This is a genomic window from Streptomyces sp. NBC_00012, from assembly GCF_045040875.1.
Taxonomy (GTDB): domain Bacteria; phylum Actinomycetota; class Actinomycetes; order Streptomycetales; family Streptomycetaceae; genus Streptomyces.
Genome location: NZ_CP108309.1, coordinates 7,558,752 through 7,788,443, shown reverse-complemented (window position 1 = coordinate 7,788,443; position 229,692 = coordinate 7,558,752). Strand labels below are relative to the sequence as shown.

Sequence of the window (229,692 nt, the reverse complement as noted above, 5' to 3'; positions counted from 1 at the left end):
TCCTCGTAGTCCGGAAGCTTCGGGACAGAGCCGCTGCCCGGTGCTTGGAGATACGCGTCATCGACCGAATTGGAGCCGTTCAATACTTCGAAGAATGGCTGCAGTTCCTGATTCACGAGCTTTCCTCTCACAGGTCAGGCTTGAGTGTCAAATGAAGCGCGTTTCCGGGCCGCATGCTCGAAATATCGCAGCAGGACAATAGCAGCGGCGCCATAGCAGACCCCGACCACGAGCTCCTGTCCCACAAGGCTGAGGGAGAAATCGGATCGGGCGATCGATCGCGCTGCCTCGGTCGCGTGGGTCAATGGAATGAAGGATCCCACTGTCTGCAGGAACGACGGCAGGATGTCTCGGGGAACATTCGTACCCGTCAGCAGGATCAGCAGGGTGTAGGCCACATTCGCCACGAAGACGTTGTTGGTCACTCGTAGTCCGATCGAGCCGACCACCATCCCCAGCGCCGTCGCCGAAATCGCCGCCGTCAGCAAGGTGAGCAGCAGCGCCGCCAAGCCCGAGGCCGGGATGATTCGCCCCAGGAGCAAGCTCCCGATGGAAAAGGTGAAAATCGTGCTGAACAGTGCGGTGGCGATATACGGAAGCGCTCGCCCGCCCCAGATCTGCACGCGGCTGCGTGGACTGAGCAGTACCGCTCCCAGCGTCGAGTACTCTCGCTCGTTCGCGATCGCCATAGTGCCCCCGATGACGCCGGCCCCGGTGGTGGCCAGCAGTACATTGCCGATCACGAAGAATTTGTCGTCCGCGACTCCGGTGTGCCGTCCCAAGGCTACGAAGAACAGCATTTGAAATACAGGGGCCGACATCAGCGAGCCTACGAACATGGGGGGAGACGTTCGATTGAAGAGCGCCCGGAAGGACAACGTGCCGCCCACGAGTACGAACCTCAGACTGCGCATGACACTTCCTATCAACTCAGCGCCAGCATGGCCTTGGCTCGAGCCTTGCGCTCGACATACTTCAGTGCGAAGACAGACAGTCCGAGATAGATCAGGCCGAGCAGCATGGCCATCCCCATGCTCGACCAGGCCGGCTCGCCGTCGATAGACGTGTGCAGCGCGCGCGCCGCCCACGTTGTGGGAAGAACATCGGCCACAGGCTTCAGCCACACCGGGATCGCGATCGGCATGAGCATGCCGGACAGTAGCCAGATCGGATGATCCAGTGTGTTGTTGAGCGCGTGGGCATTGCGCAGATGCACAAAGGTCGACGTCAGGAGTAGGCCCATCATGCCCATGGACGCGATGCAGACCAGGACGGACAACGCGACGGCGAAGGGTGCGTCGAAGGTGAGTGGGACGTTGAACGCCACTCCCCCCAGCACCAGGGTCGCGGCCATCGAGTAGAGCCCGACGATCGCATAGACGAGAGTCACTGGAAGCAGTGTCAGGAGCAGGGGCGCGGGAGCGATCGCCACCGGCTCAAGCACTCCCATCCAACGCAGACGTTGCACCGTCGCACCGGAGCCGAACAACACCGATGTCCACACGCCCATGATGCCGGCGCCCGCTGTCGCATGGATCAGTTGGTCGGGGCGGTTGCCGGCGCGCAAGAGATAGAACGCGACCATGGCGTAGACGGCCGGTGTCAGCGTCGTGAAGACGACCCACATGCCCGACGAAGCCTGGTGCTTGAAATAGGTGCGAACGCCCGCGCACAGCAGCCGGACCACCCGGCGAAGATCCGTCTTCATGCTCCGACGGCTCCCTGCTGCAGTGCGGCGGACTCCGTGAGAATGCCGACGTACGCATCCTCCAGGGTCGGCTCTCGACTGGTGAAGCGAGCAATGTCCAGCCCGGCCAGGACACTGGCGACTGCCCCGTAGAGATCTGCGCCCTTCTCGGTATGGATAGTGATCGTCTTCCGGTCATCGGTGTCCACCATGCTGACGTCTCGAGCGCCCGGCAGCGCGGAGAGCGCTGTCAGGTGTTGCTCGGTCACGTCGGTGGAGTCGACCTCCAGCACGGGGCCGGAGTCGACGCGAGCCTTCAGTTCGCGCGGTGTACCCAGGGCCTGGATCAACCCGTGGTCGATGACAGCGATGCGATCGCACAGTTCATCGGCCTCGGCCATGTAGTGCGTCGTCAGCAGGATCGTCACGCCCTGGGTCTTCAGATCGGCGACGATGCGCCGCAGCTCCCGGGCGGCAACCGGGTCCAGTCCTATGGAGGGTTCGTCCAGGAAGAGCACTGCGGGACGGTGCAGAAGCCCACGAGCGATGTGCAGTCGTTGCCGCATCCCGCGGGAGTAGCCCTCCACCCGTTCCTTCTCGCGCCCCTTCAAGCCGACCAACTCCAGGAGTTCCCCGATGCGGGCCCGCTGTTCACGTGGCTCAACGCAGTACAGCTCGGCGAAATAGCGCAAGTTGTCCTGGGCCGAAAGCCGGTCGTAGAGACCTTTGTCGCCACCGAACACATACCCGATGCGGCGCCGTACCTCCATCGGCTGGGAGGTCACATCGTGGCCGAGGATGCGTGCCGACCCGCTCGTAGGCAGGAGCAGCGTGTTGAGCATCTTGATGGTGGTGGTCTTGCCGGCCCCGTTCGGTCCCAGCAAGCCGAACAGCTCGCCCGGTGCCACGGAGAACGAGATGCCCCGTACGGCGTCGATCTCTGTGTGGCGACGAGTGAGCCACCCTGTGTACGCCCGATAGGTCCGCCTGAGATCAATGGCCTCGATCGGTGCGTCACCGCGGCTCGCGTCTCCGTGGGAACTACTCATATCTCGGACTCCGTTCGGCACTCGGAACTCTTCGGCGACACACACGCACGATGCACGGTGCTCGGCGGCTGGGATCGAGCACCGTGTGGTCCGGGCCTGAGGGACATTCTGATGCTGAGCACGACCACCGGTTTCGACTCGACTGACTGGTGCGTAGCTTGCTTTGCCTGCCGATGCCCCTGCGTTCCCACAGGACAGGAGGACTGGTCGGATCCGATCGCCTCAGGGCTCGGGCCCGTGGCCCAGCTCTACGGGCAGATCGTCGGCAGTACTGCACAAGGCCTATGGGCTCACGGCGTTGTCTCGTACACCCCTCTTGCCACGCCCCAGTGTTCTGGGGTGGCACGCAGGGTGTCAGCGTCCGGCCCACCCCTTCCGGCAGGCGCATCGCAGACGCACTTCGGCACCGTGTTCATTTGGCTTGCGTGGGTTTCGACGTCGGTGATTGTTTCAGATGGTGCTCCCCGACGATAGACAGTCCCGTTTCTCGTCGACCCCGGTGTGAGTGCTCTTCGCCGGAGGCAGGCGAGCCTCTCCGGGATGTCATTTCAGTTGGCGTCCTCAAGCAGTCCACACCGGTCGAGGTGGCGGGCCGGGGCGGCAGTGTGGCGGGTGATGCCGTGCTCGACGCGGAGACGACGGGATGCGGCACCGTCAGGAACTCGGCTCACGTGGGGTTCATGTCCGCCCGATGCTGGCGGTACTGAACCGTCTCGGCGAAGTGCTGCCACGCACTGGCGTGGCTTCGCGCCAACTCAAGTACCCAGTCGAGGGAGTGCAATGGGAGGCCGTCCGCCAACCGGTCCCAGCTCGTGCTGTCCGGCGGATGGCTCAGCACCAGGCGAAGGAACAGCCGCCCGGAATCCGTCATTCGGAGGGAAGGATCCTGTTTGAGAGCTCCGACAGCATCCGGGCGCGCGAAGGAAGCCGGCGGGCTGGGGCGACGTTCTTCCTCCGCACCGATTGTGGTTGGCCGCGTGGATGTGTCGCCAGGCTGTTGGCGGTCGGGCAGTGGTGAAGCCCCCCGGCGCATCCTCCTCTTGACATCAAGTGCCGTACCGACTGAGATCCCCGACTCCTTGGCAATGTCCCGAAGCGATGCACCGGTACGTGCGGTCAGCAGAGCCGCAGCGCGTTCCCGTCCCTCGACCGCACTCAGCGGCCGCGTCCGACCATCGCATCCCGTGCGAGTGTTCAACTGCGGAAGTTCCAGGGTTGAACGCCTTATCTTGGCAACCGTCTTGTCCGATATACCGCTGACTTCGGCGATGAGCCGGTTTGACCACTCAGGGTGCGTTTTAGTGATCCTTTCGGCAGCGGCAAGTCGGTCGGTGCGGGACAGTGGCAGCCCGTGATCAGTGTTCAGCCTGACCGCGAGAACAAAGGCGTCTTCCTCCGAGCAATCGAAGAACTGGGCCTCTATGTAGTCGTGTCCTTGAGATATCGCCGCCCGAAGCCGATGGTGGCCGTCGATGACTTGCATGTTCCGTCGGCACACCACAATGGGAGGCAGTGGATTGGGGGTTTCCGCGAGATTGCGGATGTGCTCGGCATCCTCCCCCCGCAGCCGCGGAGTGCCCGAAGCGACCAGGGCGCGCACAGAGACGCGTTCGATCGGAGTTGTTACGTCCGCATGTGTCGGTTGGCTGGTTTCCATGGTGTCTGGATTTGATGCATCGCGTTCTAAGATCGCATCGATTCGGGAAGCCGCAGCCATAGCACTCGAGGTTTTCCCCATCAACCCGACGCCTCCGTCATGTCACTACTGCGCTGAAGGACCAGCCCACACTTCCGACTTTCAGGACGATTGTTTGTGGCTGAGCTGTCGCTGCCTGACAAGATCACAGAGTTTGACATCCGTGCCGGGTGCAATCAAGCGCTTTGGAGAGCCCGCCGCTTTCAACCTGCCTGCGGTGGAGGCGAGTTGGACGTCATCACCGCGAAGAACTCCTGGTGGGCGGGTCCTCAACCAAGATCACCACTGTCGCCAGGAGTTTCTGCTCCTTCCAGCCCGTCTCCATAGATCTGTCCAGACGCATCGCGTGGTACCGGTCGTCGCCGGCCCTTCCCGGCTCCGCCCACGACCTGACCGCCGGCTCGTACGCACGACACCGCGGACGCCCCGGACCGGGCCGGAACCAGGAACCGGGCCGACCCGCCACATGCGCGTCCCGTTCCACGACCGACGACGACTCAAACGATGGCAATGCCGACACAACATCACCCACACCGGGCTCCGCTGCGTCGGCAAACAGGCCATGGTCACACTCAAGAGTCGGCACCTGCCGCGGAAACTCCACTGCGGCACCAACCGCATCACCGACTTCGCGAAGGCCGTCCTCGCTCTTCACCACGCGTCAACGTGAGGCGCGGAGGGCTCAGTGCACCCCGCGCTCCCCGGGCAGCGCCGAAGGGGCACGAGGGCGGCCAACAGTTGGTCGGCCGGATCACAACAGCGCTGGCACATGACTCACTCATGCACCATTCTTTAGACGGCATTTGTTGTGGCCGGATCACTGCTCGTGCCTTAGTGGGTTCTCTGCGGGTTGGTGTGGTCACACCCGTCATGCGCTTGGTGAGGTTGTGGATCAAGGCGACGTGGATCACGGCTTCGGAGCTGATGGCGCGGGCATCGTAGTCGGGGGTAGAACGGTGCATCCTGATCCAGCCGATGCTCCGTTCTACCCCCCAACACCTCTCCGGGATGAGAAATCCTTGGGTTCCGGAGTTCTTGTCGACGACTTCGACGCATCGATTCCGAGCTTCCCGCCATGTTCGACGACGGCCTTCTTGAAGCCGGTGTCGCCCCATCTCTTGACGATGGTCGGATACGTCTCCTTGTCCTGGTCGAGGAGACGTGTTCCCAGAGCGATGTCGGAGAGGCGGTGCTGTGGTGCTCTGTCAAGTTGGTTTGCGTGCTGGCTACGTGACAGGCACAGGCCTTCCGGATCACGGTGCTCTCCACGCCCGGCGACCCCGACGGAAGACCGTGCCTGGCGGACACCGCCGTGATCAGCAACGCTCCGCACACAGTTCGGGGGCCGGTCCTGGACAGACGTCCCGCTCCAAGGCTTGGCCCGTCACGGTTTCGCGGAGATTCCTCGGCTGTCGAGCCGAAGATGGCCGGCCCGCACCCTCCCGGTCCACCCGATCACGGACGTCCGACAGCGCACCGCGGTGGAAGCCACGGTCTTCCAGCTCAAGCGAGGCAGACCCGTGCGCGTCGTCGTGGGTGCCCTCCTACTGCAGGGGATTGACAGCGTCCCGGGGATCGTCATCATGAGGGCTGGCTCGCGGTGCTGTGGCCAGAGCGGGCGGAGATAGGCAAGGAGTGGGGTGGCGGCGATTGCACTCCCGACAGCCCGCGAGAACCTTGAATATGGGAGAGACATGAGGATTGCCTTTTCTGAACGCCCTCCTGACTACGAGAACTACATCTTCTCCTATCACGTTTGGGGATTTCTCGAGAAGGGCGAGAGCGTACGTTCCGCCTACACGCAAGGCTTCCTTCCGAGCGCATACGACCTTTCACGGTTCTATCTCGCCAGGAGCGTCCGCGTGAACCTTGAGGATCTTTCGCGGACCAGCCGAATTCGCTATACCGAACGGAAGTGTGAACAGATTATCCAGACACTCGCGACGCGCTCCGAATTCCGAATGTCGTCAGAATGGCAGGATTTGGCGAACAGATATTTCGACGCACAGGCGACTCGCGCAGATTATCGCCGATCTCGATTCTTCGAGATGCTCGACTCTCCGCTTGCCACTCACGTTTCATATCTCGCCGATAACGACACAGGAGCAGCCGTCGGATTCGTCCCTGTATTCATTCGCGATGGAATATCCCAGTACGGTATACCTGTGTACGACTTGACCTACCGGAAGGTAGGAATAGGGAACCATATGATGGCGTCGACACTTTTCCAACTCCGCGAGGAAAATGTCGATCATTGCTATCTCGGCTTGTGCTACGACACCAGAAGTCTCTACAAGACCCGATTCCCCGGGATGCAGTTCTTTAATGGAACGAAATGGTCCGGGGATCGTGGTGAACTACATTTTCTGCTCGAACACCAAGATTCACTGAAGGAATACCACCTCCTCGGCTATCCCCAGTACGTGGACGAGTATGGCGAGCTTGATCCCACCTCACTGGAATCACGGATGAGGTCGTAGTGCACTCTATTCTTCGGGTTCGCGAGGCCATCGATCGGCGCTGTGCAATTCCACAAAGAATCCGGTCGGCACAGCAACAGGACCTCAAGTCCTTTTCTGCCGGCCGGCAAGCGGTCCGGGCCCGGTGACCAGTGTGCTCCGCGATGCACTCGAGGGGAAAATGGGGATACGCATAGCGCTCATCGGAGGTGGTGCGGCCGCTGTCAGCTTCATCGACAGTCTGCTCAGACATGCAGAGAGCTTCGAGCGTGACGTAGAAATCTGCATCTACGAGCCGGGGAATCTAGCGAAAGGCCAGGCATTCGGCCCGGACCTGGACTGCGCTCTCCTCAACCTCCCGAACGGTTCCATGTCGATCCGCACCCATGAAGAGGACCATTTCCTCCGCTGGCTCGAATCGCAGCCGATTCGACATCACTTGGCATACAGCGGCCCGGACCCAGCTGATTCCTTTTCTCCACGGAGATTCTTCGGTCAGTACCTCGAAGCGAATCTCCGTGTCTGTCGTGAGACTGCGGAACAACGAGGGTGGAAAGTCTCCGTCCACGAGGAGACCGTCATCGAAGTTGCGGAGGCAGGGCAGGGAACCCTACTGGTGCGGACTGGGTGTGAGGCGAGGTCCTACACTCACGTGATACTGGCTATAGGGGCTGGAAGCCCAGCCGACCCGTTCCAGCTGAAGGGTACTCCCGGATTTCACGCCAACCCTTACCCCTTGGCTGATGTATTGCCCGGTCTCCGCGACCCACATGCGCCCGTACTGATCATAGGGACTGGCTTGACCGCCGTGGACGCCACAATGGGCCTGCTTCACCTGGGGCATCAAGGATGCATCACCATGGCGTCGCGAAATGGAATTCTTCCTCAGGTTCGCGCAGCAAAAGAGAAGAAACCACTGAGCCATGTCACCGAGGAGCGTATACAGGACCAAGTCACCTTGGGCGGGGTGCTTCAGATCAATACGGTTCTCGACCTGCTCCAGGAAGAGCTCAAGGCAGAAGGAAGCGACATTGAGACCGAGTTCTCGTGGTTCCATCCAAGCATATCCGCGTCCGATCACCTTCGCTATCAATTAGAGCGCCCGAGAAGTAACCCTCTGCAGTCCATCTTGTCGAGGATCTCATTCGATTTGGGAGACAGGATTCGCTACTTTCTGTCCGGAAATGCGGCTCGAGCCCTCGCCTCGCATACCCAACGAATGAAGAGCCTCCAGTCCCCCATGCCAGAAAGGACAGCCCGAAAACTGCTCGCCGCCATGGATTCGGGACAGCTCTCCGTCCTTCCCGGGTTGACCGAGGTTCGCTTTCAGTCCAAAGCCTTTCTCGCGAGCATTGCCGACGAGGAGCATGGGGTTCACTTCGTGATCGATGCGACTCGTACCAGCCCAGGCGCGACACACGGACGCTCCCGCCCTCTGATCTCGTCTCTCCGATCAAACGGCTACACAACCTGGGATTTGTCTGGCGGGCTCCGCGTGGAGCCGAGAACGGGTCGAGTCAGACTTCCTTCCGGCGATACCCATCCTCGTCTGTTCGCGATAGGGGAAATTACTGCCGGAGCTACATACTATGCGGGTAGCTTGCCAGCTGTTAATCGCGGAGCTGACGCAGTGGCCAGTGCACTTGCCTGCATGCATTCACGATGAATCACCCGGGCTGGGCTGCATGATTCTGATTCCGGACATATGGATCCAGGCAATTTTCTGCGCAATGGATAGGGGATGTCAGTCGTGGACGCCGACCAGCGGAGAATGGCTTTGTGCCAGGTAGCAGGCTGTGCAGCGGGCCCTCGCGCCCGTGAGCTGGGGGTACCGGCGAGCCTAAACCACACCCTCAGCGAGAAATCGGCCATCGGCATTGACGAGTTCGCTGCGTACGATCCACAGACGTCCCACCGCTCGCAACCGCAGCCGGGGGTCGTCGCCTTCCGCGATCTGGTGCTCTCCGCCTTTCCAGGAACCGGGAGCATGGGAATCCTGCGCCCCGCGCAAGCCGCTGGCCGTAGCGAGCACAAGGAGGGCCGGGCCTGGGACTGGCGAGTGTGCCGCGAGTGCCAGAATCGGGAAGCTGCCGAATTACTAGGCTGGCTTCTGGCTCCGGACCACTTGGGCCGCCCCTGCGCCGCCGCCCGCCGTTTCGGGCTCATGTACATCATCTGGGACTCCCGGATCTGGGGAGCCTACCTGGCGTCAGACGGCTGGCGGACATACGAGGGCCCCGACCTCCATGTCGACCACGTGCACTTCTCCTTTAGTTGGAAGGGAGCCATGGGTGCGACCTCATGGTGGGGCGAGGCTCCCGTCGCGCAGACCTGCTGAACCGCTCGTAACCATGCTGGAGGGATCAGTGGTGGCAGACCGGGTAATGCATTCAGAGGTGATCGCGGCCTGGGCGTGACGCAGGGCGGCGTCGTTCAGTGAGTCCGTCCGGTTTGATCACGTGATGCTGAGGGTGGCCAGGTGCCGGTTGGCGTCGCGAGCGTGGTGGCGGATACCAGAGGCACTGCTGGTGTGTCCGCTCAGGCTGAGGGCTCCTACGACCAGGTTGCGCAGTCAACGCCCAGGCGGAACGCCGGCCCCGTGGGACGTGACGCTCGGCCCATGAGACAGTCACGGCACGGCTCACCGATCGTCACCGAGAAGAAGGACCCATGGGAACGTTGCCCGTTGTGACCGGCCACGATGAGTTCGATGCCTTGGTCGTCAGGACCGACTACCGCGACGACCAAGCGTGGCAGGACGTGGTGGCGGCACTGTTGGAGCCCTGGGGAGACAGGCAGTACGAAGCACACGTCCACTTCATCAACGATCCAGCCTGGGCGGAGGCGACCGTCGACGAAGTGCTGACTGCGGTCGTTGCTGATGAGAACCTTTCCGTCGTCTTCCTTGCCGACCGGATAAGCATGCAGGCCGAACACCACCCGCTGCTGGTGGTCACCACGCTGACGCGGGAGGACTGCGTGGACGATGAGGACTACGAGCAACTGACCGAGTTCGGCCGCGAGTTCCGCACCATCCCCGCAGGGGTCCACGAGGTCTACGCGAACCTGAGTATCGGCAACCTGGGCTTCGAGGAGTTCGCGGCATGGGCACACGATGATCCCGAAGGGATCTTCCGGACCTTCTGAACGGAGCGAAAGTCAGGACTACGTCCTCAGGCGGTGTATCTGGGTTGACGGGGCTTCAGGAGGTCCGCTGAAACGCGGGTGCGTGCGGCGGTGCCGTTCGTCGTGCGGCGGTGCCGTTCGTGAAAGATGCACGGTGTGACTCCTGCGTCTGACACAAACCTCCCTCCGTCGTCCGTTCTGAAGGCGTTCCGGCTCACCGGACAGCCTGTGCCGCTCGAAGGAGGTCAGGGGCAGAGTGTCCGCGTAGGCGATGTCGTGCTGAAGCCAGCCGGTGACAGCGCGGACGTGCAGTGGACCGCGAGGCTGATGGAGGGTCTGCAGGACCGGAAGGACTTCCGTGTCCCGCGATTTCTGCGCTCCGTGAGTGGCGGTTACGTCGCTGAGGGATGGGCGGCGACCCGATTCCTGATGGGCGAGCCGGGGCCGGCCGGCAGGTGGGATTCTCTGTTGGCTGCCGGTAGGGCCTTCCATGAGGCTCTGCGGGACGTCCCGCGTCCTGATCGACTGGACGTGCACCAGCATCCGTGGGCAGTGGCTGATCGGGTCGCCTGGGGTGCCATGGCTGCGGAAGTACCGGCGCACATCCGCCAGTTGGTCTACAGGCTGCAGGGGCTTCGCGAACCCGTGGACGCACATGTGCAGCTCATTCACGGCGACCTGACAGGAAACGTTCTCTTCGCTTCTGGCCAGGCCCCCGCGATCATCGACTTCTCGCCGTACTGGCGACCGGTTGCCTATGCCGATGCGATCGTGGTGGTCGATGGCCTGCTCTATCACCAGGCTGGACCCCGTCTGGTGGACTCGGCGCTCCCCGACGCAGAGGGCGCTCAGATGCTCTTGCGGGCGCTGATCTTCCGCTTGGCCGCATCGGGCGTACTGGTGGGGCGCAGCGGTGCGCTGGCTGAAGACGAGTTGATCAGGTTCGCTCGTGTGTCTCAGTTCGTTGAAGAGCGAATCGGCGGGTAGCACGGTCCAGCTCCTGTCGAGTCGGGGCGGGGGCGTGGGATGCCGAGGTCGGTGGTGGGGCTCTTGGTGAGACGGGCGGCTTCGGCCTGTTCGGCGCGGAGGAAGGTCAGGGTCGAGCCGATGCCTTCGACCTCGCCGAGCCAGTGCTCTTCCTGGGCCCGTTTGCGGCGTAGATGGAGGTCCTTCTCGATCTCCGCGAGGCGCCCCGCGCCACCCACTTCCTACGACCCCTACTCGTTCTCACGAACCTCGAAGTCCACCGCTGGCGGATGATCTCCTCCGCAGATCATCGCCTACGACCAGCGTGAGCACCCCGAGAGTCGTGATCACACCAGCCCTTTGACCTGTGGCTTCAAGTTGACGGAGGCTCATTGACCAGTGGCTCCGGCGCATCAGCGACCAGACGCCCTCTCAGCATGCTCCCAACGATCACATCAAAGGATCCTCACCCTCATTCCCTTTCCCGCGTACAGGCACCGTGCCAAGATGCAGCGATGATCGAGACGCCCCGTCTGCTCCTGCGCCGTTTCGCACCCACCGACGCCTCCGCGCTGCAGTCCTACCGGAACGATCCGGAGATCGCGCGCTACCAAGCCTGGCCCTCCCCTCTGAGCGACGATGCAGCCGCCGACACCGCCTTCATCTACTCGCTACAGGAAACAGGCCAGCCTGGCTGGGTGCAGACCGCCGTCGTCCGCAAACAGGACGGTGCCCTGATCGGAGACGTCGGGGTCGAGCTGCACCAGAACCTGCTCCAAGCCGAACTCAGCTTCGCCCTCGCACCCCAGTGGCACCGGCAGGGCTACGCCACCGAAATGGTCACGGCCGTGATCAATCACCACTTCCAGCGCGGCGTACACCGCTTCTCCGCCTCGTGCGACGCCCGCAATATCCGCTCGGCACATCTCCTTGAACGAGTCGGCTTCCGACGCGAAGGCCTCCGCCCCGAGCACACGCGCAACATCAATACCGGCGAATGGACCGACACAGTCGTCTTCGGTCTACTGGCCAGGCATTGGGTTTCTCGCGATGGGAAGGGCCCACTCACCGCCGGCAACGACGGCACCGCCGACGTCCCGCCCGCCGAGGCTTCCTGATCGGGGGAAGGACCTCCCAGAACTCCTTTGCGGGGCTGCGGCATCGGGAGCTTCCCCCACCCTCCGACGGTCGGCACTACCGCGTGCGCTTCCTGATCCGGGTGTGGATCACCTCGATGGATGAAAGACCTGTACGTGCATCGATCCACTCCGGTTCCAGGTCGACCTTCCGGGGCCGAGATTCCCGCCATGGCACGGTAGTTGGCTTACTTGCTGTAGACGAGGCTGCCGTCGGAGAGGGGGCAGGCGGTGGGTCCATGCTCGCCCCGCCTCTGGACCTGGATGAGGGCTCCCGAACCGAAGAACGTCCCGGCCCGCGAGGAGCACCAAGAGCTTTGCCCAGTCCTGGCGAACAGGGCAGGGCGCTCAGGTCTGCCGGAAGAACGCTGCCGCTCCCTGTCGCGCCCCAGGTCGTTACCCACCGGTGCCCGGCCCGGTCCCGGAACGTGCACTTCTCGGCCTCCGCGATGGGTAGTATCACGCCGCACGCTGAGCGGGCGGTTCGAGCCGTGCCGCGCGGCAGAGACCGGAACATCGGGGGTGCACGCCATGAGTACGAACAGCAATGGTTACTGGGGCCCGACGGGCGGGCCCGGCCCCGGCCCCGACCCCGGTGGACAGCCGGGCCCAGGTCCCGGCCATCAGCCCTACCCCGGGACCGGACACCCCCCGTACCCCGGCGGTCCCGGCGTGGGGCCCTACCCGCCGCAGCCCGCGCCCGTGCCCCCGCAGGGGTACCCCGGGCATCCGCAGGGCTGGGGCCCGTACCCGCCACAGCCGCACGGCGGTGGCCCTCAGCCGCCGTTCCCGCGCCCGCCCCGGCCGCCGCTGACGCGCACGCAGCGGATCCTCAAGTGCGTCTACAACCCGTTCTACGCCGCCCAGCGGGCCTTCCGCCCCTCGCGCCCGGACGCCGTCGAGGACCTGATGGTCCGCAAGATCCAGATGTGGCGGACCGGGCTCGGCATCGCCGCCTGGCTCGTGCTGGTCATGTCGTACAAGCCGGTCGACACCGCCCAGGGCGTCGAGACCATCGCGGGCGACAAGTTCGACCAGAGCTGGATCAGCACACTCGTCCTCGTGTGCGCCTTCCCGTTCGTGATCGCCCTGTTCGCGTTCGCCGCGCAGGGTGCGCTGCGCGGGCTCTACCTGCGTCGGTCCCTGAAGTCCTTCGTGGCGGTGGCGGCTCTGATGGGGTCCATGGCCACGTTCCCCCTCGCCGTCGCGCCCGACCCGGAGACCGCCGGCTTCCGTGACGCCATCGGGACCCCCGGCATGGTCGTACTCATTACCCTCTGCGCGTGGTCGCTGGGCTTCGCCCTGTACGGGATCGTGCTCTGCCTCATGCACGTGTTCCGCACCGCCGACATCCACGAGGTGCTGCCGCCGATCCTCGCCACCTTGCTGGTGTGGGTGATGGCCGCCCTCGACATGATCAACAACGAGAACGCCGAGGTTCCCGTTCTTGCCCGGATCATGTTCCTGCTCGGCGCTCCGGTATCGGTGACGGTGCTGTCGTGCTGGGAACTGTACCGGCTGGGGAAGTACCACAACCTGACCGTGCGACAGGCCCTCGGGCGCTAGGCCGTGTCTCCGCGCTGGTCAGAGCTCGCGGACAGGTGTGGGGTCGTGGTCGTCGGGTGGGGCGGTCGTCCCAGCGGTGGGTGGTCCAGGCGCGGCGGAGGGTGCTACGCACGGTGCCGACGGCGCCCGTGAGGTCAGGCTGTGTCCTGCTTCCAGCAGGGCATGAACGGCTGCGTGCCGGGCCCGAGTCCGGTCGGCGACCGGTGGCCCGCCGGCCATGGCGACGCAGACGGGTCCGGGGCGGGAACGTTCTCCAGTTCGAGTTGAGGCGCTGCGGGCATCAGGACGCGCAGGCAGCAACGATGCTGGGCGACGCTCCGCTCGGCGGCCTCGTTCAGGTTGTGCCGGAGACGCCACCGATCCGCGACCTGCACAGCCCGTGGTGCTCCGGCAGCGGCACCTTCAGGAAAGAAGGGGGCGCGATCCCGGCATACGACCTCGACCGGGCCCCGAACCCTGGGCAGGCAGCGACAGCCGTGGTGCATTGCGCGTCAATACGCACTATCTCGATATTCACGTCGACCGACAGCACCGCGACATCCGCGATCGACGGGAACAACCGCTCTTCCAACCGGAATGCAACCTCTTCCACGGCCCGGACTCTCAGCCCGACCGTCACGGCGACGGCTGATTTTCGGGCGACTTCCGAAGTTTTTCCGAGAGGATGTCACTCACAGTGGCCGCTGCACGGAAGCTGAGCCAGAACCACTGAAAGTGAACGAAACCACTCATCTACTCCGCAGTCCGGCGTCCGGCGTCCGGCGTCCGGCGTCCGGCGTCCGAGATGAGCCTCGACACCGACCTCATCCAGGTGGATCCGCGGAAGGTGGAACGGCACCACGTCTCCGGCGGCGCAGACGACCGAGTGCGCCGTCGAGGTGGCCGCACGGCGAGGAAAGCGGCTGACGTACGGTGCCGCCACGGTCAGCCCGGCTTCGGCGGGTTCTGCGCGTCGAAGGCGAAGAGAGTGTTCTTGTCCGCGGCCACGATCAGCGCACGCCCCGCGACGGTCACGCGCGGGCTTGCGCCCTGCTCGCCCGTCAATCCATCGGCCTGCGGGTCCGTTGCCCACAAGGCTTTGCCGTCGTACGGCGACAGCGCGACCACCCGGCCGGTGGCCGAGCTGAAATACAGCGCGTCGGCCCCCGCGACGGGACCCGACGCACCCTCCACACTCGTCTGCCGCGACCACTTCTTCCGGCCGGTCCCGGGGTCGAGCGCGGTGACGAGACCGGTCTGCCCGCTCACGTAGACGGTGCCGTCCGCCATGCCGGGCGTCCCCGCGTATGTCCCGGCCAGCCGGGAGTACGTGACCTTCCGCGAAGCCGGGTCGACCCGCGCCACCCCGTCGTAGCCGGCCGGCGCCGTTCCCTCCATGTGTACCTGAAGGAGTGCGAGCCTGCCGTTTGCGACGCCCATCGGCACGGCGGGTCCGTTGACCGCGATAGGCCTGCCCAGTGCCCCCGAGGCCCGGTCGACCGTGTACAGGCTGGGGTGTCGCACCTCTGAGTCATCCACCTCCGCATCCGCCGCGCACATCGCAAGGAGCTTTGGCCCCATCGGAACGGGAGCGCACTGCGTACCCGCGGGGAACGACGTCGTCCAGGCGACTTCACCGCTGTGCGCGTCCCTGGCCTCGAGGCGGGAGTTGGAAGCGTCGACCGTCACGACGGCGGAGCCGATCACAATGGCGTCCTGAGTCCGCCCCGTGACGGCCTGTGACTGGGCACCGGACGGCACGGACCACAGTTCCCGGCCGTTGTTCGCATCGACGGCCACCACCTCGCTGGGAGGGTCCTGCGGGGCGTCCTGAGCGGCGAAGCGGTAACCGAGCACCGTGTCGTCAGTGGCGCCCACCAGGTACATCCCCTGGACGGGGACGCCCGGGCTCTTTGCCGTCCACACCCGCGAACCGTCCGAGGCCCTGATACGGGTCGCGACAACGCTGCCGCCCCCGCAGAACACCGCGTCGCCGCGCGCGACGCAACGCAGCTCGTCCGGGATGTCCTCGCGACCGCCCGGCACGGTCTCGTGCCAAGGCTCGAAGCCGTCCGGAAGTGCGACACCCGGCGTCGCCACGCTGTTGCCCTCGCCGCCGCTGCTCCCCCCGAAGTCGCCCGCCTTCAGTGCGGCGACTCCCCCGCCGATCGCTGCCACCGCGACCGCCGCCGCGAGCACAGGCCGCCATCGGCGACGCAGACGGCCGCCGACGGGGGTCCCGGTGCCCCCTGCATCGGGACCGGACGGGGCGGTGGCCGGGGCATTCGGCGCCGGGGTGGCCCGCGTCGCGAAGTGATGCTGGGTGATCACGTCGCGAGTGCAGCCCGCGCCGACCCCCTTCGCGTCGGTCCCAGCGAGGTCGGCCGGCAGGTCCCGCAGCAGCACGAGGAGCTCGTCCGCCGATGGGCGCCCCCTGGGCTCCTTGTCCAGGCACGACTCGACGACTGTGCGCAGAGCAGCCGGCACGGCATCCAGCGACGGCTCCTCGTGCAGTACCTGGTACGCCGTCATGTAGGGGCTGTCCGCGTCGAAGGGCCCGCGGCCCGTCGCCGAGTACACCAACAGCGTCCCCAACGAGAAGACATCGGACTGCGGCCCCACATCACGCGGCGCTTGCAACTGTTCCGGCGACATGAAGGGCGGCGTACCGATGATCCGCCCGGTCATCGTCAGTGTCTGCTGGTCCAACGCGCGCGAAATGCCGAAGTCGATGACGCGCGGGCCCTCGGGCGAGAGCACCACGTTCGAGGGCTTCAGGTCACGGTGGACGACCCCCACCCGGTGGATGTCGCGCAGCGCCTCCGCCAGCCCGATGGCGAGCCTCCTCAGCTCCGCTCCGTTCAGCGGGCCCTTCGTGGCGATGCGCTGGGTGAGCGTGAGCCCCTCGATGTAGGCCGTCGCCATCCACGGCTGCCCGGCCTCAGGGGCAGCGTCGACCACGGCGGCGGTGAACGCGCCACTCACCCGTCTCGCCGCCGCCACCTCCTGCCGGAAGCGGATGCGGAACTCGTCGTCCCCCACGAACTGCTGGTGGATCAGTTTGATCGCGACAGGTCGCCCCGAACTCGTACGGGCCAGAAAGACCGTGCCCATGCCACCCGAGCCGAGCCGCGCCTCAAGCGGATAGCCGCCGATCTCGGCTGGATCACCTTCGCGCAGCGACACTCTCCCCGACCTCCCGTTCCCCGTGTGTCTCGCCACCACGGGCCCTGCGTACCTGTCCTGCACACAAACTAGCCGCAGGGCAGCAGGGCAGAGTACAGCGGGTGACGGACGGGGAGCCCAGGGCTGCTCCCGTGCCGCACCTGACGAAGCCCTGGAACGCGCAGGAACAAGCAGCTGTCGGATGACGCGCTCCACCCCGTGCACAAAGGTCTGAGCCGAGCGCGCACCGGGCCGTCGGGGGCAGTGACCCGTTTCCTCGGCGTGCCGGGATTCGCGGGCCGGTCGCCACCGGGCGGTGTCTTCAAAAGACTTCGAATCGGACCGTCGCCGACACCCAGAGCTTTCCGAGCCGGCCGATGTGGCCTCGGCCAGGACCGGGGTCGGCGTGAGCGCCCGAGGAGGCAGCCTTCAGAGATCCTCGACGCGCAGCCTCCTCGTCCCGTCCAGGCGATCCCGCAGGTGCGCGATCGCCTTCTCCGGTTCACCCTGACGCACCAGGCGTTCTGCCACCGCGATCGCACCGCCCGTCGTCCCGGACGAAAGCAGCTCTTCGACGGGTGCCTGCAAGGAAAGATCAGCATCGGCCTCCTCGGCTCGGCCGCACAGCTCGAGAATGTGGGCTCGGGCCCAGGCATGTTCGTCCCGGTGACCGTCGTGCCGGGCGAAGTAGTCGTCCACGTACGCCAGAGCTTCACCCTCTCGGCCTGCTTCCACGAAGACGCGGCAGAGCAGACGGATGATCCAGTCAGCGTCCCCGCCGGCTGTCTCGGCGACCCGGCGCAGTACCTCGATCGCCTCGTCATGGCGGCCGTGGCGTGCGAGAAGTCCGGCCAGCTCGAATGCCGCATGGGGACTTCCCTCGCTGCTGTACCGCCTCACGAGGGCAACTGCCTCCTCGGCTCGACCCCGTTCCTCCAGAAATCGGGCGAGCGCGGTCAGGGCGTACTCCGCCCCGTCCTCGACGAGACGGGCACGCAGCTCCGCTTCTCGTCCGTGCCGGGCCAGGAGAGTGGCGAGTTGCCCGGCATGCCCGGCGAACACGATGCCGTCGACGGTCACGAATCTCCCGAGCAGGGCGGCCGCCTCGTCGACGCGGCCCTGGCGTTCCAGCAGCCTGGCGTGCAGGGGGACCGTGTCCCAGGCGTCTGTCGCCGACGGCTCGAACGGGACCGTCGCACCGACGCCGACAGGTGGGAGCAGGGCGGCGATCTCGTCGTCACGGCCGTAGCCCTCGGTGAGTTCCACTAGAACCTCGGCAAGAGAACCATCGGCTGTCCGGGGACCGAGCAGTGCGACGAGGCAGTCGATGTGGCCCTGCAGGGCCAGCAGCTTCGCGAACTCTCGCACGGCCTCGCGGTCACCGGTACCGGCGTGCGGACGCAATAGTTCGGCGGCTTCGTCGAGCCGCCCCCAGTCGGCGAGCAGCCGACCGACGGCACGGACAGCCGGCCACCATCCGGTGGAGGCGAACGGCTCCAGAAGCGCCAACGCCTCGGTCCGCCTGCCAGGGCCGCCATCGGCAGCGGCGGTTTCGGCGAGCCTGTGGGCGCAGAACCAGTCACCGTGTGCCGCGGCCTCGCGGAGTATGCCGTCATGGCCGTGCTCGTGGAGGGCCCTGGCCACAGCGGGTGGTATCCAGCCGTCGTAGGTGCGGTGCCGGTGGTCGAGATCGACTGCGTCCATGATCACGAACTCTAGTGGCCGGGCAGCCACCCGGAGCCGTCTGCAGGCAGCAGGGCGCGATGGGTGAACTGGGGGTCAGGACCGCGCGTCCACTTGCCGAGACATCATTGACCGTTTCAGTGATGGATCGCTACGTTCAGCGGCATGCTCCGTTCAGCTCTGCTCACTTCGCGCGGTCACATCGACCTGCTGCGGGTGGCTTCCGCCGCGTGTCGTCGCGGCTGCTGACGCTCTTTCAGCTCATTCTCCGCCGGTGAGCGGGCGCTCCGTCCGCCCGTTCCAGCCGCCGTACGCGCCTGCCTGTACGCGCACCGGCGTGCCCCGCCTCGTCCACCGCTCGGCGTGACCTCTCTGCCGTCACGGCAGTAGCGGCTCGCGCAGCCGTGGCCGGGGTGCGCCTCCCCCTGACCGTGGACTGCTCGTGGAGCCCTCATGACCATCGGCCATGCCCTCGCACCACCGGATACATCTTCGGAATCGGGCAAATTCCCCGCTCCTTCCGATCGCCGGCCGCTCGACCTGGAGCATGTTGTTCCGGCCTTGGCACGGGGAGCCCGCCTGCGGGCCCTGCCCCGTTGGCTTCGGCGTGCCCTCGGGCCGCTGCTGCTGCTCGCGCTGTGGCAGGTGCTCAGTGCCACCGGTGTCCTGCACGCCGATGTACTCGCCTCGCCCGGTACCATCGCCCGTGCCGGATCTGATCTGATCGCCGACGGAACGCTGCCCTCGGCGATGGGGATCTCGCTTCAGCGGGTCGCCGTGGGACTGGTGCTCGGGAGTGTCGTCGGAACGGCGCTCGCGCTGGTTTCCGGGCTTTCGCGGCTCGGCGAGGACCTGGTGGACGCGAGTGTGCAGATGCTGCGCACCGTCCCCTGGGTCGGGCTGATCCCGCTCTTCATCATCTGGCTGGGCATCGGCGAGGCCCCGAAGGTGGCACCCATCGCGCTCGGCGTGGCCTTTCATCTGTACCTCAATGTGTACGCGGGCATTCGCGGGGTCGATGCCCAACTCATCGAGGCGGGAATGTCGTTGGGTCTCGGCCGGTGGGGTCTGGTCCGGCATGTGGTGCTGCCCGGCGCACTGCCGGGGGCCATGACCGGGCTCCGGTACTCGCTCGCCACCGCATGGCTGGCTCTGGTCTTCGGCGAGTCCGTCAACGCCGATGCCGGGATCGGCTTCCTCATGAACCAGGCCCGGGAGTTCTTCCGCACCGACGTCATCGTCGTCTGCCTGGTCGTCTACGCCTTCCTCGGTCGGTCTGGTGCGCGGTGGTGCCGGAACCGCCCCGGTGGGCAGTCACGCCGAGGTCGCCGACCGGATCGAGGAGTACCACGCGTTGGGTGTGGAGCACTTCGTGCTGTCCGGCTACCCGCATCTGGAGGAGGCGTACTGGTTCGGCGAGGGTGTGACGCCCGAGCTGGCGGCGCGCGGTCTGTTGTCGACCGTACCTGCGTCGCCGCTGCTCGGGGTGGTCGCCGCGAACGGCCGGCCGGCGTCGGCGCCGGGCGGGGCACCCCTGCTGGTCGTCGGGGGCCGCTGACCGGGCGGCGCGGAGACGTGCCGGGGACCGGGCGGCCGCGGAGGAAGCCCGGGCCGGGCGGCCCGGAGGGGTTCCGGGCCGCCCGGGGGAAGATCCTGGACACCGGCAGAGTTAGTAGAAGCGTGAACAACTTTGGGGTGGCCGCAGCACGCGAGGTCGATGTCGTCGTGATAGGCGCCGGGCAGGCAGGACTGTCCGGCGCCTACCATCTGCGCCGCGTCGGGCTGGAGCCCGATCGCGACTTCGTCGTGCTCGACCATGCCCCGCACCCCGGCGGCGCCTGGCAGTTCCGCTGGCCCTCGCTCACCTACGGCAAGGTCCACGGCATGCACGCGCTGCCCGGCATGGAACTCACGGGAGCGGACGACCGCCGGCCCTCCTCCGAGGTGATCGGTGAGTACTTCGCCGAGTACGAGCGCGCCTTCGACCTGCGGGTTCACCGGCCCGTCGAGGTGAGCGCGGTACGCGAGGGCACCGATGGACGGCTGCTCGTCGAGAGCTCCGAGGGTACGTACGCCACCCGCGCCCTGATCAACGCCACCGGCACCTGGGACCGGCCGTTCTGGCCGCGCTACCCCGGCCAGGAAACCTTCCGGGGCCGGCAGCTGCACACCGCGGGCTACCCGGGTCCGGCGGAGTTCGCGGGGCAGCGTGTGGTGGTGGTCGGCGGCGGGGCCTCGGGTACGCAGCATCTGATGGAGATCGCCGAGGTGGCGGCCGAGACGTACTGGGTGACGCGTCGGCCGCCGGTGTTCCGTGACGGCCCCTTCGATACGGACCGGGGGCGGGCTGCGGTGGCGATGGTGGAGGAGCGGGTGCGGCGCGGACTGCCGCCGCAGAGCGTGGTGTCCGTGACCGGGCTGCCGCTCACCGACGCGGTGCGGCGGGCCCGCGAGACGGGGGTGCTTGACCGGCTGCCGATGTTCGACCGGATCACTCCGAGCGGGGTCGCGTGGGACGACGGCCGGACGGTCGAGGCGGACGCCATCCTCTGGGCCACCGGGTTCCGGGCCGCCATCGACCATCTCGCGCCGCTGAAGCTGCGCGAGCCGGGCGGCGGGATCCGGGTCGAGGGCACCCGGGCGGTCCGGGACGCGCGCATCCATCTCGTCGGCTACGGTCCGTCCGCCAGCACGATCGGCGCCAACCGGGCGGGGCGGGCCGCGGTGCACGCGATCGGCAGGCTGCTGGACGAGAAGGACACGGCGGCGGACGTCGACGAGGTGTTCACGCCGGCCGTGGTGTGACGGCGCGCGTGCTCAGCCCCCGGACGCGCTGCGGCGGTTGCGGTTGAACTCCGCCACGTTTCTCTGCTGTTCCGTGTAGCTGCTGGTGAACCGGGTGTCCCCCGGCGCGACCGTGACGAAGTACAGCCATGCCCCCGGAGTGGGGTTGATCGCCGCCGTCATCGCCTGCTCCCCCGGGTTCCCGATGGGTGTGGGAGGCAGCCCCTCGCGCTCGTAGCTGTTGTACGGGCTGTCGATCTTCGTGTCGCCCGTGGTGGTGTGCAGGGTGCTGCGGTTCAGCGCGTAGTTGAGTGTGGAATCCATCTGGAGCGGCATGCCCCCGGCCAGCCGGTTGTAGATCACTCTGGCGACCTTGCCCATGTCGGCCACGGTGTCCGCCTCGGCCTGCACGATGCTCGCGATCGTCACCGTCTGGTACACCGATACGCCGTTGCGCTGTGCTCCTGCGGCGATGTGGTCGGCGCCGAATCGTTCGACCGCGGTGTCGACCATGTACCCGATCAGGCTCTGCGGGGTCGTGCCGGAGGTGACGGGGTACGTCGCCGGGAAGAGGTAGCCCTCCGGGTTGCCCTTCGCCTCGGCCGGGAGCGGCAGCTCCGCCGTGGTGGCCGCCTTCTCGGTGGTCCCGGGCCCGGCATCGAGCGACTTGTCGACCGCCGCGTACACCTGGGAGGCCCGCCAGCCTTCGGGGATCACGAGCGAGCGGGCCTGCTCGACCCGGGGCCCCCTCGTCAGCAGGGGCACGAGCACTGCCGCTGCCACGACCAGGACGACGCCGATGAACAGGACCAGACGGCCGCGCCGGGGCAGGCGGAGAGTGCGACGGGGCGGGGTGTCCGGGGGTTCGTTCACCATGCGGGCACGCTATCCCGCCGTCCGGAACAGGGCCCGGACGACACGGGCCCCGCAGTTCGTGATGGGAACACACGAACAGGGGATCGGGTGTTCGCTGGAACGCGTGATCATTGCGGGATTCGTTGCTCAACTCCACTGCGGCGCAGGATGATTACAGGGCGCAAGCGACGGGCTGCAGACCGCGATTGTGCTGTCCCAGATTTGCAACACGCACAAGGAGAAACACCTAATGAACGTCATCACCAACCTGCTCGCCGGCATCATCCACTTCGTGGGTTGGCTCGTCTGACCATCGCTCCGCCCGGCGCCGTCGCTCCCCGTCCCACGGGAGCGGCGGCGTCGCCGCGTGTCCGGCCTCGGCGGAGGCACACCCGACGCCGCCGATCAACTGGTCGCGGGTGCCAGTCGGGTGTCCCGTCGGACCAGCGCGGCATAACGTCCGCCCCGTTGGAGGAGTTCCTCGTGGCTGCCGCGCTCGGCGGTCCGGCCGTGGTCCAGGACGACGATCTGGTCGGCGTCGCGAACGGTGGAGAGCCGATGCGCGATGGTGATGGTGGTGCGCCCCTCGGAGAGCGCGTCGATCGCTTCCTGCACGGCGAATTCCGTACGGGTGTCGAGGGCGCTCGTCGCCTCGTCGAGCACCAGGACCGGCGGGTCGCGCAGGATCGTACGGGCGATGGCCAGGCGCTGCTTCTCGCCGCCCGAGAAGCGGTAGCCGCGTTCGCCGACGAGGGTGTCGTAGCCGTCGGGCAGTGAGGCGATGTGGTCGTGGATCTGTGCCGCACGGGCCGCCGCCTCGATTTCCTCGTCGGTCGCATCCGGCTTGGCGAAGCGCAGATTGTCGGCGACCGAGGCATGGAAGAGGTAGGTCTCCTGGGAGACCACACCCACGGCTCTTGCCAGGGTGTCGAAATCCAGATCGCGTACATCGACCCCGTCGAGCGTGACCCGGCCACCGGTGACGTCGTAGAGCCTGGGCACCAGATAGCTGAGCGTGGACTTGCCGGACCCGGTCGGGCCGACGACCGCCAGGCTGCCGCCGGCCGGAACGGTCACATCGATGCCGCTGAGGGTCGGGCCGCTCTTCTCGTCGTAGCTGAAATCGACATCCTCGAAGCGGATCTCGCCGCGGATCCGCTCCAGCCGTACCGGGCTCTCGGGCTCGGTGATGTCCACTTCGAGGTCGAGGTACTCGAAGATCCGCTGGAAGAGGGCGAGGGACGTCTGCATCTCCACGCCGGTGGAGAGCAGGCTCACGGCGGGCCGGAAGAGGCCTTGCTGGAGCGAGACGAAGGCGACCAGCGTACCGATGGAGACGGTGGGTCCGCCGGACTGCAGGGCAAGGCCGGCCGCCCAGTAGATGACCGCGGGCATGGCGGCCATGACGATGCCGATCGTGGACATCCGCCACCGCCCGGCCATGCTGGAGCGCACTTCGAGATCGACCAGCTTCTCGGACTCCTCGGCGAAGCCCTTGGTGAGGGAATCCGCACGGCCCATCGTCCGGCCGAGCAGGATGCCGCTGACCGAGAGCGACTCGGTGACCGTGGCCGCCATGGCGGCCATCTGCTTCTGGCGCCGGGTGGTGATCTTCTTGCGCTCCCGCCCGACCCGGCGGCTGATCCAGACGAAGACCGGCAGCAGCAGGAGCGAGACCAGGGTGAGCCGCCAGTCGAGGGCCAGCATGGCGACGACCGCGGCTATGACCGCGGTGAGGTTGGAGACCAGTGACGTCGCAGTGGAGGTGACGGTCGCCTGCATGCCGCCGATGTCGTTGGCGATACGGGACTGCACCTCACCGGTGCGGGTCCGGGTGAAGAAGGCGAGCGGCATCCGCTGCAACTGGGCGTAGACGGCGGTGCGCAGGTCGTGCATGACCCGCTGGCCGACCGTGGTGGAGATCAGGGTCTGCAGGACGCCGAAGACGCTGGTCGTCACGGCGGTGAGGATCATGCCGAGGGCGAGCAGGGACAGCAGTCCCGTACGCCCCTGGGGAATGGCCGTGTCCAGGATCTCGCGCAGCAGGAACGGGGAGGCGACCGACACCAGCGACGAGGCGCCGACGAGCAGTCCGACCAGCGCCAGCCGGCCTCGGTAGGGACGGAAGAGGCGCAGGATGCGGCGAACCTCGGCGGGCTGACGGCTCTCGTCCCGCGGTGGGGGTGTCCAGTTGATCGCGTCGGGTTTCATGGGCTCCTTCGTCGGGCGTGCGACGGCTGTGACCCGGGCGGGGCCCGATCGGGGGACCGGGCGCGGGCGCGGGCGAACCGATTTTTGAGAGCATAGCTCATTGTTACCTATGCTCACAATGAACGAGGTCCTGATATTGTTCCCTCCATGGACTCCTCCGACGCCGACGGCGTGCTCGCCGAGCAGTTGTTGCGGGTGACCCGCAGGCTCCAGCGGATCCAAAGCCGCCAGCTGGAGCCGATCGGCATCACGCCCGCGCAGTTCCGGCTGCTGCGTACCGTCGCGCATTACGACGGGCCGCCCCGGATGGCCGATCTCGCGCAGCGCCTGGACGTCGTCCCGCGCGCCGTGACCACCCTGGTCGACGGTCTGGAGGCGAGCGGACGGGTGCGTCGCGCCGCCGATCCGGACAGCCGCCGGGTGGTCCGCATCCAGATCACCGAGGAGGGCCTCGCCACCCTCCGGTCGCTGCGTGACGCGCGCCGGGCCGCCGCAGAGGAGATCCTGGCTCCACTGACCGCCGATCAGCGCGAGGTGCTCGGCGGACTGCTTTCCGCTCTGGTCAACGGAATGCCGGAGCGCCGCTGCTGAGGGACACCCCTTGGAAACCGGGCGGCGTGTCCGCCGCCGTGTTACCGAACCGAACCGCCGAGGAGACCTCGACATGCCACTGCTGGAGCCGAAGCCGGAAGCACTGCGACCCGACGCGGTGCGCACGTCGTCCGTGGACCGGGTCCCCGACCGGCAGGCTCCGGGCACGCCGGAGCCGCTGCGCGGCGAGCTGATCGCGCTGCTCGGGCCGGAGAAGGTGCTCTGGAAGGTCTCCGACCTGGTCAAGTACGCCTCGGACGCCAGTCCTTACCGTTTCCTCCCCCAGGTCGTGGTGGTCCCGGAGGACATCGACGACATCTCGGCGATCCTGTCGTACGCGCACGGCAGGGGCCGCGAGGTCGTCTTCCGGGCCGCCGGCACCAGTCTCAACGGCCAGGCCCAGGGCGAGGACATCCTGGTCGACGTACGCCACCACTGGGCGGGCATCGAGGTGCTGGACGACGGAGCGCGGGCCCGCATCCGCCCGGGCACGACGGTCGTGCGGGCCAACGCCTCCCTCGCCCGGCACGGCCGGCTGCTGGGCCCCGACCCGGCCAGCGCGATCGCCTGCACGATCGGCGGCGTGGTCGCCAACAACGCCTCGGGAATGACGGCGGGCACGACCCGTAATTCGTACCGCACGGTCTCCTCCCTCACCTTCGTGCTGCCGAGCGGCACCGTCGTCGACACGGGCGACCCGGCCGCGGACGAGGACCTCGCCCACGCCGAACCGGCGCTGTGCGAGGGACTGCTGGCCCTGAAGGCGGAGATCGAGGCGGACACGGAGCTCACGGCCCGGATCCGGGCCAAGTACGAGATCAAGAACACCAACGGCTACCGGCTCGACGCCTTCCTGGACGGCTCGACACCGGTCCAGATCCTGCGTGGTCTGATGGTCGGCTCCGAGGGCACCTTCGGCTTCATCTCCGAGGTCGTCTTCGACACGCTGCCGCTGGACCGCCGGATCTCCACCGCCCTGCTGTTCTTCCCCTCCCTGACCGCGGCGGCGGCCGCCGTGCCCCGCTTCAACGAGGCGGGGGCGATCGCAGTCGAGCTGATGGACGGCAACACGCTGCGCGCTTCGGTGAGCGTCAAGGGCGTCCCTGCGGACTGGGCCGAACTGCCCAAGGAGACCGCGGCGCTGCTGGTGGAGTTCCGCGCTCCGGACGAGCCCGGCCAGGAGGCGTACGAGCGGGCCGCGGCCGTCGTCGTCGAGGGGCTCGACCTGGTCGCGCCCGTCGCCTCGGTGACCAACGCGTTCACCCGCGACGCCAAGGTCATCTCCGGCTACTGGAAGGCGCGCAAGGCATTCGTCACCGCTGTCGGCGGCTCCCGGCCCTCGGGTACGACGCTGATCACGGAGGACTTCGCAGTGCCGCCCTCCCGGCTGGCCGAGGCCTGCGAGGCCCTGCTCTCGCTCCAGGCGGAACACGGCTTCGACGCCGCCGTGGCGGGCCACGCGGCACACGGCAACCTCCACTTCCTGCTCGCCTTCGACGCGGCGAAGCCGTCCGACGTCGACCGCTACGCCGCGTTCATGGACGACTTCTGCCGGCTGACGGTGGAGCGCTTCGACGGCTCCCTGAAGGCCGAGCACGCCACCGGTCGCAATATCGCCCCGTTCCTGGAGCTGGAGTGGGGCCCGAAGGCGACCGAGCTGATGTGGCGCACCAAGCAGATCATCGACCCCGACGGCGTCCTGGCGCCCCGGATCGTCCTCGACCGCGACCCGAAGGCCCATCTGCGCGGGCTGAAGACCATTCCCGAGGTCGAGGCGATCGCCGATCCCTGCATCGAGTGCGGCTTCTGCGAACCCACCTGCCCCAGCCACGATCTGACCACGTCCCCACGCCAGCGGATCGTGCTGCGGCGGGAGATGCTGCGCCAGCCGGACGGCTCCCCGGTGGAGACGCAGCTGCTCGACGCCTACGGCTACGACGCCGTCGACACCTGTGCGGGCGACTCGACGTGCAAGCTCGCCTGCCCGGTGGGCATCGACACCGGCGCGATGATGAAGGATTTCCGCCACCGGCGGCATTCGCCGCGCGAGGAGCGGATCGCGGCGCTCACGGCGAAGAACTTCAAGGCGGTGGAGGCGGCGGCGCGGCTCGCGGTGGCGGCGGCCGACCGGATCGGTGACCGGCTCGGTGACGGACCGCTGGAGACCATCACCGCTCTCGCCCGCAGGGCGGTGCGCCCCGATCTGGTGCCCGAGTGGCTGCCGGAGATCCCCGGCGCCGCCGCCCGGAAGCTGCCCCGGACCTCCCGGGTCGGGGCGAGCGCCGTCTACTACCCGGCGTGTGTGAACCGTATCTTCGGCGGCCCCGAGGGCCACCGCGGTCCTTCGCTCCCGCAGGCCGTCGTCGCGGTGTCCGCCCGCGCCGGAAAGCCGGTGTGGATCCCGGACGATGTCGCCGGTACCTGCTGCGCGACCATCTGGCACTCCAAGGGGTACGACGAGGGCAACGCGGTGATGGCCAACCGCATCGTGGAGGCGGCCTGGGGCTGGACGGCCGGCGGGAAGCTGCCGCTGGTCGTCGACGCCTCTTCGTGCACCCTGGGCATCGCCCATGAGGTGGTGCCGTATCTCACCGATGACAACCGGGAGCTGCACCGCGAGCTGACCGTTGTCGACTCCCTGGTCTGGGCGGCCGACGAGCTGCTTCCGGAGCTGACGGTCCTGCGGAAGACCGGGTCGGCGGTGCTGCACCCGACGTGCTCCATGGAGCATCTGGACGATGTGGAGCAGCTGCGTACGGTCGCGGAGGCCTGCTCCGAGGAGGTCGTGATCCCCGACGACGCCGGGTGCTGCGCCTTCGCGGGCGACCGGGGCATGCTGCACAAGGAGTTGACGGCCTCTGCGACGGCGAAGGAGGCCGCCGAGGTGAAGGCGCGCGAGTACGACGCGTACCTCTCGGCCAACCGCATGTGCGAGATCGGCATGGACCGGGCCACGGGGCAGCAGTACTACTCGGTGCTGATGGAGTTGGAGCGGGCCACCCGGCCGGGGGCCGTTGTGCGCTGATCACCGGGCGTTCGGCCCCCATCGACCGCCCCGGATCGCCGGGCGGGCTCGACGATTTCGAGCCCGCCCGGCTTTTTCGTGCGGGCACGAAAGTCCATGGTTTCGGCACGGGAGTCCAATCGCTCCCCTTGCGCAACAGCAGACTCAACTACCAAGGTCCTTACCGAGGTTCAATCACCAGCCGCGCACGTCAGACCCCCTTTCTGGAGGATCGATGAACGACGCAGCACAGCGACACGACGGCACGCAGGGTGGCGACGAGGGTTCCATGAGCCGCCGCTCGGTCCTTTGGACGACCGCCGGAGTGGCCGGCGCCGGGCTCGGACTCGGCGCCCTCGGCAGCTCCTCCGCGGCCGCCGCCCCCGGCCGGGGCACGGAGGCCGCCGCGGACCCGGAGGCCGCTCCGAAGCGCCAGGGCAGGACCATGGTGGGCGTCCCCTTCGACCGGCGCTCCACCGTACGGGTCGGCATAGTCGGCCTCGGCAATCGCGGTGGCAGCATGATCGACCTCTTCCTCGCCGTCACCGGCGTACAGGTCGTCGCCGTCTGCGACCCGGTCAAGGCCAAGGCGCAGCAGGCTGCGGCCAAGGTGACCGCCGCGGGACAGCCGGCACCCGCCGTCTACACCAATGGTGAGGACGACTACGAGAACCTCTGCAAGCGGGGGGACATCGACTTCGTCTATGTGGCGACGCCCTGGGACTTCCACTTCCAGATGGCAAAGACCGCCATGCTGAACGGCAAGCATGTCGGTGTGGAGTGTCCGATCGCGCTCCAGCTCGACCAGCTCTGGGAGCTCGTCGACCTGTCCGAGCGCACCAGGCGCCACTGCATGCAGCTGGAGAACTGCTGCTACGGACAGAACGAGATGCGGGTGCTGCGCATGGCGCATGCGGGTCTCTTCGGGGATCTGCTGCACGGCGCGGGCGCCTACAACCACGATCTGCGCGGCCTGATGTTCGACCCGGACTACTACGAAGGCCCTTGGCGCAGGCTGTGGCACACCAGGCTGCGTGGCGACCTCTACCCCAACCACGGGTTCGGCCCGGTCGCCAATTACATGGACATCAACCGCGGCGACCGTGCGGTGAGCATCACCAGTGTCGGTTCCCCGTCCCTCGGGCTCGCCGAGTACCGCGAGAAGAACATGCCGGCCGGCGACCCGAGCTGGAAGGAGACCTACATCGAGTCCGACCGGACCATCAGTCTCGTCCAGACCGCCAAGGGACGGGTCATCCGGCTGGAGCACGACGTGTCCACTCCGCATCCGTACTCGCGGATCAACAGCCTCGGCGGCACGAAGGGTGTCTTCGAGGACTACCCCGCCCGTATCTACATCGAGCCCGACCACACCAATGACAGCTGGGGCGACTTCTCCAAGTACCAGGAGTGGGACCACTGGCTGTGGAAGGAGCACGCCAACCCGCCCGGCGGCCACGGCGGCATGGACTACATGCTGGTGTTCCGGCTGATGCAGTGCATGCGGCTCGGTCTCGTCCCCGACTTCGATGTGTACGACGCGGCGACCTGGACGTCGCCCGTGCCGCTCAGCCACCTGTCCATCAAGGCGAAGGGCGCGCCGCAGCAGATTCCGGACTTCACCCGCGGTGAGTGGAAGAAGGCCCGCTCCGGCATGGACTCGGAGAACCCGGAGAAGGCCTGACCCGGCCGATACGACGCTGCGGGGCCCGGCCTTACCGGGCCCCGCAGCGTCGTGTCCGGCTCGCCCGTCCCGTCTCGCGGCCATGGCACGACCGGCGCCGTTTCCGGACAGAAAACCAATTGCCCCGACCGACGTCCCGGGGTGAACCTTGCACGGTTTGAGTCATTCACCGGACAAGCGGCGACATCGAACAACCGTCGCATCGAACAAAACGTCACACCGAACGAACTGTCACACCGAACCATGGGACGTCATGCAGATTCGCGATCTTCCCTACCCGGATCCCGGCGATCCCGATGTCCGCTCAGGCCCTCGCTTCCTGCTCTGGCTGGGGCGCAACCAGCTCAGGGGCCAGCTCGCATCCATGTCCTGGGGCCTGCTGCACCAGTGTTCCCTAGCCGGCCTGCCTCCCGCCGTCGGCCTGGCCGTCCAGGCAGTCGTGGACCGTTCCGGCAGCCGGCTCGCGTGGTCGGGCGGCCTGATCGCGGTCCTCGGCGTGCTGATGGCCGTGGGCGACACCATGCTGCACCGGACGGCCGTCACCAACTGGATCACCGCTGCCGCCCGGGTCCAGCAGCTGCTGGCCCGTAAGACCGCGGAGCTCGGTTCGGCGCTGACGCGCCGGGTCGCGGCGGGCGAGGTGGTCGCGGTGTCCACGGGGGACGTCGAGAAGATCGGCTGGTTCGTCGAGGCGCTCTCACGGTTCGCCGCGGCGGCCGCCGCACTGGTGCTGATCTGTGTGGGGCTCCTGTTGTATCTCCCGTCGCTGGGCATCCTGGTGGCGGTCTCCGTGCCGCTGCTGGCCCTGGCCGTTCTGCCGCTGCTCCCCCGGGCAACCCGGCGTGCGGACCTCCAGCGCGAGAAGGCGGGAAAGGCCACGGAACTGGCCTCGGACACCGTGGCGGGGCTGCGGGTGCTGCGCGGGATCGGTGGCGAGGAGCTATTCCTCGGCCGCTATCGGCGTGCCTCCCAGGAGGTCCGCGAGGCCGCGGTGCGCAGCGCGCGGATGTGGTCGCTGATCTCGGCGATCCAGGTTCTGCTGCCGGGCGTGCTGCTCATCTCGCTGGTCGTGTACGGAGCGATGCTGGCCCGGGACGGCCGGATCGGGGTCGGCCAGCTGGTCACGGTCTACAGCGCGGCGACACTGCTGCTGTTCCCGCTCCGCCACTTCGAGGAGATCGCGATGGCGTACTCCTTCTCGCGGCCCTCCGCCCAGCGGGCGGTCCGGGTGCTGTCGTTGCACCGCACGGACCGGCCGTCGAGCGTCGGTGCCGCACCGGCCGCCGACGCCGCGCCGACCGGTGATCTCTACGACCCGGTCACCGGTCTGATGGCCCCGGCGGGCCTGTTCACGGCGGTGGTCTGCGGGGATCCGGACGAGGCGGGCCGACTGGCCGAGCGGCTCGGCGGGCACGCCCGGGAAGACGCGGACCCGGACGAGGACGGGCGTACCGCGGGGGCGGAGGGCGGAGCGCCCGGTTCCGCGGGCGGGGACGCCGCGGCGCGGGCGACGCCGTCCGTCCTGCTCGGTGGCGTGGCGCTGGACGAACTCCCGCTGGAGTCCGCCCGGACCGCCGTGCTGGTCCAGGACAAGGACCCGGTGCTGCTCTCCGGCACGCTGCGCGAGCTGCTGGACGTCCCGTCGTCGGGCCGGGTGCGTACCGAGGAGGCGCTGACGGCCGCGCAGTGCGGCGATGTGCTGGACTCCTTGGCGCAGGCCTCCGTCGCCACGGACGGCGACCCGATGACCACCCGGATCACCGAACGCGGCCGGTCGCTCTCGGGAGGCCAGCGTCAGCGGCTCGCGCTGGCCCGCTCCCTGGTGGCCGACCCGGAGGCGCTGGTGCTCGACGAACCGACCTCCGCCGTCGACTCGCACACGGAGGCCCGGGTCGCCGCCGGTATCAAGGGGTTGCGCCAGGGCCGCACCACCGTGGCGTTCGCCTCCTCGCCACTGCTGCTCGACCTCGCGGACCGGGTGGTGCTGCTGCACCGCGGCACCGTCGTCGCGGTCGGCGGGCACCGTGAGCTCCTGCACACGGACCCCCGCTACCGGGCGGTCGTGACACGGGAGACGGACGACGAGATCGGTGCCCCGGCCTCCTGGGGCACGACCGGAACGATCGAGGAAATCGAGGAACGGGCATGATCGGCGTCGCAGTACCGGCGTACGACCCGGCCGCGCCGGAGTCGGCGACGACCCTGCCGGTCGGCACTCCCGCCACCGTGCGGAGCTATGTACGGGAGCTGTTGCGGCGCCATCGAGGGCGGTTCACCGTGCTCGTCGCGTTCAACGCCATCGCGGTGATCGCGTCGATCGTCGGCCCGTATCTGCTGGGCGGGCTGGTCGAGGACCTCTCCGAGGGGGTGCGGGACCTCCATCTGGAGCGTACCGCCGGGGTGTTCGCGCTCGCGCTGATCGTGCAGACCGTGTTCACCCGGCTGATGCGCCTGCGCAGCGCGATGCTCGGTGAGGAGATGCTGGCCGATCTTCGCGAGGACTTCCTCGTGCGGTCGGTGGGACTGCCGCCGGGGGTGCTGGAGCGGGCCGGGACCGGCGATCTGCTCTCCAGGATCACCACGGACATCGACCGGCTGGCCAACGCGATGCGCGAGGCCGTGCCGCAGCTGGCGATCGGTGTGGTGTGGGCGGGGCTGCTCCTTGCCGCCCTCACCGTGACGGCTCCGCCGCTGGCGCTCTCGGTGCTGCTCGCGCTGCCCGTGCTGATCCTCGGCTGCCGCTGGTACTTCAAGCGGGCGCCGTCCGCGTACCGTTCGGAGGCCGCGGGGTACGCCGCGGTCGCCGCGATGCTGGCGGAGACCGTGGACGCAGGACGGACCGTGGAGGCGCACCGGCTGGGTGCGCGCCGGGTGGCTCTGTCGGACACCCGTATCCGGCAGTGGACGGTGTGGGAGCGGTACACGCTCTTCCTGCGTTCCGTCCTCTTCCCCGTCATCAACGCCACCTACGTGACGATTCTGGGCGCGGTCCTCATGCTCGGCGGCTGGTTCGTCATCGAGGGCTGGATGACCGTGGGGCAGCTGACGACGGGTGCGCTGCTGGCACAGATGATGGTCGACCCGATCGGTCTGATCCTGCGCTGGTACGACGAGTTGCAGGTCGCCCAGGTGTCGCTGGCCCGGCTCGTCGGGGTGCGGGACATCGAACCGGACGCGGGCGACGCGGAGGTCGTGCCGGACGGCCGTGACGTCCGGGCCGACGAGGTGCGCTTCGGGTACCGCGCCGGGCTCGACGTCCTGCACCGGGTGTCGCTGGACGTGGCACCGGGTACGCGCCTGGCGCTGGTCGGTCCGTCCGGCGCCGGCAAGTCCACGCTGGGCCGCCTGCTGGCCGGGATCTACGCCCCTCGCGAGGGCGAAGTGACGCTCGGCGGCGCCGAGTTGTCGCGGATGCGGGCGGAGGACGTACGCACGCATGTGGCGCTGGTCAACCAGGAGCACCATGTGTTCGTCGGTTCGCTGCGCGACAACCTGCTGCTGGCCCGGACGGGCGCCGAGGACGCCGAGCTGTGGGCGTCGCTGGCGGCCGTCGACGCGGACGGCTGGGCGAAGGCGCTGGAGGAGGGGCTGGACACCGAGGTGGGTTCCGGCGGTCTGGCGCTGACTCCGGCGCAGGCCCAGCAGGTCGCGCTGGCCCGGCTGGTCCTGGCCGATCCGCACACGCTGGTGCTGGACGAGGCGACATCCCTGCTGGACCCGCGGGCCGCCCGTCACCTGGAGCGCTCACTGGCCCGGGTGCTGGACGGCCGTACGGTCGTGGCGATCGCACACCGGCTGCACACCGCGCACGACGCGGATGTGATCGCGGTGGTGGAGCGCGGCCGGATCAGTGAGCTGGGCGGTCATGACGAGCTGGTGGCGGCGGACGGCGCGTACGCGGCGCTGTGGCGGTCCTGGCACGGCTGAGCACACTGCCCCGGGGCGGTGCGGCCGGCCCGGGGCGGTGCGCGTCAGATGAAGTTCAGCGCGGCCGCCCCGCCCACTCCCCCGAGCACCATGAACACCGGCATCAGCACCTTCAGCTCCACCCAGCTCCCGGCCCGGAACCGCATGGCCTTCGGCGGGCCGATCGGGTACCAGCGCTTGCGGCCGATCGGGATGGGCCACAGGATCGGGCAGCCGGAGACGGTGAGCGCGTCGCCGATGTCGTGGACGAGGGCGCCGAGCACGATGGGCAGCCCGAGCCAGAGGTACTCCTGGCCGGGGTCGGTGAACAGCCAGTCCGAGCCGTTGCCCGGCTGGTCCAGGACACCGGCCAGTATCCAGGCGCTGGTCGCGCCGAGCAGCCAGACCAGGACGTCGCTGGACATCCGGGCGGCCCGCCACAGCAGCCCTTCGACCGCGAGCACCAGGTGGACGAAGAGGATCGCCAGCACCGCCCAGCGGCCGCCGGTGACCGCCGCTGCGGAGGCTCCGGCACCGATCAGGACCGCCCACACCCAGGTGTGGGTCAGCGTCCGGTGACCGCCGTTGCGGGTCGAGTCGCCGCGCATCCGGGTCGCCTTGTAGACGGCGTGCGAGAGCTTGTCGACGATCTCGCAGAGCCCCCGGGACACCGGCCCGAAGGCGCGCGAGATGGTCGCGGACTTGTGGTCGAGGTCCGGGGCCAGCGCGGCTCCGGCGGTGATCAGCGCCCCTACGACGAGAACCGGCCACGGCATCGCATGGCCGGCGGCCGCCGCCGCCGCGCCCACCCCCAGCCAGGCCGCCGCACCTGACAGAGAGTGTGCCGGTCCCATCATGGTTCTTCCCGCCCCCAGAGTCGTATCGCTGCCATTGCCGTTACGGCACGGCCGAGTTGAGTGGGAAGCGTATCGCTCCTGATCTTCATACCGTCGTCCGGTTCCCTCATCCGGGCGGAAGGCAGGCAAGATGGGGGCGTGACCCTTATCGATCAGCTGCCCCCGACCGACGACCCCGACGCCCTCTTCGAGGCTTTCTCGTCATGGACCGAGACACGGGGCATCACCCTCTATCCGGCCCAGGAGGAGGCGCTGATCGAGGTGGTCTCCGGCGCGAACGTGATCCTTTCCACCCCGACCGGCTCCGGAAAGAGCCTGGTCGCGGCGGGCGCGCACTTCACCGCGCTGGCCCAGGACAAGGTCACCTTCTACACCGCGCCGATCAAGGCGCTGGTCTCGGAGAAGTTCTTCGACCTGTGCAAGCTGTTCGGTACGGAGAACGTCGGCATGCTCACCGGCGACGCCTCGGTCAACGCCGACGCCCCGGTGATCTGCTGCACGGCCGAGGTACTGGCCTCCATCGCGCTGCGTGACGGCAAGTACGCCGACATCGGCCAGGTCGTGATGGACGAGTTCCATTTCTACGCCGAGCCGGACCGCGGCTGGGCCTGGCAGATCCCGCTGCTGGAGCTGCCGCAGGCACAGTTCGTCCTGATGTCGGCCACGCTCGGCGACGTCCGGATGTTCGAGGAGGACCTGACCCGCCGCACCGGCCGCCCCACATCCGTGGTGCGCTCGGCGACCCGGCCGGTCCCGCTCAGCTACGAGTACCGGCTGACCCCGATCACCGAGACCCTCACCGAGCTCCTGGACACCAGGCAGTCGCCGGTCTACATCGTGCACTTCACCCAGGCCGCGGCCGTCGAGCGGGCGCAGTCGCTGATGAGCATCAACATGTGCACGAAGGAGGAGAAGGAGAAGATCGCCGATCTGATCGGCAACTTCCGCTTCACCACCAAGTTCGGCCAGAACCTCTCCCGCTATGTGCGCCACGGCATCGGGGTGCACCACGCAGGCATGCTGCCGAAGTACCGGCGCCTGGTGGAGAAGCTCGCCCAGGCCGGTCTGCTGAAGGTGATCTGCGGTACGGACACGCTCGGCGTCGGCGTCAACGTCCCCATCCGCACTGTGCTGTTCACCGCGCTCACCAAGTACGACGGCACCCGCGTGCGTACGCTGCGCGCCCGTGAGTTCCACCAGATCGCCGGCCGCGCGGGCCGGGCCGGCTTCGACACCGCGGGCTTCGTTGTGGCGCAGGCGCCCGAGCACGTCATCGAGAACGAGAAGGCCGTCAAGAAGGCGGGCGACGACCCGAAGAAGAAGCGCAAGGTGGTCCGCAAGAAGGCCCCCGAGGGCTTCGTCGCCTGGTCGGAGACCACCTTCGACAAGCTGATCCAGTCCGATCCGGAGCCGCTGACCTCCCGCTTCCGGGTCACGCACACCATGCTGCTGTCCGTGATCGCCCGCCCCGGCAACGCCTTCGAGGCGATGCGGCACCTGCTGGAGGACAACCACGAGCCGCGCCGCGCTCAGCTGCGGCACATCCGCCGGGCCATCGCGATCTACCGCTCGCTGCTGGACGGTGGCGTCGTGGAGCAGCTCGACGAGCCGGACGCGGAGGGCCGGATCGTCCGGCTCACCGTCGATCTCCAGCAGGACTTCGCGCTCAACCAGCCGCTGTCCACCTTCGCGCTGGCCGCGTTCGACCTGCTGGACCCGGACTCCCCCTCGTACGCGCTGGACATGGTCTCCGTCGTCGAGTCGACGCTCGACGACCCGCGGCAGATCCTCGCCGCGCAGCAGAACAAGGCGCGCGGCGAAGCGGTCGGGCAGATGAAGGCGGACGGCGTCGAGTACGAGGAGCGGATGGAGCTGCTCCAGGAGGTCACGTACCCGAAGCCGCTGAGCGAGCTGCTGTGGCACGCGTACGACGTGTACCGCAGGAGCCACCCGTGGGTGGGCGACCACCCGGTCTCGCCGAAGTCCGTGATCCGCGACATGTACGAACGTGCCATGACGTTCACGGAGTTCACCTCCAACTACGAGCTGGCCCGCACCGAGGGCATCGTGCTGCGTTATCTGGCCAGTGCGTACAAGGCGCTGGAGCACACCATCCCGGACGACCTGAAGTCCGAGGACCTGGAGGATCTGATCGCCTGGCTGGGCGAGATGGTCCGGCAGGTGGACTCCAGTCTGCTCGACGAGTGGGAGCAGCTGGCCAACCCGGAGGTGGAGACCGCCGAGGAGGCGCAGGAGCGGGCCGACGAGGTGAAGCCGGTCACGGCCAACGCCCGCGCCTTCCGGGTGCTGGTGCGCAACGCGATGTTCCGCCGGGTGGAACTGGCCGCGCTGGACAAGGTGGGCGAGCTCGGCGCGCTGGACGGCGACGCGGGCTGGGACGAGGACAAGTGGGGCGACGCGATGGACGCCTACTGGGACGAGTACGACGACCTGGGCACCGGCCCGGACGCCCGAGGTCCGAAGCTGCTGAAGATCGACGAGGACGCTGCGCACGGGCTGTGGCGGGTCCGGCAGACCTTCGCCGATCCCAACGGCGACCACGACTGGGGCATCAGCGCGGAGATCGATCTGGCCGCCTCCGACGAGGAGGGCCGGGCCGTCGTCCGCGTGACCTCCGTCGGTCAGCTGTGAGGACGTACGCCGCGGGCGCGGCGCCGCTGCGAGAGTGGAGACGAACCGCATGACGAATCCCGCCGAGCGCCTGGTCGATCTGCTCGACCTGGAGCGGATCGAGGTCAACATATTCCGTGGGCGCAGCCCGCAGGAGTCCCTGCAACGGGTCTTCGGCGGGCAGGTCGCCGGGCAGGCACTGGTCGCGGCTGGCCGGACCACCGACGGCGACCGGCCGGTCCACTCGCTGCACGCGTACTTCCTGCGTCCGGGGCGTCCGGGTGTGCCGATCGTGTACGAGGTGGAGCGCGTCCGGGACGGCCGGTCGTTCACGACCCGACGGGTCACCGCCGTCCAGCAGGGCCGGACGATCTTCAATCTGACGGCGTCCTTCCACCGGCCGGAGGAGGCGGGCTTCGAGCACCAGCTGCCGCCCGCCCGCGAGGTCCCGGATCCCGAGGAGCTGCCGACCGTCGCCGAGGAGGTCCGTGAGCACCTGGGGGTGCTGCCGGAGGCGCTGGAGCGGATGGCTCGGCGGCAGCCCTTCGACATCCGGTACGCCGACCGGCTGCGCTGGACTAAGGAGGAGGTCGAGGGCGCGGACCCGCGCAGCGCGGTGTGGATGCGCGCGGTCGGCCCGCTGGGCGACGACCCGCTGGTGCACACGTGTGCGCTGACGTACGCCAGCGACATGACACTCCTGGACGCGGTCCGTATCCCGGTGGAGCCGCTGTGGGGGCCGCGCGGCTTCGACATGGCCTCGCTGGACCATGCCATGTGGTTCCACCGCCCCTTCCGCGCGGACGAGTGGTTCCTCTACGACCAGGAGTCTCCGGTCGCGACGGGCGGCCGGGGGCTGGCGCGGGGCCGGATCTACGACCGGGACGGCAACCTGCTGGTGTCCGTGGTGCAGGAGGGGCTGTTCCGCCGTCTCGGTGAGTAGGGCCACCGTCCGGATCAGATGCCGGGCAGCGGGTCCTGCTCGACCTCGTGGCGGCGGGTGCGGATGTCCGGGGGCGCCGGATGCAGCTTGGCGTCGCAGGCGGGTCCGAGGCCGGTGCGGCGTGAGGCCGCGCCGGTGAGCGGGCGGCCGCACACCCGGCAGCGCACCACCTTTCGGCGGGCGGTGCGGCCGGCCGGGTCGTCCCCGGGCGAGGGCTCGGTGCCGGTTCCGGGGAACAGCTCGGGGAGGGGCTCGGCGGATTCCACGGTTCGATCTTCTCAGGACGCCCGTCTACTGTGCGACGTCCGAGCAGCGCACAACGGAGGAGTTCACTGGTGAGCAGCGTGCTGACCCTGAAGCCGGCCGCGTCATCGCCCGTCGGCCATGTCGTCGAGTTCGCCGATGCGCCCGGCGGCGCTTCCCGGGTGGTCGCCCATGTGGAGCGCGAACTGCCGGAGGGTGGGATACCCGCGTACCTCGCGGCCCGCAAGTCGGGTGCGCGTTCCTTCGTCCTGTGGGCCGACGCCGAGCGCCGGGCCCGGCTGGCCACCCTGGTCACCGCGTCCGTGGCCGACGGCGTGGCCACCTACCGGGTGCTGGGCGCGCAGGGCGAGCCGATCGGCACGCTCGTCCGGGAGAAGGCCCTCCACGGCAGGGGGCTGCGGACCCGCTGGACGGTCGCCCAGACCGGCTGCCCGGAGGCGGTCGGCCTCAAGGGCCGGATCTTCTGGTGGTACGTGTGGTGGCTGCTGTTCCCGGTCCAGGTGGCGATCGGCGTGGGCAGCCTCCTGAGCGGCGGGGGCGATGTGGCTCGCGGGCCGCGGCGCATCATCTGGCGGGCAGGCCGGGAGGTTCCGCTGGAGTTCTTCTCGGACGACGACGAGATCCATGTCCACGCGCCGTGGGTCGACTGGCGGCTCGCGGCCGCGCTGAGCGCGCTGATCCGTACCTTCGACGGCTGGCTGGGCACGCCCTGGGACGACAAGCGGAAGTGATCCGCGCCGACGCGGTCCCGGTCGCACGGCCGGGCCCGTCAGGATCCGAGGATTCTGGCCTTCTGGGTCTCGAACTCGCTCTCGCTCAGCACTCCCTGGCTCTTGAGGTCGCCCAGGTCCTTCAGCTGGGCGATCTTGTTGCTCATCTCGTCCTCCGCCGTGAGGGACGGGGGCGCCGCGGGAGCGGACCGGGCCTGCGCCTGTTGGGCGTCCTGCTGTGCCCAGCGGCCCGCCTGCCGCCGGGAGACCCGGTTGGAGACCGAGGTGGCGGTTCCGGCGATCACCGCTGTACGGGCGACGCCACGAAGAAGGCCTGGCATGGTGCATCTCCTTATTGACTGGCTGGTGCAGGGCGCGGCCCACGCATCGAGGACCGGTCTGCGCTGCGGATGCTGAACGGCTCAGACGCCGGCCTCGGCCGCGTCGAGCGATGCCAGGATCTCCTGGACCGGGATGCGCCCGTTGGCGACGAGGCGTCCCCCCGAGCGGCGCAGCGCGGCCGCGAGCGGTCCGGCCCACACGTTCTCGTAGATGACGATCCCGGCGGAGCTGCCGGGTTCGAGCACCGCGCTCACCTCGTCGATGTCGTCCCGGTCGAGCAGGCCGGAGGACACCCCTTCGAAAACGGTGAGGTCCTGGTGGCCGTTGGCGGTCAGCTCGGAGAGCTCGACGCCCGCGACCGTTCCGTCCTCGCTCTTCCTGACGAAGACCAGATCCAGGATCCGGATGACTCCCCGGTCGACCAGGTCGACCAGCAGGGGCAGTCCCTCGCCCGTCATCCGGCTTCCCGGGAACTCGATCACCAGGTAGTCGATCGGCCCCGTCTCGTCGGTCTCGCTGCTCACACCGGCTCCTAAGAATCTCGACTGCCCCGGGTCGCCCAGGGCCTGTGCCTCCGTCATTGGAGCAGTGGGCGGGCCGGTGCGCATCTCGGTCGTGGCAGTGGGTGGACGCGGCCCCGGTTGCGCCGTCGGAGGGACAGCGGGTCACTCCGACGGCCGAGTGGTGCGAGCCGTGCCCCGCCCGTGCCCGGTTGCCACGGATGGTTGTCGCGCGCGGGCGGTCTGCGCAGGCCGGTCCGGATGCCTGCGTGGTCCGGATGCCGCCACGCGCGGGACGACGGGAGACGACGATGACTTCACCTTCACCTTCAACGGCGGACGCGGCCCGGCAGCGGATTCCGTTGCCCCTGCTGCGGGGCCAGAAGGCTCTGGTGACGGGTGCGAGCTCCGGCATCGGCAGGGCGACCGCGGTGGAGCTGGGGCGGGCAGGTGCCGATGTCGTCGTCAACTACGTCGCGGGCCGTGAGGCGGCCGAGGAGGTGGTGCGGGAGATCGAGGCCTTCGGCGTGCGGGCGTACGCCCATGAGGCGGACGTCTCCCGGGAGGAGCAGGTCGTCGCCATGTTCGCCCGCGTGGTCGAGGAGTTCGGCACGCTCGACGTCCTGGTCGCCAACGCCGGCCTCCAGCGGGACGCCGCCGTCACGGAGATGACCCTGGAACAGTGGGACAAGGTGCTGGACGTCAATCTCACCGGACAGTTCCTGTGCGCCCGGGAGGCGGTCAAGGAGTTCGACCGCCGGGGCGTGGTTCCCGAGGTGTCCCGCGCCGCCGGGAAAATCATCTGCATGAGCTCGGTCCACCAGATCATTCCGTGGTCGGGGCATGTGAACTACGCCGCGTCCAAGGGCGGCGTCCTCATGCTGATGCAGACCCTGGCCCAGGAATGCGCACCGCGAGGCATCCGGGTCAACGCCGTGGCCCCCGGTGCCATCCGCACCCCCATCAACACCAGCGCCTGGGACACCCCCGAGGCCGAGGCCGAACTCCTCCGGCTGATCCCCTACCGCCGGGTGGGCGATCCGGTGGACATCGCCACCGCGGTGACCCTGCTGGCGTCCGACCTGATGGATTACGTCGTGGGCACCACCCTCTACGTCGACGGCGGGATGACCCTCTTCCCCGGCTTCGCCACCGGAGGCTGACCCTGTTCACCAGGGCGGCGGATCACATGGCATCCGAGGAGGCACGGACATGACGGCTGATCAAGCAATGGTGGGCGTGGGGCTCATCGTGGTGCTCGCGGTCGGCTCCCAGCTCCTGGCGAACCGGCTGCGGATTCCCGCGCTGCTGGTCCTGCTGCCGGTCGGCTTCACCGCCGGAGCGCTGACGGACGACGTCGATCCCGAGAGGCTGCTCGGTGCGGCCTTCTCACCGCTGGTCTCGCTCGCGGTGGCGGTGATCCTCTACGAGGCCGGGCTCGGACTGGAGATCAGCCGGTTGCGGGGCCATACGCGCCGCATCGTGGTCAGGCTGCTCTGGCTGGGGGCGCTCATCACCTGGCTGTCCGCCGCGCTGTTCGCGGTGCCGGTGCTGAGCATGTCCAAGGGTGCGGCCGTGATGCTGGGCGCGATCCTCGTCGTGTCCGGCCCTACGGTCGTCGGGCCACTGCTCAACTTCGTACGGCCCTCCGAGCGGCTCCAGCGCATCCTCGTCTGGGAGGGCTCCCTGATCGATCCGGTCGGCGGCATCCTGGGGGCACTCGTCTTCCACGGCGTCGTCGCCGGTGAACGCAAGGGCTTCGGCAGTCAGTTGGAGCAGTTCTCGGCCAGCGTCGCGGTGGGCGCGGTGGGCGGCGTGGTCGGGGCCGGTGTGCTGTGGCTGCTGCTGCGCCGTGGCCGGCTGAACGAGGAACTGGCCACGTCGGCGCAGATCGCCGCGGTGATCGGGATCGCCGCCGCCTGTGACGCGCTCCGCGAGGACACCGGGCTCATCTCCGCGGTCGTGATGGGAATGGCGATGGCGAACCTTCGGGGGCTGGACATTCCGGCTCGCCGGCCGTTCCTCGACACCCTGGTCTCGCTGATCATCGGCCTGTTGTTCATCTCCATCTCGGCCACGGTCACCCCGGCCTCGCTGCGCCACGTGGTGCTGCCCTCGCTTGCGCTGGTCGCCCTCCTGGTGCTGGTGGTGCGCCCGCTCGTGGCCCTGGTGTCGACGGCCGGCACCGATGTCCGGGGCGGGGAACGGTGGTTCATCGGGTGGATGGCCCCGCGTGGCATCGTCGCCGCGGCGACCGCCTCCACGTTCTCGGCGACTCTGGTGGCTCGGGGCGTGGACGGCGCGGAGCGGATCCTTCCCGCGACCTTCGTGGTGATCGTCGCCACCGTCACGCTGTACGGCCTGACGGCGTTCCCGGTCGCCCGGTGGCTGGGAGTGCTGCGCCCGTCCCGGTCCCGGCCGCTGCTGGTCGGCGGCGCGCCCTGGGCGGTCGATCTGGCGCGCGCGCTGAACTCGGCGGGACTGGACGTGCTGATGTGGGCGGGTGCCGAGCACCAGCGGGCCCGGATCGAGGAGGCCGGGCTGCCGCTGGCGCCGGGCGAGCTGCTCGCGGCGGCCTCCGGTGCCGGGGCGGAGCTGGAAGGCATCACCGGTGTGCTGCTGCTCACCGAGGAGGACGACTTCAACGCACTGGCCGCGATGACCCTGCGGGAGAGCGTCGAGGGCCCGGTCCACCGGCTCGCTCCGGGCACCGACAGCCAGGGTGTGGTGGCGCCGTACACCGGGGGCGAGCCCCTCTTCCGTACCGGCCTGACCGGGCCGGAGCTGGCCCGCCGGTACGCGGCCGGGGCCCGGGTGCTGACGCGGCGGCCCGACGGCGCGGTCCCGGCCGGGCACGACATGCTGTTCGTCGTGCGCGCCGACGGACTGCTCGCCCCGGTCACCCGCACGCACACCCCGGACGCCCGGCCGGGCGACACCTCAGTCCTCCTCGGGCCTCCGTCTCGCTGAGTCCTGTCAGGCGCGTTCCCGGGCGCGTGCCGCGTCCAGCGCCTCGTCCAGGGTCCGGGCCGCCGTGATGAGCGAGAGGTGGGTGAACGCCTGCGGGAAGTTGCCGAGCTGCTCGCCGCTGGGGCCGATCTCCTCGGCGAACAGGCCGACATGGTTGGCGTACGTGAGCATCTTCTCGAAGGTGTAACGGGCCTTGCGCAGCCGGCCCGCGCGGGCCAGGGCGTCGACGTACAGGAACGTGCAGAGGCTGAACGTGCCCTCGGAGCCCCGCAGTCCGTCCGGGGAAGCCGCGGGGTCGTAACGGTAGACGAGGCTGTCGGAGACGAGTGTGCGGTCCATGGCATCGAGCGTGGCGAGCCAGCCCGGGTCCTTCGGGGCGAGGAACCCCACCCTGGGCATCAGCAGCAGCGAGGCGTCCAGCACTCCGCTGCCGTAGTACTGGACGAAGGCCTGCCCGGACTCGCTCCAGCCGCGTTCCATGACCTGTTCGAGAATGGTGTCCCTGGCCCCGGTCCACCGGGCGGTGTCGGCGGGCCGGCTGAGTTCGGACGCCAGGCGCAGACCGCGGTCGAATGCCGCCCAGCACATCACCCGGCTGTAGGTGAAGTCCTGCCGTCCGCCGCGGGTCTCCCAGATGCCCTCGTCGGGCCGGTCCCAGCGGTCCACGAGCCAGTCGAGGGTCCGGGCCACGGCCTGCCAGCCCCGGTAGCCCGCCTGAAGGTCCACCTTGCGGCCTTCGGACAGTGCGTAGAGGACCTCGCCGTAGATGTCGAGCTGCAACTGGTCGGCGGCCGCGTTGCCGAGCCGTACCGGGTACGAGCCCCGGTAGCCCTCGAAGTGGGCCAGCGTCTCCTCCGTCAGCAAGGGTTCGCCGTCGACGCGGTACATGATCCGCAGGGGTTCCTCCCCGCCGTCGTCCTGCCGGAGCCGGCCGCCGAGCCAGTGGGTGAACGCGATCGCCTCGTCCACGAAGCCGAGGTCGAGCAGGGCCCGGACCGACAGCGAGCCGTCCCTGACCCAGGTGTAGCGGTAGTCCCAGTTGCGTTCGCCGCCGACCTGCTCGGGCAGTCCCATGGTCGCCGCCGCGACGGGTGCGCCGGAAGGGGCGTAGGTGAGCAGTTTGAGCGTGATGGCGGAGCGGTTGACCATGTCGGACCAGCGCCCCCGGTAGCGGGAGCCGCGCACCCACCGCTGCCAGAAGTCGACGGTCTCCCAGAGCTGTTCCGTGACGGCGTCGACGGTCGGTTCGGGCGGCGCGGGCCCGTCCGCCGCGCAGACGGTGAAGACCGCGAAGGCCGATTCGCCGACGTTCAGCACCACTTCGCCCACGGCGTCCCGGCCGTCGCGTGCCACGGGGAATCCGGTCTGGAGGTGGGCCGCGATCCCCGGTGCCCGGAACACGGCTCCTCCGGGGCGCAGTTCGAGTCCGTGTGCGGCCCGGCCGTAGTCGAACCGGGGCCGGCACTCCATGGCGAAGCGCACGGTCCCGCGCACCGCGCGCACGGCCCGCACCAGGGTGTGCCGGTCGGTGGGCGTCCCGGTACGTCCGGGCGGCATCCAGTCGAGCACCTCACCGACGCCGTCCGGCGCCATGAATCGGGTGACCAGGACCGCGCTGTCCGGGTAGTAGAGCTGTCGGCAGGAGCTTCGGGGGTCATCGGGCGCCAGCCGGAAGAAGCCGCCGTGATCGTGGTCGAGCAGTGCGGCGAAGACGCTGGGGGAATCGAACCTCGGCGCGGCGAACCAGTCGACGACTCCCTGCGAGGAGACCAGTGCGGCGGTCTGCAGGTCGCCGACCAGCCCGTGTTCGGCAATGGGCGGGTATCGGTCCATGAGCATCCACTCCCGGGGTCCGTGACCATCCGTTCCGGACGGACCGCTCCGGCCTCCACTATCCGCCCGGCGCCCGGTGCTCGCCTGCCCGGACGCCGGGCCCGGGCGGTCCGGACGTAGCGGTCCGGGCGCGGGGCGTGACTGCGGCGTCCAGATGATGCCGGAACCGGGCCGAGCCGCGATGATCGGATTCGGGGCACGCACGCGCCGACCGGTGCGGCGCCCCGGGCCGGGGACGCCGTCGCGAATGGCGCACGCCCGTGGAGCGGTGGCGCACGCCCGTGGAGCAGTCAGGAGGCCCGGATGCCGCAGGACGCGACCTCGATGCTCAGGACGGCACCGGACGCGACGCCGGAGCAGCGGGCGGCTCGCGGCAGGGCGGCCCGGCGGGCGACCCCACGGTCGAGTCACGCCGAGTTCGAACCGGCGGCCGACCGGCCCGACCCGCTGGCCGTCCTCGAAGCCCAGTCCGCGGCCCGGGTGCCCGAGCTCGTACCGATCCGCTACGGCCGGATGGCCGAGTCGCCGTTCCGCTTCTACCGGGGCGCCGCCGCGATCATGGCCTCCGACCTGGCCACCTCCGGGGATTCCGGGATCAGGACCCAACTGTGCGGGGACGCCCATCTGCTGAACTTCGGGCTGTTCGCCTCGCCGGAACGGAGTCTGCTGTTCGACATCAACGACTTCGACGAGACGTCGCCGGGGCCCTGGGAGTGGGACGTCAAGCGCCTGACTGCCAGCTTCGTCGTCGCGGGCCGGGCGAACGGCTTCACCGATCAGGAGCGCGCGGACATCGTGCTGACCACGGTGAGGTCGTACCGGGAGTCGATGATCCGGTTCGCCGGCATGCGCAATCTCGATGTGTGGTACTCGCGGACCGACATCGGCCGTCTCGAAGCGCTGGCCTCCCGGCAGTTGGCGAAGCGCGGCCGCAAGAAGCTGGCCCGGGCCGCGGCGAAGGCCCGTACCCGCGGCAACCTGCAGGCCTTCGACAGGCTCACCGAGACGGTGGACGGACAGCCGCGCATCGCGGCGGACCCGCCGCTGCTCGTACCGGTCGCCGATCTGCTCCCGCGCGGCGAGCGCGACGCGACGCAGGAGCAGTTCCGCGAACTGATCGGCCGCTACGGCCGCAGCCTGCCGTCGGACCGGCGGACCCTGCTCGCCGACTTCCGGCTCGTGGACATGGCCCGCAAAGTGGTCGGCGTCGGCAGTGTCGGTACGCGTTGCTGGATCATCCTGATGCTCGGCAGGGACGGCGAGGATCCGCTCCTGCTCCAGGCCAAGGAGGCCGACCACTCGGTGCTCGCGCCGCATGCCGGCCCCGGCCCGTACCGGAACCAGGGCGAGCGCGTGGTCGCGGGGCAGCGGCTGATGCAGGCGGCGGGCGACATCTTCCTCGGCTGGGAACGGGTGGAGGGGATCGACGGCAGGCGCCGCGACTTCTACGTACGCCAGTTGCGCGACTGGAAGGGCAGCATGGAGCCGGAGGACATGGTGCCGTCCGGCATGCGGGTCTTCGGCGAGGCGTGCGGCACCGCGCTGGCCCGCGCGCACGCCCGGTCCGGCGACCGGATCGCCATCGCGGCCTACCTGGGGCGCGGCCACTCGTTCGACCGGGCACTGACGTACTTCGCCGAGCAGTACGCCGACTGCAACGAGCGGGACCACCGGGCGCTCGTCGACGCGGTGCGGGCGGGCCGGCTTCCCGCGGTCCGGGACATCTGAGCTTCCCGCCGGCGCCGCCCGCGCGCTGGTCCGGAGGAATGGCAGTACGGAGATCACCGCACCCGTACAGCGGGTACATCACGGCCGAATGCGCACATTGTGCTATCTCCTTGTGGACGCTTGCGGGACAGCGTGTTCCGGACGGTTGCGACGCCGAGGAGACAACGATCATGTCGACCGAGCCCGCCGCGACTCCCCCGGCGGCAGTGAACCCCGGCGCACTGATCCGCACCCGCGGATACGCCGTGCTCCTGGTGATGGCGGCGGCGCTCGGAGTGCCGGTCTCGGCAGTGGCGTTCGGCTTCCTCGCGCTCGTCCACGAACTCCAGTCGCTCACCTACCACGACCTGCCCCGGGCGCTCGGTTTCGCCGGTACGCCGTCCTGGTGGCCGCTGCCGCTGCTGGCCGTCGCGGGCCTGCTGGTCGGGCTGACCGTCCGCCACCTGCCGGGCAAGGGCGGTCACCGGCCCGCCGACGGGATGGTGAGCACGGGGGCGCCGTCAGCGGTGGAACTGCCCGGCATCGTGCTGGCGGCGCTCGCCTCGCTGGGCCTGGGGGCGGTGCTCGGTCCCGAGGCGCCGCTCATCGCGCTCGGCGGCGGCCTGGCCGTGTCCGCGGCGCGCCTGGTCAGGCCCGGCATCGAGCCCGGCGCAAGTGCCGTGATGGGAGCCGCGGGAAGCTTCGCCGCGATCAGCGCGCTGCTGGGGTCGCCGCTCCTGGGTGCCTTTCTCCTGATGGAGACCTCGGGGCTGGCCGGGATGATGCTCGGAATGGTCCTGGTGCCAGGTCTGCTGGCGTCCGGCGTCGGCGCGCTCGTCTTCACCGGGCTCGGCTCGTGGACCGGGCTCGGGACGTACTCCCTGGCGCTTCACCATGTGCCCGCCGCCACGGTGCCCGACGTCGCGCAATTCGGCTGGGCGCTCGTCGTGGGCCTGGCCGCGGCCTTCGCCGGCACGGGCATCCAGCGGCTCGCGCTGTGCCTCCAGGAACGGGTGGAGGGGCGGACCGTGACGGCCACCGTCGTCATGGGCCTGGTCGTCGGCGCGGCGGCTCTCGTGTACGCGGAGAGCACCGGCCGGGACGCGTCCGGGGTGCTGTACTCCGGGGAGAACGCCCTCGATCCGCTGCTGGCGCAGAGCGCCGGATACTCGGTGGGCGCGCTCGTGGCGCTTGTCGTCTGCAAGGCGGTGGCGTACTGCGCGTCCCTGAGCAGCTTCCGGGGAGGCCCGGTCTTCCCGGCGATGTTCGTGGGAGCGGCGGGCGGTGTCGCGCTGTCCCATCTGCCGGGCCTGAACCTCACGTCGGGCTTCGCGATGGGCATCGGTGCCATGTGCGTGGCGATGCTGAAGCTCCCGATGACCTCGGTGCTGCTGGCGACACTGCTGCTGGGGGCCGAGGGCCTCACCGTCATGCCGCTCGTGATCGTCTCGGTCGTGGTCTCCTACGTCGTCACGCTCAGGCTCGCGCCGCCTCCGCCCGGCGCCCGGCCGGATCGAGGATGACGGACCTCCGCCGTGATCTCAGACGCTCCCCTTCTCCTCGCCCTGATCGGCGCAGAGCGCCCAGATGATGAAGACGTCGATGGCGATGAGCACGATGGACCAGAGCGGGTAGTGGGGCAGCCACAGGAAGTTGGCGAGTGCGCTCAGGCCCGCGAGCACGATGCCCGTCACGCGTGCCCACATGGCTCCGGAGAACAGCGCGCATCCTGCGATGACGATGAGGATGCCGAGCGCGAGGTGGATCCAGCCCCAGCCGGTGAGGTTGAACCGGAAGACATAGTCGCGGGTGGCGATGAACACGTTGTTCTTGGCGATGGCGGCGATCCCTTCGAAGATCGCCATCGCTCCCCCGAAGATCATCAGCACCGCCGCGAAGGCGGTCCAGCCGATCCGGAAGGGATGGTTCGAAGTCGAAGGGGTGGGCGCCACCGACGGCCCACTGGTTGTACTGGCCATTGCGGCCTCCTCGGGTAGCAGAGCAACCCGGCGGGCCGAGCGGCCGCCGGGACCTCCCCCACAAAGGGTGTCACGTCGGCACCCGCCCGGCAGAACAAGCACTTCCGGGGTTGTCGCCATCGCACGAGACGTCTCTGTACAGGGATATCATCTCCATGATGAGAGAAATGGAAGAGGTGGAGTCCGGCTCCGTCGATGCCCGGCTCGCCGCGCGCCTGGGTGAACTGCGCACCGAGCACGGCTGGTCGCTGGACGAACTCTCGCGACGCAGCGGGGTGAGCCGCTCCACGCTGTCCCGGATGGAACGCGGCGAGTTGAGCCCCACCGCCACCCTGCTCGGCAGGTTGTGCACGGTCTACGGACGGACGATGTCCCGGTTGCTGCTGGAGGTGGAGGCGGAACCCCCGCAGCTCGTTCCCGCCGCACGGCAACCGGTCTGGCGGGACGAGGCATCCGGCTTCGTACGCCGCTCGGTGTCACCGCCGCACACCGGCCTGCGCGCGGAGGTCGTCGAGGGCACCCTCGACGCGGGGGCCGCCATCGCGTACGAGAACGCACCGGTGTCGGGCATGGAGCAGCACGTCTGGGTGCTGGAGGGAACGGTCGAGATCACCGTCGACGGCACGGTGCACACCGTGCGCCGCGGCGACTGCCTCCGGTTCCGGCTGCGCGGCCCCTCGCACTTCCACTGCCCGGGGCCGGAGCGGGTCCGCTACGCCCTGGTGATCGTTCTGCCCTGAGAGGACTTCACACATGACCGAGATCGTGACCGTATGCGGGCATGAACTTGTCACCTACGCGGACGAGTTGGCCGCGCTCCTGATGGAAACCGTGGACGGCGGATCGTCGGTGGGTTTCCTCGCGCCGCTGGACCGCGACGTGGCCGCCGCCTGGTGGCGGGAGCGGGCCGGGGCCGTCGAGGCCGGCCTCCTGCAGGTGTGGATCGCCCGCGACGCGGAACGGGTCGCGGGAACCGTCGCCCTGTCCCGGGCCGGGCTGCCCAACGCCCGCCACCGCGCGGAAGTGGCCAAACTGATGGTGCGTCCGTCGGCCCGCGGCCGGGGCCTGGGCCGGTCGCTGCTCGATGCCGCCGAGGGTGCGGCCGCCGCGGCGGGCGTCACGCTGCTGGTCCTGGACACCGAGAGCGGAAGTCCCGCCGAGCGGCTCTACCGTTCGGCGGGCTGGACGGAGTGCGGCTCGATCCCGGACTACGCCGAGGACCCGGCCGGGGCCCTGAAGCCGACGACCCTCTACTACAAGGCGATCGGCCCCGAGCAGGCACTGCCGGACCGGTGACAGTGCGTCGTTCTCCCTGTCGGGGCACGGGAGTTCGACCCTCGGCCCGTATCCGCACAAGGGTCGCTCATCGGGGTCATGCCGCGGTCGCCGCAACGGCCGGACTCCCGCAGGTCGGTGACGTGCGGGGCTCCGGACGGCCGACGGACCGGCTTCGTGCGGACCGGTTTTGGGCGTGACAATGGCGGTGGAAGCCACACCTCACGAGGAGACCTCATGACGCTGCACGACATCCCCCTGCGCACGCTGACCGGTGAGCCCACGTCCCTGGCCGACTACCGGGGCCGGGCCGTCCTGTTGGTGAATGTCGCGTCCAAGTGCGGGCTCACCCCGCAGTACGAGGGGCTGGAAAGGCTCCAGAGCGAGTACGCGGACCGCGGCTTCACCGTACTCGGCGTGCCGTGCAACCAGTTCGCCGGCCAGGAGCCGGGGAGCCCGGAGGAGATCCAGACCTTCTGCTCGACGACGTACGGGGTCAGCTTCCCGCTGCTGGAGAAGACCGACGTGAACGGCGAGGGGCGCCACCCGCTCTATGCCGAGCTGGCGCAGCTGGCGGACGCGGACGGCGAAGCCGGCGACGTCCAGTGGAACTTCGAGAAGTTCCTCATCTCGCCGGCGGGCGAACCGGTCGCACGCCTGCGCCCGGGCACCGAGCCCCAGGCACCCGAGCTCATCGCGGCCATCGAGGCCCAGCTGCCTGCCTGACGGATCGTGTCCCCGGTCGCCGGGAGGGCCGGCAAACGGCCCGCCCGGCGACCGGGAACGCGCCGCTAGCGGATCGGCATGCCCGAGAGGGTGCGGGCGATCACCAGGCGCTGGATCTCGCTGGTGCCCTCGAAGATCGTGTAGATCGCCGCGTCCCGGTGCATCCGCTCCACCGGGTACTCACGAGTGAAGCCGTTGCCGCCGAGGATCTGGACGGCCTGGGCGGTGACCTTCTTCGCGGTCTCGCTCGCGTACAGCTTGGACATCGATCCCTCGGCCGAGGTGAACGGCTTGCCGGTGGTCGCCATCCACGAGGCGCGCCACACCAGCAGCCGGGCCGCGTCGATCTGCGTACGCATGTCGGCGAGCTGGAAGGCGACGCCCTGGTTGTCGATGATGGGCCGGCCGAACTGGGTGCGGGTCTTCGCGTAGTCCAGCGCCACCTCGTACGCGGCCCGGGCGGTACCGACCGCCATGGCGCCGACCGCGGGGCGGGACGCCTCGAAGGTGGCCATCGCCGCGTTCTTCACCCGCTCACCGCCGGAGGCGGCACGCTCACGGGCCCGCGCCAGGCGCTGGTCGAGCTTCTCCTTGCCGCCGAGCAGGCAGTGGCCGGGGACCCGGACGTCCTCCAGGACGACCTCGGCAGTGTGCGAGGCGCGGATGCCGTGCTTCTTGAACTTCTGGCCCTGGGAGAGACCGGGGGTGTCCGGCGGCACGATGAACGAGGCGTGACCCTTGGACCCCAGCTCAGGGTCGACCACGGCGACGACGACATGGACGTTGGCGATGCCGCCGTTGGTCGCCCAGGTCTTGGTGCCGTTCAGCACCCACTCGTCCTTGGCCTGGTCGTACACCGCGCGGGTGCGCATCGAGGCGACGTCGGAACCGGCGTCCGGCTCGGAGGAGCAGAAGGCCGCGACCTTGACGTCGTCGGCGTCGCCGTACATCTGCGGGATCCAGGTGCCGATCTGCTCCTCGGTGCCGTTGGCGAGGACGCCCACGGCCGCCAGGCCCGTACCGACGATGGACAGGGCGATGCCCGCGTCCCCCCAGAAGAGCTCCTCCATCGCCATCGGGATGCCGAGGCCCGTGGGGTCGAAGAACTGCTGGGCGTAGAAGTCGAGGGAGTAGATGCCTACCTTGGCCGCCTCCTGAATGACGGGCCAGGGCGTTTCCTCACGCTCGTCCCACTCGGAAGCCGCCGGACGGATCACATCCGCGGCGAAGCCGTGAAGCCAGTCACGGACCTGCTTCTGGTCATCGTTGAGTTCGAGCGTGAACTCCGCCATGTTCCCTCCACGTACTACTGTGAAAAACCACTCGTTACTTGCGGTAACCACAGTCTGTTACCGACAAGTAGCCTCTGTCAACCGCCCCGGTTCGGATCCGCACCGCGTCGGGCAGGGTGTTACGTTGCGCAGGCAGGACGCATTTGCACGGCCAGGGGCGGGGAGAGGCGACATGGAGAGCACACGACAGGCAGAGCGACAGCGGACAGCGGCCGAGAGCCGCCGCCGCGAGCTGCTCGAAGCCGCCGACCGCGTGGTGCTCAGGGACGGGCCCGGGGCCTCGATGAACGCCATCGCGGCGGAGGCCGGGATCACCAAGCCCATCCTCTACCGGCACTTCGGTGACAAGGGCGGCCTCTACCGCGCCCTCGCCAAGCGCCACACCGACGCCCTGCTGATCGCCCTGCGCGCCGCGCTCGACGCCCCCGCCGAGCGCCGTCGGCGCGTCGAGTCGACGCTGGACACCTATCTCGCGGCGATCGAGGCCCGCCCGCAGGTCTACCGCTTCCTGATGCACCCGTCCGACGACGCGGCGCCCGCCACGGAACAGGGCTTCGATGTCGGACGGCACTCGGCGCCGCTGCTGCGCAGACTCGGCGAGGAACTCGCCCTGGTCATCGCCGAGCGGGTCGACCTCGGCCCGGACAGTGAGGCCATGGCGCGCATCTGGGGCCACGGCATCGTCGGCATGATGCACGCGGCGGGCGACTGGTGGCTGGGCGAACGCCCCTGCTCCCGCGAGCAGTTGGTGAGCAGCCTGGCCGATCTGCTGTGGGGCCGGCTGTCAGCCGCGGGCGACCGGCCGGGCGGCCCCGGATTCTGAGGCCCCGGACGCGGCCCGACCGGTGCGCGCCCAGGGCGCGCGGCGGGCCGCCCGCATCGCCCTCCTGCGGCGCAGCCCGGTCAGCCGGTCCGTGTAGACCTTGCCTTCGAGATGGTCGCACTCGTGCTGGAGGCAGCGCGCGAAGAACCCGGTGCCGGTGACCCGGACCGGCTCGCCGTCGGCGGTGAAGCCCTCGACGACGGCACGGTCGAACCGCGGGGTGCCCGCTTCGATGCCGGGCAGCGAGAGGCAGCCCTCCGGGCCGCGTACGGTGATGCCGTCGGCCTCGACGAGCCTGGGGTTGACGAGATGCCCGAGGTGACGGATGTCGTCGTCGTCCGGGCAGTCGTAGACGAACACCCGCAGGGGGACGCCGATCTGGTTGGCCGCGAGGCCGACGCCCTCGGCCGCGTACATGGTGGCGTACATGTCCTCGACGAGCCGGGCGAGCGAGGGACCGAAGTCCGTGACGGGTTCACAGGTCCCGTGCAGCACCGGATCACCGATCAGGCTCATGGCACGAATCAGTCCGGAACTGCCGGGGATCGGGCGGTTTCGCATGGCCGCAATCGTACGTTCCACGCGACCTCCACCTTCCCGGCGGTGCCAGGGTGCGGCCGCCGCGCCGGACATCGATAGGCTGGGCGTGGACCGATGCAAGGAGGATCTAGGACGATGGCAGGCAACACGGAGCCGCTGTCGCCGCGGGCCAAGCTGGCCGTGACGGCGGGAAAGGCCGCGGCGGCGGTGTCACGAGCCGCCGGGCGCGGCAGCGGATCGGTGATCGGCGGCCGGGTGGCGCTCAAGCTCGACCCCGACCTGCTGGGGCGGCTGGCGCAGCACCTGGACGTGATCCTCGTGTCGGCGACGAACGGCAAGACGACGACCACTCGGCTGATCGCCGAGGCACTGCGGGCCGCGGGCCCGGTGGTGTCGAACGCGCTCGGCGCCAACATGCCGGCGGGCATCACCTCGGCGCTGGCCGGCGGCTCGGACGCGCAGTACGGCGTGATCGAGGTGGACGAGAAGTACCTCGCCGGGGTCGCGCGTGACACGACACCCAAGGTGATCGCACTGCTCAACCTCTCCCGCGACCAGCTGGACCGCGCGGCGGAGACCCGGATGCTGGCGGAGAAGTGGCGTGAGGGGCTGTCCGGTTCGAAGGCCGTGATCGTCGCGAACGCCGACGACCCGCTGATCGTCTGGGCGGCGTCCTCCTCCCCCAATGTGGTGTGGGTCGCAGCGGGACAGGCGTGGAAGGACGACGCCTGGTCCTGCCCCTCCTGCGGTGGTGTGATGCAGCGCCCCGGAGACGACTGGTTCTGTGGCGAGTGCGGATTCCGCAGGCCCGCTCCCAGCTGGGTCCTGCACGGCGACTACGTCCTGGACCCGCACGGTTCGGCGTGGCCGATCCACCTCCAGCTGCCCGGCCGAGCCAACAAGGCCAACGCCACCAGCTCCGCCGCCGTGGCCGCCGTCTTCGGTGTGCCGCCGCAGGTCGCGCTGGAGCGCATGTACCAGGTGCAGGCCGTCGCGGGCCGCTACGACGTGGTTTCCTTCCTCGGCCGTGAGCTGCGGCTGCTGCTGGCGAAGAACCCGGCGGGCTGGCTCGAGACGTTCTCCCTGATCGACCCGCCGCCCACGCCGGTGATCCTCTCCGTCAACGCCCGCGGCGCGGACGGTACGGACACCTCCTGGCTGTGGGACGTGGACTACACCCAGCTCGCCGGTCACCCGATCTTCGTGCTCGGCGACCGCAAGCTGGACCTGGCGGTCCGTCTCGAAGTGGCCGGTCTCGACTTCCGGGTCTGCGAGAACCTCGACGAGGCCGTGCAGCAGGCCCCGCCGGGCCGTATCGAGGTCATCGCCAACTACACCGCCTTCCAGGATCTGCGCCGTCGTGTCGGCAACTGACCCCGGCCCCGGCCACCTCCGGAGAGGACGAAGCATGAGCAACAACGGTCTGCGTCTGGTCTGGGTCTACCCCGACCTCCTCAGCACCTACGGCGACCAGGGCAACGCGCTGGTGGTGGAGCGCCGGGCCCGGCAGCGCGGTCTCGACGTACAGCGCGTCGATGTGCGCAGCGACCAGCCGGTCCCGACGTCCGGCGACATCTATCTGATCGGTGGCGGTGAGGACCGGCCGCAGCGGCTCGCCGCGGAGCGGCTGCGCCGCGACGGCGGGCTCAGCCGGGCCGCGTCGAACGGCGCGATCATCTTCTCGGTCTGCGCGGGCTACCAGATCCTCGGCCACGAGTTCATCAACGATCTCGGCGAACGCGAGCCCGGTCTCGGGCTGCTCGACGTGGTCTCCACCCGCGGTGAGGGGGACCGGTGCGTCGGTGACGTGCTGGCCGACATCGACCCGCACCTCGGCCTGCCGCCGCTGACCGGGTTCGAGAACCACCAGGGCGTCACCCATCTCGGCCCGACGGCACGGCCGTTCGCCCGGGTGCAGCTCGGCCGGGGCAACGGCACCGGTGACGGCACCGAGGGCGCGTACAACGACACGGTCTTCGGTACGTACATGCACGGCCCCGTCATGGCGCGCAACCCGCAGATCGCGGACCTGCTGCTGAAGCTGGCCCTCGATGTGAACGCCCTGCCGCCGACGGACGACCGCTGGTACGAGGCGCTGCGCGCGGAGCGCATCGCGTCGGCGACACAGCCCGCCTGATGAGGCGCTGAGCGTCCCACCCCCCGGTTGCCGGATGCTCTTGCTTTCGCTCGTCTGAGCGGAGTCCAGCAGGCGGACGCCCGGTTCGGTCCCGCCACCCTGCGCCGGTAGGGTGGCGGGGATCCAACCGGACGACGTGGTCCGGTCGTCGGCCCACGTTGCAAAGGTTTCCCGGGCAATGCGAATTGGTGTGCTCACCTCCGGCGGCGACTGCCCCGGCCTCAACGCCGTCATCCGTTCCGTCGTTCATCGCGCGGTGGTCGACCACGGCGACGAGGTCATCGGCTTCCACGACGGGTGGAAGGGCCTCCTGGAGGCCGACTACCGCAAGCTCGACCTCGACGCGGTCGGCGGCATCCTCGCCCGGGGCGGCACGATCCTCGGCTCCTCCCGGGTCCAGCCCGCCCATCTGCGCGGTGGTGTGGAGCAGGCCAGGGGCCATGTCTCCGATCTCGGTCTCGACGCGATCATCCCGATCGGCGGCGAGGGCACGCTGAAGGCGGCCAACCTGCTCTCCGAGGCCGGGCTGCCGATCGTCGGCGTACCGAAGACCATCGACAACGACATCGCCTCGACCGACGTGACCTTCGGCTTCGACACCGCCGTCGGTGTCGCGACCGAGGCGCTCGACCGGCTCAAGACGACCGCCGAATCGCACCAGCGGGTGCTGATCGTCGAGGTCATGGGCCGCCACACCGGCTGGATCGCCCTGCACTCGGGCATGGCGGCCGGTGCGCACGCCATCGTCGTGCCGGAGCGCCCCTTCGACATCGACGAGCTGACCGAAGTGGTCGGCAGCCGTTTCTCGGCCGGCAAGAAGTTCGCGATCGTCGTCGTCGCCGAGGGCGCCAAGCCCCGCGAGGGCACGTCCATGGAGATCGAGCAGGGCACCAAGGACATCTACGGGCACGAGCGGTTCGCCGGCATGGCCACGCAGCTCTCCGGCGAGCTGGAGCGGCGCCTGGGCAAGGAGGCCCGCCCGGTGATCCTCGGCCATGTGCAGCGCGGCGGCACGCCGACCGCGTACGACCGGGTGCTCGCCACCCGCTTCGGCTGGCACGCGGTGGAGGCGGCGCACCGCGGCGAATTCGGCATGATGACGGCTCTGCGCGGCACGGACATCGTGATGGTGCCGCTGGGCGAGGCCGTGGAGACGCTGAAGACCGTCCCGGCCGAGCGGTACGCCGAGGCGGAGTGCGTGCTCTGAGCGACACCCTGTCCCATGAACTGCCCCCGGCCGCAGCTGCGGCCGGGGGCAGTTCTACTCTGGTCGGGACAACCGGCACGAAACGGGGACGCCCCCAGCAGGAGTGAACAGATGGATCACAGCGGGCACGGCATGAACATGGACCTGCCGCCGTTCACGCTGGGACGTGGGCTCCAATTCTCCGCGGACCCCTTCTTCCTCATCGGCTGTGTCCTGGGCATCGGCCTGTACCTGTACGCCGTGCTGCGGCTGCGCAGACGCGGGGACGACTGGCCGGTCGGCCGGATCGTGTTCTTCGTCGTCGGCGTGCTGAGCATCGCCCTGGTGATGTGCACCAAGCTCAACGACTACGGCATGGTCATGTTCAGCGTGCACATGGTGCAGCACATGGTGATCAGCATGCTGTCGCCGATCCTGCTGCTGCTGGGCGCCCCGGTGACGTTGGCGCTGCGTGCGCTGCCGGTCGCGGGCCGTGGCCGCATGGGCCCGCGCGAGCTGCTGCTCAAGCTGCTGCACAGCCGGTACATGCGGATCATCACGCATCCCGCCTTCACGATCCCGATCTTCATCGCCAGCCTGTACGGGCTGTACTTCACGCCGCTCTTCGACTTCCTGATGGGCTCGAAGACCGGTCACATCGCGATGATGGTGCACTTCCTCGCGGTCGGCCTGGTGTTCTTCTGGCCGATCATGGGCGTCGACCCGGGGCCGCACCGGCCCGGCTACGTGATGCGGATGCTTGAGCTGTTCGCCGGGATGCCGTTCCACGCGTTCTTCGGTATCGCACTGATGATGGCGACGACGCCGATGGTGGGGACGTACCAGCATCCGCCGGCCTCGCTGGGCATCGACGCGCTCAGCGACCAGGGCTGGGCGGGTGGTATCGCCTGGGCCTTCAGCGAGATCCCCTCGGTGCTGGTGCTGATCGCACTGGTCTTCCAGTGGTACCGCTCCGAGCAGCGGACGGCGAAGCGCTCGGACCGTCGTGCCGACCGGGACGGCGACCAGGAGCTGCAGGCGTACAACGCCTATCTCGCCTCATTGCAGGCGCGCGGGCAGTAGCGGTGGGCATGCCTCAGGGGTGACGATGGCATCCACGGCCGCACGGCCGATGAGGAGGGTGCGGGCATGTCCGGATCCACGAAGGCCATGGGAGTGCTCACGCTGACGGCCCTGGTCGTGGTCACCGCCTACACGGTGGCCCTGGGGAGCAGCGGCTGGCTCTGGTTCGGTTGGGTGGTGCTCGGTCTGATCACCCTGGCGATGGCGGCGACGCGCGAATCCTGACCCGCGCCCCTGTCCGCGCCCTGCCGGCCGGGAACCAGGACGCATCCCACGCCCCCTTCATCCATCGATGGAGGGGGCGTCGGCCATTCTGCGGGCGGTGTGACGCGCCGCGGACGGAACACTCTTCTCCCCTTCGGTACGGATTACCCCTCACCTACACGTGCCCGTCGCCCATCCGCCCCGATCGACCCCGCATCTCCTCCGCTCGGGAGCGGTTCTGATTCAACTGTTAACAGGTGCGTGTCACCGCATCACCTTGGGAGCGCTCCCACAGTCAAGAGTCGCACACAGCGACGCTCGTGGGTCCGACCGCGGGAGCGTTCCTGAACGCCGGGTTCCGCCATCTGCGGGGCCCGTTCCGCACCGTGCGCACCCCGCTCATCGCCCGGCACCTCTCTCCCCCCACCACGCCACACCGATGGTCACCCCCTGACCGGCGGGGCCCGGCGTGGGGCAGTGCGCCCCGAGCCGCTGCCCCGGTACGACACATCCCGAGGCCCGTGGGCCGACCACCCCCGGGCACCCGAGAAAACTTGGAGCCGCGATGAGAAGGACAGGCACCACTTCGCGCGGAACACGCCGAAGGCTCGCAGCGCTCTCCGCCCTCGCCCTAGGCGCGGCACTGACAGCCGCGACCACGGAGGAATCGACGGTCTCCGACGTGCACGGTTTCATCGTCAACACGGCCAACTACTCGGCCCTGAAGGAGCCCTACTTCAAGGTCACCGACACGGTGAACGGGACCACGGTGCGCCAGTCCAAGTGGGTGGACTGGAACTACTACGTCGATGAGCTGTCGTTCGCCCAGGCGCTGCGCACCGAGCTGGTGAGCCAGGGCTTCGCCCCGGACATCGGCATGCTGATCGACACGGCGCAACGGCTGGGGCGGCTCCGCCCGGCCCACCGCCGCGGGGCCGCAGACCGGCGTGGACGCCTATGTCGACGGCGGCCGGGTGGACCGGCGCATCCACGCCGGCAACTGGTGCAACCAGAGCGGCGCGGGCATCGGCGAACGGACGGCCGCCGCCCGCGAGCCGGGGATCGACGCCTATGTCTGGGCGAAGGCGCCGGGCGAGTCGGACGGCAACAGCCAGCCCGTCGACAACGACGAGGGCAAGGGATTCGACCGGATGTGCGACCCGACGTACACCAGGAACGGCCGCAACGGCTACAACCCGTCCGGGGCCCTGCCGGGCGCCCCGCTCGCGGGCCACTGGTTCTCGGCGCAGTTCCAGGAGCTGGTACGCAACGCCTACCCGCCGTTGAACGGCGGGAGCGCCTGACCCCGGTACCACCTCCTCGGGCGGCGGTGGCGCCCGCCCGGACACGGATCGCCCCCTGTCGCTCTCGTGGCAGGGGGCGGCCGCGTTGCCTCAGGCCTGCTGGAGCCCCGGGTGGCCGGCCTCGGTCACGTAGGAGGTTCGGGTCGAGACGGGCGCGCCGGGGGTGGTCACGTAGGGCAGGACCCGGAAATCGGCGCGGCAGCTGTCCCGGGTCAGCTCGCAGCGTACGTAGCCGCGCTGGAAGTTGGTGAACTTGATGTGCTCGTTGGCGGCGAGCAGCTTGGCACCGGAGGGGTCCAGGTCCATCCCGTCCTTGGTGGTGGAGATGGACGAGCCGACGAACTCGACACCGAGCGTAGGCGACCCCGGGTCGTCGAAGTTCTGCTTGAGATCGGCGGCGAGGTGGCGGTGCATGTCGCCGGTGAGGACCACCGGGTTGCTCACACTGCGGTCGGTGAGCTCCTTGAACAGCCGTTGGCGGGCGTCCACGTAGCCGTCCCAGAAGTCCATCACGAATGACTGGCCGGGGCCGGGGTCGGTGTCGACCTGGGTCACGGGGATCTGTTGGGAGATCATGTTCCATGTCGTGTCGGAACGTCCGAGGCCGCGGTACAGCCACTGTTCCTGCTCGGGGCCGAGGATGGTGCGGCCCGGCGTCAGGCGTTCGTCGCAGCCGCTCCTGGTGCCGTCGCCACAGGGCTGGTCGTCGCGGAAGAGCCGGGTGTCGAGGATGTGGAAGGTGGCCATGCGCCCGTAGCGCAGACTGCGGTACATCCGTGCCTCGAAGCCGTTCGGCTTGTTCGGCAGCCGCAGCGGGAGGTGTTCGTAGTAAGCCTGGAAGGCTGCCGCCGCGCGCTCCCGGAAGACCGCCGGGTCCTGGTCGGGTTCGGTGTCGGCCTTGGACTTGTCGCGCGCCCAGTTGTCCTCGACCTCGTGGTCGTCCCAGACCAGGGCGAACGGGTGGGCCTGGTGGGCGGCGATCAGGTCGGGGTCGAAGCGGTGGAGGGCGTGGCGGTTGCGGTACTGGACGAGATTCATCGGCTCGGGCCGCAGTTCGGCGGCGACGGGGACGTTGCGTACGCCGCCCATGGCATCGATGGCGTTCTCGTAGATGTAGTCGCCGAGGTGCAGGACCAGGTCGACGTCCTCCTCGGCGAGGTGCCGGTAGGCGGTGTAGAAGCCTTCGAACCACGCCTGGCAGGAGACGAAGGCGAAGTCGAGCTCCTTGGGCCGGCTGTACGGCGGGGGCGCGGTGCGGGTGCGGCCTACGGGGCTGAGCGTGCCGCCGGCGCGGAAGCGGTAGTAGTAGTGCCGGCCCGGCTGGAGTCCGGAGACCTCGACGTGGACGGAGTGGGCGAGTTCGGGCACCGCACGGGTCCGTCCCCGGCGCACGACGGACCGGAAGCGGTCGTCGCGGGCGACCTCCCACTGCACGTCGAAGGCGTACGGCGGCATGCCGCCGCTTCCGTCGGGCGCGAGGGGCTGGGGGGCGAGTCGGGTCCACAGCACGACCCCGTCCGGCCACGGGTCGCCGGATGCCACTCCCAGGGTGAACGGGTTCTCGCGGAAGTGTGCGTCACCCCAAGCCCTGCCCGCCGACAGGCCGGCCGCGGCCAGGGCCATCCCGACCGTTCCGCCGAGCATCAAGCGCCTTCCGAACACTCCAGTACCACCTGACCCACTGTTCATTTGCATGAAACTCGTCCCTTCGTCGAACGGAATTCCGTCCGGTACGAGGTGGGATCGGCGCGTGATTTCACGCCCGTCCATGTGGTAATCACAGCGTGAATATCACATGGGAATCATGGGCCACAAGACTTCCCACGTATGGTCATTTTGCCGTTCACAGGTGGTTAGTTGGGGATACACCGACCTTTTCCGCAGTGGCCGACGACAGCCCGGCGACACCCTTGACACCCCTCGGAGCGGCTCATAGTCTCCACGCCACAGAATTAACGTTATATTTCACATCGGGAAATTCGGTGCGACGGAAGGACGTGCTGTGTCCGGTTCCCCGACTGCGGGTGCACCCGCCCGCCATCGCGCCGAGGGCCGGACGACGGGCCGTTCTGGCGTCCGGAGGCTGCGGCCGTACGCGCTGCGCTGCGAGCACCGCGCCACCCCGCTGGGCATCGACGAACCCGCGCCCCGGCTCTCCTGGCGGCTGGCCTCCGACCTCCGGGGCGACGACCCGGTGGCATACCGGGTCCGCGTCGCCGGGTGCGCCGAGGATCTGGACGACGGCGGTCAACTCTTCTGGGACACCGGCCGGGTCACCGATCCCGGTGCGACGGCCGTCGACTACGCGGGGCCGGCGCTCCCCGGCCTCACCCGCTTCCACTGGCGGGTCTCGGTGTGGCCGGCCGGATCGGACACACCGGCCGAGGCCGACTCGTGGTTCGAGACCGGTTTCACCCGGGCGGACAAGTGGCGTGCCGCGTGGATCGCCCAGGGCCCGTGCCCGGTCGGCGTCATGGACGCCCCCACCGAGGGCGAGTTCGCGCTGGACGACCACGGGCTCTCCCCGTGTCCCCTGTTGCGCCGCTCCTTCACCGTGCCCGCCGGTGCCCGGGGCCGCGTCCATGTCAGCGCGCGCGGTCTGTACGAACTGCGACTCAACGGCGAGCGGGTCGGTGACGCCGAGCTGGCCCCCGGCTGGACCGACTACCACCACCGCGTCCAGTACCAGACGTACGACGTCAGCGCCTTGCTGCGGGAGGGCGAGAACGTCCTCGCGGCCACCGTCGCCGACGGCTGGTGGAGCGGCTTCGTGGGCTTCGAGCCGCGCCGGGCCGGGGCTCACTACGGTTCGTCCCCCCAGTTCCTGGCCGAACTCCACCTGACCGGCCCGGACGGCCGAAGCACCGTGATCGCCACCGACGAGACCTGGCACACCGGCACGGGTGCGATCCGCCACGCGGATCTACTGATGGGCGAATGCCACGATCTGCGGTGTGCCGCCGACGGCTGGGAGCTGCCCGGCTTCGACGACTCCGGCTGGTCCCCGGCGCTGGTCACGGCGACTGATCACCGCCTGCTGGTGGCGTCCGCCGACGAGCCCGTCCGGGCGATGGCCGAGCTGCGCCCGTGCTCGGTCGAACGCGTCTCCCCCGGCACCCACGTCGTCGACTTCGGCCAGAACCTCGCCGGACGCGTGCGACTGACGGTCCGTCGGCTCGCTGCCGGGGCGCGGGTGGTGATCCGTCACGCCGAGGTGCTGGACGGGTCACGGCGGCTGTACACCGCCAATCTGCGCACCGCTGCCGCGACCGATGTGCTCGTCGGGGACGGCCGCGAGTACATCGTCTTCGAGCCGCGCTTCACCTATCACGGGTTCCGGTACGCGGAGATCAGCGGCATCCCGGAGCTGACCGGGTCCGATGTCGTCGCCGTGGCACTGCACAGCGACACACCGTGGGCCGGGGAGTTCGACTGTTCGGACGCCGAGCTGAGGCGGCTCCACGACTGTGTGGCGTGGGGGCAGCGCTCGAACTTCGTCAGTGTTCCCACGGACTGTCCGCAGCGCGACGAGCGGCTCGGCTGGCTGGCCGACGCGCAGGTCTTCCTGCCGACGGCCGCGCTCAATGCGGATGTCGCCGCGTTCTTCACCAAATGGCTGCGCGACGTCGACGACGCCCGCACCCCGGACGGCGGTTTCACCAATGTCGCCCCTCGCCTCGTGGGGGTCGCCGACGAGGGCGCGCCCGGCTGGGCCGACGCGGGGGTGATCATCCCGTGGCACCTCTACCGCGTCTACGACGACCCGCGGTTCCTCTCCCGGGCACTGGAGGGCATGTGTGCCTGGGTCGATCTGATCCACCGTCATAACACCGGTCTGGTCTGGCGCAGCCGGGTGGGTCCGCACTTCTCCGACTGGCTCGCCCCCGGCACACCCACACCGCGTGACGTGGTCGCCACCGCGCACTTCGCGCACAGTGCCCGGCTCACCGCACGGGCCGCGGAGGCCCTGGGGCAGACGGATGTCGGGGAGCGCTACCACCGGCTTGCGGACGACATCCGCCGCACGTTCACCGAGCACTTCGTCACCGCCGAGGAGGCCGTGGAGGGCCTTCGCGTGCGCGTCGCGGGCGACACCCAGACCGGGTATCTTCTCGCGCTCGCCTTCGAGCTGCTGCCCGCCGGGCTCGCCGGGGCCGCCGCCCGCCGTCTCGCCGAACTCGTGGAGTCGGCGGGCCCGGCCCTGCTGACCGGTTTTCTCGGAGTGACGCTCGCCGCGCCCGTACTCGACGCCCACGGACGGGCCGATCTCGCCCACGCACTGCTGCTCCGCGACGAGGTGCCGTCGTGGCGGTTTCCGCTGCGGCACGGCGCAACCACCATCTGGGAGCGCTGGGACGGGTGGACCCCGGGCACCGGATTCAGGGCGCCGTCGATGAACTCCTTCAACCACTACGCGCTCGGCTCGGTCGGCGAGTGGCTCTACCGCGGTGTCGCCGGCCTGGACCAGGCACCGGATTCCACCGGGTACCGGACGCTGCGGATCCGGCCGCGCCCCGGCGGGCTCCGCCACGCGAGCGCCCGCTACGAGTCGGTCCGCGGCACCGTCTCGGTGACCTGGGAGCGGCAGGGCGGCCGGATCGCCCTGCGTGTCCTGGTGCCGCCCGGCGCCACCGCCGAGGTGTACGTGCCCACGACGGACCCGGGGTCGGTCCGCGAATCGGGCCTGGTCCCGGATGCCGGGGACCGCCACATCACGGCGGTCTCGACCGCCGCCGACCACGTGCTCTACCGGGTTTCCTCGGGTGCCTACCGCTTCACCGCGGCTCATCCCCCGGTCGGCGACCCGCCCGAGGCGGACCGGCCGCGGCCGTCCCTCACCCCGAGCCGACGCACATCAGCACCGGCGGCGAAACCATCGTTCGCCCGTTCGTACGAGGAGGACACACCATGACGACGGGTTCTCGCTTCCGGTCGGACCGCAGTACGGTCGGCCGCCGGGGGTTTCTCCGGATCGGCGGCGGGGTCGCGGCGCTCGCCGCCCTTCCGCCCGCTCTGACGGCCTGTTCGGATTCCGGCGGCGGTTCCGGCAAGCTGCGCGTCGTCGGCGTCGCCGACCAGCAGAAGCCGATAGAGGAGCTCGTCGCCCTCTACCGCAAGTCCCGGCCCGACGACGAGTTCGCCACCTCCTTCGCGCCCACGGACCAGGTGCAGACGGTGGTACGCACACAGCTCGCCGGGGGCAACGCCCCCGATGTCCACGTGCTCTATCCCGGCAGCGGCAGCGCCATGTCCATGGTCGAGCTGGCCAAGGCCGGACTGCTCGCCGACCTCAGCGCGCAGCCGTGGGCCAATGAGGTCCCGGCGAACTTCCACCCTGCTTACCGGCACGAAGGAAAAACGTATCTGTACTCGGCGGGAAGCAGCGTCATCGGCGCCATCCACAACAAGAAGGCCTTCGCCAAGGCCGGGGTCGAACCGCCCCGGACATGGGCCGAGCTCCTGGACGTCTGCGCGAAGCTGAAGGCCAAGGGCATCATCCCGATCGCGCTCGGCACGCAGACGCCCTGGGTCACCCAGCTGATCACGTACGCGCTGGTGCCCAACGCCGTCTATGCGAAGAACCCCGGCTTCGACGCCGAGATGGCCTCCGGCAAGGCGCACTTCCGCGGCTCCGGGTGGGCCGACGCCATGGGCAAGTACCAGGAACTCCAGCGCCGGGGCTTCTTCAACGAGAACCCCAACGGAACGACGTACGAGCAGCAGACCTCGATGGTCGCCGGCGGCAGGGCGGCGATGGCCGTCCAGGTCTCCGCCGTGCTCGCCAACTTCCGCCAGGCCGCCCGGAATCCGGAGGACCTCGGCATGTTCCCCTTCCCCGGTGGCGACGACGCCGCGAAGCTGTGGATCCCGGCGGGCATCGTCGTCGGGCTCGGGGTCTCGGCGCGGTCGCGGAAGTCGGCCGGGGCGAAGGCGTTCATCGAGTTCCTCGGGAAGCAGGAGAACGTCGACCGCTGGGCGCAGTCCGTGGCGGCGATCCCGTTCAAGCGCAACGCCTCGACGAAGACCGACCCGGTCCTCGACGGCTTCCTGCCCGTCATCGACGACAACCGGGCCGTCCCCTTCATGGACCAGAGCTGGCCCAACGCCGAAGTGCAGCCGGCCCACTTCGCCGCCGTGCAGGATCTGCTGGCCGGCAAGACGGATGTCGACGGGGCCCTGGGACAGATGGACGAGGCCTACGGGAAGAAGTCGTGACGAGCACCTCCCAGAAGACCGTCCCCGGCGTGGCCGCCGAGGCCGCGGACGGTCCGAGGGCCGGTCAGGGCCGCCCGGCCCGGCACCGCGACCACACCGTCCCGCCCTGGCTCTTCGTCGTCCCGGCCCTCGTCGTCTACGCCGTCGTCGTGCTCTACCCGAGCCTCGCCGGGGTGATGTACGCCTTCACCGACTGGTCCGGCATCGGCGGCTTCTCCTTCACCGGCGCGGACAATTTCCGCGCCCTGCTCGACGACGGCCGGGCCCTGGAGTCCGTCGGCAACACGCTGCTCCTGACCGTCGCCGTGGTCGTCGTCCAGAACGGCATCGGGCTGCTGCTCGCGCTCGGTGTCCACACCGGCATCAAGTCCCGTGCGGTACTGCGGCTGATCTTCTTCGCCCCGGCCGTGGTCAGCCCCGTCATGGTCGCGATCCTGTGGAAGTACGTCTACAACCCGGACAACGGGGCAGGTCTCAACGGTCTGCTCGGCGCGGTCGGGCTCGGCGGGCTGCGCCAGGACTGGCTCGGCGATCCCTCGCTCGCCCTGTGGTCCGTCGCGGCGATGGTCGTGTGGCAGTACGCGGGCTACTCGATGGTCGTCTTCCTGGCCGGGCTCCAGGGTGTGCCCGCCGAACTCCACGAGGCCGCGAGGATCGACGGGGCGGGGTCCTGGCAGCGCTTCCGCTATGTCACCTGGCCGCTTCTGGCACCGGCGCTGACGATCAATCTGATGCTGTCCACCATCGGCGGCCTCAAGCTCTTCGACCAGGTCTACGCCGCCACGAACGGCGGACCCGGCACCTCCAGCGAGACCCTGTCGACCGTCCTGTACAAGGAGGCGTTCGTCTACGGGAAGTTCGGCTACAGCACCGCCGTGGCCCTGGTCCTCGCGCTGTTCGTCGCGGCGGTTTCCCTGGTGCAGCTCCGTTATCTGCGTGCGAGGGAGGTCACCGCGTGAGCATCGCAACGGCCGGCGGGCCGGCGAACCGGAAGGCCGGCAGGGCGGTCCGCAGACCGCGGTACGGGCAGTACGCCCTCGAACTGGTCATGATCGCCGTCGCCGTCGCCTTCCTGTTCCCGGTGTACGCCCTGATCACCCTGGCGATGAAGGACCCCCGGCAGATCTCCGAGTCGCCGCTCTCGCTGCCCTCGCCGCCCGCCTTCGGCAACTTCGGCGAGGCCTGGTCCGCCGCGTCGCTGGGGCCCGCGCTGATCAACAGCACGGTCATCACCGTCGTCAGTCTGCTGCTGCTCGTCGTCCTCGGCTCCACCGGGGCCTACTACCTCGCGCGGCGCGCCCGCGGTCTCGGCTACGGGCTGTACATCCTGTTCCTGCTGGGCATCGTCCTGCCGTTCCAGCTCGGCATGATCCCGCTGTACAAGCTCGTCGACGACCTCGGCTGGCTCGGCACGTACCAGGGCATGGTGCTCTTCTACACCGGCATCCAACTGCCGTTCACCGTCTTCCTGTACACAGGGTTCGTCCGTGCCCTGCCGCAGGACTACGCCCAGGCGGCACTGATCGACGGCTGCAACCACCGGCAGGCGTTCACGCGGATCGTCTTCCCGCTGCTGCGCCCCATCACCGGCACCGTGATCATTCTGAACGCGGTGTTCATCTGGAACGACTTCTTCACTCCGCTGCTGTACCTGGGCGGCTCCGACAAGGAGACCGTGCCGGTGGGCATCTTCGCGTTCGTCGGCCAGTACGTCTCGGACTACGGGCTCGTCTTCGCCGGACTGGTGCTGGCCGCACTGCCGATCCTGGCCGTCTTCGTGGTCCTCCAGCGCTATGTGATCAAGGGCTTCGCGGGCGGACTCAAGGGCTGAGGACCTCTCATGACACATCCGGTGGATCCGCTCCTCCCGCCGAGCGTCTCGGCGGTCCTCGCCGGGCCCCCGCGCGCCTTCTCGCCCGTCGCGATCTGGTGGTGGAGCGGGGAGCGGCTCGACCGCACGCGGCTGCGGGCGCAGCTGGAGCGCTTCGCGCAGGGCGGGGTGCACAATCTGGTGCTCCTCAACCTGGCGCCCTCGGGCCCGCTGTTCGGCTCCGACGCCGACGACCCGCCGTTTCTGTCCGACGCGTGGTGGGCGCTGCTCGACGGCGTGTGCGAGGACGCCCGTGAGCTCGGGGTCGGTCTCTGGTTCTACGACCAGCTGGGCTTCTCCGGCGCCGATCTGCAGGCACGCCTCGTCGACGAGCGGCCCGCGTACGCCGGCCGCCGGCTCGGCCGCGTACGGGCCGTGGTCGAGTCCTCGGCGGAGCGGACCGGCGAGCTGTGGTGCCCGCCGGGGGGCCGGGCGCTCGCGGGCCGCGCCGAGCCGCTCGACGACGACGGGCGGAGCACCGGCCCGCCGGTCGCGGTACCGGTGACCGACGGGGTCGTACGGGCGCCCGGCACCGGCCGCTGGCGGTTGACGCTCCATCACCACGGGCCGCTCGGCTTCGACTACCTGGGGGCCGGAGCGTGCGCTGCGCTGCTGGACCGGGTGCACGGGGAGTTCGAGCGCCGGCTCGGTGACCTGCTCGGGTCCGTCGTCGTCGGCTCGTTCCAGGACGAACTGCCGTCCCTGCCCACCTGGTCCACCGGCTTCGCCGACGCCTTTCTGCGCCTTCGCGGGTACGACATCACCGAGCGGCTGGACGCCCTGTACGCGGACTGCGCGGACGGGGACGTCCGCCGGATCCGCCGCGACTACCACCTGACCCGTGCCGAACTGGCCGAGGAGGCGTTCTTCCGGCCGCTGGCCGCCTGGCACGAGCGGCACGGGCTGCTCATCGGCTGTGACCAGCAGGACCCGGCCCGCGCCGGACACCCGGTCGCGGGCGTGGAGTTGTACGCCGACTACGCGCGAACACATCGCTGGTTCTCGGCTCCCGGCTCCGACCATCACGGGGACGCCCGCGTCCACTCCTCGCTCGCGCACCTCTACGGCCGTCCCCGCACCTGGGTCGAGGCATTCCACTCCACGGGCTGGGGCGGCACCCTGGAGGAGACCTTCGACTGGCTGCTCCCCTGGCTCCGTGCCGGTGCCACGCTCTACAACCCGCATGCCGTCTACTACACGACCAAGGGCGGCTGGTGGGAGTGGGCGCCGCCCGGCACCGACTGGCGTCAGCCCTACTGGCGCCACCACCGCGTCTTCGCCGACGCCGTGGCCCGGCTGTGCGCGATCCTGAGCCTCGGTCACCATCTGTGCGACATCGCGGTCCTGCTGCCCACCACCACCGCCCAGGCGGGCACCGCCCTGGACGGTGTCGACGAGGCGGCGGCCCGCGCCCAGTCGGACTATCTCCAACTCGTCGGGGACATGGCCTGGTTCCACACCCGCCCGGGCCTCCTGGACCGGCTTGGTCTCGATGCCGACGTCATCGACGACGCCTCGGTGGCCCGCGCCCGGATCTCGCGGCTCGACGACGGCGTACGGCTGCGGGTCGCGGAGGAGGCGTACTCGACGATCGTGCTTCCCTCGTGCACCGTCCTCGAACGGGAAACGGCCGAGCGGCTCGTCGAATTCGCCTCCGCCGGTGGGCGGTTGATCGCCTGGGGCGAGCTCCCCGAGCAGGTCGTGGGATCCAAAGCGGCCTCGGCTGCGGAGAGGCTGCGGGCGTGTTTCGCGGACGGGCGGGCCGTGCACGTTCCCCTGACGGACGACCCGGCCGGTTCTCTCGGCGCTGCTCTGGGCGGGGTGCGGCCGGCCGTCCGCGCGCCGGTGCCCGCGCTCGCGCGGCGGGTGGACGGTGCCACGGTGGTGTTTCTGACCGCGGCCGCCCCAAGGGCGACCCGTACGGATGTCGCCGCCCCCGACGAGCGCGGCGCCGCCCTGGGCTGGCTGGACGTCCGTTACGACTTCGACCCCGGCCGCTGTGCCCGGCGGGCCCTGGTGCGGGTGCGGGACGTGGCGGGCCCGGCCGTTCTGGTGGATCCGTTCGGCGGCGCTCCGCGGAGGCTGCCGGTGCTGCCCGTCGCGAAGGACCCCGGGGCCGTCGAGGTCGACGTCCCCTTCGACACGGGCCCAGCGGCTGTCCTGGTCTTCCCGGACCGGGGCCCGGGGCCGGCCGGAGCCGTGACTTCCGGTGTCGGGCGCTCGCCCGGCACCACCGTCCGGATCCCCCCGGACGCGGAGTGGGACATGGAGCTCGTCCCCACGCTCGACAACACCTGGGGCGACTTCGCCCGCCCCGCGACCGGTCCTCCCACCGGAACGACCGTCACCGAGTGCCGGACCTTCCGGCACCGGGTGGAGGCGGCCGGCGAGGACGGTGTCCGGGACGGCTGGGCCGCGGCGCCCTCCGGCTGCGGCCGGCCGTCACCGGCCACGGTCCACGCGACGTTCGGGCCGCGCGCGCTCGTGCTCCGCGAGGGGCCCGGCCGGGGCGTCCCGTCGGTGCTCGAGTGGTCCGAGACCCTGGGCGTGCACAAGGACCCGGTGCACCGGGCGGTCCTGGGGCCGAAGGGGCATGTGCCGGAGGAGTTCGCGCACATCGGCCGTGCGGTGGCCGGAGAGGTGGTGCGGCTGAGTACGGCGATGCACCTGGGCGAGGACTTCGACGGGCACCTCGCGGTCGGGGCCGCGGCGGCGAAACGGGTCCGGGTCGACGGCGTTCCGGTGCCGCTCGACGACGGGGGGCACCTCGCGACGGGCCCGGTGCGGACGACGGCCGGACTCCACCTCGTCGAAGTGGAACTGACACCCGATCGGGACTGCGACCTGCGGGCTCACCTGGCGCTCGTGCGTGACCCCGGGCGCTACCGGCGTCCGGAGTGGATCCACGCGCCCGGGACCATGGGCACGACGCTGCGCCTGGCCGCGCTCCCCGCCCGCGCCATCGTCCAGGTCGCGGCCCAGGTGCCCTGCGCGCTGCGGGTGAACGGCCGGCTCATGGGCAGACAGGGCGGCTTCGACCCGTACGCCGAACATGCTGTGCCGCGTGTCCGGCGGCACGACGTGGCGGCCGCGCTGCGCGTCGGCGACAACCACATCACGGTCGAGACGTCCGGGGACGGCGAGCGCGCGGTCCTGGTGGACGCGCTCTTCGACGACGCGGACGGCGAGCCAGTCGCGACGCTGCACAGCGACGCCCGCTGGTGGGCCGAGGGGCCGGGGGGCCGCGATCCGGTCCGGGTGCGTCGCGAGCCGGTGGGCGACCCCGCCGCGCTGTGTCTGCGCCGCCGCCCGCATCCGCTGCCGGGTGCCGCTTGGCTGGATCCGGAGGCCGACGACGGCACGGTGGTGCCGGTCCGGTTCGCGGTTCCGGGGCGCCGGAGCCGCGTGGAGTGGCTGTGGTGCGAACTGCCGCCCGGGACCGCCGGGTTGACGGCGCAGGTGTACGGCGAGGTCATCGTGCATGTGGACGGCACCGAGTACCCCGCCACCATGAGCGTCACCGACGGCCGGGGGGTGCGCACCGTGACGGTCGGGCTGCCGCCCGCCGACCGTGGCGGGCCACGGTCGGCGGCGCTGCGGGTCCGGACCCGCCCCGGGTACGAGGGTGGCGCCGCGCTGGCCGGTCCGGTGCGCTGCACGGTCGGCCGGGGGCGGATCCGGCTCGGCGACTGGGAGAGCCAGGGCCTCGCCGAGTACAGCGGCGGGGTGCGGTACGGCCGCGTGGTGACCGTACCGCCCGATGCCGTCGCGGGACGGGTGACGCTCGACCTCGGCCGGGTCCGGGGGACGGCGGAGGTGCGGATCGGCGGCGTCGCCGCGGGGGTGCGGGTGTGTTCCCCGTACGTGTTCGACCTGACGGGTCTGGTCGTGCCGGGGGCCAACACCGTGGAGATCACCGTGTTCGGGACGCTGGCGCCCCACCTGGACGCGACGAGCCCGACCCATTTCGTCTTTCCCGGGCAACGCGTCAGCGGTCTGCTGGGTCCGGTACGGCTGCGCACCGGGCAGGGGTGAGAGAACGGTACGGCGTGCCGGGGCCTGTTGTGACCGCCGCACTTTCCGAGGACCGTGGCAGTACCTACTTGTCTCCCGTCAGCATGGGCAGCAGCAGCGCAGCGGACCAGCTGAAGTTGGGTGAGTTGAGCGGCGCCCCGGTGGTGGGGTCGTAGTTCTCCATGATCGGTCCGTTGCCCGTGAGACCCGAGGCGTGGGTGAGGAGTTGGTCCGTCAGGGCGTCCGCGTCCTTGCCGTAGCCGTAGCGGCGCAGGCCGCCGAGGGCGAAGTAGGCCTGGTCGAACCAGACGGGGCCGCGCCAGTACGCGGTCGGCGAGAAGTAGGGCGAGCTCTTCGCCACGGTCGGAAAGGGAACGGCCGTGGCGAACTCCGCCGGGTCCGTCAGCCTGTCGCGCACGGCGCGGGCCTGTGCGGCGGACGCCGTGCCGGTCCATAGCGGGACGGCGCCCTCGATACCGCGGCCGCGGGCCGTGAGCGGCGCGCCGGTGCCGAGCGCGGTGTCGTGGAACCAGCCGTCCGCGGTGTCGTACATCGTCGTGCGGACGGCGGCCGAGGTGGCGGTGGAACGCCGCTTCCAGCGCCCGGCGTCGGCGCCGTGGCCGATCGCTTGCGCGATGCGTGCCAAGTAGCTCTGGTCGGCGGCGAGATAGGAGTTCAGGTCGACGGATTCCTGGTCGATGGAGTAGCCGAGGAGCAATCCGTCGGCGGCCTCGTTGGCGACGACGCCGGTGCCGAGGGTGGCGTCGAAGCGGGGCGCGTTGTCCATGCCGCTCTCCCAGGCCGCGGCGAGGCGTCGTTCCTCGGGAGAGTCGTTGGCCGGGTCGACGGTGGCTCCGTACTCGGCGAGCCCGTCGCGGTCGTGGTCCCGGTTGCGGTACCACCAGTCCTGGTACGCGACGAGCTTCGGGTACATCTCACGCAGGAACGCCCGGTCCCCGGACTTCGTGTAAACCTCCCACACGGCCCAGGCGGCCAGCGGCGGCTTGGAGTTGCGCTCGTTCCAGTTGCCGCCTCCGCGTTCGGGGTCGTTGTAGAAGATGACGTCGGGGATCATCCCGGCGTCCTGGGGGCGGGTCGTGGAGTCCGGGCGGATCTGCCAGTCGAACATGGAGCGGATCTGCGACTCGGCCAGGTCGGGCGCGAAGCGCGCGGTGCCCACGGCCTGCTTCCAGGTGTCCCAGGCCCAGATGCCTCCGGTGAACCACTTGTAGGAGATCGACGGTGTGATGCCGTCGTGCTTGATCTGTCCCGCCGCGCTGCGCCAGTTGGTGACGAGGGTCTGAAGGGACTTCACGGCCGTGCGCCGCCGGTCGGCCGGTACGCCCCGGGTCACCCCGTCGACATAGCCGCGCCAGCGCGCGTCCGACGCGGACACGACGGCGGAGGGGCGGGCCAGTACGTCGCGGGCCTTCGCCCTCTCCTTCGTGCGCTCGGCGGCGGTGAAGGTGTAGGACTCGGTCCAGTCGAAGCTGTGCGAGCGGCCGGGGGCGAGGGTCACCGGCCGTGCGGCCTCGGTGCGGTACGTGTCGCCGTCCACGGTCGTGCGGACACGGTCCTTATGGGTGACCTCGAAGCGTTCCGTGCCGTCGGTGAGGTAGTCCCAGGTCTCGCGGACCTTCGCGAAGTCGACCCCGACGCCGGAGCCGGTCGCGGTCAGCGTCGGCGCGTCACGCATCGGCTTGTCGGCGGGCCGCAGCAGGCTGCCCGTCCAGTCGGCGCCCAGCGTGCGGGGGGCCGGGCCGGTGTTGCGGACCTCGGCCCTGACCAGGGCGGTGCGGTCGGTGGCGAAGCGGAGTTCGAGGGTGAGGCGCAGGCCGCGGCCGAGGTCGTACAACTGGAGGAGGCGGCCCGGCAGCGAGGTGGAGCGGGGTGCGCCGCCGGCGGCGAGGTCCAGAGGACGGCCGTGTTCGGTGAGGCGGATGCGGCTGAAGGACTTGCTGAGCCACCAGGGGTATTCCTGGGCGATGTAGAGGGGGCCGGAGAAGCCGCCGTAGGCGTCCTTGTCACCGGCCTCCGGCAGTGCGTAGGCGTGCCAGGCGCCCCGGTCGGCGAAGACGGTGACGGGGTTGTTGTCCTCGTCGTCGCCGGGCTGGGCGGCGGTGGGGGTGCCGTGCAGATCGAGGACGTCGGCGTAGGCGGGCGGGGGTTTCGGATGCCCGTGGGCGCCGGCCGTCTGCGGTACGGCGAGTGCGCCGCCGGCGAGCAGGAGTGCGGTCAGGGCGCCGAGGTGGCGGCGTGCGGTGATGTGTCGGTCTCTGCGGCGGGTCATTTCGCGGTCCCTTCGGGGGAGTCGGTGGCGATGCGCAGGACGGCGGCGCCGAGCGGGGCGAGGTCGATGTGGTCGCGGACGGCGGCCCCGGTGAGCAGATCGGTGCCGCCCGCCTCGTAGGGGCCGGTCAGTGGCGTGCGTGTGTCGTGGTCGCCGTGGTTGAGGACGAAGAGATACGTGCCCCGCGTGCCGGAGCGCACGGTCGCCTCGACGCCCTCGGGGACGTCGAGCACGGGGCGTACTCCCGCTTCCCGCAGCACCTTGTCGAGCACGGCCGCGATGCCGTCGCCGAGGTGGGCACTGGTGTACCAGGCGGTGCCGGTGCCGTGGCGATGGCGGGTGACGGCGGGGCGTCCGGCCAGCTCGCCGGACGCGTAGGAGTCGACGGTCTCCGTGTCCGGCCCTTCGGGCTCGATCCACTCGCTCCACAGGGTGGCGCGGGCGCCGGAGACGAGGGGGACCGCCGTGCCGTCGGAGATCGGCCAGAACTCGTCGACGGACACGCCGAGCACGTCCCTCAGCGGTCCCGGTGCGCCGCCGTCGTGGATGTGGTCGTGGCCGTCCACGACACCGCTGAAGGGGCCGCAGACGAGGTGTCCGCCGCCGTGCACGTAGGCGGCGATGCGGGCGGCGTTCTCGGGCCGCAGCAGATGGAGGTTGGGGGCGAGGACGGCCCGGTAGCCGTCGAGGGCGGCGTGCGGGGGCACGAAGTCGGCGGCGACGGCGCGGGTGTGGAGCGCCGCGTACCAGGGGCGCAGCAGCTCGCGCCAGCGCATCCGGGCGGATGGATGATCCTCGGCCTCCAGCGCCCACCAGGAGTCCCAGTCCAGGACGATCGCCACGTCCGCCGGGGTGGTGGTGCCGGTGATCTCGCCGAGCCGGGCGAGTTCGGCGCCGAAGCGGACGGTCTCGCGCCAGCCTCGGGAGGCGGTGCCGCGGTGCGGAAGCAGTGCGCTGTGGTATTTTTCCGCGCCGGCACGGGAGGCACGCCACTGGAAGTACATGATGCCATCGGCGCCGCGGGCCAGCGCCTGGAGCGACCAGAGGCGTTGCAGTCCGGGCTTCTTGGGGACGTTGACCGGCCGCCAGCTGACGGCGGACGGTGCCTGTTCGAGGAGCAGCCAGGGCCGGCCGCCCTTGAGGGAGCGCATCAGGTCGTAGTTGAGCGAGGCGTTGACGTGGGCGTGCGGGTCGGCGGGGTCCGGGTAGGCGTCGTCGGAGACGAGGTCCTCGTGCTCCGCCCACTTCCAGTAGTCGAGTGCCTTGAACATCGACATGAAGTTGGTGGTGGCCGGGGTGTCCGGGCTGATGTCCCGCAGTGCCTCGCGCTCGGCGCGGTGGCATTCGAGCAGGGCGTCGGAGCAGAAGCGGCGCCAGTCCAGGAGCTGTGTCGGGTTGACCGGTCCGGGTGCGGTGCGCGGTGGTTCGATCTCGTCGTACGTACTGTAGCGCTGCGACCAGAACGCGGTGCCCCAGGCGTGGTTGAGGGCGTCTACGGTGCCGTAGCGGTCGGTGAGCCAGGTGCGGAAGTGGTCGGCGGAGCGGGTGCAGAAGCACTCGGTGATGTGGTCGCCGTACTCGTTGTGGATGTGCCACAGGGCGAGCGCCGGGTGGTGTGCGTAGCGTGCGGCGACGGTGCGGGTGAGGCGGAGCGCGGCGGCGCGGTAGTCGGGCGAGGAGGGGCAGTAGTGCTGGCGGGAGCCGAATTCGAGGCGTACGCCGTCGGCCGTGACCGGCAGGATCTCCGGGTGGGCGCGGACCAGCCAGGCCGGCGGTGACGCGGTGGCGGTGGCCAGGTCGACGGCGATGCCGTGGGCGTGCAGCAGGTCGAGGAGCCGGTCGAACCAGCCGAAGTCCCAGGAGTCCGGGCCGGGTTGGAACCTGGCCCAGGAGAAGACGCCGACGGTCATCATCGTGACACCGGCCTCGCGCATCAGCGCGGCGTCCTCGGCCCAGACGTCCTCGGGCCACTGCTCGGGGTTGTAGTCACCGCCGTAGAGGATGCCCGGGACGCGGGTCAGGCGGCTCATCCCTTCACCGCCCCGCCGAGCAGCCCGGCCACGAACTGCCGCTGGAACAGCAGGAAGAGGAGCATCAGCGGGAGCGTGGCGAGGAGTGAGCCGAGCATCAGTCCGGAGTAGTCGATGTGGGAGAGCCCGGTGAGGGTGTTGAGCGCTACGGGCACGGTGTACTTGTCCTCCGAGTTGAGCATGAGCAGGGGCCAGATGAAGCTGTTCCACTGCGCCATGAACGTGAAGATGACCAGGGCGCCGAGTTGTGGGCGCACGCACGGCAGCACGACCTGGTAGAAGGTGCGCAGCTCGCCCGAGCCGTCGATCCGGGCCGATTCGAGGAGCTCGTCGGGGAAGTCGACGAAGCCCTGCCGCATCAGGAGGATGCCGAAGGAGTTGGCCAGGAACGGCAGGATCACCGCCTGGTAGGAGTCGATCCAGCCGACGCTCGCCATCATCTGGAACAGCGGCACGAGCAGTACCTGGAACGGGATCATCATGGTGGCCAGCACGGCGCCGAGCAGCAGACCCCGGCCGCGGAAGCGGTACTTGGCCAGTCCGTAGCCGCACATGGCGGAGATCAGCGAGCTGAGCGCGGTGTGGACGACGGCGATGCCGACGCTGTTGAGCAGGACCCGGCCGAAGCCGATGGTGTCCTGGAGCCGCACGAGGTTGTCGAGCAGCCGGCCGCCGGGCAGGAACGGCGGCGGCGAGCGGAACAGGTCGGACGTGGAGTGCGTCGCGGCGATCGCCATCCAGAGGAAGGGCACCAGGCTGACGACGGCGCCGGCCGCGAGCAGCAGCCGTACGGCGTAGCGGCCCAGGCGCCGGACCGGGTGGACGCGTACGGGGGCCTGCTGGAGGGCGGTCACCGGCGGCGCTCCCTTCCGAAGGCGATGTACTGGAGGGCGGAGATCGCGGCGATGAGGGCCACGACCGCCCAGGCGATGGCGGCGGCGTAGCCGAAGTCGAGCTGCTGGAAGCCGACCTTGTAGAGGTAGACGACCGGGGTGAGGGTCGCGTCGTCGGGGCCGCCGCGGGTGAGGACGTAGTTCTCGTCGAAGAGCTGGAGTGTTCCGATGGTGGAGGTGATCACGCAGAACAGGACGACGGGGCGCAGTTGCGGAAGGATCACCCGGGCGTACGTGGAGAAGGTGGAGGCGCCGTCGATGGCGGCGGCCTCGTACTGTTCCTTGCCGATGGACTGGAGTCCGGCGAGCAGGATGACGGCGTTGTAGCCGGTCCAGCGCCAGGTCAGGGACGCGATCAGGGAGACGCGGGCCCAGGTGGGGCTGTTGAGCCAGTCGACCTGGCCGATGCCTACGGCGCCGAGAATCTGGTTGACGAGGCCGCCGTCGGTCTTGAGGAGCACCTGGAAGACGACGGCGTACGCGACGAGTGTGGTGACGGCGGGCAGGAAGTAGACCGCCCGCCAGGTGCCGCGGAAGCGCAGCCAGGACTGGTTGAGCAGGACGGCGAGGACGAGTGCCAGGCCGATCATCACGGGGACCTGCACGACGAGGATGACCCCGGTGTTGAACAGGGACTCCAGGAAGGCGGGGTCTTCGATCATGCGCCGGTACTGGTCGAGTCCGACCCAGTGGGAGGCGCCGGCGTCCTCGGTGGTGAAGCTCTGCAGGAAGCTCGCGCCCAGTGGATAGGCGAAGAAGATCGCGAAGAGGACGGCCGCCGGTCCGGCGAAGATCCAGGCGGTGGGGCGCCTGCGCCTGCGCCGTGCCGTGGCCGGGGCGCGGGCTGGGGCGACCGGCCGGTCGTAGGTGGTGTGGACGGCCATCGGGCTACTTCACCCTTTCGCGGCCTGTGGCCGTGGCGAGTTGCCGCGCGGCCGAGTCGAGGACGGCACGCGGGTCCTTGCCCCGCAGCATCACGCCGTTGACGGCCGAGACCATGATGTCGGTGGCCTTCGCGTCGTCCTTGGTGTTCTCGACCGGCGGGATGTTGCGGGCGAGCCGGGCGAACACGTCGAGGACAGCCTGCCCTCCGAAGTACTCCTGCTTCGTGCTCAGGTACGGGTCGTCGAACGCGGGCAAGTAGGCGGGGAAGAGGCCCTCACGCTTGAGCATGGAGACCTGGTTGGCCTTGCCGGTGAGCAGGAACTCGATGAACGCCCAGGCGAGGCGGGGGTTCTTGCTCTGCGCGGGGACGCAGAGCGTGGAGCCGCCGACGTTGGAGGTGCGGATGCCGTCGGCGGTGAAGCCGGGCAGCGGCACCACCCCGAACCTGCCCTTCAGCTCCGGCATCTCGTCGGTGAGCGTGCCCGTCCACCAGGCGGCGGTGGGTGTGGTGGTGGCCTTGCCCTCCTTGGTGCCGGTGACGAGTCCGTCCCAGCCCTTCTCGTAGTCGACCAGACCCTTGTCGTGCAGGGTCTTCATCAGTGTGAGGGCCTGCACGGCCTCCGGGGTGTCGACCGCGACCCGGCCGCCCTCGAAGTAGTACTGCCCCTGCTGTTGGAGCAGCATCGGCAGGATCCCGGCGTCCGTGGTGTCCATGATGAGCAGCTTGCGGCCGGTGGCCTTCTTGATGCGGACGCCCGCCGCCACGTAGTCGTCCCACGTCAGCAGCGAGTCGGGGTCGACCCTCGCGGCACGGAAGTGGTCCTTGCGGTAGTAGAGCGCGCAGGGGCCGATGTCCCAGGGCAGGGCGAGCACCGCGCTGTCCTTGCCGGTGACGGTGCGCCAGGCGGCGCGGTCGAAGTCGCCGCCGTAGCGGCCGCCGAGGCTCGTCAGGTCGTAGAAGCCGCTGGGGAAGTTGCCGGCGAAGCGCGGCATGTGACTGCCCTCGACCGTGAGGACGTCGGCCAGACCCGATCCGCCGCGCAGGCCCACGGTGATCTTGTCGTAGGCATTGTCGTAGCCGATGTCGACGATGTCGACGGTGGTGCCGGGGTGGCGTTCCTCGAAGGTGCGGGCGAGGCGTTTCATCGCCTTGGCGGCCACGTCCCACGACCAGACGGTGATCCTGCCGCTGACCTTGCCCCCTTCGTCGTTCGTCCTGCCGTCGATGTCCTGGGCCTCTCCGCCGCCCGCACCGCCCATGGCACATCCGCTGACCAGGGACGATGCCGCGGTCGCGAAACCTGTGGCCAGAACAACCCGTCGGGTGGGTCTCGTTGACACTCTTGCCTCCTGGAGCCTGAATGCCTAATGCTGTATTCAGAACACTGAATGACGGAGCTTGCCGTCAAGAGGTGTACACCCAAAGACTTTTGCTGCTGTGGTCCATGACCGACCGACCCCCGAGTCGGCTCACGCGAAAGGCGCGGCATGACGTCACCCCAGGACTCCGTCCCCACCTACGCCCATCCCTACATCCCGAACGCGGTTCCGGCCGTGCGGCAGGCGATGCTGGAGGAGATCGGCGCCACGAGCGTCGAGGACTTCTACGCCGACATCCCGGACGGCATCCGGCTGCACCGCCCTCTCGACCTGCCCGCCCCGCTGCGTTCGGAGGCCGAACTCACCCGCCATATGGAGGAGTTGCTCGGCCACAACACCTCGACGCGGCAGGCGCTCAGCTTCCTCGGCTCCGGCTGCTACCAGCACCACGTGCCGGCGGTCGTGGACGAGGTGGTCAACCGCAGCGAGTTCCTCACGGCGTACGCGGGCGAGCCCTACGAGGACCACGGCCGCTTCCAGGCGCTGTGGGAGTACCAGTCGATGATGGCCGAGCTGCTCGACGTCGAGATCGTCAACGTCCCGGTGTACGACGGCTTCCAGGCCTCGGGGACGGCGCTGCGCATGGCCGGCCGGATCACCGGCCGCCGCCGGTTGCTCGTCGCCACCGCGATCGACGCCGACAAACTCTCCCGCATCCGCGACTACGTCCGCCCCGACCACGACGTGACGGTGGTCCCGGTCGACCCGGCGACCGGCTGCGCCGACCTCGACGCGGTGCGCGAGGCGCTCGCCGCGGGCGACACCGCGGCGGTGTACGCGGACACGCCGTCCGCGCTCGGAATCGTCGACGAGGCGCTCCCCCGCCTCGCCGAACTCGCCCACGAGGCCGGGGCGTTGTACGTCGTCGGCTGCAATCCGCTTACGCTCGGCGTGCTCGCGCCGCCCTCCGCGTACGGCGCCGACATCGCGTGCGGCGACATCCAGCCACTGGGCCTGCACCAGAGCTTCGGCGGCGCGAACGCCGGCTTCATCGCCACCCGCGACGAGGAGACGCTGGTCGCCGAGTACCCGTCACGGCTGTTCGGCCTGGTGCCGACGAGCGTCGAGGGCGAGTACGGCTTCGGTGACGTCGCCTACGAACGGACCTCGTTCGCGCTGCGCGAGGAGGGCAAGGAGTGGGTCGGCACGGCCGCGGCGCTGCACGGCATCGGTGCCGGGGTCTATCTCGCGCTGATGGGACCGCAGGGCATGCGGGAGATCGGCGAGACGATCCTCGCGCTCACCGCGTATGCCCGCAGGTGCCTGGCCGAGGTGCCCGGCGTCGAGGTCCCGTACGGCGACGCCCTGCACTTCGCCGACTTCACCGTCCGCTACACGGGCGGGCGGACCGCCGCCGAGATCCGCGCCGAACTCAAGGAGCGGGGCATCTTCGGCTCCATCCCGACCGACACGCGCGAGGCCGCGTTCTGCGTCACCGAAGTCCACACCAGGTCCGACATCGACCGGCTCGCCGCGACCCTGAAGGAGATCGTCAAGTGACCGCCTCGCACGCGCCCGTGTCCGTCTCCCCCGAGGAGGCTCGCATCGCCGGAAAGCCTCGCCTGCGCCGGTTCCACCAGGCGTCCTGGGACGAGGAGCTGATCTTCGAACTGGGTTCACCGGGTGAGCGGGGCGTCCTCGTCCCGGCTGCGGACCCGTCCCTGGCCGTGCCCGCGATTCCCGCCGCGCTGCGCCGCACCGAGCCGCCCGCCCTGCCGGAGATGTCCCAACAGCAGGTCCTGCGCCACTACTTGCGCCTTTCGCAGGAGAACCTCGGCGCCGATCTCAACATCGACGTCGGCCAGGGCACCTGCACCATGAAGTACAGCCCCAAGGTCAACGACCAGTTCGTCCGCGACCCCCGGATCGCGGCGCTGCACCCCCTCCAGGACGAGGACACTGTCCAGGGCGTCCTCGGGATCGTCCACAGCCTGGAGCAGCTCCTGAAGGAGATCTCCGGCATGGACCGGGTCTCGCTCCAGCCGGGCGCGGGCTCCGCCGCCATCTACACCAACGTCGCCATGATCCGCGCCTACTTCGCCGCGCGCGGCGAGCTGGAACAGCGCGACGAGGTCATCACCACGATCTTCTCCCACCCGTCCAACGCGGCCTGCGCGAAGACCGCCGGTTTCAAGGTCATCACCCTCCATCCGGACGCCGACGGCTACCCCGACATCGAGGCGCTCAGGGCGGCGGTCGGCCCGCGCACGGCTGCGCTCCTCATCACCAACCCCGAGGACACCGGGATCTACAACCCGCGCATCGAGGAGTTCGTACGGATCGTGCACGAGGCGGGCGGACTGTGCTCGTACGACCAGGCCAACGCGAACGGCATCCTCGGCATCACCCGTGCCCGGGACGCGGGCTTCGACCTGTGCCACTTCAACCTGCACAAGACGTTCTCGACCCCGCACGCGTGCGGCGGCCCGGCGGCGGGCGCCTGCGCGGTCACCGAGGAGCTCGCCCCGTATCTCCCGCGTCCGACCGTCGAGTTCGACCCGGAGACGGAAACGTACCGGCTGGACGACGACCGGCCCGATTCGGTCGGCAAGATGCGGCCGTTCTACGGCGTCGTGCCGAACCTGGTCCGCGCGTACGCCTGGATCATGTCGCTCGGCGCGGAGGGTCTGCGGGCCGCCGCCGAGACGGCCGTACTCAACAACAACTACCTGCTCCACAAGGTCCGGCAGATCCCGGGCGTCTCCGTCCCGTACGCGGCCGGGCGCCCGCGCGTCGAGCAGGTCCGTTACAGCTGGGAGAAGCTCCACGAGGACACCGGACTGCACTCCGAGGACATCGGCCTGCGGGCCGCGGACTTCGGCACGCACTACTGGACCAGCCACCACCCGTACGTGGTGCCGGAACCCATGACGCTGGAGCCGACCGAGTCCTACACACGCGCCGACCTCGACGAGTACGCGGCGATCCTCGCGGAGATCGCCCGCGAGGCGTACGAGGACCCGGAGACCGTGCGCACGGCGCCGCACCGTTCGACGATCCACCGGGTGCGGCCGGAGGCCCTGGACGACCCCGCGGTCTGGGCGGTCTCCTGGCGCGCCTACCGCCGCAAGGTGCTGGGTGAGGCCGGCCAGTGACGCGGATCGGCCTGGTGGTCAACCCGGTCGCCGGACTCGGCGGCCGGGTGGGCCTGGGCGGCACCGACGGCCCGGACCGGGCCCGCGTGGCGCTGTCGCTGGGCGCACGCCCGCGGGCGGGGGCGCGTGCCGCCGCTGCCCTGGGTGAACTGGCGGCGCGTGCGGGCGGGCCGGCACGGGACGGGCTGCTCGTCGTCACCGCCGCCGGTCCCCTGGGCGCCGGTTCCGTCGCCGCCGCGGGGCTCGCGGCACGGATCGTGTACACCGCCGGGGCCGGCCGCGACACCTCGGCCGCGGACACGGCCGCCGCGGTGCGGGCGGTCGTCGCCGAGGGCGTCGACCTGCTGCTCTTCGCCGGTGGCGACGGCACCGCGCGGGACGTGCTGGGCGCCGTCGGCGGCGTGCCCTGCCCGGTCCTCGGCGTGCCGACCGGCGTCAAGATGCACTCGGCCGTCTTCGCCGTCAGCCCGCGTGCCGCGGGCGAGGTCGCGGCGGCGTGGCTGGCCCGCGCGGGCGGCGTCCGGCTGCGGGACGCCGAGGTAATGGACCGCGACGAGGACGCCCTGCGCGAAGGGCGCGTCACCTCCCGGCTCTTCGGATGGCTGTCCGTCCCCGACGTACCCGTCCGCGTCCAGCAGCGCAAGACCGGCTCCACCGCCACCTCGCCCGGGGCGGTCGGCGGGATCGCGGCCGAGGTCGCCGAACGGATCGGGACAGGGCTGCTCGTGCTCGGCCCCGGCAGCACCACCCGGGCGGTGGCGGCAGCGCTCGGCGCGGACGTCTCGCTCACCGGGGTCGACGCGCTCGCCCTCCGGCCGGGCCATCCGCCCCGCATCGTGGCCCGCGACGCCTGCGAGGACACCCTCCTGGCACTCGGCCCGGCCTGGATCGCCCTCTCCCCCATCGGCGGCCAGGGGTTCCTCCTCGGCCGCGGCAACCAGCAGATCTCGCCTCGTGTGCTGCGCGCGGCGGGCGGCCGCGAGCACCTGCTGGTGCTGTGCACGGAAGCCAAACTGGCCGCGCTCGGCGGCCGACCGCTGCTCCTCGACACCGGCGACGACGCGCTCGACGCGGAGCTGTCCGGACACCTGCCCGTCATCACCGGCAGGCGGCGCACCTCGCTGTACCGCCTGGCGATGTGACCACCTAACCCCGACATCCCGACCCAGGACAGAAGGAGCCCAGGATGATCTCCCTCGACGGCAAGCGCGCGATCGTCACCGGCGGTGGAGCCGGCATCGGCCGCGCCACCGCCCAGGTCCTCGCCGAGCTCGGCGCCCGCGTGGTGATCGCCGACATCGACACGGAGGGCGGCGAGCACACCGCGAAGGACGCCGGAGGAACCTTCGTACGCTGCGACGTGTCGCGGCGCGAGGACTGCGAGGCCGTCGTGCACACGGCGCAGGAGCGGTTCGGCGGCGTGGACGTCCTCTTCAACAACGCCGGCATCATCCGCCGCTCCACGGTCTGCGAGATCACCGAGGACGACTGGGATCTCGTGATGGCCGTGAACATCCGCTCGGTGATGCTGATGAGCCGCCTGGTGATCCCGGGGATGGCGGCCCGGGGCGGCGGCTCCATCGTCAACACCGGCTCCGGATGGGGCATCCGGGGCGGCGGCCGGGCCGTCTCGTACTGCGCGTCGAAGGGTGCCGTCGTCAACATGACCCGCGCCATGGCCATCGACCACGGCCCCGACAACATCCGCGTCAACTGCGTCTGCCCCGGTGACACGGCGACCGGGATGCTCGCCGAGGAGGCCCGCCAGCTCGGCGAGAGCTCCGAAGCGTTCTACGCCGACGCCGCCGACCGGCCGCTCGGGCGCATCGGGCAGCCCCGCGACATCGCGCAGACCATGGCGTTCCTCGCCTCCGACGCCTCGGCGTTCCTGAGCGGGGCGGTCATCCCCGTCGACGGCGCCGGTACCGCGTGACCCGCCGGTAGCGGATAATCGACCGGACCGAAGGGGAGGGCAGCCTCACATGCCAATCGAAAACCGCCCGTTGCGCGAACAGGTCAAGGAGGAACTGATCAAGCGCCTCGGGCGCGGCACGATCGCGACCAACTCGCCGATCAACGAGGGGCAGCTCGCCACCGAGCTCGGCGTCAGCCGTACTCCGCTGCGCGAGGCCCTGATCACGCTGGAGCGTGAGGGCGTCATCACCAGCGAGCGCGGCAAGGGCTTCCGCTTCACGCCGCTCAGCGCGCAGGAGTTCCGCGATCTGTCCGCGATCGTCGCGACGCTGGAGGCGCTCGCGCTGGAGTCCAGCGATCCCGAGCACCTGGCGGCGACGGCCCCCCGCCTCCTGGAGGAGGCGCGCGCGTTCTCGGCCCCGCAGGCGCCGCACGACGTCATAGAGCGCTACGACGACGCGTGGCACGACCTGTTGCTGTCCGGCTGCACCAACGACCGCCTGATGACGCTGATCACCTCCCTGAAGGTGACGATGCACCGCTACGAGCGGGTGGCCCTGGGCGACCAGGACATCCTGGAACGTTCCGCGGAGGAGCACGAGCGGATCGCCGAGTGCCTCCAGCGCGGTGACCTGGACGCGGCCGTCGCGGCGCTCAAGGAGAACTGGAACAGCGGGATGCACCGGATCCTGGAGCATCTGAAGGACTGACCCCCGGTCGGCGGGACCCCGACCGGGGCGGCGCGGGCGGTGGTGCGGGCCGGGGCACCGGGTCTTGACCCGCACGGCTGCTGCGGGGTCCCCTCGGCGTTGAGCGGAAGCCATCCGCCGACCCGACGCGCGACCCTGGGACCGTGACCGCATGACTCTGCAGATCAGCGCCACCAACCCCGAGCACCCTGCCCTGCTGCTCGAACTGCCCTGGCACATCCCTCTGGAGCAGTGGCCCGACGAGTACCTCGTGCCGCTCCCCCGCGGTATCTCCCGGCACGTCGTGCGCTATGCGCGAGCGGGCCAGGAGACCGTGGCCGTGAAGGAACTCGCCGAGCGGCCGGCGCTGCGCGAGTACGAACTCCTGCGTACGCTCGACCGGCTCGGGATACCCGCCGTCGACCCGCTGGCCGTGGTGACCGGCCGGACCGAGGCCGACGGCTCGCCCCTGGAACCCGTCCTGATCACCCGCCACCTGGGCGGTTCACTGCCCTACCGGTCGATGTTCGAGACGACCATGCGCCCCGGCACGGTGCACCGCCTCATGGACGCCCTCGCCGTCCTGCTCGTTCGGCTCCATCTGACGGGTTTCGCCTGGGGGGACTGCTCGCTGTCCAACACCCTGTTCCGGCGGGACGCGGGCGCGTTCGCCGCCTACCTCGTGGACGCCGAGACCGGTGAGCTGCACCCCCGGCTCAGCGACGGGCAGCGCGGGTACGACATCGAACTCGCCCGGGTCAACATCAGCGGCGAGATGCTCGATCTGGAGGCGGCGGGCGCACTGCACCCGTCCATCGACCCGATCGCGTTCGGCCTGGAGATCGAGGAGCGCTACCAGGCGCTGTGGACGGAGCTGACGCGTACCTCCGTCTACCCGGCGGGCAAGCACCACCACATGGAGCGCCGCATCCGCCGCCTCAACGACCTGGGCTTCGATGTCGCCGAGATGCAGATATCGCACTCGGACCAAGGGGACACCGTCACGTTCGTGCCCAAGGTCGTGGACGCCGGCCATCATCAGCGTCAACTCCTGCGGCTCACCGGGATGGACACGGAGGAGAACCAGGCACGCCGGCTCCTGACCGACCTGGAGAGCTGGATGGCCACCCAGGACGACTACGCGCCCGGCGACCGGCACGGCGCCCGGACCGAGGTGCTGGCCCACCGCTGGGTCCGGGAGGTCTTCCGGCCCACCGTGCGCGCGGCGCGCGGCCATGCGCCCGCCCGGATGGACGCGGCCGAGCTCTACCACGAACTCCTCGAACACCGCTGGTACCTCTCCGAGCAGGCCCAGCACGACATCGGACTCGACGCGGCGGTCCAGGACTACGTCAGGAAGACGGTTACGGAGGACGACAGCTGCACATAGGCTGCCCACCTTGAGATGTGCGCTGGCGAGCCAGGCATGATCCGGACGAGAGGCATGAGGAGCCGCCCCGTGTTCTACCAGGTGCTCAAATACGTCATCATCGGGCCGCTCCTGCGATTGTTCTTCCGCCCGAGGATCGAGGGCCTGGAGCACATCCCCCAGGACGGCGCGGCGATCGTCGCCGGGAACCATCTGTCGTTCTCGGACCACTTCCTGATGCCCGCGATCCTCAAACGGCGCATCACATTCCTCGCCAAGGCCGAGTACTTCACCGGGCCGGGGGTGAAGGGGCGGCTGACCGCAGCCTTCTTCCGGGGCATCGGACAGATCCCGGTGGACCGTTCCGGCAAGGAGGCGGGACAGGCGGCGATCCGGGAAGGGCTCGGGGTGCTGAGCCGGGGCGAGCTCCTGGGGATCTACCCGGAAGGCACCCGCTCGCACGACGGCCGGCTCTACAAGGGCAAGGTGGGCGTGGCCGTCATGGCCATCAAGGCGCAGGTGCCCGTGGTGCCGTGCGCGATGGTGGGCACGTTCGAGATCCAGCCTCCGGGACAGACCGTCCCGCGCATCAAGCGCGTCACCATCCGCTTCGGCGAACCGCTGGACTTCTCCCGCTACGCGGGCCTGGAGAACCAGAAGGCCGCGGTCCGTGCCGTCACCGACGAGATCATGTACGCGATCCTGGGACTCTCGGGTCAGGAGTACGTGGACGAGTACGCGGTCAAGGTGAAGGCCGCGCAGGCCGAACAGGCGGGGCAGTCGAAGAAGTTCCCGAAACTGCGACGCTGACGGCGGATCCGCGCTCGGTGAACGTGGCCCGGCCGGGCGGCCGCCCGGTCCTAGCGTGGCTCTCATGAGCAAAGGACACGCATGGGTGCTGGGAGCGACGGGACAGATCGGGCGAGTGGCGGTGCGGTCGCTCGTCGAGGACGGCTGGGAGGTGACGGCCGCCTCGCTCGGCGGCGGCCGGGATCCGCGGTGGGACGCGGCGGTGCGCACAACCGCACTGGACCGGGACGCCGACGGGGCTCTCGCGGCGGCGCTGGGTGACGGCTGCGACGTACTGGTCGACATGGTGGCGTACGACGCGGGACACGCCCGTCAGCTGACCGGCCTCGCGGACCGCATCGGCTCCGCGGTGGTCGTCTCCAGCGGTGCGGTGTACGAGGACGACCGGGGCCGCAGCTTCGACACGCAGGGCGAGCCCGACGGGGCCCCGCGGTATCCGCTGCCGATCCCGGAGTCGCAACGCACCCTGCCGGCCGGCGAGGCGACGTACGGGACGCGGAAGATACAGCTGGAACGGGATCTGCTGGCGGCCGGGGACGCGCTGCCGGTGACGCTGCTGCGGGCCGGGGCGATCCACGGGAAGTACTGCCGCTCGCCGCGTGAGCTGTATTTCGTGAAGCGGCTCCTGGACGGCCGCGACCGGCGGGTGCTCGCGTTCGGTGGGGAGTCCCGCTTCCACCCGGTCCATGCTTCCAACCTGGCCGAGCTGATCCGGCTCGCCGCCCTGCGGCCCGGTTCGCGAGTGCTGAACGCCGGGGATCCGCAGGCGCCGACGGTCGCGGAGATCGGCGAGGCCGTCGACGCGGTGCTCGGCCGCACGACCGGGACCGTGCTGATGGCGGGCCCGCCCGGGGAGGACGGTGTCGGCTCGACACCCTGGAGCGGTGCCCATCCCATCGTGTACGACATGACGGCCGCCGAGCGTGAGCTCGGGTACCGGCCGGTCACCGGCTATGTGGAGTCGCTTCCGGAGACGGTGGAATGGATCGCGGCGCGACTGGCGGGCCGGGACTGGACGGAGGCATACCCCGCCATGCTGCGGGCGTACGGGAAGAAGCTCTTCGACTACGCGGCCGAGGACGCCTGGCTGGCGTCGTACGACCGGAGGGGGTGACCGGGGGTCTCGGCCTCACCCCGCGGGGGCGTGGAGCAGATCGTTCAGCGCGTCGTCCAGAACTCCGCGCAACAGGCGAGCATCGGTGGCGACGGCGGTGACCAGTACGGCCGGGCCGGCGAGCGGGGTGAGGACCGCGGTGTCCCCCAGCAGTCGCGCATCGGGGCACTTCTCCTCGAACGCCGGCTCCACGAAGAGGAGTTGACCGAAGGCCCGGTGGCCGCCCAGGACCGCGGCGCCGTCCCAGCCACCGGGGGCGCCGGGCCCGTACGCCGTCTGCTGGTCGATCAGCGGCCGCCCGGCGCGGTGCACGGTGAGGCGGCTGACGAGGGTGCCGGTGGTCTCGGCGTGGCGGCCGAGGATCTGTTCCTCCCGCAGCACCAGCCGTGCGGTGGGAGCGAGCCGTACTCGGGTGGTCATGTGCAGGACGCTGCCGTGGGCCGAGACGAGCTGTCCGGGCAGCCAGCGCAGCTCGGCTCGCTCCCCCACGCTCAACTCGACGTCGTACGTGGCCGGTTCGTCTCCCGTTCCCGGGAGGGAAACGGTCGCCGCCGCGGAGTCGACGGCGAGCCGGGCGCCTTCTTCGGCCCGCGCCCCGATGGTGAGCCGGTCCCCGCCGAGCGGTGCGCTCATGGCGCCGACGACGGTGACCCGGGCGCCGGCCGCGGTCGTGTCGCGGGTGCGGCGCAGGGCGAGCGGTCCGTCGCCCTCCAGCACGGGCAGCGAGGTGACGCCCCGGCCGTCGAGCGCGGCGGTGATCCGGGCGGTGGCCCGGATGCTCACGCGGTCCACGCGGCGAGCTGCCCGCGCACCCAGTCGGCGACGGGCCCGACACCCGCCTCGGAGGTGAGCGAGGTGAGGACCACGGGGAGCGGTCCGCGCTGCTGGGCGGCGTCGTCGGCCATCCGGCCGAGATCGGAGCCGACGTGCGGGGCGAGGTCGGTCTTGTTGATGACGAGCAGGTCGGAGGTGGTGACGCCGGGGCCGCCCTTGCGCGGGATGTCGTCGCCGCCCGCCACGTCGATGACGAAGATCTGCGCGTCGACGAGCCCCTTGGAGAAGGTCGCGGTGAGGTTGTCGCCACCGGATTCGACCAGGATCAGATCGAGCGGTCCGACGGTGTCCTCCAGGTCTTCGACGGCTTCGAGGTTGGCGGAGATGTCGTCCCGGATCGCGGTGTGCGGGCAGGCGCCGGTCTCCACGGCCTGGATGCGCTCGGGCGGCAGTACGGCGTGACGCAGCAGGAAGGCGGCGTCCTCGCGGGTGTAGATGTCGTTGGTGACCACCGCGATGGACAGCTGGTCGCGCAGGGACCGGCAGAGGGCGGCGACCGTCGCGGTCTTGCCCGAGCCGACCGGTCCGCCGAGTCCGATGCGCAGGGCGCGCCGGGTGCCGTCCGGACGGGTGGCATCGGCGCTCACGGAGGCGGGGCCGTGCTGGGTGTGGTCGAGGTGCATGGGTGCGGCTCCTGGTTCCTGCGGGGTCATGAGGCGAACAGACGGACCGGCCGGGCCGCGTGCACCTCGGCGGCGATGTCGAGGAGCGGGGCCGAGGCGGCAGGCAGCGCGTCGATGGTTCCGTGCGCCGCGGCGGCGGCCTGTGCGGCGATCCGGTCCAGTTCGGGTGTGAGTCGGGCGAGGACGGCGGTGGCCTCGAAGGGGTCGAGGGAGAGCAGGCGGACGACGGCGGTGGCCGGGCCGCCCACGGTTTCGTACGCCACGCAGTGCGCGGCGTCCTCGGGCCCGAGCCCAGCCGAGCGTGCGGTGAGGCCGAGGACGACGGGCTGGTGGGCGCCGCGTGGCCGGGCCGTGGCGAGCGCGGCGAGTTCGGGGCCGGGCCAGGTGGCGCGGGCCGCCCGCATCAGCTGACGGCCGAGCCTGCGGGCGACGGCCCGCAGGGCGGGTGACGGGGTGCGGGCGTCGGCGGCCTCGTCGAGCGCGAGCGGATCGTGGCCGTGAGCGGCCGCCGCGGCCAGTGCGGCGGCGGTGAGGCCGGTGGTGTGCAGGCGGCCCCGGCAGAATTCGGCGAGGTCCTCGGCGTCGCGGATCCGTCCCGACTGCACGGCCTGTTCGGCTCCGCCGGAGTGGGCGTGGCCACCGGCGGGAAACCGGCCGTCGGCGAGGACGAGCAGCGCGGCACGGCTCACCGTACGGCCCGTCCCGATCGTCCTGTGCGCCGCATCAGAAGAGGAAATATCGCTGGGCCATGGGAAGTTCGGCGGCCGGTGCCGGCTCGACCGGTTCGCCGTCGATCGTCACGTCGAAGCTGTCGGGATCGACCCGGACCTGCGGAGTCGCGTCGTTCTCCCGCATGTCCGCCTTGGTGACGCCGCGCGTACTGCCGATCGGCACGAAGCGCTTGCCGAGGCCGAGGCGTTCGGGCAGCCCGTCCCCGATGGCCGCATCGGCCACGAAGTTGAGGGAGTTGTCCGCCGGTGAGCGGCCCGTCGCACCGAACATCGGTCGGGGCAGCACCGGTTGCGGGGTCGGGATCGAGGCGTTGGCATCGCCCATCTGCGCGTACGCGATCTGGCCGCCCTTGATCACGGTCTGCGGCTTGACGCCGAAGAACGCCGGCTCCCACAGCACCAGGTCGGCGAGCTTGCCCGGCTCCACCGAGCCGATCTCCCGGTCGAGCCCTTGGGCGACCGCCGGGTTGATGGTGTATTTGGCGACATAGCGACGCACCCGCCGGTTGTCGGCCCGTCCGTCACCGGGCAGTGCTCCACGGCGCTTCTTCATCACATGGGCGGTCTGCCAGGTACGCAGGACGACCTCGCCGATGCGGCCCATCGCCTGGGAGTCGGACGAGATGATCGAGATGGCCCCGAGGTCGTGCAGGATGTCCTCGGCCGCGATGGTGGACGGCCGTATCCGGGACTCCGCGAAGGCCAGGTCCTCCGGCACGGCCGGGTTGAGGTGGTGGCAGACCATCAGCATGTCGAGGTGTTCCTCGATGGTGTTGACGGTGTGCGGCCGGGTGGGATTGGTTGAGCTGGGCAGGACGCAGGGCTCCGAGACGACGCCGATGATGTCCGGTGCGTGCCCGCCGCCGGCGCCTTCGGTGTGGTACGCGTGGACGGTGCGACCGGCGATGGCGGCGAGGGTGTCGGCGACGAATCCTGCCTCGTTGAGGGTGTCGGTGTGGATGGCGAGCTGGGCGCCGGTCTCCTCGCAGACACTCAGGCAGGCGTCGATGACGGCGGGGGTGGCACCCCAGTCCTCGTGGATCTTGAATCCGAGTGCACCGGCCCGCAGTTGGGAGTGCATGGCCTCGCGCGACATGGTGTTGCCCTTGCCGAGCAGACCGATGTTGACGGGGTACGCGTCCAGCGCCCCGAACATCCGGGCGAGATGCCATGGCCCCGGGGTGATGGTGGTGGCCCTGGTGCCTTCGGCCGGTCCGGTGCCGCCGCCGACCAGGGTGGTGATCCCGGAGGAGAGTGCCTGGTCGATCAGGGTCGGCGAGATGAAGTGGACATGGGCGTCGATGGCCCCGGCGGTGAGGAACTTCCCGTTGCCCGCGATGATCTCGGTCTCGGGGCCGATGACCAGGTCGGGGTGGACGCCGTCCATGGTGTCGGGGTTGCCGGCCTTGCCGATCCCGGTGATGCGGCCGTCGCGGATGCCGATGTCCGCCTTGACGACGCCCCAGTGGTCGATGATCACGGCCCCGGTGATGACGGTGTCCGGGGCTCCCTCGGCGCGGGTGGTGCGGGCCTGGCCCATCGATTCGCGCAATACCTTGCCGCCGCCGAACACGGCCTCGTCGCCGGCGAGTCCGGGGCCGCCCGAGCGGTCCTCCTCGATCTCGACGAGCAGATCGGTGTCGGCCAGCCGGATGCGGTCGCCGGTCGTGGGGCCGAACAGGTCGGCGTGCACGGCGCGGTCGAGTTCAGCCATCGAGGGCACCTCCGGTCTCGCCGCGCAGGCCGGGGACGATGCGCCGTCCGGCGAGCGGGACGAGTTCGACGTCGACCGGGATGCCGGGTTCGAAGCGCGCGGCGGTCCCGGCGGGGATGTTCAGCCGCAGTCCGCGGGCGGCCGGACGGTCGAACTCCAGGCCGGGGTTGACCTCGGCGAAGTGGTAGTGCGAGCCGACCTGGACGGGCCGGTCGGCGGCGTTGAGCACGGTGAGGCGGGTGACGGGGCGCCCCTCGTTGAACGGCACGGGCCCGTCCGCGTACAGGATCTCTCCAGGAATCATCGGTGGCGCCTCCGGTCAGACGATCGGCTCGTGGACGGTGACGAGTTTGGTGCCGTCCGGGAAGGTGGCCTCGACCTGGACGTCGTGGATCATCTCGGGCACCCCGTCCATGACGCCGTCGCGGCCGAGCACCGTACGGCCCGACGCCATCAGCTCGGAGACCGTACGGCCGTCGCGGGCCCCCTCCAGCAGATGCACGGTGATCAGCGCGATCGCCTCGGGGTGGTTGAGCCGCAGCCCGCGCGCCCGGCGCTGCCGAGCCACATCGGCGGCGACATGGATGAGCAGGCGTTCCTGTTCGTGCGGGGTCAGTCGCATGGCTCCACCTCACGGTCCGGTGCCCAGTACCGTCCCTGGGCACGGCGAGGCATCGGCCGTGTCCGGCACGGCCGATGGACGGCGGACCGCCGACTCGCACGAGACGGTGCACGTTAGGACCGGATTTTTTCCGGCGCGTTAAATCCGGCGCGACATTTCCGGCACGTCGATTCCGGCGCGTAAATTCCCGTGCGCCGGCCGGTCTTCGGCAGGTCCATGGACATCAGGCCACGCAGCCCGTTCGCCGGCGCCTCGGATTCGGCGCCGCCGAAGATCGCCGGCTGGGCGAGGAAGCCCTGCGCGGTCGCCGGCGTGCCTTCGGGCTCGGCGGTCTCACTGCTGCGGCTGCGCCGCGGCCGGGCCGTGCTGCCCCTGATCGGCGTGGCCGCAGCCGCCGGACTCGGCGCTACGGCACTGACCGCCGACCGGCTCGGCGCGCGATCACCGGCGACCGGTGGGCGGAGGCCGGGACACCGGGACTCACCGTGCCGGCCGTCGGCGGGACGGTCGCGGGGTTCACGCTCGGTCGCGTTCTTCGACGGCGGCGACGCGGGCGGCCCACTGCTCGCCCTCACACCCGCCCGCACACGCCGTGTACCCCCGTCGCGCCGGACGGGGGTACACGGCTCTTCCGCTTCGCGGACCGCCGGGTGGAGCTCAGCTGCCCGGCTCGCCGTGCTGCCGGTGCTCCGCCGCGATACCGAATCGCCGCCGTTCGCCGGGAGCGGACACCGAGGAGCCGAGCGAGGAGACCGAGCTGATCACCTGCTCCTCGACGGCCGCCTCGCCCTTCTCCAGTCGCTCCAGGTCAGCGGCCGAGACGAGCGCCACCAGCGGCTTGCCGTGCCGCGTCACGACCACGCGCTCGCCGCCGTAGACGACACGGTTGATCAGTTCGGCGAGCTCAGCTCGGGCTTGCGTCACCGGAATCTCATAGGCCATGCTCCCTAGCCTATGTAATGTCCACCTGGTCCGCTGTGGTCCGTGGCGACAGCGATTGTCCAGGTCAGAGGCTCTCGTGTGCTCCCGTGCGCTCTCGTCTGTGAGAGATGTGTGAGACGAGGTGAGACGGAGAGTTTCCTGGTCGCCCTGAATCCTGGCGGGTCTCAGCGGGGATCGACGCCTCACATGACGCGATCGGGCCGGTGCAGCCAGACGTCCTGGCCGTGAGATCTCCCGGCCAGCCCGAAGGCGTCGGCGGGCGGCTCACCGAGACCGACATACCGCGCGCACAGCCTCGGTCTGGTCCCACAAGCAGCGCGGGCCCGCGCCCGCCGCCGTCGCCGCGTGTGCCCTGTTCTCCCGAAGCTGCCGCGAAGCGGCAAGTAACTCTCTGCTTCCTCACCCGGTATCCGGCGACGACGCCCCAGACATCTACTCCAACGGCCGCCACACACTCCGGTTGGCCCCCCGGCTCGGCCTCGTCCGCGAACGAGCCGGGCGATAAAAGGATCCTGGCGGGGCCGAATGACTGAAGCAGCGGGATAGCGCGGCGATGGGGAGCCGACCGACCCCGGCAAAACACAGCTCTATCGCGCCGGTACGACGCTTCTCATTGGCAGACCGTTGCGCCGAGCGGGGGTCGCGTCAAAGCTGGGCAACATAGCGCCGGATCGCCGGTTGGCCAAACCGGCGATCGCGCCCATCATTGATGGTCCACCGCCACGAATTGCCCGTACGTCGAAAGGCACCACCCGGACGACCACAGACCAAACGCGAGACGCTCGTGGCCAAGAAGCCGTCAGGCGATCATGCCGCCGCGTAGGTCGCGCGAGACAGATCCTGCGCTCGCTCCACGTCCTTCGACGTGCGGAGCTGGACCTCCAGGTCGCCCGTTCCGTGGTGGCCGCGCCCAGACACATCCTGGGTGAACCCCGGGAGGAGGTCGGCGTGCTTCGGGTCGACCAGGAGCTTGCTTCGCTGCGGCGGACAGACGCAGGCGAAGTTCCGCAACCTCTGGAAGGCCGTGTACTGCTTGCGCTCGACCCGGTTCACCCCGTCTCCGAGACCGAGCAGCGCCTCGTCGACCGCATTGGCCAACTCCACCATCAACGTGACCTGGACGTCGGCTGCCGCCCGCGCGACGGCCTGCCGGCGCGCCCGACGGACTACCTGCATGGCGCCGCTCACGGACGCCACGGTCTCAAGCCCGATCATGTCGCTGCCGAAGAGTCGGTAGCGGACCAGATCGATCGACCTCCGGTGCTCACGCACGGCGTGTACGTCTAGCGAGTGAAGTCACCGGCGATGCACATCAGGCGCGGTCAGCTCCACAGCAGCTGAGATGCGGCCGGAGCCCCGAGCCGGTCACGCACCAGGCGCTCAAACTCGGCCCGGTGGTCCATCAGCCACGAGAGATAGAACAGGCCCTGGTTGATGACACCGGAATCGATGCCCCGCTTGTATTCGATATTACCGACCGCAGGAGCTCGGACACCGGCTCTGAACTGCAACTTCTCATAGACTACATGTCTGACGGGGAGTTGGGGGCATTGCTGTAACTCGTCCGAGCGGTCTCGGTGTTGGTGGTGGTCCTGCGGGTCTCCTGCAGTGTCCTTCGAGGATCTGCCGATGACGCCGACCTGCCGCTTCGGCTCGCCGTGGGACTCTGTTGCTCAATTCGTCCGGGCTCGGGGACCGCTGATGCGCGAGGGCGACTTGCCCGGTTCTTGACGTTCTGGTGGTAACGCTGCGGGCACGGGGGGTGCTGATGAACCAGACGCTCAGGAATATGGAGCTGCGGACGGCGGCCCGGCTGACCGAGGCGCTTGGGATCCGTTGCCGCGTTGCAGGCCGTTAGTCTGTCGGTATGTCAGAGCGTGTCATGCCCGGTCGCACGGACGGCCTGATCACCCTGGTTGCCGCGGACGCTCTGTGGGTCGATTTGACGGCCGACAGTGCTGTGCCGACGGCTTCTGGGGCATTCACCTGCTCTCCTGCGCGTGCCCAGGTGAGGTATGTCCTGCTCGGCGGCAATGTGGTGGCGAGGGTGAGGGCGGGCAACGGTCAGTGGAGTGTTCCGGAGGTTGGGGTGCGCCGGGCGGCCGCGGAACTGAACGCGGTCGGGATGGATCGGCAGGACCTGGTCCGCATCGGTCCGTTTCGTGGGGCGCCAAGGCAGGAGTGCAACGAGGAAACGCCGCTGCGTTGGCGCCAGCGCATCACGGGGGAACTGCAGGAGCTGGGCGGCCTCGAGCGGGCAGCACGACGTGAAGCCGACCGGCCGCACCATCTGGCGGGGATCGACTGGCGACAGATGCTCGTGGAGCAGACCCGCGACGGGACGCGGCGCACGTGGTGGCTGCCGCGCGCTGTGGTCAGGCTGCTGGACGCGGCCGAGCACGCCGAAACGCAGTGGGTGCAAGCCGCGCAGACCCGCCAGGCAAGCGCAGCCGTCACCGAGCCGCCCTCCCACCCCCGGCAGGCCCGAGACGCCGACGGTCAGCAGACGACGAGCCCCGAGAGCCCCACCGCCTCACTGCGCCCGTACAACAAAGAGCTGGAAGGCCAGCTGTACTCGGTGCTCAGCAGGAAGCCCGGTACCTCCCGCAGGGTGGCTGGGTGGGCGTGCGCCGTCTGCCGCACTGCGCCCGCCACCGTGCTCGACCACTGCCACGAACACGGCTACGTCCGCGCCCCCGTCTGCCAGTCCTGCAACACACAGGAACGCCCCGACCACCTGTACAGCAACGACATCCGCGTGGCGAGCCGCTACACACGCCTCTTCCACACCGACACCGACGACTGGCTCCGCCACTGGCACCGCTGCCCCGGCTGCCGCACACGCACCACCCTGCCCCTGCCGCACCTCGCCGCATGGACCGCCCACATAGCCTGCCGATCGCTGCGCCCTACCCACCGCGCACCCCGCGGGCGCAAGCCCTGCGGTGTCCTGCGCGTGTCCTGGACGGGCAGTCAGAACGCGCCCCGTTCCTGCCTGCTCAGTGTCACCGTCGACTTCTGCCCCTCCGGCGAGCACCGTGTCCTGGCGCGAGTCCCCTACCGCGAAGCCGCCGAGCGGTTTCGCGCCTGGTTGGCCGAGACGGCCCCCGCCGTGGCCGCCGCGGCCGTTCCTGACCGCCTGGACGGCCTCCCTACCCAGTTCCGGCCAGTCATCGCGGACACCAGCGGTGAGGACCTAGAACTGTTCTGAGCAGGCACCGGGAGGCCTGGACACCCCACCGCCACCTCGCAGCTGCCGGCTCCCGACACGGTCACCCCACACGCCCCGGCGAAAAGCGCCGCCCTGATCAACGCCGTCGGCGCAGGCCACCCACTTGATCTCTACTCCCCGGTCTAACAAACCACCGCTAGGTGAGCAGGGACGGCCGCCCACCATAGTGCAGACCTCTGCCCTGCCGTTGTCGTGCCCGACCCGCGCAAATAGGGCAGGGGTCTGCACCGTGGGATGGTCGGGTGACGATCTTGCCGCCCGAGCCGGGGATCATGTATGCGCATCGCCTGCTGCGGCAGGTCTTCGAGGCTCAGCAGGCCCCGGCGGGACGTCGTCCTGCCGGGGCCTGCTCGGCTGTCAGCGGGTTCAGGGCTGACGCGCCGCCTCGTGCAGTCGGTCACGTGCGGCCCTCAGCAAGCCCTGCGACCACTCCGCACGCGTGACTCCCTCGGGCAGTCTGGTCAACTCGGCGTGGCTGGCGCCCAGCGCGCGGGCGATCGCCTCCACCGCGAAACCCTGCACAATATCGTCGTTGTACTCACCGCGGCCTTCCTCGGCGAGCTTCAGCAGGACGCGGAGGAGTTCGGCGTCGAACCCGTCGTGCAGGATCCACCCAGCCCCCGAGACCGCGGCCATGAACACGTCGTCATCCAGGTCCCACTCGGGGGATCCCAGCAACTCGAGGATCTGCTTCCGGTACTTCGCTCCCACTCTCCAGTGCGCCGTGAGCACCTGCACGGCGAGCGCCGAGACCTCGGAATCCTCGGGGTAGATCAGATACGTGGCGATCAGCGGCTCGTATGCCGGGCCGCCCGCACGGGCCACCGCGTACAGCCGCTGGTAGAGCTCCCGGCCGGCCCGGCACTCGGTGACGGCTTGGGCGATCTGCTTCACCTCCTGCGGCGGGATGGTGCCGTCCTTCGCCCGTGCGATCAGCTGCTGCGCATATGCATCGTGCGCCACTATCGCGCTCCACTCACTTGATTCTGGGGACGAACTGCTCGGAGAAGTCCAGCATTCTGCTGGCCCGCCCCAGGTAGGCGACGAGAAGGTCTCGCATGGCGGCACTCGTCCCCGGATGGGCCAGCTTCCTGTTGATGGCTGCGATTTGATTGAGTAGGCCACCCTGGGCGTTGCGAACCTCGTCGACATGATCCCAGGGGACACCGCTCGCCTTCCGCTTAACCACCTCTCCCTTCAATTCCCGTGACGCCCCAGTGAGGTCCTTCTCAACGGCTCCCTGAGTGGCCGGCCCGCCGAGGACTGCGCCGTCGCCGAGCCGGCTGCGGGCGGCGGCAACCGTACGGCCCTCCGCGAAGAGTTCGATGACCCGCGGGTCGATGCACGAGGCCCGGCATACCGCGGGCGTGTTACCGAGGTACTCGCTGACCTTGTCGCCTCGTTGCCGACGTGGAAGAAGCCAGGTCGCAGATCGCTCGGCGCAATGTGTCGCGGGCATTTCGAGGGAGCGCGACCGTCCTGAGGTGGCCAGGGGAGTGATTTCGCCAGCAGGTCGGGGAGCAATGGCACGCGGTGACGGAGGATCGGTGCGCTCTTTCGCTAGTGTCCAGGGGGCGCCGCGCCTTCACGGGCCTGCAGGTGCCACGCTCATCGATTCCGGCAGCAAGGGGTGCTCCTCCATGGCCGTGTGCGAGGTCTGCCACAACGACTACGAGATGGCGTTCGAGGTACGTACCGCAGAAGGGGTGGTCCACGTCTTCGACAGCATCGAATGCGCAGCCCAGAAGATCGCCCCGACTTGTGTCAATTGCCTGTGCCGCATCCTCGGCCACGGTATGCAAGCCGACGGACAGTTCTTCTGCTGCGCACACTGTGCGCGTGAGAAGGGCTTGTCCCGGTCCCAGCTGGTGGATCACGCCTGACCCTCCCGGCCCGGCCGCTGGATCGGACTGCAGTGCCCGCCCTCCTCTCCATGGCTGCTGCTACTCGGTCGATCAGTCGGCAGTAGCGCTTTGAGGAGGCCGCCGACGGCCGGATCTTGGTCCCTGCAGAGCCTGCCGCCGGCTTCGCTCGTTCCCCGCCACACTGCTCAGCACAGCGGACACGGAACTCGGGGTGCTATGAGCAGCACCTCGTCGCACTCTGGAGAGATGAAGGCCCCGATAGTCGTCCACGGCCTCTCGCGTTCCGGCGGACGGAGAGTCGCCATCAAGGGAAAGGTCGTCGGGCTCGCCCGTAATGACAGCGACCTCGTCGAATTCCTGAGGCGTGCCGGGCTCGACGACGCCTGGGAACTCGTCGACGACCCCCACTGGATCGAATGGCGAGACGGACGGGCGCACTGCTACGAAGCAGCGCGGAAGCGCAGCGCGTCCTGAGCGAGCGCGGATCGTCATGGTGGGCCTGCTGCGGATCGCTCTGATGCTCGCGACTCCGCGCAGTCTGCCGGTGACGAGACGGTGCTCCTGCGGTCCCGGTCCGGGCGGACCTGACCGCCGCCTGCCCGGAACTCGCGGTACTCGGTTCCGTGCTCGGCCGCCCCGCGGGGCCACAACCTGATTTCCCTTGTCTCAGCCTCTCCCCCCAGCTGCTGATTCTCGGCAAACATGCAGGCCACCCGATGAGGGCGCGGGGCGGACTCCTCAACGGTCAACCACGTGTCCTGGACACGCACTCGGCCACTGCGTCACGAAGACTTCCGGTGCGAGCGAGCAGTTCCCGTTGGGTCTGCGCCCCGGTCCCCCGCTCCAGTACGTCCATGAGCGCCTTCTCGGCCGAGGCAAAGTCGTGACTGTCCTCCAGCGCACTCCGAACGTGCGCGAGCAGGGCCCCGACGACATCCGCCGCGGGCTCGGGGCGCATGGTGCGGGGGTGGAGCAGTTGCCCCTCCAGCCCAGATCGGCCGGCCTGCCAGGCAGCCATGCGCAGGACACCCACTCCCGCCGGGTCCGGCGGATCGCCGGCACGCCACTCGCGCGCCGCGGTCTCGACGAGACCTCGGACGAGCGTGGCAAGCAGCACGGTGTCGGCCGGGTCCAGGCACACGTCCGCCACTCTGATCTCGACCGTGGGGTACCGGTGCGAAAGCCGCGCGTCGAAATAGATCATTCCTTCGTCACGTAGGACTCCCGTGTCGATGAGTGCCTGGACCTGTTCGTGGTAGCGCTCTGCAGAACCGAAGATCTCGACCGGCCCTGCGGAGGGCCAGCGTCCCCAGACCCTGCTCCGATAACTGCTGTACTTCGTATCGCGGCCTTGCCAGAACGGCGAGTTGGCACTCAGCGCCAGCAGGACCGGCAACCAGGTTCGCACCCGGTCCAACACAGCGACGCCCTCCTCGTCAGAGGCCACGGAAACGTGTACGTGGCATCCACACGTCAGCTGTTCCTGTGTGGTCTGGCCGAACCTGTCAGCCAGCCAGCTGTACCGCTCCCCCTCGCCGATCGAGGGGCTGACCGGCAGGGGAGCCGTCGCGAGGGCCACCACAGCTCCCCCGGTCCGGGCGGCACTCTCCGCGGCCTCGGCTCGCCGACAGCGGATTTCGTCCGCGAGTTCACGCATCTCACTGCACGGTTCAGTAGCGAATTCCAGTTGCTGATGATGAAGCTCCGGCTCGAGAGCCGAGTCTCCCTCCGAGCGGCGTTCCGCGACGGCCAGCACGGCCGTCGAAAGCGCCCGGGGCTCACCGCTCTGTGTGTCGACGAGCAGCAGTTCCTCCTCCACACCAACAGTCCGCACGGATACATTGTCCCAGCAGCGGCCCTCTGGCGCTTGTCATGGGTCATCGTTGGCATCACCCTCCCGCGACCGAATGAGCACGATCGCGAACTGCGTGCCATCGGAGTGTGTTCTGCCGACTTGCATTCGACCCGTGGCCCACGCTGGGCAGGTAACCGACATCATGGGTGTCCGGTTGCAGACCGGAACAGGCCAGGAAGCAATGGCTAGCGCAGAAGAGACAGTCGTAGGAGCTGGGCACACAGGCATGCACTCGCCGACGCCCTGCACCCCATGACGGAGCACCGGAACCGGGGGCGGCACTTGCCAGGCGCCGCCGCACGGTATGCGGGGCTGCTGGTCGTTCCCATTCTCGGTCTGGGACTCGTCGCGTGCGGCGGTTCCGGCGAGCCCGCGCTTAGGACGCGTCCGCTGCCGCGACGGAATTCGAGCGGGCCATCGGCACCGGTGATGCGGCAGCCACGTGCGGCTCTGGCGCCGGAGAGCCGCAACGAAGTGGCGGAGTCCGGAAAGTCGGCATGCGCCAACGCAATTTCGGAGGTAGAGCTCACCCCAGGGGGCCCGCCCGTACGGTCGATGTCTACGGTCGGCACGCGCGGGTCGTCCTTACCTCGGACTGTTCCTCTCGCAGTTCGCCGGCGGCTGGAAGATCGTCGCCGCCGGGTGCCGGCCCCGGACCGGCCACCCCTATCAATGCTTGATCAAGGGCGGGTGAGACGTGTGCGGGCCATATTCATGCTGCTGCTGGGCTCGGTACTGGCGGGACTCGCCTATTTCATCGCGATCGGGTTGATGCACCGGTGAGGCCACATGGGATTGCAGGTCAGGGAGGCAGCCGGCTGGGTCGTTTCCTGCGTGACAACGGGCTGAGCCTGGGCTTCGGCACCGCCTTCGTGCTCGCCCTCGCAGGGCAGGCCGTTGCCGGGCACGCGGAGTTCAACGAGCAACTCGCAACCGACAGTTGCGCGCGCATCGGGTTCGGCGCCTATCTGATGACTTCGGACTTCCCCGTCGATGTGACGGAGAACTGGCAGTCGGAATACCTGCAGTTCTTCCTCTACATCTTCGCGACGGTCTGGCTCCTGCATCTCAGGGCATGCTGACGCTGGTTGAGTTCGAGTCTGGGGCGGGGCAGGAGAGTGTCCAGGAGCCGTCGGATTTCCGCCACGGTGCGGGAGACGAGGCTGGTCGGTTCGTTTCTGCAGTTTCCCGATGGGCGGCTTGGGCGGCCAGGGCGGTGAGGAAGGCGTGGGCGAGCATGGCCAGGGTGATGTGCCGGTACCAGCCCGGATAGCGGCGAACCTCGTACTCGTCCAGGCCACTCGTTCTTTGCGGCCTGGAAGCATTCCTCGACCGCCCACCGACTGCCGGTGATCCGGGCGAGTTCGTCGATCTCGATGCCGACGGGTGCGTGGGCGAGGTAGTAGGCCGGGCCAGGCGTAGAGACTGGGCCAAGCGCGGTCAGGGCGACGACCGACAGGCGAGGTGCAGGGTGATCCGGCGCTGTCCTCGCCTGCGCGAGCCCCTCACTTGGCAAGTGCCGCGTGGCGTGGCAGATCTCCTCGGTCTGCCGGTGCAAGCGAGCCATGGCCCAGCTCACGCGTCTGTACCTGCCACGCGATGGGCCTGACTTGTCGTATGTGGCGTAAGGAGCCGGCACACGAGCGGAGCCAACACATCGCGCCCAGGGATTTGCGGCCTTCTCCTCGGCATCACCGAGGCTCGGACCGCACTCCACAAGCGCAGAACCGCCCACGGGTGACGCCACACGGATTCGCGCGTTGGAACTCCCGTGACCACGACGACGACACCCTCCGCCCCAGTCACTGGCCGCCGCGGAATGATGCCGCGGGCCACTGGTGAGCCGATCTTCACGGCGCTGGCCGCTCACTGGGCGGCGAAGGGGCGTGTCGTGCCCGGTCAGACGGACCGGGAGTGGGCCATGCTGACGGGCAGTTGCTTGTGGCCCAGCCGATAGAGACCAGCGTGTGGCCGGGGGCCTTCGCCCCCGGCCTCCGCAGCACGCTGCACCGCCCGGCAGCCTCGACGGCCTGCCGGGCCAACGAGGCTGCCGGACCGGCCAAGGGGTCGGGGCCCCTCCGGTACCTCCAACGCCGTCGTAGCACCTGCAAGGTGACCAACTCGGTGATCAGCTTGTCGGCTGCCGCCTCGTTGCCGTCTGCACGTGCCAACCGCCGTCCATGCCCGGCAGTTGCCGTGGCGGCTCAGTGGAGCCAGAGTGAAGGAAGAGCACACACGAGATCGGAGCGTGTCGTGATCATTCTCGGAGTCATCCTGCTTGTCGTCGGTTTCGTGACCGGCGTTTCCATCCTGTGGACGATCGGGATCATTCTCGCCGTGGTGGGTCTGATCCTGTGGATCCTGGGCGGGATGGGACACGCGGTCGCCGGGCGAAGGCACTACTGGTAGGGCAACCCGGAACCTGTCAAATCTGGTGAGACACGTCAGGCTGCGTGTTCTTCCTGGAGTTTCTCCTTCGGGGGTTCGTTGATCCGGGTGGCCTTGGGCAGGCCCCGCGAGGCGGGGGTTGCCGGAATCGGTCGGGGTTGGTGGCGTAGGCGTCGGCCAGCACTGCGGCCCGCCGGGTCTGGATGGCTTTCGCTGTGCCGTCGTGGACGGATGCGGGGGTGTGCAGCCGGATGCCGGAGTGCCGGTGGACGGTGTTGGAGTAGGTGAAGAACCGCTCGCGGAAAGCACGGGCACCGGCCTACCGTTCACCGGGCGGGGTCGACTCGCAGGTCTCCGGTTGTGTGCGGCACAACGCGAAGCTCGCTCGTGCGGACATGACAATCGCAACCACGAGCCCGGCAAGCAGGAATACATAGAGGATCCGCCATGGCTGGGCCATCCGGTTGGGGCCACGCATCAGCCTCATGCCAAGGAGCAGCATAAGTAACAAGGCGAACAGAAGCAGCGTCACCAGGAGATCCAGCACAGTGTCACTCTATGACCGCATCGGCCGTTTTCGACAGCCCTCGTTCGCCAACTCTAGCTCTGGCGAAACGTGTTACCGCCGATATCCTACGGATGGCGCGAGCCGGGTTTGGCACAGCAGAGAGCAGGCAGCGGTACCTCCAAGTGCACTTGTTCCAGCAGTGGGCCCCTACTCACGCCCGCCGACCGGCACGGCTTGACGGAGCCTGTCAAATCTGGTGAGGCACGTCAGGCTGCGTGCTCTTCCTCCGGGGGTTCGTTGATCCAGGCTGCTTTGGGCAGGTGAGGTGGGATTGGGGGCTTTCGGAACCGGCTGGTGTTGGTGGCGTAGGCGTCGGCCAGCACTGCGGCCCGCTAGCAGCGCGCCCTTCGCGCCGGACTCGGCCAGCCGCTCGTAACTCCGCCACGATCCGCAGCTTGTACTCCGCGGTGAAGGACCGTCGCTTCGGCCCGCCCGCACGAGGACTCTGCTTCTCCTTGCCCACGACCTCATCGTCGGCCACACCGGTGGCCAAGAGATCGGCATTACTCAGCGTCACGCTCGAAAGACCCTGTTCTCGCTCTACTCACAACAGAAGACTCGATTGTCCTCATGTCTCACGAGAGTCTGACAGGGAGGGCCTCGCCACGAGAGGCGAGATGGTCCGGTCACTGATTGGCTGGATAGGTCGGCCCGTACCGGCGAAGCACGTGGTTGGGCCTGGGAGCGTGACCGTGCGGGAGGCAGCGGGTGTGATGCCGAGGCACCGGTGACCGGGCGCTCCCAGCGGCGGCGGGGCGGAGGGCGACCTGCCGGGAGCAGCCGGCCCGCGATCCAGAGGTACCGCAGTGAGGAGAGACACCATGCGTGCACTCACCTGGCAGGGACGTCGGGACGTGCGGGTGGAGGACGTCCCGGATCCACACATCGAGGGCCCCATCGACATCGTCGTACGCATCACATCCACCGGAATATGTGGTTCCGACCTGCACCTGTACGAGGTGCTCGGACCGTACCTGGAGCAGGGCGACGTGCTCGGCCATGAACCGATGGGGGTGGTGGAGGAGGCGGGCCGCGACGTCACGGCGGTGCGGGTGGGTGACCGTGTCGTGGTCCCGTTCAACATCTCCTGCGGCACCTGCTTCATGTGCGAGAGGGGGCTGCACTCCCAGTGCGAGACCACGCAGGTCCGCGAGCAGGGAACCGGAGCCGCTTTGTTCGGGTACACGAAGCTGTACGGGCAGGTGCCCGGCGGGCAGGCGGAACTGCTGCGCGTGCCGTTCGGGAACACACTGCCGATCCCTGTTCCGGACGGTCCGCCCGACGACCGCTACGTCTACCTGTCCGACGTGCTGCCCACCGCCTGGCAGGCGGTACGGTACGCATCCATCCCTCCCGGGGGCAGTGTCACGGTGCTGGGGCTCGGGCCCATCGGGGACATGGCGACCAGGGTCGCCCGGCACCTCGGTGCCGAACTGGTGATCGGCGTCGACCTGGTGCCCGAACGCCTCGCCAGGGCGGCCGCGCGCGGCGTTCAGATCTTCGACGTGAACCGCTGCGGCAAGGAGCTGCCGGACGCGATCCGGGAGATCACCCACGGCCGGGGAACCGACGCCGTCATCGACGCGGTCGGGATGGAGGCCCACGGCGCGCCGTTCGCGAAGACAGCGCAGTGGGCCACCGGTCTGCTGCCCGACATGGTCGCCCGCAGGCTCATGGAGCACGCGGGTGTGGACCGTCTGTCCGCCCTGTACACCGCGATCGACGTGGTGCGCCGCGGCGGAACCATCTCGGTCTCCGGCGTCTACGGAGGCGCGGCGGATCCACTGCCCCTGCTGACCCTGTTCGACAAGCAGATCCAGGTGCGTATGGGTCAGGCCAACGTCCGGCACTGGGTGCCGGAGATCCTTCCGCTGCTCGACGACGAGGACGTGCTCGGAGTGGACGGATTCGCCACCCATCACCTTCCGCTGTCGGACGCCCCCAAGGCGTACGCGATGTTCCAGGCCAAGGAGGACGGGATGGTCAAGACCCTCCTGCACCCCTGAATACACGGACGGCGTTCCCGCACGATCCTCAGGAATGGGCGAGATGAGCATGAGCACGCATGCCGGCTTGCGCGTGGCGGTGACGGGGGCCACCGGCAATGTGGGGACCAGTGTCGTCAGGGCCCTCTCCACGGACCCGGAAGTGGCGGATGTTCTCGGTCTCGCGCGTCGGCGGCCGGAGGCATCCGCGCCGGGGGTGCGGTGGGCCGCCGTGGACCTCTCCCACGAGGACAGTCCGGCCATGCTGGACCGGTATCTGGCCGACACCGATGCCGTTGTTCATCTGGCCTGGCGTTTCCAGCCCACGCACGATCCAGTGGTCACCTGGCGAAATAATGTCCTGGGGTCCGTGCGGGTCTTCGAGGCCGTGGCGCGCGCGGGCGTGCCGACCCTGGTGCACGCCTCTTCGGTGGGCGCCTACTCCCCTGGTCCGAAGGCCGCGCCGGGGGTGGACGAGGAGTGGCCCACCCACGGGTGGCCGGATGCCGCCTATTGCCGGGAGAAGTCTTACCTGGAGCGGGTGTTGGACTCCTTCGAGTTGCGCCACCCTGAAGTCCGCTTGGTGAGGATGCGGCCCGGGTTCCTGTTCAAGGAGCAGGCCGCCAGCGATCAGCGTCGCATCTTCGCGGGCCGTTACGTGCCCGGCGCCCTGCTGCGCCCGGACCTTCTGCCGTTCGTGCCGGACCTGCCGGGGCTGCGGCTCCAGGTCCTCCATACCGATGACGCGGCGCAGGCATATCGGGCGGCCGTGCTCACAGAGGTGCGGGGCGCGTTCAATCTGGCGGCGGAGCCGGTCCTCGGCCCGCGCGAGCTCGCGGATCTGTCTCGACGCCCGAGTGGTACACGTCCCGCCGACACTGGTCCGGACGGTTCTGTCGGCGGCATGGCGCACCCACGCCGTGCCAGCCTCCCCGCATCTCTTCGACGCGGTGCTGCGCCTGCCGATCCTCGACTGCACCCGGGCACACGACCTGCTGGCGTGGCAACCGGACCGGTCGGCGCAGGAGGCGTTGTCGGCGTTTCTGCGCGGCGTACGTGGCGGCGCGGGCCTGGACACCCCGCCACTGGTCGGCAGGCAGTGGGGGTGACCACCATGACGCAGTGAACCCCCGCGAAGTACTGTCACCGGCTGGTGTCCGTGGATACCGACCGCCGGACCTGCGTGGTCGAGCCAGGAATCGTGCTGGATGAACTGAATCGGCAACTGTCGCAGGAGCGGCTGAAGTTCGGTCCGAAGCCCTCCCCCCACAGTCACTGCTCGCTGGGCGGGATGATCGGGAACAACTCCTGCGGCGCGTCGGCGCAGGCGTACGGCAAGACGGTGGACAACGTGCGGTGTCTGGAAATCCTGACCTACAACGGGATGCGTTGCCGGGTCGGGCCCACCTCGCGCCAGGAGTACGAGGCCGTCGTCGCCGGCGGTGGCCGCCGCGCCGAGCTGTACAGCGGGCTGCGCCGGGTGGTCGACGAGCACCTGGCCGACATCCGCCATGGCTTCCCCCGCCTCCCGCGCCGGGTGTCCGGCTACAACCTCGACTCGTTGCTGCCGGAGAACGGGTTCGATCTGGCGCGCGCTCGTCGGGAGCGAGGGCACGCTTGTCGTCGTATTGCGCGCCGAACTGGATCTGGTCCCCGTGCCCCGTTGCGAGGCGATGGTCGTGCTCGGCTACGACGACATCTGTGCCGCGGCCGACGACGTTCCGAGGTTGCTGGAGCACAGCGAGCCGGAACTGCTGGGAGGCGCTGGACGGACGAATGGCCCAGCTCATGCGTGAGGAAGGCTCCCACGTCCAGTCGTTGGACACCTTCCCCCAAGGGGAGAGCTGGCTCCTCGTCCAGTTCAGCGGGGACAGCCAGGACGATGTGGACGCGCAGGCGCGGGAACTGCTCGAAGCGCTCGGCCGCAGCACCGAGGACCCGACGGTCTCCTGCTCGGACGACCCGGGGCGCGAACAGAGAATGCTCCGGGCTCGCGAGGCGGGTCTGGGCGTGACCGCGCGTCCGCCCGACGACCGGGAGACCTGGGAGGACTCCGCCGTACCGCCGGACCGGCTCGGCGACTACCTGCGCGCTCTGAAGGGGCTGTTTTTCGGAGTTCGACCACGACCGCCCCACGCTGTACGGACACTTCGGCAGGGATGCGTGCACACACGCATCCCGTTCGACCTCACGCACGCCGAGGGGATCGCCACGTTCCGCGCGTTCCTGTTCCGCGCCGCCGACCTCGTCACCTCCTACGGTGGCTCCCTCTCGGGGGAACACGGCGACGGCCAGGCACGGGGCGAACTGCTGGACCGCATGTTCGACCGCCCGCTCATCGATGCCTTCGGCGAGGTGAAACGGCTCTTCGATCCGGACGACCGGATGAATCCGGGGAAGGTGGTCGCACCGCACCGCACCGACGAGGACCTCCGGCTGGGAGCACGGTGGCATCCGGCCGGCCACACCACGCAGTTCGGCTACCCGGACGACGACGGGAGGCGCCGGCCACTACACGGTCACTCCGCGCGGTCGCTTCGTGAGAGGCGGCTACTACGAAGACGGCAGCCTCGTCTGGCGCAATCGGTGGATCACCGAAAGAGGCATCGTCGAATGCCGCGACGCTCTCGTGCTTCCCGGCGATCCGCGCCGGGCCGTCCTGCTGCGCCGGATCAGGGTTCTGGACGCGACCGCCGAGGTCATGGTGTGCCTGGAGCCGTTTGCGGGTTTCGGTACGGAGTCGGTCCGAAGCGTCCGCCGGGACGACGAGGAAGTCTGGGCCGGGCTGTGCGGCCCCTGCGGTGGAGCGGGGCGAGGGAGGCGCGGCCCGTGCGCCGCCGGTCCAAGGCTCACCCGTTCGGCAGCGAATCACCGGCGGTCCGGTTTCGTTCATATCGGTGGAGAGCCCGGGGCCCCGGGTCTGACGTCGGCCGCCCACGCTGCCCGGCAATATCGGCAAAGGCCCTTCCCCTCCACCCGGAACCGCGGAGGCACGATGTCACGGCTGGAAAACCCACGGTGGACACTCCCGGAGAAGGCTGTGCCCGACAGCCCCCGAATGCTCGTGGGCTGTCGGATCCGGGAGATCGTGACGACGACCGATCACAAAACGATCGGCAACATGTACCTCGTCACGTCGTTCGCCTTCTTCCTGTTCGCCGGGATGCTGGCGATGATCATGCGCGCCGAATTGGCGCGGCCGGGTCTGCAGATCCTGAGCCCGACTCAGTACAACCAACTGTTCACCGTGCACGGCACGGTCATGATGCTGCTGTTCGCGACTCCCACCTTCGCCGGTTTCGCGAATGCCATCATGCCGCTGCAGATCGGTTCGCCCGACGTGGCGTTCCCCCGGCTCAACGCGCTGAGCTACTGGCTGTTCCTCTTCGGGGGGCTGATCGTCGTCAGCGGACTCCTCGTTCCCGGCGGTGCCGCCTCCTTCGGCTGGTTCGCCTACGCCCCCCTGAACAGCGCAATCCGCTCCCCCGGGGCCGGCGGTGACCTCTGGGCCATGGGGCTGGTCCTGAGCGGTATCAGTACCACTCTGGGATCCGTGAACTTCATCGCCACGATCCTCTGCCTGCGTGCCCCGGGGATGACGATGTTCCGCATGCCGATCTTCACCTGGAACATCCTGTTCACCTCGCTCCTGGCGTTGCTGGCGTTCCCCGTCCTGACAGCGGCCCTGCTGGCGCTGATGGCGGACCGTAAGTTCGGCGCGCACATCTATGACCCCGCCAACGGCGGAGCACTGCTCTGGCAGCATCTGTTCTGGTTCTTCGGGCATCCGGAGGTCTACATCGTCGCGTTGCCCTTCTTCGGTGTGGTGACCGAGATTCTTCCCGTGTTCAGCCGCAAACCCGTCTTCGGCTATGTCGGAATGGTAGGTGCCACCATCGCCATCACCATGCTCTCGGCCAGCGTCTGGGCCCACCACATGTTCGCCACGGGGGCCGTCCTGCTGCCCTTCTTCTCCCTCATGTCGTTCCTGATCGCGGTGCCGACCGGTGTGAAGTTCTTCAACTGGATCGGCACGATGTGGAACGGAAGCCTCTCGTTCGAGACTCCGATGCTCTGGGCCCTGGGTTTTCTCGCCACTTTCCTGCTCGGCGGGCTGAGCGGCGTCCTCGTAGCCTCACCGCCCCTGGATTTCCACGTCACCGACAGCTACTTCGTCGTCGCCCACCTGCATTACGTCCTGTTCGGCACGATCGTCTTCGCCATGTTCGGCGGCTTCTACTTCTGGTGGCCCAAGCTGACTGGTCGAATGCTCGACGAACGGCTCGGCAGAATTCACTTCTGGACACTGTTCATCGGATTCCAGGCCACGTTCCTCGTCCAGCACTGGCTCGGTGAGATGGGAATGCCCCGCCGGTACGCGGACTATCTCGCAGCCGACGGCTTCACCGTACTCAACTCCGTCTCCTCAGCAGGCTCCTTCCTGCTCGGGCTCTCCACCCTGCCCTTCCTCTACAACGTCTGGAGGACCGCCAGGTACGCGCCCGCTGTGACGGTGAACGACCCCTGGGGGTTCGGCCGTTCGCTCGAATGGGCCACCTCCTGTCCCCCGCCGCGACACAACTTCGAGGCCTTGCCACGGATCCGCTCCGACTCACCGTCCTTCGACCTGAACCACCCGGAGGCGTACGGGCCGGGAGCGGCGGAGAGCAGCGAAGCGCCTACATCGGACACGCTCGGAGGGCGGAGCGGATGAAACCGGAAGCCCAACTCTTCGCAGGCGTCGCTGTGTTCTTCCTGGTCACCGATGTCGTCTATGCCTGCTTCGCGCGCGAACCCGCCGGCGTCGCTGCCCTGACCGTCTCGTTCCTCATGTCGGCGCTCATCAGCTTCTTCTGCGGGACGAACCATCGCAGGAAGGGCGCGAGGCCTGAGGACCGCCGGGACTCGGAGATCCGGGAACGCTCCGGTGTCGTGGACTTCTTCCCACCGCACAGCGTCCATCCGGCGGTCATCGCTGTGGGCGCGGCACTGATGGGCCTGGGCGTGGTCTACGCGCTCTTCCTGTTCCTCATCGGCCTGGGGGTCGCCCTCGCCGGAGTCTTCGGCATGACGTTCCAGTTCGCCGGGCGGGACGACTGAGTGTGACGCAGCGCGGCCTTTGCGGGCCGGCCCCTGCAGGCCGTGTCAGGCCCCTTCGTGATCCCGGGAGAGCCCGGCGCCGCTCTTGGAGCAGACGCGTCTCCCGGATCGGGTGGCACTGCCACATGGGCGGGGAGACGAGCGTGTCCCTACCGCTTGTCCGGATCGCCCACCGGGTCCTTGAGCCTTTCCTCGATCTGCGCGCGTTGTTCGGCGGTCGTCGGCATGTCGACCCGGTCGCGGTAGTACCAACGGCTCAACAGCGAGCGCAGCCGTGCACCTCGTGTTGCTCTGCTGCCTGGTGGGGCGAGGGGACGGGGAATGTCCCTCACCAGTGCCCGGTGGCGTCGGGCGGCGTCGAGCGGCCGGTGGCTTTCGCTGATCGCACCGTAGACGTTCTGCTCGACCCGGCCCGTTTCCGGGCCGGTTCGCATGAGTTGACGCTCCCGTGCCTGCAATGCGAGACACACACGTTTGGTGACGAGGAAGGCGATCACCGGCCCGGCAATCATCGCGATTCTGAGGATCCACGTCAGTGCTTCCACGGAGACGCGGAAGACGAGGGCCGTGACGTCGTTGCCGCCCGCCATCAGCAGTACGGCGTAGAAGACGACGGCCGCCACGCCCAGACCGGTGCGTGTGGGGCGGTCCCGTGGCCTGTCGCAGAGATGATGTTCCGTTTCATCGCCCGTGACCCATTTCTCGAAGAAGGGGTAGAGGTAGAGGACCAGGAAGAGCAGGCCGGGCAACAGCACCGCTGGGGTGAGCACGTTCCACATGAGCGTGTGCCCTGCCACCTCGTTCTCCCAAGGGGGCATGAGCCGCAGCGCGCCTTCCAGGAATCCGACGTACCAGTCGGGCTGTGAGTCGAGGGAGACCTGATCCGCCCGGTACGGGCCGTAGCTCCAGACCGGATTGATCTGGGCGGTGGCGCCGAGCCAGGCGGTGACACCGGCGACCATCAGGCTCAGCCCTGCCGACTTGGCGGCGAAGTGCGGAAACATCGGCTGCCCCACCGCGTTGCGATTGGTCTTGCCGGGCGCCGGCCACTGAGTGTGTTTCAGGTAGACGACCATCACCAGGTGCAGCAGCACCAGGCCGATGAGGAGAGCGGGAACGAACAGGACGTGGACGATGTAGAGGCGCGGGAGGATGGCATGGCCGGGGAACGAGCCGCCCCACAGGAAATGGCTCAGGTACGTACCCACAACGGGTAGGGACATCACGATGGTGTTCGCCGTACGCATACCTGTCCCCGACAGCAGGTCGTCGGGCAGTGAGTAGCCGCAGAAACCCTCCAGCAGAGCAAGGAGGAACAGCGTCACGCCCACCATCCAGTTGACCTCCCTGGGCCGTCGGAACGCACCGGTGAAGAACACCCGGAGCATGTGCACGCCCAGGGCCGCGACGAAGATCAGGGCGGCCCAGTGGTGCATCTGCCGGATCAGCAGACCGCTTCGCACATCGAAGCTGATGTGCAGTGTGGAAGCGTACGCCTGTGAGACGGTCAAGCCGCGCAGGGGACCGTAGGAGCCGAGGTAGGGCCCTGATTTCATGCTGGGGTCGAAGAACAGCGCCAGAAAGCTGCCAGTCAGCACCAGGACGACCAGACTGTACAGGGCGAGTTCGCCGAGAAGGAACGACCAGTGGTCCGGGAACGCCTTGCGCATCATCCCCTGGGCAGCCTCCGAAAGAGGTGTCCGGCGGTCGGCCGCGACATAACCTGTCCGGACGATCCGGTGTGTCCTCTCCTTGATCATGCGTCTGCGTCTGGGAAACAGAAGCACCGCTCGACTCCCTCTCCGGCTTGCGGGCACACCGAGTAGCACGGCCACGACATACACCGCACCACTGCGCACTATGGAGGGGTGTCCGGTGTGCACTGCCGCATTACGCGGATCAGGGGCACGGCGCTCCCACGAGGGGCTGCCAAAGGACTCCGCTCCCGGACAGCGCCGCAGCACGTCGACCGCGGCGAGCGGGAGGGCATGGGGACACCGGGTGCGGACCTTGCAGTGTCCTGCCCCATCGGAGTGCCGGGCGCGCCCGCCCACCACTTCGGCCATCGTTCTCCGTGGCACCAGTGACACTGCGACGTCCGCCAACTCAGGAGCGTCGGTTTCTCCGTGCACGCAGGGCCACTCCGACGGCGGTGAGCGCGGCGGCGATCCAGGCCGGCCCGGCGTGCCGCGACAGCCATGCCTGCGCGGAGCGGCCGTGTGCTCTGTCGTCGAACACGCCGGGGGCACCGTAGTCGCGCGCGGCTTCGCCCTCTCCGTCCAGCGGCCGCCAGAGGTTGTCGGGCCGATGGACCGGGACGGGTTCGTCGGTCTGCTGCGAGTCGCAGCCGGTGTGCGCAAGGTAGCGGTCCAGCAGTCCGGCGGCGATCTTGTCGGCCAGGACGGTGCCCACGGTCGACGCCCCCACGTAGTACTGCTTGCGCCGTGGGTGGTCTGCTGGCCGAGAAGGCTCTCCGCGTGCTCGGCCGCGGCGTGTACGGCGGCGGGATCGGCCGTGTCCGCCGGGACGACAGGCGCCTCGGCCCCCAGTACCCGCAGTTCGTCCGCCGCGGCGTTCAGTCCTGTCAGTCCCCGCGCGACGAGCCCGACCCGGTCTCCCCTGCGGGCGAACTCACGGGCGATCGCACGCCCAGGCGGTCGCACTCCCGACGCCGGCGCTCGCTCCGGTGACAACGACCGTCCTGGACATGGAAGTACCTTCTCTCATGTCCGACCCTGAGCGGGGTGTCGGGCCATATCTGACGTGAGCGGAGGCCCAGTCGACGCGACAGGGGCCGACCGCCTGGGCGTGAGTACGCTTGATGGGGCTGGCCTGTCAAATGTCGGACACAGTGAAGAGGGCGCCATCGCAGTCGCGGATACGGAAGGCGTTGCTCGGGGCGTCGGCGGGATAGGGAACCGGTGAGGATGCGCCTCCGGCCAAGACGGCGGCCGCCGCAGTCTGCTCACTGTCCGTGACGAGGAAGCCGACGTTCCATCGAGGTCTCCGTCCCGGGTCCAGGTCAGTTTCGGCGCCTTCGCCGCGCAGGGTGGCGACGGTGCGTCCCTGGGCCTGGACCATGATGTGGTCCTGGGCGTAGTCGACCGTGCAGCCGCCGGGCGGCCGGGCCCAGTCAAAGACCTCCGCGTAGAAGATCGCGGCGTCGAACGCGTCACGGGTCAGCAGGTCCAGCCGGACTGGGACGCGGCCCTGCTCTGCGGGCCAGATCAGGGCCGGACCCTCCCAGAATCCGAACACGGCGCCGTCGCGGTCGGCGGCGATCCCGGCCCGGCCCTCACCCAGGGGAAGAGGACCGACGGCGAGCGTGGCGCCGCGCTCGCTGATCCGACCTGCGGTTTCGTCCGCGTCCCTGACGGCGAAGTACGGGGTCCAGACGGCCGGATGGCCACCGCCTGGGCAATATCCGACTCCGGCGACCGGCCTGCCGTGGGCCAGAGCCACCGAGAAGTCGCTGCCGAGGGCGCTGGGCCTGAACGTCCAGCCCATGACGTCGGAGTAGAAGGACTGCGCTGCGCGCAGGTCCTGTGCCATCAGGTTCACCCAGCAGGGCGCGCCGGCCACCGGCATGGTTCGTTCGAGGGCTGGCATTCGACTTCTCCAAGTGCGTGATGGGCGGCAGGCCGTGCCCGGGTCGGGGTTCAGCCGGTGATTGTGCGGAGCAGGTCGCGTACCCGGTCCACCAGACCGGCTCCGGCGCGGGTGGGGGCCATGTCCCTGGCCCGGCGCACCAGTCGGCCGAGTTCGTCCAGCTTCTCGGGCGGGAGGGCAGCTGCGAGTTTCGGGAACAGTTCATGCTCTTCGTCGCGCATATGGAAGGCGACCTCGAACTTGAGCTTCGCGATCGTGTCGTTGAACTGAGGATCTTCGACGCTCAGGTCTTCGAGGTCCTTGAGCATGCGCTCGACTCTGGCGTGATCGGCGAGTTCCTTGTCCGCCAAGGCCGCACCGTGCGCCACGTGCGCGCGGACCACGGGGTAGAGGTGCAGTTCCTCGGCGACTGTGTGCCGGACCAGTTCCGCGGTCAGACGGTCGGCCAGCAACCGGCGCTGCGGATGATCAACCGGCTGCAACTCGATCTGCGAAAACAACGCCTCCAGCTCACGATGGTCGGCCATCAGCTCCACGATCACATCGCCATCAGGTTCCATCACAGCACCCTTCCTCCAGTTCATCGCCCCTCGGAAGGAGGGTGCAAGCACACAGACAACAGGCACGAGACACAGAACCTGCGCTCCGCGCGCGAGAACGGCCCCGGCACTCACCTCCCCGGCGCAGCCATAACGGGACCACGTCGTCGGCTCTTCCCCCGCTTTTCGAGTCTTGCCCGCCCCAGGAAGAACAGGACCTCAAGGTCAGAGCGGCAACTCCGGAGCAAGGAGCTAGCACTCGCGGACCGACCGCGACTCCGGTCGGCATCTTTGTGACGCGTCACAACCGCACCGCATAAGGAACGAAATACGGGCGGGGCCCGCTCGCCCGTCATTGCTCGCCCTGAAGCTGTGCACCCTCCGTCGGGCCGCCATGCCGGTAAGGCGGCAGCTCCTCCCAGAAGGTGACGGGATGACCTGCGGCCTCGACTGGCTTTCGAATGGCGGCGAGGTTCTTGCCGTCGACGGCGTGCCGGATGTCCTCCTCGCTGCATGGGCCGGGCATGCCATCCTAATCTTCTGTACGTCCTGTACATTTTTTACGGAAGCCAGTGCACCCCCGCACAGACGCCCGCGCAGACCCGGAGGAGAGGCATCGCCATGCTGTTCCGTCCCACCGCCCGCCATGTACTGCCCGAGTTCACCGAGCGCACGACCAACGGGACCCGCACCCTCGACCCGTACTCCAAGCTGCTGTCCGAACGGATCGTCTTCCTCGGCACCCCGGTCGACGACGCCGCGGCCTGCGATCTGATCGCGCAGCTCATGTACCTGGAGCATGACGCCCCGGACCGGCCCGTATCGCTGTACATCAACTCGCCCGGCGGCTCCTTCGGAGCCATGTCCGCGATCTACGACACGATGCAGTACCTCACTTGCGAGGTGGAGACCTTCTGTCTCGGACAGGCCGGTTCCTGTGCCTCCGCACTGCTCGCCGCGGGCGCTCCCGGCCGGCGGCACGCACTGCCCGGGGCGAGGGTCGTCGTGCGGCAGCCCGAGCTCACCGAGCCGCTGCGGGGCCAGCCGTCCGACCTGGAGATCGAGGCACGGGAACTGGAACGGGTCCGCGCGATGCTCACCGCGCTGTTGGCCCGTCACACGGGCCGCACCGAGGAGCAGATCACCGACGACACCGAACGCGACCTCATCCTCGACGCGGCGGGCGCCAAGGCGTACGGGCTGGTGGATCATGTCCTGGAGAACCGGAATTCCTCTCTCCCGCCGCACGGCGCGAGGTGAACACCCGATGCGACCACCGGAGTTCCCGCCCCTGCCCGCACTGACCCGCGCCGAGGGGGAGTTCATCGACCACTACCTCGAAGTCCTCGACCAGGTAGGCCGGATCAACCCGGCCCGCGGCAGCGACACCTACGGCGCACTGCGCGCCGCACAGGCACTCGTCGCGCAGTCACGGGCGCTGCGGGACGCCCTCGCATTAATGCACGAGCGCGGCGAGGCACGGATCCACGCCGCCACGCTCGCCCGTGCGCTGCGCGTACTGGACGGGGAGCGGCGGGCCGGACGCGTCACCGTACCCCCCGCTCCGGCCAGTTGACCGACTCTTGCGCCGTATGCGGACGGCGGGCCCGCCCAACTCCCGTTGCCCCGCCGTCCGCCGGCCATCACCCGACTTCCGTACCCGACACGCCCGACGGGCCACCGAAATTCCTCGCTCGTTCGGCGTAGGAAGTCCCCCGTGCGAGGGACCGCTCAACTTGCGGTTTACGCGTGGACAGTGAACGGAATCCACCCTTCCGCCCCTGGTACGAACCCGGTCCGAATCACCGACGGATCGTCAAGAATCATCATGTCCACCTGAATGGATCAGTCGTGAGGAGCCTCACATATCCCTGTTTCAGCTCGGAAATCCGGCAGGCGGTGAGTCAAGATCCCTGGGACGACAAGCCCCCGCCACCGCGGCGGGGCGGTCCGGGCGGACGCCGAGTCCTGCCGCCGTCCGGATGCCTGGTCGACAGAAGTGGATCGGCAGGAGTGGAGGACCCGAGCACAACGGGTCGACCTGAACATCGGTCGACCCTCGGGGTGAAGCCGCCGAACGCGGCCGGGCAACTTCGCCAGCCCGAACCCGACAGGTCATCCTTCACAGGCGGCTGACGAAGGGTTGCGCATGACTGCGCAGGTTCATGTCCCGTCTCTGCTCGTCCGGGCCGGTACGGCCTCGGTTCTCACGCTCGCCGCCGTCGGCGGCACCATGTTCGCCCCGGGCGCCGCGACGGACGCCCAGGCGGCGACTCTGCCGATGAAGGCGCTCAACGTCGCGGCATCGAAGAAGGGATCGCCCTACGGGTGGGGGGCGACCGGCCCCAACCGCTTCGACTGCTCGGGGCTGACGCTCTATTCGTTCAAGAAGGCGGGCAAGAAGCTTCCCCGCACCGCCCAGCAGCAGTACAACCGGACCCGGCACATCTCCGCCTCGCACCGCCAACGCGGCGATCTGGTGTTCTTCCACTACGGCCGCAGCGTCTACCACGTGGGGATCTATGCCGGTAAGGGCAAGATCTGGCATTCGCCGAGGACCGGCGCCGTGGTGCGGCTGGAGAAGATCTGGACCAAGAGCGTCTACTACGGCCGGGTCCGCTGAGGCGGGGCCGCAGATCCATCCCGCCGTCAGTGCGGCAGCGGGCCGGTCACCAGCACCAGACCCAGTGCGGTGAGCGCCGCGCCGCTGCCGCCCTCGATGGCGCGTGCGGTACGCGGCCGGCGCAGCCACCGCCCCAGCCGGTCCACGAGGAGCGCCACCACCGGAAACCAGACCAGCGCCATCGCGACGACGATCGCCGCGAGCAGCAGGGTCCTGGGCAGCGGCGGCTGCCCGTCGGGGACGAACTGCGGCAACAGGCTCAGGAAGAGCACCGGCGCCTTGGGATTGAGCGCGTTGGTCAGGAAGCCCTGCCGCAGTGCGCGCACGCGTCCCTGGTCCGCGCGCCGCTCCTCGGGCCCGTCCCCGTCCGGGGTGCGGCGCCGGGCCGCGCGCAGGGCGCTGAAGCCGAGGTACAGGACGTAGGCCCCGCCGAGCAGCTGGACGGTACGCAGGAGCGCGGGCACCGCCACCAGCACCGCGGCGAGCCCTGCGACGGCCAGGGCGGTGTGCACCAGCAGCCCCCCGGCCACACCCAGCGCGCTGGCCACCCCCGCGCTGCGGGAGGCGAGCGCGTTGCGTACCACGACGGTGAAGTCCGCGCCCGGCAGCGCGACCATTCCTGCGGCGACCCCGATGAAGGCGATCAGTTGTACGTCCATGGGTCCACCCTGACCCGGCGGAGCCTTTAGCGTGTACTTGCAATCTTCTGGGCCTGCCAAAAGGAACGCTTAATGTACGACCCGACAAGGCTCGCGGCGCTGGTGGCGGTCGCGGAGGCCGGATCGATCACCCGGGCCGCCGCGCGGCTGGGCTACACCGCGCCGGCCCTCTCCCAACAGATCGCCAAGCTGGAGCGGGAGGCGGGCGCCGCACTGCTGGTACGCCACCACCGAGGAGCCCGGCTCACGGCCGCGGGCGAGCTGCTGGCCGGACGTGCCCGGCGCATCCTCGACGAGATGGACCAGGCCCGCCATGAGCTGGCCCGTCTCTCCGGACTGTCCGGCGGGCGCCTGCGGGTCGGCACGTTCACCACGGCCGGCATGCATCTGCTGCCGCCGGTGCTGAGCGCCTTCCGCCGCGCACACCCGGATGTGGAGCTGGCGGTCACCGAGTACGAGCCGCCCCAGGGCGTGGCGGCGGTGGCCGCCGGCGAGGTCGATCTGGCGCTGACCCATGTCTACGAGCCGTCCGCCGCGACGCCCTGGCCCGCCGGGGTCTTCGACGAACCGCTGCTGGTCGAGGAGCTGGTCCTGATCACGGCGGTCGGCCAGATGCTGTCCGAGGGCAGCGGGAGACTGCCGGTGACGGAACTGGCGGGCCGGCCGCTGATCAGCAGCGCGCCCACGCATCCGCCGCGCCGCGGGGTCGAGCAGGCGCTGGCCGAGGCCGGGGCGACACCCGCCGTGGTCTGTGAGTCGCCCGGCTATGCGCTGGTGTGCGCGCTGGTCAGTGCGGGCATCGGGATGGCAGTCGTCCCCGAGATGGTCGCCGCGATGTCACCGACTCCGCTGTCCGTACGGCGGCTGGATCCCGCTTCCTTCCGGCGGACGATCTCGGTGGTGCACCGCGGAGACCGGGCGAGCGCCGCGGCGGCGACGCTCCAGGCCCTGTTGCGCAGCGGGTTCGGGAGGGCGGGGTCGGCGCAGCGGCCGGGCGGCGAGGGGTGACCATGTCGGTCAGCTCTGCACGGGGATGCTCCACGGAAGCGCGATCCACACCGTCTTGCCGCCGTCGGCGGTGGGGGTGACGGTCAGCCGGCCTCCGCACTGCTGGGCCAGAGCACGGATGATCACCATGCCGCGCCCGTTGTCCTGCTGGACAGCGGCGGGCAGTCGCCTGGGCCAGCGGGGGTGACTGTCCGTCACCCCGAGGTGAAGCTGTTCCTCCCGCTCCAGCCTGAGGTCCACGGTGAACGTGGGCGACTGCCCGAAGGTGTGCTGGACGGCGTTGGTCGCGAGCTCCGAGACGATGAGCTGGATACTGTCGGCGAAATCGGTGTCGGTGGCCAGGCCCCAGTCGGTGAGCACCCGGGCCACGTACCTGCGGGCTGCCGAGACCGAGACCGGCTCGCTCGGCAGAGTGACGTTTGCTTCCTGATGGTCTGCCATGGCGAGCCGTCCCTTTCCCACCTGTACCGACCCGCGATCGGTACAGGTTGCGCTTCGCGCCAGATTGCCATTGATGCTGCCCTCTGTGACGGCGATCCGCCAAGATATGCATATATCTGTCGCTCGAAGCGGTGAACCCTGCCACGCAAGACCGTATGTGGGCGGCACACTGTCCGCTCGACGGATGAGGGAGGGAGGTCGCGGATGCAGCACGGTCCTGCGGTCAGGCGCCGCAAGCTCGGGGAGGAGCTCCGGAGTCTGCGCCACGCGGCGGGACTGACCAGTCGGGACGCGGCGCGGATGCTCGGCTGGCACCAGTCGAAGGTGAGCCGGATCGAGACCGGGGTGAGCGGGGTGCGGCCGGCCGATGTGACCCGGCTGCTGGACGCCTACGGCGTGGACGACACCCGGTTGCGGGATCTCCTGGCCGCGTTGGCGGGTTCGGCGGGTGGTGGCGGCACCGGGTGGTGGCACGCCTATCGAGGCCTGATCCCGCCCCAGTACCGCGACTTCATCAGTCTGGAGTCCCAGGCTCGGACCGCGCGCACGCTGGAAACCTCGGTGGTGCCGGGTCTGCTGCAGACTGCCGACTACGCGCGTGTGGTGACCCGGGCCTCGCTGGACGGGTTGCAGGCCGGTCAGCTGGACTCCCTGGTGGAGGTGCGGCTCGCCAGGCAGGGGGTGCTGCGGACCGATCCGCCGCTGCGGTTGAGCGCGGTGCTCGACGAAGCGGTACTACGGCGCGAGGTCGGTGGTTGCCGGGTGATGCGGGAGCAACTGCGCCATCTGACCCGGGTGGCCCAACTGCCCCATGTGCAACTTCAGTTGCTGCCGTTCTCGATGGGCGCCTACGCAGGCCTCACCGGACCTTTCGTTATCTTCTCATTTCCGAGCACTTCTGATCTGGATGTGGTCGTTCTCGATCATTTGACGAGTAGCCTCTACCTGGAGCGGAAAGAAGACCTCGAGGCGTACAGCTCGGCCTTCCGCACGATGCAGGCTCACGCGCTGTCGCCGGAGCACTCGTTGGATCTCATCGCCGCGATCGATCGCGGTGGTCAGTGACCCCGGACCGCCCGAGGGGGGCGTCATGTCGGATTGCCTCGTACAGCACGGCTTACGGTGGCGGCGCAGCAGCCGCAGCACGGGTATGAACAACTGTGTGGAGGCCGCACCGTTCGGTGCCGGACGGCTGGCCGTGCGCGACTCCAAGGACACGTCCAGGCCACCGCTGCGGTTCTCCGCGGCGGCCTGGACCTCGTTCGTCGCCGGCCTGCACCGGGGTCCGGTCAGCTGACGGGCGCGGTCCGCCGTACGACCGACACGGCGGTGGCGATCTGTTCCTCGGTCAGATCGGCCCGCGCCGTCAGCCGCAGCCGGGACACACCGTCCGGCACCGACGGGGGCCGGAAGCAGCCCACCGCGATGCCGGCGGTTCGGCAGTCGGCTGCCCAGCGGACCGCCGCATCCGCCGAGGGGGCTCGCACCGAGACCACGGCCGCGTCCGGCCGCACGGCGGTCAGACCGGCCCCGGTGAGCCGCTCGTACAGCGTCGCGGCGACCGCACGGGCCCGGGCGGCCCGTTCCGGTTCGCGGCGCAGCAGCCCAAGGCTCGCGAGCGCGGCGCCCGCCGCGGCCGGTGCGAGGCCGGTGTCGAAGATGAACGTCCGGGCCGTGTTGACGAGGTGTTCGATGACCCGGGCCGGGCCGAGGACCGCTCCACCCTGGCTGCCCAGGGACTTGGAGAGGGTGAGTGTGGTGACGATTCCCTCGTCGCCCGCGAGACCGGCGGCGGCCGGCGCCCCTCGGCCACCGGCCCCCAGCACGCCCAGGCCGTGGGCGTCGTCGACGAGCAGTGCGGCACCTTCGGCCCGGCAGACACCCGCCAGCTCGGGCAGCGGTGCCGCGTCGCCGTCGACCGAGAAGACCGAGTCGGTGACGGCCAGCGCCCGTCCCGCGTGCGCCTGCAGGGCCTTGCGCACGGCCTCGGGATCGGCATGCGGAACGACGGCGGTTCCGGCGCGGGAGAGCCTGCACCCGTCCACGATCGAGGCGTGGTTGCCCGCGTCGGAGACGATCAACGCGCCATGACCGGTGAGCGCCGTGAGGGCGGCAAGGTTGGCCGCGTAACCCGATGACAGCACCAGGGCCGCTTCGAAACCGCAGAATTCGGCCAGTTGGCCCTCGAGTTCGGCATGCAGTGCGGTGGAGCCCGTGACCAGCCGGGATCCGGTCGCACCCGCACCCCACTCACGGGCGGCCTCGGCTGCGGCGGCGGTGACGTCAGGGTGTCTCGTCAGACCCAGATAGTCATTGCTCGCGAGGTCCAGAAGTCCGGACACGGCGGGCCGGGGGCGCAGGGCCCGGACGAGTCCGGCGTCCGCGCGGCGGCGCGCCTCGGCGTCGATCCAGTCGAACGGGTCGAAGGGCATGAGCGGTCCCTTTTGTAGGCAGCTCACAGACCCTAACCGTGGTTGCAACAGGTCATGGTGTGGCAATACACACAGCCTCGGCAGGCTCTGCTGTCCGGTTCCTCCTTGGCTGCGGGCCGTGCGGTAGGCCAGGATCTTGACCATGGACCTCCTGAACACGCTGGTGGACAAGGGGCTGCGGCGCGAGCTGCCGACCCGCGAAGAAGCCCTCGCCGTACTGGCGACCTCCGACGACGATCTGCTCGAAGTGGTGGCCGCGGCCGGAAGGGTGCGCCGTCAGTGGTTCGGCCGGCGCGTGAAGCTGAATTATCTGGTCAACCTCAAGTCCGGTCTCTGCCCCGAGGACTGCTCGTACTGTTCGCAGCGGCTCGGTTCCAAGGCCGAGATCCTCAAGTACACCTGGCTGAAACCGGACGAGGCGTCGAAGGCCGCCGCAGCCGGGGTGGCGGGTGGCGCCAAGCGGGTGTGTCTGGTGGCGAGCGGCCGCGGTCCGACGGACCGCGATGTCGACCGGGTGTCGGAGACCATCGAGGCGATCAAGGAACAGAACGAGGGCGTCGAGGTGTGCGCCTGCCTCGGTCTCCTCTCCGACGGGCAGGCCGACCGGCTGCGGTCGGCGGGCGCCGACGCGTACAACCACAACCTCAACACGTCCGAGGGAACCTACGGGGACATCACCACCACCCACACCTACGCGGACCGGGTGGAGACCGTGCACCAGGCGCAGGCCGCCGGGCTCTCGGCATGCTCCGGTCTGATCGCCGGGATGGGCGAGAGCGACGCCGACCTGGTCGATGTCGTCTTCTCGCTGCGCGAACTGGACCCGGACTCGGTGCCGGTGAACTTCCTGATCCCGTTCGAGGGAACTCCGCTGGCGAAGGAGTGGAACCTCACCCCGCAGCGCTGTCTGCGGATTCTGGCGATGGTCCGGTTCGTCTGCCCGGACGTGGAGGTACGGCTCGCGGGCGGGCGCGAGGTCCATCTGCGCTCGATGCAGCCGCTGGCCCTGCACCTGGTCAACTCGATCTTCCTGGGCGACTACCTCACCAGCGAGGGGCAGGCGGGTCAGGCGGATCTGGACATGATCGCGGACGCCGGTTTCGAGGTGGAGGGAGCGGGCACGACGACACTGCCCGCGCACCGTGCGGAGCCCGGCGGCGGCTGCGGTTCGCACGACGGCGGCTGCGCCCCGTGCGGGGACGCGCCCGAGTCCCAGGAGGTACCGGGCGCGCGCACGGATCTGGTGGCGGTCCGCCGTCGCGGCGCGGGAACGGATCTCGCCCCCAATGCCTGACGTCCTCTCCCCGGCCGAGCTGCGGTCCCTGGACCGGGCCCACGTCTGGCATCCGTACGGCCCCATGCCGGGACGTCAGGAGCCGCTGGTCGTGGAGTCCGCGTCCGGGGTGCGGCTGAAGCTGGCCGAACCGGCCCACGGGCACTCCGAGTTGGTCGACGGCATGTCGTCCTGGTGGTCGGCGGTGCACGGCTACAGCCATCCGGTGCTCAACGAGGCGGCCCGTGATCAGCTGGGGCGGATGAGCCATGTGATGTTCGGCGGGCTCACCCATGAGCCCGCCGTGCGGCTGGCCACCCGGCTGGTCGAGATCACTCCGGAACCGCTGCGGCACGTCTTCCTCTCCGATTCGGGGTCGGTCTCCGTCGAGGTCGCGGTCAAGATGTGTCTGCAGTACTGGCGTTCGGCCGGGCGGCCCGCCAAACAGCGGCTGCTGACCTGGCGCGGCGGCTATCACGGGGACACCTGGCAGCCGATGTCGGTCTGCGACCCCGAGGGCGGCATGCACGAGCTGTGGTCGGGGGTGCTGCCGCGCCAGGTCTTCGCCGACGAGCCCCCCGCCGGTTTCGACGCGGAGCCGGATGCCGCCTACGTACGGCATCTGCGGGAACTGATCGCCGAGCACGCCGACCGGCTGGCCGCGGTGATCGTGGAGCCGGTGGTGCAGGGCGCGGGCGGGATGCGGTTCCACTCCCCCGCGTATCTGCGGGTGCTGCGCGAGGCGTGCGACGAGCATGAGGTGCTGCTGGTGTTCGACGAGATCGCCACGGGCTTCGGCCGCACCGGGAAGCTGTTCGCCGCCGGGCACGCGGGGGTCTCCCCCGATGTCATGTGTGTGGGCAAGGCCCTGACCGGCGGCTATCTGACGATGGCGGCGACACTGTGCACCTCCCGGGTCGCGGAGGGCATCTCCAGCGGTGAGGTGCCGGTACTCGCCCACGGACCGACGTTCATGGGCAATCCGCTCGCCGCCGCGGTGGCGTGCGCCTCCGTCGATCTGCTGCTCGGCCAGGACTGGGAGCGGGAGGTGAAGCGGATCGGCACGGGGCTGCGGGAAGGCCTCGCCCCGGCGTCGGGACTCCCCGGGGTGCGGGACGTGCGGGTGCTGGGCGCGATCGGCGTCGCACAGCTCGATCACGAGGTGGACATGGCGGCCGCCACCCGGGCGGCGGTACGGGAAGGGGTGTGGCTGCGGCCGTTCCGTGACCTCGTCTACACGATGCCGCCGTATGTGACCGGTGACGAGGACGTGGCACGGATCTGCCGCGCCGTGTGCGCGGCTGCGCGAGAGGGCTGAGATGACTGTTCTGGTGGTGACGGGGACGGGCACGGAGATCGGCAAGACGGTCGTGACGGCGGCCGTGGCGGCGTGCGCGGACCGTGGCGTCGCGGTGCTCAAGCCGGCGCAGACGGGGCTGGCCCCCGGCGAGCCCGGTGATGCCGCCGAGGTGGCGCGATTGGCGGGCGGCCATGTCACCGCAGTCGAACTGGCCCGTTTCCCGGAGCCGTTGGCGCCCGCCACGGCTGCCCGCAGGGCGGGTCTCCCGCCGGTGCGGCCGTACGAGATCGCCGACGCGGCACAGAAGCTGGCGACCGAACACGATCTGGTGCTGATCGAGGGTGCGGGGGGCCTGCTCGTACGGTTCGACGACGAGGGCTCGACCCTCGCCGACGTCGCCCGGCTGCTGGACGCGCCGGTGCTGGTCGTGACGCCCGCCGGGCTGGGCACGCTCAACACCACGGCGCTGACCGCGGAGGCGCTGCGGGCCCGGGGACTGGAGTGTCTCGGTGTGGTGGTGGGCAGCATGCCCGCCGAGCCGGACCTCGCGTCGCGCTGCAATCTGGCGGACCTCCCCGTGGTGGCCGCAGCCCCGCTGCTGGGTGCGGTGCCGGCCGGTGCGGGGTCGCTGGAGCCCGCCGACTTCCGTGCGCGGGCCCGGAGTTGGCTCGCGGCGGAGCTGGGTGGGAATCGGCTCGCCGAATGAGCGGATGAGCGGATGAGCCGCGCGGGACGGGGGAGAATCTAAGTAGCCGTACTTTCTGCCGGAGCGCCCGGTCGAGGAGGCCCGTCATGCGTCTGCGCAGCACGAGAATCCCACAGGACACGGTGCACCACCCCGTCTTCGCCCGGTTCTACGCCCGGATGAGCGTGGCCGCGGAGACCAGGGCGGGACTGGCCGCGGTGCGCTCGGAGCTGCTGGCCGGCATGTCCGGCCGGGTCATCGAGATAGGCGCGGGCAATGGCCTGAACTTCGCGCACTACCCGCCCGCGGTGTCGGAGGTGGTGGCCATCGAACCGGAGCGCATCCTGCGGCGGCTGGCGGTGCGCTCGGCGCTGCGTGCCGGACTCCCGGTGGATGTGGTGCCGGGCGCGGCGGAGGCGCTGCCGGTGAAGAGCGAGGCGTTCGACGGGGCGGTCGCCTCGCTGGTGCTGTGCAGCGTACGGAATGTGGAACGCTCGCTCGCGGAGGTCGTGCGGGTGCTGCGGCCCGGCGGTGAGCTGCGTTTCTTCGAGCATGTGCGGGCCGACGACCGGGCCATGGCGGTGACGCAGCAAGCACTGGACCGTACGGTCTGGCCGCTGGTGACGGGCGGGTGTCATACGGGACGCGACACCCTGGCCGCGATCGAGCGGGCCGGATTCGTGGTGGAGACGTACCGCAGGGTCAGGATGCCGGAATGGGGAATCCGGCTGCCCACGTCGACATGCGTGCTGGGTGTGGCGCGCCGCCCGGACGTCCCGGTCTGACGTATCGGTCCGGTGTTGCACGCGGAACGGCGCGCCGCCGCGTCACCGGCGCGGTCACAGGCTCCACTGGCGGAGTTCGTCGGCGATGGCCCGGACGTCGGCCTTGCCCTCCTTCACCAGCCGGGCCAGGTCACGGACCTGCTCGGGCGAGGTGATGACCTTCACTCCGGAGGCGACGAGGTAGCCGTACGCGACGGCCGAGGAAAACATCGCGTTGGAGTGTTCGAGCGCGGGTACGTGGAGCAGCAGCTGCAGCAGCGCGGCGGCCCGGGAATGGGGGTCGCTGTAGACGGGGCTGCCGAAGATCTCGGCCTCATGACGGGCCACGGCGGCCACCAGCGCACCCCAGTCGACCACCTGCGGATCACCGGGGGTCTTGTGCTCGGCCACCATGAGCAGCCAGGCAAGGTCGATCTGGAGGTTCAACGCGTCCCTTTGCGCTCCGGGCCGAACTCTTCGGCGAACACCGACTCGTACTGCTTCATGAAGTCGGCCGCGGCTTCGACGAAGGTGTGGCCGACCTCGCCCGCGTCCTGGCGCACGAGTTCCTCTATGTAGCGGTTCACGCTCATCCCCCTCTGCAGCGCGCGCTGTCGCGCGGCCTCGGCGGTGGCCTCGTCCACTCTCACGTTCAGCTGAGTCTTGGGCACAGCAACACGCTAGCGCCGGTGTGCTAGCACCTGCAAGAGGAGTCCACCGGCGCCGGGGACACGAGCCGCGCGCGGAGCCCCCGTCGAGCCCTAGAAATGGCCCTGTGGATGTGATGCCACCCATAGGGGCCACGTCACATCCTAGGCCGGATAGTAGAAGCGGGCCCGCCCGAACGGCACAGAAACAGCCCAGAGCGGCTCATTTCGGACATTGCTCCGTAATCGGGTAGTACGTCACATCATTGACCCCCGCCCCGGCCACCGCTAACCATGGCTCTCGTCGCCGGACACCGCGACCGGCCCGGACGGACCCCCGCCGGACCACGCAGGGCCCCCGCCCCGCACGCCGCCCACACCGGACGGCACACCCCACACCACAGGAGAGTCACTTCCGCATGACCACCCACACCCTGAACCGCACCAGCCGCCTGCGCACCCTGTCCCTCACCGCCCTGGCCACCACCGCCGCAGCAGCAGCCGCCCTCACCCTCACCCCGGCCTCCGCACACGCGGCCGAGACCAAGCAGCCCACCACCGCCCCCGCGGCCCCCACCGGCGACACCCAGCAGGGCAACAGCAACGCCTACGCCAACAACCTCGACGGCTGGATCAAGGAATCCCTCGCCGTCATGAAGGCCAAGGGCATCCCCGGCACCTACGAGGGCCTGCACCGCAACATCATGCGCGAGTCCAGCGGCAACCCCAACGCCCAGAACGGCTGGGACGTCAACGCCCAGAAGGGCACCCCCTCCAAGGGCCTGCTCCAGGTCATCCAGCCCACCTTCAACGCCTACCACGTCAACGGCACCGCCCACAGCCTCACCGACCCCGTCGCCAACATCACCGCGGCCGCCAACTACGCCGCCGACCGCTACGGCTCCATCGACAACGTCAACTCCGCCTACTGAGCCGGGGAACCGGTGCCGAAATCGTTCGCCGGACGGATCGGCTCTCTGCTTGGCTCGTCCCATGAGTGATCTCCACATACGCTGCGCCGGCCTCCCCGACATCGACACCGTGTTGCGCTTCTGGCGCGAGGCCGCAGAGGGAACGAGCATCAGCGACGACCACGACGGAGTGGCCCGGCTCATCTCGAGAGACCCCGAAGCCCTGCTGCTGGCGGACCGTGACGGCCGCCTCGTGGGAACCGTCATAGCCGGTTTCGACGGCTGGCGGTGCTCCGCCTACCGGCTGGCCGTGCACCCCGACTGCCGCCGGCAAGGGATCGCCACCGCCTTGACGGAAGCCGCGGAACAGCGATTCCTCGCCCTGGGCGGGCGACGGGTCGACGCCATGGTCCTGGAAGCCAACGAACGGGCACACCACGCCTGGGCCGCTGGCGGCTACCACCGCGAGGATCACTGGCGGCGCTGGGTGAAGCCGCTCACCGACTGAGAAGATCACCAGGAAATCAGCCGACTTTGCCGATCCTTTACTATGGGGTCGTCCTGTCCGATCCTTCCGAAAGGTGTGAGCGTCCGCCCATGGGCGAGCCTCCCAGTAGTCCGTATCGTCGGCACCGAGCGATCCTCCTGTCCCTGCCCGATCATGGGACGGAGGTGAACCGATGACCGAAGTGCTTCTGCTCCTTGTGGCAGTGCTGCTCTCGCTGGCCTGCGGCGCCTTCGTCGCGGCCGAGTTCTCTCTGACGACGGTCGAGCGCGGACAGCTCGAACGCGCCGTCGAGCGGGGCGAGCGTGGCGCGGCGAGCGCCATGAAGGCCGTACGCAGCCTCACCTTCCAGCTCTCCGGCGCTCAGCTCGGCATCACCGTCACCAACCTGGTGGTCGGCATGCTCTCCGAACCGTCCATCGCCAAGCTGATCCGCGGTCCGGTGGAGGCGGTCGGCCTCTCCCCGAGCGTGGCGTCCTCGGTGGCGCTCGTGCTGGGAACGGCACTGTCCACCGTGTTCCTGATGATCGTCGGTGAACTGGTCCCGAAGAACTGGGCGATCTCCTCCCCGCTCGCCGTGGCGAAGACCGTGGCCACCCCACAACGGGCCTTCACCGCCGTCTTCCGCCCCTTCATCAGCCACCTCAACAACACGGCCAACCGGATCGTGCGCCGCTTCGGCCTCGAACCGGCCGAGGAACTGGCCTCGGCGCGCAGTCCGCAGGAGCTGGCGGCGCTGGCCCGGCACAGCGCGAAGGAAGGTGCGCTGGAGGCCGACACGGCGGAGCTGTTCGTCCGCACGCTCAACCTGGCCGAACTGACGGCCGAGAACGTGATGACCCCCCGGGTCCAGGTCACCGCGCTGGAGGCGCAGGCGACCGCCGAGGACGTCGCGAACGCCACCCGGGCGACGGGCCTGTCCCGTTTCCCCGTCTACCTCGGCAGCCTGGACACCGTCGTCGGTGTGGCGCACATCAAGGACGTGCTGGCCATCCCCGCCGAGCGGCGGTCCCGTACCCGCGTGTCGGAGATGCTGCGCGAACCCCTGCTCGTTCCGGAGACGCTCACGGTGGACCGGCTCCTGGACCGGCTGTCCGGCAAGATCGCCATGGCCGTGGTCATCGACGAGTACGGCGGCACGGCCGGGGTCGTGACACTGGAGGACATCGTCGAGGAAGTGGTCGGTGAGGTGCGCGACGAGCACGACCCGCACGAGACCTCGGACCTGGCACCGGCCGGTGAGGATGCCGACGGACGGACCCTGTGGTCGGCCGACGGCGCCGCGCGCATCGACCAGCTGAAGACGATCGGACTACGGGTGCCCGACGGACCGTACGAGACACTCGCCGGGCTCGTCGCCACCGAGGTCGGCCGCATCCCCTCAGTGGGTGACGCGGTCGAGCTGGCGGGCTGGCGGATCGATGTGGTCGACGCGTCCGGACGCCGCGCCGCGCGGGCCCTGCTGCACGCGCCGCTGCCCGGTGACGACGAGCGGACGGAGGACGCACGATGATCGCCGTCCAGCTCTTCATCGGACTGATGACCCTGGTCGTCAATGCCTTCTTCGTCGGGGCGGAGTTCGCACTGATCTCCGTGCGCCGCAGTCAGATCGAGCCCGAGGCCGAGGCCGGGAACCGGCGGGCGCGCAGCGTCGTCTGGGGCCTCGAACACGTATCGGCACTGCTCGCGGCCGCGCAGCTCGGCATCACCCTCTGCACGCTGGTGCTCGGTATCGTCGCCGAGCCAGCGATCGCACATCTGCTGGAGCCGGTGTTCGACACGGTGGGTGTGCCGCACGGGCTGATCCATCCGATCTCGTTCGTGATCGCGTTGTCCGTGGCGACGTATCTGCACATGCTCCTGGGTGAAATGGTGCCGAAGAACATCGCCCTGGCCGAGCCCGTACGCGCCGCGCTGCTGCTCGGACCGCCGCTAGTGGCCCTCGCCAGGGCGCTGCGCCCGGTGATCTTCGCGATCAACGCCTTCGCCAACGCGCTGCTCAAGCTCCTCCGGGTCGAGACGAAGGGCGAGGTGTCCGCCACGTTCTCCGACGACGAACTGGCCCGGCTGGTGACGGATGCGGGCGACGCCGGGCTGGTCGACGACCGCTCGGCCGAGCGACTGCGACACACTCTGGAGCTGGGCCGTCGTCCGGTGCGCGATGTGGTGATGCCGGTGGACCGGGTCGTGTACGCCAAGATCGGGACCACGCCGGAACAGCTGGAGCGGCTCTCGTACGAGACCGGCTTCTCCCGCTTCCCCGTGATGGACAGCGAGGAGCGGATCCTGGGCTACCTCCATGTGAAGGACGCCCTTGATGCCACCCCGCGCGATGTGCCGTTCCCGGTGACGGCAATGCGTCCGATCGCGCGGGTCCGGGCCGGCACACCGCTCGACGACGCCCTGACCGCGCTGCGCCGCAGCCGTACGCACCTGGCGGCGGTACTCGACGAGGACGACCGGCTGGCCGGAATGGTCACCATGGAGGACGTGCTCCGCGAGCTGGTGGGGCGCCCGAAGGCGCGCTGACCGATGCGGGGGCCGCGGTACGGGATTCCGGCCGCGGCCCCCGCCACGGCGGGATTCCCCTGGTCCGCCCCCAGCGTGGATGCGGACGCCGGAAGGGGCCGGAAGGGGCCGGAGCCGCCGCGATACGATCGCATCGCCATGGAAACAAATGCCTCCTACAACAGTCTTGTCGCGGTCGGCGACTCGTTCACCGAGGGCATGTCGGACCTGCTGCCCGACGGCTCGTACCGCGGCTGGGCCGACGTCCTCGCCGGACGGCTCGCGGCCCGCGCGCCGGGATTCCGGTACGCGAATCTCGCCGTACGGGGCAAGCTGATCGGCCAGATCGTCGATGAGCAGGTCGATGTGGCCGCCGCCATGCGGGCGGATGTCGTCACACTCGTCGGCGGACTCAACGACACGCTGCGACCCAAGTGCGACATGGGTATGGTCCGCGGACGGCTCGAAGAGGCCGTGGAGCGACTCGCACCCTCGTGCAACACACTCGTGCTCATGCGAAGCCCGGGGCGCAACGGTCCGGTGATGGAGCGTTTCCGGGCGCGGATGGAGGAGTTGTTCGCCCTGGTCGACGACCTGGCGGCCCGGCACGGAGCGGTGGTCGTCGATCTGTACGGGGCATCGGCACTGGGCGATCCCAGGCTGTGGGACGTCGACCGGCTGCATCTGACGGCGGACGGGCACACCAGGGTCGCCGAGGCGGTCTGGCAGACGCTGGGGCTGCCTCCGGAGAACGACTGGCAAACACCCCTGCCGACCGCCGTACCGCCCAGGTGGGCGAAGCGGCGCGTCGACGACCTCCGCTTCGCCCGCGAGCATCTGATGCCCTGGATCGGCCGCCGCCTGACCGGCCGCTCGTCCGGGGACGGCCGGACGGGCACCCAGTACAGCTCCGAACTGGGGCGGGCGTTCTGGGTCACCCCGGAGGACACCGGCACCCCCGGTCCAGTGGCGACCTGGCGCCGCGTCGACTCGGCACCGCTCTCGTAGCAACCCACAAAGCGGACCGCGGCGCCGGCCTGCACGGACCGCCGGTCGCTACGCCTCCCCGGATCCCCTCGGCCTCGGACGCGCGCCGAATCCGGCCGCCCACGTGCACAACACGTTCACCGTTTGCGACTCCTTCGGGCTGTCGCCGTGCCCGCAGCTCAAATGCCTGGGCCAACTGACGGACAAGCCGCTCGAAGGCCCGTGATTCCGATACCGGCGGCTCGTCGCCAACCAGAGCTACGAGCAGCAGTGGATCCTCTCGTCGGCCACCTCGTCGAGGCCGAGCAGACGGCGGCGGACAGGGACGAGTTCATCGCGGTGAAGAAGTGGACCCTCGACGGCCGGATCCTGACCGCTGGCGTGATCCAGCAGGACACCGATCTTCCGGTGATGGTCGTGGTGGCGCTGGAGGAGACCGCACCCGCCTGACCCTCCCCGCTGGCAGGACGCCCGCGCCGCCGTCCGGCACCACGGGTGTCCTGCCGCGGGCAGCCGGAGACGTGCTGCCACCGGGCGACGCTGGACGCAATCGGCTGTCTCACCGACCACTGGCACCCCGATGCCCGGCGCGCGCTCATGGCGTTGCTTACCAAGGACGACACGACACCCGTCGAGGTCCACGAACACGCCGTCTGCGAGGGCGCCTGCGTCGACGACCTGATCGCCGACATGCCGGGCGGCCCGGACAAGCGCCCGGAGTGCTTCTACGTCGCCGACACCACGACGTTGACCCACCCGGAGCATCCACTCCTCGCGCCCGACCGGACCAGGCAAGACGTGTGTTCAACGGCGGTGAGCTCGATAGACAGCCCGAGTGTTATCCAGAGAAGGATGTCTCCAACTGGCCGGACCGACCCCCCTGCGTCTTCACGCAGCACGGCCACGTGGACGGCAAAGGAGGCAGGCACCGAAGCGACCCAAAGCACACCCGCAAACAGCAGCCCGCCCATGGCGAGTTGTCGCCGCTCACGGATCCCGCTCTGCAACATTCGGGCCATCGCGGGCAGCCCGACTGCGGACAGGAGCCCCAGTGCTGTGCCGGCCGCCACCCGACTGGCGAACTGCCCAGTCCACGCCGGCGCCAACGCGGTAGTGACGACACACAGCGGATCAGCGCAGTCCGGCGAAGAGATCGTTCTCGGGTACGGCCGCGCCAGTGGCGTCCTTGACACGTACGAAGGTCTCCATGCCCATCAACTCACCGAACCTCTCCTTGCCCATCTTGAGGAAAAAGATGTTCTCGCCCTGACTGGCGTGCGCGGCCAGCGCATCGAACTTCTGACCGCTGAATGCGGTGGTGTCCACCCACGTGGTGATCTCGTCGTCGGGCAGGCCGATCTCGGCCATCGCGGCGGCCTCGGCAGGATCCGGCTCCGGCATGTCCCCGCGAAACTCGCTCATGGTCTCCCCGAACCGCTGCATCATCGAGCGAGGCATCGTCGTCCAGTACACCTTCGGTGTCAGCGCGGTCATCTCCAGCGCCGCCATCGTGATGCGGTGGGCCTGGATGTGGTCGGGGTGGCCGTAGAAGCCGTTCGCGTCGTAGGTGACGACCACATCGGGTCGGTAGTGCCGCATGAGCCCCGCAAGTCGGGCAGCACCTTCCTCCACGGGGGTCTGCCAGAAGGATTCGGGGGCGTCATTGCTCGGCCAGCCGATCATCCCGGAGTCGGCATAGTCCAGCAGCTCCAGATGGCTGACCTTCAGGACGTCACAACTCGCCTTGAGTTCTTGGCCGCGCATCGAGGCAACGGCCGCCGGATCATGCCCGGGATCGCCCGGCTTGACACCCCCCGGTCCATCACCGCAACCGCCGTCGGTACACGTCACGAGAACCGTGCGGATGCCTTCCGCCGCGTACCGCGCGAGGACCCCTCCGGTTCCGGTGGCCTCGTCGTCGGGGTGGGCGTGTACTGCCATGAGCGTCAACGGCCGGTCAGTCATGAAACAGTCCTCCTGCAGAAATACGTCTTGGTCCGAGTGCGCGGCGGGCGTACCGCGATCCTGGGATCCGGATCCGGATCCTGGCGGGGCGGATGACCTTGCAGTCTCCGTGCTCCCCGCCCGTACGGCGCCGGTCTCTCGGTCGGTGCAACCGTGCCGATGGGTCCGGCTGTTCCCGGCGCAGCCAATTGGCCTTCCAGGCGTCGGAGTTTCAACGCGAACGCGGTACGGGCACGACCTGCACGTCGCAACGCGACGTCGGCCTCCGCCCGCCGCACCAAGCCGCCAGTCAACCCAGTTCATTCCCCCAAGCACAACCCGGTTGTCCAAAGCCCGTCGGCCGAAGACTGCTGTGGACAGGCTCTGCGGGCACATCGTGAGCCCGTGCGCGGGATATGGCCGCGTCCTGGCCGCAGTCAGCTTCAAGACTTCGCCGGTGCCGCCCGCATCCTGGCGAGCAGAAACAAATGTCGGGTCTCATCAACTTGCGCCGAACCGCCCTCATGGCCGGTCTTGTCACCCAGCATTGGTCCATGGACATGGTCGACTTGGGCGCGGTCGCAGCCGTTCTCTCCGTTCCCACTGCCTTGGTTGCAGCGTGGTGGACCAAACGCAGCGCAGAAAGTGCAACGTCTGCCGCGCTCCTGGCCGGGCGCATCCAGGCCGACACGGCCATCTCGGCGGTACAGACCCAGAGCCTCCTCCAGTGGGATCAGCAACGGCACATTGCACTCGACAGCGCGTGCATGGAGTTCCTGAGCGTCTCCGACACCCTGGTGGGTGTGGTGAAGCGACTCCCGAGCCTCGATCACGATGAACGCCCGGGGCTCGTGGCCAAGCACGCTATCCCGGTGGAAGCCCGATACGCCTCGCTGGAACTCCTCGCCCCTCATGATGTCCTTGCAGCCGCAGAGTTCCTTCTCTCGCAATGCCGCCTCCTGGAACGCTGCGCGCTCGATCGCGCGGTACTGCGCGCGCCGATCAGCTCCCTGGAAGCAGGCTGGTGTCCCGGCGACCCAGAGGAGTGCACCGATGATCGTCATGGCTCGGCCTACGTGCCTGGGAATTTCTCGTCGGGTGGGCGCGCAAGGACGAGTAGCAAAGAAGGCGTGACCGGGATCTTCTGGACTACTGCCTCCGCAGCAGCGCCACCCTCACCGAAATGCAAGTGGCTCAGGCTCTCTCCCTGGCCGACCGTTGCCCGGCCATGTGGGAGCAACTGATCGGTGGATGGGTCCGGGACCCGCTCATCGAACGCCTCGAATCCCACCGTAAGGATTTCGTCACTGCCGCCCGCGCAGCCAGCCTCACAGCGCCGCCGGGCCCTCTGCCCAGCGATCTTGAACGGTCGAGTTCTCCGCCAAGCCACAATTGCGCAGCGTGACGAGGCGCAAGTCACAAACTGCATAGGCTGCGAATAAGCAGCACCCTGGAACGGGAGAATCCGGAATGCACGGACGGATTGACGACGTGCAGGACGCCCAGTACAGCCCTTCGCATATCCGCGCCACCTGGGGCGGAACAGGGAGCGTGGAGGATATTTCCAGGGCGTTGAGGTTCTCGCGGGCGAAGGGCTACGACCTGGTTCGTCGCGGTTCCCGTGCTGCGTGCCGCACACTGGCCGCACGACGCGTGTCGTCACCGCATCGTTGCTCCGCGTGCTCGAAAGCGGAGAGCCGGCCGGTGCGGGCGTGGCGAGTGCTTCGAGAACAGCCGCACCGAAGCCGCCCGGCTCGGCGCCTCAGGCTACGGTCCTGCACGCATTCGGCTCCCTTGATCGGAAGGGTTTCGTCTCAAGGCCCCGACGGTGCTGGAATCACCCGCCCGGGGCCGTTTCGTCTCACGCGTGTCTCACACACAGTGTGTGAGACGGTGGTCCAGGAGCTTCTGACCTGGACCTCATGGGCTTGGTGGACGGTCACGAACCGCTGAAGACGAAAGGTAAACTCTGGACACGTGACTGCTGTGTCTGCGAAGCCTCGCATCCCCAATGTCCTGGCCGGCCGCTACGCCTCCACGGAGCTGGCCGTCCTCTGGTCCCCCGAGCAGAAGGTGAAGCTGGAACGCCAGCTGTGGCTGGCGGTGCTGCGCGCTCAGAAGGACCTCGGGATCGAGGTGCCGGACGCCGCGCTCGCCGATTACGAACGTGTCGTCGACCAGGTCGACCTTGCCTCGATCGCCGAGCGCGAGAAGGTCACCCGGCACGACGTCAAGGCCCGCATCGAGGAGTTCAACGCCCTCGCCGGCCACGAGCAGGTCCACAAGGGCATGACGTCCCGGGACCTCACGGAGAACGTCGAGCAGCTGCAGATCCGGCTCTCCCTGGAGCTGATGCGCGACCGCACGGTCGCGGTCCTGGCCAGGCTCGGCAAGCTGGCCGGCGAGTATCGCGAGCTGGTCATGGCCGGTCGCTCCCACAACGTCGCCGCGCAGGCGACCACGCTCGGCAAGCGGTTCGCGACCGCGGCCGACGAACTGCTGGTGGCCTACGGACGGCTCGAGGATCTGCTGGACCGCTACCCGCTGCGGGGCATCAAGGGCCCCGTCGGCACGGCGCAGGACATGCTCGACCTGCTGGGCGGCGACGCCGGGAAGCTCGCCGACCTCGAACAGCGCATCGCCACGCACCTCGGCTTCTCCCAGGCCTTCACCTCCGTCGGCCAGGTCTACCCGCGCTCGCTCGACTACGACGTGGTGACCGCGCTGGTCCAGCTGGCCGCGGCCCCGTCATCGGTCGCCAAGACGATCCGTCTGATGGCCGGGCACGAGCTGGTGACCGAGGGCTTCAAGCCGGGTCAGGTCGGCTCGTCCGCGATGCCGCACAAGATGAACACCCGGTCCTGCGAGCGTGTCAACGGCCTGATGGTCATCCTGCGCGGGTACGCGTCGATGACCGGCGAGCTGGCGGGCGACCAGTGGAACGAGGGCGACGTGTCCTGCTCCGTGGTCCGCCGGGTGGCGCTCCCGGACGCCTTCTTCGCGTTCGACGGCCTGCTGGAGACCTTCCTGACGGTGCTCGACGAGTTCGGGGCGTTCCCGGCCGTCGTCGCTCGTGAGCTGGATCGCTACCTCCCGTTCCTCGCTACGACCAAGGTCCTGATGGGCGCGGTGCGCGCTGGTGTCGGCCGTGAGGTCGCCCACGAGGCGATCAAGGAGAACGCGGTCGCCTCGGCCCTGGCCATGCGCGAGCAGGGCGCCGAGCGCAATGAGCTGCTCGACAAGCTGGCCGCCGACGACCGCATCCCGCTGGACCGTGCGCAGCTCGACGCACTGATGGCCGACAAGCTCTCCTTCACCGGGGCGGCGGGCGACCAGGTCACGGCACTGGTCTCCCGCATCGAGCAGATCGCCAAGCAGCACCCCGAGGCCGCCGGATACACGCCGGGCTCCATCCTCTGACGGCCACAGCCGGATGACACCCGAAGAGCTCCGGGCTGCCCGCGACCGCACCGTTCCCGATGTGGTCGCGGGCAGCCTGCGTGTGCTGTTCTGCGGGATCAACCCGAGCCTGATGACGGGGGCGACGGGCCACCACTTCGCCCACCCCGGCAACCGGTTCTGGCCGGTACTCCACCGGTCGGGCTTCACACCCCGGCAGTTGAAGCCTGCCGAACAGGCCGACCTTCTGCGATACGGCCTCGGCATCACCAATGTGGTCGCGAGAGCCACCGCCCGGGCGGACGAGCTGTCCGCCGAGGAGTTCCGCGAGGGCGGTCAGATCCTGGCAGCCAAGGTCGAACTGCTGCGACCGCAATGGCTGGCGGTCGTAGGAGTCACGGCTTACCGCACGGCCTTCGGCAGGCGTACCGCCCGGATCGGTCCGCAGGACCACATGATCGGCGGCGCCCGGGTCTGGGCGCTGCCCAACCCCAGCGGCCTCAACGCCCACTGGACCGTTCAGACCATGGCGGAGGAGTACGCCCGCCTCCTCGCCTGCGTCGACCACAGCACCGCCAGCCCCGCTGTCCCCGCCGACCCCGTCATCCCCACAGAAGCCCCCTGACGCGCCCGGCACCACATCCTCCGTTCCCGGCACCACCGCCTCGTCCGCGCCGGACGTCCTCGGCCGGCCCCAACGGCCTCACCCCATCCGAGCCGGACAGCGGGGTGAGCGCCGCCTCTCCCCCGAGGCGCCAGCCTCCGCCCGCCCGCCCGCCCGTCCGTCCGTCCGTCCGTCCGTCCGTCCGCATAAACCGACGGCAGCCTGCTCGGGTCACGGCGGATCGATCTCCGTCACCACGACGTTCAATTCACACCCCGGCCCTTCCTCCTCCAGGTAGAGCCCGATACCGATCCACCGTTCCTCAACCCTCCAGAGCCGAAGAAACTCGCAGCCCGCAACCGTATCGGCCCATGCCTCCGGTATCTCCTCGCCCGCGATCATCCGCTCCTGTGCGCTCCACATGCTGATCGCCTGCGGCTCACCCCAGCGACCAGCGAGCAGTGTCAGCAGGGCGTCATGCTCTGCGAGGCACTGGGCCCGGTGTTCCAGTCGCCGCGCCTCGTCGTCATCCCAGTGATCGACATCCGCGTGCAGGGACGCCGCGTGGTAGCCGGGCCCGCTGACTCCCGAGCCTGACCGAATGCGTTCCGTGGGAAAGCCCGAGGTACGCATCGCGTCGATGAGGCGGAGGTGATGTGCGGTGGTCATGTCGTCAGTAAACCGCGCACCACTGACAAGCCGCTCCTCGCCATGATGTTTGAGATGCTTTCAGCCGTTCTGATCCGTATTCAGTTCCAGGCAGCCGGCTACGCGTCCCTGCGCCGGACCGCCCACCAGCCTGCCAGGACGGCGGCTGCCGCCCAAGCCGCTGTTACCGCGAGCCCACCCCATGGACCGAGGCTTCCCTCGGGATTCTGGTGGAGCACCAACTGTCCCGCCCGGTCCGGCAGATACTGCGCGGCGCCGCCTGCGACGTCACCGACCACGAAGGAGACTATGAGAACGAACGGGATGAGCAGGCTGAGCACGGCTACGGCGCTACGCAGCACTACAGTCAGTCCGGCCGCGAACAGGGCCATCAGCGCCAGATAGATCCCGCCCCCGAAGGCTGCCCGCAGAACGCCCGGCTCCCCCAGGCCGATCGCGTACTTTCCCATGAACAGCTGTCCCACCAGGAAGGCGCCGAAGCTGGTGACGAGGCCCACGACGAGTGCCAGCGCCCCGACGAGGGCGATCTTGGCAGCGTAGAAGAGATTGCGGCGTGGCACAGCGGCAAGCGATATCCGCAGGGCTCCATTCAGATACTCGGACGAGATCGCGGTCGCTCCGAAGCTGATGGCCGCGATCTGGCCGAAGTTCAGCCCGTAGAATGCGTCGAAGACCGGCTCGGCGTCGACATTGTCCGCCTCGGCCTGGCCGACGGTGGCGAAAGCGAGCAAGGTGACGGCAAGTGTCACGGCAAGGACGGATATCAAGGATCCCGTGACGGACCGGACCGATCTGATCTTGATCCACTCGGAACGCAGCACTGCGGTGGTCGACATGGTCAGGCCTCCTGACGGTTGACGGATGAGGTCGAAGCCGATGCGAATTCCGTGGCGTCGGCGGTGAGATCGAGATATGCCTGCTCCAACGTGGCCTGCTCATCGATGAGTTCGAGGACAGGGATGCCCTCGACGGCGGCTATCGCACCGACCTCCCCGGCCTTGACACCGTCGATGGTCCAAGAGCCGTCCTCACCCTGCGCGGGTTCGTATCCTTTGCGGATGAGGACATCGCGCAGCCGGGTGGATTCGGTCGTGCGTACCCGTGCACGGGGCCTGCTGCGGGAGTCCAGAAAGTCCTGCATCGGCAGGTCGGCGAGGAGCCGGCCCCGGCCGAGAATCACAAGGTGGTCGGCGAACGACGAGGTCTCGTTCATCAGATGGCTGGAGACCAGGACCGTGCGTCCCTCGCGGGCGAGCCGTTTCATCAGCTCCCGGATCCAGATGATGCCTTCCGGATCGAGACCGTTCGACGGCTCGTCCAGCATCACGACCTCCGGGTCACCCAGCAGCGCGGCCGCTATGCCCAGCCGCTGCCGCATGCCGAGTGAGAAGGTCTTGATCCGGGTTCCGCCGACCTCACTGAGGCCTGCCTCTCCCAGGACCTCCTCGACCCTGCGCGCGCCGAGGCCATTACTGACCGCCAGGGCGAGCAGGTGGTTCCGCGCGGTGCGCGAGCCATGGGCGGCCTGCGCGTCCAGCAAGGCGCCCACCCGCCGCAGTGGATCGCTGAGCGCGGTGTAGGGCTGCCCTCCTATCGTGGCCTTGCCGCCGGTGGGCCGGTCGAGGCCGAGTACGAGGCGCATGGTGGTGGACTTGCCTGCACCATTGGGACCGAGGAAACCGGTGACGCGCCCGGGGCGCACACTGAACGTGAGGTTGTCCACGGCACGGGTCGTGCCGTATGCCTTGGTGAGCTCGTGGACGTCGATGCTGGTCATGTCCTCACCCTCGCGGTCACGCCCGGGTCCCCGCTTCCCCCGCGAGTGGGGATCACCTCCCTCTCGCGGGGGAGCCGCCACGCGTATGCGGACTGGCACGATGGCTGCATGTTCCGCCTTCTGCGCCCGCTCGCCTCGTCTGTCACCTACACCCGGTGGCTGCATCTCCTCATCCCGGGTGCGGGCTACAGCGTGTGGTTGTTCATCTCGCCGGAATCCCCTTGGGCGCCCATGGTCTTCGCCGTACCGGTCGGCTTGTTGCCCGGTACGCGGCTGGCCGAGGGAGTACAGGCACAACTTCTCCTCGTACCGGAGGAGCGAGACAAGGTTGATGCCAGTATCTCCGCGACCACGGCGGCCACTTGGGGGGACCGCTGGCGAACCGTGCTGTGGCTGGAGATACGAATGCTGCTCGCCCTTCCCGCGGGGTACGCGACGGTGTGGCTGTCGGCAACGGCGGTGGACCTCGTTCTCACGGCCTCCGACGACGGCCCGAGCGATCAATGGCTGGTCCGCGGGGTGGATCCGCACTGGTGGTATGCCCTGCTCTTCCCCCTGCCGATCCTGGCGCTGCTCGCCGTCGTCGTGGTGAGCGGCCGACTGATCACGGAGGCCGCGAAGCGGCTTCTCGGCCCCTCTCCGGCACAGCGGCTGACCGCTCTGGAGGAGCGCACCGAGCAGTTGCTGGAGCGCAACCGCATCGCACGTGAGCTGCACGACTCGATCGGGCACGCGTTGACGGTCGCGGTCGTACAGGCCGGCGCGGCCCGGGCGGCGCACGACCCGGAGTTCACCGAACGCGCCCTGGCCGCGATCGAGGAGACGGGCCGGGACGCGCTCGACGATCTGGAGCGTGTTCTGCGGGTGCTCCGCGAATCGGGAAAGCCGGTGGGGCAACGACCGACGCTCGTGGAAGCGGATCGGCTCCTGGACTCCGCGCGCGGATCGGGCGCGAAGATCGACGCTGACGTGTCAGGTCCGCTGGAGCAGGTCCCGGGCTCGGTCTCCCGCGAGGGGTATCGCATCCTTCAGGAGTCCCTCACCAATGTGCTGCGTCATTCGGGTACGGTCCCCGTCCGTGTGCGGATCGCCGTCGCCGAAGGCGGTCTGGAGTTGGAGGTGACCAATCCGCTCGGCGACCCGGCGATTGAATCGGCGGCTGTGCCGGGCGGCGGGAGCGGGCTTCGGGGCATCCGGGAGCGGGCCGCTCTGCTGGGCGGAAAGGCTGAGACGGGTCCGTACGAAGGGGGGTGGCGCGTTCGTGCGAGGCTCCCGCTGGACGGCCTGAGGGCTGCCCCGTAGCCCTTGGCGCTGGTGCATCCGTGCGCGTCGTCGGATCCGACACGTCGCGAGGCAGTGGCATCGGCACTCCGGATGCGGGCGGATGATCCGCCGCGCGGCCGCCCTCCGGGCAACGACGGCAGTTTGACGACAGGGCCTAGGGTGGCCGAATGCCGGTTAGCGTACTTCTGGTCGACGACGAGCCCCTCGTCCGCACGGGGTTGCGTGCGGTCCTTGAGGCCCAGCCCGATATCGAGGTGGTGGGCGAGGCGGGAGACGGCGCCGCCGTGATCCCGCTGCTGCGTCAGCTGCGCCCCGACGTGGTGGCCATGGATGTCAGGATGCCGTTGATGGACGGGATCGAGGCCACGCGGGTGGTGCTGCGTACAGTGCCTGATCCGCCGAAGATCCTTGTGGTGACCACCTTCGAGAACGACGAATACGTCTATGAGGCGCTGCGTGCCGGTGCGGACGGCTTCCTTCTCAAACGTGCCCGGCCAGCCGAGATCGTGCATGCGGTGCGCCTGGTCGCCGAGGGCGAGTCTCTGCTCTTCCCGGCGGCGGTCCGGCAGCTCGCGGCCGAGTACGGGACGAGCAAGGCGCGCGCGGTGATGGACCGGGCGGCGCTGACCGAGCGGGAGTCCGCCGTCCTCCGGCTGATGGCCCGTGGCCTGTCGAACGCGGAGATCGCTGCCAAGCTCGTGGTCGGCATCGAGACGGTGAAAACCCATGTCAGTGCCGTACTGGCCAAGTTGGGCGCGAGGGACCGTACCCAGGCGGTGATCGCGGCATATGAATCCGGGTTCGTCGCCCCGGGCTGAATTCCGGGCTCCCAGGAACCTCCTCGCGGCCCACGGTCGCCCCGCACCCGGGCAGCGAGTACCATCCGCCTGACATGCGCTAGAGCTGGGAGGACACACCGTGGGCCGGCTGACCGGTGGGGATCCGTCGCTGTTGCGACGCATCAATTCCGCGGTGGTGCTGCACGCTCTGCGCGGCGCCGACTCCCCGACTCTGACGGACCTGACCCGGATCACCGGACTGTCCCGCCCGACGGTCGAGGGTGTCATGGAGGGGCTTTTCGAGGCCGGACTGGTCGTCGAGTCAGTGCCCGACGGGGGCGAGACCCGACGCCAGGGGCGGCCTGCCCGCCGGTTCCGGTTCCGTGCGGAGGCCGGGCATCTGCTCGGCATCGAGATCGGCCCGCACCGCGTCTCCGCGCTGCTGTCGGGGCTGGACGGCCGGATCATCGGCGCGGGCGCCCGTGAGGTGTCGGAGACCGCCTGCGCCGACGATCGACTCGACAAGGTCAGGGCCGTGGTGGCCGACCTTCTGCGACGGACGGGCGTGGCCAGGAGCAGTCTGCGCGCGGTAGGGGTCGGCAGTCCCGGCATCGTGGAGGCCGACGGGACCGTTCGGCTGGGAACCGCCCTGCCCGGCTGGACGGGACTCGCGCTGGGTGAGCGGCTGCGGCGCTCCTTCCGCTGCCCCGTGCTGGTCGAGAACGACGCCAATGCCGCGGCGGTCGCGGAGCACTGGAAGGGGGCGGCCACCGAGTCGGACGACATCGTGTTCGTTCTGGCGGGGCTGAGCCCGGGCGCCGGTTCACTGATCGGCGGGCGGCTGCACCGCGGGTTCGGGGGCGCGGCGGGCGAGATCGGCGCGCTGCATCTGCTCGGCCGCGAAGTGACCCCGGAGCGGCTTCTGTCCACGACGGACACCCCGCTGGATCCGTTGGACGAGCGCGCGGTCGCCGACGTGTTCGCGGAGGCCCGGCGCGGTGACGCCCGGGCTCAGGCCGCTGTCGAGCGGTTCATTCAGCGCCTGGTGCACGATGTGGCGGCGCTCGTGCTGGCGCTGGACCCCGAGCTCGTGGTGGTGGGTGGCTGGGCCACCGGGCTGGACGGTGTACTCGATCCGCTCCGCAGCGAACTGAACCGCTACTGCCTCCGGCCACCCCGGGTCACACTGTCGCTGCTCGGTGAGGCCGCAGTGGCCACCGGTGCGCTACGGCTGGCTCTCGACCACGTCGAGGAGCAGCTCTTCGCGGTGGAGGGAACGGTGACGGCCCGCCGCTGACTGCGACGGGCCGTGCCTGCCGGCGAACAGTGCCTGCCGGCGTGGACCGGTGGAGCCGGCCTCGGTCAGGATGCCTGGCGCTCCTGGTCGTGGTGGCTGATCTCCAGGTCGCCCGAGTCACCGAAGGTGAGCCGGCAGGTGTCGGCCCGGTACGTGGCGACGGAGAGTGCGGCGATGCCGCCCGCCGCGAGGTAGCGGGTGGTGACGACGAGCACGGGGGCACCGGGCAGCCGGTCGAGCTCCTTGGCGTCGTCGACACGTGCCGAGCCGAGCTCCACCGACCGGTCCTGGCCGTCGAGGCCGAGGCGGTGCAGTTCCCGCAGGACACGGCGGGCCCGGGCAGGCCCGGACGGGGCGTCGATCGCGGAGAGTTCGGGCACGGACGACGACGGGACGTACAGGAGCTCCGCCGCGACGGTCTGCCCGTGAGTCACCCGGATCCGGCGCACGATGTGTACCGGCTCGTCGGCTTCCACGTCGAGCACGGCCGCTACCGACGACGGTGCGACCGCCGTGGTGCAGTCCACCGGCTGCCAGGCCTCCGCCGGGCCTCCGCCGGACCAGTCCCGCTGTGCCGTGGAGACTGCGACCCCGACGCGCGGCGGCGCGACGGTGGTCCCGACGCCGCGGCGACGCTGCAGCCTTCCTTCTAGTTCGAGCTGCTCCAGAGCCTGCCGGAGCGTGGCTCGGGCGACTCCGAACCGGGCGGCGAGCTCGCGCTCGTTGGGCAGGATCTCCCCCACCGCAAAGTCCGAGTCGAGTGCCTCACTGAGCACGGTCTTGAGGTGCCAGTACTTCGGCTCCTGCACCGATTCCAGCTGCGTGGTCCCCACCCTGTCCTCCGCAATCACCCAGCGGCTATTCCGCGACGTTATTTATTAAAGGTTCCTGTCTTAACGTTGAGACCATAGGACGGTACACACCCTTGGTCAAGACCAATCCTCGGTCGGTCACGCAGCGAAACGGGTGCTTGCCGCAGAGCGTTCACAGGACGTTCGTGACGCCGTGAGGCGAGCGCAGCAAAAAGCCCCACGGCCGGGCGGACGTGGGGCTTCGAACCCGGGCGGTGCAGGGACCGGCGATCAGGGACCGGCTACTCCTCCCAGAGATCGGCGAAGCGGGTGAGCTTGTCAGGGTTGCGCACGATATATACGCACTGGATGAACCCGTCCTCGATGTCGAGCTGAACGATCGAGTCGACTTTTCCACCCAGGAACAGCAGCAGCCCCGGTCCGCCGTTGAGTTCGAGCAACCGGAAGTCGAGTTCCTCGACCTGGTCGTGGGCGACGGCGAAGAGGAAGCGGCCGACCTTGTCGGCACTCTCGATGATCCGCAGCGGCGCCCTGGACTTTCCGCCGCTGTCCCCGACGAGCCGGGCGTCGGGCGCGAGCAGGGCCAGCAGTTCCTCGATGTCGCCGCCCGTCGCCGCGGCGAGGAACCGCTCGGTGAGGTCACGGCGCCGCGCCGGGTCGACGTCGTAGCGCGGCTTGCGCTCCTCCACATGGCGCCGCGCACGTCCCGCCAGCTGGCGCACCGCGGCCTCGGTCCGGTCAAGGGCGGCGGCGATCTCCGCGTGCGGGAAGCCGAACGCCTCGCGCAGCACGAAGACAGCTCGTTCCAGCGGCGACAGGGACTCCAGGACGACCAGCACGGCGACCGACACCGAGTCGGCCAGCACCGCCTGCTCCGCACTGTCGGGCACGGACGGCCCGAACTCGGTGACGACCGGCTCCGGCAGCCACGGCCCGACGTACGCCTCGCGCCGTGACTGCACCTGACGCAGCCGGTCGATGGCCAGGCGGGTGGTGATCCTCACGAGAAAGGCACGCGGCTCCCGCACGTCCTCACGGGACGCGGAGGACCAGCGGAGCCAGGCCTCCTGCACCACGTCCTCGGCATCGGCGATCCGGCCCAGCATGCGGTAGGCAACTCCGGTGAGCACGGGGCGGTGGCTCTCGAAGACCTCGGTCGCGGTGTCGGCTGTCACTCCCCCATCCCAGCCGACCTGCCCGCACCCTGTCCAGCGCGAATCGCCCGCCCCTCTTGAACTGCGGCCTACTGAACGGTAATTGTTATTGACGAGACGTCTAAGTCGCCTTCAGGCATGGCCCCTTCATGCCCGATCACCCCGGGAGCACCAGCATGGCCACCACGGTCTCGTTCAGCGTCGACTCGGCTCAAGGACCCCGGGCGGTGTCCGTGGCGTATGAACGGACCGGCGCCGGGGCTGCCCGTGACCGTCGCCTGGGGCAGTCGGGACCGGATCCTGCCGCGCCGGCAGGGAATCAGGGCCAAGCACACCATCCCCGGCGCCCGGCTGGTCCGGCTTCCGGGCTGCGGTCATGTGCCGATGAATGACGATCCGGCGCTCGTGGCACGCGTCATCCTCGACACCAGCCGCTGACGACCCATCAGGCACTGTCCCCGTACGCCGGGCCACTCCGCTCCGGGCCAGGACGCCCGATCCGAGGGCGACCCCCAGCCCGACCAGAAGACTGCCGCCGACCTGCGCGGTGCCGTACGAACCGGCGCCGACGAACGGTGCGGTCAGCGCGGCGGAGACCGGGATCAGGCCGGAGAAGAGCGTGGCGCGCTCGGCGCCGATGCGCTGCACGCCCATGTACCAGCAGACGAAACCGATCACGGTGACGACGGCCGCCTGCCACAGCAGCGCGATCGCCTCCGCCTCGGTGGGCGTCCGCAGAACACCGCTGCCGTCCAGGACCAGGCCGAGGCAGACCGACTCCGCGGCGGCGATGCCGCAGACCGTGGCGGACAGCAGCTTCGGTCCGAGCGGCCGCAGGACCGGTACGGCGAGGACGGCGAACCCGACCTCGCCCGCCAGTGCGCCGACCGAGCAGAGGATGCCTGCCAGGTCCGTACGGCCCCAGCCCTGGACCACGAAGGCCCCGACGGCGACGAGCGCGGCCGCGTACAGGACCGTGCGCGTGGGCCGGCGGCGGTCCATGAGCGGTGCGAGTACGGCGACGAAGATCGGGGCACAGCCCACGAACACCCCTGGAACCGCGGGTTCCGCGGATCGTTCCGCGCCGAGCACAGCGAGGTTGAAGCCGACCATGCCGATGGCGGCCAGCAGCGCGAGCCGTCCCCACTGGCGCCGCGTGACGGTTCGCAGCACGGCGGCCGGCCGGGATTGCTTGTCCCGGGCCAGGAGGAGCACGAGCAGCAGCGCCGCGAGGCCGTAGCGCAGCGCCTGGCCGCCCGCGTACGGGTACTCGCCCAGAACACTGTTGGCGGTGAAGGAAGCACCCACGAGGATGCAGGCGAAGGCGGCCAGGAGCGCCCCGCGCAGAGAGCTGATGTTCATGGAATCGACGCTAGGCAACCCAGCGGTCCGGTTAAGGTCAATACCGTTCAGTTAAGTGCTTCTGGGTTATCGTGGGGGATGCCGCGTTCTGGTTGGGTGAAGCCGTCGTCTGATGTCCGGTTGTCGGATTTGGTGTCTGTGGGGTTGCTGACGCGGGTGTTTCCCGCGGATGTGGTTGACGCGGTGATCGAGGAGGCGGGGCGTACCGAGCGGCGTCACCGGTCGTTGCCCGCACGGGTGATGGCGTACTTCTCGATCGGGATGGCGCTGTATTCGGATGGCTCCTACGAGGATGTGTTCGCGCAGCTCACGGACGGGCTGTCGTGGGCGTCGGGGTGGTCGGAGTCGTTCACGCCGCCCTCGAAGTCGGCGATCTTCCAGGCCAGGTCTCGTCTGGGGTTCGAGCCGGTGCGGGATCTCTTCGCTCGGGTTGCGCGTCCGCTGGCGGGGCCTGGCACGCCGGGGTCGTGGCTGGCCGGGCGTCGCCTGGTGGCGATCGACGGGACGTGCCTGGATGTGGCAGACACGGCAGCCAACGCGGAGTTCTTCGGGCGGCCCGCTTCCAGCCGGGGGGAGCGGGCCGCGTTTCCGCAGGCCCGCCTGGTGGCATTGGCGGAATGCGGCACCCATGTGGTCTTCGACGCTGCCACCGGCCCGTGCAGCGTGTCGGAGATCGAGTTGTCCCGGCAGCTCGTCGGGCGGCTGGAGCCGGGCCAGCTGGTCCTGGCAGACCGGGGCTTCTACGGGTTCCGCCTCTGGCAGCAGGCCGCGGCCACGGGTGCGGATCTGCTCTGGCGAGTGAAGACGAGCCTGCGGCCCCGGTATCTGGAAACCCTGGCCGATGGGTCCTGGCTGGCCCGGATCGTCCCGACGTCGGGCACGAACCGGGCCACGACGGAGCCGCTCACGGTCAGAGTGATCGACTACACGGTCGATGACGGCCGGGACAACGCCGAGGAGTACCGGCTGTTGACCACGATCCTCGACCCTGCCGAGGCCGGCGCCGAGGACCTCGCAGCCGCCTACGCCCAACGGTGGGAGATCGAGACCACCTTCGACGAGCTGAAAACCCACCAGCGCGGGCCCCGCGCGGTACTGCGCTCGAAAGCCCCCGACCTTGTCCAGCAAGAAATCTGGGGACACCTGTGCTGCCACTACGCCATCCGCACCCTGATGGCCGACACTGCCGCACTCTCCGGCCACGACCCCGACAGAGTTTCCTTCGTCAAAGCCCTCCGCATCGCTCGCCGTTCAGTCGCGCAGAGCGCATTTCCCCCCTCCGGGCGCTGACGCAGCCGACGCGATCTGGCATCACGCCATCCGATGGCTCACCCAACACCTCAACCCAACACGCCGAAAACGCTCACACCCCCGAGTCGTCAAACGCAAAGTCCTGAAATGGGCCGCGAAACGCTCCCACCACACACACTGGCCCCAGCCCAAACACAGCCCCCACATCACCATCCAAGCCACTAACTGAACGGTATTGGGTTTAAGGTCCACTCCTATGACGTCTTCGGGGACCAATCCGCAGCGGGACCGCTCTCGGAGCGGGGAGTTCGGTACCGCTGCCTGGGAGTTGCTGCTTCCGGCCGCCGCGGAGCCGGCCCGTCGGCGCGGTCGTTCTCTGCAGTCGGCCCTGCGCGAAGCCGTGCGTTCCGGCCGTCTCGTTCCGGGTACGCGGCTGCCGTCCAGTCGTGCGCTCGCCGCTGATCTACGGGTGTCGCGGGGGCTGGTCACCGAGGCGTACGAGCAGCTCACCGCCGAGGGCTATCTGCGCAGCGGACGTGGCGCGGGCACCTGGGTGAGCGAAGGGGTCCGGGCTCCGGTGCCGAAGGCGCGTGATCTCGCTCCGCGCGCCGAGGACGTGAGTGTGGACTTCCGGCCCGGAACACCCGATCTTTCGCTGTTCCCACGCAGTGCCTGGGCCGCCACCCACCGCTCGGTGCTCGGCCGGCTGCCGCACGGCGCGCTCGGCTATCCCGATCCGCGTGGTCTGCCCGGTCTGCGGGACGCCCTGGCCGCCCTGTTGGCCAGGCGCCGTGGGGTGGTCGCCGATCCGGAGCGCCTGGTGGTGTGTTCCGGTGTGGCGCAGGCGACGACTCTGCTGGGGTTCGTGTTGCACGGGCGTGGAGTTCGGACCGTCGGTGTCGAGGACCCGGGGAGCCCCGAGCATGCCGCGCTGTTCGCATCCGCGGGCATCACCGCCATCGGCTTGCCGCTCGACGCCGAGGGACTGGCGGCCGAACCCCTCGAGCGCTCCGGCGTGCGCGCCGTGGTCACCACACCGGCGCACCAGTTCCCCACCGGGATCGCCTACTCCGCCGCCCGTCGCGGCCGGCTTCTGGACTGGGCGCGTGCCACGGACGGGCTGATCGTGGAGGACGACTACGACGGCGACTTCCGCTACGACCGCGCGCCGGTCGGCGCGTTGCAGGGGCTCGACCCGGAACACGTCGCGTACACCGGCTCGGTGAGCAAATCGCTGGCTCCCGGGCTCCGGCTGGGCTGGGTGCTCGCACCGGCGGCCATGACCGACGAGATCGTCGCCCGCAAGCGCACGATGGATCTGGGCAATCCGGCCGTCGACCAGGCGGTCCTCGCCGATTTCATCACCGGGGGCGGCTACGACCGGCAGCTGCGCCGCTGCCAGCGCGCCTATCGCGAGCGTCGCGACACCCTCACGTCGCTGCTGGCGGAGCACTTCCCCGGAACCGAGGTGAGCGGGATCGCCGCGGGTCTCCACATCATCGCCGAGCTGCCCGAGCAGTACGGCCCGGAGCCGGTGTTCATGGCGCGCGCGGCCGATGCCGGAGTCGCCCTGCGGCCGCTGGGTGCCTGCGGCAATGTGCCGGGCGAGGACGGGGCGGTGCGCCTGGTGCTCGGTTACGCCCATCTGGCGCCGACCGAAATCGAGCGGGGCGTGCGTCTGCTGGCGGCGGCGCAACGGGACGCGGGAGGACCGGCCACCGGCGGGGGCTGTGGCCGGGTGTTCATCTGAGGTTGGTGTGCGCGCCGCCGACGGGAACAAGGGTGGAGTCGATCGACCGGTCACCGTTCGTCCCGCCGACCACGCCCCGGAGGCGCCTCGATGTCGTACGCTCCGCGTTTTCCGTCCCCCGCCCGCCGCAGTGTGCTGCGCGGTTCGCTCGCCGCGTCGGCCGCTCTCGCGCTCCCTGCGGTGGCCGCGGCTGCCCCCGCTTTCGCGTTGTCCGGCCGGCCGCGCGCGGCGTGGGGTGTGCAGGTGGGCGATGTGACCTCGTCGTCCGCGCTGGTCTGGGTGCGGTCGGACCGGCCGGCCCGGATGATCGTGGAGACATCGGCGACGGAGTCGTTCCGGCGGGCCCGCACCTGGCACGGTCCGCTCGTCGGTTCCGGCACCGACTTCACCGGGACGACTCCGCTGTACGGGCTGCCGCCGGGCGAGCAGGTGCACTACCGGGTGACGCTCGCCGATCCTCACGACCCCCGCCGCACCGGGGAGCCGGTGCACGGAACCTTCCGGACGGCGCCGGCCCGGCGCCGCGACGGGGTGCGCTTCCTGTGGTCGGGCGACATCGCGGGACAGGGCTGGGGCATCAACCCGGACATCGGCGGCTATGCGGTGTACGACGAGATGCGTCGCCTCGATCCGGACTTCTTCCTGTGCAGTGGTGACAACATCTATGCGGACGGGGTGATCGAGCCGAGCGTGACGCTGCCCGACGGGCGGGTCTGGCGCAATGTCACCACCGAGGAGAAGGCGAAGGTCGCCGAGACCCTCGCCGAGTACCGCGGGAACTTCCGTTACAACCTGCTCGATCACAACCTCCGTGAGTTCAACGCACAGGTCCCTTCGATCGTTCAGTGGGACGACCACGAGGTGCGCAACAACTGGTATCCGGGGCAGATCCTCGACGACCCCCGGTACACCGAGAAGAACGTGGATGTGCTGGCGGCCCGTTCGACGCGGGCGTTCCGCGAGTACTTCCCGGTGTCCACGCTGCACGCCGCGTCCGGGGAGGGCCGGATGCACCGCGTGGTGCGGCACGGTCCGCTGCTCGATGTGTTCGTGCTCGACATGCGGTCCTTCCGCAATGCCAATTCCCCCGGCCGGCAGCCCGATGACACGACGGGCATCCTCGGCGCAGAGCAGCTGCGGTGGCTCAAGCACGAGCTGTCCCGGTCCCGCGCGGTGTGGAAGGTCATCGCGGCCGACATGCCGCTGGGCCTGGTGGTGACCGACGGCGCGACGGACTTCGAGGCGGTCGCACAGGGCGATCCCGGGGCCCCGCTCGGCCGTGAGCTGCAGATCGCGGAACTGCTGCGGTACATCAAGCACCGCCGGATCACCGGCACGGTCTGGCTGACTGCGGATGTGCACTACACGTCGGCGCAGCGCTACGAGCCCGAGCGTGCGGTGTTCAAGGACTTCGCGCCGTTCTGGGAGTTCGTGTCGGGGCCGCTGGCCGCCGGTCAGTTCCAGGCGAACGCGCTCGACGCGACGTTCGGTCCCGACCGGGTCTTCGTACGGGCGCCGGACCGGGCGAACGTGTCGCCGATGGAGTCGCCGCAGTATTTCGGGGAGGTCGACATCGACGGCGACAGCGGCGAGTTGACCGTGCGGCTGCGGGCGCAGGGCGGCTCCGTACTGTTCAGCAAGGTGCTGCAGCCGGGGCGCGTCGGTCAGTGAACCTGCGCCCGGCGACCGGCCCCCGGGCGATGGCCGGGGGCCGATTGTCAGTGGTGGGATCTACGGTTTTTCCATGACCCGATCCGTTCAGGCATTGGCCTACGCACGCCCGTCCGCCCTGGAGCCCTCGCAGTCGGGGCAGCTCCTCGGACTGGAGACCTCCGGTGGCCTCACACCGCGGGGTGCCGAGTCCCATCCCCGGTTCTTCTCCGGCTTCCTCACCTCGCCGGCCATCGCCGCCCGGGGCCTGCTGGCCGTGGCGGACGTGGCGTCCACGCGCTACTACCAGCGCACCCTGCCCGCGTCGCTCGACCCGGTGGTGACGGGCAACGGCGACCGGCTGCGTTTCGAGTCCTTCTCCGGCTGCTGCGGGGTGTACGCACGCCTCGATGTGCTGCAGGACGGCCTGGACGGTGCGCGGACGGGGCATGGCACGACGAATGTGGACGTCAACAATCCGCTGCGGGAGGCACTTTCGCGGATAGCGGGGGACGATCCGCTGCATCTGCGGGTGGGCCCGGATGAGATGGCCGTCACCACACTGGACGGCCCGGTCGTGGAGAAGAAGGTGCCGCTGCCCGACCGTTGGCTGCGCGGCTTCGCCGAGGCCCAGGTGGTGTCGGTGGGTTTTGATCTGCGGGCCGAGCTGCCGGCCGCCGAGGCCGTCCGGTTCCTCCGTTCGCTGCCGCGTTCGGGGAACGCCTCGCGGGGCGCCCGATGGGTGGTTCCCGCCGGGAAGACGCTTCGGCCGACGACCCGGCCGGTGGCCGGGGCGGTGTGTCTGCCGGGACCGGAGCGATTGGTGGCGTTGCAGCGGGTGCTGCGTCATGCCACGTCGTTGCGGGTGTACGGGCCGGTCACCGACGGGGCGGCGACCGCGAGTGCCTGGGAGGTCGTGCTGCCCGGCATGCGCCTCACGCTGACGCTCTCGCCCGATGCCTCGCGCGGTTTCTCGGGCGAGGGCGGCGTGCTCGACGCGCTGGCCACCGATGACGCGGCGGCCGACGCCGAGCTGGTGTCCGTGCTGCTGGCCTGGGAGCCCCGGATCGACACCACCGACCTGGCGGAGCAGTCGGGTCTCACGGTGGAGCGGGTACGGGCCGCGCTCACCCGGCTGGGGACGGCGGGCCGGGTCGGCTACGACCTCGCGGACGCGGCCTACTTCCACCGCGAGCTGCCCTACGACGCCGACCGGGCCGAGCGGCACAATCCGCGCCTGGTGGCGGCCCGGCAGCTGGCCGGCTCGGGTGCGGTCGCGCTCGACCAGGACGTGGCGAACGTGACCTCGGGAGAACGCCGCTATCAGGTGAGGGAGAAGGACGGAATGCTTTGCTGCACCTGCCAGTGGTGGGCGGACTACCGAGGACGGCGGGGCCCGTGCAAGCACGCCCTGGCTGTCCGTATGGTCCGCCGCGGCGCTCCGGTTGCCGGGGGTGTCCGATGAAGGAGCTCCTCACCGCCGTACGGGAATCGCGCGCGCATGACGTGCCGGATGTGCTGGCCGGAATGGACCTGGCGGAACGCAGAGCGGCGCTGGCCGAGTTGAAGGCGCTCCGGAAGGAGGTACGGAGCTGGCGCTGGGACAAGCAGGACCGGGTCCGCAAGGCCCTGCTGGTGGCCGGTGCGGGCTGCCACACGGGCGCCGCGGGATGCGTCACCTGGATCGCCGGCCGGGATCTGGTCAGCTGGAACCGCCCGCCCTATCCCCTGGTCCTCGCGGTCCTCGCGGACCGTGACCCGGAGTGGCTCGGCGACGTCGCGCATCGGCTGGCGGCCCGGCCCGCGACCGCGGAGACCATGTACGAGCTGATCTCCGGGCTGGTGAAGAAGGCGCAGTGTCCCGTGCCCACGACGGAAGGTTTCGTGGTGGGCTGGGCCGAGGCGATCTCGATGGCGCAGTGGCATCGGCGCAGGACACGGCCACTTGTCGAGGTGCTCCGTACCGACCCGTACGCGTCCGCTCTCCTGCCGCGGATCTTCGAGGTGACGGAGCTGCCGTCACAGATGCTCTGGCCCGACGATGCGAACGATCCGTGCCAGTGGGCCAACACGTTGGCCGCACTCCCGGAAGAGGGCCTGTTGGAGCGGTCGGTACTCGTCGACGGTTGTGTGACCAGGCTGTTGCGTGGCGGAAAGCTCAACGAACTGCGTTTCTTCCTGAGTCTTCTGCGCAAGCTCGAGCTGACCGAGCAGGAGGAGACCGAGCGGCTCGCGGACTGGATCGGGATGGCCGCGGACGGCACCTCCACCGTGGCGGGTCACGCCCAGGGGGTGCTCGCCCGGCTGGACGGACGCGGTGAGATTTCCGTGCGGACCCTGGCGGATGTCTCGGCGTCGGTGCTGTTCCGCACCGAGAAGAAGCTGGTCCGGTCCCAGCTCGTGCTGCTCGGCAAGGTGTTGCGCCGCGAGACGTCGGCGGCCGACGAGCTGCTGCCCGTCGTCGCGGGTGCTTTCGAGCACGAGGACATAGACATCCAGGAGCGGGCGCTCAAACTCGTGGCCCGGTATCTGCCCGCCGCCGGCGCCCCGGTCAGGGAGGAGCTCGCTCTGTCGGCCGCGCTGCTGGGGCCGGCGCACCGCACGATGGTGGCCGAGGTGTTCGGCGGTCCGGTGGCCGGGACGTCGGGTACGGAGGAATACGAGGAGCTGCTGCCCCCGGCACCGTCCCCGCAGCCCCTCGATCCGGCGCCTGCGACGCTGCCCGAACTGGTCGAGGAGGTGGTGACCCTGATCAGATCGGCGACGCCTGACGTCACCGCCTTCGAGAGGGCCCTGGACGGTCTCGTCCGCCATGCCCACACCGACCGGTCGGCGTTGACCGACGCGTTGCGTGACGCGCTGACGGGTGAGTGGTGGCTCGAGGACGAACCGCAGTCGCGGGCCGAGCGGCAGCTTCGCTCGGAGGCGCAGATCAGGATCGTCGTGGCCACGCTGCTCGGACGGGTGTCGGCACGGGCCGTGCAGGAGGAGCGTGCTTCCTGGACCGGCACCGGGACGTGCGTCCACGCCGCGCTGACCGGGATCCTGAAAGCCCGGCTGTGGGAAGCCGCCGGAGCGGTGCTGAGCGGCGGCACTCCGTTCCTGCTGGCCGTCCCCACCTGGCACACCGGCTCGCTCGACCCGGCCGTGCTGGTCGAACGGCTGCGAACCTATCAGCAGCTCGGGGTCCGGCCCGGCGAGGCCGACTTCGCCCAGGCACTGCTGCGTGTACGGCGCGCAGATCAGCACGGGGCCGCGGAGGCGGCGGCGCTGCTCGGCACCCCTGAAGGTGACCGGCTGGCCGCATGGCTGCGAGCCGACGAGCCGCTCGCGCGGGTGCACCGCTTCGATCTGGAGAAGAGAGTCCGGGACGGGCAGACGGTCGTACGGAATTCCCGCGCCCTGATGGCCAGCCAGGAACGCCCTTTCATCCAGGAGGAGTTCCCCCGTTCCTTCCACTGGCTGGGCCGCCCGCAGGTTCCGGAACATCGCCACTGCTACCACTGGGACGCCCACCCGGACCAGTGGACCGCCACCCTGCCCGAGGACGCCGAGACACTGGCCGCCTGGCTGTTGCCGAACATCGCGACCGGTGTGATCGAGGAGATGCGGGACACCCTCGGGCCGCTCCTGCTGCTCGCCGAACTCGACGCGCCCGCGGGCGAGGCCGTCCACCTGATGGTGGCGTACGGGCTGGGGGCACGTCATCCGGAGGACCGGTTGTCGGCGGTGGACGCCCTGCTGATGCTCGCCACCCGGCAGCAGCTCGACGCGACACTGCTCGGCAAGCAGTTGGCGGACCTGCTCGGAAACGGTCTGATCAAGCCCAACCGCCTCGCGGATTCCTCTCGTACCGCGGCCGCCACCGGCGCGTACCGGACGGTGCTGTCCGCGCTGACCGGCGCTCTGCCAGGGCTGCTGGCGCAGGAGAAGGCGCCTCGCGGACTGAGCGACCTGCTCTCCGTGGCCGCCGAGTGCGTGGAGCACTGCGGTGCGGTGGGTGGCGGGGAGCCGATACCCGGGCTCGCCGAAACGGCCGCGCGCGGCGGATCATCGCAGTTGGTACGTCAGGCGGTCCGGCTGAAGGCAGCCTGGGAGCAGCAGGGCTCGGAACGGACATGACAGCCCGAGGCGGAAGCAGCCGCACCACAGTCCATCAATACGGCGAAAGTGGGTGATAGCGGACTAGATCCATACTTAACCCATCAGTCACAGAGCGTTCGTGGTCAGGCAACAACACTCGGTCAGAGTGATGCCCATGACTGATGTGACATCCGCGAAGACCGCCCGCCGCTCCCACCACTGGCGGCGGGACGTGACCGAGCTCGCCGCACTGTTCACCGCGGTCGCGGTGGCCGACGCCATCGCGAACCTGATCGGACACCAGCCCGACGGACCGTACCTGCTGATCGCCTCGGCCGTGGCTCTGGCCGTGACGGCCGCGTTCCACACCTGGTGGGCCCGGCGGCACAGCCACGCCCCGCCTCCGACCGGCACCGGCCTCCTCGCCGAGGGGGACGGCGGCAGCACGGTCCCGGGCCATGGCACCGACGTCGCCGCGATCGCGGCGGTGGACATGCCCGCCGCCGCGGGACCCACCCCGTCCCCCGAGGACACGACACTGTGGCGGATGCGGACCACGGTGCGGGACACCCCCGGCAGCCTGGCGGCGCTGTGCAGTGCCCTGGCCCGGCACCGGGTGGACATCCTCACCTTGCAGACGCACCCGTTGGCCCGGGGCACGGTCGACGAGTTCCTGCTGCGGGCGCCCGCCCCGCTCCAGGCGCAGCAGCTGAGCCGAGCGATCTCCGCCGCCGGAGGCAGCTCGACCTGGATCGAGCGGGCCGACACGCACGATCTGGTCGACGCCCCGACGCGTGTGCTGGGCCTCGCCACCCGCACCGCCCTGGACGCGGCCGAGCTTCCCCTCGCACTGCGGCAGCTGCTCGGCCGTTGCACCATCCACTCGCTGCCCGCCGTCTCGATCACCGGCCGGGCGACCGGTGAGACCGTACCCGTCGAAGGAGTACTGGAGGAGACGGTGATGAGGCTGCGTGACCCGTCCGGGGGTGCCATCACCATCGAACGGCCCGGTCTTCCGTTCACGCCGACCGAGTTCGCCCGGGCCCGCGCCCTGGTCGAGCTCGATGCCCGGCTCGGCCCCCGAGTCCCGCGCAGCGAGCACGTGCTCACCCTGCCCGAGGGCAACGACATCACCGTGCGCCGCGCGGACCGCGGTGACCTCGGGGCAGCACGCGCGATGCACGACCGCTGCTCCGAGCAGACGCTGCGACTGCGCTACCACGGGCCGGTCCACGACGCCGACCGTTACCTGGACCACCTGCTCAGCCCCCGCTTCGGCCGCACACTGGCCGTACAGACGGCCTCGGGACGGCTGGTGGCGCTCGGTCACCTCCTCTGGGACGGCGACGAGACCGAAGTCGCCCTCCTCGTCGAGGACGACTGGCAGCGTCGCGGCATCGGCTCCGAGCTCCTGAGCCGCCTGGTGACGCTCGCCGTCGAGGCAGGCTGCGACAGCGTCTACGCCGTCACCCAGTCGTCCAACACCGGCATGGTCGCGGCCATGCGCGCGCTGTCGCTGCCGCTGGACTACCAGATCGAGGAGGGCACCCTGGTCATCACGGCCCGGCTGGACGCGACGCCGGTCCGCTCACTGCCCCCGTACGAGCAGGCCGGTCGCTGACTCCTCGGCCGCGGCGGACCCGGGCCCGGAGGGCTCGCGTCCGGCATCCTGCGCGCTCAGCGCCTGGCACAGATCGGCCCACAGATCCTCGACGTCCTCCAGGCCGACCGACATACGCAGCAGCCGGTCCCCGACACCGGCGGCCTGCCGGTCCCCCTCGTCCACGATGCGGTGGCTGATGGAAGCAGGATGCTGGATCAGGGTGTCCACACTGCCGAGGCTCACCGCGGGCGTGATGAGCCGCACGGCCGAGATCACCCGGTGCGGATCCCCGTACACCTCGAAGGAGACCATCGCACCGCCCAGCTTCGGGTAGTGGACCCTGGCGATGCGCGGATCGGCGGTCAGTCTGCGGGACAGCTCGGCGGCGCTCGCGGACGCCGCCCGTACTCGCACCGGGAGCGTGGCCAGGCCGCGCAGCAGCAGATACCCGGCCATCGGATGCAGCACCCCGCCGGTGGCGAAACGCACCTGCCGCAGCCGGGCCGCGAACTCCTCGTCGCAGGCGACGACCCCGCCCATCACATCGCCGTGTCCGCCCAGGTACTTGGTGGCGCTGTGCAGCACGATCCGGGCGCCGTGCTCGACGGGCCGTTGCAGTACCGGGGTGGCGAAGGTGTTGTCGACGAGCAGCGGCACCGAGCCGCAGGAGTGGGCGATCGCACGGATGTCGACCTCGGCGAGCGTCGGGTTGGCGGGGGTCTCCACCATCACCAGCCCGGTGTCCGGACGGATCGCGTCGGCGATGCCCGCGGGATCGGTCCAGGTCACCTCCGTGCCCAGCAGTCCGGCGCCGAGCAGGTGATCACTGCACCCGTAGAGCGGCCGGACGGCCACCACATGGCGCAGCCCCATGCTCGCGCGGACCAGCAGCACGGCGGTGAGCGCCGCCATTCCGCTCGCGAACGAAACGGCGCTCTCGGCGCCTTCGAGCCGGGCGAGCGCGGTCTCGAACCGGGCGGTCGTCGGGTTGTCCAGCCGTGCGTAGACCGGCGGCCCTTCGAGCCTCGCACCGGTGGCGGCAAAGGTGTCGATCCGCTCCGCCTCCCCCCTGGAGTCGTACGAGGGGTAGGTGGTGGACAGATCGATCGGCGGAGCGTGCAGCCCGAGGGCCGCGAGATCGTCGCGGCCGGCGTGCACGGCTTCGGTGGCCAGCGCCCTGGACCGGGTTGTCGTCGGGGGCGCCATCGAGAATTCGGTGTCCATGGCACCACTCTGAACAACGACCGAGATTTGATGGCCATGTCCCGTGCTACGTTCGGCAGATGGCCGATTCTGTCGCTCTTGACCCGGTGGACCTGCATATTCTGCGACTGCTGCAGAACGATGCCCGGACCACCTACCGCGAGTTGGCCGCCGAGGTCGGGGTCGCGCCCTCGACCTGTCTGGACCGGGTGACCAGGCTGCGCCGTTCCGGCGTGATTCTCGGCCACCAGCTGCGTCTGGACCCGGCGAGGCTCGGCCGGGGCCTGGAGGCGCTGCTCTCCGTACAGGTGCGGCCGCACCGCAGGGAGCTCATCGGTCCGTTCGTCGAACGCATCAGGTCCTTGCCCGAGTCCCGTGCGCTCTTCCACCTGACCGGCCCGGACGACTACCTGGTCCATGTCGCGGTCACGGGCACGGCCGACCTGCAACGCCTGGTACTGGACGAATTCACCTCGCGCCGCGAGGTGGCCCGGGTCGAGACCCGGCTGATATTCCAGCAGTGGGAGTGCGGACCGCTGCTGCCGCCCGCAGAATCGGCGGAGTCGGGTCCCTGAGACCGAATGATGATGACGCGGAGGCCACCGCCGTACGAGGATGTCCGCATGTCAGACACTTCCAGCAGCGCGCTGCCCCGTCAGGTCGCCGACGCCTACGTCGACGCATTCATCGAACTCGACCCGATCGCCGGCACCTACCTCGGTGTCGCGGAGAGCTCGCGCCGCCTCCCCGACTTCTCCCCCGCAGGTCGAGAAGGCCTTGCCGAGCTGGCCCGCACCACCCTGGCGAAGCTCGACGCCGCCGAACAGCTGCCCGGCGCGGACAGCGACGCCGAGCGCCGCTGCGGCCGGCTGCTGCGCGAGCGCCTCACGGCGGAACTCGCCGTCCACGAAGCCGACGAGGGACTGCGCTCGGTCTCCAATCTCGCCTCCCCGGCGCACAGCGTCCGTGACGTGTTCACCGTGACGCCGACCGAGACCGACGAGGACTGGGCGGCGGTCGTGGACCGGCTGCGGGCGGTGCCCGCCGCGTTCGAGGGCTACCGCGAGTCGCTCGCGCTCGGTCTGGAGCGCAAGCTCCACGGCGGCCCGCGCGCCACCGCCACCTTCATCGGCCAGCTCGACGAGTGGGCGGGTGAGGACGGTTCGGGCTTCTTCCAGGAGTTCGTGGCCGCCGGACCCGCGTCGCTCCGCGCCGAGCTCGACGAAGGCGCCCGACAGGCCACCGAGTCGGTCCGGGCGCTGCGCGACTGGATGCGCGATGTGTACGCCCCCGCGATCGAGGGCGCGCCTGACACCGTGGGCCGCGAGCGGTACGCGCGCTGGTCGCGTTACTTCAACGGCACCGACCTGGACCTGGACGAGGCATACGCGTACGGCTGGTCCGAGTACCACCGGCTGCTCGCCGAGATGCGGACCGAGGCCGAGAAGGTACTGCCCGGCGCCGGCCCCTGGGAGGCGCTGGCCCATCTCGATGTGCACGGCAAGCACATCGAGGGGGTCGACGAGGTCCAGGCCTGGCTGCAGGGTCTGATGGACGAGGCGATCGAGGCGCTCGACGGAACGCACTTCGAACTCGCCGAACGGGTACGGAAGGTGGAGTCCCGCATCGCCCCGCCGGGCGGCGCCGCGGCCCCGTACTACACGGGCCCCTCCGAGGACTTCTCGCGCCCGGGCCGCACCTGGCTGCCCACGATGGGCGAGACCCGCTTCCCGGTGTACGACCTGGTGTCCACCTGGTACCACGAGGGTGTGCCCGGCCACCACCTCCAGATCGCGCAGTGGACGCATGTCGCCGACAGCCTGTCCCGCTACCAGGCGTCGATCGGCGGGGTCAGCGCCAACGCCGAGGGCTGGGCGCTGTATGCCGAGCGCCTCATGGACGAGCTGGGATTCCTGCCCGACGCGGAGCGCCGCCTCGGCTATCTGGACGCGCAGATGATGCGCGCCTGCCGGGTGATCGTGGACATCGGCATGCACGCGGAGATGGAGATCCCGGCGGACTCCCCGTTCCACCCCGGCGAGCGGTGGACGCCCGAGCTGGCGCAGGAGTTCTTCGGCAACCACAGCGGCCGTCCCGCCGACTTCGTGGAGAGCGAGCTGACCCGCTATCTCTCCATGCCGGGACAAGCCATCGGTTACAAGCTGGGCGAGCGCGCCTGGCTGCTGGGCCGGGAGAACGCCCGCAAGGCCCACGGCGACGCGTTCGACGCCAAGGCCTGGCACATGGCCGCCCTTTCGCAGGGGCCGCTCGGTCTCGACGATCTCGTCGACGAGCTCTCCAAGCTCTGACGCGGTGGCTCGGCGGCCGGGCCCGGTTCACTTCATGAGCCCGGCCGCCGAGCGCTTCCGCGGCCTGAAACGGGCGGACCGCTCGGGACGGTCAGCAGCCGCAGTCGTCGGAGCCGACCGGTGCGGTGAGCGGGTCCGCGTCCCGTCTCTCCCGCCCCTCCCAGGTCTCGAACTCGAAGCCCTCGCGCACCCAGTACTCGAAGCCGCCGAGCATCTCCTTGACCCGGTAGCCGAGTTCGGCGAGGGCGAGCGCGGCACGCGTCGCGCCGTTGCAGCCGGGACCCCAGCAGTAGGTGACCACGGGAACCGCCGGATCGAGCAGGTGGTGGGCCTGCTCGGCGATGAGCGCGGTCGGCAGGTGCACCGCACCGGGAACATGCGGTTACGCCGCCGTGGTCGACCCGGAGCGGCTCGGGCTGCCGATCCTCGCCCTCGTACGGCTGCGCTACCCCAACGGCCATTACAAACCGTTCCACGATCTGCTCGACACGACTCCGGAGATCGTGGAGGCCCACCATGTCACCGGTGACGACTGCTTCGTGCTGAAGGTCACCGCCCGCTCGATGAGTCACCTGGAGGAGGTCGCGGGCCGGATCGGCGCTCTCGGTTCGGTGACCACGAGCGTCGTCTACTCCTCGCCGCTCCCCCGGCGCGCCATCGGTCGGTCCCACGGCTCTGGGTGCAATGGGGTCTGAGGTGTGTCGGCCTGGCGTTTCGGCTGGTGGGTGATCAGCGGATGGCGGGTCGGACCCGTCAGCCGGTGGTGCGGTGCCGGACCGCCGATCCGTGCCGTTCCTTCACCACTTCGAGCTGTGCGGGGATGCGGCGGCGCAGGTCGGCGACGTGGCTGACGATACCGACGCTGCGGTCCCGCTCGCGCAGCGAGTCCAGCACGTCGAGCACCTCGTCCAGGGTCTGGTCGTCCAGACTGCCGAAGCCCTCGTCGATGAAGAGGGTGTCCAGCCGTACCCCGCCCGCCTCGTCGGTGACGACATCCGCGAGGCCGAGCGCGAGGGCGAGCGAGGCGAAGAACGTCTCGCCGCCCGACAGCGTCGCCGTGTCGCGCTCGCGACCGGTCCAGGCATCGACGACATGCAGCCCGAGGCCCGATCTGCGGCCTCCGGTGCGGGCGTCGGAGTGGACCAGTGTGTAGCGGCCGGACGACATGCGCCCGAGCCGTGCGGTGGCCGCGGCGGCGACCTGTTCGAGCCGGGCGGCGAGCACGTACGACTCCAGCCGCATCTTGCGTTCGTTGTCCGCGGAGGTGCCCGCGGTGAGTCCGGCCAGCCGCGCCACCCGGTCGTACTCCTCGCGCAGCGGTCCCAGTCCGCGCACCTCGTCCGCGGCACGGCGGGAGAGCCGGCCGAGTTCGGCGCAGCGCTCGCGGGCGGCCGCCAGTGCGGCGGAGGCATCCCGCAGCAGCCTTTCGGCCGTGCCGGACGTGGACTGCGCGATGTCCACCGCGGCCGGCGGGCGTTCGGCGGCGGCCCGGGTCTCCGTCTCCGCCAGACGGTCTGCCACCGCCGCCGCCTCGGCCTGCCAGGCGTCGACGAGCCGCTGGAGCTCGCGCTGCTCTGCCTGAGGGAGGAGGGTCTCGGCCGCGGCCTGCGGGGTGTCGAAACCGGCCCGGAACGCGGCGTCCGCGAGCCGGTCGTCGGCCTCCTTGCGGTGGTGTGCGGCCGCCTCCTCCTCGCGTACCGCCTCGGCTGCCGCGGAGAGCAGCGCGACACGTCGTTCCAGCAGCGCGGCGTGCTCGGCCACGCTGCCCAACTCGCCGCGGGCGGTCACCAACTCGGCTTCCAGTGCGGCCTGTTCACGATCCAGTCCTTCACGCAAGGAGGTGCGGGCCGCGGCCCGGCGCTCGGCGAGCTGCCGGGCGCCGAGGCGTTCGGCCTGTTCCCGCTCGGCGGCCGCGAGTGCCTCACGCGCGGCGTGCATCCCCGCCGCGGTGCGGTACGCATCGGCGTGCATGGCGGTCAAACGCTCGACGAGCGCGCCCAGTTCGGCCACGGTGGGGTCGGCGTCGGGCGCGGTGCCGGCCGGGCCCGCGGCGATCGAACCGGTCCCGGCCGTCGGTGACGACCCGGACGAACCGGCGGCGGCACTCCCGGTCACGCGTACCGACGCGGCCGGATCGGCGGCCTCGGCCCCGTCCCTGGGCTGCGGCACCGCCGACAGCGCGGCCGCCCGGGCGGCGGCGTGCTGCTCACGTACGACGCCGACCTCCCGGTCCGCGTGCGTACGTTCGTCGTCGGCCCGGCGGTAGGCGTCGAGCGCCCGCTCCTCGGTGGCCCGGTCGACGTGTCCGTCGGTCGCGCGGGCCGGGTCGGGGTGGTCGGCCGAGCCGCAGACCTTGCAGCCCTCGCCGTCCACCAGCTCGGCCGCCAGCTCCGCCGCGATGTCACGCAGTCGCCGTTCGCGGAGCTCCAGCCACGACTCGCGGGCTTCGGAGGCGCGCTCGCGGGCGGCTGCCAGCCGCTCGGTGGCGGCAGACACCCGGTCGGCGATCGCGTCGCGCCGGCGGGCCGCGTCCAGGCGGGCCCGGGCGGGCTCCAGCCGGCCGGCCAGCTGTTCGGCGCGGGTGGCAGCCTCCTGTGCCGCCTCGATGCGGGCCCGCAGTCCGTCCCGGACGGACTCCCAGCCGGCCAGCCAGACTTCCGTGTCGCGGATCAGCCCGTCGTCGGCCCTGGCCTGTCGCTCCAGCCCGGCCCGCTCGGTGTCGATCCGCGCGCTGCGCAGCTCTGCCCGCTGCGCGGCCTCGAGCCCGCCGAGTTCCTGCCGGAGCCGTCGCTCCAGCTCCGCGAGCTGTTCGGCACCGGCGTCGGCCAGGGTGTGGGGCAGCACCGCACGGGCGCGGTCACGGGCCTGACAGGCCGTCCGGTAGGCGCGCTCGGCGTCGTCGCGCAGGTCCAGAGCCGGCGCGACGAGGTCCGCCTTGCGGGCCAGCGCCAGCCGTTCGTGGTAGCGGTCACGGTCGGCGCGGCGGTCCTCGAGCCCGGCGGCGCGACGCCGCGTCTCCGCGTACCGCTGCTGGAGTGCGGCGAGTTCGCGTTCGCTGTCCAGGGCCAGTCGGGCGGCCGACTGCCGCCCCTCGGCCGTGGCCAGGGCGCAGGCGGCCATGTCGAGCCGTTCGCGGGCTCCGCTGCGGGCCGTCGCCGCCCACTCCAGTACGCCCTCGGCGAGCCCCGGTTCGCCGGGCTGGATCTCCGGGAGCGGCATTTCGAGTCCGGCGGGGCCGGCGGCCTGGGCGATCCGCTGGGCGACCGCGAGGACACGTTCGTCCCCGGACCTGACCCTGGTCTCGGCGGTGCGACGCAGTTCGGCGAGACGGTCCTCGACGGCGGCGAAACGGCGGGTGTCGAAGAGCCTGCCGAGGAGTTTGCCGCGTGCCTCGGCATCGGCACGCAGGAAGCGCGCGAAGTCGCCCTGCGGCAGGAGCACCACCTGGCAGAACTGTTCCCGGCTCATCCCGATGAGCTGGGTGACCTCCTCGCCGATCTCCTGGTGCGAGCGGCTGAGCGGCCGCCAGCCGTCCTCGGGGTCGTGCTCCCGCAGCCGGCTCTGGGCCTTCTCCGTGGTGAAGCCGCTGCCCTTCTTCTTGGGACGGGGCTGTGCGGGGCTCCGGGTGATTTCGAGGCGGCGGCCGCCGACCGTCAGCTCCAGCGCGACCTCGGTGGCGAGGTCCGCCGGGGCATGGTCGCTGCGCAGGGAGGTGCCGGGGTTCTGGCGGGCGCCGGGCACCGCGCCGTAGAGGGCGTAGCAGACCGCGTCCAGGACGGAGGTCTTCCCTGCGCCGGTCGGCCCGTGCAGCAGGAAGAGACCGGCCGACGAGAGCGCGTCGAAGTCGATGGACTGGGTGGTGCCGAACGGCCCGAAGGCGGTGAGGTCGAGCCGGTGGAGTCTCAACGGTTCACCTCGCGCACGCCGTCGTCCACCCGGACGTGCTCGAAGGCGCCGCGCAGCACCGTCCGTTCCTGTTCGTCGGCCGCGGAGCCGCCCCGCACATGTGCCACGAAGTCCTCGGCGATCTGCTGGTCGTCGCGCCCCTTGAGACGCTCCGCGTACGAGGCGAGCGGGTCGTCGGGGGCCCGGTCCGGTTCGAACACGAGGCTGAGTGTGTGCGGGAACCGCTCGACGAGCCGGGCCATCGGCTCGGCCGGGCGCGCCGGGTCGGTGAGGGTGGCCTCGACCCAGGACTCCCGGTGCCGCTCCAGCGCGGGGTCGTCGATGAGGTAGTCGAGCCGACCGCGGAGTCTGGCGAGCGGGCGGGGCACCGGGCAGTCGAGGCGTTCGGCGGTGACCGTGCCCGAGGCGTCGAGGTCGATCAGCCACATGGTCTTGCGGTGGGTGGCCTCGGAGAAGGAGTACGCGAGCGGCGAGCCCGAGTATCGGACGCGTTCGGTGACGGTCTGGCAGCCGTGCAGATGGCCGAGCGCCACGTAGTCGACGCCGTCGAAGACCCCGGCGGGCACGGCGGCCACCCCGCCGACGGTGATGTCGCGCTCGCTGTCGCTGGGCTCGCCGCCCGCGACGAAGGCGTGGGCGAGCACGACGGAACGCGTGCCGTCCGGGCGTTCCGCCAGATCTGCGCGTACCCGCTCCATGGCCGCGGTCAGCACCGCTTCGTGCCCGGCGCGCTCCGCCTTGAGGACATCCTTCACCAGGGCCGGCTCCAGGTAGGGCAGCCCGTAGAACGCCACGTCGCCGTGCGCGTCCGGCAGGACGACGGGGGTGGCGCAGCCTGCGGGGTCGGTCCGCAGGTGGATGCCGGCCCGTCCGATCAGTCCGGCGCCGACGCCGAGCCTGCGCGCCGAGTCGTGGTTGCCCGAGATCATCACGGTGGGCACGCCGGCGGCGGCGAGCCGGTGCAGCGCGTCGTCGAAGAGCTCGACGGCGGCCAGTGGCGGCACCGCCCTGTCGTACACATCACCTGCGACGAGGACCATGTCCACCTCGTGCTCGCGCACCGTCGCCACCAGGTGGTCCAGGTAGGCGGCCTGGGCTTCGAGCAGGGAGACCCGGTGGAACGAGCGCCCCAGGTGCCAGTCCGACGTGTGCAGAATTCTCAAGAGCCGGCTCCGACCTGCATCGTTCGCTTCCTCCGCCCCCGGGGCCGTTGAGTCCCTCGTTTCTCACCCACCACAGTCTCGCATCACCGCCGGCCCGGTCCGGGCCTTCGCCCCGGAAGACGGTCCGCGCGGGGAAGGTGCTGTGCGGGCGCGGGATCCGGTCAGGCGTCCCCGTACGCCTCGCCGCCGAGCTCCAGCCCGGCCTCGCCCGCCGTCGCGTCTGCCAGCCAGCCGCGGAAGGACTCGACGTCGGCGTCCGGGAGCCCGATCTCGATGATGACGGCCTCGGCGTAGCGGACCTCGCGCACGGTGCGGCCGGTGGCGCGGAGGTCGTTCTCCAGCTTGCCCGCTCGTTGGTGGCCGATGGTGATCGTGGCGAGGCGGAACCGCCGGCGGGTGACGGTGCCGAGCTCGTCGAGGGCTTCGCCGACCACGCCCCCGTACGCCCTGATCAATCCGCCGGCGCCGAGCTTGACACCGCCGTAGTAGCGGGTGACGACGGCGACGACGTAGCGCATCTCACGGCGTGTCAGCATCTGCAGCATCGGTACGCCCGCGGTGCCTCCGGGTTCCCCGTCGTCGCTCGCCTTCTGAACGGAGGCGTCGGCGCCGATCACATAGGCGAAGCAGTTGTGGGTGGCGGTCGGGTGTTCCTTGCGGATGCGTGCGACGAAGTCCTGCGCCTCCTGCTCGGTGGCGGCGGGCGCGAGCGCGCAGATGAAGCGCGACCGGTTGATCTCGGTCTCGTGCACGCCCGCTCGGGCGACTGTCCGGTACTGCTCCTGCATCCGGCCACCCTATGCCCCGTACGGGAATGGTCCGGGGCCGCCGTCCGTTGTGCGGATCATGTACGCAGACGAAGAGACGATCCGCAGGATTCTCCTGAACGGCGGCGACACCTGGGCCGTGGTGGGCCTGTCCGGCAACCGGTCGCGTGCCGCCTACCGCGTCGCCGAGGTGCTCCAGGGTTTCGGCAAGCGGGTGGTTCCGGTGCACCCGAAGGCGGAGCGGGTGCACGGCGAGGAGGGTTACGCGTCTCTGGCCGACATCCCGTTCCCGGTCGATGTGGTGGATGTCTTCGTCAACAGCGGGCTGGCGGGCGCGGTGGCCGACCAGGCGGTCGCGGCGGGCGCCGGGGCCGTCTGGTTCCAGCTCGGCGTGGTCGACCCGGAGGCATACGCCCGCACGCGTGCCGCAGGAGTCGACATGGTCATGGACCGGTGTCCCGCGATCGAGATTCCCGCTCTGGACCGTTGATCCGCACCTGGGTCCCTCGCGCACACGTGCGTGGTGTCGCACCCGGAGTCCGGCTGGGAGAATGGCCCGCTGTGACCACTACCACCGCACCGACCCACACCCACAGCCGAAGCGGGCTGGCCGGGCAGCTCACCGAGTTGGGCGTGGAGCGCGACGGCGTCCTCCTGGTCCACGCGTCGATGCGCGCGGTGGGCCGTGTGAGCGGTGGGGTCCATGCGATGGTCGGTGCGCTGCGGGACGCCCTCGGGCACGGCACGCTCGTCGTCCCCGCCTTCACGCCGGAGAACTCCGACACCTCTCCGCACTACCTCGACCGGGTGCGCGGGCTCGGCGAGCGGGCCCGGGAAGCCGTGCGGGCGAGCATGCCGCCCTTCGATCCGGCGACATCGGCCGCACCGTCGATGGGCCGGCTGTCGGAGGCCGTGCGGCTCGGCGAGGGGGCGGCACGCAGCGGCCACCCGCAGACGTCCTTCGCCGCGCTGGGCCCACTGGCCCGGAACCTCGTGGCGCGCCACCGCCCCGACTGCCACCTCGGCGAGGACTCGCCGCTGGCCCGCCTCTACGATCTGCGGGCCCAGGTGCTCCTTCTGGGCACCGGTTTCGACACCTGCACCGCGTTCCACCTCGGCGAGTACCGGGTGCCCGCCCCGCCCCGCCGGAGCTACCGCTGTGTCGTGACGGCCGGAGGCCGCCGCCAGTGGTGGGAGTACGACGACGTCGCGCTGGACGACAGCGACTTCGCCGCCCTGGGCGCGGACTTCGCCCGCGCGGGCACGGGTGCGCCGGTCCGTACGGGCCCGGTGGGCTCTTCGACGAGCCGGCTCTTCCGCATCGACGACGCCGTCGACTTCGCCGTGGGCTGGCTGCCGGCCCACCGTGCCGGTTCACCGGCTCGGGCCCTCTGCCACTCGCCCGGCTGAGGCACCGGGGCACGCGAGCCCGGCATGATCCAAACGAAAGGCCCTGGGGGCCTCAGCCCCTGATGCCGAGCCCCTCGACGACCACCGCGCCCGGCAGTGCAGCCAGTCCCTTGCCCGGGACGATCAGCTTGCCCCGGCGGCTGCCGCTGCCGATCAGCACCCACTCCTCGTCGACGACCGCGGGATCGATCAGCAGCGGCCACGAGGCGGGCAGGCCGATGGGGGTGATGCCGCCGTACTCCATGCCGGTCTCGCCGACCGCCGTGTCCATCGGGGCGAAGGACACCTTGCGGGCGCCCAGTTGCCTGCGGACCACGCCGTTCACATCGACGCGGGAGCTGGACAGGACGAGGCACGCCGCGAGTGTCACCTCGCCACCGCGCTTGCCCGCCACCACGACGCAGTTGGCCGACCGGTCGAGCAGCTCCGCGCCGTGATGCTCGACGAAGACGGCCGTGTCGGCGATGGCCGGGTCGGAGTCGACATGGATGATCTGCTCGGCCGGGAACCCTCCCCAGCCCGCGGTCACGGCCGCGGCGACGGGGGCGGTGAGCAGGTCGAGGCGGTCGGCCGCCGGACCGGCGTTCTCGAAGGAGCCGATGGGAGCGCGCATGCGCGTCACGCTAACAGCGATCCCGCTGCCTTCGGCCGGCCGTCTCACCGTACGGGCGGGATGGAGACGGCCATGGTCACTTCGGCCGGCTCGGAGCCGTCGTTGCGGTAGGTGTGCGGGTGGTGCGCCTCGAACGAGGCGGAGCCGCCGGCCGGTACGGCGTACGAGGTGCCGTCGACGACCAGAGTGAGTTCGCCCGCAGTGACGTGGAGCAGTTCGACAGTGCCCTCGGGGTGCGGGTCGGAGGCGCTGCTGTCGCCGGGCATCAGCCGCCAGGACCAGAGTTCGAGCGGCCCCCTGGCCTCCGTGCCGACGAGCAGGGTGTTGGAACTGCCCGCATCGGTGGACCACAGGCGCACCGCCTGGCTCTCGGGCACCAGCCGGACCGGTGAACCCTGCTCGTAGTCGAGCAGGGTGGTGATGCTGACCCCGAGTGCGTCGGCGAGCTTGACCGTGGTGCCGACGCTCGGGTTGGTGCGGGCCTGCTCGATCTGGATGATCATGCCGCGGCTGACCCCGGCACGGGCGGCCAGAGCGTCCAGGGTGAAGCCGCGTTCCCCCCTCCAGCGCTTGAGATTGCGCGCGAGCGACTGAGTGAGCTGATCGAGGTCAGACACATTCCGTCCAATATTTTGGATGACAGGGTCGAAAATACTGCACTACGGTGTGGTGCACTCCACCGTCCACCGCACTGTACTGCGAGGCCTGCCGTGCGAAGGCGTCCTCGCGCGGTGCCGCTCGCGACCGGCCGGGACCCGTCAGCCGGCGGACGGACCCGAGGTCTCGCCGGGTTCCGCGAGGGCCAGCAGTTGCTCGGGCGTGACGCCCGTCGGGATCGGCACCGGAGCGGGGGTGCGCAGCGGCGGCTGCCAGCCCTTCTCGGCGTCCCAGCTGCGTACGACACGGGCCGGGGCACCGGCCACCACCGCATGGTCGGGCACCTCGCCCCGTACCACCGCACCGGCGGCGACCACCACATTGCGCCCGAGCGAGGCCCCCGGGAGGATCACCGCTCCGGTGCCGATCCAGCAGCCCGGCCCGATGGCGACCGGCTCCATGCGTGGCCACTGCCGGCCGACCGGCTCGTGCGGATCGTCGTAGCTGTGGTTCGTCGACGTGATGTAGACGTAAGGCCCGCAGTACGTGTCCGAGCCGATGGTCACCGTGGTGTCGGCGACCACATGGCTGCCGCGGCCGAGCACCACCCCGTCGCCCAGGGTCAGGATCGGATCGGGACCGAGATCGAGGTCGGGCATGAGTCCGGCCGTCAGCGTGACCTGCTCGCCGATCACGCAGTGCGAGCCGAGCTCGATCCACGGCTCGCCGAAGACCGTGCCCTGCGGAAAGGCCAGCCGGGTGCCCGCTCCGATCCGGCGAAAGCGCAGCGCACCCGGCCGGTCCGCCGTGACGGCGCCCGTCTCCTGCACCCATCGCCAGCCATGGTGGACGGCCCGGGACAGGGCGCGTCGCCGCCAGGCGGCGAGGGAAGAGAACGTGTTCCTGTTCTTCGGCACCCGCTCACGGTAGTCGTCGGCGCCCGAGCCGATCACCGCGGCAACCTGTGATGTTCACCCCACTCGGCCTCGGTCCGCCGGCCGTCGCATACCGTTCCATTGGCGCGATCGAACAGCCGCGGCCTGCTGCCGGGACCGGACAGCCGCGGCCGCACGACACCTGAGCACGGAGGAACGGGCGATGGCACAACAGGCGTTGATCACGGGAATGGGCGGCAAGGAGCCGGACATCGACGCGGATGCCTTCACGGCACCGACCTCGGTCGTCATCGGCGAGATCACCATGGCCGCGGGCTCCAGTGTCTGGTACCAGGCCGTACTGCGCGCCGACTGCGGCCCGATCGCCATCGGCGCCGACAGCAACATCCAGGACAACTGCAGCGTCCACGTCGACCCGGGGTTCCCCGTCACGGTCGGAGAGCGCGTCTCGGTCGGGCACAACGCGGTGCTCCACGGCTGCACCATCGAGGACGACGTCCTGGTCGGCATGGGCGCCACCGTCCTCAACGGCGCACACATCGGCGCGGGTTCGCTGATCGCGGCACAGGCTCTGGTCCCGCAGGGGATGCAGGTGCCGCCGGGCTCACTGGTCGCCGGGGTCCCCGCCAAGGTCAAGCGGCAGCTGACCGAGGAGGAGCTCGAAGGCATCAAGTTCAACGCGGTCGGCTACGTCGAGCTGGCCAAGGCGCACCGCCAGGCCCACGAGGGCTGAGCGCTGCGGGCGGTGCGCGGTCGCACCGCCCGGTCCGCGCCGTCCCCGTGCGGTCAGTCGGTGACCGCGGCCGTCGTCGGCTCCGGCACCGGGGCGGCCGAAGCCGCCGCCTTCTTGGCCCGGTTCTTGAGGATCAGCATCGAGGTGATGCCGATCAGCACCGCGACCACCAGGCCGAGATAGGAGAACCGCTTGAGCCAGGCCTCGGCGACGACTCCCACCGAGTAGATGACTGCCGTGGTGCCGCCCGCCCAGACGATGCCACCGAGCACATTGGCGATCAGGAACTTCCAGTACGGCATGTGCAGTACGCCCGCCAGCGGACCCGCGAAGATCCTCAGCAGCGCCACGAATCGGCCGAAGAACACCGCCCACATGCCCCACTTCTCGAACGACCGCTCCGCCATGGCGATCTGGTTCTTGCCGAAGTGCTTGGGGAACTTCCCGCCCAGCCGGGTCAGCAGCGGACGCCCGCCCTTGCGGCCGATGGCGTATCCGATCGAGTCACCGATGATCGCACCGGCCGAGGCGCAGATGCCGACCGTCCACGGGCTGATTCCGTCGTGCCCGGCGGCCAGGAGCGCCGCGCTGATCAGGACGATCTCGCCCGGCAGCGGAATGCCGAGGCTCTCCAGCCCGATGACCGCGGCCACCAGGGCGTAGACGCTGACCGCGGGGATGGTCTCCAGCCATTCCTGGATGTGCAACGCCGGTTCCTCCCGTAGCTGATGCCTGTTGCCCGCCGGGCAACTCCTCGGCGCACGGCGGGAAGCCTACCTGTCCCGCCCTGCCCGGACAGCTCGAAAAGCCGCCACCCACCCTCCCCGGGGCAGGTGGCGGCTCTTCGCGGAACCGGCCGGAATCAGGCGTTGGGGCGCAGCGTCCAGACGACCGTCATCTCGCCGGTCACCGCGCCGTCCGCGCGCTGGATCTCGATGGTCACGGGGAACTCCGGCCGCTTGCCCTCGTCGAGTTCGGCGATGACCTCGGCCACCGGGCGGCCGAGGGTCGCCGTCGCGGTGACGACCCCCTTGGCCAGCTTCTTGTAGCCGATCTCCGCCTTCACCGCGAGCGGCACGGCGCGCGACATCTGGTCGCCGAAGGCGGCGATGACGATGGCCCCGCTCGCCGATTCCGCCAGCGTGAACATCGCTCCGGCGTGCGGTCCGCCGATGTGGTTGTGGTATTCGGCCTGGTCCGGCAGTCGGACCACCGCGCGCTCGGCGGTCGTCTCCAGGAACTCGAGGTTGAGGGTCCGGGCCATCGGGACAGTCGCGACGAGCATCTCGCCGACGGTCATCTGTTCAGCACTCATGGCCAGATGTTACTCACGAGTAGAACTTTTTGGCCATCCCCGGAACCCCCGGTGCACCTTCCCGATCACCGCCTTCACCGTCCGCACACGGGGGCGGGCGTGGCAGACCGGCCACCGCCCCTCTATCGTTACTCGCCATGTGGCCAGGACAGCAGCCGCCCGGGGGCGAGCAAAACCCGCAGGACCAGAATCAGAATCCGTACCAGCAGCCGGGGTACCAGCAGCCGAATCCCTATCAGCAGCCGGGATATCAGCAGCAGGGCCAGCCGGGGCAGCAGCCGGGTTATCCGCAGCAGGGCCAGCAGCCCGGCTATGCGCAGCCGAACCCGTACCAGCAGCAGACCGTGCCGCAGTACGCGGTGCCCGATCCGCCCGGTGCTCCGCAGCCCGGTGACAACAAAAAGAAGACCACCGCCGTCGCGATCGTCGCGGCCACCGCTGTGGTCGTGGCCGCCGTGGTGACCGGTGTCGTCGTGATGAACAAGGACGACAAGGGCAAGGACGTCGCCGACGGAAAGCAGTCGTCGGCGCCCGCCAAGCCGTCCGGGTCCGCGTCCGGCGAGGCGAACCCGCGCGGCGACGACGGGGATCCCAAGCCCCTCATCCCCGGCTGGAAGGTCGTCACCAACCCCAAGTGGGGAACGCAGTTCGACGTGCCCGGGGACTGGGAGGTCGGGAGGCCCGGCACAGGCTCGTTCTTCGAGGACGAGAAGAAAGGGGACGGCTCGCCCCTCATCCTTTTCTCCGCGCCGGCGTTCTTCCAGAAGAAGTGGTGCGTGGACGACACCGACAAGGACGGTGTCGAAGAGAGCATGAGCCTCGCGAGCGCCGGTACCAGGGGCGCCCAGGGCGCCACCGACGCCGCCAAGAACGCCCACAGCGAGGCCGGTACCTGGGTGTGGGCCGCCTACGCGCAGCACATGCCGCAGAGCACCATCAAGTTCACCGAGGCCAAGCAGTACACCACCAAGTCGGGTCTCACCGGGCAGGTCGTCACCGCCACCGCCCCCAATGTCACCAAGAAGGAGAAGTGCGACAGCGACGGCAAGGCCATCGCCTTCACCTTCAAGAACAAGAAGGGTGAGTTCGCTTCCTGGGTCCTGTACGGAGCCGACTCCGTCAAGGACGAACTCCCGGACACGACGATCCAGAAGATCCTGAGCACCGTGCGGCTGGTGGACGTCACCCCGGCCCCCTGATCCCGCTCCCCTCCCCCGGGAAAGCAGTTGGCACGGCGGGGGCGCGGCGGCGATAGTCCCCTGGTGACTGTCGCCGCCACCGCCGCATCCCGTCCGCCGCACCCCGGCCGCAACTACCGTCTTCTGACCGCCGCCGCGATCATCACGGGCCTGGGTACCCATGGTGCGCTGATCGCGGCGGCGTTCGCCGTTCTGAAGGCGGGCGGTGACGGTGGCGACGTCGGTCTGGTGGCCGCCGCCAGGACCGCGCCCCTGGTGCTCTTCCTGCTGATCGGCGGGGCGATCGCGGACCGGCTGCCGCGCCACCGGGTGATGGTCGCGGCGAACGCCCTCAACTGCCTCTCGCAGGCTGCGTTCGCCTGGCTGGTCCTGGCCGGTGATCCGAAGCTGTGGCAGATGATGGTGCTCACCGCGTTGTGCGGCACCGGGCAGGCGTTCTTCAACCCGGCAGCCGAGGGCATGCTGATGTCCAGCGTCAGCCGGGAGCAGGCGAGCCGCGCCTTCGCGCTGTTCCGGATGGCCACGCAGGGCGCGACGATCGGCGGCGCGGCGCTCGGCGGCGCCATGATCGCGGCGATGGATCCCGGCTGGGTGCTGGCCGTCGACGCCGCGGCCTTCGCGGTGGCGGGTGCGCTGCGCGCGTTCCTGGACGTCGGCCACATTCCCCCGCGCACGGCGGGCGGCGGCCTGCTCGCCGATATGCGGGACGGCTGGCAGGAGTTCATCGGCCGCCCCTGGCTGTGGAGCATCGTGGCGCAGTTCTCGGTGGTGGTCGCCGCGGTGGGTGCCGCGGAGTCGGTGTACGGTCCGCTGGTCGCCCGGGACGAGCTCGGGGGCGCCCGCCCCTGGGGCTTCGCGCTCGCCGCGTTCGGGGCCGGCACCCTGGGCGGGGCGCTGCTGATGACGCGCTGGAGGCCCCGGCGGCTGCTGTTGGCCGGAACGCTCTGCGTCTTCCCGCTGGCGCTGCCCTCGGCGGGCCTGGCGGTGCCGTTGCCGGTGGGCGGGCTCTGCGTGGTGATGTTCGTCAGTGGCGTCGCCATCGAGGTGTTCGGGGTGTCGTGGATGACGGCCATGCACCAGGAGATCCCGGAGGAGAAGCTCTCGCGCGTCTCGGCGTACGACTGGTTCGGCTCGGTGGCGATGATGCCGGTGGCCACCGCGCTCGCCGGTCCGGTGGAGTCGCTGGTCGGGCGGAGCGAGGCCCTTTGGGGCTGCGCGGCGCTGATCGTGCTGGTCACCGGGGCCGTGCTGTTCGTACCGGAGGTACGGGGCCTGACCCGGGCCCCCGAGACCACCGAGGTCGCGACGGCGAAGGCCCCGGGGCCGTTCTCAGCCGATGCTGAAGGCTCCGTCGGGCGGCTCGGGTGAGGCGACCGCCTCCTCGTCGCCGACCGGCCGGGTACCACCGGCCAGCCGGTCCAGCGCGGCACCGTACTCGACCCGGGCGGGGAAGGCGTCGGCGGCGCAGCGGCGGGTGAGCGTGGCGGTGTCGAGGGGGCTCGGGGAAGCGACCAGGACGAGGTTGCCGAAGCGCCGGCCACGCAGCACCGCGGGTTCGGCGATCAGCGCGAGTTCCTCGAAGACGGCCGCGAAGGTGGCCAGTTGGGAGCGGAGGAAGCCGAAGGGCGCGCCGTCCGCGAGATTGGCCGCGTAGATCCCGCGGTCCCGCAGCGTACGGCGGGCGGCCCGTGCGTACTCGACGGAGGTGAGGTGGGCGGGTACCCGCGAGCCGCCGAAGACATCCGCGATCAGGATGTCGAGGGAAGCGGGCGCGGTCCGTTCCAGCAGGCCCCGGGCGTCCGTGCCGTGCACGGTGATGCCGCTGTCGGCGGGGACCGGCAGCTGTTCGGCGACCAGTTCGAGGAGCCCGAGATCGGCCTCGGCGACGTCCTGGCGGGAGCCCGGCCTGGTCGCGGCGGTGTAGCGGGGCAGGGTGAGCGCACCGCCGCCGAGGTGGAGTACGTCCAGCGGTGCGCCCGGTGCCGCCGCGCAGTCGACGACATGGGCGAGCCGTCGCGCGTACTCGAACTCCAGGTGTTCCGGTGCGTCGAGGTCGACGTAGGACTGGGGCGCGCCGTCGACGGTGAGCAGCCAGGCCCGGTCCCGGTCCACGTCGGGGAGGAGTCTGGCGGTGCCCTGGTCCACGTCCCGGATGACGGGTATCGAGTCGTTCACTCCCCCATTGTGGGGTGCCGGATCAGCTGCTCAGGACCGCGGCGACGGCTTCGGTGTGTGCCGCCGACTGATGGAGCCCGGCGCGGGCCGCCGCTGCCCGGCTGCTCGGGTCGAGGGGGTTGCGGCCGAATGCCTTCTTCGCGGCCGCGTCCGGGGTGATGACCTCGACCAGGGCACCGTCCGCGGCGAGTGCGGCCGCCTGTGAGCGCGGTGAGGCGATGGCCTTGTTCCCGCTCGCCGAGGGCGCGATGACCACGACGCGTCCGTATCCGGCGGCGAGCTGGGCGTTGGCCGTGGAGTGCACCCCGCCGTCGATCCAGGTCCGCCCCTGGGCGCGGGCGACGGGCCATACACCGGGGACCGCGCAGCTGGCGGTGACGGCGTCGACGAGGGGCACCCCGCCGTCCTTGTCGAACGTGTGGAGTTCACCGGTCGTGGCGTCGACGGCGGTGACGAGCAGAGGGCGCCCCGGCCACTCGGGCGACGGAAGACGGCTCGCGATCGCCTCGCGCCGTCGCTCCTCGGTGATGCCGGGCCGGGCGTCCTGCGCGATCCTGCCCAGCTTCCGGCCGTACGCCTCGGGGGTCCGCGCGGACAGTACGGCCCCCGTGTATCGCAGCAGCATGAGCGGGCCGAGCCTGCCGCCCGTCATGTCCTGCGGGTCGGCGAGCTGGAGTTCGTAGAGTTCCGGAAGGCCGAGCAGTCCGGAGGCCAGCTGCGCGCCGACCGCCGCTCCCGCCGAGCTGCCGATGATCAGATCTGCCGCGGAGAGGTCCACGCCCGCCTTCGCGAGCCCGTGCAGGATCCCTGTCTCCCACGCACCGCCGGTGACTCCACCGGCACCGAGCACCAATGCTGTCTCTGTCATGCCGTCAGTCTTGCGCACGGCACCGGGCCCGCCTCCCATGGGGTACGGGAGGCGGGCCCTCGGGCCTTTCGTCCGGATTGTGCCGGGCTCGCGGGATCCGGGCTGATCCGAACGGAAGACCCTTGGTGCGTGGCGGTTCAGAGCAGCCCGGTGACGGTCCCGGCGCCGACCGTGCGGCCGCCCTCGCGGATCGCGAAGCCGAGTCCGCTCTCCAGCGGGACGTCACGTCCCAGTTCGACGGTCAGGTCGACCGTGTCACCGGGGCGCGCCACCGCCACCGCGCCGAGGTCCACGTCGCCGACGACGTCCGCGGTGCGGATGTAGAACTGCGGCCGGTACCCGGTGGTGACCGGGGTCGTCCGGCCGCCCTCCCGCGCCGACAGGATGTACACCTGCGCGGTGAAGCGGCGGCTCGGTGTCACGCTGCCCGGAGCCGCGACCACATGGCCGCGGCGCACCCGGTCGCGCTCCACCCCGCGCAGCAGCAGGGCCACGTTGTCGCCGGCCTGCGCGGACTCCATCGGCTTCCCGAAGGTCTCCAGGCCGGTGACGACCGTCTCGATGCCCGCACCGAGCACCGAGACCCGGTCCCCGGTGCGAACGGTGCCGCGCTCCACGGCACCGGTGACCACGGTGCCCCGGCCGGTGATGGTCAGGACGTTCTCCACCGACAGCAGGAACGGCGCGTCGGTGTACCTGACCGGCATCGGGACGTAGGTGTCGACGGCGTCCAGCAGCGCCTCGACGGCCGACGTCCAGCGCGGGTCGCCCTCCAGGGCCTTCAGACCGGACACCCGCACGACGGGAACGGAGTCCCCGCCGTAGCCGTGCGCGGAGAGCAGCTCACGGACCTCCAGCTCGACCAGGTCGGTCAGTACCGCGTCCTCGCCGTCGTCGACGGCGTCCGCCTTGTTGAGGGCGACGACGATGTGGTCGACACCGACCTGGCGGGCGAGCAGCACGTGCTCGGCGGTCTGCGGCATGATCCCGTCGAGCGCGGAGACGACCAGGATCGCCCCGTCGAGCTGGGCGGCACCGGTGACCATGTTCTTGATGTAGTCGGCGTGCCCCGGCATGTCGACATGGGCGTAGTGGCGGGTGTCGGTCTCGTACTCGACGTGCGCGATGTTGATCGTGATGCCGCGCTGCGTCTCCTCCGGCGCCCGGTCGATCCGGTCGAACGGGACGAACGTGCCGGTCCCCCGGTCGCTGAGGACCTTGGTGATGGCGGCGGTCAGAGTGGTCTTGCCGTGGTCGACGTGGCCCATGGTGCCGATGTTGAGGTGGGGCTTGGTGCGCACGTATGCCGTCTTGGACATGGTTCATTCCTTGGTGTTCGAAGCTGGGAGAAGACCCCGGGGCCCGGCCGACCCTCCCCTTGCGGGGTCCGCCGGACTGTCGGGGGAGGGTCAGCTTCGGGCGCCGCCGATGAACGCTGCGGCAGTGGTGGACGCGGCTGCGACAACTGCTGCGGTGACGGGGTTCACGGCAGCCTTCGGCGCGTCCGCGACTGCGGACGGCGCTGCGGGGGAGGCGTACCGGAACATGGGTCCGATCATGTCCGACGGGCCTGGCCGAGTCGAATGGTTTTCCGGCGCACACCACAGTCCCGGCAAGGGACTTCGGCCCGCGCCGGCCGCCGGAGCGGACCAGGGGCGTGGGACCCGCGGACCGGCCCCTGCCGGGTGCGTTACGGCGATCACACGCCGGTGTCGGTTACTCTCCCGGCATGCTCGACCCCGTCCCCGCAGCCCGGCCCGCCTCCGGCCTCGTCGTGCGCTGCACGAGGGCGCTGCTCTCGCCCTGGTCCCGGCTCTCGCTGCTCGTGGCCGTGCTGCTGGGCGCCGCGGCGACGATGCTCCTCCTCGAACCCCAGCGGCTGCTCGCCACCGGCTGGCCCGCCCAGCTGAGCGGCGGCGCCGTGGCGCTGGTCCTCTTCGGTGTCGCGTACGGCGTGTGCACCGTTGCCTTCGTTCCCCGGCCGCTGCTCAATCTCGCCGCGGGCGCGCTCTTCGGTACGCAGGCCGGGTTGGCCACCGCACTGGCGGGAACGGTGCTCGGTGCGGGCATCTCGTTCGGGCTGGGCAGGGTGCTGGGGCAGGACGCGCTCCGTACGCTGCTGCGCGGGCGCTGGCTGAAGGCGGCGGACGGCCAGTTGAGCCGGCACGGGTTCCGCTCGATGCTGGCGCTGCGGCTGTTCCCGGGCGTGCCGTTCGCGGCAGCCAACTACTGCGCGGCGGTGTCGCGCATGGGGTATCCGCCGTTCCTGGTCGCCACCGGGCTCGGCTCGATCCCGAACACCGCGGCATATGTCGTCGCGGGCAGCGAGGCCTCGTCGCCGACATCGCCGGCGTTTCTGGCCGCGATGGGTTTCATCGTGCTGACGGGGCTCGGCGCTGCCGTCGTCGCCTGGCGCAAGCGCCATCGGCTGGCCGCCGAGTGAGCCGGTGCTCCCGGGAACCGGCCCGGGGGCGGTCCGTGGACGGCTCGGGGGTACGCGTAACTCTGTTCATCTGAGGGCGATACCCTGCCCGCGACCGACCGAAGATCTCCGGGCCCGTGACAGGCCTGCCCTCAATCGACCGCAATGCGCACGCTGCCGACGGCCCCCGACGCCGTCGGCCGATGCACGATCACCTCCGGGATGGCCAAAGCCCCATGAGCTGGTTCGAATCGTTCGTCCTGGGCCTCGTTCAGGGGCTGACCGAGTTCCTGCCGATCTCCTCCAGCGCGCATCTGCGGCTCACCGCAGCTTTCGCCGGCTGGCACGACCCGGGTGCGGCGTTCACCGCCATCACCCAGATCGGTACGGAGGCGGCAGTCCTCATCTACTTCCGCAAGGACATCGTCCGGATCGTCTCGGCCTGGTTCCGTTCGCTGACCGACCGGTCGATGCGCAGCGACCACGATGCCCAGATGGGCTGGCTGGTCATCGTGGGCTCCATCCCCATCGGTGTGCTCGGGGTGACGTTCAAGGACCAGATCGAGGGCCCGTTCCGCGATCTGCGGCTGATCGCCACCACGCTGATCGTGATGGGCATCGTCCTCGGCATCGCCGACCGTCTCGCCGCACGCGACGAGGTGGGCGGGAAGCACCGGGCCGGCAAGGAGCGCAAGACGCTCAGGGAACTCGGTGTGAAGGACGGTCTGATCTTCGGCTTCTGCCAGGCGATGGCGCTGATTCCGGGTGTCTCCCGTTCCGGAGCGACCATCAGCGGCGGTCTGCTGATGGGCTACACCCGTGAGGCCGCGGCCAGGTACTCCTTCCTGCTCGCGATCCCGGCGGTGCTCGCCTCGGGCGTCTTCGAGCTGAAGGACGCGGGCGAGGGGCATGTGTCGTGGGGGCCGACCATCTTCGCGACCGTCATCGCGTTCGGCGTGGGTTACGCGGTCATCGCCTGGTTCATGAAGTTCATCACGACCAAGAGCTTCATGCCGTTCGTCATCTACCGGATCATTCTGGGCATTTTGCTCTTTGTCCTGGTCGGCGCGGGAGTCCTGAGCCCGCACGCAGGCGAGTCTGCCGGGTGATCCACTCTCCACTTCTATGCTGATCTAGCACTTTCTAGCATTCCCGTGCATCCGCGCGTCATGATCGTCTCCCACTCGTCTCCCAGTCTTCTCCCGCTTTCCTCCCACGCAGGAGCCGGAGAGACAGGCAGCACGGTCGTGCGCTATCGCAAAGTCGGGGAGCAATAAGGCGGGCCCGCACAGCCGGAGCTGTGCGGGCCCTCTGGTGTCGCCGGGTCAGGGACGCCACCACTCCTCGGTGGGCCGCCACGGCTCCGGAGCAGGCGGCAGAGCACTGGACCGCGGGAGACGAACCCGCTCTGCCGCGTTCTGGGGACCAGTCTCCTGCGCGGCCACGGCGCGGTCCACGGCCACACCGGAAGGAACCCACTGGTGGCCGTCCCACTCCAGCATCCCGCGCGCCGTATCCGGGTCAACGTGACCACCCCGCGTGGAGCCCTCACCGAGAGGAACCGCCCTGCGCGCGCCGGGCGCCGGCCGGTTCGCATCCCGGCGTGCAGCCCATTCGTCCAACGGCTCGTCGTTCACGGGGCTTCCCTTCCCTACTCCTGATTGCCCAGTCTGCCCAGTCCAAGGCCAACGAAGAAACCCCCGCCTGGTCACAGGGTGAGGATCCAGCCCCCGCGAGACAGAGTCGTTGTCCCGTCCGGCGCAATGGCCACCCGCGCCCCGTACACGGGCAGCTCACCGTTCTCGACCTAGTACCAGCGGATCTGGTCCAGGAGGCCGTACAGGCGGCGCGGGCCGCCCTGGTGAACGGTGGCCGTGCGGGTGCCCGACTTGGTCTCGGCGCGCGCCCAGGAGCCGTCCGCGTGCAGCATCCACGATGTCCGGGTGCCGTCGTCGTCGACACCGGTCCGGTGCTCGATGCCGGGCGCGTGCAGGGTGAGAGCCGACCACACCTCCCAGGCCTGCATGACGTCGAGAACCGGGAACGGCGAGACAGCGATGTCCTCGCCCTCCTGGTCGCGGATCTTCTGGAACAGTTCGTCGAGCTGGGGCGGGTAGTCGGCGCCGGACCGGGTCTGCATGAACGCTGCCCGGTCCCACTCGATCCGGCCGGAGGCCCCGCCGTCGTCGGTCTTGTCGGCGGTCAGGATCAGCCCGGTCCCCGCGATGGTCGTCACCAGGCGCCCCCCGGGCCGCAGCGCGGACAGCCAGGACGCGGGGATGCGGGGCACGGACACCATGGACACGATCCGGTCGTACTCGTCGGGCAGCTCCTCCGTCGCGTCCTGGGTGACCACCGTCGGGCGGCGCCCGATGGAGACGAGCCGGCTGGCGGCCGACTCGGTCAGGTAGCGGTCGACGTCCACGGTGGTCACTGCGCTGTCCCCGAGCCGTGCGCACGCCAGCGCGGAGCTGTAGCCGGTGCCGGTCCCGACATCGAGGAGGCGGTGTCCTTCGCTCAGCTCCCCGAGCGTGAGCATGCTGACCACAAGGCTCGGCAGCGTGCTCGACGAGGTGGGTGACCCGACCACCGGCCGGGGACCGGCCTGGTCGGCGTGGTGTGGGCCGACCTGGGTCACGAGGGTCTGATCCGTGTACGCGGCCCGTGCCCACGTTTCCTCGTCTACGGGACCATCTGCCCGCGTCCACCCTTCGGGGCCCGCGGTGAACCAGGCCGGCACACACAGATGCCGGGGCGTGTCCACGACCGGCCGGTACCAGGGGGAGGACGGGCGCACCGCCGTGCGGGCCAGCGCGGCAGCCTGCGGTTTCCAGTCCATCAGGTGGCTACTCCTTGCAGTTCGTCAGCGATTGCTGCGGCGATCGGAAGCCCGGTCGCCCCTTGGATCCAGTCCCACTGCCCGCACGGATTCACTTCAAGGAACCACCACCGCCCAGCGCGGTCAACGATGAAGTCGGCGGCCCCGTAGGAGAGGCGCAGCCGGTCCATGAGGAGGCGCATCCCTGCGGCAACATCATCGGGGACATCCGTCGTGGTGTAGGTCAGCGAGCCATAGTCGGACCGCCAGTCCACGTGCGCGGCCTCACTGCCCGCATGGACTTCGGCGGCGAACATCCGCTGCCCGACGACCGTCAGCCGAACTTCGTGGCTCTTGCCTACCCAGGCCTGGAACAGATGGGCGGTGCTCTCGATACCGCGCAGGTCAGCGAGATCCTCCGCGGTAAGAAGCTGGGTGTAGACGGTCTTCAACTGGCCGTCCTCGATCAGCACCGGCGACGACACGGGCTTGCAGATCAGCGGGCCGTCAACGGCTGCCGCGAAGTCGCGGACCGCCTGCGGGCGGTTCGTGATCAGCGTGGCCGGGATCCGCAGACCGGACGCGCGGGCCGCTTCGAGCTGCACCGGCTTGTACTCGGCGCGGGCCATGAACGTCGGATGGTTGACCCACCGGCACTCCAGTGCGGACAGCACACCGCCGAGCCCGGCACGGGCCTGGGCCGCGGCGAACCGCTCCTCGGGGCCGGTCATTCCGGCGGGGAACTGGAACGCCCCGGGGGCGCGGTAGTACACCGCGCCGACCCGGTACAGGTCCACCGTTCGTTGAGCGGTGGCCAGTTCGCCCGCCCATCCGTGCCCTTGACCGATCCGGGCCGTCACTCCCAGGTACTGGAGGAAGTCCTCGGTGTCCATGCGGAACACCTCGACTCCACGGCCGGTCAGCTCAGTCACGACGCGATCGGTCGGCCAGTCATCGTTGGCCGCGATCACCAGGACAGGCAGGGACATGAGTTAGTCCTTCGGCCCTTCGTCCAGAGGCGGCGGGTTGGTCATCGACCTGTCCGGCACCGTCGGCTGGTGCGTGTTGGCCATGCACGTCAGCCGGCCCCCGTCGTGGGAGATGTTGACCTGGCGGTCCCGGTCGTAGAACGCGGCCGGAACGGCAACGGCACCGGTCGAGTCCGGGGTGCGGGCGAACCGCAGCGCCCAGGGCCGTGTCTCCGGCCCGGACGGACGTTCCGTACTGAGCGGCAGTCGGCCGCTGGAGAGCGGGAACGCTTCCCGCGCCCGGTCCAAGGTGGCAGTCATGAGAGTCTCCTTACGGTTGGTGTGGCAGTGCGAAATCGCCGCAGACGGGCAGGTGGTCGGACATCGCGCGAATGTCGTCCGTGTCCGGGACCAGCAAGTTCTTCAGCTGCGGCGCCATGCCCCGCGCGGGCAGCACGTAGTCGGACCTGAAGTCGCGCTGCTCGGTGGGGGACCAGTACCCGACGGTCCTGGCCGACGGGAATCCGAGGTGTGTGACGGGGTCGCGGAAACCCGCGTGGAGCAGGGCGGACAGGGCGCGCCGGTCCGATCCTGCGTAGGTGCCGTCCGGGTTCTGGAAGCGGTGGCGTGAGTGCAGCTCCGCTGGGAGCCAGCTCCACGATGTGACCGCAGGGTCGCCTGGGACCTCGGAGTTGAGATCGCCGGCCAGGATCACGTCGTCCCGCGCCCCATACTCGGTCAACCAGGTGACCTCCCGGGCGCGGTTGGCCGGCGAGAAAGGGTCGAGGTGCGTGTTGAGGACGGTGAAGTTCCCGCCTGGGCGCAGGTCCACCAGGTCGGCCCTGGCCAGCGTGTGGTGAAACTTCCCCTCCGCGGCGTCGGGCACGAAGCGCCGGACCTCTACGCGGCGGGGGTTGACCAGCGTCACCAGGTGGGAGCCGTGACTGTTCGACGGGGCCAGGTACCACTTCATGCCCAGCGCCTGACCGGTTCTCCTGGCCATCTCGAAGTCGTTCCGGTCGTAGTACTTGCCCTCCTGGAGGCACAGCACGTCCGGCTTCAGCAGCAGCAACAGCTTGATCTGCTGCTCCCAGCGCGAGATGTCGATCGCACCGGTTCCGGTCTCGACCCCGTCCCCGTCGAGTCCGCCCTCGCGCAGGTTGTACGTAACGACGCGGAGGATGTCTCGTCCCGCGCCCGACAAATACTCGGAGCCCATCTCTACTCACCCCCCGACGGGGCGGTGCGGAGCCGGTTGAGTAACGGGTTCGTGGGGATGGCCGGGCTACGGGAAGCGGTAGAGCTCACCGTGCTCCTCCTTCTGGTAGGCGGTTGGGCTCTGGAACCCGGTCCGGGGCTGGGCTCGCCGTGAGGGAGACTGGCGGTCAGTACCCCGCCCCGGACCGGGGGACATGCCTGCTTGGCGGCCAGGCCGGATGACGTCCGGGCCTCCAGGCAGAGATCTACGCGAGGGCCCTCTCCTCCTCTGTTCTGCCAGGCAGGGCGCACACGCTTCGTGGTGCCTCCTTGAGGCACTGGATCTCGACCAGGCGCTCCAGGAATGCTTCGAGCGTCCAGGCCATCCGGCGCAGATGCCCGACGTCTTGGGAGTGGTCCCCGGTCAGTGCGACGGAGCGGGTGGCCCGTGCGCGCTTCACGAGATCGGAGGCCTTCTGATTTTGCTGGTCCACCTTCGAGGTGACCGCAAGCTGCACCAGGCGCAGCAGGTGACCACTCAGCCGCGTCACGAGGACTTCGACCTCTTCCTCGCTGGGCACGTAGTCGTCGAGCACGAAATGCGACATCGTCGAGCAGGACACCGTCCACGTACGGCTGCCACTTCTGGACCTTGCTGAGCATCCAGCGCAGCCGGTCAGGGTCGAAGGGCTGGTCTGCCTGCCTCACGGGATGCTCCCAGCGCGGGGCAGCGGGCGCCGTGGTCATCGGCCCTGCTCTGAAGGAGGCCGGATGTCATCACGGCAGAACGCTCTCCACGCGCGCGTCAACGCACGTCTTGTCTCACACGGCGCATCAGCACGGCAGGCCGCGCACGCCAAGGTGTGGCCCAACAGCGTCTGGTACGACGCCTCCGCGGTATTCACTGGTGCCCTATCCACGGCCGTCCTCCTCCGCCAGGCGCTGCCCGGCACTTTGCTGGTGCCTGCCGTAGGCAATGAGCTTCCAGACCGCATCCAGGCTGCACAGGGTGCCGGGCCCGTCCATCGGCACACACCAGTAGGAGCGGGACTCCTCCAGCTCGGTCCGCTGCGGGCGCGGGACACCGAGGAAGGAGCCGGGGCCGAGGGACTCGACGCCCGGCACCCAACGGCCGGCGGGCGTGCTCACCGGAACGAGCACGTAATACCGCCGAGAGGACATGTCGATGAACACGGGACCGCCCTGGAGCGCTTCCCCCAAAAATGCATCGACGAGGTCGGGCTCCTCAGTGCCAGCGGCAGCCTGCACAATGTCGGCCTGGATACGGACCGCGGTGAACACTCCGCCGCACCGCAGGAGCGCGATACCTGTCCTCGCCCATTGGTCGCGAGCCTCATTCATGTCCGGAGCTGCGCTGAGCAACCAGTGGCCGACCGCGAGCTCGCGGTCGCGTCTGGAGTGCACGAACACGGGGCGGCTGTTGGAGCCGGAGGGAATAGGCGCGTTGCGACTCGTCATCGGTTTGGAGCCTTCGCTTGTTGTCTCGGCGCCCCGCCTGCACTCCGGACGGGGGCGTGGGGCAGGCCGGGCCGTCAACAGCCACCGCTACGTGGGGCTGGGCGGCTGACACCAAGACAACTCGGCTTGCAGCGCCAGCGGTTAGGGTTTTCCGGGGGAAACCCGAGATGGCCCCCTTGGGCGATTCGACCTCAGCATTACCTGACCGTCAGGGAGCATGGGGCTACGGTGAGTGGATGAACGCCGCGCGCAATGCCGCTCTTGAGGCGTGGATGGCCGAGCACGGTCACAGCTCCAACAGCCTGGCTGAGGTGGTGAATACCGCCCTTGAAAGCCTCACAGGACGCCCCGGCGGCCTGGACGGATCGTCGGTCCGGTCCTGGAAGTCGGGACGAGTCAGATGGCCCAAATCGGCGACACGTAGGGCACTTGAGGAGGTGTCCGGCCTGCCCGTGACCGCTTTAGGGTTCGTGCCACGGGGCCGGACTCTGCCCACCCCCGCCCCACCGCAGCAGGAGGACGCCATGAAGCGCCGCACCCTCGTCGGCGGCATTGCGGCCGCTACCGCAGCAGCCGTAGCCCCCGGCACCGCCGCACCGCGCCGGATCGGCATGAGCGACGTCGAACGCCTACAGGATCGCTTCGCCGAGATCGTCGCAAGCGACCACCGTCGAGGCGGACAGGTCGACATCGAACAGCAAGCCGCCGCACTCGCCGACGAGGCCCTGACCCTCCAGAACGCCGGCAGCGCCACTCAGCGGGTACGCCGCAACCTCTACGCTGCTGCGGCAGCGTTCCGGTCCTCCGCAATGTGGGCCGCCGTCGACGGCCGCCGCTACGACGTCGCGGAAGCCCACATGCGCAAAGCGCAGACCCTCGCCGAGATGAGCGGCGACCAGGCAATCAAGTTCCGCATCTGGAGCCACGCAGGCACCATGTACCGGCACATGGGCCGCCCCGCCGACGCCTTCGCCGCAAACGACGTGGCCCGCAACCTCCACATCACCCGACGAGACCCCCAGTTCGTCGCCCTCGGCCTCGCCCGGCAAGGCGCCATCCATGGCGCAGCACATGCGCAGCCCAGCGCCACCCGCGCGTTCGACCAGGCCCAGGACGCCATGCTGCGCTCCGATCCCGACGAGCACCGCCCGATGTGGATGCTCGCCTTCTGGGACGAGGCCGAGCTGCACTCCCTGGCTCTCTCGGCGTACCTGTCGCTCGGCAACTACCCGACCGCCGAGTTCCACGCCCACAGCTGCCTGGCCAGCCTCCGACCCCACATGGTCCGGTCCCGGGCCATCACCACGACCCGTCTCGCGCACGCCCAGCTCGCGCAGGGCGACACCGACACGGCCACTGCCACCGCGATGAAGGTCCCTACCGGCGCCGCTACCGAGCACGCCCGGGTCAGCCGCATGCTGCGCGAGTTCACCGCCGCCCTGCGCGCCACCGCACCAGGCAGCGCCGCCTTGCAGAACTGGACAGAGCACACAACCACCTGGAGGGCCACCGCATGACAACGGCACCCGCAATCGAGCTCCGCGCACACACGTCCCTCGACCCTGTCCGCGGGGATCTCCTGGACGTGTACGCCGAGGTCCGCGCGCCGCTCCTCCACCTGCCGAACTACGCGGTCCACACCTTCGGAGAGCGGTTGGACCGGCACGGCGCCGACCTCGACTTCACGGCCGTCCTCGCTTACGTCGGCGGGCAGCCGGTCGGCTACGCCTACAGCAACACGATCCGGCACGGCGACCGGTACTGGCAGCGCACCGCCCCGGAGCCGCCGGAGAAGTACACCGGGCACCTCACCGTGTCGCTGAAGGAGCTCGGCGTCGTGGAGGCCTGGCGGAAGACCGGCACGGCCCGCATCCTCCACGACGCCCTGCTCGCCACCCACGACGACAAGCCGTTCGTCACCCTCATGGTCAACAAGGCGGCTGGCGACGGGGCCGTCCACCGCCTGTACGAGTCGTGGGGTACAGCGATCTCGGGCAAAGCCAGCCGTCACCGGCTTCGCCGGTACTCACCGTGATGATCCGTCCCACCCACTGACCTGCTGGCCACCCGAACCGCACCGGAAACGAATCGCTGCCACCCCAGGCGAGGAGTTTTCGGCGACGCCGGATGCGTCGTCGCTCTTCCCGCTCGGGCTTCGCAGCTTCCGCGATCAGGCCCTCCAGCAGGGCCTCGAAGACGCCGGCGTCACGCCATTGCCGGAAGCGGTTGTGGACGGTCGACCAGGCACCGAACTCTTGCGGCATCTCCCGCCACTGCCCGCCCGTTTGAACCGCCAGATCACGCCCTCGAACTGCTGCCGAAGCCGCTCGGGGTACGGGCCGTACTCGCCGATGGGCAGGTACGGCTCGATGAACTCCCAATCCGTGTCCGCCAGTTGCACTCGCGTCATGCAAGAACATCTACCGGTCCAGGCACCGCCGCGAGGGCGAATCCCGCAGATTGATCACGACTCGATGCGCGCCCTAGTTCACCTCTCCCCGAGTTGGCTCAGTATCCGCCGTAGCCGCCGGGTACGCCCACCACGACAATGGCTACGCGACCGTAGCCGTTGTCGTACCCGTTGCCGTACCCGTTGCCGTAGCCGTACCCGTACCCGTTGCCGTAGCCGTAGCCGTACCCGTTGTCGTATCCGTAGCCGTTGTCGTATCCGTAGCCGTACCCGCCGCAGTCATCCCACCAGCCGCACCGGTCGTAGGAGTGGCTAGCCGCGGAGGTCGCGTGGGCAGGGGCGGCCGCAGCTGCCCCTCCGGCACCAACGGCGGCGCCACCAGCCAGCATCACACCGGCGGCGGCTACAGCGAGGGAACGCTTGATATGAGGTGCTCGCATGAGTCTCTACCTTTCCTTCCGCCACCGAAGATCGCAGGCGGGTGGCCACAGCGCATGCAAGACATACGGTGCGGTTCGCAGAGGTCACAGCTCCAAGCGGGAACACGTCTCGCCGCTCATTGGTTCCGGTCCTTCCGGAATCTTGTCGCCCGAGGCGCGCCCCGGTTGCGACTCTCACAGGCATCACGTTAGTAGCACATACCCTCTCCAGCATCTTGAGCAGAAGTCTGCTCAATTCCGCAGGTCAGCGGTCGGCGGTCAGGCCCGAGCCATGACGTCCCCCCTGACGCGGTCCCTCTTCGACGGTGACGCCCCAGAGCCCACACCACCCGCATGGAGTATGGGCGAGAAGTGGAGACACAAGGCACGGCTGGCCAGTGAGGCACCTCTTACCAAGCAGACCTATTATCGAACATGTGATCGACCTTCCGCCTGACCTGCCACGCCTCCGGGCCTGGCACGTCATGTGCCTGCGCGCCGTGGACACGGCGATCACAGCAGCCGAGCAGCGGGAAGCCGAGCACAAGCGCGGCGAGGAGCGGCGCCCACCCACACCTGACTGGGTGGTCGAACGCGGCATCGGCCAGGGCGCCCCGCCCACCGAGGTCCACGTCGGCGGCTGCCACATGGCGCGGAACACCCGGTCCGTCACCAGGGAGCAGGCGCTCCAGGCCCTCGTCGCCGGCGTCCGGGCCTGCATCCACTGCCGCCCGGACACCGAACTCGGAATCCTGGAGTAGCACAGCGGCAAGGGCTGCGGTTTGTGCGCCTTCGGCTGACTTCGTTCCGTGGTGGCCCGTACGGTTCAGGTATGCCAACTCCTCCCCGGCCTGACGGCCAGGTGCCCCCTGCCCTCGACAACGTCAACGCCCGGATCCGCTGCCTCATGGACCAGCCCGCCACCCCGCACCGCACGGAGGAGTACCGGCATCTCCTCACTGCGTGGGCCAACCTCGTACGGGGCGACGTCGACCAGACGGCATAACGTGCAACGCCCCCGCTCAGTGTCGAGCGAGGGCGTCAGGTCCAGTCGATAGCAAGCAGCCAGCAGCCATACGGAAAAGGACACAACCACCGTAAGGACGGGCACGGACATCGGGCGGGCCAGGGTCAGTACCCGGGATGCGCCTCGGCCAAGTGGCCCGTGACCGCCAACATGGCAGAGCGCCCGCCCCGGAGCGGGAGGGCGGGCGCTCAGTCTCGAAGGGCAGGTCACCGGAACAGGGCGATCGCCCCCGTCGCGGCGCCCACGACGCCGGCCATCGCGCCGACCATGCCGAGCGGCCACCGCCGGGCCTTGAGCGCGTCGACCTCGGCCCCCAGCTCGTTCAGGGACTTCTGCGTGTCGTTGCGGAGGCGTACGAGGTCCTGCTCGTTACGTGTGGACCGCTCGACCAGGACAGCCAGGCTGCCCTTGACCTCAGCGAACCCCGTCGTGACCGTCCCCCGCAATCTCTCCAACTCGACCGCAATGGCCTGCGTTTCCGGCTCCGGCGGCGGACTCATTGGCGGCTCTGCCTCACCAGCTCGGCGACGTCGTCCGTCGACGAGTACCGCGGGGGCCGGGCGTAGCCGAGGAGCGCACCCGCCGCGCCCTTCAGCCAAGCAGGCCCGTTGAACTTATCGACACTCCGCTCGACGAACCTGAACAGCAGGTAGTACGCGGCGACGACCGCGAACGCTATCGCGGTCTGCACACTGCCGGAGTCAACCGAGAAGCCAAGCCCGGTCAGGGCAACGATGATCCACCCGGCGAGGAGCGGAACGAACGTACGGAGAACGGAGGGCAGCATCAGGACTCCTTCCAGACGAGCGCGGTCAGGACCGCACTCGACACAGTGATCGACTGTTCGGACTGGTTCAGCAGCCGCACGCGCATACCGCGGCCCTTCCCGACTCGCTTCGTCAGCGGCGTGACACCGAACGCACCCCCGGGCGTGCCGACGACCTCGTGGACGGGGTGGTCGGCCTTGTACTCGTCGCCTTCGAACTCCGACATGCGGACCTGGACGACGTCACCGACCGGCAGGCCGTCGAACCGCAGGCTGATACTGCCGGTGAAACGAGCAGCCCCGCGCACGAAGACACTGCCGCCCGCCGCGTGGCCGGCCGCGGTGTCGCTCCATTCCTGCGTGAACTCGATCGAGTCCCACGCATTCGGCACCAGGGTGTACGGCTTGGCCAGGCCAAGGTTCACGTAGTCGGGCATGTCGTCCTCCTCATTCGGGCCAGTGCCCGGGTTCCAGCTCGCCGGATGCCTCAGCCGCTCAGCGACGTCGGCACGGAGCAGGGGCATGTCGATACCGCGCGGATCGACCTTGTCCGCGCTCCACTCCCGGTGACCGATCACAGACTTCGCCGACCACCCGTGGGCCCGACACAGGGCGGCCTGAACGCGGACGATCGCGTCGTACTGGGCGGCCGGCCACGGGTCGCGGCCGTCGCCGAGGTTCTCGCACTCCCACCCGTAGAAGTGGGCGTTGCCGTCGACCCCGTTGGCGTTGCCGCGGGTGGGCGGTGTCGGGCTGCTGCTGTACGACTCGGCAACCACCTGGTCCAGGACGCGCGGGTCACCGCCGCCGGCGTGGTTGGTGCGGCCCCAGCCGACCAGGTGCACCTGGCCGTTCTTCGCGATCATCCCGTGACACAGCGGGCCCGGCAGGTCCGGGTACCCGTCGCGGACGATCCTCACGGTGGAGTCCGTGCCCCGGGTCACGGTGTGATGGACCAGCGACCCGTTCGCCGGCCCCCACGAGCCCTTGTGGTTCCGGTTGCGCGTACGCCAGTTACCGACCTCGACGACGCGGACACCCTCAGCGCGGAGCGCCTGGAGCAGCCGCTCGGCGGTCAGCGGGGCCGCCATCAGCCGTCCTCCGTCCTCCGAGTTCGGGCGATCGCTGCGTTGGCCCAGAACATGGCTTCTTCGATCTTGGTGATCGCGAGAGCCTGTTCCCGCCCGGCGGGGCACACGTCCGCGATCGTCGCGGCGAGCCCCGCGCATGCTCCACGCATCGTGGCGTGAGCTGCGGCGCGCTTGGGCGTCGCGGGCGGGTGGTAGGTGAACCGGTGCGTCAGGTCGTCGGCGGTAACCACGTCAGCGCCCCTTCTTCTGCGCGCCGTCCACGGCCGGGTGGGGCGGGTTGTACCCGGACATGCGGGCTGCGGTCTCCGCAGGGATGCCGGCCGCGATCAGTGCCTCGTAGTCCTGGCGGGCGCGCTCCTGCTCCGCCGCCTCCTGCTCTGCGGCTTGCTGAGCGTTGGCCGCCTCGATCGCGGCGACGCCCTCGTTGTACTCGGTCTCGGTGATCTCCACCGCGCCCTCGGGAGGCGTGACAGGGTCCTCGATCCCGCTGAACGTCGCCGTGGAGAAGGAGCCGTCGGCGTGGCGGTAGAAATGCGTTTCGTCCATGAGTCAGAGCTCTTTCTAGGCGCTGATGATGAGGGCCTGAATCGACCACTGGATCCGGGTGTATGTGGCCCCGCCGGTACCGCGCCCCATCGTGATCTCCAGAGGCTCGGTCAGGGTTCCTCCGGCGGGGATGCTCCGCCGCCAGCTCTTGGTCACCTGCGTGTGCACCCCCGTCGCTGTGGAGCTGCCGCGGTTCACGAATGCCTGCATGTCGTCGGCTCCGATTCCTGCGACAGCCGACGAATTTGCGGGGAGGGTGAAATCGACGTCGATACTCACGACCACCCAGGCGAGGGCTGGGCGGCAGGTGTCCGGATTATTCATGTTGAGCGTCTTCGTCGTCACAACGACGTCGCTCCCGGCCGGTACCGCCGTGGCCGGGTACGCCTGATTTCCGTCGGTCGAGGCGTTCGACACCCGGGTCCGGGGCTCGGACCGCAGCACCCCCGTGCTGTCGCAGTAGACGCCACCTGCTGTGGTGTCGATGGTGCATGGGTGCGGCCATGCCTTGGTCGCGGCGGTCACCGGGCTGCCGGTCGATCCGTCCCCCGTCAGGCCGCATCCGGTCGCCACGGTGCCGCCCGTGCCTCCGGCGAGGAGGAGCCCGGCCGGTCCGCACGCCAGGAGGTTGGTCGGGTTCGGGTCCAGGCGCGGGGCGGCGCTGAGCGGGGCCGCGGTGGTGCCCTGGCCGCTCAGGGTGATGCAGCTGCTATCGGCGGCAACGAGCGGGGCCGGTTTCGCGGTAATCACGATGGGATTTGACGGGCTGCCTGCGCCGTCGACTTGAATGCCGTCGCCCGCGACGATCACGCACGAGCACCGGTCTGTGCATCACAAGCGTAGCTGTCGCCGTCGGCAAACCCGATAAACAGCGCAACGGCGACTACCCGCAAAGCGAACTAACCGAACAATTCCACAATTACGATCCCGGTACCCCCGGGACTCCCGTCGTACTTCGCTCCGTCCGAAGAGAACGCGCCACCGCCGCCGCCACCACGTCCGCGAGGAGTGCCCCCCGGACCAGACGTGGACCGGCCGTACCCACCGAACCCGAGATGGGAGTCCCCACCGCGCCCTGACAAGCCACGCATCCCCATCCGGATCGCTCCCTCACCAGGCCCGCCACCCATGTTGATCTGCCCCGTTCCGCCCGTCGGCGCGCTGGTGCCGTTCGATGTCGTGTTCGTCGTGTCTGACACCATGCCGTCCCCGCCGCCGTTCCCGCCGTTAGCGGTCACCGTGCCCCCGAAGGAGGAAGCCCCGCCCGCGCTACCTGCGTTGTTACCGCTCCCGCCTGCGCCACCCGCGCCGACGACGACCGACTCCACGCCAGCGAGGGCGCCGACCTCGATCACCGACTCCGAGTACCCCCGCCCGATCCACCGGGCCGGGAGATCAGCTGCTTCGGGTCGGCATCCGCACCAGCCGAACCACCGCCACCCGCCTGGACCCTGACCCGCACGCGGGCCAACCACGGGTAATCCGCCTTCGTGAACTTGTAGATGCCCGCACTCCCGTACTGGACGACTTTACGGAGGCCCATCGTGCCCGGATTCAGGCACAGCTCTCCGGTGTCATCCACATTGAAGTACTCACCACATGCACAGACCGCAGCCATGACCCCTCCCAAGGGGGTTGCAGTGCAGCCCGGCCCACAACCAGCGACTACATCGAGACTAACCCGCGGTTAATCCGCACCATGGCTGGTCATCGTGAACACCCCTTCAGAGCCACAGCAATCAGTTCGATGCGGAAGGAGCCGGTTAACCCTGTGTCGGGGGGCCTTCGGTACCAGGCGAGCTGCTGTTCACCCATGGATTATCGCCCTTGAAGACGCAGAGGGAGGGCAACGCCTCTGAATCCGCTGGGAACGTAGAGCCTTCCTCCGCGAACACGCCTGCTGCCTGATCAACCACCGGCAACTCAAGTCACGGTGTTCCGCGCCAGATGATCCTGCAATTCACGATGTCGGAATTGATAGGAAGTACCCGAGATCCGCAACAGCCCAGCCCCGTAGCACCAGTCAAGGAAGCGTCCAAGCCGACAGGGCAAGTAAACACGATTCCATCGGCGTGTACAGATCAAAAGCGAGAGATAGCGCAACACCCCCAAGCCGGACCCGAAGGCGAAGGCCATTCCCATTCCTGCAGGAATCGCCGCAATAAGCCGCAGAGACAATCCTGCACCGAGGTCGCCGTTCCCACTGTACGCGAAGGTGAGGATAGCGCCGATGACGATGACTCCGGGCACAGTCATGACGAGGGCGAAGAACAGGCTGCTTCGCAGCGGATCCTTGGGCCGGACGACGAGTGCTTCCTTGTCTGCCTTCAGACCGATGAGCGCACCGTACGATAATCCGAACGATAAAGCTCCCGCGAGTCCATTTTGGAGAGCATTGCGCAACACCCACTCGGAGCCACTAAAGAAGCCCACAACGAAGGCCAGTAAGAACAATGCCGCGAGGGCCCCAACGAAGGCAATAACGAAGCCGAGAAACAGCATTACTCGACTCTCGCGGTGCCGTAGCCGACGCAGACTCAGATGCCGATCATCCGGCCAGGTGGGCGCCTTGTCCATGCGATAAGAGGCGAACGTGATCAAGAACAACCACGTCAACACCAGAGAACCCGGGACTCGGTCCTCGAACATCAAGGGAGGCACAGTCCCGATAAATAGAAGCAAGTACGTCTGCAGCTTGGCTACCGCCAAAGGCATACGCTCCCCGGCGATTGGCCAAAGCTCAAGGGGCGCGATATCCGTTCCGGACAGCGGCCGACCATCAATGACTCGATTCTCGGCCGAATTGTCGTTCAGATTAGAAGCGAGCGCTACCAGCCAGCCGTGCACCTGCTCCGGAGAGTACGGGCCTCCCCTTGTCCGTAAGTGCAAGTCCGTAGCCACCGGCACGTACAGCTCGTGCAGGTGTTCACCGATCGCAGCTTGGCCGCGCCCCGCCACCTGGACCAGGTCATTTGGGTCACGCGACCATTCTCCAGCCTCAGAACCGGAGTTGCGATGCTCGTAAACAAACAGTGCGAGTGTAAGTCTCCAGGGATTCGAGAGCCCCTTGGCCAAGGCTCCGTGCGGCCGGGCAGCTAACTCCTGCAGTACGGAGTTCCAGCGCCCCGGATCAGTTGCCTTGGTCCGCCACTCGATGAATTGCCGTGCGGTCTCCGCAGAAACGGACTTAATCTCAACATGGGCGGCTTCTTGCGCCAACACTTTAATATCCCTCAGGCCGCGATAAGTCTTCTTTCGGCAAATAACCACGAGATCGGCCATTCCTGTGCCCGAAAGATAGTTATTGATCGCGCTCACGGCCTGCCGAGCACGGGAGTTATAGCCCGTGCGTCCAGCGCCGTCCATCTCGTCCAGCCCGTCCAGTACAGGCAGGACACGCCGATCATGAACTAACTGAGCGGCGGCAGTCTTACTGAGCCCGAACATGTCGCAGAGACTTCGGATCAACCACTGTTCAAAGTCCGTTTCCGGAGGCCAGGAGGCGAGAGACAACCGGATCGGAACCGCGTCACCAGCACCGTCCTCACGCCGATTCAGCAACTCCAGAACCAGCTGAAGTGCGAGTACCGTCTTCCCTGCACCGGGCTCACCCAGGATGACCAGACGTCGCTTCCCGGGTTCGAGGTCCTCGAAATAATCGACAATACCCAACAGACTGCCCGCGTTCAGATTGTTGGGCAATGCGTGGTCAGGCGCCGGACGCAGCCGGAATCCGATGTCGATCGGTTTGTGACTGTCCCCTAGTAGTTGCCTGCGCGCCTCGCTTTCCTCATGCTTCACCACAAGTGCGAGTCGGTCTGCGTTCTCGACGGTACCCATGGCCGCTTGCCGTCTGACGTCCCAGACGGCGAAGATCGCGACACCCAACGAGATCGTTCCCGCCACTCCTCCGAGCGGATCGATGTCCCCGAGCTTCAACTTTGGCCAAAGTCTCACCGCAGCAACGAGGAACAACCCCGCGGTGAGCATCCAGAGCAACAACAAGCGCCGTCGTGTCCCCATGGCCCGACATCATCCTCTAGGAACAACGTTGCTGACAATACGAAAGATGCCATTTCCGGTAGCGATCCAGCTACGCAGGACACCGTCGGCATCGGTGGAGTTTGGCCTGAAAATGGGGACACCGACGCGATCTAACCCTCAACAGCGCCTTAAGTGACCCAGATTTACCGGACCTTTAAGGCACTGGCGTTGAGCCTTAACCCCAATACCGTTCAGTTAAGTGCTTCTGGGTTATCGTGGGGGATGCCGCGTTCTGGTTGGGTGAAGCCGTCGTCTGATGTCCGGTTGTCGGATTTGGTGTCTGTGGGGTTGCTGACGCGGGTGTTTCCCGCGGATGTGGTTGACGCGGTGATCGAGGAGGCGGGGCGTACCGAGCGGCGTCACCGGTCGTTGCCCGCACGGGTGATGGCGTACTTCTCGATCGGGATGGCGCTGTATTCGGATGGCTCCTACGAGGATGTGTTCGCGCAGCTCACGGACGGGCTGTCGTGGGCGTCGGGGTGGTCGGAGTCGTTCACGCCGCCCTCGAAGTCGGCGATCTTCCAGGCCAGGTCTCGTCTGGGGTTCGAGCCGGTGCGGGATCTCTTCGCTCGGGTTGCGCGTCCGCTGGCGGGGCCTGGCACGCCGGGGTCGTGGCTGGCCGGGCGTCGCCTGGTGGCGATCGACGGGACGTGCCTGGATGTGGCAGACACGGCAGCCAACGCGGAGTTCTTCGGGCGGCCCGCTTCCAGCCGGGGGGAGCGGGCCGCGTTTCCGCAGGCCCGCCTGGTGGCATTGGCGGAATGCGGCACCCATGTGGTCTTCGACGCTGCCACCGGCCCGTGCAGCGTGTCGGAGATCGAGTTGTCCCGGCAGCTCGTCGGGCGGCTGGAGCCGGGCCAGCTGGTCCTGGCAGACCGGGGCTTCTACGGGTTCCGCCTCTGGCAGCAGGCCGCGGCCACGGGTGCGGATCTGCTCTGGCGAGTGAAGACGAACCTGCGGCCCCGGTATCTGGAAACCCTGGCCGATGGGTCCTGGCTGGCCCGGATCGTCCCGACGTCGGGCACGAACCGGGCCACGACGGAGCCGCTCACGGTCAGAGTGATCGACTACACGGTCGATGACGGCCGGGACAACGCCGAGGAGTACCGGCTGTTGACCACGATCCTCGACCCTGCCGAGGCCGGCGCCGAGGACCTCGCAGCCGCCTACGCCCAACGGTGGGAGATCGAGACCACCTTCGACGAGCTGAAAACCCACCAGCGCGGGCCCCGCGCGGTACTGAGCTCGAAAGCCCCCGACCTTGTCCAGCAAGAAATCTGGGGACACCTGTGCTGCCACTACGCCATCCGCACCCTGATGGCCGACACTGCCGCACTCTCCGGCCACGACCCCGACAGAGTTTCCTTCGTCAAAGCCCTCCGCATCGCTCGCCGTTCAGTCGCGCAGAGCGCATTTCCCCCCTCCGGGCGCTGACGCAGCCGACGCGATCTGGCATCACGCCATCCGATGGCTCACCCAACACCTCAACCCAACACGCCGAAAACGCTCACACCCCCGAGTCGTCAAACGCAAAGTCCTGAAATGGGCCGCGAAACGCTCCCACCACACACACTGGCCCCAGCCCAAACACAGCCCCCACATCACCATCCAAGCCACTAACTGAACGGTATTGGCCTTAACCCTCTTGCGCCTCGCCATCGGGTGGGCTGCCAGGCACGGTTGCTAAAAGGTGGACAGCAATCCCGGCGGTGGGGACGGCGGGCAGCAGCCCAAGGCCGAGGACCGGCCGCGTACGCCACACCCGCACCGCGACGGATGTCTCCGTGACCTCTTCCACGGTGACGGTGCGCGGCCCACGCTCGCCATGCCTGGGGTCGGCCGCAACGGCGCTGATGACAGGGGGCTCCGGCAGCGGAGTGTCGAACGTCCAGGTGGCGCGCCCGTCCCGGTCGGTGACGGCGACCGTCGCGCCCGGTGACGGGCCGGGCGGGCCGGGATCTCCTTGCGGGCCTTGGGGGCCGGTCTCGCCCCTCGGGCCGGGCTCGGGGCTGGACTTGGGCTGATGCTCGATCGACCGGGTGCGCCGGTCGAGGTCCCGCAGGACGCCGGCGAGTGGGTTGTCCGGGGAGCGTCTGGGTGCGGAGCCGCGGAGTGCCACGTCGTCACACCCCTGCCGGGGTGAGCTGCACCGACACTGTTTCGCCGCTGCTGTCCTCTTTCACTTTCACCGTGGCGATCTTGAGGCTCTGGGAGATGGTGCGGCAGGTCTGGGTGGTGGTGACGTCCACGCACCAGCCGGGTACGAGGGCCGGTACGTCCACGCTCGCGTCCGGCGCCAAGGTGGCCTCCTGGGAGTCGATGAACACCGGGGCCGGGAACGAGGCTGCGAGGCGGGATCGGGCTGCCGCCTCCGCCGAGTTGTCGTCCAGGATCGACGTCTCCTCAGCGACTCGCTCCAGCAGCCCGTAGTAGGGGTGGACCCCGCCGGCCTCCCCCTTGATCGTGTCCTTGCCGTGGATGACCCACCGCGTGGCGAGCGCGAGGCCATCCTCCGCGACGACGAGCGGACTGCTGAAATCCGTGTCCGTCAGGGAGACGACGCGAGCGTAATGGTCCTCGGGAAGGATGATGATCGCTGACCCCAGGGCGGTGTAGTCGATGCCGGTCGCGGCGAGATCCCGCAGGTGGTCACCGGTCTGCCCCACATCCACCTGATAGGCCCGGTCACCACGGATACGGGACGGGCCGATGATCTGCACCGTGTGCCCCGGGTCATCCGGGGCGAAGCCGTCATCGATGAGCCAGGCCGATACCTCGGTGAGCTCGTGGGCCACGAACTGCTGGTCATTGTGGGGGACTCGGCGGTCGAGCCATCCGAGAATGTCTACGGCGCTGATGTCCACCCCGTCGGCCGTCCACTCCGGCGCGGTGATCGGCCCCTCCCACACCGGTGCAGCGTCCCGGTAGATCGCGAGCTTGTGGCGCCAGGAGCGGACCGGGAGAGGCTGGCGCAGCAGTCCACATCCGGGGCGATGCGAACGCGGGCCGTCGAGATGTCATCGAGGACGCGCGACCATTCGACTTCCAGCAGGACATCGGCCGTGGAGACCACGGCCCCGTCCCGGTCGATGATCTGCGCCGTGTGCGTCGAGCAGCCAGCTGCCACAGCAACCCCCAGGGTGGTGGTGCCCGGCCCAGAACCAGCAGCTCCGGCGAGTATAGGGCTCCGTCAGATCTGGCGATTCCGCGACAGTAAATAAAGCGCAGGCGATGCCGTTTCAGATCGACAGCACCATCATGCCGCGAAGCGCATTTCATGCGGCGGCGAAGTTTTCTGGCCAGAACTTCGCGACAGATGGCTGATAGGTGCCATTCCCAGTTCCTACAAGGCTTGCTAGAAATTCAGTGCTAGTTCGCATCAGCAGCCAACGCTCTTCAGGGGGCAACATGCGTGTTCGTCATGCCGTCGCCAGCGCGGCTCTCAGTACCGCACTTCTCGTGGGTGCGGCCGCAGCACCGGCCCACGCGGCCTCGTCCGGCGCGGCAGGGTGCCAGACGGCGTCTTGACAGAAGGGCAAGGACGGCACGGTCGTGTACACAACTCAGGCCGTGGTGCTCCACCAGCAAGGCCCCTACGGTGACTGCCTTCCTGGATACACCATAGGCGGCTCAAGTAACAAGCTCGTATATGACTGCTGGACTGAAAACAGCTACGGAAACACCTGGACCCACCTCACGGCTTACTACAGCAATCAGGTTTATGAGGGATGGATTTGGGACGCCAAGCTACCGAACGGCGGCAGCAGCATGAAATGCGACTGGTAGACGAAAAGGGGCCCTTGATAATTCGCGCCGTTGGTCACATCACTCGGCGCTGCAACGGTCTTTGATATGACTGGACCGCAGCTCGTGGGCTCCGGTCCAGTCATTTCCATGCCCCTGGCAGGCTCGTGTCTGTCAGTACTCCCGGCCGCTCAAGGACGCCGTCACCGTCGCGTCGTCAGCCGGGGGCACAACGGCGTCAGCGGCCACCTCGACGCAGTACCGATCACACGTCAGCAGCGGGAAGGTGAGCGGGCCGCCGTCACGCCCGTACGCGTCCGTGGTGCCCTCGCACCGGCCCAGGCACTCCAAGGTCGCACGGCCGACCTGACCGTCCAGCGTCATGACACCGCCCGCCGCCACGAAAGCGATCTCGTACGTGCTGTGCGGGTTGCAGCGCTCCAGCTCTACCACCCCGTCGCACGACAGCCCCTCGTGCTCCGCCGTCCGCTCATACAGGGTGATCGTGACACGCCGCAGGTCACTGCTCCCCGCACTGACCTCAATGATCGGCACCGCACCGAACCACCGCGGCCAGCTACTCAGGTCGAGTTCGTACGTCTCGGCGTTGACGGCCAGGGCGTGCCGGAAACACGTCTCCGGCGGCGGAAGAACCGGCGGCGTCGGCGTCCTGCAGGACGGGTTACCGCACAGATCCTCGGGTCCGGGCACGCGGCCAGGCGGCACGTCGCGTCACACGGGTCACGTACGGGCTCCAGCGCCGGCCAGGCCACCTCACAGGCCGCATCGATCAGTTCGGCCGTCACCGCGCCCGGGGTCGCACAGGTTGTGTCGGACGGCTCGATGCATACCGGGTCCGGCGGTCCTTCCGGGCCGCGGTGGATGCACCAGGTGATGCACTCGGTCCCGTCATCGGTCGGGACCGGGACGTCGAGCACGGGCACCGGGTCGGTCCACAGCCACGGCGTACCGGCCGTGAGGACGAACTCCACCGTGCGGATGTCCGCACCGGACTGGCACGCCCCGCTGCCGGTGCAGCCGTTGCCGTTGCGGTTGCGGTCGATGACGCGCGGCCCGTCGACCACGGCGACGCGGCGCAGCGTCCGGCGGTGCCGCTCCGCGAAACTGTCCGGGTTCTCGGTCTCGGGCGGGCAGCAGTTGTAGACGGTGAGGCAGTCACCGCCGCACCCGTCCGCCGTGCACCCGCTGAGGGCCTGGGCAAGCCATCGCAGCCCGTACGCGACGCCGCAGGCCCGACACTCGACAGGTATGCCTCCAAGCGGGCGGAGTTGTAGATCTCTACGCCGCCCAGGCTCATGTAGTCGCTCACGGGTGGCCTCCAACAAACAGTTGGTGGCCCGGCCCAAAACCAGCGGCATCACAACGAGTCTATCCGGCAAGTTCTGGTGCAGGCTGGCGTCACACCGCAGCACCGTCAGCAGGCCAACCACCGGGCCAGGCCCCATGCGGGAGGGACGCGGACCCCTTGCAAGCAGCCACTGGCCACCTGACCAGGTCGTTTCGGCCCTCACCGAAACATACAGACGCCGCAAGATCCATTCGGTACTTTCTGAATACCGCCAAGGAATGGGCGAATGAACCGCCCTTCGAAAGACGGCAAGAGGGAATTCCGCGAGAGCAAAGCAGTTCACGTGGCCACCATCACCCCTCCCAAGTAAAAGAAGAGACGAAACAAGGAGGCACATCATGAAGACAAAATGGGTTCGCAGACTTGCCTGCACAGGCGCAACCCTCGGGCTGCTGCTTGGCGCCTCAGTACCAGCCGAGGCAGGCTCGGATGCCTACTACAGAATCAAGGGAACCATCTCCGAGGCGAATGACGACGTGGGGGGCTACGATGTTCAAATCGAGTTCTTCCACAACGACGTCAAAAGCTACTTCCTCACCTTTTGGGCCAACGATGAGGTACTTCACCTCATGGACATGCAGACCGATGACGACAAAGCAGAGGCTCACGTCATCGTCCTGAAGAACGGCGTCGCCGTGGACAACGACCACTTCGTGACCGGAACACAGGACTGGTACGAACTCGGAACGCCTGACGGCTCCGGCGACATCCCTGAAGGCTACCGGGTGAAAATTAAACTGTGCCGCAAGGACTACCAGTGCAGCAACTGGTATACCGGGAAGGCGTGATCGCCGAACGCAGTTTCCTGCGACGAGCAGGTCGAATTCAGGAATCGCACCAAGTGGACTCTCGCGGCACTCATCTGAAGTGGCAGGCGCGAGGAGTGAGCGCCGTAGGCGAACACAACCTGCGGCACATAGCCTCGAACTCCCTGATGTTCTGGGCGTAGTCGAGGGCCTCGGCGTGGGCACGCGACCCGGCTGACGCAGCGCCGTATGCCGCTGGACCGGACAGGCGGTGCAGCTCGGCCACCCACCGGTCGGTGTCCTCCCGGAGGATGTACGTCGCCGCGGTGCCGAGCGCTTCGCGGATACCGGGCAGCGGGGCCGCGAGGACCGGGATGCCGGACAACATGGCTTCCACCCCGGCCCGGCCGTACGACTCCGTGGTGGACGGCATCAGCAGCACCCGCGTCTGCGCGTAGACATACCGCGGGTCGGTACGGTCGGCGACCACCACGTTCGGTGGGAGCGGCCCGTCGGGGGTGTGGCCGGCCGCGCGCACCATCAGGAACCGGGTCTCCAGCATCCGGTCGGCGACCTGGGCCAGGACGTCGGCGCCCTTCGCGACCGTGCTGCCGTTCAGGGTGACCATGGTGCCGGGGGTGGTCCGGTAGCGGCCCGGATCGATGGGCGGCGGGAGCACGATGGCCTGGCCGTGGTGGCCGGGGTAGTGGTCACGGCACGCCTCAGAGGGGACCACACCAAGCCGGGGCGCCCGAGGTCCTTCTCCTGCGACATGCCATGGACCATCAGCAGGTGCGGGATGCTCGCCGCCTGGGACACGATCCGGGCGGCCCTCCGGTCGCCGTGATGGGAGATCAGCAGCTCCGGCCGTGACGCCTGGACGGCGCGCCGCCAGTACCGCAGCGGCCACACCCTCACCCCGTCCTCGGTGCGCGGCTCGCCCGGCTCCTTGATCGTGGTCACCACCTGCACCTGATGCCCGGCCGCCACGAGCCCTTGGACGTACTCGCGGCTGGTGACGAATGCGCCCGTCGGAAGGGCCCGCCCGTAGACCGGCAGGATCACCAGTACGCGCATCCCCCGCAACCGCATCAGCTACCTCCGGGCTCGATGGCGTGCGTGTGGACGGTGCCCCAGGTGCCGGCCATCAGAGGTTCACCCCCGTCGTCCAGGACACGGCAACAGTGCCCGTGGTCGCGGCGACGGTGAGCGGCCCGGTCAGCAGAGCGTCCGCATCCCGGGCCACGGACCAGGTGACGGACTCTGAGGCGACGAGGCTCGACGTGCCGTCCGCCGTCGTCACCGTGCCCGTGCCCCGGGCAACGGCCGTAACGGACCGGAGCGTCGGCCACGCCGTCGCGTCCCACGTCTCCCCCGGGTCGAGGTCGACGCGGTGGGCCTGCACGCCGGATGCCGTCGGTGCGCCTCCCGGCTCGCACTCGACCGGAGAGACCGGGGTATACGGCGCCGACGTGTCCTCGGTGTACGTGCCGATCACCGTGAGGTCGCCGGTGCATGTGTCGACGCCTACCAGCTCGACGTAGTCGACCTCACCGACCCCGTCACCGTCGGCGTCATCGCACCGGCACTGCTCGATCACGTGGACCGGGCACGAGTCCGCGGAAGAGGTGCACTCGCCGACGTCGCCCGTCACCTCGTACGGCTCGCCGTCCAGCGTCGTGTCGACGACCGACACGGTGGCCCCGGTCGCGCAGTCCTTGACGAACGTGCGCAGGAACTGCGCCTCGCACTCGACCGGCGGGACCTCGGCCGACCACGAGAACTCGTCGACTGTCCCTACCTTGGGCCCGGCGCGGTGGTACGTCTCCAGGTCCAGGATCGCGACGATGTCACCCGTCGCGAGCGCCGCCGCCGGGACGTCGGCGGTGAGCGTCAGTGTGTGCGAGGAGCCGACCGGTGCGCTCACTGGGACGTCGACGTGCGTGAGCCGGGACGCCGCCGACGCGTCCCACAGGGCAAATCGGCCGTCGCCCTGCCAACCACTGTTCGGCCCGTTGTTCGTGGCCCTCAGCGACACCGTGACGCTGAGGGTGCCCGTGAGGGTGGGCGACCCTGCGGCGAGGTGGACACCGATCGCCCTATGCGTGTCGCCCGTGCTGCTGGCCGGGCAGGCAGGGTCAGGGCCGATGACGGCGGCCCCGCCGGTCCATACCGGGGCGCCCTGGCCGGTGGTGTCGAGGAGGCACCACCCCGACACCGGCGCCCCCGGCGCCCAGTTGTTGAAGCTGGCCGGGTTCGGCTCATCCGTCGCGGTCGGCTCGATGCCGGCCTGGCATTCCGGGTCCAGGTCGCACAGCAGCACCGTGCTGGTATCGCGGCACTCCTCCGTCGGGCAGCAGTCGCCGCCGGCGGTCGTGCACTCGCCGGCCTCTACGGTGACCGTGTACGGGTCGCCGTCGAGAGTGGTGTCCGTGACGGTGAGGACGGCACCCGTCTCACAGTCCACCGTGACGGTACGGAAGAACTGCGTCGCGCAGCCGGTCTGTTCGTAGGCGACGGACGCGGTGACCCCGGACAGCTCCCAGGACGTTTCGCGCGGGCTGCCGGGGCATGCCTGCGGGGAGTCATCGTAGGTGTCGAGCGCCACGAAGAAGGCAATGTTCCCGGCGGCCAGGTCGGCGGCCGGGACATCCGCCTCCACCGTGAGGGTGCCCGCCCAGCCGACCTCGGCGTCCTTGGGCGGGAGGACGGTAGCGACCGGCGTCGTGCCGTTGAAGAGGCGCACCGCGCCGGTGATGGCGCATCCGGTGTCCGGGCCGAGCTGTTCGGCGTCGACCAACACGGCCACGTGAGCCGTCCCGGTGTCGCACGCCGGGCGCGGGGCCTGGACCGTCGCGGCGAAGGTGCGCACGGTGCCGGGCTGCGGTCCGGTGCCTGGCGGGAGGGTGAGGGTGCCGCCGTCCCACAGTGCCTGTGCACCCGCCATGGGCAGGCCGGTCGGATACGGGTAGAACGGGCCGGGCACGGTGTCCGTGACCGTGGCCTCGGACTCACCGTCTGTCGGCGCGTCGCACAGCAGGAGCGTGGAGGCGTTCCGGCACTCGGGCTGCGGGCAGCACTCCCCACCAGCCCCTCCACCGCACGGGACGATGCGCTGCCCGTCCGGGATGGCGTCCTGCCGGGTACCGGTCTCGTCCAGGTAGTAGACGTGCTGGTCCTCGATGACCTGCGTCCACACACGCGGCTCATAGTCGTACGTCGCGGCGACGTGGAGCAGCATCCCGGCCTGGTTCGGGTTGGGGCACGTGGTGGGCGGTGCCGTCTCCAAGAGCTGCACGACGATCTCGTTCTGCCCCGCCCTGCCACCTGGGACGGCACTCGGCGGGAACGCCCAGGCCGGCGGGGTGAATCCGCCGCCGCTGACGGGCTGCCAAGCTCCATCGTTGAGGCGCCACTGAATCACGCCGTTGTCGGCGTTGAGGACGGACGCCGCGATACGGATCGTGTCCGGGTCCACGTTCACGGGGAGTTGCCACGAGGCGCGGGTGTACCAGGATCGTGTGTCGCGAGGAGCGCCTGGTGCAGCTCAGCCAGGAACCGGGGGAGCACGATGTTGCTTCATGCCGTTCGTCATCTACCGGGTGCTGCTCGGTGTGCTGCTGTTCGTGCTGGTGGCCGCGGGCGTGCTGAGCCCGCACGCGGGTGAGTCCGCGGGCTGAGCCGTCCCGTGGCGGTTCAGCGGACGACTCCGCTGAACCGCCTTCGCCGGGCACCGGTGCCCCGGGCCGCCGACAAGGCCCGGCCGTATGCCCACGCCGCGGGGCGGTCAGGGTGTGTCGCCCCGCCAGTCCCAGTGGTCGGGATCGCCGTCGCGCGGCCCGTACTCCGCCCTGCCGCCCGGTCCGAATCGCCCGATCTCCGTGTTCAGCGCCGCTCCCTCACGCAGCGCCCGGTCCGTCCAGCCCGTCACGTCGAGCAGCAGGCCGTCGAGCGGGCCGCCCACCAACTCCCGATAGGTGTGCCCCTGCCGGGGCCCCGGGTCGGGATCGTCATGGTCGGCGCCGTACACGCGCCGCTGCCGCATCAGCTCGTCCATGGGGGCAGGATCGCACCCGCCACTGACAATCACCGGGGCGGGAATCTCCACGGACCTGCCGGTCTCGTGCGAGTACCCGTCGGGACTGCCGAGGTACGCGTCCCACAGGCCGGCCATGAACGCCCCCGAGCTCGCGGGGTCCGGGCCGGGATCCGCCGCGCCCCGTCGGAGGTCGAGGACCGAGGCGGCTGGGCCCGCCTGTTGCCCCAGGACATGTCACAGCCCGACGCGGGTGGCGGTGTGTCCCGAAACTTCCGGGCAGATAGGGTCGAAAGCCCCTGCCGCGCGCTGTCCGCGCGTACAAGCCTGGGACACCCACCGCCAGAACCTGGAGGCAACCATGACCAGCACCGACCGTCCCGTGATCGCCGCGGTCGACGGCTCGTCGCACAGCCGCGAGGCACTCGACTGGGCCGCCCGCGAAGCCGTACGACGCGGACTCGGGCTGACGATCGTGCACGCCCGTACGCCCGACCGGCGCGTCGAGCAGGAGACGCTGCGGCGCGAGGCGCAGGAGCTGCTCGACCGGTCCGTCCGACGGGTCGCCCAACTCGCTCCGGAGCTGCAGCCGGCCACGCTGACACCGCTGGACTTCCCTTCGGCGGCGCTCACTTCGCTCAGCCGGAACGCCTCGCTGGTGGTGGTCGGTTCACGCGGCCTGGGCGGCTTCCGGTCCCTGCTGCTCGGCTCCAACAGCCTGGCCGTCGCATCGATGGCCGCGTGCCCCGTGGTCGTGGTCCACAGCGGGCCGTCGGACGAGGACGCGGTGACGGAGGAGACACATTCCGACATCGTCGCCGGAGTCGCCGCCGACGAGAGCAGCGAAGGGGTTCTGGAGTTCGCCTTCGAAACCGCCGCCTCCCGGCCCGGTGCGCGGCTGCGGATCGTGCACGGTTGGACGATGTTCTCCTCGATGCTCTCCGGTGGCCCCGTATTCGACCGGGACGCGGTGGCGGACTCCGCCGAACGCACCCTCGCGGAACTCGCCGCCGGCTGGCTGGAGAAGTACCCGCAGGTCGAGGTCGTCAGGGAACCGGTCGGCGGCTCCGCCTCACGCACCCTGGTCACGGCCTCGGCGACCGCGGCGCTGACCGTGATCGGGCGGCGCCGGGGCGGCGAGTCCCTCGGGCTGGGGCTCTCCCCCGTCGCGCAGACCACGCTCACCCACGCGCTCGGCCCGGTTGCCGTGGTGCCCTGCTGACCGCCGCGCCGCCCGCCGTGCGTGCACGCCTCTTGGCCTCGCACGCCGGTGGGCGGACACTGACCCGATGACACAGCGCGTGGACCTCGCGACCGTGATGGACCGGCTGGCCATCGATGCAGTGATCACCGGCTACGCGGTGGCGGTGGACGACGGCGAATGGGCGGACTACCGGGCCCTGTTCACGGCGGACGGCCGTGCTGACTACCGCGGTGCCGGTGGTGTCGAGGGGCCGGTGCACGAGGTCGCCGAGTGGCTGGCGCGGACCATGCGGCTCTTCCCCGTACGCCAGCATCTGGTCGTCAACCGCCGGATCGAGTTCCAGGACCTCGGCGGCTACCCGGGCGACCTCGCCGAGGTGTGGGCCGACTACTTGAACCCGATGCGGCTGGAGACGGCCCCGGATGGAACGAGCGGTTCGGAGGTACCGGCCACCGCGCCGAACTTCGTCTCCGGCGGGCGGTACGCGTTCTCGCTGTCGCGTACGGACGGCGGCTGGCGGATCCGTACCGTGACCGTCCACGAGAAGTGGCGCGGCCCGGCAGGCCCCTCCCCCGTGGGCTGAGCCGGACCACCGCTGCTTCCGCTTTCCCGCGCCGGGGAAGAACTGCGGAGCGGGGGGCAAAGGGGCAGACTGCTCATCAGGCGGGACGAGGAGGCGCGGTATGCGGATTCCGGCCGGTCGGAGCGGACAGTGGTCGCGGATGCTGCGGTCCGGCCGGTGGCGCGGCTGCCTGGCGGTGCTCGCGGGCGCGCTGCCCGCGCTCGCGTTCCCCGCCCCTTCCCTGTGGTGGCTCGCCTGGATCTGCCTGGTTCCGTGGCTGCTCCTGATCCGAACCGCCGGCACGGGACGGCGGGCGGCATTGGACGGCTGGCTCGGCGGCGCCGGCTACATGCTGGCGGTGCATCACTGGCTGATGCCCAGCCTCCATGTCTTCATCCTGATCCTGGCGGCCCTGCTCGGTCTGCTCTGGGCCCCGTGGGGGCTGCTGGTCTTCCGGATGCTGCGCGGGCCGGTGTCCGCCGGTGCCGCCGCGGCCGCGGTCGTCGTGGTGCCCTGCGGCTGGCTGATGATCGAACTGGCCCGTTCCTGGCAGGCGCTCGGCGGTCCCTGGGGGCTGCTCGGCGCCAGCCAGTGGCAGGTGGCTCCCGCGCTCCGGGTGGCTTCGGTGGGCGGAGTGTGGCTGGTGAGCCTCGTGGTGGTGGCGGTGAACACGGCTGTCGCCCTGCTCTTCGTGACCGCGGCCGCCCGTACGGTGGCCGTGGTGGGCATCATGGTGTGCGGTCTGGCCGTGGGGGCGATGGCGAGGTGGGCGCCGCAGCCCGAGGAGTCGGGAGTGGCCAGGATCGCCGTCGTACAGCCGGGTGTGGTCACCGGAGTGCACGGCGTCGAGCGCCGGCTCGCCCTCAGTGAGCGGCTGACCGGCTCCCTGGCCGGGCGCGATCTCGACCTGGTGGTGTGGGGCGAGAGCAGTGTGGGGGTGGATCTCGACCGGCACCCGGACATCACCGCCCGGATCGCCGCCCTCTCGCGCCGGGTGGGCGCGGATGTGCTGGTCAATATGGACGCCCGGCAGACCGACCGGTCGGGCCGGACGGGGATCTTCAAGTCGGCGGTGCTGGTGGGTCCGGACGGGCTGACCGGGGAGCGCTACGACAAGATGCGGCTGGTGCCGTTCGGGGAGTACATCCCGGCCCGGTCGGTGCTCGGATGGGTCGTGTCCCTGGGCCGGGCGGCGGGCGAGGACCGGTTGCGGGGCACCCGGCAGGTGGTCATGTCGCTGCCCGGGGCCGACGGTGGGCACGGGCTGCGCATCGGACCGCTGGTCTGCTTCGAGTCCGCGTTCCCCGACATGAGCCGCCGGCTCACCCGGGACGGTACGCAGGTGCTGATCGCCCAGTCGTCCACCTCCACGTTCCAGCACAGCTGGGCACCCGAGCAGCATGCCTCGCTCGGGGCACTGCGGGCCGCCGAGAACGGCCGCCCGATGGTGCACGCCACACTCACCGGTGTCAGCACGGCTTACGGACCGCGGGGAGAGCGGGTCGGGGCTCCGCTCGGTACGGACACGAGTGGGACCGCCGTGTACGACGTACCGCTGGCGACGGGCACCACGCTCTATGTGCGGCTGGGCGACTGGCCGGTGCAGGGGGCGGCGGCGGTGCTGACCCTGTACTGCGCCCTCGTAGGGGTCCGTGCGTTCCTGAGGCGTAACCAGGGCAAGGCCGGTCCAGGCGGGGAAGCGAGACTCGGGGAGGTGAGACTTCAGCCGCCAACCGGTTGAACATTCTTCGAGCACCCAGCGCGTCCCTGCGATCCGCATCAGTTCCTGAGCAGTGAGGTTTTCTCAGCGTTGATCATTTCCAGATTCCGTTGAGGACGAGGGCGGAGCGGGCGATATCGTCGATCCGGTTCGGGCTGAGGGTGACGTACTGCAGGCTGCGCCAGCGTTGTTCGGGTTCGGCGGGCGGTGTAGCCCTTGTCGGCCAGGGTGGGCAGGCCGTCGGCTGCTGCCTTGTACAAGGCCGGGAGCGCGTGCAGCCGGGCTGCAGTGATGTCCGGGGCGAAGCCAGGCCCGGCATCGGACACCCACAGCGGCGTGCCGTCGGAGGCGGGCAGGAACTGTACGCTCCCGGGCAGCGGTCCGGGGCCCGCCCGGACAGGACGTCGATGCCCAACGCATCGCAGCCATACGAGCCGAGCCCAATAGGCTCCGGGCTGCCTCTACCACTGCCTGCGAAGACGCACGGTCTGCGCCCTGAGCGGGGCATGCCTTGCCCATCGGGCTCATGCCCTGACCAGCAAAGTTGACTTGTGCCAGCATGAGATGTCTGGCCGGTCAACCCTCACGAGACCTGTCGAGTACCTCGCCGTCGAACGAGCACCCCGAGGGTCGGGTGGACCGACCTCAGGCGCAGTCCAGGTCGCGCAGGATGCGCTCGCAGAGTTCGTGGGTCCGCAGGGCGTCCTCGGCACTCAGCACCTCGCCGGCGCGGACCGCGTCCAGGAACGACAGCACGCTCTGCTCGATGCCGCGCTGACGGGCCACCGGCACCCAGTCGCCGCGCCGCCGCACGCTCGGCTGTCCCTTGTGGTCGATCACCTCGGCGAGGTTGACGACCTCGCGCTTGGTGTCCTGGCCGGAGACCTCCAGCCGTTCCTCGGTCGAGCCGCTGAGTCGGTTCATCGTGCCGATGGCGGTGAATCCGTCACCGGACAGCTGCAGCACCACATGGTGCATCAGGCCCTCGCGGATCCTGGCCTGCACGGTGGTGTGCTCGACCGGCCCCGGCGCCAGGAAGCGGAGGGTGTCGACGACATGGATGAAGTCGTCGAGGACCATGGTCCGCGGGTCCTCCGGCATGCCCACCCGGTTCTTCTGCATGAGGATCAGCTCGCGCGGGTGCTCGGCGCACTGCGCGTAGCCGGGCGCGACCCGACGGTTGAAGCCGACGGCGAGGCTCGTTCCGTGCTCCTCGGCGAGGCTCACCAGCCGCTGGGAAACAGCGAGTTCGTAGGCCAGCGGCTTGTCGACGTAGGTGGCGACGCCGGCCTCCAGCAGCCGGGCCACGATCTCTGGATGCACGTCCGTCGGGGCATGGACGAACGCGGCGTCCAGCCCCTGGGCGATCAGCGATTCGAGATCGGTGTGGCACTGCCCGGCCGGGATGCGGTGGGCCTCGGCAACCACGGCCAGGGTGGCGGGCGTACGGGTCTGCAGATGCAGTTCGACGCCGGGCAGTGCGGTCAGAACCGGCAGATACGCCTTCTGCGCGATGTCGCCGAGCCCGATGCAACCGACCTTCACAGGGGTCTCCCTCTCACTGTTCGGCGTCCACCGTCGCGGTGTCCGCCTCGCGAGGGGCAGCATACGTGTGCCGCGGCGGCCGCCAGTCGGCTATCCCGTCGAAGGTGCGCAGGACGAGGGCGGGCCCGATGCGTGAGACGGCAAAGAGCAGCGCGTCACGCGTCGCGACGGCCGGAGCGCTGGTCAGCCGCATCAGCCGCGCGGTCCGCGCGGCCTTGCGGACGACGGCCGATGTACGGGGCAACCGGTCGGCGGTGTACGCCGCCGTTCCCGCGCCGAGGTCGCCGCCCGGCGTCAGATGGTGGGCGAGCACGATCGCGTCCTCGATGGCCTGGTTGCCTCCCTGGCCGAGGCTGGGTGTCATCGCGTGCGCGCAGTCGCCCACGAGGACGGTGCGCCCCCGGTGGAAGGACGGCAGGGTATCGATCAGGTGGTGGACGTCGTTGCGGAGCACCTGGCCGGGATCGGCGGCGGCGATGATCGCCGGGATCGGGTCGTGCCAGCCGCCGAAGCGGCGCATCAGCTCCGCCTTCTCACCATCGGCGGCGTGGGTAGCGGCCGGGGCCACGGCGGCCGCATAGGCGTAGACCCGGCCGTCCTTGAGCGGCTGGGTGCCCCAGAGGCTGCCGCGCCCCCAGGTCTCGTGCGGGGCGAAGGGCCGCTCGGGCGCGGGAACGACGATGCGCCAGGTGGTGAATCCGGCGTACGAGGGTCCGGGGTGGTCCGGGAAGAGTGCGCGCCGGACGGCCGAGTTGATGCCGTCGGCGCCGATGACCAGGTCGGCCTCGATGCTCCCGGCCGCCGTCCCGACCACGGCGGGCGCGCCGTCCACCGTTCCCGGGTCCAGCAGTTCCGCCGCGGTGCCGGTCCGGACGGTGCCGTCGGGCAGCCGGGCCACGAGGCGGTCGACGAGGGTGGCCCGGTGCAGCAGGACGATCGAGCCGCCGAACCGCTCGGTCGCCGCGGCGCTGTCCGTACGGGAGAGCCAGCGACCTCCCGGGACCCGCATGCCCCCTTCGCCCTGCCAGGCGTCGAGGGCCCTGATCTCGTCGCCCATGCCGATGACGTCCAGGGCCCGCTGGGAGTTGGGGGCGAGGGAGATACCGGCCCCGACGGGTTCCAGGGAGGCCGCGCGCTCCAGAACGGTGACCCGCCAGCCGCTGCCGTGCAGGGCCACCGCCGCGGTGAGGCCGCCGATTCCGCTGCCGATGACGACGGCATGAGGCTTGTCCATGGCTCCTCCAGCAATCCACGAATCCCGGCCGCTCCGGAATCCCGGACCGACGGAACTACATCCGTAGTGACAGATTCACCGTACTACGGATGTAGTTCCGGCGGTAGATTGGCCCCATGGCCACACGCACGACCGGCAGCTCCCGCGCCGAACTCATCGCCGACACCGCCCTCGTACTCCTCGCCGAACGCGGGATGCGCGGGCTGACCCACCGCGCGGTGGACGAGCGGGCCGGGCTCCCCCAGGGCTCGACGTCCAACTACGCGCGGACCCGGCAGTCCCTGCTGGAGGCGACGGTGCGACGGCTGGCGGAACGCGAGGCCCGGGTGCTCGCCCCCGCCGAACTGCCGGCTCCGGCCGCCGGGGCGGAGGGACTGGTCGCCGGTCTCGCGCTGGCGCTGCACCGCTATCTCACCCGCCATCCCGAACTGCTCGTCTGCCGCTACGAACTGGCCCTGGAGGCGACCCGCCGCCCAGAACTGCGGGAGTTCTTCGACGCGACGGGCCGGCAGTTCCGCGAACCGCTGATGGCGCTGATGACGGCCGCCGGATCGGCCGAGCCCGAACGGCACACGCTCTCACTGGTGGCCTGGTGCGAGGGACTGATGTTCTCGTGCGCCGCGGGGTCGTTCAGCCGCTCCGTACCGAGCGAGGAAGAGCTGCGCACCGGCTTCACCGAACTGCTCGGCGGCATGCTGGGACCGGATTGGGCGCTCCACTGACCTGCGGGCATCACGCCGAGCGGCGTCACCATGGCGCCGCACTCACCGGCCGGTGTCACTCTTGCGGGCCAATCCCGGCTTCCCGGCTCCCCCGGAGCCCCGTCCGCACAGCAGAGTTGACCAGGTGCAACGAACCAGAATCACCGTGAGCCTCCTGATGGGCGTCGCCGTCACGGCACTCTCCGGCTGTGTGTCCGTGCAGCCGCAACCCGACGTTCCGCCCCGGCCCCGGGCCAGTGGGCCCGCCCAGGACCTGGCGCCACAGATCGTGCTGCCTCCGGTCCACGACTCCCTGGAGGCCGTGCCGAGCCCCCGGCCGTCCGCCTCCGCACCCCGCCCCGCTCACGTCGAGCCGCCGGACACCCGCCGCCCCGCGCCCCGCGCACCGCGGCAGCAGCGGCGCCCCGCCGCCACGAGGCCCCGGCCGCACGGTGTCCCGCCCGCCGCGGGCGTACCCGGCCCGGCCCTGCCCGCCCCGGTCGCCGGAACGGATGTCTGCGCACTGGGGCGGGGGTACGGGCGCTGGCCGGCGGGCAGCCCGCAGTCCCGGATCTGCGACGACACCTACGGCCACTGAGTCCGGACGGGGGAAGCAAGCGGTGGCCCGTCCGCCGTGGACGGGCCACCCTCACAGCTCGCGCAGCCGCAGCTCCAGCCGCGCGATCGCCGCGCGCACCCCTCCCCCGTACCCGTCGTCCGCCCCGTCGTCCGCGAGCACCCCGCAAGCGGCGCGCGCCCGGTCCAGATGGATCCGCGCCGCATCGGGGCGCCGGAGCTTAAGGTAGTCCGCCGCGAGATTGAGATGGAGCGAGGGACAGAACGCCCGCACCGCCGGCGCGTCGGGGTGCTGCGCCGCACGCTCGTCGGTCAGCGCACCGGCGGCGGTCAACGCCCGCAGGTCCCAGGCCAGTTCGTCACCGGGGTCGTCCTGGGCGTCGGCCATGTAGTGGGCGAGGGTGCACCGGTGCAGGGCGTCACCGTCCTCGCCGATCTCCGACCAGAGGTCACCGAAACGATTTCGGGCCTCCTCCCGGTCGCCGCCGTGCAGCAGCATGATCGCCTGGCCGATCCTGGTCATGACCGCGTCCTTGGACGCCTCCCGCTGCTCCGTCACTGCGACCTCCCTGCGTGCTCGTCCCACGTTTCGCATGCGACGCTAGCGGCAGCGGCGGTGAATCCCGCTGAGGCTCGGGCTGGCGTCCCCGGCCGGTCGCCCCGGACGCCCGCCGCCGGCCGGGGCGAAACCGCCCGTCAGCCCAGGTCGGGGATGCGCCAGTCGATGGCCTCGTGCCCCTGTGCGGCCACCGCCGCGTTGATCTGCCGGAACGGGCTGGAGCCGAAGAACTTCTTGGCCGAGAGCGGCGAGGGGTGCGCCCCCTTCACCACCACATGGCGCTCCTCGTCGATCAGCGGGAGCTTCTTCTGCGCGTAGTTGCCCCAGAGCACGAAGACCGCCGGGTCGGGCCGCGACGCGACCGCGCGGATCACGGCGTCGGTGAACTTCTCCCAGCCCTTGCCCTTGTGCGAGTTGGCCTCGCCCGAGCGGACCGTCAGCACGGCATTGAGCAGGAGCACGCCCTGCTCGGCCCACGGCATCAGGTACCCGTTGTCCGGGACCGGCAGGCCGAGCTCCTCCTTCATCTCCTTGTAGATGTTCCGCAGGGACGGCGGCGTCTTCACACCCGGCCGCACGGAGAAGCACAGCCCGTGCCCCTGTCCCTCCCCGTGGTACGGGTCCTGGCCGAGGACGAGGACCTTCACCTTGTCGTAGGGCGTGGCCTCCAGCGCGGCGAACACCTGGTCGCGCGGCGGGTAGACCGGTCCCTTGGCCCGCTCCTCCTCGACGAACTCGGTGAGCTCCTTGAAGTACGGCTTCTGCAGCTCTTCGCCGAGGACGCCGCGCCAGGACTCGGGCAGCAGGTCGGTGTCGGTCACTTCAACAACCTCCGGTAAGCAATCAGCTTTTCAACCGAGAACCTACCGGGGGCCACTGACAACGCGCCCTGCCGGTCCGGCTCCGGCCTACCAGCTGGCCTTGCGGTAGAACTCCCACAGCTGCATGACCGTCTGCGGGTCCAGGGCGCGCTCGCCGCCGCCGATGTCCTCGCCGGACGCGACGTACAGCTTGCCCTGCCACAGCGGCAGCATCCGCACGTCGTCGACCAGGATCTTCTGCGCCCGCTCGAACTGCTTGCTGACCGCGCCCCGATCGCTCTCCTTGCGGGTCTGCGGCAGCAGCTCCTTGGTGATCTCGTCCTTCGTGTACGGCATCCCCGTGATGCTTTCCTTGCCGAGGAACGGGGCGATGAAGTTGTCCGGGTCCGGGAAGTCCGGGAACCAGCCGCGACCGAAGACGGGGTACTGGCCCTTGTTGAAGCCTTCCTGGAACTCCTTCCAGGGCTTGCTCTTCAGCGTGATCCTGAACAGCCCGGAGCTCTCCAGCTGCCGCTTCAGCTCGTCGAACTCGGGAGCGGTGGAGGAGCCGTACCGGTCAGTGGTGAACCAGAGCGTCAGGTCGACGGGCTTGGTGATGCCCGCCTTCGTCAGGATCCGCTTCGCCTTGCCCTGGTCCGGGTCCCCGTACGCGTCGAAGAAGCTGGTGGTGTGTCCGGCGATGCCCTTGGGGACCATGGAGTACAGCGGCTCGGCCGTGCCCTGGTAGACCTTGGCCACCAGAGCGTCACGGTTCACGAGCTGGGCGATGGCCCGCCGTACGGCCACGTTTCCCGCCGCCGGGTCCTTGGGGCTGAAGACCAGGAAGCGGATGTCCGCGCCGACCGTCTCGACGATCTGCAGGTTGCTGTCCTTGCCCTGGCTCCCCTCCAGGCTGACGACGTCCTCGGCGGTGAGACCGCGGTAGATCGCGTCGATCTGGTTCTTCCGCAGCGCCGCCACCACGGGGGCGGACTCCTTGAAGTACCGAATGGTCACGGCGTCGTTCTTGCGGTTGGCAAATCCCTTGTAGTCAGGGTTCTTCACCAGTTCTGCCCGGTTTCCCGGCTTGTACGAATCAAGGAGGTACGGACCGGATCCGGTGATCTTTCCGTCGCCGCGTATCTTGTGCTTCGAATAGTCACTGGGAGCCACCAGCGACATCGCGGGCGTGGCGAGTATGAAGGGAAATGTGGCGTCCGGCTTGGTGAGGTGGAAGACGACGATGTCCTCGCCCTTGGTCTCGACCCGGTCGAGCGAGCCGAGCATGCCGACCGGACCACCCTTGACCCTGATCTCCGAGATCCGGTCGATGGAGTACTTCACCGCCTCGGCGTCGAGCTTGTCCCCGTTGGAGAATTTCAGGCCCGGGCGGAGCTTGCACCGGTAGGAGGTGCTGGTGGTGTCGGTGAACTTGCACCATTCCGCGGCATCGGGCTCGGGGCTCGTACTGCCGGTGGGGAAACTCACCAGGGTCTGGAAGACATTCCGCATCAGCTCCCAGGAGTTGTCCCACGCCGCCGCCGGATCGAGGGTGGAGGGCTCACTGGTCGTACCGACGATTATCTTCTGCTCGACTTTCGAACCGCTGTCGGAAAGAAGTCCGCAGCCGGCCAGCAGAGAAAGGGAAGCAAGGGCTGCAGCGGCCTGCAGACTGGCCCGGTAGAACACGTGAACGCTCCTCGATCAGCCATGGGTCGGCAGACCATACCGCAGTGCCCCGTCGGGTCAATCCACAGGCCCGACAGGGCACTTGAGTCAATCAGGGCCAAATCCGCTCAGGCCGTTCTCAGCCCACGCCCGCATTCAGGAAAATTCCACCGTCGACCACCAGGGTCTGCCCCGTGATCCAGTCGGACTGGCTGGAGGTGAGGAACGCGGCGGCACCGCCGATGTCTTCGGGCAGTCCCAGCCGGCCGAGCGGGTAGGCGGCCGCAGCCTCCTCCTCACGGCCCTCGTACAGCGCCTGGGCGAACTTGGTCTTCACGACCGCGGGTGCGATCGTGTTGACCCGGACGACGGGCGCGAACTCGTGCGCCAGCTGAATGGTCAGGTTGACCATCGCCGCCTTGCTGATGCCGTACGCACCGATGAAGGGCGAGGCGGAGAGCCCGGCGACCGAGGCGATGTTGACGATCGCCCCGCCGTTCTCCTTCTGCCAGGCCTTCCAGGTCTGCTGCGCGAAGCCGAGCGCCGAGATCACGTTGGTCTCGAAGACCTTGCGGGCGACATTGAGGTCGAGCTCCGCGATCGGCCCGAAGACCGGATTCGTACCGGCGTTGTTGATCAGGAAGTCGACCCGGCCGAACGCCTCCATGGTGCGCTCGACGGCCACCACCCGGTGCTCCTCGTCGTGCGCCTTGCCCGCCACGGCGATCGCCCGGTCGGCCCCCAGCCGCTCGACGGCCGCCTTGAGGGCGTCCTCGCCGCGTCCGGTGATGCACACCCGGTCGCCGCGGGCCACCAGCGCCTCGGCGATGCCGTAGCCGATGCCCCGGCTCCCGCCCGTGATGAGCGCGACCTTCCCGCTGTCCTGCACTGTCATGATGTCCGCAGCCCTTCGGGTCAGTTGAGCGGTCCGCCGGCGACGTACATGACCTGACCGGAGACGAAGCCGGCGTCGTCGCCCGTGAAGAAGGCGATGGCGTTGGCGATGTCCTCGGGACGGCCGACGCGCTGGACCGGGATCTGGGTGGCGGCGGCGGCCTGGAACTCCTCGAAGCCCATACCGACCCGGGCCGCGGTCTGGGCGGTCATCTCGGTGACGATGAAGCCGGGGGCGACGGCGTTGGCCGTGATGCCGAACTTGCCGAGCTCCTTGGCCAGGGTCTTGGTGAAGCCCTGGAGACCGGCCTTGACGGCGGCGTAGTTGGCCTGGCCGCGGTTGCCGAGCGCCGAGGAGGAGGAGAGCGAGACGATCCGGCCGAACTTGGCGTCCACCATGTGCTTCTGAACGGCCTTGGCCATCAGGAACGCGCCCTTGAGGTGCACGTTCATCACGGTGTCCCAGTCGGACTCGGTCATCTTGAAGAGCAGGTTGTCGCGGAGCACGCCCGCGTTGTTGACGAGGATCGTCGGGGCGCCGAGCTCGGCGGCGACCCGCGCGACCGCGGCTTCCACCTGGGCGCTGTCCGACACATCGCAGCCGACCGCGAGGGCGGTGCCACCGGCGGCGGTGATCTTCTCGACGGTGTCCTTGCAGGCCGCCTCGTCGAGGTCGAGTACGGCGACGGCGCGGCCCTCGGCCGCCAGCCGTACCGCGGTGGCGGCGCCAATGCCCCGCGCCGCTCCGGTCACGACGGCGACGCGCTGCTCGGTGGTGGACATGCTTGGTTCTCCTCGCCCTTGGATCGCCGCTCAGCGGACGTCGGGGCACCCCCGGCACGGAACCTCGTGCACGGAACCTTCCCGATAGCTGAGCAACCGCTTAGTACCTTCAGCAGACGAGACGCTAGAAGCCCTGGCACCCGGTGTCAACGGCCCACGGCCGCCGGGGCGCATGTCACACCCGGCGGCGCCGCCCGCACGGTGGTGGCGGGCGGCGGCGCCGGGCGGTGGATCAGCGCACCAGCAGGTCGAGCAGCCGTTCGACCTCGGCCTCCGGGTCGGCCGTGAGGCCGCTGTGCACGGGGCTCGGCTGGACTACGGTGGAGCGCGGCGCGATCAGCCACCGAAAGCGGCGGCCCGCGTCATCACGGGCCGCCTGGCCCGCGTCCGTGCCGCCGCGGCACACTCCCTCGACGGCATGCAGGGCGGCCCGCACACCGATCACATCGGCGGTCGGGTCCAGGACCCTCAGCTTGGTCTCGTCGAGATGGGTGCGGGCAGCCACGAAGCTCCGCGCACGGCAGTAGACGACCACGCCGGCATTGAAGAACTCGCCGCGCTGCACCCGCGGCACCACGCGCAGCAGTGCGTACTCGAAGACATCGCGCTCGCTCACGGCCGGCCGTCCTTGTCGTTCTTCTTGGTGGGGTGCGGCCAGGGGGTGAGGTGTTCGGTGAGCCAGCCGGGGGCCTGGGACGGCTTGGGCGCGGTGGGGCCCTCCATCGTGATCCGCTCGTGGATGGTCGCGGCGCGCGGCAGCAGCGCCGCCACATAGGCGCGGCGCAGCTCGTCGGTGCTGTCGAAGCCCGGCTCGTCCACCAGCCACTCGTCGGGGACGTCGGCGGCGACCTCGGTGAGCAGCTCCTCGGTGACCAGCGGGGCGAGCTCGGCTGCGGCCGCCGCGATGTCGGGCGCGAACGGAGCGAGCGCGTGGTCGGAGGCGTTGTACGGCTTGGCGGCGGACGCCTGGGCGCCCGGCCAGTTGTGGTGCCAGATCATGGTGGCGCCGTGGTCGATGAGCCACAGGTCGCCGTGCCAGACGAGCATGTTCGGATTGCGCCAGGACCGGTCGACGTTGTTGATCAGCGCGTCGAACCAGACGACGCGCCCGGCCTCCCGGGAGTCCACCTGGTAGGCCAGCGAGTCGAAGCCGATCGAGCCGGGCAGGAAGTCCATCCCGAGGTTGAGCCCGCCGCTGGCCTTCAGGAGCTCCTGGACCTCCTGATCGGGCTCGGCGAGCCCGATGACCGGGTCGAGCTGGATCTGTACGAGGTCGGGGACGCGCAGCCCGAGCCGGCGGCCGAGCTGCCCGCAGATGACCTCCGCGACCAGCGTCTTGCGTCCCTGTCCGGCGCCGGTGAATTTCATGACATAGGTGCCGAGATCGTCGGCCTCGACGATCCCGGGGAGCGAGCCGCCCTCACGCAGGGGCGTGACATAGCGGGTCGCTACAACCTCATCCAACACTTTCCCAGGCCACCCATCTCTTCAGCCTTGCAATCCATGGTCACTACTTCGGGGGCGCAGGGCAAGAAGTCGTGGTCAACGATGCTGGGGAGAATCTGGGGGGTTTCGATTGGCCTGCCGGCCTCCCCGCTCCCCAAGGGCCCCGTCGATGGCGCCGCGCCCCTTGCTGCCCGCCTCCGGCATGAAGTGAGCATAGTAACCGAGTGTGATCGCGGGCGAGGAGTGCCCGAGCCTCCGCGCCAGGGTCACCACGGACTCTCCTGCTTCCAGCATGAGCGAGGCATAGGTGTGCCGAAGTACATGGAACCCGTCCTTCGGTGCGGCTTGCCACTGCCATGCCTTCGCTCCCTTGTCGTGGCCGGTGCCGGGGATACTCATGGCCATGATGGCGGGTCGCTGCCGGAGCATCTCGTCGGCTTCACCTCCGCGAGGGCCTTCCAGAAGCCCAGGGCGCCGTCACCGACCGCGAGGATGGGGCGTGCATGCTCTGGCGGGCGCAGTCACGCAGCAGGTCGGCCCACGACTCGCCGAACTCTCGGTAGCCGTCCTTGAGGGCTCCTTGGAACCGTCGGCACGCACCCCGACCAGGACCAGGACGCAGGCTTTGGCCTCTTCCAGGCGGACGTTGAGGTGGATGCCGTCGGCCCACACGTACACGTAGTCGACCTCCGCGAGGTTGCGGTCCATGAAGGCGGTGTGGTGCCACTGCTGGGTCAGCCGGGTACGTCGCCGGGAAGAGCCCGGCAGAGGAGCCGAGGAACTGCTCGAGTGCGGGCACGAAGTCGCCGGAGGACAGACCGTGCAGGTAGAGAAGTGGCAGCACCTCGCTGATCTTCGGTGGCTTGCGGCACCATGGCGGCGAGATCGCGGAGAACCGCTTGCGCTCGCCCGTGGCCTCGTCGACGCGCTTGTCGTTCACCCGCGGCGCCTTCACCTCGACCACGCCGGCTGCGATGGTGACCCTCCTGGGCTGGTGGTAGCCGTTGCGGACTACCAGGCGATGCCCCTTGGCGTCGCAATCACCTGCCAACTCGTCGATGTAGGAGTTGACTTCGACCTCCAGCGCGACAGCCACTCGTTGCCAGCGGATCAAGGTCCGGGCCACTCACGGGCCTTCGCCGATCCACACAACTCAGAGGCCACGTTTTCGGCTGGCCGGCAAGGCAGTGCCCCATGCACCACCAGCAGACGAAGAACCTGCTCGTCTCGTACTCGCCGAAGAAGCTGGACTTCTTCCAGACACCGGAAAAGGGGCGCCTGAACAGGCAAGATGGCCGTTCGGGGCGCCCTTGCCGGTGCAACGGCCAAGCGGCAGGTCGCCACGCGCGGCCTCACGGCGGAGCAACGGTGACGCCTGCTTCCGTTGCCGTGCCGTCCCGCAGACGCGGGGCCGCCGGCGGGCCGCCCATTGCGACGCGCTCCAACACGGACACATGCCGGAAGGGCACACGTACGGCCCGCCTCGTCGGCTGAGAACCAACTCCCCAGCAGCACTGTAGGAGTTGTAAGACACTACGCGCCGAAATATTGCACAGACTTCTGTGCACAACTTTCTATGCACAGACTCCTTTGTGGTCTAGCTTGAACCTCATGGAACTACCGCAGCAGCCCTCCCAGGTACATCTGACCGCCCGTAACCTGCGCGGCATCGCCCACCCACTACGGGTTCAGATCCTCACCAGCCTGCGGACAGAGGGTCCGGCCACGGCCACCACGGTGGCTCGCCGGCTGAATCTGAACACCGGGGCGACCAGCTACCACCTGCGCCAGCTCGCGGAGTACGGCTTCATCACGGAGGCACCCTCACCGGGCGGGCGGCGTGAGCGCTGGTGGCAGGCGGCGCATGCGAATACCGTCGCGCCCGACAACGAGGCGCTGGACGGCAGCGAGGGACTCGGCATCGCCTACCTCCAGGCCCTCGGCCGGGTCTGGTCCGACGCCCTGACGGCCGCGATCGAGGCGACCCCTTCACTCACCCCCGAGTGGCGCGACGCGCAGGACTTCGGTGACTACGCGCTTGCCCTCACCCCCGCCGACGCCAAGGAGTTGACGGCGGAGATCCACGCCCTGCTCCGCCGGCGTACGTCCGCCGCCGCGGCCGCCGACGCGCAGGCGCCGCAGGACGCGGCACGGGTCACCTTCCAGTTCCAGTTGTTCCCGACCAGCGAGGACCGGCGCGTCACCCAGCCCACCGACATGGAGTAGAGCGATGGCCACTCAGCACACAGCCGCCGGGACGGCGGCGGACAACGGCTCACGGATATCGGCGCCGGACACGGGCCCCAGGGTCCTGCGCGGCCTGATCGGCATGCTGTCGGCCAACGCGGCGGCCCTGTCGGCCAACCGGGTGTTGTCGATCGCCCTGCCCTGGTTCGTTCTGACGACCACGGGCAGCGTGGGCAAGACCGGTCTGGTGGCCTTCTGCCAGATCGTCCCGTACGTGATCTCGCAGGCGCTGGCAGGCCCGCTCATCGACCGTATCGGCCCCAAGCGGATCAGTGTGGCGGGCGACCTCCTGTCCACTGCCGCGATGGCCACCGCCCCGCTGCTCTACCTGACGGGCGGCCTGCCCTTCGGCCTGCTGCTGGCCCTGCTCGCGGTCGTCGGCGCGGCCGACGGGCCGGCCAACGGCGCCAAGGGGCTCTTCGTGCCGTCGGCCACCCGCGCCGCCCGCGTACCCATCGAGCGGGGCACCGGTCTTTCGGCCGCTGTCGAGCGGACCGCGACGACCGTCGGGCCGGCCCTCGCGGGCGTGGTCGTCACCGCGTTCGGCAGCCTGTACGCGCTGTGGATCACCGCCGCGCTGTTCGCGGTGTCGGCGCTGATCGTCTCGACGACCCTCACCGACCCGGTGCCCGAGCCGCACGAGACCCCGATCGAGGAGAGCGGCGGCTACCTCTCTCAACTGCGCCAGGGTGCCACCTTCCTGCGGGACGCGAAGCTGCTGCGGTCCATCGTGGGCATGCTGGCGGTGACAAATCTCCTCGACCAGGCATTCATGTCGGTGCTGTTGCCGGTGTGGGCGAAGGAGTCGGGGAACGGCGCGGAGGCCATCGGCCTGGTGGTGAGTGTCTTCGCCGCGACGTCGATCATCGCCGCGCTGGTGGCCGCCGGGGTGGCCGAGCGACTGCCACGGCGCACCGTCTATCTGATCGGCTTCTCCCTGGGCGGCCTGCCCCGGTTCGCCGCCATGGCGATGGGGGCACCACTGTGGCTGGTGCTGACGGTGCTCGCGGTGGGTGGCCTGGGGTCCGGCTTCGTCAACCCGATCGTGGGTGCGGTGACGTACGAACTGATCCCGACACCGCTGCTGGGCCGGGTCAAGACACTGGCGCAGGCGGTCACCTGGGCGGGAATCCCGTTCGGCGGACTGCTGGGGGCGGGGCTGGTGACCGCGACCAGCACGTCGACGGCGCTGTGGATCGTGGGCGGGCTGTACCTGGTCGCCATCGGTGTGCCTGGCATGAGCAGGGAATGGACCGGAATGCGCAAGCGGACGGCATCCGAACGCGCCACCACCGACGCTGCGGAAGACAGCAGCGGGGCGGGCCCTGCGAGCGCGGCGGACCAGACCGTGTCGCCGGAGGAGCCCCCGGTCACGGCCACGGCCTGAGCCGGCGCGGGAACGGCGTGGCACGAGTGCGGCGGCCGGGGCACCCCGCCCCGGCCGCCGCGCGTACGGGCAGAAGTGGCCACGTTCTGCGGGCAGAAGTAACCAGTTATCTCGTCAAGATCGCTCTGCGAGCATCGAATTCGGCTGAGCATCCGAGGGCCTTCCGTTACGGGTCGACGACGAGGAACTGGTGGACGCATGACTACGAATCCGATGGTGCCGCCGGCGCCGGCACCCGGCCGGGAAGCGGGGCGTGAGTTCTCGCCGGCCGAGGCCCGAATCGCCGACGTGTGGCGGTCCGTTCTCGGCACCGAGGTGAAGGCGGCGGAGTCCGACTTCTTCCTGCTGGGGGGCACCGGGGAGCAGGCGGCGGAAATGGCCCGCCGGGTGGCGATGGAGTTCGGCTCGGAATTCCAGGCCCCTTCGGCAAAGGGGCCTTTGACCGTACGGACCGTGGCATCGTCCCTCGCCGATGAGGCCATGCGACGGACCCGTCGGCTGTTCGAGTCCATCGACGAGGACATGGACGAGGGCGCGGATGCCCTGGCCTCACCGTCCGATCCCGACGTCACGGCCGCAATCCCCGCCGCCGCCCGTGACGGGCGGCCTCTGCCGCTGTCGTTCGCGCAGCGCCGCCTCTGGTTCCTGGATCAGCTGGAGCCGGGCCGCGCCGAATATCTCATCCCCATGGGGCTGCGCATCAGCGGTCCGCTGGACGTGCCGGCGCTGGAGGCGTCGCTGTCGGAGCTGGTGGCGCGGCACGAGGTGTTGCGGACCCGTTTCGTCACCGACGGGGACGGCACCCCCGGTCAGATCATCGACGTGCCCCGGCCGCTGCCGCTGGCCGTACACGACCTGCGGTCCGTCGCGGATGCCGGTGCCCGGGAAGAGGCCGCCATCGCGCTCGTGGACACCGAGGGCTTCCGGCCGGTGGATCTCGCCATCGGTCCGATGGTCCGCGCCTTGCTGATCCGGCTGGACGAGGCGGATCACCTCCTCTCACTGACGATCCATCACATAGCTTTCGACGGATGGTCAATGGGGGTGATCTCGCGGGAGCTCACCACGCTGTACACGGCGCGGGTCACGGGCATCGCCACTGATCTGCTCGAACCTCCTCTGCAGTACGCCGATTTCGCGGTCTGGCAGCGCGCATGGCTCACCGGTGATGAGCTGTCCGCGCAACTCGGCTACTGGCGTGACATGCTGGCGGGCACCGCACCGCTGGAGCTGCCCACCGACCGCAGGCGCCCGGCGCGGCGCAGTGGCAACGGGGCGATGCTCACCTTCAGCATCCCCGCCGCGACCGCCGACGGCGCCCGCAGACTGGCGCACGACACGGGCGCGAGCCTGTTCATGACGCTGCTCGCCGTGTTCCAGGTCGTGCTGTCGCGCTACAGCGGCCAGGAGGACATCGCGGTGGGCACTCCTATCGCGGGCCGCAACCGGGCCGAGATCGAGGACATGGTCGGCTTCTTCGTGAATACGCTGGTCATGCGTACCGATCTGTCGGGCGACCCGACGTTCACCGAACTCATCGACCGCGTCAAGGACACCGCACTCGGTGCCTACGACCACCAGGATCTGCCTTTCGAGCGGCTGGTGGAGGAACTGGCGCCACAGCGGGACCTCTCCCGGAACCCATTGTTCCAGACCATGTTCGTCCTCCAGAACACACCCGACAACCAATCCTGGGAGCTGCCCGGCCTCAGCGTCCGCCAGCTGGACGTGGCCGCACAGGAGTCGAAGTTCGACTTCACGTTCTACGCGACGGAGGCCGACGACGGCGGTCTGGACGGCACCATCGTCTACTCCACCGACCTCTTCGACGAAGCCACGATGGTACGGCTCGCCGGACACTTCGAGACCCTGCTCGGTGCGGCCGCTCACGCTCCCACCGCCCGGCTGTCCGCCCTGGAGATGCTGACTGCCTCGGAGCGGCGGCAAATACTCACCGCATGGAACGGAGCGGACACCGACGCCCCCGACGCCGTCACCGTGCACCGGCTCTTCGAGGACCGGGCCGCCGAACGCCCGAACTCCCCCGCTGTCACCTGCGGCTCGGATCATCTGACCTACCGCGAGCTGGACGAGCGGGCCGAGTGGATCGCCGCCCTGCTGCGCGAGCGCGGAGCCGGTCCCGGGACACTGGTCGCCGTCTGCCTCGACCGGGGCACCGACATGGTGAGCGCGCTGCTCGGAATTCTCAAATCAGGTGCCGCGTACGTGCCGTTGGACCCGACGTATCCGACCGAACGGCTCGCCTACATGGTCGAGGACAGCGGGGCCCCGCTGATCGTCACCCGGTCCTCGCACGCCGAGCGGCTGCCCGCCGCTACGCCGCTCCTGCTGCTGGAGGACTCCTGGCCGTCGGATCCGCCCGTCCGCCCGGGTGACGGTTCCGCGCCCGGGGCGAAGCCGGACGATCTGGCGTACGTGATCTACACGAGCGGTTCGACAGGCCGCCCGAAGGGCGTCCAGATCACCCACGGCGCCCTGCGCGCACGGATGCGGGAGACCCGGCGGCAGCTCGACCTCACCTGCGAGGACCGGGTACTGCAGTTCGCGTCGATCTCCTTCGACTCCTCGGTGGGGCAATTGTTCGCGCCTCTCGTCTCAGGTGCTTCCCTGGTACTGCGCGACGACGCGTGGGACCCGGGGATGCTCGGGCAGGCGCTGCGCACCAACAAGGTGACGGTGGCCTGGCTGACCCCGTCGGCGTTCGGTGCGCTCGCCGCCCAGCTCGACGGGCCGGATTCCCTCGGCCCGGAGCTGCGGCTGGTGCGGCTCGGCGGCGAGGCGCTCCCACGGGAACAGGTACGCCAGTGGTTCCGCCACACCTCGGTGCCGCTGGTCAACGGTTACGGGCCGACGGAGGCGGCGCAGGAGGCGGCGACGGCGCGGATCACCGGGCCAGGCGAGCACGTGCCGATCGGGCGCCCGGTCGCCAACGCGAAGGTCTTCGTGGTGGACCGCCACGGCCGGCCGGTCCCGGTAGGCGTCCCGGGTGAGATGTGGATCAGCTGCCCCGGCCTGGCCCGAGGGTATCTGGGCAGGCCCGAGCTGACCGCCGAGAAGTTCACGGTCGTCACGCTGGACGGCACGCCACGGCGCGTGTACCGCACCGGCGACCTCGCGAAGTGGCACCCCGACGGGCATCTGGAGTTCATCGGCCGGGGCGACAACCAGATCAAGCTGCGCGGCTACCGCATCGAGCCCGGTGAGATCGAGGCGGCGCTGCTCACCCACCCATCGGTCACGCTCGCCACCGCTCTGCTGCGCGAGGACATACCGGGCGACCCGCGGCTGGTGGCATACGTCGTCGCGGACCCGCCCGTCGAGACGGGCGCGCTGCGCGCCCACCTCCGGCGCGAACTGCCGGACTACATGATCCCCGCCGCGTTCGTGCCCCTGGACCGCATCCCGCTCACCCCGAACGGCAAGACGGACCGCCGCGCACTGCCCGCGCCCGCCTCCGACCGGTCCGAGCTGGGCGCCGCGTACACGGCCCCGCGCACCGGGACCGAGCGGACGGTGGCCGAGGTCTGGGCAGAGGTGCTCGGCGTCGACACGGTCGGCGTGGACGACGACTTCTTCGCGCTGGGCGGCCACTCGCTGCTGGCGACGCGGGTCGTGTCGCGGTTGCGCCGGCGGCTGGGCGTGGACGTCCCCGTACGGACCCTGTTCAGCGCGCCGACCCCGGCGCTGCTGGCCGCCGCGGTGGCGGACCTCGATGACGTCGGGATCTCCCGCATCCCCGCCGTACCGCGCGACGGTGCCCCGCTGCCGCTGAGCTTCGCTCAGCAACGCCTCTGGTTCCTCGACCAGTTGGAGCCGGACAGGGCCGAATATCTGCTGCCGTTCGCCTTCCGCGTCCACGGACTGGTCGATGTGGACGCCCTCAACTCCGCCTTCACCGCGCTGGTTGCCCGCCACGAGGTCCTGCGCACCCGGTTCGGCACGGACGAAGCGGGCTCCCCGGTCCAGTCGATCTCCCCCGAGGGGCCGGTGACGGTGCTGATACGGGATCTGCGCGCCGTCGCCGACGCCCAGGCCCGGGACGACGCCTGTGCGGCGGTCGTGACCGAGGACGCCCTGCGCCCGGTGGACCTCAGCACCGTCCCGATGCTGCGCGCGGTGCTGGTACGACTGGCCGACGAGGAAGCGGTCCTGGCGATCACCGTGCATCACATCGCCTTCGACGGCTGGTCAGTGGGCGTGCTGGTACGTGAGTTGTCCGCGCTGTACGCGGCGGCCCTGGAGAAGGGACCGGTCCCGGCGCCGCTGCCGGTGCAGTACGCCGACTACGCGCTGTGGCAGCGCGGCTGGCTGACCGGCGAACCGCTGGAACGCCAGCTCAGTTACTGGCGTGCTTGTTTGGCGGACCTGGAGCCGCTGGAGCTGCCGACGGACCATGCCCGTCCCGCGCAGCGCACCGGCAAGGGTGAGGTCGTCCGGTTCTCGGTGCCCGCCGACGTCGCCGCACGTGCCAGGGCGGTGGCCGCCGACGGCGGCGCGAGCCTGTTCATGACCCTGCTGTCGGTGTTCCAACTGCTGCTGGCCCGCTACAGCGGACAACGGGACGTCGCGGTGGGTACCCCCATCGCCGGCCGCAACAGGGCCGAGACCGAAGACCTGATCGGCTTCTTCGTCAACACTCTCGTCCTGCGCACCGACCTCTCCGGCGATCCGGCGTTCACCGAGCTGCTGGCCCGCGTCAAGGACACGGCACTGGGCGCGTACGACCACCAGGACCTGCCCTTCGAGCGCCTCGTCGAAGAGCTGGCTCCCGACCGTGACCTGTCCCGCAATCCGCTGTTCCAGACTCTGTTCGCGCTCCAGAACACGCCCGGAGCGGACGCGTGGAGCCTGCCCGGTCTGACGGCGGAGCCCATGGAGTCCCCTGTCCGCGACGCGAAGTTCGACCTGTCGATGTACCTCGCCGAGGCGGCCGACGGTACTCTGGACGGCGCCGTCGTCTACGCCGGTGACCTCTTCACCGAGGCCACCGCGCGGCGCCTCGTGGACCACTTCACCAACCTGCTGGACGCGGCGACGGCGCGTCCACGCAGCGCGCTGTCCGAGCTGGAGATGCTGGGTACGGACGAGCGCCGCCGGATCGTGACCGAGTGGAACGCCACCTCGGCGCCCATCCCCGTCGCGGCCACCCTGCATCAGCTGTTCGAGGCGCGCGCGGCGCTCACCCCGGACGCCGTCGCCGTCGTGTGCGGCACGGAAGAGCTGACCTACCGCGAACTCGACGAGCGGGCGAATCAGTTGGCCCACCGGCTGCGCGCCGAGCCGGGGATCGGACCGGACGTCCCGGTGGGCGTCTGCCTGGAGCGCTCCCCCGCCCTGGTGTGGACGCTGCTCGGCATCCTCAAGGCCGGTGCGGCCTATGTTCCGCTCGACCCTGAACATCCGGCGGAACGTCTGGCCTACCTGGTGGAGGACTCCGGTGCACCACTGGTCGTGACCGACACCGCACACGCCGGCCTGCTGGCCGAGGGCCTGGTCCTGCTGGCCGTCGACCGCGCCTCGGACCTGCCGGACACCCTCCCGGTCACCGCACCCGAGCCCGTCGCAGGACCCGGCGACTTGTCCTACCTGATCTACACCAGCGGCTCGACCGGGCGGCCGAAGGGCGTCCGCATCGAGCACCGAGGGGTGGTCAACTACCTGGCCGGAATGCAGGACGCGTTCCCGCTCGCGCCGGGCGAGGGCTTCCTTCAGGCGACGCCCCTGTCCTTCGACGTGTCGGCGTACGAGATCTTCTGGCCGCTGTGGCAGGGGGCGACGGTCGTCCTCGTACCCGGCTCCGACCGGCTGGACATGGCCGAGGTGTCACGCCTGATGGGGGCCCACCGGGTGGTCGGCCTGCACTTCGTGCCGAGCCTGCTGGACCTGTTCGTCTCACAGGCGGAGCCCGAAGACTGCGCGCACCTGCGTTACGCCTTCGCGAGCGGCGAACCCCTTCAGCCGACCTTGGTGGCCCGCTTCCTCGACCGTTTCCCCGGCGACCTGATCAACCTGTACGGGGCGACGGAGGTCTCCGTCGACACCACGTACTGGCGGGCCTCGCGCACCGACCCCCAGGGTCCGGTCCTCGCGGGGCGGCCCATGGTGAACCAGACCGTGTACGTCCTCGACCCGGACCGCCGGCCCGTACCCGCGGGAGTGCTGGGCGAGGTGTATCTCGGCGGAGACAGCGTGGGGCGCGGCTACCACGAGCGGCCCGAACTCACCGCGGAACGCTTCGTGCCGGACCCGTTCACCGGCGGCCGGATGTACCGCACCGGTGACGTCGGCCGCTTCACCCCCGATGGCGAACTCGACCTGCTCGGACGCATCGACCGGCAGGTGAAGCTGCGCGGCGTACGGGTCGAACTCGGCGAGATCGAGGCGGCCTTGCTCGCCCATGACGCGGTCGGGGTGTGCGCGGTGACCGTCCGCGAGGACGCCCCGGGCGACAAACGGCTCGTCGCCTATCACGTACCCGCGCCGGACAGTACGGCGGACACGGACGCCGAGGCGCTGCGGGCATGGGCGGCCGAGCGACTGCCCCGGGCCATGATGCCGTCCGCGTTCGTGGAACTGCCCGAACTCCCACTCAACCGGAACGGCAAGGTCGACCACTCTGCGCTGCCGGCCCCCGACGAGGCCGACACCACGGCGGAATTCGTGGCGCCCCGGGACGACATCGAGGCGGAGATCGCCGACATCATGGCCGGCGTGCTCGGACGCGAAAAGGTCGGAATCCACGACCGCTTCTTCGACATCGGAGGGCATTCCCTCCTCGCCATCCAGCTCGTCAATCGCATCGAGGCGGTGACCGGGGTCCGTATCGGTCTGCGCCGCCTGTTCCAGGCGCCGACGGTCACCGGTGTCAAAGAACAGCTCATCGAATTGTTCGACACACAGGAACAGGCGTCCTGAATTCAGCGGCCCCCTGCCCACCCGCAGAGACCCGTTGTCCCCGCGCAGAGACCCGTTGCCCACCCGAAGAGCAGAGGACAGACATCATCATGGGCGAGAACTCGATCGAGGCACGGCTACTGTCCCGTATGCGACGGCACGCGGACGCGGACCGGATCGTACGTGCCGACAAGGACGCCGCCGGACCACTTCCGCTGTCGTTCGCACAGCAGCGGCTCTGGTTCCTGGACCGCCTGACCCCCGAGAGCGCCGACTACCTCGTGCCCACGGCGCTGCGGGTACGCGGCCTACTCGACGTCACCGCACTGGAGACGGCGCTGTCCGGCCTGGTGGCCCGGCACGAGGTGCTGCGGACGGCCTTCACAGCGGGCGACGACGGCACGCCGCACCAGGAGGTCAACGCGCCCTGGCCGGTCGACGTTTCGGTGCACGACCTGCGGGGCGAGGGAGACGCGGACGCCGAAGAACGAGCCCGTGAGGTGCTGCGCAGCGAAGCGAAGCGCCCCTTCGACCTCACGACGGGCCGGCCGCTGCGGACGGACGTCGTACGCCTTGCCGATGACAACCACTACCTGCTCCTGACGGCACATCACATCGTGTCGGACGGCTGGTCCTCCGGCATCCTGGCGCGCGAACTCCGTGAGCTGTACGCGGCGGCCCTGGCCGGGGGGCGCGAAGCGTCGCTCCCGGACCTTCCGGTGCAGTATGCGGACTTCGCCGTCTGGCAGCGCGACCAGCTCACGGGGCCGGCGCTGGAGCGGCAGCTCGGGTACTGGCGCGAGCGCCTCGCCCGTTCCACACCGTTGGAGCTGCCCACGGACCGTCAGCGCCCGGCGCACGCGAGTGGCGCCGGCGACGTGGTCACCTTCGAGGTAGCGGCCGAGGTCGCGGAGCGGTTGCGGGAGGCGGCGGGACGGCAGGGTGCGAGCCTGTTCATGGCGCTGCTGTCGTTGTTCCAGGTCGTGTTGGCACGCTATTGCCGCCAGGACGACATCGCGGTGGGA

198 protein-coding genes, 20 pseudogenes and 1 riboswitch (2 of these 219 running past the window's edge) are annotated in these 229,692 nt (G+C 69.6%); of the genes and pseudogenes, 113 read left to right on the top strand and 105 right to left on the bottom strand.

Features of this window, described 5'->3' with window-relative positions; translation table 11 throughout:
* The 6 genes and pseudogenes from OHA19_RS35350 to OHA19_RS35325 form a co-directional block, all read right to left on the bottom strand.
* Positions 1-116 carry the beginning of a PqqD family protein gene (locus OHA19_RS35350; protein ID WP_405709716.1) on the bottom strand. 1,039 nt of this gene lie to the left of the window's left edge, so 116 of the gene's 1,155 nt are visible here — the first part of the coding sequence; it begins with the start codon at positions 114-116; the stop codon falls past the left edge of the window.
* Between the two features lie 18 nt (positions 117-134).
* Positions 135-914, bottom strand: coding sequence for an ABC transporter permease (locus OHA19_RS35345; protein WP_405752865.1), 780 nt, complete (start codon positions 912-914; stop codon positions 135-137).
* 11 nt (positions 915-925) lie between these two features.
* Positions 926-1,708 carry an ABC transporter permease gene (locus tag OHA19_RS35340; protein WP_405709722.1) on the bottom strand — a complete coding sequence of 261 codons (783 nt, stop codon included), beginning with the start codon at positions 1,706-1,708 and terminating at the stop codon, positions 926-928.
* Positions 1,705-2,595, bottom strand: coding sequence for an ATP-binding cassette domain-containing protein (locus OHA19_RS35335; RefSeq protein WP_405709725.1), 891 nt, complete (start codon positions 2,593-2,595; stop codon positions 1,705-1,707). The genes OHA19_RS35340 and OHA19_RS35335 overlap by 4 nt, the downstream gene beginning before the upstream one ends.
* Positions 2,596-3,403: 808 nt before the next feature.
* A complete protein-coding gene (locus tag OHA19_RS35330) occupies positions 3,404-4,474 on the bottom strand; it encodes a ParB N-terminal domain-containing protein (RefSeq protein ID WP_405752862.1) in 1,071 nt (356 codons plus the stop codon).
* A gap of 800 nt (positions 4,475-5,274) precedes the next feature.
* Positions 5,275-5,618 (bottom strand): annotated as a pseudogene (locus tag OHA19_RS35325) (IS5/IS1182 family transposase); the annotation flags it as partial.
* Between the two features lie 454 nt (positions 5,619-6,072).
* On the opposite strand from OHA19_RS35325, the gene OHA19_RS35320 reads away from it, so the two are divergent.
* The 5 genes from OHA19_RS35320 (at position 6,073) to OHA19_RS35300 (ending at position 11,004) form a co-directional block, all read left to right on the top strand.
* Positions 6,073-6,912 carry a hypothetical protein gene (locus tag OHA19_RS35320; RefSeq protein ID WP_405752859.1) on the top strand — a complete coding sequence of 280 codons (840 nt, stop codon included), beginning with the start codon at positions 6,073-6,075 and terminating at the stop codon, positions 6,910-6,912.
* A gap of 124 nt (positions 6,913-7,036) precedes the next feature.
* Positions 7,037-8,557, top strand: a complete 1,521-nt coding sequence (locus OHA19_RS35315; RefSeq protein WP_405752857.1) for an FAD/NAD(P)-binding protein — start codon at positions 7,037-7,039, stop codon at positions 8,555-8,557.
* Between the two features lie 498 nt (positions 8,558-9,055).
* A complete protein-coding gene (locus tag OHA19_RS35310; protein ID WP_405752854.1) occupies positions 9,056-9,229 on the top strand; it encodes a hypothetical protein in 174 nt (57 codons plus the stop codon).
* 332 nt (positions 9,230-9,561) lie between these two features.
* The gene (locus OHA19_RS35305; RefSeq protein ID WP_405709738.1) at positions 9,562-10,038 is read left to right on the top strand and encodes a DUF6924 domain-containing protein; all 477 of its coding nucleotides are present in this window, start codon (positions 9,562-9,564) and stop codon (positions 10,036-10,038) included.
* Positions 10,039-10,596: 558 nt separating this feature from the next.
* Complete coding sequence (locus tag OHA19_RS35300; protein ID WP_405752852.1) at positions 10,597-11,004, top strand: hypothetical protein; 408 nt, start codon at positions 10,597-10,599, stop codon at positions 11,002-11,004.
* Here the strand turns inward: OHA19_RS35300 and OHA19_RS35295 are convergent.
* A complete protein-coding gene (locus OHA19_RS35295) occupies positions 10,974-11,222 on the bottom strand; it encodes a recombinase (RefSeq protein ID WP_405752850.1) in 249 nt (82 codons plus the stop codon). The genes OHA19_RS35300 and OHA19_RS35295 overlap by 31 nt on opposite strands.
* A gap of 276 nt (positions 11,223-11,498) precedes the next feature.
* On the opposite strand from OHA19_RS35295, the gene OHA19_RS35290 reads away from it, so the two are divergent.
* Complete coding sequence (locus tag OHA19_RS35290) at positions 11,499-12,101, top strand: GNAT family N-acetyltransferase (protein WP_405709744.1); 603 nt, start codon at positions 11,499-11,501, stop codon at positions 12,099-12,101.
* A gap of 549 nt (positions 12,102-12,650) precedes the next feature.
* Positions 12,651-13,685, top strand: a complete 1,035-nt coding sequence (locus OHA19_RS35285; RefSeq protein ID WP_405709746.1) for a hypothetical protein — start codon at positions 12,651-12,653, stop codon at positions 13,683-13,685.
* Between the two features lie 46 nt (positions 13,686-13,731).
* Here the strand turns inward: OHA19_RS35285 and OHA19_RS35280 are convergent.
* The 4 genes and pseudogenes from OHA19_RS35280 to OHA19_RS35265 form a co-directional block, all read right to left on the bottom strand.
* Positions 13,732-13,821 (bottom strand): annotated as a pseudogene (locus OHA19_RS35280) (IS5/IS1182 family transposase); the annotation flags it as partial.
* A gap of 198 nt (positions 13,822-14,019) precedes the next feature.
* Complete coding sequence (locus tag OHA19_RS35275; RefSeq protein ID WP_405709749.1) at positions 14,020-14,277, bottom strand: hypothetical protein; 258 nt, start codon at positions 14,275-14,277, stop codon at positions 14,020-14,022.
* Between the two features lie 332 nt (positions 14,278-14,609).
* Positions 14,610-16,850, bottom strand: a complete 2,241-nt coding sequence (locus OHA19_RS35270; protein ID WP_405752847.1) for a protein kinase domain-containing protein — start codon at positions 16,848-16,850, stop codon at positions 14,610-14,612.
* Between the two features lie 408 nt (positions 16,851-17,258).
* On the bottom strand, positions 17,259-18,533 hold the full coding sequence (locus OHA19_RS35265; RefSeq protein ID WP_405709756.1) for a tetratricopeptide repeat protein: 1,275 nt from the start codon (positions 18,531-18,533) through the stop codon (positions 17,259-17,261).
* A gap of 144 nt (positions 18,534-18,677) precedes the next feature.
* On the opposite strand from OHA19_RS35265, the gene OHA19_RS35260 reads away from it, so the two are divergent.
* The 4 genes and pseudogenes from OHA19_RS35260 (at position 18,678) to OHA19_RS35245 (ending at position 21,317) form a co-directional block, all read left to right on the top strand.
* The gene (locus OHA19_RS35260; protein WP_383991831.1) at positions 18,678-18,761 is read left to right on the top strand and encodes a putative leader peptide; all 84 of its coding nucleotides are present in this window, start codon (positions 18,678-18,680) and stop codon (positions 18,759-18,761) included.
* A gap of 204 nt (positions 18,762-18,965) precedes the next feature.
* Positions 18,966-19,718: pseudogene (locus OHA19_RS35255) on the top strand (ABC transporter permease); the annotation flags it as partial.
* A gap of 58 nt (positions 19,719-19,776) precedes the next feature.
* Positions 19,777-20,070, top strand: a pseudogene (locus tag OHA19_RS35250) (alkanesulfonate monooxygenase); the annotation flags it as partial.
* Between the two features lie 122 nt (positions 20,071-20,192).
* A complete protein-coding gene (locus tag OHA19_RS35245; RefSeq protein WP_405753355.1) occupies positions 20,193-21,317 on the top strand; it encodes an NAD(P)-binding domain-containing protein in 1,125 nt (374 codons plus the stop codon).
* 12 nt (positions 21,318-21,329) lie between these two features.
* On the opposite strand, the gene mltG is transcribed toward OHA19_RS35245, so the two are convergent.
* Together mltG and OHA19_RS35235 are read right to left on the bottom strand one after the other, a co-directional pair.
* Positions 21,330-22,172, bottom strand: coding sequence for an endolytic transglycosylase MltG (gene mltG / locus OHA19_RS35240; RefSeq protein WP_405752844.1), 843 nt, complete (start codon positions 22,170-22,172; stop codon positions 21,330-21,332).
* Positions 22,173-22,556: 384 nt separating this feature from the next.
* A complete protein-coding gene (locus tag OHA19_RS35235) occupies positions 22,557-24,362 on the bottom strand; it encodes an ABC transporter ATP-binding protein (RefSeq protein ID WP_405752841.1) in 1,806 nt (601 codons plus the stop codon).
* Between the two features lie 147 nt (positions 24,363-24,509).
* On the opposite strand from OHA19_RS35235, the gene OHA19_RS35230 reads away from it, so the two are divergent.
* The 5 genes from OHA19_RS35230 to OHA19_RS35210 all read left to right on the top strand — a co-directional run bounded on the left by OHA19_RS35230 (position 24,510) and on the right by OHA19_RS35210 (position 33,568).
* Entirely contained in the window at positions 24,510-24,953 is a 444-nt protein-coding gene (locus tag OHA19_RS35230; RefSeq protein WP_405709771.1) for a MarR family winged helix-turn-helix transcriptional regulator, read from the top strand.
* Positions 24,954-25,026: 73 nt separating this feature from the next.
* Complete coding sequence (locus OHA19_RS35225) at positions 25,027-27,978, top strand: FAD-binding and (Fe-S)-binding domain-containing protein (RefSeq protein ID WP_405752838.1); 2,952 nt, start codon at positions 25,027-25,029, stop codon at positions 27,976-27,978.
* Positions 27,979-28,192: 214 nt separating this feature from the next.
* A complete protein-coding gene (locus OHA19_RS35220) occupies positions 28,193-29,641 on the top strand; it encodes a Gfo/Idh/MocA family protein (RefSeq protein ID WP_405752836.1) in 1,449 nt (482 codons plus the stop codon).
* A 253-nt stretch (positions 29,642-29,894) separates the two neighbouring features.
* Complete coding sequence (locus OHA19_RS35215; protein WP_405752833.1) at positions 29,895-31,790, top strand: ABC transporter transmembrane domain-containing protein; 1,896 nt, start codon at positions 29,895-29,897, stop codon at positions 31,788-31,790.
* On the top strand, positions 31,787-33,568 hold the full coding sequence (locus OHA19_RS35210) for an ABC transporter ATP-binding protein (RefSeq protein WP_405709783.1): 1,782 nt from the start codon (positions 31,787-31,789) through the stop codon (positions 33,566-33,568). Before OHA19_RS35215 ends, OHA19_RS35210 begins: the two co-directional genes overlap by 4 nt.
* A 44-nt stretch (positions 33,569-33,612) precedes the next feature.
* Here OHA19_RS35210 and OHA19_RS35205 read toward each other — a convergent pair whose 3' ends face one another.
* Positions 33,613-34,404: a metal-dependent hydrolase gene (locus OHA19_RS35205; RefSeq protein WP_405709786.1), complete on the bottom strand. Its 792-nt coding sequence runs from the start codon at positions 34,402-34,404 to the stop codon at positions 33,613-33,615.
* A gap of 138 nt (positions 34,405-34,542) precedes the next feature.
* Here OHA19_RS35205 and OHA19_RS35200 point away from each other — a divergent pair, with 138 nt between their 5' ends.
* Positions 34,543-37,056, top strand: coding sequence for a DEAD/DEAH box helicase (locus OHA19_RS35200; RefSeq protein ID WP_405709789.1), 2,514 nt, complete (start codon positions 34,543-34,545; stop codon positions 37,054-37,056).
* Positions 37,057-37,105: 49 nt separating this feature from the next.
* Positions 37,106-37,978: an acyl-CoA thioesterase gene (locus OHA19_RS35195; protein ID WP_405709792.1), complete on the top strand. Its 873-nt coding sequence runs from the start codon at positions 37,106-37,108 to the stop codon at positions 37,976-37,978.
* Positions 37,979-37,992: 14 nt separating this feature from the next.
* On the opposite strand, the gene OHA19_RS35190 is transcribed toward OHA19_RS35195, so the two are convergent.
* The gene (locus OHA19_RS35190; protein WP_405709794.1) at positions 37,993-38,244 is read right to left on the bottom strand and encodes a DUF6011 domain-containing protein; all 252 of its coding nucleotides are present in this window, start codon (positions 38,242-38,244) and stop codon (positions 37,993-37,995) included.
* 69 nt (positions 38,245-38,313) lie between these two features.
* Between OHA19_RS35190 and OHA19_RS35185 the strand changes: the two genes are divergently transcribed.
* The gene (locus OHA19_RS35185) at positions 38,314-38,973 is read left to right on the top strand and encodes a hypothetical protein (protein ID WP_405709796.1); all 660 of its coding nucleotides are present in this window, start codon (positions 38,314-38,316) and stop codon (positions 38,971-38,973) included.
* 38 nt (positions 38,974-39,011) lie between these two features.
* Here the strand turns inward: OHA19_RS35185 and OHA19_RS35180 are convergent, their stop codons facing one another.
* Together OHA19_RS35180 and OHA19_RS35175 are read right to left on the bottom strand one after the other, a co-directional pair.
* Positions 39,012-39,293: an SHOCT domain-containing protein gene (locus tag OHA19_RS35180; RefSeq protein ID WP_405709799.1), complete on the bottom strand. Its 282-nt coding sequence runs from the start codon at positions 39,291-39,293 to the stop codon at positions 39,012-39,014.
* Between the two features lie 81 nt (positions 39,294-39,374).
* Positions 39,375-39,818: a DUF6325 family protein gene (locus OHA19_RS35175; protein WP_405709802.1), complete on the bottom strand. Its 444-nt coding sequence runs from the start codon at positions 39,816-39,818 to the stop codon at positions 39,375-39,377.
* Positions 39,819-40,105: 287 nt separating this feature from the next.
* Here OHA19_RS35175 and OHA19_RS35170 point away from each other — a divergent pair, with 287 nt between their 5' ends.
* Both OHA19_RS35170 and OHA19_RS35165 read left to right on the top strand, forming a co-directional pair.
* Positions 40,106-40,957, top strand: a complete 852-nt coding sequence (locus tag OHA19_RS35170) for an SDR family oxidoreductase (RefSeq protein ID WP_405709804.1) — start codon at positions 40,106-40,108, stop codon at positions 40,955-40,957.
* Between the two features lie 49 nt (positions 40,958-41,006).
* Complete coding sequence (locus OHA19_RS35165; protein ID WP_405752830.1) at positions 41,007-42,764, top strand: cation:proton antiporter; 1,758 nt, start codon at positions 41,007-41,009, stop codon at positions 42,762-42,764.
* A gap of 6 nt (positions 42,765-42,770) precedes the next feature.
* On the opposite strand, the gene OHA19_RS35160 is transcribed toward OHA19_RS35165, so the two are convergent.
* Positions 42,771-44,603, bottom strand: a complete 1,833-nt coding sequence (locus OHA19_RS35160; RefSeq protein ID WP_405709810.1) for a glycoside hydrolase family 15 protein — start codon at positions 44,601-44,603, stop codon at positions 42,771-42,773.
* Between the two features lie 297 nt (positions 44,604-44,900).
* Between OHA19_RS35160 and OHA19_RS35155 the strand changes: the two genes are divergently transcribed.
* On the top strand, positions 44,901-46,325 hold the full coding sequence (locus OHA19_RS35155) for a DUF2252 domain-containing protein (RefSeq protein ID WP_405709813.1): 1,425 nt from the start codon (positions 44,901-44,903) through the stop codon (positions 46,323-46,325).
* 170 nt (positions 46,326-46,495) lie between these two features.
* Positions 46,496-47,827, top strand: coding sequence for a chloride channel protein (locus tag OHA19_RS35150; protein WP_405709816.1), 1,332 nt, complete (start codon positions 46,496-46,498; stop codon positions 47,825-47,827).
* Positions 47,828-47,845: 18 nt separating this feature from the next.
* Here the strand turns inward: OHA19_RS35150 and OHA19_RS35145 are convergent, their stop codons facing one another.
* The gene (locus OHA19_RS35145) at positions 47,846-48,283 is read right to left on the bottom strand and encodes a hypothetical protein (RefSeq protein WP_405709819.1); all 438 of its coding nucleotides are present in this window, start codon (positions 48,281-48,283) and stop codon (positions 47,846-47,848) included.
* Positions 48,284-48,441: 158 nt separating this feature from the next.
* Between OHA19_RS35145 and OHA19_RS35140 the strand changes: the two genes are divergently transcribed.
* From OHA19_RS35140 to OHA19_RS35130, 3 genes are all read left to right on the top strand, one after another.
* On the top strand, positions 48,442-49,023 hold the full coding sequence (locus OHA19_RS35140; RefSeq protein ID WP_405709822.1) for a helix-turn-helix domain-containing protein: 582 nt from the start codon (positions 48,442-48,444) through the stop codon (positions 49,021-49,023).
* A 13-nt stretch (positions 49,024-49,036) separates the two neighbouring features.
* Positions 49,037-49,579, top strand: a complete 543-nt coding sequence (locus OHA19_RS35135) for a GNAT family N-acetyltransferase (protein ID WP_405752827.1) — start codon at positions 49,037-49,039, stop codon at positions 49,577-49,579.
* 216 nt (positions 49,580-49,795) lie between these two features.
* Positions 49,796-50,284, top strand: a complete 489-nt coding sequence (locus tag OHA19_RS35130; protein WP_405709827.1) for a glutathione peroxidase — start codon at positions 49,796-49,798, stop codon at positions 50,282-50,284.
* A gap of 65 nt (positions 50,285-50,349) precedes the next feature.
* On the opposite strand, the gene OHA19_RS35125 is transcribed toward OHA19_RS35130, so the two are convergent.
* Positions 50,350-51,576, bottom strand: a complete 1,227-nt coding sequence (locus OHA19_RS35125; RefSeq protein WP_326764225.1) for an acyl-CoA dehydrogenase family protein — start codon at positions 51,574-51,576, stop codon at positions 50,350-50,352.
* Between the two features lie 172 nt (positions 51,577-51,748).
* On the opposite strand from OHA19_RS35125, the gene OHA19_RS35120 reads away from it, so the two are divergent.
* The gene (locus OHA19_RS35120) at positions 51,749-52,399 is read left to right on the top strand and encodes a TetR family transcriptional regulator (RefSeq protein ID WP_405709831.1); all 651 of its coding nucleotides are present in this window, start codon (positions 51,749-51,751) and stop codon (positions 52,397-52,399) included.
* Here OHA19_RS35120 and def read toward each other — a convergent pair.
* Positions 52,361-52,960, bottom strand: coding sequence for a peptide deformylase (gene def / locus OHA19_RS35115; protein WP_405709834.1), 600 nt, complete (start codon positions 52,958-52,960; stop codon positions 52,361-52,363). The genes OHA19_RS35120 and def overlap by 39 nt on opposite strands.
* Positions 52,961-53,074: 114 nt before the next feature.
* Here def and OHA19_RS35110 point away from each other — a divergent pair, with 114 nt between their 5' ends.
* From OHA19_RS35110 to OHA19_RS35085, 6 genes and pseudogenes are all read left to right on the top strand, one after another.
* On the top strand, positions 53,075-54,313 hold the full coding sequence (locus OHA19_RS35110; RefSeq protein ID WP_189544649.1) for a MurT ligase domain-containing protein: 1,239 nt from the start codon (positions 53,075-53,077) through the stop codon (positions 54,311-54,313).
* Positions 54,314-54,347: 34 nt separating this feature from the next.
* Entirely contained in the window at positions 54,348-55,076 is a 729-nt protein-coding gene (locus tag OHA19_RS35105) for a type 1 glutamine amidotransferase (protein WP_405709838.1), read from the top strand.
* 178 nt (positions 55,077-55,254) lie between these two features.
* A complete protein-coding gene (locus OHA19_RS35100) occupies positions 55,255-56,283 on the top strand; it encodes a 6-phosphofructokinase (protein WP_405709840.1) in 1,029 nt (342 codons plus the stop codon).
* Between the two features lie 111 nt (positions 56,284-56,394).
* On the top strand, positions 56,395-57,345 hold the full coding sequence (locus OHA19_RS35095; protein WP_405752824.1) for a cytochrome c oxidase assembly protein: 951 nt from the start codon (positions 56,395-56,397) through the stop codon (positions 57,343-57,345).
* A gap of 66 nt (positions 57,346-57,411) precedes the next feature.
* Positions 57,412-57,570: a hypothetical protein gene (locus OHA19_RS35090; RefSeq protein WP_405709846.1), complete on the top strand. Its 159-nt coding sequence runs from the start codon at positions 57,412-57,414 to the stop codon at positions 57,568-57,570.
* A gap of 544 nt (positions 57,571-58,114) precedes the next feature.
* Positions 58,115-58,853, top strand: a pseudogene (locus OHA19_RS35085) (glycoside hydrolase family 6 protein).
* A gap of 90 nt (positions 58,854-58,943) precedes the next feature.
* On the opposite strand, the gene OHA19_RS35080 reads toward OHA19_RS35085, so the two are convergent.
* The gene (locus tag OHA19_RS35080; protein ID WP_405709849.1) at positions 58,944-60,542 is read right to left on the bottom strand and encodes an alkaline phosphatase D family protein; all 1,599 of its coding nucleotides are present in this window, start codon (positions 60,540-60,542) and stop codon (positions 58,944-58,946) included.
* A gap of 313 nt (positions 60,543-60,855) precedes the next feature.
* Here OHA19_RS35080 and OHA19_RS35075 point away from each other — a divergent pair, with 313 nt between their 5' ends.
* From OHA19_RS35075 to OHA19_RS35055, 5 genes are read left to right on the top strand one after another with little or no spacing between them, the layout of a single operon-like run.
* Positions 60,856-63,765: a family 78 glycoside hydrolase catalytic domain gene (locus OHA19_RS35075; RefSeq protein ID WP_405709852.1), complete on the top strand. Its 2,910-nt coding sequence runs from the start codon at positions 60,856-60,858 to the stop codon at positions 63,763-63,765.
* On the top strand, positions 63,762-65,069 hold the full coding sequence (locus OHA19_RS35070; protein WP_405709855.1) for an extracellular solute-binding protein: 1,308 nt from the start codon (positions 63,762-63,764) through the stop codon (positions 65,067-65,069). Before OHA19_RS35075 ends, OHA19_RS35070 begins: the two co-directional genes overlap by 4 nt.
* On the top strand, positions 65,066-66,028 hold the full coding sequence (locus OHA19_RS35065; RefSeq protein ID WP_405709858.1) for a carbohydrate ABC transporter permease: 963 nt from the start codon (positions 65,066-65,068) through the stop codon (positions 66,026-66,028). Before OHA19_RS35070 ends, OHA19_RS35065 begins: the two co-directional genes overlap by 4 nt.
* Positions 66,025-66,900 (top strand): carbohydrate ABC transporter permease, encoded by an 876-nt coding sequence (locus tag OHA19_RS35060; RefSeq protein ID WP_405709861.1) that lies wholly within the window; start codon positions 66,025-66,027, stop codon positions 66,898-66,900. Before OHA19_RS35065 ends, OHA19_RS35060 begins: the two co-directional genes overlap by 4 nt.
* A 9-nt stretch (positions 66,901-66,909) precedes the next feature.
* On the top strand, positions 66,910-70,974 hold the full coding sequence (locus tag OHA19_RS35055) for a hypothetical protein (protein ID WP_405709864.1): 4,065 nt from the start codon (positions 66,910-66,912) through the stop codon (positions 70,972-70,974).
* Between the two features lie 64 nt (positions 70,975-71,038).
* Here OHA19_RS35055 and OHA19_RS35050 read toward each other — a convergent pair whose 3' ends face one another.
* The 5 genes from OHA19_RS35050 to OHA19_RS35030 are packed head-to-tail and all read right to left on the bottom strand — an operon-like array spanning position 71,039 to position 78,392.
* Complete coding sequence (locus OHA19_RS35050) at positions 71,039-73,243, bottom strand: MGH1-like glycoside hydrolase domain-containing protein (RefSeq protein WP_405709867.1); 2,205 nt, start codon at positions 73,241-73,243, stop codon at positions 71,039-71,041.
* Positions 73,240-75,273: a beta-galactosidase gene (locus OHA19_RS35045; protein ID WP_405709870.1), complete on the bottom strand. Its 2,034-nt coding sequence runs from the start codon at positions 75,271-75,273 to the stop codon at positions 73,240-73,242. Before OHA19_RS35045 ends, OHA19_RS35050 begins: the two co-directional genes overlap by 4 nt.
* Positions 75,270-76,127: a carbohydrate ABC transporter permease gene (locus OHA19_RS35040; protein ID WP_405709874.1), complete on the bottom strand. Its 858-nt coding sequence runs from the start codon at positions 76,125-76,127 to the stop codon at positions 75,270-75,272. Before OHA19_RS35040 ends, OHA19_RS35045 begins: the two co-directional genes overlap by 4 nt.
* Positions 76,124-77,050: a carbohydrate ABC transporter permease gene (locus tag OHA19_RS35035; protein WP_405709877.1), complete on the bottom strand. Its 927-nt coding sequence runs from the start codon at positions 77,048-77,050 to the stop codon at positions 76,124-76,126. The genes OHA19_RS35040 and OHA19_RS35035 overlap by 4 nt, the downstream gene beginning before the upstream one ends.
* Before the next feature lie 4 nt (positions 77,051-77,054).
* On the bottom strand, positions 77,055-78,392 hold the full coding sequence (locus OHA19_RS35030; protein ID WP_405709880.1) for an ABC transporter substrate-binding protein: 1,338 nt from the start codon (positions 78,390-78,392) through the stop codon (positions 77,055-77,057).
* A gap of 147 nt (positions 78,393-78,539) precedes the next feature.
* Between OHA19_RS35030 and gcvPA the strand changes: the two genes are divergently transcribed.
* From gcvPA to OHA19_RS34990, 8 genes are all read left to right on the top strand, one after another.
* Positions 78,540-79,931: an aminomethyl-transferring glycine dehydrogenase subunit GcvPA gene (gene gcvPA / locus OHA19_RS35025; protein WP_405709883.1), complete on the top strand. Its 1,392-nt coding sequence runs from the start codon at positions 78,540-78,542 to the stop codon at positions 79,929-79,931.
* Positions 79,928-81,526 carry an aminomethyl-transferring glycine dehydrogenase subunit GcvPB gene (gene gcvPB, locus OHA19_RS35020; RefSeq protein WP_405709886.1) on the top strand — a complete coding sequence of 533 codons (1,599 nt, stop codon included), beginning with the start codon at positions 79,928-79,930 and terminating at the stop codon, positions 81,524-81,526. The genes gcvPA and gcvPB overlap by 4 nt, the downstream gene beginning before the upstream one ends.
* A complete protein-coding gene (locus OHA19_RS35015) occupies positions 81,523-82,668 on the top strand; it encodes an ATP-NAD kinase family protein (protein ID WP_405752822.1) in 1,146 nt (381 codons plus the stop codon). Before gcvPB ends, OHA19_RS35015 begins: the two co-directional genes overlap by 4 nt.
* Positions 82,669-82,712: 44 nt before the next feature.
* Positions 82,713-83,459 carry an SDR family NAD(P)-dependent oxidoreductase gene (locus OHA19_RS35010; protein WP_405709892.1) on the top strand — a complete coding sequence of 249 codons (747 nt, stop codon included), beginning with the start codon at positions 82,713-82,715 and terminating at the stop codon, positions 83,457-83,459.
* Between the two features lie 49 nt (positions 83,460-83,508).
* The gene (locus tag OHA19_RS35005) at positions 83,509-84,150 is read left to right on the top strand and encodes a GntR family transcriptional regulator (protein WP_405709895.1); all 642 of its coding nucleotides are present in this window, start codon (positions 83,509-83,511) and stop codon (positions 84,148-84,150) included.
* 151 nt (positions 84,151-84,301) lie between these two features.
* A complete protein-coding gene (locus tag OHA19_RS35000; RefSeq protein WP_405709898.1) occupies positions 84,302-85,519 on the top strand; it encodes a DUF4032 domain-containing protein in 1,218 nt (405 codons plus the stop codon).
* Between the two features lie 69 nt (positions 85,520-85,588).
* A complete protein-coding gene (locus tag OHA19_RS34995) occupies positions 85,589-86,308 on the top strand; it encodes a lysophospholipid acyltransferase family protein (protein WP_405709900.1) in 720 nt (239 codons plus the stop codon).
* A gap of 64 nt (positions 86,309-86,372) precedes the next feature.
* Complete coding sequence (locus tag OHA19_RS34990) at positions 86,373-87,422, top strand: NAD-dependent epimerase/dehydratase family protein (protein WP_405709903.1); 1,050 nt, start codon at positions 86,373-86,375, stop codon at positions 87,420-87,422.
* Between the two features lie 15 nt (positions 87,423-87,437).
* On the opposite strand, the gene OHA19_RS34985 is transcribed toward OHA19_RS34990, so the two are convergent.
* The 8 genes and pseudogenes from OHA19_RS34985 to OHA19_RS34950 form a co-directional block, all read right to left on the bottom strand.
* Positions 87,438-88,205 carry an urease accessory protein UreD gene (locus tag OHA19_RS34985; protein WP_405753353.1) on the bottom strand — a complete coding sequence of 256 codons (768 nt, stop codon included), beginning with the start codon at positions 88,203-88,205 and terminating at the stop codon, positions 87,438-87,440.
* Positions 88,202-88,879, bottom strand: coding sequence for an urease accessory protein UreG (gene ureG / locus OHA19_RS34980; protein WP_405709906.1), 678 nt, complete (start codon positions 88,877-88,879; stop codon positions 88,202-88,204). The genes OHA19_RS34985 and ureG overlap by 4 nt, the downstream gene beginning before the upstream one ends.
* A 26-nt stretch (positions 88,880-88,905) precedes the next feature.
* Positions 88,906-89,568, bottom strand: coding sequence for an urease accessory protein UreF (locus tag OHA19_RS34975; RefSeq protein WP_405709909.1), 663 nt, complete (start codon positions 89,566-89,568; stop codon positions 88,906-88,908).
* Positions 89,569-89,602: 34 nt separating this feature from the next.
* Entirely contained in the window at positions 89,603-91,324 is a 1,722-nt protein-coding gene (locus OHA19_RS34970; protein WP_405709912.1) for an urease subunit alpha, read from the bottom strand.
* Positions 91,317-91,628, bottom strand: a complete 312-nt coding sequence (locus OHA19_RS34965) for an urease subunit beta (RefSeq protein WP_405709915.1) — start codon at positions 91,626-91,628, stop codon at positions 91,317-91,319. The genes OHA19_RS34970 and OHA19_RS34965 overlap by 8 nt, the downstream gene beginning before the upstream one ends.
* Before the next feature lie 15 nt (positions 91,629-91,643).
* The gene (locus OHA19_RS34960; RefSeq protein WP_405709917.1) at positions 91,644-91,946 is read right to left on the bottom strand and encodes an urease subunit gamma; all 303 of its coding nucleotides are present in this window, start codon (positions 91,944-91,946) and stop codon (positions 91,644-91,646) included.
* Positions 91,947-92,603: 657 nt separating this feature from the next.
* Positions 92,604-92,888 carry a type II toxin-antitoxin system Phd/YefM family antitoxin gene (locus OHA19_RS34955; RefSeq protein ID WP_405709920.1) on the bottom strand — a complete coding sequence of 95 codons (285 nt, stop codon included), beginning with the start codon at positions 92,886-92,888 and terminating at the stop codon, positions 92,604-92,606.
* An 807-nt stretch (positions 92,889-93,695) separates the two neighbouring features.
* Positions 93,696-94,399 (bottom strand): annotated as a pseudogene (locus tag OHA19_RS34950) (DUF5655 domain-containing protein).
* 356 nt (positions 94,400-94,755) lie between these two features.
* Here OHA19_RS34950 and OHA19_RS34945 point away from each other — a divergent pair.
* Positions 94,756-96,099 (top strand): endonuclease domain-containing protein, encoded by a 1,344-nt coding sequence (locus OHA19_RS34945; protein ID WP_405709923.1) that lies wholly within the window; start codon positions 94,756-94,758, stop codon positions 96,097-96,099.
* Between the two features lie 387 nt (positions 96,100-96,486).
* On the opposite strand, the gene OHA19_RS34940 is transcribed toward OHA19_RS34945, so the two are convergent.
* The 3 genes and pseudogenes from OHA19_RS34940 to OHA19_RS34930 all read right to left on the bottom strand — a co-directional run.
* Positions 96,487-97,083: a hypothetical protein gene (locus OHA19_RS34940; protein ID WP_405709926.1), complete on the bottom strand. Its 597-nt coding sequence runs from the start codon at positions 97,081-97,083 to the stop codon at positions 96,487-96,489.
* Positions 97,084-97,096: 13 nt separating this feature from the next.
* Positions 97,097-97,339: pseudogene (locus OHA19_RS34935) on the bottom strand (polymorphic toxin type 28 domain-containing protein); the annotation flags it as partial.
* Positions 97,340-97,345: 6 nt separating this feature from the next.
* A pseudogene (locus tag OHA19_RS34930) lies at positions 97,346-97,513 on the bottom strand (DNA topoisomerase IB); the annotation flags it as partial.
* Between the two features lie 247 nt (positions 97,514-97,760).
* On the opposite strand from OHA19_RS34930, the gene OHA19_RS34925 reads away from it, so the two are divergent.
* Entirely contained in the window at positions 97,761-98,003 is a 243-nt protein-coding gene (locus tag OHA19_RS34925; protein ID WP_405709928.1) for a hypothetical protein, read from the top strand.
* 228 nt (positions 98,004-98,231) lie between these two features.
* A complete protein-coding gene (locus OHA19_RS34920; protein ID WP_405709931.1) occupies positions 98,232-98,459 on the top strand; it encodes a hypothetical protein in 228 nt (75 codons plus the stop codon).
* A gap of 271 nt (positions 98,460-98,730) precedes the next feature.
* Here the strand turns inward: OHA19_RS34920 and OHA19_RS34915 are convergent, their stop codons facing one another.
* Positions 98,731-99,819 (bottom strand): glutamate--cysteine ligase, encoded by a 1,089-nt coding sequence (locus OHA19_RS34915; RefSeq protein WP_405709934.1) that lies wholly within the window; start codon positions 99,817-99,819, stop codon positions 98,731-98,733.
* A gap of 800 nt (positions 99,820-100,619) precedes the next feature.
* On the opposite strand from OHA19_RS34915, the gene OHA19_RS34910 reads away from it, so the two are divergent.
* Entirely contained in the window at positions 100,620-100,922 is a 303-nt protein-coding gene (locus tag OHA19_RS34910) for a DUF6766 family protein (protein WP_405709937.1), read from the top strand.
* On the opposite strand, the pseudogene OHA19_RS34905 reads toward OHA19_RS34910, so the two are convergent.
* Positions 100,909-101,215, bottom strand: a pseudogene (locus tag OHA19_RS34905) (IS701 family transposase); the annotation flags it as partial. The gene OHA19_RS34910 and the pseudogene OHA19_RS34905 sit on opposite strands and share 14 nt — an antisense overlap.
* An 878-nt stretch (positions 101,216-102,093) precedes the next feature.
* Here OHA19_RS34905 and OHA19_RS34900 point away from each other — a divergent pair.
* The gene (locus OHA19_RS34900; protein ID WP_405709940.1) at positions 102,094-102,249 is read left to right on the top strand and encodes a DUF6131 family protein; all 156 of its coding nucleotides are present in this window, start codon (positions 102,094-102,096) and stop codon (positions 102,247-102,249) included.
* Between the two features lie 298 nt (positions 102,250-102,547).
* Here the strand turns inward: OHA19_RS34900 and OHA19_RS34895 are convergent, their stop codons facing one another.
* A complete protein-coding gene (locus OHA19_RS34895; protein ID WP_405709943.1) occupies positions 102,548-102,775 on the bottom strand; it encodes a hypothetical protein in 228 nt (75 codons plus the stop codon).
* Between the two features lie 842 nt (positions 102,776-103,617).
* On the opposite strand from OHA19_RS34895, the gene OHA19_RS34890 reads away from it, so the two are divergent.
* The 6 genes and pseudogenes from OHA19_RS34890 to OHA19_RS34865 all read left to right on the top strand — a co-directional run bounded on the left by OHA19_RS34890 (position 103,618) and on the right by OHA19_RS34865 (position 109,881).
* A complete protein-coding gene (locus OHA19_RS34890; protein ID WP_405709946.1) occupies positions 103,618-104,802 on the top strand; it encodes an alcohol dehydrogenase catalytic domain-containing protein in 1,185 nt (394 codons plus the stop codon).
* Between the two features lie 49 nt (positions 104,803-104,851).
* Positions 104,852-105,890: pseudogene (locus OHA19_RS34885) on the top strand (NAD-dependent epimerase/dehydratase family protein).
* Between the two features lie 44 nt (positions 105,891-105,934).
* Positions 105,935-106,120 (top strand): annotated as a pseudogene (locus OHA19_RS34880) (FAD-binding oxidoreductase); the annotation flags it as partial.
* A gap of 437 nt (positions 106,121-106,557) precedes the next feature.
* Positions 106,558-107,124, top strand: a pseudogene (locus tag OHA19_RS34875) (FAD-binding oxidoreductase); the annotation flags it as partial.
* A gap of 715 nt (positions 107,125-107,839) precedes the next feature.
* The gene (ctaD, locus tag OHA19_RS34870) at positions 107,840-109,495 is read left to right on the top strand and encodes a cytochrome c oxidase subunit I (RefSeq protein ID WP_405753351.1); all 1,656 of its coding nucleotides are present in this window, start codon (positions 107,840-107,842) and stop codon (positions 109,493-109,495) included.
* Positions 109,492-109,881: a cytochrome c oxidase subunit 4 gene (locus OHA19_RS34865; RefSeq protein WP_405709948.1), complete on the top strand. Its 390-nt coding sequence runs from the start codon at positions 109,492-109,494 to the stop codon at positions 109,879-109,881. Before ctaD ends, OHA19_RS34865 begins: the two co-directional genes overlap by 4 nt.
* Positions 109,882-110,030: 149 nt before the next feature.
* Here OHA19_RS34865 and OHA19_RS34860 read toward each other — a convergent pair whose 3' ends face one another.
* The 5 genes from OHA19_RS34860 to OHA19_RS34840 all read right to left on the bottom strand — a co-directional run bounded on the left by OHA19_RS34860 (position 110,031) and on the right by OHA19_RS34840 (position 114,555).
* A complete protein-coding gene (locus OHA19_RS34860; RefSeq protein WP_405753350.1) occupies positions 110,031-111,641 on the bottom strand; it encodes a cytochrome bc complex cytochrome b subunit in 1,611 nt (536 codons plus the stop codon).
* Positions 111,642-111,987: 346 nt separating this feature from the next.
* Complete coding sequence (locus tag OHA19_RS34855; RefSeq protein ID WP_405752819.1) at positions 111,988-112,308, bottom strand: hypothetical protein; 321 nt, start codon at positions 112,306-112,308, stop codon at positions 111,988-111,990.
* 408 nt (positions 112,309-112,716) lie between these two features.
* Positions 112,717-113,490, bottom strand: a complete 774-nt coding sequence (locus OHA19_RS34850) for a VOC family protein (RefSeq protein ID WP_405752817.1) — start codon at positions 113,488-113,490, stop codon at positions 112,717-112,719.
* Between the two features lie 50 nt (positions 113,491-113,540).
* A complete protein-coding gene (locus OHA19_RS34845) occupies positions 113,541-114,050 on the bottom strand; it encodes a hemerythrin domain-containing protein (protein ID WP_405721238.1) in 510 nt (169 codons plus the stop codon).
* 331 nt (positions 114,051-114,381) lie between these two features.
* Entirely contained in the window at positions 114,382-114,555 is a 174-nt protein-coding gene (locus OHA19_RS34840) for a hypothetical protein (RefSeq protein ID WP_405709956.1), read from the bottom strand.
* Positions 114,556-114,653: 98 nt separating this feature from the next.
* Between OHA19_RS34840 and OHA19_RS34835 the strand changes: the two genes are divergently transcribed.
* The 3 genes from OHA19_RS34835 (at position 114,654) to OHA19_RS34825 (ending at position 116,652) form a co-directional block, all read left to right on the top strand.
* Positions 114,654-115,289, top strand: a complete 636-nt coding sequence (locus OHA19_RS34835; RefSeq protein WP_405721245.1) for an ATP-dependent Clp protease proteolytic subunit — start codon at positions 114,654-114,656, stop codon at positions 115,287-115,289.
* 7 nt (positions 115,290-115,296) lie between these two features.
* On the top strand, positions 115,297-115,605 hold the full coding sequence (locus OHA19_RS34830; protein WP_405709959.1) for a hypothetical protein: 309 nt from the start codon (positions 115,297-115,299) through the stop codon (positions 115,603-115,605).
* Positions 115,606-116,002: 397 nt separating this feature from the next.
* Positions 116,003-116,175: riboswitch (cyclic di-AMP (ydaO/yuaA leader) on the top strand.
* 3 nt (positions 116,176-116,178) lie between these two features.
* Positions 116,179-116,652: a C40 family peptidase gene (locus tag OHA19_RS34825; protein ID WP_405709961.1), complete on the top strand. Its 474-nt coding sequence runs from the start codon at positions 116,179-116,181 to the stop codon at positions 116,650-116,652.
* 26 nt (positions 116,653-116,678) lie between these two features.
* Here OHA19_RS34825 and OHA19_RS34820 read toward each other — a convergent pair whose 3' ends face one another.
* On the bottom strand, positions 116,679-117,311 hold the full coding sequence (locus tag OHA19_RS34820) for a LysE family translocator (RefSeq protein ID WP_405709964.1): 633 nt from the start codon (positions 117,309-117,311) through the stop codon (positions 116,679-116,681).
* A gap of 72 nt (positions 117,312-117,383) precedes the next feature.
* Between OHA19_RS34820 and OHA19_RS34815 the strand changes: the two genes are divergently transcribed.
* Positions 117,384-118,319, top strand: coding sequence for a LysR family transcriptional regulator (locus tag OHA19_RS34815; RefSeq protein ID WP_405709968.1), 936 nt, complete (start codon positions 117,384-117,386; stop codon positions 118,317-118,319).
* 9 nt (positions 118,320-118,328) lie between these two features.
* Here the strand turns inward: OHA19_RS34815 and OHA19_RS34810 are convergent, their stop codons facing one another.
* Positions 118,329-118,760 (bottom strand): ATP-binding protein, encoded by a 432-nt coding sequence (locus tag OHA19_RS34810; protein ID WP_405709971.1) that lies wholly within the window; start codon positions 118,758-118,760, stop codon positions 118,329-118,331.
* 204 nt (positions 118,761-118,964) lie between these two features.
* Here OHA19_RS34810 and OHA19_RS34805 point away from each other — a divergent pair, with 204 nt between their 5' ends.
* Positions 118,965-119,825, top strand: a complete 861-nt coding sequence (locus tag OHA19_RS34805) for a helix-turn-helix domain-containing protein (RefSeq protein ID WP_405709973.1) — start codon at positions 118,965-118,967, stop codon at positions 119,823-119,825.
* Positions 119,826-119,850: 25 nt separating this feature from the next.
* Entirely contained in the window at positions 119,851-120,057 is a 207-nt protein-coding gene (locus tag OHA19_RS34800) for a DUF397 domain-containing protein (RefSeq protein ID WP_405709976.1), read from the top strand.
* On the opposite strand, the gene OHA19_RS34795 is transcribed toward OHA19_RS34800, so the two are convergent.
* On the bottom strand, positions 120,050-121,192 hold the full coding sequence (locus OHA19_RS34795) for an 8-amino-7-oxononanoate synthase (protein WP_405752814.1): 1,143 nt from the start codon (positions 121,190-121,192) through the stop codon (positions 120,050-120,052). The two genes, OHA19_RS34800 and OHA19_RS34795, sit on opposite strands and share 8 nt — an antisense overlap.
* A 142-nt stretch (positions 121,193-121,334) precedes the next feature.
* On the opposite strand from OHA19_RS34795, the gene bioB reads away from it, so the two are divergent.
* The 4 genes from bioB (at position 121,335) to OHA19_RS34775 (ending at position 125,235) form a co-directional block, all read left to right on the top strand.
* The gene (bioB, locus tag OHA19_RS34790) at positions 121,335-122,486 is read left to right on the top strand and encodes a biotin synthase BioB (RefSeq protein WP_405709982.1); all 1,152 of its coding nucleotides are present in this window, start codon (positions 121,335-121,337) and stop codon (positions 122,484-122,486) included.
* On the top strand, positions 122,479-123,783 hold the full coding sequence (locus OHA19_RS34785) for an adenosylmethionine--8-amino-7-oxononanoate transaminase (protein ID WP_405752812.1): 1,305 nt from the start codon (positions 122,479-122,481) through the stop codon (positions 123,781-123,783). The genes bioB and OHA19_RS34785 overlap by 8 nt, the downstream gene beginning before the upstream one ends.
* Before the next feature lies 1 nt (position 123,784).
* Positions 123,785-124,471, top strand: a complete 687-nt coding sequence (bioD, locus tag OHA19_RS34780) for a dethiobiotin synthase (RefSeq protein WP_405709987.1) — start codon at positions 123,785-123,787, stop codon at positions 124,469-124,471.
* Positions 124,472-124,557: 86 nt separating this feature from the next.
* Positions 124,558-125,235, top strand: coding sequence for a class I SAM-dependent methyltransferase (locus tag OHA19_RS34775; RefSeq protein ID WP_405709990.1), 678 nt, complete (start codon positions 124,558-124,560; stop codon positions 125,233-125,235).
* Positions 125,236-125,289: 54 nt separating this feature from the next.
* Here the strand turns inward: OHA19_RS34775 and OHA19_RS34770 are convergent, their stop codons facing one another.
* Complete coding sequence (locus OHA19_RS34770) at positions 125,290-125,661, bottom strand: fic family toxin-antitoxin system, toxin component (RefSeq protein ID WP_405709993.1); 372 nt, start codon at positions 125,659-125,661, stop codon at positions 125,290-125,292.
* A complete protein-coding gene (locus tag OHA19_RS34765) occupies positions 125,658-125,885 on the bottom strand; it encodes an antitoxin (RefSeq protein WP_093551072.1) in 228 nt (75 codons plus the stop codon). Before OHA19_RS34765 ends, OHA19_RS34770 begins: the two co-directional genes overlap by 4 nt.
* Positions 125,886-126,280: 395 nt before the next feature.
* On the opposite strand from OHA19_RS34765, the gene OHA19_RS34760 reads away from it, so the two are divergent.
* The 7 genes and pseudogenes from OHA19_RS34760 to OHA19_RS34730 form a co-directional block, all read left to right on the top strand.
* Positions 126,281-126,793 (top strand): transglycosylase SLT domain-containing protein, encoded by a 513-nt coding sequence (locus OHA19_RS34760; RefSeq protein ID WP_405709998.1) that lies wholly within the window; start codon positions 126,281-126,283, stop codon positions 126,791-126,793.
* A gap of 61 nt (positions 126,794-126,854) precedes the next feature.
* On the top strand, positions 126,855-127,280 hold the full coding sequence (locus OHA19_RS34755) for a GNAT family N-acetyltransferase (protein WP_405710001.1): 426 nt from the start codon (positions 126,855-126,857) through the stop codon (positions 127,278-127,280).
* A 172-nt stretch (positions 127,281-127,452) separates the two neighbouring features.
* On the top strand, positions 127,453-128,790 hold the full coding sequence (locus OHA19_RS34750) for a hemolysin family protein (RefSeq protein ID WP_405710004.1): 1,338 nt from the start codon (positions 127,453-127,455) through the stop codon (positions 128,788-128,790).
* Positions 128,787-129,806, top strand: coding sequence for a hemolysin family protein (locus OHA19_RS34745; protein ID WP_405752809.1), 1,020 nt, complete (start codon positions 128,787-128,789; stop codon positions 129,804-129,806). The genes OHA19_RS34750 and OHA19_RS34745 overlap by 4 nt, the downstream gene beginning before the upstream one ends.
* 138 nt (positions 129,807-129,944) lie before the next feature.
* Entirely contained in the window at positions 129,945-130,793 is an 849-nt protein-coding gene (locus OHA19_RS34740) for an SGNH/GDSL hydrolase family protein (RefSeq protein ID WP_405710010.1), read from the top strand.
* Between the two features lie 249 nt (positions 130,794-131,042).
* Complete coding sequence (locus OHA19_RS34735) at positions 131,043-131,222, top strand: hypothetical protein (protein WP_405710013.1); 180 nt, start codon at positions 131,043-131,045, stop codon at positions 131,220-131,222.
* A gap of 147 nt (positions 131,223-131,369) precedes the next feature.
* Positions 131,370-131,549 (top strand): annotated as a pseudogene (locus OHA19_RS34730) (DUF6924 domain-containing protein); the annotation flags it as partial.
* Between the two features lie 354 nt (positions 131,550-131,903).
* Here the strand turns inward: OHA19_RS34730 and OHA19_RS34725 are convergent.
* Both OHA19_RS34725 and OHA19_RS34720 read right to left on the bottom strand, forming a co-directional pair.
* Positions 131,904-132,737: a PIG-L family deacetylase gene (locus tag OHA19_RS34725; protein ID WP_405710016.1), complete on the bottom strand. Its 834-nt coding sequence runs from the start codon at positions 132,735-132,737 to the stop codon at positions 131,904-131,906.
* Positions 132,738-133,159: 422 nt separating this feature from the next.
* A complete protein-coding gene (locus OHA19_RS34720; protein ID WP_405710019.1) occupies positions 133,160-133,780 on the bottom strand; it encodes a hypothetical protein in 621 nt (206 codons plus the stop codon).
* A 913-nt stretch (positions 133,781-134,693) separates the two neighbouring features.
* On the opposite strand from OHA19_RS34720, the gene purB reads away from it, so the two are divergent.
* Together purB and mug are read left to right on the top strand one after the other, a co-directional pair.
* A complete protein-coding gene (purB, locus tag OHA19_RS34715) occupies positions 134,694-136,136 on the top strand; it encodes an adenylosuccinate lyase (protein ID WP_405710022.1) in 1,443 nt (480 codons plus the stop codon).
* Between the two features lie 13 nt (positions 136,137-136,149).
* Entirely contained in the window at positions 136,150-136,740 is a 591-nt protein-coding gene (mug, locus tag OHA19_RS34710) for a G/U mismatch-specific DNA glycosylase (protein WP_405752806.1), read from the top strand.
* A gap of 210 nt (positions 136,741-136,950) precedes the next feature.
* On the opposite strand, the gene OHA19_RS34705 is transcribed toward mug, so the two are convergent.
* The 3 genes from OHA19_RS34705 to OHA19_RS34695 all read right to left on the bottom strand — a co-directional run bounded on the left by OHA19_RS34705 (position 136,951) and on the right by OHA19_RS34695 (position 139,165).
* Complete coding sequence (locus OHA19_RS34705; RefSeq protein WP_405710028.1) at positions 136,951-137,388, bottom strand: hypothetical protein; 438 nt, start codon at positions 137,386-137,388, stop codon at positions 136,951-136,953.
* 98 nt (positions 137,389-137,486) lie between these two features.
* On the bottom strand, positions 137,487-138,224 hold the full coding sequence (locus tag OHA19_RS34700; protein ID WP_405710031.1) for an ABC transporter permease: 738 nt from the start codon (positions 138,222-138,224) through the stop codon (positions 137,487-137,489).
* A 2-nt stretch (positions 138,225-138,226) separates the two neighbouring features.
* Entirely contained in the window at positions 138,227-139,165 is a 939-nt protein-coding gene (locus OHA19_RS34695) for an ATP-binding cassette domain-containing protein (RefSeq protein ID WP_405710034.1), read from the bottom strand.
* 108 nt (positions 139,166-139,273) lie between these two features.
* Between OHA19_RS34695 and OHA19_RS34690 the strand changes: the two genes are divergently transcribed.
* The 3 genes from OHA19_RS34690 to OHA19_RS34680 all read left to right on the top strand — a co-directional run bounded on the left by OHA19_RS34690 (position 139,274) and on the right by OHA19_RS34680 (position 142,525).
* Positions 139,274-140,467 (top strand): sensor histidine kinase, encoded by a 1,194-nt coding sequence (locus tag OHA19_RS34690; protein WP_405710037.1) that lies wholly within the window; start codon positions 139,274-139,276, stop codon positions 140,465-140,467.
* 149 nt (positions 140,468-140,616) lie between these two features.
* Positions 140,617-141,267 (top strand): response regulator, encoded by a 651-nt coding sequence (locus tag OHA19_RS34685; protein WP_405710041.1) that lies wholly within the window; start codon positions 140,617-140,619, stop codon positions 141,265-141,267.
* A gap of 100 nt (positions 141,268-141,367) precedes the next feature.
* Positions 141,368-142,525, top strand: coding sequence for an ROK family protein (locus OHA19_RS34680; RefSeq protein ID WP_405710044.1), 1,158 nt, complete (start codon positions 141,368-141,370; stop codon positions 142,523-142,525).
* 65 nt (positions 142,526-142,590) lie between these two features.
* On the opposite strand, the gene OHA19_RS34675 is transcribed toward OHA19_RS34680, so the two are convergent.
* Both OHA19_RS34675 and OHA19_RS34670 read right to left on the bottom strand, forming a co-directional pair.
* Positions 142,591-143,358: a GntR family transcriptional regulator gene (locus OHA19_RS34675; RefSeq protein WP_405710047.1), complete on the bottom strand. Its 768-nt coding sequence runs from the start codon at positions 143,356-143,358 to the stop codon at positions 142,591-142,593.
* A gap of 260 nt (positions 143,359-143,618) precedes the next feature.
* Positions 143,619-144,512 (bottom strand): RNA polymerase sigma-70 factor, encoded by an 894-nt coding sequence (locus OHA19_RS34670; protein ID WP_405752804.1) that lies wholly within the window; start codon positions 144,510-144,512, stop codon positions 143,619-143,621.
* Positions 144,513-144,629: 117 nt separating this feature from the next.
* Here OHA19_RS34670 and OHA19_RS34665 point away from each other — a divergent pair, with 117 nt between their 5' ends.
* Positions 144,630-144,929: an alpha/beta fold hydrolase gene (locus OHA19_RS34665; RefSeq protein WP_405753348.1), complete on the top strand. Its 300-nt coding sequence runs from the start codon at positions 144,630-144,632 to the stop codon at positions 144,927-144,929.
* 75 nt (positions 144,930-145,004) lie between these two features.
* On the opposite strand, the pseudogene OHA19_RS34660 reads toward OHA19_RS34665, so the two are convergent.
* A pseudogene (locus OHA19_RS34660) lies at positions 145,005-145,853 on the bottom strand (DMT family transporter); the annotation flags it as partial.
* 78 nt (positions 145,854-145,931) lie between these two features.
* Here OHA19_RS34660 and OHA19_RS34655 point away from each other — a divergent pair.
* The 6 genes from OHA19_RS34655 to OHA19_RS34630 all read left to right on the top strand — a co-directional run bounded on the left by OHA19_RS34655 (position 145,932) and on the right by OHA19_RS34630 (position 156,208).
* Positions 145,932-147,143, top strand: a complete 1,212-nt coding sequence (locus OHA19_RS34655; RefSeq protein ID WP_405752801.1) for an IS4 family transposase — start codon at positions 145,932-145,934, stop codon at positions 147,141-147,143.
* Positions 147,144-147,360: 217 nt separating this feature from the next.
* Positions 147,361-148,854, top strand: coding sequence for a PLP-dependent aminotransferase family protein (locus OHA19_RS34650; RefSeq protein ID WP_405710056.1), 1,494 nt, complete (start codon positions 147,361-147,363; stop codon positions 148,852-148,854).
* Between the two features lie 90 nt (positions 148,855-148,944).
* The gene (locus OHA19_RS34645) at positions 148,945-150,525 is read left to right on the top strand and encodes an alkaline phosphatase D family protein (RefSeq protein ID WP_405710059.1); all 1,581 of its coding nucleotides are present in this window, start codon (positions 148,945-148,947) and stop codon (positions 150,523-150,525) included.
* A gap of 73 nt (positions 150,526-150,598) precedes the next feature.
* Positions 150,599-151,969, top strand: coding sequence for an SWIM zinc finger family protein (locus OHA19_RS34640; RefSeq protein ID WP_405752798.1), 1,371 nt, complete (start codon positions 150,599-150,601; stop codon positions 151,967-151,969).
* Positions 151,966-154,626 carry a DUF6493 family protein gene (locus OHA19_RS34635; RefSeq protein WP_405710065.1) on the top strand — a complete coding sequence of 887 codons (2,661 nt, stop codon included), beginning with the start codon at positions 151,966-151,968 and terminating at the stop codon, positions 154,624-154,626. The genes OHA19_RS34640 and OHA19_RS34635 overlap by 4 nt, the downstream gene beginning before the upstream one ends.
* A 145-nt stretch (positions 154,627-154,771) precedes the next feature.
* Positions 154,772-156,208, top strand: a complete 1,437-nt coding sequence (locus OHA19_RS34630) for a GNAT family N-acetyltransferase (RefSeq protein WP_405753347.1) — start codon at positions 154,772-154,774, stop codon at positions 156,206-156,208.
* Here the strand turns inward: OHA19_RS34630 and OHA19_RS34625 are convergent.
* Positions 156,176-157,414: a trans-sulfuration enzyme family protein gene (locus OHA19_RS34625; RefSeq protein WP_405710068.1), complete on the bottom strand. Its 1,239-nt coding sequence runs from the start codon at positions 157,412-157,414 to the stop codon at positions 156,176-156,178. The genes OHA19_RS34630 and OHA19_RS34625 overlap by 33 nt on opposite strands.
* 59 nt (positions 157,415-157,473) lie before the next feature.
* Here OHA19_RS34625 and OHA19_RS34620 point away from each other — a divergent pair, with 59 nt between their 5' ends.
* Positions 157,474-157,968: an Lrp/AsnC family transcriptional regulator gene (locus OHA19_RS34620; protein ID WP_405710071.1), complete on the top strand. Its 495-nt coding sequence runs from the start codon at positions 157,474-157,476 to the stop codon at positions 157,966-157,968.
* A 48-nt stretch (positions 157,969-158,016) separates the two neighbouring features.
* A complete protein-coding gene (locus OHA19_RS34615) occupies positions 158,017-159,702 on the top strand; it encodes a DUF885 domain-containing protein (protein WP_405752795.1) in 1,686 nt (561 codons plus the stop codon).
* 91 nt (positions 159,703-159,793) lie between these two features.
* Here the strand turns inward: OHA19_RS34615 and OHA19_RS34610 are convergent.
* Positions 159,794-160,081 (bottom strand): annotated as a pseudogene (locus OHA19_RS34610) (rhodanese-like domain-containing protein); the annotation flags it as partial.
* On the opposite strand from OHA19_RS34610, the gene OHA19_RS34605 reads away from it, so the two are divergent.
* Positions 159,996-160,397 carry an Lrp/AsnC family transcriptional regulator gene (locus tag OHA19_RS34605; protein WP_405752792.1) on the top strand — a complete coding sequence of 134 codons (402 nt, stop codon included), beginning with the start codon at positions 159,996-159,998 and terminating at the stop codon, positions 160,395-160,397. The pseudogene OHA19_RS34610 and the gene OHA19_RS34605 overlap by 86 nt on opposite strands.
* Positions 160,398-160,455: 58 nt before the next feature.
* On the opposite strand, the gene OHA19_RS34600 is transcribed toward OHA19_RS34605, so the two are convergent.
* The 3 genes from OHA19_RS34600 to OHA19_RS34590 all read right to left on the bottom strand — a co-directional run bounded on the left by OHA19_RS34600 (position 160,456) and on the right by OHA19_RS34590 (position 165,559).
* Positions 160,456-163,608, bottom strand: coding sequence for an AAA family ATPase (locus OHA19_RS34600; protein WP_405752789.1), 3,153 nt, complete (start codon positions 163,606-163,608; stop codon positions 160,456-160,458).
* Positions 163,605-164,771, bottom strand: a complete 1,167-nt coding sequence (locus tag OHA19_RS34595; protein WP_405752786.1) for an exonuclease SbcCD subunit D — start codon at positions 164,769-164,771, stop codon at positions 163,605-163,607. The genes OHA19_RS34600 and OHA19_RS34595 overlap by 4 nt, the downstream gene beginning before the upstream one ends.
* Positions 164,772-164,932: 161 nt before the next feature.
* Positions 164,933-165,559: a YigZ family protein gene (locus tag OHA19_RS34590; RefSeq protein WP_405710083.1), complete on the bottom strand. Its 627-nt coding sequence runs from the start codon at positions 165,557-165,559 to the stop codon at positions 164,933-164,935.
* Between the two features lie 58 nt (positions 165,560-165,617).
* Here OHA19_RS34590 and OHA19_RS34585 point away from each other — a divergent pair, with 58 nt between their 5' ends.
* Positions 165,618-166,028 (top strand): CoA-binding protein, encoded by a 411-nt coding sequence (locus OHA19_RS34585; RefSeq protein ID WP_405710086.1) that lies wholly within the window; start codon positions 165,618-165,620, stop codon positions 166,026-166,028.
* A gap of 71 nt (positions 166,029-166,099) precedes the next feature.
* Positions 166,100-166,948: an aminoglycoside N(3)-acetyltransferase gene (locus OHA19_RS34580; protein ID WP_405710089.1), complete on the top strand. Its 849-nt coding sequence runs from the start codon at positions 166,100-166,102 to the stop codon at positions 166,946-166,948.
* Positions 166,949-167,000: 52 nt separating this feature from the next.
* Here OHA19_RS34580 and OHA19_RS34575 read toward each other — a convergent pair whose 3' ends face one another.
* From OHA19_RS34575 to OHA19_RS34565, 3 genes are all read right to left on the bottom strand, one after another.
* The gene (locus tag OHA19_RS34575; RefSeq protein WP_405710092.1) at positions 167,001-167,561 is read right to left on the bottom strand and encodes a YbaK/EbsC family protein; all 561 of its coding nucleotides are present in this window, start codon (positions 167,559-167,561) and stop codon (positions 167,001-167,003) included.
* A gap of 44 nt (positions 167,562-167,605) precedes the next feature.
* Entirely contained in the window at positions 167,606-168,178 is a 573-nt protein-coding gene (locus tag OHA19_RS34570) for a helix-turn-helix domain-containing protein (protein WP_405710095.1), read from the bottom strand.
* A gap of 141 nt (positions 168,179-168,319) precedes the next feature.
* Positions 168,320-169,075 (bottom strand): acyltransferase, encoded by a 756-nt coding sequence (locus tag OHA19_RS34565; RefSeq protein WP_405721250.1) that lies wholly within the window; start codon positions 169,073-169,075, stop codon positions 168,320-168,322.
* 181 nt (positions 169,076-169,256) lie between these two features.
* On the opposite strand from OHA19_RS34565, the gene OHA19_RS34560 reads away from it, so the two are divergent.
* Positions 169,257-169,787 (top strand): gamma carbonic anhydrase family protein, encoded by a 531-nt coding sequence (locus tag OHA19_RS34560; RefSeq protein ID WP_405710098.1) that lies wholly within the window; start codon positions 169,257-169,259, stop codon positions 169,785-169,787.
* Between the two features lie 53 nt (positions 169,788-169,840).
* On the opposite strand, the gene OHA19_RS34555 is transcribed toward OHA19_RS34560, so the two are convergent.
* A complete protein-coding gene (locus OHA19_RS34555) occupies positions 169,841-170,494 on the bottom strand; it encodes a DedA family protein (protein WP_405710101.1) in 654 nt (217 codons plus the stop codon).
* Between the two features lie 155 nt (positions 170,495-170,649).
* The gene (locus OHA19_RS34550; protein ID WP_266737293.1) at positions 170,650-171,087 is read right to left on the bottom strand and encodes a DUF4442 domain-containing protein; all 438 of its coding nucleotides are present in this window, start codon (positions 171,085-171,087) and stop codon (positions 170,650-170,652) included.
* A gap of 152 nt (positions 171,088-171,239) precedes the next feature.
* Here OHA19_RS34550 and OHA19_RS34545 point away from each other — a divergent pair, with 152 nt between their 5' ends.
* Together OHA19_RS34545 and OHA19_RS34540 are read left to right on the top strand one after the other, a co-directional pair.
* A complete protein-coding gene (locus tag OHA19_RS34545; RefSeq protein ID WP_405710104.1) occupies positions 171,240-172,301 on the top strand; it encodes a hypothetical protein in 1,062 nt (353 codons plus the stop codon).
* 63 nt (positions 172,302-172,364) lie between these two features.
* Positions 172,365-173,669, top strand: coding sequence for an MFS transporter (locus tag OHA19_RS34540; RefSeq protein WP_405710107.1), 1,305 nt, complete (start codon positions 172,365-172,367; stop codon positions 173,667-173,669).
* Here the strand turns inward: OHA19_RS34540 and OHA19_RS34535 are convergent.
* The 3 genes from OHA19_RS34535 to tuf form a co-directional block, all read right to left on the bottom strand.
* Positions 173,631-174,476 carry a spermidine synthase gene (locus OHA19_RS34535; RefSeq protein WP_405710110.1) on the bottom strand — a complete coding sequence of 282 codons (846 nt, stop codon included), beginning with the start codon at positions 174,474-174,476 and terminating at the stop codon, positions 173,631-173,633. The two genes, OHA19_RS34540 and OHA19_RS34535, sit on opposite strands and share 39 nt — an antisense overlap.
* Positions 174,477-174,498: 22 nt before the next feature.
* Positions 174,499-175,344, bottom strand: coding sequence for a patatin-like phospholipase family protein (locus OHA19_RS34530; protein WP_405752783.1), 846 nt, complete (start codon positions 175,342-175,344; stop codon positions 174,499-174,501).
* A 137-nt stretch (positions 175,345-175,481) separates the two neighbouring features.
* Complete coding sequence (tuf, locus tag OHA19_RS34525) at positions 175,482-176,663, bottom strand: elongation factor Tu (RefSeq protein WP_405710116.1); 1,182 nt, start codon at positions 176,661-176,663, stop codon at positions 175,482-175,484.
* Between the two features lie 410 nt (positions 176,664-177,073).
* On the opposite strand from tuf, the gene OHA19_RS34520 reads away from it, so the two are divergent.
* The gene (locus OHA19_RS34520; protein ID WP_405710122.1) at positions 177,074-177,787 is read left to right on the top strand and encodes a TVP38/TMEM64 family protein; all 714 of its coding nucleotides are present in this window, start codon (positions 177,074-177,076) and stop codon (positions 177,785-177,787) included.
* 215 nt (positions 177,788-178,002) lie between these two features.
* Positions 178,003-178,875, top strand: coding sequence for an undecaprenyl-diphosphate phosphatase (locus OHA19_RS34515; protein ID WP_405710125.1), 873 nt, complete (start codon positions 178,003-178,005; stop codon positions 178,873-178,875).
* A gap of 216 nt (positions 178,876-179,091) precedes the next feature.
* Here OHA19_RS34515 and OHA19_RS34510 read toward each other — a convergent pair whose 3' ends face one another.
* The 7 genes from OHA19_RS34510 to OHA19_RS34480 form a co-directional block, all read right to left on the bottom strand.
* Positions 179,092-179,403, bottom strand: a complete 312-nt coding sequence (locus tag OHA19_RS34510; RefSeq protein WP_405752780.1) for a DUF6087 family protein — start codon at positions 179,401-179,403, stop codon at positions 179,092-179,094.
* 170 nt (positions 179,404-179,573) lie between these two features.
* A complete protein-coding gene (locus tag OHA19_RS34505; RefSeq protein WP_405752777.1) occupies positions 179,574-180,605 on the bottom strand; it encodes a methyltransferase domain-containing protein in 1,032 nt (343 codons plus the stop codon).
* Positions 180,605-181,573 carry an ATP-grasp ribosomal peptide maturase gene (tgmB, locus tag OHA19_RS34500; RefSeq protein ID WP_405710135.1) on the bottom strand — a complete coding sequence of 323 codons (969 nt, stop codon included), beginning with the start codon at positions 181,571-181,573 and terminating at the stop codon, positions 180,605-180,607. Before tgmB ends, OHA19_RS34505 begins: the two co-directional genes overlap by 1 nt.
* A gap of 3 nt (positions 181,574-181,576) precedes the next feature.
* On the bottom strand, positions 181,577-181,873 hold the full coding sequence (gene tgmA, locus OHA19_RS34495; protein ID WP_405752775.1) for a putative ATP-grasp-modified RiPP: 297 nt from the start codon (positions 181,871-181,873) through the stop codon (positions 181,577-181,579).
* 10 nt (positions 181,874-181,883) lie between these two features.
* Positions 181,884-182,771 carry an endonuclease/exonuclease/phosphatase family protein gene (locus OHA19_RS34490; protein ID WP_405752772.1) on the bottom strand — a complete coding sequence of 296 codons (888 nt, stop codon included), beginning with the start codon at positions 182,769-182,771 and terminating at the stop codon, positions 181,884-181,886.
* Between the two features lie 244 nt (positions 182,772-183,015).
* A complete protein-coding gene (locus OHA19_RS34485) occupies positions 183,016-183,357 on the bottom strand; it encodes a DUF6415 family natural product biosynthesis protein (protein ID WP_405710144.1) in 342 nt (113 codons plus the stop codon).
* 304 nt (positions 183,358-183,661) lie between these two features.
* Positions 183,662-184,228 (bottom strand): hypothetical protein, encoded by a 567-nt coding sequence (locus OHA19_RS34480; protein WP_405752769.1) that lies wholly within the window; start codon positions 184,226-184,228, stop codon positions 183,662-183,664.
* Positions 184,229-184,464: 236 nt separating this feature from the next.
* Between OHA19_RS34480 and OHA19_RS34475 the strand changes: the two genes are divergently transcribed.
* Both OHA19_RS34475 and OHA19_RS34470 read left to right on the top strand, forming a co-directional pair.
* The gene (locus OHA19_RS34475) at positions 184,465-185,745 is read left to right on the top strand and encodes an XRE family transcriptional regulator (protein ID WP_405752767.1); all 1,281 of its coding nucleotides are present in this window, start codon (positions 184,465-184,467) and stop codon (positions 185,743-185,745) included.
* Positions 185,742-186,283: pseudogene (locus tag OHA19_RS34470) on the top strand (GNAT family N-acetyltransferase). The gene OHA19_RS34475 and the pseudogene OHA19_RS34470 overlap by 4 nt, the downstream one beginning before the upstream one ends.
* Positions 186,284-186,366: 83 nt before the next feature.
* On the opposite strand, the pseudogene OHA19_RS34465 reads toward OHA19_RS34470, so the two are convergent.
* Together OHA19_RS34465 and OHA19_RS34460 are read right to left on the bottom strand one after the other, a co-directional pair.
* Positions 186,367-186,638 (bottom strand): annotated as a pseudogene (locus tag OHA19_RS34465) (transposase); the annotation flags it as partial.
* Positions 186,639-186,736: 98 nt separating this feature from the next.
* Complete coding sequence (locus OHA19_RS34460; RefSeq protein ID WP_405752764.1) at positions 186,737-187,078, bottom strand: hypothetical protein; 342 nt, start codon at positions 187,076-187,078, stop codon at positions 186,737-186,739.
* Positions 187,079-187,494: 416 nt separating this feature from the next.
* Here OHA19_RS34460 and OHA19_RS34455 point away from each other — a divergent pair, with 416 nt between their 5' ends.
* Both OHA19_RS34455 and OHA19_RS34450 read left to right on the top strand, forming a co-directional pair.
* Positions 187,495-187,818 carry a DUF6233 domain-containing protein gene (locus OHA19_RS34455; protein WP_405710153.1) on the top strand — a complete coding sequence of 108 codons (324 nt, stop codon included), beginning with the start codon at positions 187,495-187,497 and terminating at the stop codon, positions 187,816-187,818.
* Between the two features lie 71 nt (positions 187,819-187,889).
* Positions 187,890-188,063 (top strand): hypothetical protein, encoded by a 174-nt coding sequence (locus OHA19_RS34450; protein WP_405710156.1) that lies wholly within the window; start codon positions 187,890-187,892, stop codon positions 188,061-188,063.
* Between the two features lie 227 nt (positions 188,064-188,290).
* On the opposite strand, the gene OHA19_RS34445 is transcribed toward OHA19_RS34450, so the two are convergent.
* The 7 genes from OHA19_RS34445 to OHA19_RS34415 form a co-directional block, all read right to left on the bottom strand.
* On the bottom strand, positions 188,291-188,584 hold the full coding sequence (locus OHA19_RS34445; protein ID WP_405710159.1) for a hypothetical protein: 294 nt from the start codon (positions 188,582-188,584) through the stop codon (positions 188,291-188,293).
* The gene (locus tag OHA19_RS34440) at positions 188,581-188,871 is read right to left on the bottom strand and encodes a hypothetical protein (RefSeq protein ID WP_405710162.1); all 291 of its coding nucleotides are present in this window, start codon (positions 188,869-188,871) and stop codon (positions 188,581-188,583) included. Before OHA19_RS34440 ends, OHA19_RS34445 begins: the two co-directional genes overlap by 4 nt.
* A complete protein-coding gene (locus tag OHA19_RS34435) occupies positions 188,871-189,941 on the bottom strand; it encodes an N-acetylmuramoyl-L-alanine amidase (RefSeq protein WP_405752761.1) in 1,071 nt (356 codons plus the stop codon). The genes OHA19_RS34440 and OHA19_RS34435 overlap by 1 nt, the downstream gene beginning before the upstream one ends.
* On the bottom strand, positions 189,941-190,171 hold the full coding sequence (locus OHA19_RS34430; protein WP_405710167.1) for a hypothetical protein: 231 nt from the start codon (positions 190,169-190,171) through the stop codon (positions 189,941-189,943). The genes OHA19_RS34435 and OHA19_RS34430 overlap by 1 nt, the downstream gene beginning before the upstream one ends.
* Before the next feature lies 1 nt (position 190,172).
* The gene (locus OHA19_RS34425) at positions 190,173-190,487 is read right to left on the bottom strand and encodes a hypothetical protein (protein ID WP_405710169.1); all 315 of its coding nucleotides are present in this window, start codon (positions 190,485-190,487) and stop codon (positions 190,173-190,175) included.
* Between the two features lie 15 nt (positions 190,488-190,502).
* Complete coding sequence (locus OHA19_RS34420) at positions 190,503-191,237, bottom strand: hypothetical protein (protein WP_405710172.1); 735 nt, start codon at positions 191,235-191,237, stop codon at positions 190,503-190,505.
* 1,173 nt (positions 191,238-192,410) lie between these two features.
* The gene (locus OHA19_RS34415; protein WP_405710175.1) at positions 192,411-194,510 is read right to left on the bottom strand and encodes an NACHT domain-containing protein; all 2,100 of its coding nucleotides are present in this window, start codon (positions 194,508-194,510) and stop codon (positions 192,411-192,413) included.
* A gap of 243 nt (positions 194,511-194,753) precedes the next feature.
* On the opposite strand from OHA19_RS34415, the gene OHA19_RS34410 reads away from it, so the two are divergent.
* Positions 194,754-195,965 carry an IS4 family transposase gene (locus tag OHA19_RS34410; protein WP_405752759.1) on the top strand — a complete coding sequence of 404 codons (1,212 nt, stop codon included), beginning with the start codon at positions 194,754-194,756 and terminating at the stop codon, positions 195,963-195,965.
* Positions 195,966-196,654: 689 nt separating this feature from the next.
* On the opposite strand, the gene OHA19_RS34405 is transcribed toward OHA19_RS34410, so the two are convergent.
* Together OHA19_RS34405 and OHA19_RS34400 are read right to left on the bottom strand one after the other, a co-directional pair.
* Positions 196,655-197,440, bottom strand: a complete 786-nt coding sequence (locus OHA19_RS34405) for a hypothetical protein (protein ID WP_405710178.1) — start codon at positions 197,438-197,440, stop codon at positions 196,655-196,657.
* 1,009 nt (positions 197,441-198,449) lie between these two features.
* Entirely contained in the window at positions 198,450-198,986 is a 537-nt protein-coding gene (locus OHA19_RS34400) for a hypothetical protein (RefSeq protein WP_405710181.1), read from the bottom strand.
* A 264-nt stretch (positions 198,987-199,250) separates the two neighbouring features.
* Here OHA19_RS34400 and OHA19_RS34395 point away from each other — a divergent pair, with 264 nt between their 5' ends.
* Positions 199,251-199,439 carry a hypothetical protein gene (locus OHA19_RS34395; RefSeq protein WP_405710184.1) on the top strand — a complete coding sequence of 63 codons (189 nt, stop codon included), beginning with the start codon at positions 199,251-199,253 and terminating at the stop codon, positions 199,437-199,439.
* Positions 199,440-199,982: 543 nt separating this feature from the next.
* On the top strand, positions 199,983-200,432 hold the full coding sequence (locus OHA19_RS34390; RefSeq protein ID WP_405710186.1) for a hypothetical protein: 450 nt from the start codon (positions 199,983-199,985) through the stop codon (positions 200,430-200,432).
* A 70-nt stretch (positions 200,433-200,502) separates the two neighbouring features.
* On the opposite strand, the gene OHA19_RS34385 is transcribed toward OHA19_RS34390, so the two are convergent.
* Genes OHA19_RS34385 through OHA19_RS34375 form a run of 3 tightly spaced genes read right to left on the bottom strand, consistent with a single transcriptional unit; the run spans position 200,503 to position 203,874 of the window.
* Positions 200,503-201,018: a glycosyltransferase family 4 protein gene (locus tag OHA19_RS34385; RefSeq protein ID WP_405710189.1), complete on the bottom strand. Its 516-nt coding sequence runs from the start codon at positions 201,016-201,018 to the stop codon at positions 200,503-200,505.
* A complete protein-coding gene (locus tag OHA19_RS34380) occupies positions 201,006-201,482 on the bottom strand; it encodes a glycosyltransferase (RefSeq protein ID WP_405710192.1) in 477 nt (158 codons plus the stop codon). Before OHA19_RS34380 ends, OHA19_RS34385 begins: the two co-directional genes overlap by 13 nt.
* A 55-nt stretch (positions 201,483-201,537) precedes the next feature.
* Complete coding sequence (locus tag OHA19_RS34375) at positions 201,538-203,874, bottom strand: hypothetical protein (protein ID WP_405710195.1); 2,337 nt, start codon at positions 203,872-203,874, stop codon at positions 201,538-201,540.
* A 94-nt stretch (positions 203,875-203,968) separates the two neighbouring features.
* Here OHA19_RS34375 and OHA19_RS34370 point away from each other — a divergent pair.
* Positions 203,969-204,070: pseudogene (locus OHA19_RS34370) on the top strand (undecaprenyl-diphosphatase); the annotation flags it as partial.
* A gap of 107 nt (positions 204,071-204,177) precedes the next feature.
* Here the strand turns inward: OHA19_RS34370 and OHA19_RS34365 are convergent.
* Positions 204,178-204,447 carry a hypothetical protein gene (locus OHA19_RS34365; protein ID WP_405710198.1) on the bottom strand — a complete coding sequence of 90 codons (270 nt, stop codon included), beginning with the start codon at positions 204,445-204,447 and terminating at the stop codon, positions 204,178-204,180.
* 340 nt (positions 204,448-204,787) lie between these two features.
* Here OHA19_RS34365 and OHA19_RS34360 point away from each other — a divergent pair, with 340 nt between their 5' ends.
* The 3 genes from OHA19_RS34360 to lnt all read left to right on the top strand — a co-directional run bounded on the left by OHA19_RS34360 (position 204,788) and on the right by lnt (position 207,933).
* Complete coding sequence (locus OHA19_RS34360) at positions 204,788-205,648, top strand: universal stress protein (protein ID WP_405710201.1); 861 nt, start codon at positions 204,788-204,790, stop codon at positions 205,646-205,648.
* 67 nt (positions 205,649-205,715) lie between these two features.
* Complete coding sequence (locus OHA19_RS34355) at positions 205,716-206,213, top strand: nuclear transport factor 2 family protein (protein ID WP_405710204.1); 498 nt, start codon at positions 205,716-205,718, stop codon at positions 206,211-206,213.
* A gap of 139 nt (positions 206,214-206,352) precedes the next feature.
* On the top strand, positions 206,353-207,933 hold the full coding sequence (gene lnt / locus OHA19_RS34350) for an apolipoprotein N-acyltransferase (RefSeq protein WP_405721253.1): 1,581 nt from the start codon (positions 206,353-206,355) through the stop codon (positions 207,931-207,933).
* 185 nt (positions 207,934-208,118) lie between these two features.
* Here lnt and OHA19_RS34345 read toward each other — a convergent pair.
* The 3 genes and pseudogenes from OHA19_RS34345 to OHA19_RS34335 form a co-directional block, all read right to left on the bottom strand.
* A pseudogene (locus OHA19_RS34345) lies at positions 208,119-208,283 on the bottom strand (IS5/IS1182 family transposase); the annotation flags it as partial.
* Between the two features lie 274 nt (positions 208,284-208,557).
* Positions 208,558-209,457 (bottom strand): Gfo/Idh/MocA family protein, encoded by a 900-nt coding sequence (locus OHA19_RS34340; RefSeq protein ID WP_405710207.1) that lies wholly within the window; start codon positions 209,455-209,457, stop codon positions 208,558-208,560.
* A gap of 13 nt (positions 209,458-209,470) precedes the next feature.
* Positions 209,471-210,691, bottom strand: coding sequence for an FAD-dependent monooxygenase (locus tag OHA19_RS34335; protein WP_405710210.1), 1,221 nt, complete (start codon positions 210,689-210,691; stop codon positions 209,471-209,473).
* 116 nt (positions 210,692-210,807) lie between these two features.
* Between OHA19_RS34335 and OHA19_RS34330 the strand changes: the two genes are divergently transcribed.
* Together OHA19_RS34330 and OHA19_RS34325 are read left to right on the top strand one after the other, a co-directional pair.
* Entirely contained in the window at positions 210,808-211,413 is a 606-nt protein-coding gene (locus OHA19_RS34330) for a TetR/AcrR family transcriptional regulator (protein WP_405710213.1), read from the top strand.
* A gap of 124 nt (positions 211,414-211,537) precedes the next feature.
* Positions 211,538-211,990, top strand: a complete 453-nt coding sequence (locus OHA19_RS34325) for a hypothetical protein (RefSeq protein ID WP_405710216.1) — start codon at positions 211,538-211,540, stop codon at positions 211,988-211,990.
* Positions 211,991-212,041: 51 nt separating this feature from the next.
* Here OHA19_RS34325 and OHA19_RS34320 read toward each other — a convergent pair whose 3' ends face one another.
* From OHA19_RS34320 to OHA19_RS34285, 8 genes and pseudogenes are all read right to left on the bottom strand, one after another.
* Positions 212,042-212,527 (bottom strand): hypothetical protein, encoded by a 486-nt coding sequence (locus OHA19_RS34320; RefSeq protein WP_405710219.1) that lies wholly within the window; start codon positions 212,525-212,527, stop codon positions 212,042-212,044.
* Positions 212,528-212,664: 137 nt separating this feature from the next.
* On the bottom strand, positions 212,665-213,348 hold the full coding sequence (locus OHA19_RS34315) for a uracil-DNA glycosylase (RefSeq protein WP_405710222.1): 684 nt from the start codon (positions 213,346-213,348) through the stop codon (positions 212,665-212,667).
* 87 nt (positions 213,349-213,435) lie between these two features.
* On the bottom strand, positions 213,436-215,016 hold the full coding sequence (locus OHA19_RS34310; RefSeq protein ID WP_405710225.1) for an ABC transporter substrate-binding protein: 1,581 nt from the start codon (positions 215,014-215,016) through the stop codon (positions 213,436-213,438).
* A gap of 118 nt (positions 215,017-215,134) precedes the next feature.
* Positions 215,135-215,890 carry an SDR family oxidoreductase gene (locus tag OHA19_RS34305; RefSeq protein WP_405710228.1) on the bottom strand — a complete coding sequence of 252 codons (756 nt, stop codon included), beginning with the start codon at positions 215,888-215,890 and terminating at the stop codon, positions 215,135-215,137.
* A 20-nt stretch (positions 215,891-215,910) separates the two neighbouring features.
* Positions 215,911-216,672: a 3-oxoacyl-ACP reductase FabG gene (gene fabG, locus OHA19_RS34300; protein ID WP_405710231.1), complete on the bottom strand. Its 762-nt coding sequence runs from the start codon at positions 216,670-216,672 to the stop codon at positions 215,911-215,913.
* A 232-nt stretch (positions 216,673-216,904) separates the two neighbouring features.
* Positions 216,905-217,288 (bottom strand): DUF3037 domain-containing protein, encoded by a 384-nt coding sequence (locus OHA19_RS34295; RefSeq protein ID WP_405710233.1) that lies wholly within the window; start codon positions 217,286-217,288, stop codon positions 216,905-216,907.
* Positions 217,285-218,139: a HipA family kinase gene (locus OHA19_RS34290; RefSeq protein ID WP_405752756.1), complete on the bottom strand. Its 855-nt coding sequence runs from the start codon at positions 218,137-218,139 to the stop codon at positions 217,285-217,287. Before OHA19_RS34290 ends, OHA19_RS34295 begins: the two co-directional genes overlap by 4 nt.
* Positions 218,140-218,271: 132 nt before the next feature.
* Positions 218,272-219,244 (bottom strand): annotated as a pseudogene (locus tag OHA19_RS34285) (transposase); the annotation flags it as partial.
* Positions 219,245-219,729: 485 nt separating this feature from the next.
* Here OHA19_RS34285 and OHA19_RS34280 point away from each other — a divergent pair.
* The 4 genes from OHA19_RS34280 to OHA19_RS34265 all read left to right on the top strand — a co-directional run.
* Positions 219,730-220,344, top strand: a complete 615-nt coding sequence (locus tag OHA19_RS34280; RefSeq protein ID WP_405710239.1) for a helix-turn-helix domain-containing protein — start codon at positions 219,730-219,732, stop codon at positions 220,342-220,344.
* A gap of 4 nt (positions 220,345-220,348) precedes the next feature.
* Entirely contained in the window at positions 220,349-221,752 is a 1,404-nt protein-coding gene (locus OHA19_RS34275) for an MFS transporter (protein ID WP_405710241.1), read from the top strand.
* A 198-nt stretch (positions 221,753-221,950) separates the two neighbouring features.
* Positions 221,951-228,688, top strand: coding sequence for an amino acid adenylation domain-containing protein (locus OHA19_RS34270; protein WP_405752754.1), 6,738 nt, complete (start codon positions 221,951-221,953; stop codon positions 228,686-228,688).
* Positions 228,689-228,777: 89 nt separating this feature from the next.
* Positions 228,778-229,692, top strand: the 5' portion of a protein-coding gene (locus OHA19_RS34265; RefSeq protein ID WP_405752751.1) for an amino acid adenylation domain-containing protein. It continues 6,969 nt past the right edge of the window; only the first 915 of its 7,884 coding nucleotides appear in the window; its start codon is at positions 228,778-228,780; its stop codon lies off the right edge, out of view.

Excerpts from the sequence above, each read along its gene's own strand:
- OHA19_RS35345 (WP_405752865.1), bottom strand. The coding sequence starts at position 914 with ATGCGCAGTCTGAGGTTCGTACTCGTGGGCGGCACGTTGTCCTTCCGG.
- OHA19_RS35340 (WP_405709722.1), bottom strand. The coding sequence starts at position 1,708 with ATGAAGACGGATCTTCGCCGGGTGGTCCGGCTGCTGTGCGCGGGCGTT.
- OHA19_RS35330 (WP_405752862.1), bottom strand. The coding sequence starts at position 4,474 with ATGGGGAAAACCTCGAGTGCTATGGCTGCGGCTTCCCGAATCGATGCG.
- OHA19_RS35310 (WP_405752854.1), top strand. The coding sequence starts at position 9,056 with ATGTACATCATCTGGGACTCCCGGATCTGGGGAGCCTACCTGGCGTCA.
- OHA19_RS35305 (WP_405709738.1), top strand. The coding sequence starts at position 9,562 with ATGGGAACGTTGCCCGTTGTGACCGGCCACGATGAGTTCGATGCCTTG.
- OHA19_RS35300 (WP_405752852.1), top strand. The coding sequence starts at position 10,597 with ATGGCTGCGGAAGTACCGGCGCACATCCGCCAGTTGGTCTACAGGCTG.
- OHA19_RS35290 (WP_405709744.1), top strand. The coding sequence starts at position 11,499 with ATGATCGAGACGCCCCGTCTGCTCCTGCGCCGTTTCGCACCCACCGAC.
- OHA19_RS35285 (WP_405709746.1), top strand. The coding sequence starts at position 12,651 with ATGAGTACGAACAGCAATGGTTACTGGGGCCCGACGGGCGGGCCCGGC.
- OHA19_RS35265 (WP_405709756.1), bottom strand. The coding sequence starts at position 18,533 with ATGGACGCAGTCGATCTCGACCACCGGCACCGCACCTACGACGGCTGG.
- OHA19_RS35260 (WP_383991831.1), top strand. The coding sequence starts at position 18,678 with ATGCTCCGTTCAGCTCTGCTCACTTCGCGCGGTCACATCGACCTGCTG.
- mltG (WP_405752844.1), bottom strand. The coding sequence starts at position 22,172 with ATGGTGAACGAACCCCCGGACACCCCGCCCCGTCGCACTCTCCGCCTG.
- OHA19_RS35235 (WP_405752841.1), bottom strand. The coding sequence starts at position 24,362 with ATGAAACCCGACGCGATCAACTGGACACCCCCACCGCGGGACGAGAGC.
- OHA19_RS35230 (WP_405709771.1), top strand. The coding sequence starts at position 24,510 with ATGGACTCCTCCGACGCCGACGGCGTGCTCGCCGAGCAGTTGTTGCGG.
- OHA19_RS35225 (WP_405752838.1), top strand. The coding sequence starts at position 25,027 with ATGCCACTGCTGGAGCCGAAGCCGGAAGCACTGCGACCCGACGCGGTG.
- OHA19_RS35220 (WP_405752836.1), top strand. The coding sequence starts at position 28,193 with ATGAACGACGCAGCACAGCGACACGACGGCACGCAGGGTGGCGACGAG.
- OHA19_RS35215 (WP_405752833.1), top strand. The coding sequence starts at position 29,895 with ATGCAGATTCGCGATCTTCCCTACCCGGATCCCGGCGATCCCGATGTC.
- OHA19_RS35210 (WP_405709783.1), top strand. The coding sequence starts at position 31,787 with ATGATCGGCGTCGCAGTACCGGCGTACGACCCGGCCGCGCCGGAGTCG.
- OHA19_RS35205 (WP_405709786.1), bottom strand. The coding sequence starts at position 34,404 with ATGATGGGACCGGCACACTCTCTGTCAGGTGCGGCGGCCTGGCTGGGG.
- OHA19_RS35195 (WP_405709792.1), top strand. The coding sequence starts at position 37,106 with ATGACGAATCCCGCCGAGCGCCTGGTCGATCTGCTCGACCTGGAGCGG.
- OHA19_RS35180 (WP_405709799.1), bottom strand. The coding sequence starts at position 39,293 with ATGCCAGGCCTTCTTCGTGGCGTCGCCCGTACAGCGGTGATCGCCGGA.
- OHA19_RS35170 (WP_405709804.1), top strand. The coding sequence starts at position 40,106 with ATGACTTCACCTTCACCTTCAACGGCGGACGCGGCCCGGCAGCGGATT.
- OHA19_RS35165 (WP_405752830.1), top strand. The coding sequence starts at position 41,007 with ATGACGGCTGATCAAGCAATGGTGGGCGTGGGGCTCATCGTGGTGCTC.
- OHA19_RS35160 (WP_405709810.1), bottom strand. The coding sequence starts at position 44,603 with ATGCTCATGGACCGATACCCGCCCATTGCCGAACACGGGCTGGTCGGC.
- OHA19_RS35155 (WP_405709813.1), top strand. The coding sequence starts at position 44,901 with ATGCCGCAGGACGCGACCTCGATGCTCAGGACGGCACCGGACGCGACG.
- OHA19_RS35150 (WP_405709816.1), top strand. The coding sequence starts at position 46,496 with ATGTCGACCGAGCCCGCCGCGACTCCCCCGGCGGCAGTGAACCCCGGC.
- OHA19_RS35145 (WP_405709819.1), bottom strand. The coding sequence starts at position 48,283 with ATGGCCAGTACAACCAGTGGGCCGTCGGTGGCGCCCACCCCTTCGACT.
- OHA19_RS35140 (WP_405709822.1), top strand. The coding sequence starts at position 48,442 with ATGAGAGAAATGGAAGAGGTGGAGTCCGGCTCCGTCGATGCCCGGCTC.
- OHA19_RS35135 (WP_405752827.1), top strand. The coding sequence starts at position 49,037 with ATGACCGAGATCGTGACCGTATGCGGGCATGAACTTGTCACCTACGCG.
- OHA19_RS35130 (WP_405709827.1), top strand. The coding sequence starts at position 49,796 with ATGACGCTGCACGACATCCCCCTGCGCACGCTGACCGGTGAGCCCACG.
- OHA19_RS35125 (WP_326764225.1), bottom strand. The coding sequence starts at position 51,576 with ATGGCGGAGTTCACGCTCGAACTCAACGATGACCAGAAGCAGGTCCGT.
- OHA19_RS35120 (WP_405709831.1), top strand. The coding sequence starts at position 51,749 with ATGGAGAGCACACGACAGGCAGAGCGACAGCGGACAGCGGCCGAGAGC.
- def (WP_405709834.1), bottom strand. The coding sequence starts at position 52,960 with ATGCGAAACCGCCCGATCCCCGGCAGTTCCGGACTGATTCGTGCCATG.
- OHA19_RS35110 (WP_189544649.1), top strand. The coding sequence starts at position 53,075 with ATGGCAGGCAACACGGAGCCGCTGTCGCCGCGGGCCAAGCTGGCCGTG.
- OHA19_RS35105 (WP_405709838.1), top strand. The coding sequence starts at position 54,348 with ATGAGCAACAACGGTCTGCGTCTGGTCTGGGTCTACCCCGACCTCCTC.
- OHA19_RS35100 (WP_405709840.1), top strand. The coding sequence starts at position 55,255 with ATGCGAATTGGTGTGCTCACCTCCGGCGGCGACTGCCCCGGCCTCAAC.
- OHA19_RS35095 (WP_405752824.1), top strand. The coding sequence starts at position 56,395 with ATGGATCACAGCGGGCACGGCATGAACATGGACCTGCCGCCGTTCACG.
- OHA19_RS35090 (WP_405709846.1), top strand. The coding sequence starts at position 57,412 with ATGTCCGGATCCACGAAGGCCATGGGAGTGCTCACGCTGACGGCCCTG.
- OHA19_RS35080 (WP_405709849.1), bottom strand. The coding sequence starts at position 60,542 with ATGAACAGTGGGTCAGGTGGTACTGGAGTGTTCGGAAGGCGCTTGATG.
- OHA19_RS35070 (WP_405709855.1), top strand. The coding sequence starts at position 63,762 with ATGACGACGGGTTCTCGCTTCCGGTCGGACCGCAGTACGGTCGGCCGC.
- OHA19_RS35055 (WP_405709864.1), top strand. The coding sequence starts at position 66,910 with ATGACACATCCGGTGGATCCGCTCCTCCCGCCGAGCGTCTCGGCGGTC.
- OHA19_RS35050 (WP_405709867.1), bottom strand. The coding sequence starts at position 73,243 with ATGACCCGCCGCAGAGACCGACACATCACCGCACGCCGCCACCTCGGC.
- OHA19_RS35045 (WP_405709870.1), bottom strand. The coding sequence starts at position 75,273 with ATGAGCCGCCTGACCCGCGTCCCGGGCATCCTCTACGGCGGTGACTAC.
- OHA19_RS35035 (WP_405709877.1), bottom strand. The coding sequence starts at position 77,050 with ATGGCCGTCCACACCACCTACGACCGGCCGGTCGCCCCAGCCCGCGCC.
- gcvPA (WP_405709883.1), top strand. The coding sequence starts at position 78,540 with ATGACGTCACCCCAGGACTCCGTCCCCACCTACGCCCATCCCTACATC.
- OHA19_RS35010 (WP_405709892.1), top strand. The coding sequence starts at position 82,713 with ATGATCTCCCTCGACGGCAAGCGCGCGATCGTCACCGGCGGTGGAGCC.
- OHA19_RS35005 (WP_405709895.1), top strand. The coding sequence starts at position 83,509 with ATGCCAATCGAAAACCGCCCGTTGCGCGAACAGGTCAAGGAGGAACTG.
- OHA19_RS35000 (WP_405709898.1), top strand. The coding sequence starts at position 84,302 with ATGACTCTGCAGATCAGCGCCACCAACCCCGAGCACCCTGCCCTGCTG.
- OHA19_RS34990 (WP_405709903.1), top strand. The coding sequence starts at position 86,373 with ATGAGCAAAGGACACGCATGGGTGCTGGGAGCGACGGGACAGATCGGG.
- ureG (WP_405709906.1), bottom strand. The coding sequence starts at position 88,879 with ATGCACCTCGACCACACCCAGCACGGCCCCGCCTCCGTGAGCGCCGAT.
- OHA19_RS34970 (WP_405709912.1), bottom strand. The coding sequence starts at position 91,324 with ATGGCTGAACTCGACCGCGCCGTGCACGCCGACCTGTTCGGCCCCACG.
- OHA19_RS34965 (WP_405709915.1), bottom strand. The coding sequence starts at position 91,628 with ATGATTCCTGGAGAGATCCTGTACGCGGACGGGCCCGTGCCGTTCAAC.
- OHA19_RS34960 (WP_405709917.1), bottom strand. The coding sequence starts at position 91,946 with ATGCGACTGACCCCGCACGAACAGGAACGCCTGCTCATCCATGTCGCC.
- OHA19_RS34955 (WP_405709920.1), bottom strand. The coding sequence starts at position 92,888 with ATGGCCTATGAGATTCCGGTGACGCAAGCCCGAGCTGAGCTCGCCGAA.
- OHA19_RS34945 (WP_405709923.1), top strand. The coding sequence starts at position 94,756 with ATGTCAGAGCGTGTCATGCCCGGTCGCACGGACGGCCTGATCACCCTG.
- OHA19_RS34925 (WP_405709928.1), top strand. The coding sequence starts at position 97,761 with ATGGCCGTGTGCGAGGTCTGCCACAACGACTACGAGATGGCGTTCGAG.
- OHA19_RS34920 (WP_405709931.1), top strand. The coding sequence starts at position 98,232 with ATGAAGGCCCCGATAGTCGTCCACGGCCTCTCGCGTTCCGGCGGACGG.
- OHA19_RS34890 (WP_405709946.1), top strand. The coding sequence starts at position 103,618 with ATGCGTGCACTCACCTGGCAGGGACGTCGGGACGTGCGGGTGGAGGAC.
- ctaD (WP_405753351.1), top strand. The coding sequence starts at position 107,840 with ATGCTCGTGGGCTGTCGGATCCGGGAGATCGTGACGACGACCGATCAC.
- OHA19_RS34865 (WP_405709948.1), top strand. The coding sequence starts at position 109,492 with ATGAAACCGGAAGCCCAACTCTTCGCAGGCGTCGCTGTGTTCTTCCTG.
- OHA19_RS34860 (WP_405753350.1), bottom strand. The coding sequence starts at position 111,641 with ATGATCAAGGAGAGGACACACCGGATCGTCCGGACAGGTTATGTCGCG.
- OHA19_RS34850 (WP_405752817.1), bottom strand. The coding sequence starts at position 113,490 with ATGCCAGCCCTCGAACGAACCATGCCGGTGGCCGGCGCGCCCTGCTGG.
- OHA19_RS34845 (WP_405721238.1), bottom strand. The coding sequence starts at position 114,050 with ATGGAACCTGATGGCGATGTGATCGTGGAGCTGATGGCCGACCATCGT.
- OHA19_RS34840 (WP_405709956.1), bottom strand. The coding sequence starts at position 114,555 with ATGCCCGGCCCATGCAGCGAGGAGGACATCCGGCACGCCGTCGACGGC.
- OHA19_RS34830 (WP_405709959.1), top strand. The coding sequence starts at position 115,297 with ATGCGACCACCGGAGTTCCCGCCCCTGCCCGCACTGACCCGCGCCGAG.
- OHA19_RS34825 (WP_405709961.1), top strand. The coding sequence starts at position 116,179 with ATGACTGCGCAGGTTCATGTCCCGTCTCTGCTCGTCCGGGCCGGTACG.
- OHA19_RS34820 (WP_405709964.1), bottom strand. The coding sequence starts at position 117,311 with ATGGACGTACAACTGATCGCCTTCATCGGGGTCGCCGCAGGAATGGTC.
- OHA19_RS34815 (WP_405709968.1), top strand. The coding sequence starts at position 117,384 with ATGTACGACCCGACAAGGCTCGCGGCGCTGGTGGCGGTCGCGGAGGCC.
- OHA19_RS34810 (WP_405709971.1), bottom strand. The coding sequence starts at position 118,760 with ATGGCAGACCATCAGGAAGCAAACGTCACTCTGCCGAGCGAGCCGGTC.
- OHA19_RS34805 (WP_405709973.1), top strand. The coding sequence starts at position 118,965 with ATGCAGCACGGTCCTGCGGTCAGGCGCCGCAAGCTCGGGGAGGAGCTC.
- OHA19_RS34800 (WP_405709976.1), top strand. The coding sequence starts at position 119,851 with ATGTCGGATTGCCTCGTACAGCACGGCTTACGGTGGCGGCGCAGCAGC.
- OHA19_RS34795 (WP_405752814.1), bottom strand. The coding sequence starts at position 121,192 with ATGCCCTTCGACCCGTTCGACTGGATCGACGCCGAGGCGCGCCGCCGC.
- bioB (WP_405709982.1), top strand. The coding sequence starts at position 121,335 with ATGGACCTCCTGAACACGCTGGTGGACAAGGGGCTGCGGCGCGAGCTG.
- OHA19_RS34785 (WP_405752812.1), top strand. The coding sequence starts at position 122,479 with ATGCCTGACGTCCTCTCCCCGGCCGAGCTGCGGTCCCTGGACCGGGCC.
- bioD (WP_405709987.1), top strand. The coding sequence starts at position 123,785 with ATGACTGTTCTGGTGGTGACGGGGACGGGCACGGAGATCGGCAAGACG.
- OHA19_RS34775 (WP_405709990.1), top strand. The coding sequence starts at position 124,558 with ATGCGTCTGCGCAGCACGAGAATCCCACAGGACACGGTGCACCACCCC.
- OHA19_RS34760 (WP_405709998.1), top strand. The coding sequence starts at position 126,281 with ATGACCACCCACACCCTGAACCGCACCAGCCGCCTGCGCACCCTGTCC.
- OHA19_RS34755 (WP_405710001.1), top strand. The coding sequence starts at position 126,855 with ATGAGTGATCTCCACATACGCTGCGCCGGCCTCCCCGACATCGACACC.
- OHA19_RS34750 (WP_405710004.1), top strand. The coding sequence starts at position 127,453 with ATGACCGAAGTGCTTCTGCTCCTTGTGGCAGTGCTGCTCTCGCTGGCC.
- OHA19_RS34745 (WP_405752809.1), top strand. The coding sequence starts at position 128,787 with ATGATCGCCGTCCAGCTCTTCATCGGACTGATGACCCTGGTCGTCAAT.
- OHA19_RS34740 (WP_405710010.1), top strand. The coding sequence starts at position 129,945 with ATGGAAACAAATGCCTCCTACAACAGTCTTGTCGCGGTCGGCGACTCG.
- OHA19_RS34725 (WP_405710016.1), bottom strand. The coding sequence starts at position 132,737 with ATGACTGACCGGCCGTTGACGCTCATGGCAGTACACGCCCACCCCGAC.
- OHA19_RS34720 (WP_405710019.1), bottom strand. The coding sequence starts at position 133,780 with ATGACGATCATCGGTGCACTCCTCTGGGTCGCCGGGACACCAGCCTGC.
- mug (WP_405752806.1), top strand. The coding sequence starts at position 136,150 with ATGACACCCGAAGAGCTCCGGGCTGCCCGCGACCGCACCGTTCCCGAT.
- OHA19_RS34705 (WP_405710028.1), bottom strand. The coding sequence starts at position 137,388 with ATGACCACCGCACATCACCTCCGCCTCATCGACGCGATGCGTACCTCG.
- OHA19_RS34700 (WP_405710031.1), bottom strand. The coding sequence starts at position 138,224 with ATGTCGACCACCGCAGTGCTGCGTTCCGAGTGGATCAAGATCAGATCG.
- OHA19_RS34695 (WP_405710034.1), bottom strand. The coding sequence starts at position 139,165 with ATGACCAGCATCGACGTCCACGAGCTCACCAAGGCATACGGCACGACC.
- OHA19_RS34690 (WP_405710037.1), top strand. The coding sequence starts at position 139,274 with ATGTTCCGCCTTCTGCGCCCGCTCGCCTCGTCTGTCACCTACACCCGG.
- OHA19_RS34685 (WP_405710041.1), top strand. The coding sequence starts at position 140,617 with ATGCCGGTTAGCGTACTTCTGGTCGACGACGAGCCCCTCGTCCGCACG.
- OHA19_RS34665 (WP_405753348.1), top strand. The coding sequence starts at position 144,630 with ATGGCCCCTTCATGCCCGATCACCCCGGGAGCACCAGCATGGCCACCA.
- OHA19_RS34655 (WP_405752801.1), top strand. The coding sequence starts at position 145,932 with ATGCCGCGTTCTGGTTGGGTGAAGCCGTCGTCTGATGTCCGGTTGTCG.
- OHA19_RS34650 (WP_405710056.1), top strand. The coding sequence starts at position 147,361 with ATGACGTCTTCGGGGACCAATCCGCAGCGGGACCGCTCTCGGAGCGGG.
- OHA19_RS34645 (WP_405710059.1), top strand. The coding sequence starts at position 148,945 with ATGTCGTACGCTCCGCGTTTTCCGTCCCCCGCCCGCCGCAGTGTGCTG.
- OHA19_RS34640 (WP_405752798.1), top strand. The coding sequence starts at position 150,599 with ATGACCCGATCCGTTCAGGCATTGGCCTACGCACGCCCGTCCGCCCTG.
- OHA19_RS34635 (WP_405710065.1), top strand. The coding sequence starts at position 151,966 with ATGAAGGAGCTCCTCACCGCCGTACGGGAATCGCGCGCGCATGACGTG.
- OHA19_RS34625 (WP_405710068.1), bottom strand. The coding sequence starts at position 157,414 with ATGGACACCGAATTCTCGATGGCGCCCCCGACGACAACCCGGTCCAGG.
- OHA19_RS34620 (WP_405710071.1), top strand. The coding sequence starts at position 157,474 with ATGGCCGATTCTGTCGCTCTTGACCCGGTGGACCTGCATATTCTGCGA.
- OHA19_RS34615 (WP_405752795.1), top strand. The coding sequence starts at position 158,017 with ATGTCAGACACTTCCAGCAGCGCGCTGCCCCGTCAGGTCGCCGACGCC.
- OHA19_RS34590 (WP_405710083.1), bottom strand. The coding sequence starts at position 165,559 with ATGCAGGAGCAGTACCGGACAGTCGCCCGAGCGGGCGTGCACGAGACC.
- OHA19_RS34585 (WP_405710086.1), top strand. The coding sequence starts at position 165,618 with ATGTACGCAGACGAAGAGACGATCCGCAGGATTCTCCTGAACGGCGGC.
- OHA19_RS34575 (WP_405710092.1), bottom strand. The coding sequence starts at position 167,561 with ATGCGCGCTCCCATCGGCTCCTTCGAGAACGCCGGTCCGGCGGCCGAC.
- OHA19_RS34560 (WP_405710098.1), top strand. The coding sequence starts at position 169,257 with ATGGCACAACAGGCGTTGATCACGGGAATGGGCGGCAAGGAGCCGGAC.
- OHA19_RS34550 (WP_266737293.1), bottom strand. The coding sequence starts at position 171,087 with ATGACCGTCGGCGAGATGCTCGTCGCGACTGTCCCGATGGCCCGGACC.
- OHA19_RS34545 (WP_405710104.1), top strand. The coding sequence starts at position 171,240 with ATGTGGCCAGGACAGCAGCCGCCCGGGGGCGAGCAAAACCCGCAGGAC.
- OHA19_RS34530 (WP_405752783.1), bottom strand. The coding sequence starts at position 175,344 with ATGACAGAGACAGCATTGGTGCTCGGTGCCGGTGGAGTCACCGGCGGT.
- tuf (WP_405710116.1), bottom strand. The coding sequence starts at position 176,663 with ATGTCCAAGACGGCATACGTGCGCACCAAGCCCCACCTCAACATCGGC.
- OHA19_RS34520 (WP_405710122.1), top strand. The coding sequence starts at position 177,074 with ATGCTCGACCCCGTCCCCGCAGCCCGGCCCGCCTCCGGCCTCGTCGTG.
- OHA19_RS34515 (WP_405710125.1), top strand. The coding sequence starts at position 178,003 with ATGAGCTGGTTCGAATCGTTCGTCCTGGGCCTCGTTCAGGGGCTGACC.
- OHA19_RS34505 (WP_405752777.1), bottom strand. The coding sequence starts at position 180,605 with ATGGACTGGAAACCGCAGGCTGCCGCGCTGGCCCGCACGGCGGTGCGC.
- tgmB (WP_405710135.1), bottom strand. The coding sequence starts at position 181,573 with ATGTCCCTGCCTGTCCTGGTGATCGCGGCCAACGATGACTGGCCGACC.
- tgmA (WP_405752775.1), bottom strand. The coding sequence starts at position 181,873 with ATGACTGCCACCTTGGACCGGGCGCGGGAAGCGTTCCCGCTCTCCAGC.
- OHA19_RS34490 (WP_405752772.1), bottom strand. The coding sequence starts at position 182,771 with ATGGGCTCCGAGTATTTGTCGGGCGCGGGACGAGACATCCTCCGCGTC.
- OHA19_RS34485 (WP_405710144.1), bottom strand. The coding sequence starts at position 183,357 with ATGTCGCATTTCGTGCTCGACGACTACGTGCCCAGCGAGGAAGAGGTC.
- OHA19_RS34480 (WP_405752769.1), bottom strand. The coding sequence starts at position 184,228 with ATGACGAGTCGCAACGCGCCTATTCCCTCCGGCTCCAACAGCCGCCCC.
- OHA19_RS34475 (WP_405752767.1), top strand. The coding sequence starts at position 184,465 with ATGAACGCCGCGCGCAATGCCGCTCTTGAGGCGTGGATGGCCGAGCAC.
- OHA19_RS34460 (WP_405752764.1), bottom strand. The coding sequence starts at position 187,078 with ATGCGAGCACCTCATATCAAGCGTTCCCTCGCTGTAGCCGCCGCCGGT.
- OHA19_RS34450 (WP_405710156.1), top strand. The coding sequence starts at position 187,890 with ATGCCAACTCCTCCCCGGCCTGACGGCCAGGTGCCCCCTGCCCTCGAC.
- OHA19_RS34445 (WP_405710159.1), bottom strand. The coding sequence starts at position 188,584 with ATGAGTCCGCCGCCGGAGCCGGAAACGCAGGCCATTGCGGTCGAGTTG.
- OHA19_RS34440 (WP_405710162.1), bottom strand. The coding sequence starts at position 188,871 with ATGCTGCCCTCCGTTCTCCGTACGTTCGTTCCGCTCCTCGCCGGGTGG.
- OHA19_RS34435 (WP_405752761.1), bottom strand. The coding sequence starts at position 189,941 with ATGGCGGCCCCGCTGACCGCCGAGCGGCTGCTCCAGGCGCTCCGCGCT.
- OHA19_RS34425 (WP_405710169.1), bottom strand. The coding sequence starts at position 190,487 with ATGGACGAAACGCATTTCTACCGCCACGCCGACGGCTCCTTCTCCACG.
- OHA19_RS34415 (WP_405710175.1), bottom strand. The coding sequence starts at position 194,510 with ATGGGGACACGACGGCGCTTGTTGTTGCTCTGGATGCTCACCGCGGGG.
- OHA19_RS34410 (WP_405752759.1), top strand. The coding sequence starts at position 194,754 with ATGCCGCGTTCTGGTTGGGTGAAGCCGTCGTCTGATGTCCGGTTGTCG.
- OHA19_RS34390 (WP_405710186.1), top strand. The coding sequence starts at position 199,983 with ATGAAGACAAAATGGGTTCGCAGACTTGCCTGCACAGGCGCAACCCTC.
- OHA19_RS34385 (WP_405710189.1), bottom strand. The coding sequence starts at position 201,018 with ATGGTCACCCTGAACGGCAGCACGGTCGCGAAGGGCGCCGACGTCCTG.
- OHA19_RS34380 (WP_405710192.1), bottom strand. The coding sequence starts at position 201,482 with ATGCGGTTGCGGGGGATGCGCGTACTGGTGATCCTGCCGGTCTACGGG.
- OHA19_RS34365 (WP_405710198.1), bottom strand. The coding sequence starts at position 204,447 with ATGGACGAGCTGATGCGGCAGCGGCGCGTGTACGGCGCCGACCATGAC.
- OHA19_RS34360 (WP_405710201.1), top strand. The coding sequence starts at position 204,788 with ATGACCAGCACCGACCGTCCCGTGATCGCCGCGGTCGACGGCTCGTCG.
- OHA19_RS34355 (WP_405710204.1), top strand. The coding sequence starts at position 205,716 with ATGACACAGCGCGTGGACCTCGCGACCGTGATGGACCGGCTGGCCATC.
- lnt (WP_405721253.1), top strand. The coding sequence starts at position 206,353 with ATGCTGCGGTCCGGCCGGTGGCGCGGCTGCCTGGCGGTGCTCGCGGGC.
- OHA19_RS34335 (WP_405710210.1), bottom strand. The coding sequence starts at position 210,691 with ATGGACAAGCCTCATGCCGTCGTCATCGGCAGCGGAATCGGCGGCCTC.
- OHA19_RS34330 (WP_405710213.1), top strand. The coding sequence starts at position 210,808 with ATGGCCACACGCACGACCGGCAGCTCCCGCGCCGAACTCATCGCCGAC.
- OHA19_RS34305 (WP_405710228.1), bottom strand. The coding sequence starts at position 215,890 with ATGACAGTGCAGGACAGCGGGAAGGTCGCGCTCATCACGGGCGGGAGC.
- fabG (WP_405710231.1), bottom strand. The coding sequence starts at position 216,672 with ATGTCCACCACCGAGCAGCGCGTCGCCGTCGTGACCGGAGCGGCGCGG.
- OHA19_RS34280 (WP_405710239.1), top strand. The coding sequence starts at position 219,730 with ATGGAACTACCGCAGCAGCCCTCCCAGGTACATCTGACCGCCCGTAAC.
- OHA19_RS34275 (WP_405710241.1), top strand. The coding sequence starts at position 220,349 with ATGGCCACTCAGCACACAGCCGCCGGGACGGCGGCGGACAACGGCTCA.
- OHA19_RS34270 (WP_405752754.1), top strand. The coding sequence starts at position 221,951 with ATGACTACGAATCCGATGGTGCCGCCGGCGCCGGCACCCGGCCGGGAA.